Here is a 230686-nt window from a genome sequence, read left to right as displayed (position 1 = left end):
ACCATGGTCAAAAGAAGCATTAGAGCGAGAAATTACTTCAAATAATTTTGCTCTTTACCATGTAGCTGAAATCGAGGGCAAAGTGATTGGCTACTGCGGTATGTGGATTGTGTATGACCAAGTACAGGTGACAAATATTGCGATTTTGCCCGAATATCGTGGGAATCATTATGGTGAAAAATTGCTCGGTTTTGTGATCAATGAGGCCATGCTTCATGGGGGTAAAGTGCTTTCTTTAGAAGTGAGAGTGAGTAATACACCAGCACGGTCGCTTTATGAAAAATTCGGGTTGCAGCCGGGTGGAATCCGGAAGCAGTATTATACCGATGATTTAGAAGATGCTTTAGTGATGTGGGTGAATTTATAATGAAAAAAGATATATTTATATTTGGAATTGAGACGAGCTGTGATGAGACAGCAGCCGCAATTATTAAAAATGGAACGGACATTATTGCAAATGTCGTTTCATCACAAATTGAAAGTCATAAACGATTCGGTGGCGTCGTACCAGAAATTGCATCGCGTCATCACGTAGAACAAATTATTGCTGTGTTTGAGGAAACACTGGAGCAGGCAGGCTTAACGTTTCAGGATATGGATGCTATTGCAGTAACAAAGGGACCGGGTCTTGTTGGGGCGCTTTTAGTCGGTGTCAATGCAGCGAAAGCGATTGCGTTTGCACATGATCTGCCGCTCATTGGTGTTCATCATATTGCAGGGCACATTTATGCGAACCGGTTAGTTCAGGAGATGTCTTTCCCGCTTATGTCACTTGTTGTTTCTGGCGGACATACGGAACTTGTCTATATGAAAGAACATGGTTCATTTGAAGTGATCGGTGAGACGCGTGATGACGCAGCTGGCGAGGCGTATGACAAAGTAGCCCGTACATTAAGTTTACCTTATCCAGGCGGTCCACACATTGACCGGCTGGCAGCTGCAGGGCAGGATACGTACTCATTGCCACGCATTCGTCTGGAAGAAGGATCGTACGATTTCAGTTTTAGCGGATTGAAATCAGCGGTTATTAATACGGTTCATAATGCGGAACAGCGTGGTGAAAAAATTATTCCAGAAAACTTGGCTGCAAGTTTTCAAGCGAGTGTTGTGGACGTTCTAACAGAAAAAACAGTGCGTGCAGCGAAAGAGTATGGTGTGAAGCAAGTATTATTAGCGGGTGGTGTAGCAGCTAATAAAGGGCTCCGTGCGTCTCTTGAGAATGCATTTGGCAAAATAGAGAGCATTGATATCATGATTCCGCCTATATCGCTTTGTACGGACAATGCAGCGATGATTGCAGCGGCAGGGACGATTTTGTATGAACAGGGAAAACGGGATGGGCTGGATATGAACGGCCATCCAGGATTGGACATTGAGGAATTTTAACAGACAGGTAGACGCCTGTCTTTTTTGTTGTGGATAATGTGGGTAATTCTTAAGAGAAGCTTTTTTAAACGCTTTTTAATAAAATAGAAAAGGGGATAACAAAGCACGGTGCTGTGGATAGCACCGTGCTTTGTTTATTCATCCTGAAGTGATTCCCATTCTTCCATTAGTAATTCAATGGCACTGTTTGATTGTTCTAATTGTTGATGCAACTCCAGTGATTTTGAATGATCTTCGTATATTTCAGGCAGGCAGAGCAGCCTTTCTGCTTCCGTTATGATTCCTTCATATCCAGAAATTTCTAATTCGATTTCTTCAATTCGACGAAGACGCTGACGATCTCGTTTTCGTTGCTCTTTATCGGTTTTATACGAATCAGCAGCTGCCGGTTTTGCTAAAGTTGAAATCGTATTTGCTGTTTCGAGAGCAGCGAGTTCTTCCTGTTCATTTTTCTTTTCCACATAATAGTCGTAATCTCCGAGATAGACGGTGACACCTGTTTTTGTTTTATCAAGTTCCACTACTTGTGTGGCGATTCGATTAATAAAATAACGGTCATGCGAGACGAATAAGAGGGTACCAGGATAATCGATTAATGCATTTTCCAGCACTTCTTTACTATCGAGATCAAGATGGTTGGTAGGCTCATCAAGTATAAGTAAATTTGCTTTTTGCATCGTCAATTTAGCGAGTGCAAGACGGGCTTTTTCACCACCGCTTAGCGCTGCAACAGGTTTTAATACATCATCACCTGAAAAAAGAAAGGTACCAAGAATTGTTCGTATATCCTTTTCTTGAGTAACAGGATACTCGTCCCATAGTTCAGCTAGTACCGTTTTTGCTTGATTTAAATGCGACTGTTCTTGGTCATAATAACCGATTTCGACACTAGCTCCTTGTCGGATCTCACCGGTGAGAAGCGGCAATGCGCCGGTAATTGATTTCAGTAAAGTTGATTTGCCAGCACCGTTTGGACCGACGAGCGCGATGCTTTCGCCTCTAAATACATCAAATGACAGATCAGAAACAATTGTCTGCCCGTCATAGCCAATAGAAACACTGTCAATTTTCAATACTTCATTGCCGCTTTGCCGATCGATATCAAACAACATACTTGGTGGCTTTTCATTATTACCAGGTCTTTTGATCAGGTCCATCCGATCAAGTTGTTTTCGTCTGCTTTGTGCCCGCTTTGTGGTAGAAGCACGAGCAATGTTTCGCTGAATAAAAGCCTCGAGCTTTGCGGTTTCTTCCTGTTGTTTTTCAAATTGCTTCATTTCCCGCTCATATTGATCCGCTTTTTGAATTAAATATTTACTGTAGTTTCCAGCATATTTGCGAATTTTGTTTCGGGACATCTCGTATACTTGATTAACGGTTTTATCAAGGAAGTAGCGATCATGAGAGACGATTAAAATGGCACCAGAGTACCCTTGCAAGTAATGTTCAAGCCAGGAAAGTGTATCAATATCAAGATGGTTCGTTGGTTCATCAAGAATTAAAATACTAGGCTTTGTTAAAAGTAACTTTGCAAGAGCTAGACGTGTCTTTTGCCCACCGCTTAATGTGGATATACGTGTATCGTAATCATAATCTTGAAAGTTAAATCCATGTAAAATGGAGCGTAAATCTGCTTCATATTGATAACCGCCAGCTTCTTTAAACTCATTTTGAAGTTGATCGTAAGCGGTCATCACCTGCTCGTACAGCTTTGGATCATCATATACATCTGGATTGGCCATATCCGCTTCAAGACTTCGCAATTGCTGCTCCATTTCCCGGAAATGGTCGAAAACACTATTCATTTCATCCCAGATGGAAAGGTTCGATTCAAGGCCGGTGTCTTGAGCTAAATATCCGATGGTGACGTCTTTCGGTTTTATAATCGAACCAGACTCATGTGACAGCTGTCCAGCAATTATTTTTAGGAGCGTCGATTTACCGGCACCATTTCGTCCGACAAGTGCGATCCGATCGCCTGACTGCACCTCAAGCTTAATATTCGATAAAATAAGTTCAGCTCCAAAATATTTCGAGAGCTGCTGTACTTGAAGAAGTATCATATTTTTCACCTCACCTTCACTTTACTCGAGGAAGAGTGAGTGGGCAATGGGAAAGAAGCAGTTCTTGTGAAAAAGGTGACAAAGATTTATGATTGTATTATAGGAAAAAGTAAAATGTGGAAGTGGTATCACGTAAGGAGGATAAAAATGAACAGCGATTCGGTGAAAATTCCACAAGCAACAGCGAAGCGGCTGCCTTTGTATTACCGGTTTATTCAAAACTTGCATTCGTCAGGTAAGCAGCGTGTATCATCGGCAGAATTGAGTGAAGCAGTAAAAGTCGATTCGGCTACGATCCGGAGAGACTTTTCTTATTTCGGTGCACTTGGCAAAAAAGGATATGGCTACAATGTGAGCTATTTGCTATCCTTTTTCCGTAAAACGCTCGATCAGGACGAAGTGACAAACGTCGCGTTGATCGGTGTAGGGAATTTAGGAACGGCATTTTTAAATTATAATTTCTTGAAAAATAATAACACGAAGATCCTAGTTGCATTTGATGTGGAAGAAAGCAAAGTCGGGACAATTATTGGAGAGGTACCTATTTATCATATGGATCAGTTAGAAGAGACTTTAGCCCAACTGAAAGTGCCGGTAGCGATTTTAACGATTCCACAGTCTGCAGCACAGTCCATTACAGATCGTTTAGTACAGGCAAATATAAAAGGGATTTTGAATTTTACACCGGCCCGGTTAAATGTGCCTTCAGCTATTCGCGTTCATCATATTGATCTGGCGATTGAATTGCAGTCGCTTGTGTATTTTCTGAAAAATTATCCAGATTAATCTGTCGAAAAATGATCATAGTATTTAACGGATAAATCAGTTATGATGAAGGAAAAGGGAGGTGTGTGCCAATGATAGGCGTTGGCAGTATGGTCGTAATTGGCGCTGTAGCGTTGCTTATTTTTGGACCGAAAAAGCTTCCGGAACTCGGACGAGCAGCCGGTGATACATTAAGAGAATTTAAAAATTCAACAAAAGGATTAACCGATGATGATGATCGGGAAGAGGACAAGAAAGAGTCTAAGTGATGTTAGGATGAATGACAAATGAGTCGACAAGACATGACGATATATGAACATCTGGAGGAATTTAGAAAACGGCTTATGATTGTCGTCGTTTTCTTTTTCATTGCTGCCATTGGGGGACTTTTTCTCGCAAAGCCAATCATTCACTATTTACAGCATGCAGATGAAGCGGCGGCGCTGACGATGAATGCATTTCGAGTAACTGATCCGCTAAAAATTTATTTTCAAATGGCGTTTGTGATTGGGATTATTTTGACATCACCAGTCATTTTGTATCAATTGTGGGCATTTGTCAGTCCGGGTCTGCACGAAAAAGAGCGGAGAGTGACGCTTAGTTACATTCCGGCATCGGTTCTTCTATTTTTGGGAGGGCTCGCTTTTTCATATTTTATTTTATTTCCGTACATTATTCACTTTATGATGAATCTGTCTGGCGATTTAAATATTGAACAAGTGATCGGGATTAATGAATATTTCCAATTTTTATTTCAGACAACCATTCCATTCGGGTTTTTATTTCAGCTTCCAGTTGTGACGCTGTTTTTGACACGGTTAGGTATTATCACACCGCAGTTTTTAAGTCAGGTCCGTCGCTATGCGTATTTTGTCTTACTCGTCGTTGCGGCGCTCATTACTCCGCCGGATATCATTTCGCATATGATGGTGAGCGTTCCATTATTTATTTTATATGAAGTGAGCATTTTTGTTGCGAAAATCGGCTATAAGAGAGCACAGCAGGCAGAAGCTCGTGCTGCACTTGAACAAGAAGAATCCGCCCAATAAACTGGGCGGATTTTATTAATTCTAGCTGTTTTTTACTTTGAAATGAAGCAACATTAACCGGAGACCAGTGCCGACATCAAATGTTGCCAGCAAAATAAGCACATAGTTGAAAAACCTGAAGCCATTTGCATTTACGTCCTGTATAGCGAGAAATATGAAAAATATGCCGAGTATATTATAAAAAACCCCTGCAGCTAGTGGTGACTGTCTCATTAATTATACCTCCTTACGAAAACCACAAAATAAACTGTTGTACTTGTTCTGTATCCTTGATCATTTTCTCAATATCATCCGCAAATACGTACTGCATTAGTACAACGATTGAGTTCATAGACACATGCGCCACAATGGGTACGATTAATTTCTTTGTTTTTACGTAAAGAAATGCGAATGTAAAACCCATTGCCGCATATAATAAAAAATGCTCTAATTCTCTGTGTGCAATGGAGAAGACAAATGCACTAATGAGCGCCGCGAAGAAAAAAGGAAATCGTTCGTATAATGAACCAAATAAAATTTTTCGAAATACAATTTCCTCTAAAATCGGACCAAATAAGGCAACAGACAGCATTGTAAGCGGAACCCATTCAACGAGTTGAATAATGTCTTGCGTATTTTCAGAGCCTTGTTCAATACCGAGCGCCGTTTCAATGATAATCGCGGCATATTGTGCAGAAAAAGCTAGAAACACGCCGGTGATTGACCAGAAAAGTAATTTTCCAGTGGATAGTGATGTCTGTTTTTCAATTTTATTTACATACGTAGATTTCCGCAAAATAAGTAGAATGATTATTGTCGCAAGAGCGAAACTAATCACCGTCCAATAGCCTATAGCCAGCATCTCCATCTTATTCTGTTCCACGCCGGTTGAAATACCAATCTTAAAAAGAAGAGAGGCACCGATGTAACCGGAAAATTGCATTAAAATGTACGTAATTAAAATAAATCCATATTCTTTTTTCACATGAAAACTCCTTTATTCAATTCACTTACTACTCATTGTACTAATAAAGAGGGGGCCCTTCAAATAAGCAGTCTTGCCCTATTTAAAAATTTTTTTGCTTTACACTTGCAAAAGAAAGCCAATTTCATTTATTATAATAGTTGTGTTAGCACTCTTCTGAGTAGAGTGCTAATAAAATTTAATTATCTATTTTTGAGGAGGGTTTCACTTGTTAAAACCACTAGGTGACCGCGTAGTAATCGAACTAGTAGAATCTGAAGAAAAAACGGCCAGCGGAATTGTACTTCCTGATTCTGCGAAAGAAAAACCGCAGGAAGGCAAAGTTATAGCAGTTGGAACAGGACGTGTTCTAGAAAGCGGCGAGCGTGTAGCACTTGAAGTAGCTGAAGGCGATCGCATCATCTTCTCAAAATATGCAGGTACAGAAGTGAAATACGAAGGCGCGGAATATTTATTGTTGCGCGAAAGCGATATTTTAGCTGTTATCGGCTAATCATTACACATAAAAACATATAAATATAAAATTTAGAGGAGGCACTTTAAAATGGCTAAAGATATTAAATTTAGTGAAGATGCACGCCGTGCGATGCTTGCTGGTGTAGACAAGCTTGCAGATGCAGTTAAAGTAACGCTTGGACCAAAAGGACGTAATGTTGTTCTTGAGAAAAAATTTGGTTCGCCGCTAATTACAAATGACGGTGTAACAATCGCAAAAGAAATCGAACTTGAAGATGCATTCGAAAATATGGGTGCAAAACTGGTTGCAGAAGTAGCAAGCAAAACAAATGATGTTGCTGGTGACGGTACAACGACTGCAACGGTTCTTGCGCAAGCGATGATCCGTGAAGGTTTGAAAAACGTAACAGCTGGTGCAAACCCTGTCGGCATTCGTAAAGGAATGGACAAAGCAGTGGCAACAGCACTTGAATCATTAAAAGTCATTTCAAAACCAATCGAAGGAAAAGAGTCGATTGCCCAAGTTGCAGCGATTTCTTCTGGCGATGAAGAAGTAGGACAACTTATTGCTGAGGCAATGGAACGTGTTGGAAACGATGGCGTTATCACAATAGAAGAGTCAAAAGGCTTTACAACGGAGCTTGATGTTGTGGAAGGTATGCAATTTGACCGCGGTTATGCTTCTCCTTACATGATTACAGATTCAGATAAAATGGAAGCAGTGCTTGACAATCCATACATCTTAATCACAGATAAAAAAATTGCAAGCATTCAAGAAATTCTTCCTGTTCTTGAGCAAGTTGTTCAGCAAAGCAAACCGCTTCTTCTCATCTCTGAAGACGTAGAAGGCGAAGCATTGGCAACACTTGTTGTGAATAAACTACGTGGTACATTTAACGCAGTAGCGGTTAAAGCACCTGGATTCGGTGATCGCCGTAAAGCGATGCTTGAAGATATTGCGATTTTAACTGGTGCTGAAGTCATTACGGAAGAGCTTGGTCTTGATTTAAAATCAACGGATATTACACAGCTTGGCCGTGCATCGAAGGTTGTCGTATCGAAAGAAAATACAACAATCGTTGAAGGAGCGGGCGAATCTCAAAATATTCAAGGCCGTGTAAGCCAAATCCGTGCGCAGCTTGAAGACACAACGTCTGAATTCGATCGTGAAAAATTGCAAGAGCGTTTAGCGAAACTTGCTGGCGGTGTTGCTGTCATCAAAGTTGGAGCAGCAACAGAAACAGAACTAAAAGAGCGTAAACTTCGTATTGAAGATGCGTTGAATGCAACACGTGCAGCTGTTGAAGAAGGTATCGTATCCGGCGGTGGTACAGCACTTGTGAATGTATATAATAAAGTAACTGAAGTAGAAGGCGAAGGCGATTTTGCAACAGGTGTGAAAATTGTACTCCGTGCTCTTGAAGAGCCGGTTCGTCAAATCGCGCACAATGCAGGTCTTGAAGGTTCCGTTATCGTGGAACGCCTGAAACGAGAAGAACTCGGTATTGGCTTCAACGCGGCAACTGGCGAGTGGGTAAACATGATCGAAACAGGTATCGTAGACCCAACGAAAGTAACGCGTTCAGCACTTCAAAATGCAACATCTGTTGCAGCTATGTTCTTAACAACTGAAGCAGTTGTAGCGGACAAGCCAGAAGAAGGCGGCGGCATGCCAGCAATGCCTGATATGGGCGGTATGGGCGGCATGATGTAATATCATCCCTCGAAAAAGCGTCAAACCTTGATATATAAAGGTTTGACGCTTTTTTATTTGTTTTTTATTTTGAAAAACTCATAACAGCTAATATTTAAATGCGACTTTTAATGTGTTATTAAGTTGTAGCTTTAAAACAGAGATGTACCGTTTTATTACTCAGTATCAACGTACTGTTGATTAACAAGATACCTATTATTTTTCAAAAAGCCCTGCTAAAGAATGCTATTAACCTTCTTTTGAAACAAAGACTTGGTTAAACGTCAATTTTGATTTTTTAACAAAAGAAAAAGAGCCCTGCGAGGTCCTTTTGGTTATCCCTTGTTGAGCTAACGCACCTGTTAGTTTAATAAATCAGGTACAATTCTATTTTTCATGTCAAACAACAGTGTAATTTAACTTAGCCGAAAATAAAGTTCACAAAAATGTCACTTATGTAAAAAAAATTGGACATATATAATTACATTTATCTCTAAAAGGAAGGATGTTTTTTATTTGCCTAGTAATAAAAAAGAAGGCATTATTTTTGGACTATTTATGTGTTTTGGAATGGTCCTTATTATGTCAGTTTATAACACAGCTTTACACGGATTTTCATCGTTCACTGTAGGGAATGCAGTGATTCAATTTGTCGTAACACTTATCATCGCTTTTATCGCAGAGTCATTAGTTGAACCGAAAGCGCGTAAAATTGCATTATCACTACCTTATGACAAATCGAAAGAAATCAACTTTATTGTGGCGCTTGCTTTTTGTATGGTCCCTACAATGGTTCTTATTATGTCAGTTTACGGACTTATTTTAACAGCATTAATGATAGGAATTGAAGGTTCAATTTTCACAGCATACCTTAAAACAGTTGGTCTAAATTTTATCGTGGCACTTCCATCACAGTTACTAATTGTTGGACCAATCTCACGTTGGCTATTAGCTAAATACATTAAACCATCAACGCAAAAGCCAGAACTAAACGCATAAAAACAAGCAAGCTACTTTTTGGTAGCTTGTTTGTTCCGGGTAGAGCTTCCAAAATAGGTTCCAATATTCTTCTTTAACAGAGCCAAAGCAAAAAAGAAAATTAGTTCAGCAAGATATATAATTGTTTCAATGAGCAGAGGAGGTAATCCACGCTTGAATAAGCACCTTAAAGATCAATATAAAAAGACGTTTAAATTAGTCAAATAAATAATGAATGAATAGAACCCACTTGATTCACTTGCTATTGATTACCCAGATGATGAGTATGTATTTGAAATTCAACAGAATGTATTCACAGCTCTTCGTATAGATAATGCTGAGGAACTGAAGGCTACCTAGCTAATAAGAAAGACAGGTAACTTTAGCTCAATATCAACATCATATGTTTCTAAAAGTTAATCAATAGTTTGCGTCAACTGGTGATCGGGTATTCTACTATAAACGTCTAAAACGATTAAACTTTTTTGTGGAAGTACCATTTAATTTATAATAAAAATAGCATGTTTTAATCAACTTTTTTCAAAACATGCTATTGTCTATTTACTCATTAATTAAGAAATTGAGAATCAATTTGACTAAAATTTACCCTAAGCTTACATAAGTTTAATTGTAATAAATTGGTTTTGAAATAGTTTTTATCAAAAAATTCTCTAAAAAATGTTGCATCCTTGACAATATTGAAAAATGCTCGATACTTTGGGGTGTTTGGATCTGCTATTCAGGATTTCAGAAATAGTTGGTTGTCTAATATCATCTAACTTAGCTGTTTCGACAACAGTCATATTTCTTTCATCAGCTCGCATAGCCGAACCTCCCCTAATAAAAAGCCGCCCTCCTATCAGGAGAGCGGCTCAATCCAATCACTTATTGTTGCACATCAAAACGGTCAGCATCCATAACTTTCACCCAAGCAGCTACGAAGTCACGCACAAATTTTTCTTTATTATCATCTTGTGCATACACTTCTGCAAGCGCACGAAGGATCGAGTTGGAACCGAAGACTAAGTCAAAGCGAGATGCTGTGCGCACCACTTCACCTGTTTGACGGTCATGACCTTCGTATTGGTTGAAGCCTGCTGGTTTCCATTCGATGCCCATATCTAAAAGATTTACGAAGAAATCATTTGTCAATTGGCCAACGCGGTCTGTGAACACACCGTGTTTTGTACCGCTATGGTTTGTACCAAGCACACGCATACCGCCAAGAAGAACCGTCATCTCAGGTGCAGTCAATCCTAGCAACTGAGCTTTGTCAACAAGCATTTCTTCAGGGCTTGTCGAGTATTCCGCTTTTTGGTAGTTGCGGAATCCGTCAGATACGGGCTCTAATACGTCGAAGCTCTCTACATCTGTCTGTTCTGCCGTCGCGTCACCGCGGCCAGGCGTGAACGGAACCGTTACATCAAAGCCTGCGTCTTTCGCTGCTTTTTCAATCGCAGCGCTTCCGCCAAGGACGATCAAATCAGCAAGGCTGACTTTTTTCTCAAGCTGGCTTTGGATGTTTTCATACGCATCTAGCACCTTTGAAAGTTCAGCTGGCTCGTTCGCTTCCCAGTCTTTTTGTGGAGCTAAGCGTACACGTGCACCGTTTGCACCGCCACGCATATCAGAACCGCGGTATGTGCTTGCAGATGCCCAAGCTGTTTTTACTAGCTGGCTTACTGTTAGACCAGAGCTTAGGATTTTTTCTTTTAAGTCAGCCACTTCAGCGTCGGATAATGTGTAATCCACTGTGGAAATTGGATCTTGCCAAACCAATTCTTCTTGTGGCACTTCAGGACCCCAGTAACGAACTTTTGGCCCCATGTCGCGGTGAAGAAGTTTGAACCATGCGCGTGCGAATGCATCTGCAAACTCTTCTGGGTTTTCGTAGTAACGGCGAGAGATCTTCTCGTACTCTGGGTCTTTGCGTAATGCCATATCTGCGGTCGTCATCATTGTTTTCACTTTGATGGATGCATCCTCAGCGTCTGGCGCCATGTCACTTTCTGGAAGGTCAGCTACCTCCCATTGGAATGCACCAGCTGGGCTCTTTGTCAGTTCCCACTCGTATTCGAATAATTGCTCGAAGAAGCCGTTGTCCCATTTCGTTGGGTTCGCTGTCCAAGCACCTTCGATTCCACTTGAGATGGTATCACGGCCGTTCCCTTTGCCGTGTGTACCCAGCCAGCCGAAACCTTGTGTTTCTAAATCGGCTGCTTCAGGGTCATCACCTACAAGAGATGGATCTCCTGCACCGTGCGCTTTACCGAATGTGTGTCCGCCTGCCACTAAAGCAACGGTTTCTTCATCATTCATTCCCATACGGGCGAATGTATCACGGATGTCTTGCGCACTTGCCAGTGGATCTGGCTTGCCGTTTGGTCCTTCTGGGTTTACATAGATAAGACCCATTTGTACTGCTGCAAGAGGGTTTTCAAGCTCACGGTCACCTGAATAACGGTTGTCCGCTAACCACTCTTTTTCATTTCCCCAGTATACGTCTTCTTCTGGATGCCAGATGTCTTCGCGTCCTGCACCGAAGCCAAATGTTTTCAGACCCATAGACTCAAGCGCTACGTTGCCTGTTAGAACAAGCAAGTCTGCCCAAGAGATTTTGTTTCCGTACTTTTGCTTGATTGGCCATAGTAAACGGCGAGCTTTATCTAAGTTTACGTTATCCGGCCAGCTGTTCAGCGGTGCAAAACGTTGTGAACCAGAAGCGCCGCCCCCACGTCCGTCAGCTGTACGGTATGTGCCAGCTGCGTGCCATGACATACGAATGAAGAAGGGACCGTAGTGACCGTAGTCGGCTGGCCACCAGTCTTGGCTATCCGTCATTAAGTCATGAAGATCTTTCTTCAATGCCTCATAGTCTAGTTTTGAGAATGCTTCTTTATAGTTGAAGTCTTCCCCAAACGGATTTGATTTTTTGTCATGCTGGCGCAGGATGCTAAGGTTCAGCATGTTTGGCCACCATTCTTTGTTTGTCGTGCCGCCAGGTTTTCTAGAAGTTGTGATGGCGCTGTCTTTGTGACCGCCGCCCGCACCAGTTATAGGGCACTGTGCTTCGCCTACTGCTGTATGGCTTTTTTGTTCGTGGTTGTTGTTCGTGTCCATTTACAATTCTCCTCCTAATTAGATAATCTTGTGCAAAATGGTGCATGTGCTAATGATTGTGCCTATTTATATGGAAATAATCATTATCTATTTATAATTATACTAAACTATATTTGAAATTTGAAGCGAGAAGGTCAACGAATTGAAGAAAAAATTTATAAGAGACTTATAATTGCAAAAAAAATGACAATTTTCTCTCTATAATTTTATAATTTTTTTTACATAACCGATCATACAATTCTCCTTATTGAATAAAAAAAGCGGCTGTATTTATTTTATACAGTCGCACAACATTAGATGGGTAGTTACAGCAGGGGGGAGGCAAGATATAGAATCATTCAAAAGGGTCTTACAGATAATAGCTTGGTGCTCAGCAGCATCCACCGCCGTATCCACCACCCATGTAAGATGCTCCAATGATGATTAAAAGAATGAACAAGACAACAACTAGTGCAAAGCCAGAGCCAGAGCCACCACCACAATATTGGGAACTCATAATTATCACCTCCTTGTTTACTACATTAGATGCACCAAGTAGTAACCTGGAAACGGACAAACATCACGGATAAGATTTTAAATTTGTTCCAAATGACAAACACATAAGACAGGCGGCTATGGACGAGAGTTACTGAATCATGTTAAGTGGGGATTAGCGCATTAAGAAAAAAGCCAGATTAATACCTGACTGTAAAAGAGTTGGAAAATGACAGGGAACTATCATACAAAAACGGTATGTACTTCTAAGAAAAGTTTATACAAAAAAAGCCGAGGAAAGTCCCCAGCTACAAGTATTAGAAGGTTCAAACTTATGAGAAAGCTTCACACAGTAACAGTTTAACCATTTCAGATAAATATATACAAAGGAGTAAGGGTTGCATCGGATTATTATCCCGTGATGATGAATTTGTGAATTATTGGTTATTGAATGCGTGTATATAGTAGAGCGATACTGTGACATAAAAAGAGACAGGTTTCCCCATCTAATTATTTAGCTTATCTAGCTTGTCAGAAATAGTTCTTAAAATTTTGTTCTTTTCCTGCTGCAATTTAAGGAATTTAACTAGAAACCAAATGACAAATACAACTGGGGCTATGTAAAAGAAGATAGTTAAGATTGGGAAAATGGCAAAAACCGCATCTCCATTCATTTATGAGCCTCCCTTCATTCTGAGTAATTATACCATGTGAAGCAGTGGAACTATGTATACAATATATAAAAGTAGTGAACAGCACGTTCATAAGGAGAAAGACAATTTTTTATAATACTTGCACCATTTATAGAAGTAAGGAGTAGACCTATAAAGTGAAGGGGGTGAAAGTGAAATGGCGGAAAAGAAAATCTATTTAGTGAATGGCGCTTTATTAATTAGAACAGAAGATGGCATTTACTTTTTGCAACAAGAAGAAAATGGTACGCCATTACTCATTGAGAAAGAAGAAGGTGAGCATCTACTTTTTGAAACGGTGGAACAACTAACAACCGTTATTGAAGCGATATACGAAACGAGCAGTATGAACGGTAATCTTGTTGTGGCTTATGAAGATGCACTGCGAGAAATAAACGACTATGCACCTTTGTTAAATGAAAATTACTTGTTACAATTGTATGGTTTAAAAGAAATTGCAATAAAGGCATTGGAAGGTTAGTGAACAGAAAAGTATTATATAAACAACTAAATAACTAACGTCCCAACGGAAAAACTGACGGGCATCAAACTTTAGAGTGGGTTTACACCTGCTTTAGAGCTTGGTGTCCTTTTTTATTGAGAAAAGGAGTGATCGTGATGAATCCGAGCAGCTGACACAATCGGAGAAGGACCATTAGGAAGTGAAGCAAGAACGAACGAAAGAAAGAAAAGCCGCCGCAGAAGAAGCTGTCTGATCGTGAAGCTTAATGGGAAGGATATACGGACACTCATTTATAAATACAAACAATCATTATGTGCGTTGAAAGAAATGAAAGCAGTCATTGAAATTGAGGCAGTTGTGTCGAATAGAGTAGTCGAAGAAGAACGGGAAATCACACTGGTTAGGGCAGAAGTATCATAGGAGTATACAGCTGAATTGCTTAGTATCACTAAATCATCCGCCCATAGGTATTTAGAGTGAGCTGGAGGGAAAATAGAAGAGCATAAAAATGGCAGTCTTTTTCTTGTTTCATAAGAAGGGATATTTTTTGTTGATAAAGAGTACCTTTAATATGTGATTCTCTCATAAAATAAGTAAAGGTGGCTAGATTTTCGCTTGAATAACCAGTAAATCTCCTATATAAATAGGGCAAATGCAGTTTAATAATTACTGGGTAAAAGGAACTGAATTAATCGGATTATTTACTAATATTATTGACGTAACATTATTCGACATGATTTAATTTATATAATTATTAATGATAAAGGCAAACTTATCGAAAGGTAAGGACGCAAAACTACGGGTCTAACATTCTTATGGATTATGACAGCCGGGTTGCCAAATAGGGCTTTAACCCCATATTTGGACCAATAACTGTTTAAGGTAGGGTGGAAAATGCGGGGAGAAACAAATGAATTAAAAATGAACATTGAAAAGTTTTTTTTGTTATTACAAAACTATCCGGATGACTTTGATTCGACTATAGTATTTGTACGGTTTTTGCAATCCTTTGTAAGGATAAACGTTCAAGAAAGAGTGTTACCTACTATGGAAGTAATGACATTGATAAAAGAGCAGAAACCCCATGTGTTCCGTTCGATGAGTAAACTTTCAGGAAATGATAATGTGTTAGCGTTTCTGACTGATTCATCAATGGATCTTCAACAAGCAGAGAATAGACTCCAATCTATTTACGAAGGTAAATAAATTATATGATAAAGATGGGACAAAAATGGACAGAAGAAGATGTTTACTTTTTACAGAAACGTATTGGCGGCAGTTCCTTGTCAGCCATCGCAAAAAAACTTAATCGGAGTGAAACTGCTGTTTCACTAAAATTAAAGAAGATGGGTCTTAGGAACACAAAAAAGGCTACCGGCCTTTTAACAGCTAGTGAGCTAGCTGAAGCTTTAAATGTAGATAGAAAAACGGTACACAATTGGATTCAGTTTCATGGACTTGAAGCAACATCACGCATAACCTGTTATGAGCGTAAATTTGTCCTAGTTGACGTACATTCATTTTGGGAATGGGCTAAACAAAACCAAGAGAAAATCGATTTCCGTCTTATTGAAAAACATGCGCTCCCTCCTGAACCAGAATGGCTAGATGAAGCTCGTAAGACTGCTACTGAGAAGAAAATAAAAAAATATAAGCACTGGACAACAAAAGAAATTGAACTGCTTTTAAAGTGGAGAAGAGAAGGATTTAATTTTAATGATATTGCCGAAAAGCTGAATAGAAGCAGGGTCAGTGTTGAACGCCGTTATGCACGTTGTAAACTGCATTTTGAATAATGAGAGGTTACTAAGATAAGTTTAGATAGATTTAGATTCTTAATTAAAGATGGGCGATGTAATATCATAAAAAAGAGCATTAAACCTTCATACAAAAGGGTTTAATGCTCTTTTGTTTGACGCTAAAAACCCAAAACGTATCAAAACTTATAGATTAATATTTTATAATGAAAAAATAACTTTTTTTATATGAATTTGGACTTAGGTAACCATACTTCAACGCTGGTTCCTAAATTAACTTGGCTGGTGATATGGATGGAACCTTTGTGACTTTCTATAATGCGAAAGCTTACTGTCATACCTAACCCAATGCCTTTTTCTTTTACACTATAAAAAGGTTCTCCAATGTGCTTTAAACGGTTTTCTTCAATTCCGCAACCATTATCTTCAAACGTAACGGCAAAATAATCCTCATTTATATCATATATCGAAACATTGACTTCACCTTTTGTAGAAATGGCTTCCATAGCGTTTTTGAGTATATTTATAAACACTTGCTTTAATTGACTATCATAACAATACGTATCAAATTGATCTAATTCGGTCATATTTAATAGAATATTTTGTAGCGAAGCTTCTGTTGATAACAATTGAATGACTTCTCTTACAATCGTATTAATGTTTTTGTTAGAAAAAGTAGCGCCTTGTGGTTTTGCAACTAGCAGAAGTTCATTAACAATGATATTAATTCGATCTATTTCATCTAATAAAATGTCGATATGGTCCTCAAGTTTAATTGTTTTTTCTTTCCCCATTTGCATAAAGCCTTTAATTGTTGTAAGAGGATTTCGTATTTCGTGAGCAATACCAGCAGCTAGTTCACCTAAAACAGACAATTTTTCTGATTGTCTTAACATTATTTCTGTTTCTTTTAAATCAGTAATATCTCTACCGATAATTAGTAACGCTTTTCTAGAACCATCTTTATTAAAAATAGGAACTTTGAATGTATCGAAAGTTTTGTCTGAGCCGTCTTTTAAAGGGATTATTTCTTCACAACGAGTTATCTTTTCTGCCTTCCAAGCTTCTTCGTCTGTATCAATGCAATAGATCAAAGCATCATGATAAAAATCCGTATATTTCGCTAACTCTTCGTTTGTTTTTCCTTTGTAATTGACGCCTTCTAACTCGAATAAGTTAATGCCAAATTTATTCATTTGAAGACACTTTCCTTCTCCATCTTTAAATGAAATAAAGTCAGGCATTGTATCAATTAATAATGCTAGCTTCTCCTTCTCTTCTTCGATTTGTTTTATCTCCTTTAAGTTTCTTATAAAATAAGATAAAAGTATAGATGTGATGAAAACGAATAATAACCCTTTTATCATTTCCAAGAAGAAGATTTTTTCGACAGGTAAATGAGATACCTTTAATAAATAATCTGTAATAGGGACCCAAATTGTTCCTATTACTAAATATAAAAAAGGTATGCTTCGGAAAAATTCAGTGCGATTTTTCATAGTTCTTCTCCTTAAAAGAGTTTTGATTTGAATTAGTTATTGTTACATAAAAACAAGGATTCTACAATATAAAAAAGATTGACTAAGCAGTTGTTTAATTTGGATAAATATAGAATAAACGAGCGAGGAATAAGTATTGTCAATTGGGGGATTTTTGAGAAACTGAAAGCTCGAGGATAGGGCACTTACATGAATATATAAAGAAGATTTACAGCCCTACAGCAAGCTTATGGCAGAGCATAGGGAAAAAACTGCTTAATGAGAGAAGGAGAGATTTCATGAAAATCATTATAGCACCCGATTCATTTAAAGGGAGTCTAAGTGCGATTGAAGCAGCAAATGCGATAAACAGGGGCATTAAAAAGGCGTTTAAGAAAGCGGAAACAGTATTACTCCCTGTCGGTGATGGAGGCGAAGGAACGATGGAAATCTTAGTTGCTGTTACAGGAGGAGAAATAAGAGCGATATCCGTTACGGGTCCGTCAGGCAGTGAGGTCAAAGCAGGCTATGGAATACTGGGTGATGGTGAAACGTGTGTAATTGAAATGGCCTCTGCATCTGGCCTGCATTTAATACCTGAGGAGAAGTTGTCTCCTCTACAAGCAACTACTTACGGCACCGGGCAATTGATTCAACGGGCTCTCGATGACGGATTTACTTCCTTTATTATTGGTTTGGGAGGATCCGCGACAAATGATGGAGGAGCTGGAATGCTTCAGGCTCTAGGCCTGCAGCTTTTAGACAAACAAGGAAATGAAATCGGCTATGGTGGTGGCGAATTAAATAAAATTAAAAGGATTGACTTGAATTCTTTCGATAAGCGAATAAAAGACAGCCAGTTTATCATTGCTTCGGATGTTCAAACGCCGCTGATCGGACTTGATGGGGCTTCTCATGTTTTTGGACCTCAAAAAGGAGCTACAGCTGTGGACGTAGAATTGTTGGATAGTAATCTCACCCATTGGGCAGACGAGATTGCAAAAGCAACCGGAATCAAAATTCACGAACAACCGGGCGCAGGTGCAGCTGGAGGCAGCGGAGGAGCATTTCAAGCCTTTTTCCCTGTCAAAATGAAACGTGGAATAGATGTCGTTCTTGACTATATTAAAATGGATGATGAATTGACGAATGCCGATCTTGTCATTACAGGGGAAGGAAAAGTTGATGGTCAGACAGTACTTGGTAAAACACCAATGGGCGTCGCTCAGGCAGCAAAAAAACGAAATGTTCCAACCATTCTTATGACTGGATCTATTGGAAAGGGTGTTGAAGTACTCTATGATTATGGCGTTGTAAGCGTAAATAGTATTATAAATAATCCGATGACTTTAAAAGAGGCCATGGAACATGCGGGGGAATTACTAGAATTAAGTGCTGAACAAGTTGTACGCTCTTATTTCCATTGTAGTATAAAGAAATAAACATGCATCTGGAATTTAGGTAATAAGTTGTTAAAGAGTTAAATGTATAGAAAGAGACGAACCTAATTTATGTATAAAAAGGGTTCGTTTCTCTTTCATTAGGACGGCTTTTTTACAAAACGTAAAGACGAAGAAACGATCTTAAAAAGAAGGTGCCCTACGTACAGATGGGGCAGCAAAAGTCATTACGTTCCTCGTTTTAGATGCAGCCATCTTTAAGTCATTTCATCTAAAGCGGTTATATGAATAGTGGTAATATCATTTAATATAAGCTGAAGGGCTTCTGATAAAACTTCGTTAAAATCGGAGAACGTGATGATTGTTTCACTTCCGTACTTCAAGGAGTCGCCTGAAGCGTCTGTTACTTCGCAGACTATATCGATTTTTTTATAATCATCTTTATCAACTGTAATGGATATGTTAAAATTTTTGTGCAGCTCTTTAGCTAGTATATCATTTAGCTGCCATAAGGAAGGTCGATCAATCCCTTCTTTGGAGACCATTTCAATAATGACGTTGGAGAGCTCTTCTGGCATATAAAAACAAAAGTTTTTTGGGGGAATGGGGCATTCATTAAGATGGGCATATATAAGAGCAGGAATAGGTTTTTCAAAAATTCGTTGCCCTGTAAACAAATGATATAACGTGCAGCCCAACTGATAAATATCCGTCTTTTCTTCATAACTTTCTCCTTTCCATTGCTCCGGTGCACTATAAGAGGGCGAACTAAATTGGCTTACAGTATGAGTTCTCGTAAATTCATCAAAAAAACGTGATAAACCAAAATCACCAACTTTTATAAATCCGTACTTAGAAATGAAAACGTTTAGTGGTTTAATATCTCGATGGAATATTCTTTTTTTATGAGCATAATCGATTGCCATGCATATTTTAGACGCTATTAATAAGGAAATATAATAGTATGTTTCTTCATCAATTACAGCCTTGGTTTGATTAATAAATGTTAACGCATTGATCCCATCTATATATTCCATAACCATAAAAGGCGCTTGTTCCATCTTAGCTACATGGTGTATGCCATAATCAAGTACTGTCACTACATTAGGATGACCTAATAAACCGGCGCCTATGTTAGCTTCATCATTAAAGACCTTGAATGCACGGTCATTAATCTCTAACATATTTTGATTTACCGTTTTAATGGCAACGGTTCTATTTAGTACCTTGTCTTCTGCTAACCATACGGCCCCCATGCCCCCTTGAGAAATCTTCTTTGCAAGCTGATATCGATCAGCTAAGACATCACCTAAACGAAACAGAATCATCCCTCCTCTCCGTTTTTATGAAAAAAATCCTTCATTATAATCTATACAGCGAAAAACAAAGACATATTTGTACTTCTTAAAACTTTTTCATTAACTTTAAGCTGATGATATTGATTAGAAGTGTAATACCTATTCCAGCATGGACACTAATTGGAATGTATCCACTATTCAATAGGTCAATGGTAAAAAGTACTTTCTAAATCAAGTGAGGAAGGTCTCCCGAAAGCTGAGGGGAACGTAGATGAAAGGTGAGTAGGAAAAGCTTAATTGTGAAATTGATCATTGTGTTTATAATGCAAGGTATGAATGAAAAAAAGAATCTTCAAGAATGAAGATTCACAATTATAATCTCTACTATTATAATGTAAATCTGTTCTCTAAATCATCAAAACCTTGATCGTTGTCTTTTCTTACCTCGAACCGCAATCCATCACGAGAAAAAACACTGATTTCATAGTTTTTGTACTCCCCATCATTTTTGTGTTTGCCTTTTACACCATAGATAAATCCAATATAGTCTTTTCCTTCTCCTGGCAAAAACTCTTCTTCAACGAAATAAATGTCTTTGTAGTCGAAAGGCCTGCTTGATAATACATTTTTGATTGTTTCTACTGAGCTTGACAAGTCACATTTTATTTTTTCTGAGGGATTCATCCTGAACAACTCCTTTCTATATTATTGTATCCAATATTTAAAGCTGTATTATGTTATTCCCTATATAAATCGTTTTAAACGTTTATTTTTGTATAATAAGTGACATTTAATGAAAGTAGAGGTGAACAGTAATATGGATATAAAAGTGGTACAATAGTGACAAATGTATGAAAGACGGAAGGAGATTTTTAGTTGTGCGTGACATGCAAAAAAAAATTATTGAAGAGCTAAAAGTGAAACCAGAGATTACTGCGCAGGAAGAAATTAGACGAAGTGTTGATTATCTGAAAGCTTATTTGCGTCACCATTCATTTTTAAAAGGTTTTGTGCTCGGTATTTCCGGCGGGCAGGATTCAACACTTGCTGGTAAACTTGCACAGATGGCGGTCGATGAATTAAAAAAAGAAACAGGTTCTGAAGATTATGCTTTTTTTGCTGTACGCCTTCCGTACGGTATTCAAAAGGATGAAGGTGACTGTCAGGATGCACTTGATTTTATCCAGCCTGATGAAACATATATCATTAATATTAAACCGTCTGTGGAAGCGAGTGAAGCGGCACTTAGGGCTAACGGTATTGAATTAACGGACTTCGCCAAAGGAAATGAAAAAGCGCGCGAACGAATGAAAGCACAGTATAGCATTGCCGCTATGAAAAATGCGGTTGTCATCGGCACGGATCATAGTGCAGAAGCGGTAACCGGTTTTTACACAAAATTTGGTGACGGGGGCGCTGATCTTGTTCCGCTTTTTCGTTTAAATAAACGACAAGGGCGTCAAATGCTACAAAAATTGGATTGCCCAGAGCATCTGTATACGAAAGTGCCGACAGCCGACCTTGAAGAATATCGTCCGCAGTTGCCGGATGAAGTGGCACTTGGTGTTGCGTATGAACATATTGATGATTATTTGGAAGGAAAAGACGTACCAGATGCAGCAGCAGAACGAATTGAGGAACTCTTTAAAAAATCAGCACATAAACGTCATCTGCCCATTACGGTATTTGATGATTTTTGGAAAAAATAACGCATCCTTGATCTAATCGGGAAGTTTTTTTGAGTCTGAATTTTCAATAAACGAGACAACGCCTTGACCGGTCCGCTGTATACATATAAAATGAGGTCAAAATGTTTGAACACGAACAAATAATAGCGGATTGTTTCCTATAATACGGAATAGTTGAAGAAAGAGGAGTAGATACGATGACAGGAAAATCAGAATTGCAAAATCAAGAAATGATTCTCGTACTTGATTTTGGCAGTCAATACAATCAATTGATTACACGACGAATTCGTGAATTTGGTGTATACAGTGAGCTACATCCGCACACAATTACGGTGGAAGAGATTAAAGAAATCAATCCAAAAGGGATTATTTTTTCAGGCGGTCCGAACAGTGTGTATGCAGAAGGTGCATTTGGCTGTGACGAGCGTATTTTTGACTTGGGTATTCCGATTTTTGGAATTTGCTATGGCATGCAGTTGATGACAAAACATTACGGCGGTAAAGTAGAATCGGCTTCTCACCGTGAATACGGCAAAGCAGCGATCAATGTGCAGACAGAATCCGCGCTTTTCGCCGAACTTCCGAAAGAGCAAATTGTTTGGATGAGCCATAGCGATCTTGTAACGGAAGCACCGGCAGGATTTACGATTGATGCAGTGAATCCGTCATGCCCGATTGCGTCGATGAGTTATGCGGAAAAAAATCTTTATGCTGTTCAATTCCATCCAGAAGTAAAACATTCTGTTTATGGCAATGATATTTTGAAAAATTTCGTCTTCGGCGTTTGCGATTGCACAGGAGACTGGTCAATGGAAAACTTCATTGAAGTTGAAGTGGAAAAAATTCGTCAAACAGTCGGTGACAAAAATGTTCTTTGTGCCATGTCAGGCGGCGTTGATTCATCTGTGGTTGCGGTATTGATACATAAAGCAATCGGTGATCAATTGACATGTATTTTCGTCGATCACGGTCTTCTCCGTAAAAACGAAGCAGATGAAGTGATGGATACCTTTGCAAATGGATTTAATATCAACATTATTAAAGTAGACGCAAAAGACCGCTTCTTGAGTAAACTTGCGGGTGTTTCTGATCCAGAGAAAAAACGTAAAATTATCGGTAACGAATTTATTTATGTATTTGACGATGAAGCATCGAAACTGGAAGGTATTGATTATCTTGCGCAAGGGACACTTTACACAGATATTATCGAAAGCGGAACAGCGACTGCACAAACGATTAAATCGCATCATAACGTCGGTGGCCTGCCAGAAGATATGCAATTCCAATTAATCGAACCGCTTAACACATTGTTTAAAGATGAAGTGCGTTTGCTCGGTTCTGAGCTCGGTATTCCAGATCATATCGTCTGGCGTCAACCGTTCCCAGGTCCTGGTTTGGGCATTCGTGTTCTTGGAGAAATTTCTGAAGAGAAATTGGAAATTGTCCGAGAATCAGACGCAATTTTACGTGAAGAAGTGCGTAATCATGGACTTGAGCGTGAAATTTGGCAATACTTTACGGTCCTTCCGGATATCCGCAGCGTTGGTGTGATGGGTGATGCGCGTACGTACGATTATACAATTGGCATTCGGGCGGTTACATCGATTGATGGTATGACATCTGATTGGGCACGTATTCCTTGGGAAGTGCTTGAAGTAATCTCAACTCGTATTGTAAATGAAGTGGCACATGTAAATCGTGTCGTGTATGACATTACGAGTAAGCCGCCTGCAACGATTGAGTGGGAATAAACGCAAAATAATTATTCGAAAAGTAATTAATTCATATGCAGTATAAGAATGAACGAATGATGTATAAGTAAGATGGGGAAGAACTATATATTTAGTTGCACATGTATCGTATATCGTCGAGAAGTGGCTTGACAGTTCTTACTGGGCTGCCTTAAATGGTCGGACTACGTATAAGTGGGCATGTATAATCTCTTCTTCTTGGTCGTGCCTGGAACCAAATTGTTCCAGGCATTTTTTCGTTAACATAAAATCGAGAGGAGCCGAAGAAATGAAAAAATTTTTCAGGATGAATGAATTGGAAACGACATATCAGCGCGAAATTATCGGTGGTTTGACGACATTTTTATCGATGGCATACATTTTAGTTCTCAATCCGCTGACGTTGTCATTGCAAACAGTGCCTGATTTACCAGAAGCAATGAGAATGGATTATGGAGCGGTATTTACAGCGACGGCACTTGCAGCAGCAATCGGATCCATCTTAATGGGGTTAATGGCTAAATATCCAATCGCACTTGCGCCGGGTATGGGATTGAATGCGTTTTTTGCTTATACAGTCGTATTGACGTATGGTGTTCCGTGGCAGACAGCATTGACAGGTGTTTTATTCTCGGGGATTATTTTTATTATTCTAACGCTAACCGGTCTGCGTGAGACGATTATTAATTCGATACCGGCAGAGCTGAAATATGCAGTTGGTGCTGGTATCGGTTTATTTATTGCATTTGTCGGATTCCAGAATGCAGGCATTATTGTCAATGATGATGCGGTACTTGTCGCTCTAGGCAACGTAACATCGGGGCCGGTGCTTTTGACGGTTTTTGGTTTAGTTTTAACAGTCGTCCTTATGGCTAAAGGTGTTCATGGTGGTATATTTTATGGAATGCTTATTACAGCTGTTGTCGGGATGTTTTTTAACCTTGTTGAATTGCCAAAGCAGATTGTCTCAAGTGTACCGAGTATGGCACCGACATTTGGTGTGGCAATTGAGAATATATTCCAAACGCCTGGTGAAATCTTTACAATTCAAATGCTCGTCATTGTCCTGACGTTTTTGTTCGTTGACTTTTTTGATACAGCAGGCACATTAGTAGCTGTAGCTAATCAGGCAGGCTTAATGAAAGACAATAAACTACCGCGTGCAGAAAAAGCATTATTTGCAGATTCATGTGCCACTGTTGCGGGTGCGATCTTCGGTACATCGACAACAACATCGTACATCGAATCATCAGCAGGTGTTGCGGCAGGAGCTCGTACAGGTCTTGCTGCTGTTGTAACCGGCATCCTTTTTTTACTCTCGTTATTCTTTTTCCCAGTGCTTTCCGTCATTACATCGAACGTAACGGCACCAGCGATGATTATTGTCGGTGTTTTAATGGCATCGTCACTTGGAAAAATTGACTGGGCGAAATTTGAGGTGGCAGTTCCCGCTTTCTTGACAGTTATCGCCATGCCACTTTCGTACAGCATTGCAACAGGGATTGCGACCGGATTTATATTCTATCCGATTACGATGATCTTAAAAGGCCGTTCAAAAGAAGTGCATCCGATTATGTATTTCTTGTTTATTGTATTTGTTCTTTACTTTATCTTTATTAAATAAGCGAATCACACCTTCCTATCAATAGGCAGGTGTTTTTTTGGGCTATCATGCTATACTGTAAAAAAAGCTGAACGATGGGGATGCTACCATGGAAAATTTCTTTGTGAAAAAAGTATTAAATAATAATGTGCTTATCGCATCCGGCGAAGATCGTATTGAAGTGGTGCTCATTGGTCGGGGAATTGGCTTCGGCCGCCAGCATGGAGACGAGATTGTTCGGGAATCTGTTGAAAAACTGTTCGTACTTACTGATCGGAATGAGCAGGAGCAATATAAAAAATTGCTGCCGAATATTGATGATGAAACATTAAAGGTGATGATTGCAGCGGTTGAATTAATTCGCGATCGTGTAGGACAAAGATTAAACGAGCATATTCACGTCGGCCTCACTGATCATCTTTTGTTCGCTGTTAATCGGATGATTCGGGGGATTGGGATACGCAATCCATTTTTGCTGGAAACGAAAGCACTTTATCCATTTGAATACGAAGTGGCAGAAGCGGTAACTAAGCTCATTAATCAGCAGTTGACGGTGGCGCTGCCGCCAGGAGAAGTAGGTTTTATTGCGCTTCATATACATAGCGCGATTGCGAATAAAGCGGTTTGTGATTTAAGCCGTTATTCAGAACTAATGGCAACGCTTATTCAACTGATTGAGATGCAGTTAGATGTAGAGCTTGATAAAGAAAGCATTGATTATATGCGGCTTGTCCGTCATATCCGTTATACAATTGAACGGGTTGTCCGCGGTGAAAAAGTGGACGAACCAGAAAAAATAGCAAGTCTCTTGAAAACGGAATATCCAATATGCTATAGTTTATCTTGGAAGTTAATCAAAGTAATGCAGCAAACATTAAAAAAGCCAGTGTACGATGCGGAAGCGGTTTATTTGACGATGCATCTGCAACGGATTCAAACAAAAATGAAATAAATTATTCGTTCTTTACGTGTTACTGATACGATCAGGCATGAGTAAAGGAGATTTAGGGGAAAACAGGGCTATAACCACTTCTGTTTTCTACTGTCTTCTTTTCTCATGCCTTTTTTCATGTTTGTCTGTTTTTTCTTTGAGAAGCTCATAGTAAAAGTGATGAAGGAGGAACATATATGTTTAAAAAACTTTTTGGTGTTTTACAAAAAATTGGTAAGGCACTCATGCTCCCTGTTGCGATTTTGCCGGCAGCGGGTCTACTTCTTGCATTCGGTAATGCCCTTCAAAACCCAACACTTGTTGAAATTGCTCCATTCCTTGAAGCAAACTGGATTGTACAAGTAGCTGCGGTTATGGAAAATTCAGGGGATATTGTGTTTGGTAACTTGCCAATACTATTTGCTCTCGGTGTCGCTATTGGTCTTGCAGGAGGAGATGGTGTTGCCGGTCTTGCTGCGTTAGTTGGATATTTAATTATGAATGCGACAATGGGAACAGCTCTTGGGCTTGAAAAAATGGCTGTTTTAGAAAGTGGAGATCCAGCATATGCTTTAATTCTTGGTATCCCGTCCCTTCAAACGGGTGTATTTGGCGGGATTATCGTTGGTGTTCTCGCAGCGTATATGTACAATAAATTCTTTAACATTGAATTGCCGTCTTATCTCGGTTTTTTTGCAGGTAAACGGTTTGTTCCAATTGCAACAGCTGCATCAGCGGTGGTGCTTGGTCTTTTAATGATTTTCATCTGGCCGACCATTCAAAGCGGTTTAAATACATTTTCTCATTTCGTTTTAAATTGGAATCTCGCCGGTTCAGCTTTCGTATTTGGTGTCATTGAACGTGCATTAATTCCCTTCGGTTTACATCATATTTTCTATACACCATTCTGGTTTGAGTTCGGTTCGTATATAAATCAGGCTGGGGAAGTTGTCCGTGGAGATAATACGATCTTCCAGGCGCAAATTAAAGATGGTGTGCAAAACTTAACAGCCGGTACATTTATGACAGGTAAATATCCGTTCATGATGTTCGGTCTTCCGGCAGCAGCGCTTGCGATTTATCATGAATCACGTCCAGAACGTAAAAAAGTTGTTGCCGGTATTATGGGTTCTGCAGCTTTGACCTCTTTCTTAACAGGAATTACTGAGCCGCTTGAATTTTCATTTTTGTTCGTTGCACCTGTGTTGTTTGCCATTCATACAATCTTTGCAGGTCTCTCATTTATGACGATGCATCTTCTAAATGTTAAAATTGGAATGACCTTCTCTGGTGGTTTGATCGATTACATTTTATTCGGTGCGATTAACCCGCAAACAAATGCGTGGATTGTTATTCCGGTTGGTCTTGTGTTAGCCTTAATTTACTACTTTGGTTTCCGTTTTGCGATTCGTAAGTTTAACTTAGCAACACCAGGCCGTGAGCCGGAAGATGAAGATAACAATGCGCCAGCGGTTGTTGCAAGTGAGCTTCCGTATGAAATATTAGAAGCAATAGGCGGCAAAGAAAACATTGCCAACTTGGATGCATGTATTACACGTCTTCGCGTATCGGTAAACGACAGTGCTAATGTTGATAAAAAACGATTGAAACAGTTAGGTGCTGCCGGTGTTCTTGAAGTTGGCAACAGCATTCAAGCGATTTTTGGTCCTCGTTCAGACAGCTTACGTCACCAAATGGCGGATATTATGAAAGGGAATTCTCCGCATCGGACTGCAGTGAAGCTGGATCAAGAAATACAAAAAGAAGTAGAACAAGCGGTGCCATCTGCTATCCGCAATGAAGTAAAAAGCCGATTTGTGGCACCCATCACAGGTGAGTTACTTCCAATTACAGAAGTACCGGATCCTGTTTTCTCGGGAAAAATGATGGGTGATGGTTTTGCAATTGAGCCTTCTGACGGTCTAGTGGTATCACCGGTTGATGGTAAAGTGGAGACCGTTTTCCCAACAAAACACGCGATTGGTCTTGTGTCCGATAATGGTCATGAAGTATTGATTCATTTCGGGATTGATACGGTGAAATTGAAAGGGGAGGGGTTCGAATCGCTTATTTCAGAAGGAGATATAGTGAAAGCCGGCCAGCCTCTTCTCAAAGTGGATCTTGATTACGTTTCTGAAAATGCAACATCAACGATTACACCTATTATTTTTACGAATCTTGCGGAAGGTGAAACGATCGTTTGCGGGAAAAAAGGTTCCGTTACATCTGGAGACGAACACGTTATTTCTATTAAATAAGAACGAGCAAGGGGCTGACTCAAAGGAAATGCTTTTGAGCCAGCTCTTTTTTTAAAATGATAGATTGCGGATGTCCCTGTCTCTGTGTTAAACTGCCGTCAAAGTGGTTAAAAGACAGGAGGGAAATTACATGATGGATAACGCTTTAGTAATGGTAATTATCATCTTATTAATTAATGTTGTATACGTTTCCTTTTTTACGATGAGAATGATTTTAACGTTAAAAGGGTATCGATACATAGCAGCGTTTGTTAGTATGATTGAAATTGTTATTTACGTCGTCGGTCTCGGTCTTGTACTCGATAATTTAGACCAAATTCAAAATTTGATTGCCTATGCAGTCGGTTATGGAATTGGGGTGATCGTCGGAATGAAAATTGAAGAGAAACTGGCACTTGGTTATACGACGGTTAGTGTCATTACGAAAGAGTACGATAAAGATTTGCCGAAGCAGCTCCGTTTAGAAGGATACGGCGTGACGAACTGGGCAGCGAATGGTCTTGAAGGAGATCGGATGGCGTTACAAATATTAACGCCAAGAAAATACGAATTAAAACTTTATCAAAAAATACAAGAGCTTGATCCAAAGGCGTTTATTATCTCTTACGAACCAAAGGCAATTCATGGCGGATTCTGGGTGAAAACGGTAAGAAAAGGAAAATTGATGAAATGAGCAATAAGAAAATATTCCGAGTTGAAGAAGAGGAAACGATTGATCATTGCTTGAATCGGATGAAAGACGAAGGATACGTCCCGGTCCGGCGAATGGAAAAGCCTATTTTTGAAGAGAAAAAGCAAAATGGGGAGACAATTCATGTCCCGATTGGCCGCGAAATTGTCTTTGAAGGGAAAAAAAAGGCGTAAATACGAACGTTTAAATAAGCGCAATGAATATCGTTCGATTTTTATTGACAACTGCTCTGCGTCGTTGTTAATATGTAAATGACAAATAAAGCACCTCATATAATAGCGGGGATATGGCCTGCGAGTTTCTACCGGCTGCCTTAAACAGCTGACTATGGGTGAAAGCATTCGGAATCTCGATCGGCTGCGGACGAATCGCTTTCTCCTTTAAGGGGGAAAGTAGGTTGTCCGCTTTTTTTATGCAAAATAATCTCACATTGGAGGATCAATATGACGATTGAAGTTGGCGTTATTATGGGCAGCACATCTGATTGGGAAACGATGAAACATGCATGTGACGTACTCGATGAACTTGGAGTATCGTATGAAAAACGTGTCGTATCCGCACATCGTACACCTGATTTAATGTTTGAATATGCCGAGTCTGCACGTGAAAGAGGCATTAAAGTAATTATTGCCGGCGCGGGCGGAGCGGCTCACTTGCCAGGCATGACTGCGGCGAAAACGACATTGCCAGTTATCGGTATTCCTGTACAATCCAAAGCACTGAATGGACTTGACTCTTTACTATCAATCGTTCAAATGCCAGGCGGTGTACCAGTTGCGACAACAGCGATTGGTAAAGCAGGGGCAACGAATGCTGGACTGCTGGCTGCGCAAATTTTGTCTATTACTGATGCGAAAATTGCCGAAAAATTAGAAAATCGCCGGAAAGAAACAGAAAAAACGGTGCTAGAAAGCAGTGATCAACTTGGCTAGAAAAATTATTGAACCGGGCAAAACAATTGGTATTATTGGCGGAGGACAACTTGGTCGGATGATGGCGCTCGCAGCGAAAGAAGCAGGTTTTCGTATTGCCGTGTTGGAGCCAACAGCAGATGCCCCGTGTACACAAACAGCCGATATTGTCATTCAAGCACCATATAATGACCAGGCGGCCTTAAAACAACTTTCTGATGTAAGTGATGTTATCACGTATGAATTTGAAAATATTGATTACGAAGGATTAAAGGAATTAATGAAAGAAGCATATGTGCCGCAGGGAGCAGAACTGATCCGCATTACGCAAAATCGTGTTTTTGAAAAAGAAGCGATTGCGAATGCAGGTGTGCCGGTTGCTCCGTACCGCGTGATCCGGTCAGAAGCCGATCTTAAGCAAAGTATAGAAGATCTCGGCTTACCTGCTGTGCTGAAAACAGCAACGGGCGGTTATGATGGAAAAGGACAATATGTATTGAAAGAAGCTGAACAAGCGAATGAAGCGGCAGAGCTCTTAACACATGGAGAATGTGTCCTTGAGCAATGGGTGCCCTTTGAAAAAGAGATTTCCGTTATTATCACGCGTAACTCGGCAGGTGAAACGACATATTTCCCAGTAGCAGAAAACATACACGTTGACAACATTTTGCATGAATCCATTGTACCTGCTCGAATTTCTGATGAAACAAAGCAAGCCGCATGTGAAGCAGCAGAAAAAATCGCATCCGCATTGTCGCTTATAGGCACACTTGCTGTAGAAATGTTTATCGGGCAAAATGGTGAAATTTACATTAATGAACTTGCACCGCGGCCACATAATTCAGGGCATTATACAATTGAAGCATGCGGCATTTCACAGTTTGGACAGCATATTCGCGCTATTTGTAATTGGCCGCTCAAAAGCACAGAGTTGTTGAAGCCAGCCGTGATGGTGAACATACTTGGTGAACATGTAGATGGGGTTACTCAAGCGATCCTTAGCAAACCGGAATGGTCAATTCATTTATATGGTAAAGATGAAGCAAAAGAAAAACGCAAGATGGGGCATGTGACTATTTTAGCTGATACAGTGGAAGAAGCGCTGCAAGATATAGATGAAAGTCGAGTTTGGGCAAACTAAGACGTACACATATCGGAGGATGAAAACATGATTGAACGTTATACGCGGCCAGAAATGGGCGCCATCTGGACAGAAGAAAACAAATTTAAAGCATGGCTTGAAGTTGAAATTCTTGCATGTGAAGCATGGTCGGAAATTGGTGATATTCCGAAAGAAGATGTAAAGAAACTTCGTGAAAATGCCAGCTTCGATATTAACCGGATAAACGAAATTGAACTTGAAACGCGCCACGATGTTGTAGCCTTTACACGTGCGGTATCAGAAACACTTGGCGAAGAGCGTAAATGGGTTCATTACGGATTAACATCAACAGATGTCGTCGATACAGCATTATCTTACTTACTCAAACAGGCAAATGATATTTTACGCAAAGACATTGAATCATTCATCGAAATCCTCCGTAATAAAGCGATTGAACATAAACATACGGTCATGATGGGCCGCACACATGGCGTTCATGCAGAACCGACAACATTTGGTCTTAAAATGGCGCTTTGGTACGAAGAAATGAAACGGAATCTTAAGCGCTTTAATGATGCAGCAGAAAATGTTGAATTTGGCAAAATTTCTGGTGCAGTCGGTACATATGCGAACATTGATCCGTTCGTTGAAGAGTATGTTTGCAATAAGCTTGGGACGAAACCAGCTCCAGTGTCAACGCAGACGCTTCAGCGTGATCGCCATGCTCATTATATGGCAACACTTGCACTCGTTGCTGCATCCATTGAAAAGTTTGCAACAGAAGTGCGCGGTTTGCAAAAATCAGAAACGCGTGAAGTAGAAGAATTTTTCGCTAAAGGCCAAAAAGGGTCTTCAGCAATGCCGCATAAACGTAATCCGATTGGCTCAGAAAACATGGTTGGTCTGGCACGTGTGATTCGCGGTCACATGGTCACAGCGTATGAGAACGTCTCGCTTTGGCATGAACGCGATATTTCGCATTCATCGGCAGAACGTGTGATTTTACCGGATGCGACGATAGCTTTGAACTACATGTTGAATCGTTTCGGCAATATTGTGAAAAACTTAACTGTGTTCCCTGATAATATGAAGCGCAATATGGATCGCACACTGGGTCTTATATACTCACAGCGCGTTCTACTTGCATTGATTGACAAAGGCATGGCCCGTGAAGCAGCGTACGATACCGTTCAACCGAGAGCGATGGAAGCATGGGACAAGCAAGTTCAATTTCGTTCCTTGGTGGAAGCGGATGAAACGATTACATCGAAACTATCTGCTGAAGAAATTGCGGACTGCTTTGATTACAACTATCATTTGAAGCACGTTGATACCATCTTTGACCGTGTAGGCCTAAAATAATGCTTATTCCTAAATCGGGAGGAACCGGATATGAAAAAGGGTAAACAGCTTTATGAAGGAAAAGCGAAACGCATTTTTGCAACTGACCAAGAAGATGTCGTCTGGATTGAATATAAAAATTCAGCAACCGCATTCAATGGGGAAAAAAAAGCTGAAATTGACGGTAAAGGCCGTTTAAACAACTTAATTACAGGATTGCTCTTTCAGAAGCTTGCGGAAAAAGGGATCGAATCTCATTTCGTTGAACAAATTTCTGAAAATGAGCAGCTTGTGAAACATGTAAAGATTATTCCACTTGAAGTCGTTGTCCGTAACATTGCGGCAGGCAGCATTGCAAAACGCCTTGGGTTTGAAGAAGGAACTGCTTTTAAAGAGCCAATTGTTGAGTTTTATTATAAGAATGACGAACTCGGAGATCCGCTACTGACAGAAGATCATGTGAAAATTCTCGATATTGCAACGCCGGAAGAATTGCAGCTTTTGAAAAAAGAAGCACTGCGTATAAATGATGTACTTGTTCCGCTTTTTGGGGACATGGACATTGAACTGATTGATTTTAAAATCGAGCTAGGCAAAGATAAAAACGGTCATATTTTACTGGCGGATGAAATTTCACCGGACACATGCCGTCTTTGGGAAAAAGGGACAAATCGTAAATTAGATAAAGACCTTTTCCGTCGCGATCTCGGCGGATTAACAGAAGCATATACTGAAATTTATAATCGACTTGGAGGAACAATCTAATGTATAAAGTTAAAGTTTACGTCACACTTCGCGAAAGCGTACTAGATCCACAGGGGAAAGCAGTGCAGCAGTCTTTATCAAGCCTTGGCTATAATGGTGTAGAAGATGTACGCATTGGGAAATACATGGAACTTCAGTTTGATGACACAGTAACTGATGTAGAAGGAACTGTGAAAGAAGTGTGCGAAAAGCTATTGTCGAACCCAGTTATTGAAGATTACAGATATGAAATCGAGGAGAGTGCGAAACAGTGAAATTTGCAGTCATCGTATTTCCAGGGTCCAACTGTGATGTGGACATGTATCATGCAGTAAAAGATGAGCTTGGTGAGCAAGTAGATTTAGTGTGGCATGACGCTGATAACCTTGATCAATATGACGGGATTTTAATTCCGGGTGGCTTTTCGTATGGCGATTACCTTCGTTCAGGCGCAATTGCACATATGTCAGTTGTCATGAATGCCATTAAAAAAGCAGCTGAAGCAGGCAAGCCTGTTCTAGGTGTGTGCAATGGATTCCAAATTTTACTTGAGTCTGGACTACTCCCAGGCGCAATGCTTCGCAATAAAAACTTGAAATTCATTTGCCGGACAGTTGAGCTAACGGTTGAAAATAATAAAACAATGTTTACATCAGCTTACGAAAAAGGCGATAAGATCCGTGTTCCTATTGCACATGGTGAGGGCAACTACTACTGTGACGATGAAACATTGGCAAAATTACAAGAAAATAATCAAATTGTATTCACGTATGCAAGTGATGTGAACGGCAGTCTTTCTGACATCGCAGGCATTACAAATGAAAAGGGCAACGTACTTGGCATGATGCCGCATCCGGAGCGTGCTGTCGACGATCTACTTGGCAGTGCAGACGGACTTAAACTTTTTCAATCAATTGTGAAACACTGGAGGGACTCCCATGTCGTTAATGCTTGAACCAAATGCACAACAAATTAAAGATGAAAAGCTGTACCGCACGATGGGCTTGACGGATGAAGAATTCGATAAAGCAACAGCAATTCTTGGCCGTTTGCCAAACTATGCTGAAACAGGTCTTTTCTCGGTTATGTGGTCTGAGCACTGCAGTTATAAAAACTCAAAACCTGTTCTCCGCAAATTCCCAGTTGAAGGTGAGCACGTTCTTCAAGGACCGGGTGAAGGCGCTGGAATTGTAGACATCGGTGACGGTCAAGCGGTTGTATTTAAAATTGAAAGCCATAATCACCCGTCTGCAATCGAGCCGTATCAAGGTGCAGCAACAGGTGTGGGCGGCATTATTCGTGACGTTTTTTCAATGGGTGCACGTCCGGTGGCGATTTTAAACTCGCTTCGTTTTGGTGAGCTTGAAACGTCCCGCGTAAAATACTTGTTTGAAGAAGTGGTTGCCGGTATAGCTGGATATGGCAACTGCATCGGTATTCCAACAGTCGGCGGCGAAATCGGTTTTGATCCATCTTATGAAGGCAATCCACTTGTGAACGCAATGTGTGTCGGTTTAATTGCTCATGAAGATATTCAAAAGGGACAGGCAAAAGGCGTTGGAAACACGGTCATGTACGTTGGTGCAAAAACAGGACGCGATGGCATTCACGGAGCAACATTTGCGTCGGAAGAGCTAAGCGAAAACTCGGAAGAGAAACGCCCAGCTGTTCAAGTAGGCGATCCATTTATGGAAAAATTGCTTCTTGAAGCTTGTCTTGAGCTTATTCATAATGATGCCCTCGTCGGTATTCAAGATATGGGTGCAGCGGGTCTCACAAGTTCATCTGCCGAAATGGCATCCAAATCCGGTTCGGGTATGGAATTGAATCTTGACATGATCCCGCAACGTGAAACAGGCATGACACCATACGAAATGATGTTATCTGAATCACAGGAACGTATGCTTATCGTGGTAGAAAAAGGACGCGAAAAAGAAATCGAAGACTTATTTGCCAAATACGATCTTGAAGCGGCGTCGGTCGGCGTTGTAACAGACGATAAAATGCTCCGCCTTCTTCATAAAGGCGAAGTGGCAGCAGAAGTACCGGTCGATGCGTTAGCAGAAGATGCACCGGTTTACTATAAACCATCAGCTGAACCGCAATACTTCCGTGACTTCCAAGCAATGGAACCGACAACACCGAATGTAACAGATTATCAGGAAACACTTGTAAATCTTTTGAAGCAGCCGACTATAGCGAGCAAAGAGTGGGTATATGATCAATATGATTATCAAGTACGGACAAATACAGTTGTCGCACCAGGTTCTGACGCAGCAGTCATCCGCCTGCGTGGCACAAATAAAGCTCTTGCTATGACAACAGACTGTAACTCCCGCTACATTTATCTTGATCCGAAAACAGGCGGTAAAATTGCGGTTGCAGAAGCAGCGCGTAATATCGTTTGTTCGGGTGCAAGACCACTAGCCATTACAGATGGATTGAACTACGGAAGTCCTGAAAATCCAGGTGTATTCTGGCAGCTTGAAGAATCAGCTGACGGTATTAGTGAAGCATGTCTGGCGCTAGAGTCGCCGGTTATCGGTGGAAACGTCTCTTTATATAACGAAACGAATGGCACAGCGATTTACCCAACACCAGTTATTGGCATGGTTGGATTAATTGAACATACAGATCACATTACAACACAGTCGGTCAAACAAGCCGACGATCTTGTTTATGTCATTGGTGATGCTATGAATGAATTTGGCGGCAGTGAATTGCAGAAAATGACGAATGGCGGCGAAATTTTTGGTCAAGCGCCAGCGATTGATCTCACAGTTGAAAAAACGCGTCAAGATGCCATTCTTTCAGCCATTACATCAGGTCTTATTCAATCTGCCCACGATATTTCAGAAGGTGGATTTGCAGTAGCTCTTGTTGAAAAAACATTTGGCACAAATCTTGGTGTAAATGTATCACTTGAAGGCGAGACAACGGCCGTATTGTTTGCAGAAACACAATCTCGTTTTGTCGTCACAGTGAAAGCAGAAAACAAAGAAGCATTTGAAGCAGCGGTACAAGATGCAAAACAAATTGGTCAAGTAACAGCACAACCAGTTGTATCAATTCGCGTTAATGGAGAAGAAGTGGTACAGGCATCCGTCAAGAATCTTGAGGACGCTTGGAAAGGAGCTATTCCATGCTTGCTGAACTCAGAGGCTTAAATGAAGAGTGCGGCGTTTTCGGTGTCTTTGGTCATGAAAATGCATCACAAATCACTTATTATGGTCTTCAAAGTCTGCAACACCGAGGACAAGAAGGAGCGGGCGTCGTCATGAGTGACGGCGAACACCTTCGCGGTCATAAAGGTGAAGGGCTTGTTACAGAAATTTTTAACCAGGATATCGTCAACGGATTGACAGGATCAAGTGCAATTGGCCACGTTCGGTATAAAACAGCAGGCGGCGGTGGATACGAAAATGTTCAACCGCTTCTCTTCCATTTCCAAACAGGCAGTTTTGCGCTTGCGCATAACGGAAATTTGATCAATGCAACTTCTTTAAAAAGTGAGCTTGAAGCGCAGGGCAGTATTTTTCAAACGACGTCTGATACGGAAGTGCTGGCTCATTTAATTCGTCGAAGCGGTCTTGGTTCGATGAAAGATCGTATGAAAACAGCGTTATCAATGTTAAAAGGTGCGTATGCATTTCTCGTGATGACGGAAAAAGAGATGCATGTGGCACTCGATCCACAAGGAATGCGACCACTTTCAATTGGGAAACTAGGCGATGCGTATGTCGTTGCATCTGAAACGTGTGCATTTGATATTGTCGGTGCTGAATTTGTCCGTGACGTGCAGCCTGGAGAACTGATTACGATCAATGAAGATGGCCTTCAATCTGAACAGTTTGCCGTTGCTACAAATAGTGCGATATGTACGATGGAATACGTATATTTCTCGCGCCCGGACAGCGATATTCATAACATTAACATTCACAGTGCTCGTAAACGCCTCGGTAAAATGCTTGCGAAGGAAGTAAATATTGAAGCGGACGTCGTTACTGGTGTGCCGGATTCGAGTATTTCAGCAGCGATTGGTTTCGCAGAAGCAACAGGCATTCCATACGAAATGGGCCTGATTAAAAACCGTTATGTCGGCCGGACGTTCATTCAGCCATCCCAATCGCTTCGTGAGCAAGGGGTGAAGATGAAACTTTCTCCTGTGCGCGGCGTTGTTGAAGGGAAACGGGTCATTATGGTTGATGATTCGATCGTGCGTGGAACGACAAGTAAGCGAATTGTAACAATGTTAAAAGACGCAGGTGCGAAAGAAGTACATGTATGCATTAGTTCACCACCGATTAAGCACCCTTGTTTTTACGGGATCGATACATCAAAAAGCGAAGAATTAATCGCAGCACATTATTCAATAGAAGAATTACGTGACTTAATAGGAGCCGATTCATTAACCTATTTGAGCCCAGAAGGCACAATCGCAGCGATTGGCCATGAACAGAAAAATGGAGAATGCGGACAATGTATGGCTTGTTTTACGGGTAACTATCCGACTGAAATTTATCCGGATACAAAACATCCAATTACCAAATGCTAATGCACCGGATTGAATAAGGAGGAACAAAAATGGCAAAGTCGTATGAAGCAGCAGGCGTGAACATTGAAGCCGGATACGAAGCGGTAGAACGGATGAAAAAACATGTGGAACGTACGAAACGGGCCGGCGTCATGGGTGCGCTTGGCAGTTTCGGCGGCATGTTTGACCTGTCCTCTTTAAATTTGAAAGAGCCCGTTCTCGTTTCGGGAACAGACGGAGTTGGAACAAAGCTGAAGCTAGCGTTTATGATGGACAAACATGATACGATTGGCGTGGACTGCGTCGCGATGTGCGTTAACGATGTTGTTGTACAGGGAGCAGAACCGCTCTTTTTCCTTGATTACATCGCATGTGGAAGAGCTGTGCCGGAAAAAATTGAGCAAATCGTCCAAGGTGTAGCAGATGGCTGTGAGCAGGCAGGTTGTGCACTTATTGGCGGCGAAACAGCAGAAATGCCTGGCCTTTATGAAGAAGAAGAATATGATATGGCTGGTTTTACAGTCGGTGCTGTTGAAAAGAGCAAAGTAATTACTGGTGAAGATGTAAAAGAAGGTGATGTCTTAATTGGTCTCGCATCAAGTGGCATTCATAGTAACGGCTACTCGCTCGTGCGCAAAATCTTCTTCGAAAAACATAATCTCGCTGTTGATGCGAAAGTAGACGGTTTGTCTGTTCCGCTTGGCGAAGCATTAATTGAACCAACACGTATTTACGTGAAGCCCGTACTTTCAGTATTGAAAGAAGCAAAAGTGAACGGTATGGCGCATATTACCGGAGGTGGCTTCGTCGAAAATATTCCGCGTGCATTACCGGATGGACTTGGGGCATTAATCGAAGCAGGTTCTTGGCCTGTTCCCGATATCTTCAACGTTCTTGAAGCGTATGGAGAACTTGATCGCGAGGAAATGTATAACATTTTCAACATGGGTATTGGCTTCGTCTTAATTGTCTCGCAGGAGGAAGAAACAAACGTAAAATCATTGCTTCATGCAGCTGGTGAAACTGCGTACACAATTGGACGTGTTACGAACAGTGAAGGAGTTATCGTTCAATGACGAAAATAGCGTTATTTGCTTCCGGAAGCGGAAGTAACGTGCAGGCGATCGCAGAAGCGGTACAAGCAGGATCTGTACCGGCTGAAATCGTCTTAATCGTCTGTGATAAACCTGAAGCATTCGTGTTAGAGCGAGCTAACAAATTAGGCATTCCAACATTTACATTTTCACCGCGAGAGTATAAATCAAAGGAAGCATTTGAAACAGACATCGTCTCCCGTCTCCGCGCTGCGGGGGCGGAGTATGTCTTTTTGGCCGGCTATATGCGGCTTGTTGGACCAACATTACTAGAAGCGTATCGCAATAGAATCGTCAATATTCATCCATCATTGCTGCCTGCTTTTCCAGGAAAAGACGCGATTGGACAGGCATTTGATGCAGGTGTGAAAATTTCTGGTGTGACTGTTCATTTCGTTGATGAAGGAATGGATACAGGACCGATTATTGATCAAGAATGTGTCCGGATCGATTCGGGCATGACGCGTGATGATTTACAAAAAGCGATTCAACGAATAGAGCATAGTCTTTACCCGAACGTTATAACAAATCTTTTGAATGGAAATAGGGAGGATCACAACCGATGACAAAACGCGCATTGATCAGCGTATCAGACAAAAGCGGTGTAGCAGAATTTGCGAGAGAAATCGCAGCGCTTGGCTACGAAATTGTTTCAACAGGCGGAACGAAGAAAATGCTTTCTGAAGCGGGAGTACCAGTAAAAGGTGTAACGGATGTAACGGGATTTCCAGAAATTTTAGAAGGTCGTGTGAAAACACTTAACCCGTATATTCATGGAGGCTTGCTTGCAAAACACGGAGAAGCTGATCATCAAAAACAGTTAGAAGAGCATAATATTCATCCGATTGATATCGTCTGTGTCAATCTGTATCCATTCCAGCAAACGATCTCAAAGCCGGATGTTACGACTGAAGCTGCGATTGAAAACATTGACATCGGCGGCCCTGCGATGTTGCGCGCATCTGCAAAAAACCATGAATATGTAACAGTGATCGTCGATTCAAGTGATTACGATGAAGTACTTGCTGAATTGAAAGGAGCTGGGCAAACAACGCTTGAAACACGCCGTAAATTAGCAGCGAAAGTATTCCGTCATACAGCCGCATACGATGCGATGATCGCAGGCTTCATGACGGATCTTGCGGGAGTTGAAAACCCGGAGAAATTAACGGTGACTTACGAGCTGAAGCAATCACTTCGTTATGGAGAAAACCCGCATCAACAAGCGGCGTTTTATGCACAGCCCCTTGGTTCCTCTTTCTCTGTTGCCCGTGCCGAACAGCTTCACGGCAAAGAGCTTTCTTATAACAACATTCGCGATACCGATGCAGCGCTTCAAATCGTCAAAGAATTTAATGAGCCAGCAGCGGTTGCAGTGAAACATATGAACCCATGTGGCGTCGGCGCAGGTTTGACAATTGAAGAGGCGTATTCACGCGCATATGAAGCCGATCCTACGTCGATTTTCGGCGGTATTGTAGCACTCAATCGTCCTGTTTCAAAAGAGCTTGCTGAAAAGCTGCATGAAATTTTTCTTGAAATTGTCATTGCACCTTCATTTGATCAAGAAGCAATTGATATTTTATCAAAAAAGAAAAACATACGTCTATTAACACTTGATTTTGCGAATGGCAAAAAAGGCGAAAAAGTGCTGACATCTGTTGAAGGTGGACTTCTGTCTCAAGACCTTGACGAATTGTCGCTTGCAGATGCAGATGTAAAAGTAGTAACAAAACGCGAACCAACAGAAGAAGAGTGGACAGCACTCAAGCTTGGCTGGAAAGTCGTGAAACATGTAAAATCAAACGCGATTGTTGTCACAGATGATAAAATGACACTTGGTGTCGGTGCAGGTCAAATGAACCGTGTCGGTGCTGCAAAAATTGCGCTTGAGCAAGCGGGTGAAAAAGCAAAAGGCGCTGCTCTTGCATCAGACGCATTCTTCCCAATGGACGATACAGTCGAAGCGGCAGCAAAAGCCGGTATTACGGCTATTATTCAGCCAGGCGGATCAATTAAAGATGAAGATTCAATTAAAAAAGCTGATGAATATGGCATTGCGATGGTCTTAACAGGCATCAGACATTTTAAACATTAATAGGGGGACACTTTACATGAACGTACTCGTAGTCGGACGGGGCGGACGGGAGCATGCAATCTGTAAAAAGGCTGCGGAAAGCCCGCTGGTTGAGAATGTATTTTGCGCGCCGGGAAATGCCGGAATTAGCCGTGATGCACATATTGTTGATATTGATGAAATGAACTTTAAAGACATTGCGTCTTTTGCAAAGGAACAGAAAGTGGATCTCGTGATCATCGGTCCGGAAACGCCACTTGAAGCAGGGATTACTGATTATTTGACAAGAGAAGGTTTAAACGTATTTGGCCCGAATCAAAATGCAGCCATTTTAGAAGGTAGCAAATCGTTTTCCAAAATGATGATGGAAAAGTACGACATTCCAACGGCCCGTTATCAGTCTTTTGAAGACTATGATGCAGCGAAAGCATACATTGAGCAAGAGGGTGCACCGATTGTATTAAAAGCAGACGGTCTTGCCGCAGGGAAGGGTGTCACGGTAGCGATGACGCTTGATGAAGCACTTGCGTCTCTTGAGGATATGATGCTGGATAAAAAGTTTGGAGATGCGTCTGCACGTGTTGTCGTTGAGCAATATTTGCAAGGGGAAGAATATTCCCTGATGGCTTTTGTTCATGGTGAAAACGTCTATCCAATGGAAGCCGCGCAAGATCATAAGCGTGCGTTTGATAATGATGAAGGCCCGAACACAGGCGGAATGGGTGCATATTCGCCAGTACCGCATATTTCGCAGGCTATTAATGATCAATCGGTTGAAAAAATTATTCGTCCGATCGCAAAAGGCATGGTTCAGGAAGGGCGCTCCTTTACGGGCATCATTTTTGCCGGTCTTATGCTGACGGAAGAAGGACCAAAAACGATTGAATTTAATGCTCGTTTCGGTGATCCGGAAACGCAGGTTGTGCTGCCACGTCTTGAAAATGATCTAATACAGGTTATGCTCGATGTATTAGATGGAAAAGATCCTGAGCTATCGTGGAAAGACGAAGCTGTTTTAGGCATTGTCCTTGCTGCCAAAGGCTATCCAGAAGCATACGAAAAAGGCAATGAAGTGAAAGGGCTTAATAACATTGAGTCTGCATCCGTTATTCACGCCGGCACGTATACAGAAGGAGACGGTATCATCCGTGCAAATGGCGGACGCGTCCTGCTTGTGACAGGAAGCGGAGCAAATCCGGCCGAAGCACAGAAAAAAGCATATGTAAAAATGAAGAACATTGATACCGAAAATTTCTTTTATCGCAGCGATATAGGTAGCCGTGCTATTTCAAAAGCGGGTTTGTAAAAAGAGTAACTGTCTCATTTGAGACAGTTTTTTTGTGTGAAATCGGGACTATATAAAAGAGGTTTTTAATAAAATGTCCCAATTAAAGGCGATATGCAAGTTTCTTGCCAAAGTGTCAAATTTTCTTCACAATTTTAGCTTTTCTTTAGTGCGTCAGCATGTGATATATGATAAGATGATGGCAATCACACGATTTGAAAGCGATGTCATTTTGAGAGGGAAGATTATCATGTCTGATTTAAAACATAGATGGAAAAATAAACAGCTGCGTGAACAGGTCGCCGTTCTTAATCTTGAAAAAGCACCAACACTTGTTTTGCAAAATGCCCGTTACTTGCATTCGACGTTAAAACGATGGATGAACGGGAATATTTGGATATATGAAAATCGTATTGTCTATATCGGTGATGAAATGCCTTCGTCAGCTGATGAGGTTTTCGACTGTACTGGAAAAACGGTTGTACCAGGCTATATAGAGCCTCACGTTCACCCTTTTATGCTATATAACCCGAAGACGTTTGCTGAATATGCTGCTAAACGTGGAACAACGACACTCATTAATGATAACCTAATGCTGCTGCTGACACTTGAAGAAAAGAAAGCGTTTTCTTTAATTGATGAACTAGATCGTCAGCCGGTGTCGATGTACTGGTGGTGCCGGTATGATGCACAGACGGAGCCTGATAATGAAGATGATATTTTTGCAAACGGTGCGATTAATTCTTGGCTTGAGCATGATAGTGTCATTCAAGGTGGCGAATTAACAGGGTGGCCGAAGCTTTTAGACGGCGATGATATGATGCTGTACTGGATGCAGGAAACGAAAGGAATGAAAAAACGGATCGAAGGCCATTTTCCAGGTGCTTCTGAAAAAACATTAACGAAAATGACGTTATTCGGTGCAGACGGCGATCATGAATCTATGAGCGGAGAAGATGTACGTAAGCGGCTCATGAATGGAATGATGGTGACGCTTCGCCATTCATCGATTCGTCCGGATCTTGAAAAATTGTTGACCGAAATGAAAGAAATGGACCTTGATCAATATGATATGATGATGTTCACAACAGATGGATCGTCACCATCGTTTTATGAAGATGGAATTATTGATAAAATGATCAAAATTGCCATCGACTATGGTGTCCCACCGATTGAGGCCTATCATATAGCATCTTATAATGCGGCTCGCTACTATCGGATAGAGCATTTGCACGGTATGATTGCACCAGGGCGGATGGCGAGTGTCAATATTTTAACAGATGAATTTCATCCGAATCCGGAAGCGGTTTTGTCAAATGGAATCTGGGTCAAAAAAAGCGGAATGAATACATCTCCATTCCATAATGTTCAGTGGCAGCAGTTCGGTCATACGAAAATGCGCTTTAATTGGCAATTGAATGAAGATGATTTGCAGTTTTCAATGCCATTCGGAATTGAAATGGTCAATAATGTTATTACGAAACCATGTCATGTAATAAAAGATGTGGTAGGCGAGAACTTCTATATGGAGGAAGATCAAAATTATTTAGTACTCCTTGACTATGAAGGGAAGTGGCGTATAAACACGACGATTAAAGGCTTTGCGACGAATGTGCAGGGGTTTGCTTCTTCTTTTTCAAGTACTGAGGATATCGTGTTAATTGGAACAGAAAAAGAGGAAATGCATCGGGCATTTGAACGGATGCAAGAGATTGGCGGGGGTATTGTTCTTGCGGAAAATGGGGAAATCCTTCACGAAATTCCGCTTCCATTGTCCGGCATTATGTCCGATCAGCCGTTTGAGACAGTAATTGAGCAAGAACGGAAATTAAAAGAATTGCTATCACAGCGCGGATATCAATTTGATGATCCCATTTATACATTATTATTTTTAACATCGACTCATCTTCCATATATTCGGATTACATCGCAAGGCATGTATGACGTTATGAAAAAAACGGTACTCTTTCCGACGATAATGCGTTAAAATGGTAAAGTGAAAACTGTTTTTGGAGTGTCGATATGAAAAAAAAATGGATTACATTGGCAGCTGTATCTATATTGCTTAGCAGCTGTGCAAGTTCACAGTCTGTCAATAAGAGCGAACGAACTGAAATAAATCCGCTTAACGGTGTAGAGTCAGTGGATACTGATCGGCGCGCGATAGCAGTCGTCATCAGCAATTCTACAGAAGCACGTCCGCAGACGGCGTTAGAAGATGCAGATATTGTATATGAAATGTTGGCAGAAGGGAATATTACCCGATTTTTGGCCATTTATCAAAGTGAGTATCCTGAATTTGCCGGTCCAGTTCGCAGTGCGCGTGACTATTTTGTTGAAATAGCTATGGGTTACGATGCACTATTTTTAGCGCATGGGTACAGTCCTGAAGCGAAAGAGATGCTATTTGCTGGGAAAGTTGATCAACTAAACGGCATTCAGCACGACGGCGATGTCTTTAAACGTGATGCATCTAGGCAGGCACCTCACAATTCATATGTATATTTCGATAAAGTGTTGGATATGGCAAAAGAAAAAGAGTACGATATGGATTCTGCACCAGCACGACTTTCTTTTTTGACAAAGAAGGAAGAAGAATCATTGAACGGAGAGCCTGCTTCAAACGTCGTTGTTCATTCATCGAAAAATGAATCATTCGATGCCACATATGAGTATGATAAAGAATCGGAATCGTATTCTCGTACAATAGGCGGTGTAGAGATAAAGGCTGACAATATTTTCATCATCGAAGCGGACCATCGTGTCGTTGATGCAAAGGGCCGGCTTGATATTAATCTTACATCGGGCGGAGATGCCTTTTTAATTCAAAAAGGCATCAAGAATATGGTCAAGTGGCAAAATAAAAATGGACAGATTGTACCGTATAAAGAAAGTGGTGCGGCCTTGAAAACAGGACAGACGTGGGTTCACGTTGTACCTGTCTTAAGAGGACTGAATAGAGCAGTTGATGTGGAAAATGAAGGTGAAGGGAATGGAAGTTGATTATGCAGATAGATAAACTGCGTGGAAAAGCGCTCGACCAGCTGTTTCAAGCGGTTCTCTCGCTTCGTGATATGGAAGAATGTTATCGCTTTTTTGACGATTTGTGTACGGTTAATGAAATACAATCCCTTGCACAGCGTTTAGAAGTAGCGCGCATGCTTCAAGAAGGAAGAACATATCATAAAATCGAAACCGAAACCGGCGCCTCAACAGCCACTATTTCACGTGTGAAACGCTGTCTAAACTATGGCAACGATGGATATGAATTCGTCTTAAAACGCGTTTATGAAAAAGAAAAGTAATAATAACAAAGCTGTCTCTTTTCGGAGAGACGGCTTTTTTTTATAGATGGAAAAGGGATGAATGTTCATAGAAGACGAGATCTCGTCTCTCTAAAGGGAATTTGTTTATTCCGTATTAACGGGCAGTAAGACCCCCGCTTTATTCAAGACTTCGAAAAGAAAAGAAGGATAAGAGGGGGATCAACTGCCGGTAAAAGCCCGATTGGTTCGGGCCAGGATGAAGCCGGTCACTCAGGTAATGCCGCAGGACGCGGCGTTCTTTACCTGAGTTCCAGTTTATTCAGTGGGGTTAAGCGGAACGCAGACTAAGATCGTCACGTCCTGTGACAACGTCTGCATGATTCACATCCTGTGAACCTAACCCCGACTGAATGAAGTTTCACTTTATAATAAATGAAGTTTACTTACGAAGGCGAACTCTGCTTTTCGATGTTATAATATGAAGTTGTAACGCAATGATTGGAGGTTTCTGCGCATGTATGATGTTCATGAATGGCGGCATGTGTTTAAATTAGACCCGAATAAAGAGATTGATGATGAGTTGCTTGAACGTGTGTGTGAGTCCGGAACTGATGCGGTTGTTGTTGGTGGTTCGGACGGTGTAACGCTTGAAAATGTACTTGATTTACTAGTGCGTGTGCGTCGTTATCCGGTGCCCTGTGTACTGGAAGTATCATCAATTGAGATGGTGACGCCGGGTTTTGATTTATATTTTATTCCAACTGTCTTAAACAGTGCGGATGCCAACTGGATTACTGGACTTCATTATGAAGCGATGAAAGAGTATGGTGAACTGATGAATCCGGACGAACTTGTTGTTGAAGGCTATTGCATTGCCAATCTAGACAGTAAAGCGGCAAAATTAACAGGAGTTCAAATGAAATTGGATGTAGACGATGTTACTGCGTATGCCCGCATGGCCGGCCAGTTATTGAAGCTGCCGGTATTCTATCTTGAATATAGCGGCATGTATGGCGATATAGAAGCTGTTCAAAAGGCGGCAAATATTTTGCGTGATTCAGATACGACATTTATATATGGCGGGGGGATCCAAACCGCAGAGCAGGCGAAAGAAATTGGACAGTATGCGGATGTCATCGTCGTCGGCAACGCAATTTACGAATATCCAGAAGAATCATTAAAAACCGTCGCAGCAGTTAAATAATAGTATATAATAAAGAACAAACGTTCCGAATGGTGGTGGCAGTATGCAGTTTTTAACAGATCGATTATTGAAGGGCTTAAATCCAGAACAGCAGGAAGCCGTTAAAACAACAGAAGGACCGCTTTTAATTATGGCGGGTGCCGGCTCGGGTAAAACACGCGTCTTGACACATAGGATTGCGTACTTAATTGTAGAAAAAGAAGTAAATCCATATAATATTCTTGCGCTGACATTTACAAATAAAGCGGCGCGCGAAATGAAAGATCGTATTGGAGCGCTGCTCGGCGGTGTATCAGAAGAGATCTGGATGTCAACATTTCACTCGATGTGCGTACGTATTTTGCGCCGTGATATTGACCGGATCGGCTATAGCCGGAATTTTACGATTTTAGACACAGCGGATCAATTATCGGTATTGAAGAGTATTTTAAAAGACCAGAACATTGACCCGAAAAAATTTGATCCGCGCGCTTTGCTGGGGGCTATTAGTTCATCGAAAAATATACTTATTGACGCAGCTTCTTTTGCAAGACAGCAAGGTGGGTATCAGGATAAAGTAACGTCTGACGTGTATGCAGAATATGAAAAGCGTTTGAAAAAAAACCAAGCGCTTGATTTTGACGATTTAATTATGTTGACGATTCGCCTGTTTGAGCGTGTGCCGGAAGTACTCGAATTTTATCAGCGGAAATTTCAATACATTCATGTCGATGAGTATCAAGATACAAATAAATCCCAATATACACTTGTGAAATTACTGGCGAGCCGTTTTCAAAATTTATGCGTCGTCGGTGACAGTGATCAGAGTATATATCGCTGGCGGGGCGCGGATATTGCGAATATTTTATCATTTGAAAAAGATTATCCGCATGCGAAAGCCATTTTTCTTGAGCAAAATTATCGCTCGACGAAACGGATTTTGCAGGCAGCAAATGAAGTGATTGAAAATAATTCAAATCGGAAGCCGAAGAAGCTCTGGACGGAAAATTCAGATGGCAAAAAAATCGCTTATTTTCGTGCAGACAGTGAGCGGACGGAAGCAGAATTTGTTGCTCGGAAAATAAAAGATATAGGTGCAGCAGGAAGGAAATTGTCCGAATTTGCAGTGCTGTACCGGACGAATGCTCAGTCACGTCTTATTGAAGAAACGCTTATGAAGTCGAATATTGACTATACAATCGTCGGCGGTATTAAGTTCTATGACCGAAAAGAGATTAAAGACTTACTTGGATATTTGCGTCTTATTGCAAATCCGGATGATGATATTAGCCTTTCGCGTGTTATTAATGTACCGAAGCGAGGGCTTGGATCGACGTCGCTTGATAAAATTGCCCGCTACGCGCAAGAACATGATATTTCGATGTATAAGGCCCTTTCAGAAGTGGATTTTATAGGGCTTAGTGGAAAAGCAGCAAATGCCGCGGCTAGTTTTCGTGACATCATTAATATCTACACACAGCAGCAAGAGTATTTGTCAGTTTCGGAGCTTGTAGAACAAGTTATTGATCGTACCGGCTACGTGGACATGTTAGCAGCGGAGAAAACAATTGAATCACAGACGAGAATTGAGAACATTGAAGAGTTTTTGTCTGTTACAAAAGCGTTTGAAGAATCAAGCGAAGATAAAACGCTCGTTGCTTTTTTGACGGATCTCGCCCTCGTCGCAGATATAGACAAGCTTGGCAAAGAAGAAGAATCAACGGAATCTGTCGTGCTTATGACACTTCATTCTGCGAAAGGACTCGAGTTTCCAATCGTCTTTTTAATCGGTATGGAAGAAGGTGTCTTTCCCCATAGCCGCTCAATAATGGAAGAAGAAGAAATGGAAGAAGAAAGAAGATTGGCGTATGTTGGGATTACCAGAGCTGAAAATGAGCTGTACATGACGAATGCCGAAATGCGGACACTGTATGGCCGGACGAATATGAATCCGGTATCCCGCTTTATTAGCGAAATTTCGGAAGAGCTGCTTGAATCTGAAAACCCAAAACGACAGGCCAAAAAACCAGCCTCATTTGGACAGAAGAGCCGCCCTGTTATGCGTCCGCAACCGAATGAGGCTGCTCAGTTAAACTGGAAAGTGGGCGATAAAGCAATGCATAAAAAGTGGGGAATAGGCACCGTCGTGTCGGTGAAAGGAAGCGGCGACAGTACAGAACTCGATATTGCATTTCCAAGTCCAACAGGCATTAAACGGCTACTAGCTCAATTTGCACCAATCGAAAAAGCGTAATAGAAAGGACGACGAGTATGGATGTAAAAGCGGCTGAACAGCGTGTACAGGAACTTCATGATACATTAAATAAATATAGCTACGAATATTATGTGATCGACCGACCGACCGTTCCTGATTCAGAATATGATCGGCTTTTAAAAGAGTTGTCTACTATTGAATCAGAGTACCCTCAGTTGCAAACACCGGATTCACCGACGCAGCGTGTAGGCGGTGCAGTGCTTGATGCGTTTCAGAAAGTGCGTCATGATGTGCCGATGTTAAGTCTTGGCAATGCATTCGATGAAGCAGACCTGCATGATTTTGACCGGCGTGTCAGCCAGTCGATTGGTGATGCTGCTTATTCATACGTATGTGAATTGAAAATTGATGGTCTTGCGGTAGCGCTGAAGTATGAGGATGGCTTGTTTGTACAAGGGGCGACGCGCGGCGATGGGACGACGGGTGAAGATATTACGGCTAATTTAAAAACGATTCATTCCATCCCGCTTCGTCTGAAAAAGCCGTATACAATAGAAGTACGTGGTGAAGCATTCATGCCGAAGCAGTCGTTTATCGCACTTAATTGCATTCGAGATGAGCGCGGTGAAGAACCATTCGCTAATCCACGTAACGCAGCAGCGGGATCACTGCGCCAGCTCGATCCACGTATTGCGGCCCAACGCAACTTGGACATTTATCTTTACAGTATTGGAAACCCGGAAGCAATCGATGCGGAATCTCATAGTGAAGGGCTTGATTTGTTAGATTCTCTGGGATTTAAAACAAATAAAGAACGCCAAGTATGTAAAACGATTGAAGATGTTATTGACTATGTGAAAAGGCAGTCGGAAAAGCGGATGGACCTGCCTTATGAAATTGATGGGATTGTCGTCAAAGTGAATTCACTCAGCCAGCAAGACGAGCTTGGTTTTACGGCGAAAAGTCCCCGCTGGGCAATCGCTTATAAATTTCCGGCTGAAGAAGTCGTCACAAAGTTGACTGGTATCATGTTAAGTGTCGGAAGAACAGGTGTTGTGACACCGACAGGAGTACTACAGCCGGTACATATTGCTGGAACGACAGTTGGACGCGCATCGCTTCATAACGAAGATTTAATTCGCGAAAAAGATATTCGCATTGGCGATATGGTTGTTGTGAAAAAAGCAGGGGATATTATTCCAGAAGTCGTCAGTGTTTTGCTAGACCGCCGTACAGGCGAAGAAGAGGAGTTTCACATGCCGGCCGAATGTCCGGAATGCAGCAGCGAACTTGTTCGGCTAGAGGAAGAAGTGGCGCTACGTTGTATCAATCCGCAATGTCCAGCGCAAATTCGTGAAGGAATGAATCATTTTGTTGCACGTAACGCAATGAATATTGACGGTTTAGGTGAAAAAGTCATTGCCCTGCTTTATCGTGAAAATCTAATTAAAGACGTCGCAGATTTGTATACTTTAGAAAAAGAGGCTCTCATTCAGCTTGAACGAATGGGGGAGAAGTCAGCTGATAATTTACTGGCAGCAATCGAATTGTCCAAACAAAATTCACTTGAACGATTATTGTTTGGACTGGGTATCCGCCATGTTGGAGCCAAAGCAGCGAAAACGCTCGCAATGGAATTTGGCACAATCGATCGATTAAAAGAAGCATCTGAAGAAGATTTGACAGCGATTCATGAAATTGGCAGTAAGATGGCTGATGCGATCGTTCTGTATTTTGAACAGCCAGAAGTAGCGGAATTAATCGAGAAATTGAAGACAGCTGGTGTTAACATGACGTACGATGGACCAATGCGGGTTCAAGTGGCAGAAGGGGATTCGCCGTTTGCAGGAAAGACTGTCGTCTTGACAGGCAAACTTGAGCAGCTGACACGAAACGAAGCGAAAGAGCGGATTGAAGCGCTTGGGGGTAATGTTGCAGGAAGCGTCAGCAAAAAAACAGACCTTGTCATCGCCGGTGCAGAAGCTGGTTCAAAGCTTGAAAAAGCAGAAAAATTCGGTGTGGATGTCTGGAACGAACAACAATTAATGGATGAACTTATGAAATAAGAGGTGGCTTTTTTGAAGGTGAAATGGATTCTCACAGCAATGTCCGCTATACTGCTCATAACAGGATGTGCACCGGCTTTGCAAAATAAAGATGAAGTGACACAGGGAAATGGTGAAGAGCAGACAGCCATTATTCCGAGCTATCAAATTTCGGAAAACTTTTACCGAACGCTCGTGCCCTTTGAAGAGGGAAAGGCTCGTGGGATGATTGTGTCTAATTTAAATACTCGCTATGATATCGTTGAATTTGAAACGGGGCTAATGAGGATTGCACAAGAAAATTTTTCACCGAAGACGCATTTCTTTCGTGATGGACAAACGCTTGAAGCGGATGTTGTTCGCTCATGGCTGAGACGGAAATATACAGATGCTCAGCTGGCAGAAAAAGAAATGACAGCAGAAGAAAATTTGGGACTGAATCCGATTGATACGGGTGAGGGCTCTGTGGATGAACGAAATGAACGGGCACCGATTTATTTGGCACATATTATGGAGCAAAATTATTTAACGAAAAAAGAAGATAATTCATTGCAACTGGACGGGATCGTCATCGGTCTTGCACTAAATTCGGTTCACTATTATCAAAAAGAACAATATGGTGCTGAGTATGAATTTACGATTCCAGATGAAACGATTGAAGAAGAAGGAAAGAAAATTGCCGCGCAAGTTGCCGCGCGTCTTCGGACGATGGACAAAACGAAAAATGTGCCAGTGACGATTGCATTATTTCAACAGGCACCGAAAAATTCGGTTACAGCAGGCAACTTTATTGCTTATACACACTTGGATGCAGGCAAAACAGAAACGAATGACTGGAAAAGTATTAACGAAGAATATGTTCTGTTTCCATCAACTGCAGCAGAAGAAGCACATCGAGATGATGCGACATATTTTTTGAACTTTAAGCAGGATATGGAGAAGTATTTTGATAACTTTAATGGGGTTATCGGCCGTGCGCTTTACAGCGGTGGTGAATTATCCAGTTTGAAAATTGAAATCCCAATTCAATTTTACGGAAAAGCAGAAACAATTGGATTTACACAGTTCGTAACCGGGCTTATTATGGATCATTTTCCGGCGTATGTGCCAATTGAAGTAAGCATTACGTCAATGAGTGGGGTGGAAGCGCTCATCGTCAAAGAAGCCAATGAAGAGGAACCCGACGTTCACATTTATGAATAAGAGGAGAAGCCTGATTTGACCAATTTCGTCAAATCAGGCTTTTTTTGACTGGTATAAAAATTGTATGAGGACAAATTTTCACATACAATAATTAAAAAGGGGATAAAGGGAGGGTGTGTATGGACGAGAATGTTTTACTGGCATTAGGTTTAACATTGTTTGCTGGAATGGCAACGGGTATAGGCAGTGCGCTGGCGTTTTTCACATCGCGTACCAATACGAAGTTTCTTGCCTGGTCACTCGGATTTTCAGCGGGTGTCATGATTTACGTATCAATGGTCGAAATATTTGTGAAAGCAAAAGATGCGTTAGTCGGGGAACATGGAGAATCAACAGGCTACTGGTTGACAGTTATCGGCTTTTTTAGTGGGATGGTTGTTATTGCGCTTATTGATCGATTCATTCCATCCGTTGGGAATCCCCATAATGTTAAAACAGTGGAAGAATTCCACATGGAACCGACACATGATGAATATGCACGCTTGAAAAAGATGGGGATCTTTACGGCAGTTGCGATTGCGATTCATAATTTTCCGGAAGGGATTGCGACGTTCGCTTCAACCATACAGGACCCGAATCTTGGCATCGCCATTGCAGTCGCTGTTGCAATTCATAATATCCCGGAAGGCATTGCGGTTGCTGTTCCTCTTTACTTTGCAACAGGCGACCGGAAAAAAGCGTTTAAGTGGTCCTTTTTATCGGGACTCTCTGAACCGATCGGGGCTCTCTTTGCCTGGCTCATTTTACTGCCCTATTTAACAGATACGATGTTTGGGATGATATTTGCTGGTGTAGCGGGGATCATGGTGTTTATTTCTCTTGATGAATTGCTGCCGGCCGCGCAAAAATACGATCAGACGCATCTTGCTATTTATGGTGTCGTCTCGGGAATGATTGTCATGGCTTTAAGTTTGCTACTCATAATGTAAAAGAGGAAAACATCTCAAAAGCTGATTACATCAGTATTTAAGATGTTTTTTGATTGAAGAAATCAGGAAGATCAACTGGCACCGGACACGGAACTGCCTTGAATTTCAAGGTGGTTTCTCTTTTTCTCTGAACAATTATGAATGAAAGATGAAATCATGGTAAAATAAAGTGAAACTTCATTTAATGGGGGGGGGTTCTTTCCCTACTGAATGAAAAGGAACTCGGGTAAAGAGCACCGAGTCCTGCGGCAATACTTGAGTGACCGGGCTTTAGCCGGCTCGAACGAATCGGGCTTTTACGGGCAATTGATCCCGCAGTGAATCCTTCATTTCTTTTCGAATTCTTGAAGGGGGATCTTACTGCCCGTTAAGGCGGGATAAACTTTGTGCAAACAAAAGAATGCCGATACTTTTTACGGAGGTGGATTACATTGACACGAATTTCTGAGGAGCAAGTACGACACGTAGCGCATCTGGCGCGACTGGCAGTAACGGATGAAGAAGTGCATAAATTTACAGAACAACTCGATGCGATTATTACATTTGCTGAGCAGCTAAATGAACTTGATACATCAAACGTTAAACCAACGTCACATGTTTTCAATATGAAAAATGTGCTTCGCGAAGATAAATCAGAGCTTGGACTTGATCGCGAAGACGTATTGAAAAATGCACCGGATCAGCAGGACGGACAAATCCGTGTACCATCTATTATCGAATAAGGAGGAGAGAGAGTGTCATTATTTGATCATAAACTGAATGAGATTCAGTCAATGTTACATAAAAAAGAAATCACTATACCGGACCTTGTTGATGAATCGTTTAAACGAATCGCAGCAATAGACGGAGATGTGAAAGCATTTTTAACGCTTGATGAAGAGAATGCCCGCAATCAAGCGAAAGAATTGCAGGAATCAGGCAAAACGGGGATTTTAAACGGCGTGCCAATTGGTGTGAAAGATAACATTGTTACAAAAGGTCTACGCACAACAGCGGCGAGCCAGATTCTTTATAATTTCGACCCGATTTATGATGCGACGGTTGTCAATAAACTGCGGGAAGCAGGCACAATTACAGTCGGTAAATTAAATATGGATGAATTTGCGATGGGATCTTCGACGGAAAACTCAAGCTACCAGAAAACACGTAATCCATGGAATCTAGATCGCGTGCCGGGTGGTTCGTCTGGTGGCTCTGCCGCATCTGTTGCAGCAGGTGAAGTACCGTTTTCACTCGGTTCCGATACAGGCGGATCGATTCGCCAGCCCGCTTCATTTTGTGGCGTTGTCGGCATGAAACCGACCTATGGCCGTGTATCCCGCTTTGGCTTAATCGCATTTGCATCATCGCTTGACCAGATTGGTCCGATTACACGCAATGTAGAAGATAATGCGCACTTGCTTGAAGCGATTGTCGGTGTTGATCCGTACGATACGACTTCAGCAAACGTGCCAGGTGAATCTTTTGCGAAAAACTTAACTGGAGATGTGAAGGGACTGCGCATTGCAGTGCCGAAAGAATATCTCGGTGAAGGGGTTTCAGAGGAAGTGAAGCAGTCTGTGTTAGCTGCTTTGAAAGTGCTAGAAGGACAAGGTGCTAGTTGGGAAGAAGTATCACTTCCACATTCGAAATATGGCGTCGCTACATACTATTTACTCGCGTCATCTGAAGCATCGTCCAACCTTGCCCGTTTTGACGGAATCCGTTATGGCTACCGTGCTGAAAATGCGGAGAACTTAATTGATTTATATAAAAAAACACGTGCAGAAGGCTTTGGCGACGAAGTAAAGCGTCGGATTATGCTGGGCACATTTGCATTAAGTTCGGGCTATTACGATGCATATTATAAAAAAGCACAGCAAGTACGCACGCTTATTAAAAAAGACTTTGAAGATGTCTTTGAAAACTATGATGTCATCATTGGACCAACAACGCCAACACCAGCCTTTAAAATCGGTGAAATCATTGACGATCCACTTACGATGTATGCGAATGATATTTTGACGATTCCGGTTAACTTAGCAGGCGTACCAGGTATTTCGGTTCCTTGTGGATTCTCTGATGGAATGCCGCTTGGTCTGCAAATTATCGGCCGTCATTTTGACGAAAAAACTGTTTACCGTGTCGCGCATGTGTATGAGCAGGCGACTGATTTTCATAAAGAAAAACCAGAGTTGTAAAGGAGGGTATAAGGTGGAATTTGAAACAGTTATCGGACTTGAAGTCCACGTTGAATTAAAAACCAATTCAAAAATCTTTTCATCGGCACCGGCCCATTTTGGTGCGGAACCAAATACAAATACAACGGTTATTGACCTAGGCTACCCGGGTGTTTTGCCGGTCATGAATGAAACGGCTGTTGAATATGCGATGAAAGCCGCAATGGCGATCAACTGTGAAATTGCCGAAGAATCCATCTGGGACCGTAAAAACTATTTTTACCCGGACAATCCGAAAGCGTATCAAGTCTCGCAAAATGACAAGCCAATTGGCGAACATGGCTGGGTTGAAATTGAAGTGAACGGCGAAACGAAACGAATCGGCATTACGCGTCTTCACTTAGAAGAAGATGCCGGTAAACTGACGCACGCAGGCAAGCACTCTTTATGTGATTATAACCGCCAAGGCACGCCGCTTGTTGAGATCGTATCTGAGCCGGATATTCGTTCACCGGAAGAAGCATATGCGTTTTTGGAAAAATTAAAAGCGATTATTCAATATACAGAAGTATCAGACTGTAAAATGGAAGAGGGATCGCTTCGCTGTGATGCGAACATATCCATCCGTCCATTTGGACAGAAAGAATTTGGTACGAGAACGGAATTGAAAAATTTAAACTCATTCAACTTTGTACGTAAAGGGCTCGAATATGAAGAAAAACGGCAAGCTGAAGTTATCTCATCAGGCGGAAAAGTCGATCAAGAAACACGCCGCTTTGATGAATCGACAGGCAAAACACTGCTCATGCGTGTGAAAGAAGGATCAGACGATTACCGTTACTTCCCGGAACCAGATCTTCTGCCGGTGTACATTGACGACGAGTGGAAAGAACGCGTTCGCTCGACTATTCCAGAGCTTCCAGATGCACGCAAAAAGCGGTATATGGACGAACTTGGACTTCCAGCCCACGATGCAAAAGTACTCACCATGTCAAAAGAAATTGCGGATTTCTTTGAAGCGACAGCCGCAGCCGGTGCCGGCGCAAAACTGGCATCTAACTGGTTAATGGGTGAAGTACCTGCATATTTGAATGCGGAAGGAAAAGAGCTGGCTGAAACAAAATTGACACCTGATAACCTAGCGGGTATGATTTCACTTCTTGAAAAAGGAACGATTTCATCCAAAATTGCCAAGACTGTTTTTAAAGAACTGATTGAAAACGGCGGTGATGCTGAAGAGATTGTAAAAGAAAAAGGATTGGTTCAAATTTCAGATGAATCCGCTCTTTTGAAATTCGTTAATGATGCGCTCGATGCGAACCCGCAGTCAATCGCAGACTTTAAAGACGGCAAGAAAAAAGCAATCGGCTTCCTTGTCGGCCAAATTATGAAAGCATCAAAAGGACAGGCAAATCCGCAGGCAATCAACAAATTGCTTGCAGAGGAAATTACTAAGCGATAATGTATAGACGGGGCCGCCGGTTATGTACCGGCGGTTTTGTTGAATTTTAAATCCCGACTTGACTTATAGGAAAAGATATATTAAATTATATATAACCAATAAAAATAATCGGAATTAAAAAAGGAGGAAATGATTATGAGAGAAGAGTATGCAGTCATGCCAGGAGCAGAGTCCTTTTACCTTGAAGGAAATGATATTGGAATTGTGCTTTCACACGGATTTATTGGCACACCACAAAGTGTTCGGGACGTAGCAGAAGCGCTGAATGAACGTGGATTCTCTGTTATTGCCCCGCGTTTAAAAGGACATGGGACACATCAAGAAGATATGGAACGCTGCACACACAAAGATTGGTATGAAAGCTACTCTCGCGCGTATCGTTTCCTTAAAAAACGCAATAAACGCATTTTCTTAATGGGGCAGTCAATGGGGGGAACGCTGACGCTCCAATTTGCGGCCGAGCATCATGAAATTGAAGGAATCATTACGATCAATGCCGCACTTACACTCCCATCACTTGAGTATTTACAGAACGATCCCGCACCGCGCTTTATTAAAGAAGGCGCGCCGGATATAAAAAAAGAGAACGTCTACGAGATTACGTATGAGGAAGCACCGGTTCAATCCATTCGTGAACTACAAAAGCTCATGGGGCTTGTACCGTCACTTTTGCATCGTATTCATGTGCCAGCATTATGCATCAAATCAGCTAAGGACAACGTTGTACCGCCTGAAAATACATCATTTATTTATCAGTCCATTTCATCATGCAAGAAACAAATTGTGACGTTACCGAATTCATATCATGTTGCAACGATGGATAACGATCAGCATACAATTGTCAGTGCCGTCGCCGATTTTGTCTTCGATCAAATTCGTTCTAAAGCGGTAGGATAAAGTGAAACTTCATTCAGTGGGGGGAGGTTCACAGGATGTGAATCATGCAGACGTTGTCACAGGACGTGACGATCTTAGTCTGCGTTCCGCTCCTCCCCCACCTATCCGTCTTTTCTTTCAGATATCTTGAAATGGGGATCTTACTGCCCGTTAATGCGCGATAAATAAAAAAGCTGTCCCGAGAGACTCCTTGAATTAGGAGTCTTGCTGGACAGCTTTTTCTTGTAATACAGTCGCAATCGTGTCGACTGCTTTTTCAATTTCTTCATCGGTGACGTTAAGCGGTGGAAGAAGGCGCAATACGTGTGTTCCTGCTGTTAAAATGAGCAATCCTTGTTCACGTGCTTTTGCCACAAACGGGCCGGCTTCTTTCGTCAGCTCGATGCCGACCATCAGGCCTTTCCCTTTTAACTGTTTAACGAAATCAACGTTGGAAAGAGCTTCTGTTAATAATCCATTCAGCTTATCGCCCTTTGCGGATACTTCTGCTAAAAATGAATCGTTGAAAATCGTGTTTAATGTTTCTTCTGCAGCGGCGAGAGCAACAGGATTACCTCCGAATGTCGAGCCGTGTGAACCGGCTGAAAAAGCGTCAGCGAGGGCGGCTTTTCCTACGATGGCACCGAGAGGAAAACCGTTCGCAATCCCTTTGGCAACAGAAATAATATCTGGATCAAGCCCAATATGCTGGAACGCAAACGCTTTGCCAGTCCGTCCGATGCCGGTTTGGATTTCATCAATGATCACAAGAGAACCATTTGCATGAGCCAGCTTTTCAACTTCAAGCAAAAAGTCTGTGTCACCTGAATTGATGCCGCCTTCGCCTTGGATGACTTCAAACATAACGGCTGCTGTATTTGAATCAAGCGCGGCCTTCAACGCCTTAATGTCGTTCATTCTCACGTATTCAAAAGATTCAAGCATCGGGCCAAAGCCGGTTTTAATTTTATCTTGTCCTGTTGCTGCCATCGTCGCAAATGTCCGTCCATGGAATGAATCGATAAACGTAATGATTTTTGTGCGGCCTGTTGATTTGCGGGCAAGTTTGATCGCGGCTTCATTTGCTTCCGCGCCGCTATTGCTGAAAAAGACAAGATCAAGGCCAGATGCATCAGTTAATTGCTTTGCGACATTTTCTTGTAATTCAATTTGAAATAAATTAGATGTATGCCAAAACTTTTCAAGCTGTTTTTCCACTGCTTTTTTTACATTGTCAGGTGTATGCCCAAGGTTGCATACACTAATCCCAGACGTGAAATCAAGGTATTCTTTGCCGTCTTTTGCAGTAAGATAAGCACCTTTCGCTTTTACAGGTGTTACATCCCAGCGCGCATATGTAGGGAATAAATGACTCAAATTGTCTCCTCCTCTTTATTAAACTGTGTGCCATGCCACCGGCCATCTTCGTAAAACGGTTTTTTACCTGACACGATGTGTACATGTTCACAGCTTTCAAGTGCTTTAAGGGCGGTTTGAACTTTCGGAATCATGCCGCCGCTTATCACGCCAGATTCAATTAGCTTCTTCGTTTCTAAACTTGTTAGAACGGGTACAAGCTGGCCATCGTCCAACACACCGTCTACATCTGTTACCATGAGCAAGTGATCAGCGGCAAGTGCGCGGGCTGCAGCACCTGCTGCGTGATCAGCGTTAACATTCAATACTGTACCGTTTGGGCCTTTCGCGATCGGTGTTAAAACAGGAAGAAGCCCCGCTTTTAAAATGAGTTCTAAAACCGTTTGATTGACAGATGTTACGTCACCGACAAAACCGAGATCGTCCTTGTTGATGAAATCGGCAGTAAGAATACCTTGATCACTTGACTGTAAGCCAATTGCGGCAATGCCATGTGCCTCTAGTAAGCGGACGAGCTTCCGGTTCATACTGCCAGACAAGACGAGTTCTGCCGCTTTGAGTACGTCTTGTGACGTTACACGAAGCCCGTTTTTAAACTCGCTTTTCACATTCATGTTTTCTAACATGGCGTTAATTTCTGGACCACCGCCGTGAACAAATACGATTTTGTATCCGTCTGCCAGCAGTGAGGTCATGCTTGAAAAAAAGCTGTCCGATAGCTCTTTTAACACACTGCCGCCGCATTTTACAACGACTGTTTTCATATAAATCATCCTTTCATTACGGATACATTGGGAAACCTTTGAGTCCCGATGCTTCGTCAAAATTAAACATCAAATTCGCATTTTGAATGGCCTGGCCAGCCGCACCTTTAACGAGGTTGTCGATGACCGAGACGATCACTAAACGATTGGTACGTGTGTCCACGTCAACAGAAATGTCACAGAAGTTCGAGCCAGCGACTTCTTTAATGCCAGGGAACTGTTTTGAAGGGCGGACGCGGACGAATGGATCATTTTTGTATGTTTCAACGTAAAGTGCGTACACTTCTTCAGTTGTCATAGCACTTGTGAGCGGGGCATACATCGTCGCCATAATCCCACGAGATACTGGAAGCAGGTGAGTCGAGAATGTAATGGGTGCAGTGTCTTTATTCCACCACGCTAATTGCTGTTCAATCTCTGGAATATGCTGGTGCTCATTCACTTTATAAATGCGGAAGTTATCATTCATTTCTGCGAAGTGAACGAGTGGTGATAATCCTCGTCCAGCACCGGATACACCTGATTTTGCATCAATGACAATGTTTTTCATATCGATTAAATTATTTTTTACTACGGGTGCAAGTCCTAACAGTGCCGCTGTTGGAAAGCATCCCGGGTTTGAGAGTACTTTCGCCGTTTTTACATTTTCACGGTTCCATTCTGTCAATCCGTATACTGCATCTGCAATAAATGCTCTGTCAGCAGGCTCTTTTTTGTACCACTTTTTATAATCATCTGTTTCTTTCAGGCGAAGATCACCGGATAAATCAACGACTTTTGCATGACCACCGGCAAGTTGAGGTGCAAGTTCAGTAGCAATACCTGATGGCACCGCTAAAAAGACAACATCTGACGTTTCTTTAATGGCGACTGGATCAATTTTTGTCAGAGGAAGTGGGCAAATTTCTGCTAAGTGTGGATAATCTTCTGTTACGGGAACATTTTCTTTGCTCGATGAATAAATTGCCTGCAATTCAAAATCAGGATGATTGGATAAAAGACGTATAAGTTCAATGCCTCCATAGCCGGAAGCGCCGATAACTGATGCTTTCATATGTAAACTCCTTTGAATTTTTATTTATAATTATTCATAAATATTAATATCTATTCTTCTATTATAAAATTGCTCTCTCTTTAAATCAACCGATTTTGTCAAATGAGTAGTTTTTGTGCATAATGGAATCAGGGAATGGCTAGAAAATCAGCAACGGAGGAATAAAATGGATTTAAATAACTGGTTTGAAAAAGGGTTAACGCCCGAACAATATATAGAAAAAATGTCAACGCATCAGGAAAACTTGCTTCACGTATTGAAAAGGTTTCATCTGTCCGGCGATGAAGCTCCCCTTATGAATAAACTGAGGGAAGCAAATTGGCGTACTATTGTCATCACTGAAGATTGGTGTGGCGATGCGATGATGAATGTACCGATTTTGCTGGCACTTGCAAAAGCTGCTGATATGGATGTTCGGATGCTTCATCGTGATGAGAATTTGGAATTGATCGATCACTATTTAACAAACGGTACGTCTCGTTCTATTCCCATTTTTATTTTCATCGATGAAGAAGGTGAAGAGCAGGCTGTATGGGGTCCGCGTGCACCAGCTGTGCAGGAAATGGTAACGAATTATCGATCATCTTTGCCTCCGCGTGAACACGCTGATTTTGACGAAAAAAGCCGTGAAATGATGAGCAAGCTGACGGAATCGTATCGGACGGACGAGGCGCTTTGGCAGGAAGTGTATAGTAGTTTGAAGACGACGATTACGGAACGATTATATTAATGAGAGAAAGACTGGGATAAAGATGACGAAAAGAGCACGAATTATTTACAATCCAACATCTGGCCGAGAGTTGTTCCGTAAGCATTTGCCGGAAACACTTGAGAAGTTAGAGTGTGCCGGTTATGAAACATCTGCTCACGCGACAACGAGTGAAGGCGATGCAACAAAAGCGGCGCGTCTCGCGGTTGAACGAGGTTTTGATGTGGTCATTGCGGCTGGCGGTGACGGTACATTAAATGAAGTTGTAAACGGGCTTGCTGGACACGAATTTCGACCAAAATTCGGTGTGCTTCCGATGGGAACGACAAATGATTTCGCTCGTGCATTGCATATTCCGCGTGATATTCAAGGCGCAGTGGATGTTATTACGGCAGGTGAAACTATTCCTGTTGATGTCGGCCGAATGAATGAGCGGTTTTTTATTAATATTGCCGGCGGCGGACGCTTGACGGAGCTGACATATGAAGTACCAAGCAAGTTAAAAACAATGCTTGGACAGCTGGCGTATTATTTAAAAGGGATTGAAATGCTTCCGTCTATTAAACCGACCAATGTGACGATCGAATATGACGGACAAGTGTTTGAAGGGGAATCTCTTCTTTTTTTAATCGGTTTAACAAACTCAGTCGGTGGCTTTGAAAAGTTGGCACCAGATTCGTCTGTTAATGACGGGATGTTCACATTGCTCATATTGAAAAAAACGAATCTAGCCGAATTTATTCGTATTGTCAGCCTTGCGCTGCGGGGAGAACATTTAAATGATCCTCATGTCATATACACGAAAGCAAAGCATATTACCGTTCATTCACATGATAAAATACTTGTAAATTTAGATGGGGAACTGGGTGGGGAAATTCCAGCTGAATTTGAAAATTTATACCGCCATCTAGATGTATTCGCACCTGTGGAAAAATTGCGGCCACAAGATCGAATTTATTAATGATTAACTGTTTCGAAAATCAGGCTCTCTGGTTTTTGAAACAGTTTTTTTTATTTAAAAAATCTTTTGTTTCCCAAAATAAGTGGTATGATAAATTAGTTACCTAGGTAATTAAAGTAGGAGGGAATTATGGAAACGCATCAATTATTTCATACGATTCACCAGTTATCGCGTGAATTGGCGAAGCAGGCGAATCATACATTACAGCCGTTCGGTCTTTATACGGCGCAGTGGTCTGTCCTGTTTGTATTAAAGGAAAAAGGGAAAATGACTCAAACAGAGCTGTGCGATTATCTTGCCGTAGAGGCTCCACCAATGACAAGAACGATCCAGCGTTTAATGAAACAAGGATATGTCAAGCAAGTGAAGGGAGAAGACCGCCGCGTCAAAATTATTGAGATGACGGAACAGTCAAAAGCTATATATCCGGAGTGGGAAGCAGCCATTCTTCAAATGAATGACCGGCTGCTTACGGGGGTACCTGATGAACAGCGAGAGCATATGAAGCAATTATTGTCATCTTGTTTAATGAATGTGAAAGAGAATGCGCAAAAGGGGAAGCTGCATGAATAAAACAAAATTATGGACAAAAGATTTTATAGGGGTATCAGCAGGGAATTTTTTCTTATTTATGACGTTTTATTTTTTACTCGTGACGCTCCCTGTCTACATTTTGCAAGGGCAAGGTGGAACAGAAGCACAGGCCGGTCTTGTCACAACAGTTTTTTTAATAGCAGCGATTTTGATCCGTCCTTTTGCCGGTCAATGGATTGGAATGTTCGGACGAAAAAAGGTGTTCGTCACGTCGCTGTTTCTTTATCTTGTTACGATGATTTTGTATTTAGTTGCGACTAACTTTAATGCGCTGCTTGCCCTGCGTTTTTTTCAGGGAAGTAGTTTCGGGATGGCGACAACAGCGGCAGGTGCGATCGTCGCGAATATTATACCCGATTCAAGGCGTGGAGAAGGGATGGGTTATTTTGTCTTATCGAACAATCTGGCGATGGCGATCGGACCGTTTGCTGGTTTGACGCTATTTAATGGTTGGGGCATGAGCGCCGCCTATATTGCCTGCATCGTTATTTCTGTTATAGCATTCATCATCGGGTTAAGTTTGGTGGCAGATCATTCAGGTTCTGCCCGTTTAGGTTCTATGTTTCGTTTAAAATTACATCCGAAACATTTATTTGAAAAGTCGGCGCTGCCGATTGCTTTGACAGGCGCTTTTTTCTCAGTAGGATATGCGTCCATATTATCGTTCGTACCAGTATATGCAGAGGAACTGAATATCGACGGAATGGCTAGTTATTTCTTTATCGTGTACGCGGTGCTACTTGTGCTTTCACGTCCATTCACAGGACGCTGGTTTGACCAGTACGGTGAGAATATCATCATTATCCCATCGATTATCTTATTTGCGGTCGGTCTTATCGTGCTCAGTCTAGCGGATGGAGCCGTTCTTTATTTCGTAGCAGCGGGTATGATTGGCATCGGCTGGGGCACCTTGTTTCCGAGTTTTCAAACGATTGCCATTGCTAGGGCACGGCCTGAAAGAAAAGCAACGGCGACTGCTACTTTTCTTTCTTTTTACGATTTTGGTATTGGAGTGGGGGCAGTCGTGATTGGCGCCGCTGTAGCTGGTATGGGGTTTAAAACGGTGTATGCATCACTCGCTGTGTATGTACTTATCGGCATACTCGTTTATATGACAGCGGCGAAAACGAAGAAGGAAAAACATCACAGCCTGTCACTTTAGGAGTTGTTTTGCACTATAAGGCCTAGAGACAGGAGTTTCAGATTTACAACGTTAAAGAAATTCTAATATTAAAAAGCCTAATCTCTCAATATTAAAGTTGAGAAATTAAGCTTTTTAATTGTCCGTTATTTATTATGATTTAAAAACGTTATTATCTGTTCTGATTAATAGTCAATTTCCATGACTTTATTATTTTAAGTGAAATGTTTTCTAACCGCATCCTTTAACCATTTCGCTGTCAATGTCTCTGCACTTAACATTTCCTCTGGTGTACCTTCTAATATAATTTGTCCACCTTGTTTACCTCCTCCTGAACCCAATTCTATTACCCAATCGCCCGCCGCTATAAAGTTTAAATTGTGTTCGATTATTATGACAGAATTCCCTCTGTTTACGAGGTTTTGAAATACGTCTAAGAGTTTTTCATTATCTTCTGTGTGTAGCCCTAAGGACGGCTCGTCTATTAGGTAGATTTGTCCTTCTTTTTGTAAGTGGCTTGCGAGTTTTAGACGCTGGACTTCTCCTCCGCTCAGAGAACTTGTCGTCTGTCCCAACGTCAAGTACCCTAATCCTACGTCTTTTAGCGTATGCACTCTTTTTATGATTTTAGGTATTTTAAAATAATGAATAGCCTCGTCTATTGTTAAATCTAAAATCTCTACTATATTTTTATCTTGATATCGATAGGACAATGCTTCGTCTGAATATCTCGTACCGTCACATGCTTCACAAGCAATTGTCACTGGATCTGCAAATGCTACGTCTGGTGTTAGGACTCCTTTTCCTTTACATATAGGACATGCTCCTAGGGAGTTAAAGCTGAACAAACCTGCTGATTGTCCCGTTTCTTTTGAAAATGTTGCGCGAATATCATCCATTATTCCCATATATGTAGCTAGGGTTGAACGATTAGAGATTCCTATGCCGCCTTGCCCTACCATTATGGTTTCTGGATATTTTTCTGTGAACGCTTCCAACATTAAGGAGCTTTTACCTGAACCTGATACTCCACATATAGAGACTAAGACATTTTTGGGAATATTTACGCTTATATTTTTTAAGTTATTGTTGCTTGCTCTGTTTATTGTAAAATAACTTTTTATATCCCTTGGATTTTTATTTATTGTTAGCTTATGGTTTAGGGCTGTTGCGGTGGGAGAGTTTTTTAGTCCTTCTAATGTTCCTTGATAGACAACTTCTCCTCCATTTACACCTGCTCCTGGTCCCATTTCTATTATTTCATCCGCTACTTTTATTACTGATAGATTGTGTTCGATTACGATTACAGTATTATGTTGGTCTTTTAGCCTTTTTAGCATTTGTATTAACATATCGACTTCTTCTGGATGGAGTCCCGCACTTGGTTCGTCGAAAATGTATGTAATATTGTTTAGACTGCTTCCTAAATGACGAGCGATTTTTACCCTTTGAGCTTCGCCACTGGACAAGGTGCCCATTTTTCTTGATAGACTCAAATATCCTAGTCCCATGTCGACTAGCTGTTTTACATGTGGGATTGCTTGTTGTGCGATAGATTCTCCCATAGGATCTTTTATGTTCTTTAGTTCTTCTAGTATTTCTGGAAGCTCTAATTGATCATATTCTGCGATATTTAGGCCATTTATTCTGCACTCTAATACTTTTGGGTTTAGACCTGAACCTTGGCAGGTTGGGCATAAGAATCGAGTTGACACTGCTAAGACGTTATCTTGGGAGACTTCTTTTAGCTTTGAGATATCTCTATTGATATAAAGACGCGTAAATCTGGGCAATAACCCATCCCACTCATGATCTTGAGGTCCGTTTTTTGTGTGAAATGGCGCATAGACTCTTTCACCTTCTCGGGGACCATATAATAGTAGGTGAAGCTCTTCTTCGGAGTAGTCCTTTATACGTTTATCTGGATTGAATAATCCGCCGGTCATCATCCATCTACCTTGCCAACCTGAAGGCGATAATGGCTTAAATTTCACTGCATAATCTCGCAGTGACTTATCGTAATCGATCATCTTATTTTGGTCTGGCGCAATTACCTCACCATATCCACCACATTCTGGACATCTGCCAAAGGAACTTTGGCTCGAAAACTCGTTGGCAAAACCGATTGATGGATTTCCTACTCTTGAAAATAATAATCTAATTAACGGATTTATATCCATGTAGGTGCCAACTGTTGAGCGGGAATTGCCCCCTATAGGTCTTTGCTCTACTACTATAACCGGGCTTAAGTTTTGCATAAGATCGGCGTGGGGTCTTTCGTATCTTGGCATTTGATTTCTGACATAGAGAGGATAGTTCAAAGTCATTTGTCTTCTACTTTCTGTTGCTAAGGTGTCGAATACAACTGAGCTCTTTCCTGAGCCTGAAAGACCTGTAAATACGATGATTTTTTCTTTTGGTATGTTTAAATCTATATTTTTTAAATTATGTTCTTTAAGCCCTCTTAAAATGATTTCATCTTGTATTTCTGACATTTTGTTATCCTTTCTAATTTTATATTTATTTACTATGCTTCTTTCAGTTCGCTACAAGTCTAGCCATCCTTGACAGTATAATAAACTTTAGTAACAATTGCCAAAACGTGACCATTAGATTAATTTAAATATAAATATTTTATCCCGCATTAACGGGTAGTAAGATCCCCGCTTCAAGACGTTGAAAAGAAAAGAAGGATAAGCGGGGGATCAACTGTCCGTAAAAGCCCGATTGGTTCGAGCCGGCTGAAGCCGGTCACTCACGTATTGCCGCAGGACGCGTTGCTCTTTACTAAGTTCTTTTTTATTCAGTGGGGGATGAGCAGAACGCAGACTAAGATCGTCACGTCCTGTGAACCTAACCCCTACTGAATGAAGTTTCACTTTATAGCCATTATGTTTTCCTCTCAGGCAAACTTCACCCCTATTAGTATCTTACAAGTACCTACGTCTGGTCATCATGCAAAAGTAAGCTTATTTGGTGCGGTTAATGTAGTAGACGGCACGTTATTCTGCATGGAATCCCCGAAGGCCGCTGCGGTATCGTTTCTCTATTTCCTTCAATATTGCACATTCAAGAAGTGTTTGGAAGGCTAATGGAAGGACACACGAGCTTTGTCATTGCACACCAGCTGAATACCATTCGCCAAGCTGTTCAAGTCATTCGATTCCGTGCTGGCCGAATTGAAGCAATGGGATAGCCTGTTGAATATAGTCTTCAGGTACCATAATTGTCTGACTGAAATAGTCAACGATGATGCCATATAAGCCTCAAAGTTATAGATATGATTAGAAAATAAGATGGTATAGGAAGACAATAGTAATGAAAAGTTTACTTTTAAATACCCTCATGCTAGACTAAAGCGGATAATGATTATCCTTATTATTTTATATTTGTGGAAGATATAATAAATTTTTGAATAAAGGCGGTGATTTTAATGCAGATGAAAACGGGAGTTGAACAGTCTGTGTATGCCATTCTTATCCTTAACATGTTACCGGATAAGGCGGTATTACCAGGGGAAGCAATCAGTCAACAATTGGGAGCATCCCCAACGTATTTTCAAAAATTGTTGAGGAAGTTAGTCAGTGCGGACTTAATTACTTCTGTGCCAGGGGTGAAAGGCGGATTTAAACTAAGGAAAAAACCTGAAGATATTCGCGTATACGATATTTATCTTGCTATAGAGGGAAAACAATCTCTTTATTCCTCTAGTGGAGTTTTACATGGCATGCTTGATTTAGAAGAAGAAAATAGTTGCTGCTTGTTAACGAACTTAATGGAAGAAGCTGAATCTTCTTGGAAATCCGTGCTAAAGCGTGAAACAGTTGCATCCTTGTATGAAGAAATAAATGAGAGTTATCCACTCAAAGTACAATTACTACAAGAATGGATAAAAGAAAAAATGGTTTTATAAATAGAAAAGCGTCATAGTCGGGTGGAGTAAATATGAGGGAGTTTCAATCGCACAATGGTTTTGCACGAACATTTAAAGAAAATAAATTGACGCTTGGAATTTCGTTTCCTTTGGAATTGTCTGAGGCCAATCTTCAGAAAATGGATTTAGCAGAACAAATGATGCTGGCAAAACAAGTGGAGGATCTAGGGGTTGCTTCTTTATTTGTAAGGGATTCACCACTTTATGATCCCAATTTTGGGGATAATGTCGTTATGTATGATCCTTTCCTATTTCTTGCATACGCAAGCGCACATACGAAAGAAATCGCTCTAGGCACTGCAAGTGTTGTTACTACATTGCGACACCCCCTTCACTTAGCGAAATCAGCTGTATCTTTAGATGATATGTCTAAGCAACGCTTCTTATTTGGGGCTGCAACTGGAGACCGTCCAATCGAATTTCCTGCATTTAAAGTAGAACGTGATGAACGTGAAGAATTGTTTAGGGAGTCCATAGTGGTCATGAGAAAAGTGTGGAAAGAATCATTCCCTAAAATACAGTCAAAGCGAGTGGGACTAATAGAAGGTGATGTGATTCCTAAACCACTTTTAGCTGATATCCCCATCTTGGGTACAGGATATTCTGGGCAAACAGTTGAATGGTTAGCAGAAAATACAGACGGTTGGATGGTTTATGCGCAAGAGGTGAATCGTCAGCATGAGCTAATCAAGCTCTGGAGGAAAGCATCGGGAAGGTTTAAGCCTTGCTCTCAGCCTTTAGTTATTAACTTATCAGAAAATCCAATGGCTTCACCTCGCCCAATTCCGATAAAAGTCGGTTTCACATCAGGTCATAAGTTTTTAATCGATTACCTTTATGCGTTACAAGATATTGGGATGAATCATGTCATTCTTGTTTTGAAAAATGGAAATCGTCCTATGGCTGAAGTGATTCAAGAATTGGGCGAGTATGTAGTACCGCATTTCCCTGCACTAACTACACAAAATGAATAACGAGAATTGAGAGGAAATAAGATGATTAAAAGTTTAGGTCGTATTAATGAATTAGCCAAAAAACAGCGTGAAGAAGGTTTGACAAATGCTGAACGCGTGGAGCAACAAGTATTGCGTGAAGATTACTTACGCGAAATTCGCGGACAAGTTCTCAACACTTTTTCAGGAATGACTGTCCTTGATCCACTTGGAAATGATGTAACCCCGGAAAAATTACGTAGAGAAAAAGAAATCGATTTGTAGGAAGCATAACCTGATTGGAAGGACGATATCTAGATGAGATTAAGTATATTGGATCAAGCCCCCATTACGAGAGGGAATACGGCAGCAGATGCTTTGAAAAAGGCGGATGAGCTAGCTATTTTAGGAGATGAATTAGGCTACCATCGAATGTGGATGGCAGAACATCATGCAACAAATGTTTTTGCAAGCTCAGCTCCTGAGGTGACGACAGCCTATTTGACTGCTAAAACGAAAAATATTCGTATCGGAACCGGGGGAGTGATGATGATGCATTATTCCCCATTAAAACTGGCGGAGGTGTTTAAAACCTTAAGTGCATGTTCGCCGGGTCGCATTGATTTTGGCGTTGGTCGAGCTCCGGGAGGGGATAACTACTCCGTTTATGCTTTATCTGAAGGACGCCAATCGATGGTAAACAACATGTATGAAAAATTTGATACTGCTTTGCAGTTGATCAACGACGAAGTACCTGAAGATAGTTTGTATAATAAAACAATCGCCACACCGTCCCAAGTCATTTTGCCGGAAGCTTGGCTATTAGGTTCAAGTGGAAACAGTGCTGTTCAGGCTGGACGCAGGGGCGTTGGTTATTCTTTTGCCCAATTTTTTAATGGCGAGATGACTAGGGAGATTTTAGATGCATACAAAAAGAATTTTCAACCTTCAGCTTTTATGGAAAAAGCGGAAATCAATGTTTCCTATATGGTAACAACAGCCGAAACAAAAGAAGAAGCTGAGTTTGAGGCAATGCCACAAGATATTTGGCGTTTAATGTTTATGAAAGGCAAGATTGGGCAAGTTATGACGCCTGAAGAAGCCCGTGATTATCCATTGACAGAAATGGATCGAATGATTATTAAAGAAAATCGTAACATCCATTTAGTGGGAGATGTAAAGCAAATCGCAACATTGTTGCAGGAAGAGCAAGCCTATTATGGTTTTGATGAAGCGATGATTTGCAGCATTCCTCATTCACAAGAGAAACGTCTGAATGTTTATCGATTATTGGCACAGGAATTGTTTTAAATTTTAATGAAGAAAAGGAGCAAAGAAATGAAGGATTATTTAGTAAAAGCGCTAGCATATCACAATCAAGTACGTGCTTATGCAGTCAACACAACGGTAACAATAGGAGAGGCTCAACGTCGTCATAATACTTGGCCAACGGCTTCGGCTGCCCTAGGGCGATCGATGACTGCTAGTGTGATGCTAGGAGCAATGCTCAAAGGCGAAGAAAAACTAACAGTGAAAATCAATGGTGGAGGTCCTATAGGCACAATTCTCGTTGATACAAACGCCAAAGGAGAAGTGAGAGGCTATGTATCCAATCCTCAAACTCATTTTGACCTTAATAAACAGGGAAAACTAGATGTGAAAAGAGCCGTAGGAACAAATGGATTGCTGACAATATCAAAAGATATAGGACTGCAGCAACCTTTTATGGGACAAATTCCTCTAATTTCAGGTGAAATAGGGGAGGATTTTACATCTTATCTCTTTCATTCTGAACAAACGCCTTCTGCAGTAGGAGTAGGTGTGCTGGTGAACCCTGATAATACCATTCAAACAGCTGGCGGTTTCATCATTCAACTGATGCCAGGTGCAGAAGATGAAATAATTAGCACAATCGAAGAACGTCTGAAAGGAATGGCACCAATTTCTTCAATGATTGCGGAAGGTATGACCCCAGAACAAATACTTGAACAAGTACTTGGGGAAGGAAATGTAAATATTCTTGAAAGAATGCCGGTTCAATTCCAGTGTCAATGCTCCAAAGAGAGAATTACCAATGCTATAGTAAGTTTAGGAAGTGCAGAGATCCAAGACATGATCCAAACAGACGGACAGGCTGAAGCAAATTGCCATTTCTGTAATGAAACGTACCATTTTACTAAAGAGAACTTAGAGATTCTGATGGAAACAGCGGTTTAATAAATCTACAAGTCAGAAGGCGGATGAAGAAATACAGTACGGACTGAAAAACTAACTCCAAGCTTAAGGAAGGCTTGTATATATAAACTTAAATGTACAGCAGGAAGGACGAAAATGTAAGATGGAAAAAGCCATCTCCGTGTCGGGCGGAGTTTGTCAGTAAATCTTTAACAACTCCACGAGTTTTAATGCCTGCACATTAGTCTTTTTTGAGAATAATAGTAACTTCAAGACCTGGTTGAATTAAGGTGTACCCTATAAAGTAGACAATTTAAAAAAGTCTATCTTATAGGGTACTTTTATTTAAAAACTCTGAGGTTTTTTACGAGCTATTTACTGTATAGTTTTGTTTGTGAATTTCAATGCTATTTAGTCAGTTCTTTAAGGTTTACTTCATAATAACTGAACTATTTAAATTAAATGCGGTGCCTTTTTCGTTTGGTTAAAGATCCAGTGTTTGCGGCGGCTGATCTTTTTTGTTCATTAATCGAATATCGTCCGGAATAATTTGTAAAATAAGCAAATCCGGATCTTCCGGGCCGTCGAACCAGCCTTCAAGATGTTCATTCCATACTTTTTCCTTCAAGCTTTCATCGTCAGACTCGACCACTTTCCCTTCGATTTCTACATACACATCACCAATGCCTTCACCTTCGTAACCAAGCAAAATGTGCGTATATGGATTTTGCTCAATATCTTCCGTTTTGTGCGTATCTTTGCTTGTCACGGTATAAAGCGTTAAATCATCATGAAAAAAAGTCATGTAACGAGATCTTGGCTTATTATCATGAATGGTCGCCATCGTCCCGACACGATTTTCTTGCAAAATGGTCAAAATCTGCTTTTTTAGTTCATTTTGATTCATTAAGTTCATCTCCTATTTGTATCATGTCTCTTATTTACTATTCCTTTACCGGCTTTTTTTAAACATTACTTATTAAGAGGAAAGATATTGAGAAGAAGCCGACTTAAAAGCATCTTCCTTTTATCGTATTGATTTATGATAAGATTACGTTGAAAGGCGGTGCTCCGAGATTGATTTTTATCAGTTTTTTTGTCGCTCTCACTTGCATCATAGGGAGTGTGATTGGATTGACGTCAAACCCAGTTGGAAATGAGCGACTCATTTTGATCAGTTGGTTCAGTTTTGGCCTCATTTTATTTATATATACGATTTACTGGTACAAGAAACGACGCAAAAAAGGAAAAGATGATGATTACTCATATTGCGACTGTCCAACGCCGACTATAAGCAAGAAAACATTCGACTGCGACAACGATGGGGACTGTGACTGCGGTCCGGACTGTTCGTCATGAAGGAGTTTTTTACGCTGCAGTTCATGCCATGCCACCGCCGCCCAGAACGGTCACTGATTGTGTGCGGAAGGCAGTTTCCAATCTGTTATAGATGTATGTTTATATTAATCGGCTTATTTTTAGCTGTTCCAATGGCCTTCTTTCCACCAATTCTGTCTTTTATCCCGGCATTTTTAATGGCGATTGCATTGAACATTCCGATGCTGCTGGATGGATTTACACAAAAACGGCAGTTTCGCACAAGCAATAATTTGCTCCGTGTTATTACTGGTTTTTCAGCAGGATTCGGGCTAGCGCAATTTGCAGTAAGTGCAGCGAATACGGGTGCAGAGCTGATTTTAAAATGGTTTTAAATCAGTATCATATCCATGCGGAGGGAGAAGTATGAAAAACTGGAGCTGCTGTTGAAAGAAGCGGTGCATCAATGTAAGATAAAAGGTATCGTTTTTTAATGTCAACGATTATTTGTCTATTCTTAATGTGAACAGACAAATAAGCTTATTAAATGAGGGGGAAGTAATTGTGGCAAAGATTCAAGCCCCGGTAAAAATAAAAGACGTGCTATACGTTACGTTTACCGATTTAACACATGAAGGAAAAGCAGTGGCGAAAGTAGAGGGCTATCCCCTGTTTGTAGAAGGTGCGCTGCCGGATGAAACCGGTGAAATTGAAGTGACGAAACTGAATAAAGGATACGGATTTGCGAAATTGATCCGTCTCGATCAAATAGTGCCTGAACGTGTGGTGCCCCCATGTTCTGTATATGATGAGTGTGGCGGCTGCCAGCTTCAGCATATGACGTATGAAGGACAGCTTAAGATGAAATATAACCAGGTGCGAAATGTGATCGACCGGATTGCAAAACTGCCGGACGTGCCAGTTCATCCAGTGCTTGGCATGGAAGATCCATGGCGCTACCGGAATAAAGCGCAAGTACCAGTCGGCATGAACAGCGGCCATATTGTTGCCGGTTTTTACAAAAAACGGAGCCACGACATTATCGATATGACCGAATGCCTTATTCAGCATGAACAAAGTGATAACATCATTCAAAAAGTGAAAGACGTGTGCGCAGCGAACGGTGTTATGCCTTATGATGAACAGCGGCATAAAGGCGTTCTCCGTCATGTAATGGCGCGGATTGGCTATACAACAGGTGAAATGATGGCGGTGCTCGTCACGCGTACAGCTGAACTGCCGAATAAAGAGGCGATCATTAAAGGCATCCGTGACGCGATTCCAGGTATTACATCGATTGTACAGAACGTTAATCCTGATAAAACGAATGTTATTTTTGGAAACCAAACGCGCACATTGTGGGGCGAAGATGTGATTTATGATTTAATCGGTGATGTGAAATTTGCTATTTCGGCCCGTTCATTTTATCAGGTGAATCCAGTGCAAACGGAGGTCCTTTACGGAAAAGCACTTGAATTTGCGGGATTGACTGGTGATGAAGTGGTCATCGATGCGTATTGCGGCATCGGTACGATATCCCTTTTTCTTGCTAAAAAAGCAAAAGAAGTATACGGTGTCGAAATTGTGCCGCAAGCGATTGAAGATGCGAAGAAAAATGCCGCATTAAATGGCATTACAAATGCGCAGTTTCAAGCAGGGAAAGCAGAAGAAGTGATCCCCGCCTGGTATAAACAAGGGATTCGTCCGGACGTCATCGTCGTCGATCCGCCGCGCAAAGGCTGCGACGATGCGTTACTGCAGACGATTTTGGAGATGAAACCGAAAAAAGTCGTTTATGTATCCTGTAACCCAGGAACACTTGCACGGGACTTGCGGGTACTCGAAGACGGAGGGTATAAGACGTGTGAAGTACAGCCGGTTGATATGTTTCCGCAGACGACGCATGTTGAGGCAGTAGCTGTTCTAACATTATAACTGCAGCCCTAAAATAAAGTCTTGTACTTTATAATAAAGTCCTCCATCTTTACACCTACCCCCAAGCCCTGATATCCACTACCTTTGGATTTAAAATTCAGATGTAAAACTTTATTATAAAACGAAAAAAACGTGAAGCAAAATTGGTGGAAATGAGGGAAAGTTGTGGGGACTTTATTTTAAATAAAAGTCAGGAATACGGGTTTTGGTGATTTTTGATATTTTGACTTAATTACAAAGCGACAAGATTAATGAAAAAGTAGACACTTTATCTTAGAGAAAAGCTCAGGCTGAAAAATGCTTGAGTTTTTTTATGTAGGAAAATAGAAATACATAACGACGCTAAATATTGTAAAAATTAACTTTTGGAATATAACGGGTATTTCAGGCGAGTAGATGTAAGAAAGAAGAGATTATGTTTCAAATATCTCTTTTTAAGAAGGTTTTAGTTGAAACTAAGTGACACGAGCTTTTTTGAAAAAGCATTTGCTAGAAAACTTATTAGATATATTTATTTTTTTGCAATTTATCCACTTTACTACCTTTTTTCTAAATTATTTTGCATAGTTGGAGTAATTAATACAGTACCGGTTCTATGACCTTCTTCTACATATCGAAATACCTCTAGAAGCTGATTGAGGGGATAGTTACGGTCAATGACTTCTTTCAAGAAACCTTTTTCTAGAAATTCTCTAACTACTAAAACATTATTAATAGAAGCAAATGTTACTCCACAATGTACTTTCTTTTTGCTAAATAACTTGGACCATAACGACTGAATGATTAGTGCACCATTAAGCGCAAGTGTTGTATAAACCCCCTCTGCTTTCAGCTTGCGTTTAATGAAGTTATATGAGATGTGACCTACTGAATTAAAAATAATGTCATATTTTTTTACTTTCTCTAAAATCCTCCTGATTATAGTCAATTACGTGATTAGCGCCAAGTTCCTTAACAAGCTCTATATTTTTCGTGCTGCATACACCAGTTACTTCTGCTCCTATATATTTCGCATATTGCACCGCAAACGTTCCTACTGAACCAGAGGCACCAATTATTAAAATTTGATGCCCTGGTCTTATGTTTCCTAGCTTCTCCAAAAAGTAGAGCGTGGGATTTGCACCAATACAAAAGCAAACCGCTTCTCTAAAAGAAACTGATGCTGGTATTTTAGTGACCGCAGCTTCTTCCGATACAGTTAGATACTCGGCGTGTGCACCTGTTGCAACTATTCCAAACACTCTATCATGCTTATTAAAGCGTGTTACTTTTTTCCCTACCTCTGTAACAACACCTGCAAATTCTTGCCCTAATATGCCATTCTTTGATTTCAAAAATCCGCCCATTTTCGCTCGCACCACATCACCAGAAGCGACAGTTGATGCATAAATTTGCACTTGTATCTCGTGATCTTTCGGAGCAGGAATAGGTAACTATTTCCATTAAAATTGATATTCCTTCCTATATTGCGTACAAACCATTGCGTTCACCATTAATCCTCCTTTGAATAAATGTGTGTTTTTTTCATACGGAATTGGAATATATAGCAACATATTTATTTAAAAACTTTACATTACCTCGGTCTATTTCTTCGATAGGTGTTCTCGTCCCCGAATAATCTTGTTAAACTAATAAGAAGAATAAATTCAAGGAAAGTTGGTAAATCCATGAAAGATGTCCTTATTCAGTACATGAAACGTTTTTCCGACCTTAGTGAAACAGAGCTGAAAAAACTTACTGTTGATGTTCCGGTTGCTACTTTTAAGAAAGGAACCATCCTTTTGCATCAAGGGGATGTTCCCGACAAATGCTATTTTGTTTTAAAAGGTTGTATTCGTCAGTATGCCGTGGATGATGATGGAAATGAAACGACCTTCAATTTTTATACAGAGGAACAAAGTGTCACCATTTTCAACCTGCATGCCGTTGAAAAAGCTGCCAAGTACTCGCTTAGCTGTTTGGAAGATTGTACGCTCGTTGTCGGTGATTTGGCTACAGAGCAGGGGAACTACGACATGCATCCGGTTCTAGAAAAAATGACGCGTAAAATGATTGAAGAAGACTTTGGCTCTATGCGCGATGATTTTGCGTCCTTTATGTCATCAACACCAGAAAAGCGATATCGTGTATTGCTGGAAAAAAGGCCCGATTTGATTAAAAGAGTGCCGCAATACCAGCTAGCAAGCTATCTAGGAATCACACCAGAATCCCTCAGTCGTATTAAGAAACGGTCAGAAGCAAACCACCTCAGAATTGTAGATTAATCGATAGACAGTTTTCGTCCTTTTACCAGTAACCAGATCCCAAAACCTATTTCGCCAACAAACATCGGAACCATCAAGATCATTTCTAGAAAACGTGTGACATTGTCAAGTTGTGGTATAAAACTATACATGACATGAATGAGTGAATAACTGAAACCCGCTAGTACTACTAGGATGCTGATGATTTTGGGGATTTGATTTGTTTTCATCGCTACAATGCCGACTGTGATGAGATGTAGTCCAAATATGATTAATCCAAAGGACCAGATTGCTTCAAAAGCTGTAATTGAGCCCATAACTTGAATGGCCATTTCATTTATTTCTTTGCTAAACAAAGATTCTCGTACAATGCTACTCGCAATAATAAGATGTGAAACCGCAATTGACAGTATCGCTGTGTAAAGTAAACGAAACCATCCGCCTAACAATGCATACGCTTGATGGAAAGGCTTTAAGAAAATATAGAAACCCCATGATACAACTAGGTCAGTAATAATAATGATCATCCATCCCATTATCTCCAGATCAAATAATAAACGATTAGATTGAATGTTTTTTAAGGTAATGACCGCTTCTCCACTAACTACGAGGGAACTATGCACAAATCCCTGAGCGAAAAATGCGGCAATGGTCATTGTCAATAAGGCAATACCAGCAATGATCGCTGACTTTTTTTGCATATTGTTTTGGTTATAATTTGTATTCATAAAAGAACCTCCTAAATATGTTTTCAATTATAATTGTAAGCTTGCTCTGAATAGCACTCATTGACTTATGTTAAGAATCCCATTATTTTCATCATTTTTTCTAAAGTTTTATTCTCAAGCATCGCTCTGTATATTTATGCTAGTGATCGGAAATTAAGATTTAGATTGTTGGAACTTCAAAAAAATAAAAGAAAGTAGTCGACTTAAAGATGGTGCATTTTACTGGTCCGAATGCAGTGTAGCCTATTCAAAATCTTTATTATAAATCGAAAAAACGTGAATAAAATGACTAGTGCAAAAAATATTGACAGCACGTGTTAAACAGGATATCATTTATTGAAAATGATAATTATTCTCAAATTAGCAGGGTGATGAAATGGCTCAATTAGTAGTCGAAGATTTGTTGGTAAACTATGATGAAAAAGTGATTATTAATTCATTGAATGTCGAAATTCCAAAAGGAAAGATCACCACAATCATTGGTTCCAATGGATGCGGCAAATCAACGCTATTAAAAACAATTTCACGTATTTTAAAGCCAAAAAAGGGAACTGTATTCTTGGATGGTAAATCCATTCATCAACAATCAACAAAGGAATTAGCGAAACAAATGGCGATGATGCCGCAAAGTCCAACCGTTCCACAAGGCTTAACCGTTTATGAGCTCGTATCTTATGGGCGTTATCCTCATCAAAAAGGATTAGGACGTTTAAAAGAAGCGGATAAAAAGGCGATTGAGTGGTCTTTAGACGTAACGGGGGTAAAAGCTTTTGCCAATTCAGAAGTAGATTCATTATCTGGAGGGCAAAGACAGAAAGTGTGGATTGCCATGACTTTGGCTCAAGAAACAGACATTATTCTTCTTGATGAGCCGACAACCTATTTAGATATGGCTCACCAATTAGACATACTTAAGCTGTTAAAAAAGTTAAATGAACAAGAAAATCGTACAATTGTTATGGTTTTACATGATTTAAACCATGCGGCTCGTTTCTCTGATTATTTAATTACGATGAATGAAGGTACTATTGTAAAAACCGGTTCGCCTTTAGAGGTGATGACAACAGAGACATTAAAGAATGTATACAACATTGAAGCAAGCATTATGATTGAGCCAAAATCAGGCTGTCCCATTTGTTTAACATATGATTTATGTGAGAATCGTGAACTTGCTTAAAGATCTTGCTGAAAAGGCTAGGTCTTTTCTTTATTTCCAACTATTTTTAGAAAAAGGGTGATTCATCTATGAGCTTTCAACAGCTTTCGACTATTATTCCCTGCTTAAAAGATGTAACTATTTTTGAAAACTCGCAAAACTTTATGCCTCTACCTGACTGTCATGCCATCCTCATCGTTAAACAAGGGCATGTAACAGTCACATCAGACAATCAACCCTCTATCATTTGTACGGAAGGCTTTGCGTTTCATGCAAAGGAAGGTCCATATTGCATTGAAATTCCGAAAACAAAGTCTGCTAAATATGCGTTAATTACGTACCATATCTTCCCTGAAAATCAAGATTGGGCATTAAGTGGTCCATTGTATTCAATAAGTGGAGAAAAAATTGATTATATGCTTGACGAGCTTGTTCGGATTCGTACATTAAGTGAAAAAAATAAGAAGCAAGATGAGGTTCAGAGCTTTCGAGAAAGGCTTATACTTGAAAGAATTTTATTTATTTATTTATACGAGTCAGGAGTGAAAAAGGAGCAGAAAACAGCCATGAGCTTTATTGAGGAAACGGTCTCGTATTTGAATCAACATTACATGCTGGAAATAAAGCTGCCGATGCTCGCTGAAAGGGCTGGCTTAAGTGTTGGTCATTATACCGTTTTATTTAAAAAACATACGGGTACTACAGTGACCGCATATCTTATGAAACTTCGAATTGAAAAAGCGAAGCAATATTTACTCCAATCCAATTTAACAGCAAAGGAAGTGGCTCAAAGAGTTGGATTCTCCGATTATTTTCATTTCAGCCGCAGCTTTAAAAAGGAGGAGGGGTGCTCTCCAACGATCTTTCGAGCTCAAGTAAATAAAATCTAAAGATATGACATGCTAGTTCTTACATTGAGATATGTTCAAGAAGGGCGATAACACATAAAATTCTAATTGATAATAATAATCAAAATCGTTTATGGAGGGATATATAATGCAGCATCGGATGAAACGAATGTTTGGATTTGTCTTTATGAGTATATTCATTTTAAGTCTTATTGCTTGTGGAAATGCTGATGAAAACGAATCGAAAGAAGAAGCACTAAAAGAAACAAAGAAAGAAACGATTGAGATTAATCATGAACTTGGGAAAACCGTGCTAGAAAAAGCACCTGAAAAAATTGTTGTATTAGAATTTAGTTATACAGACGCACTTATGACACTTGATGTTCAGCCTGTAGGTGTAGCCGATGATGATGATCCGAAATTATTCATGGATAAAGTGAGAGATCAATTAAAGGAATATACTTCCATTGGATCTCGTTATGAGCCAAATATTGAAATGATTAGTTCATTACAACCTGATTTAATTATTGCAGATTTAAATCATCATAAGGACATTTATGATCAATTGAACAAAATTGCACCTACTATTGTTTTAGACGATCATCAAGCAGATTACAATCAAATGCTTGATAACTATTTAGTCATAGCGAAAGCGTTAGGAAAAGAAGAAGAAGGTAAACAGCGTTTAGAAGAACATCATCAAAAAATTGAAGAAGCGAAGCAAAAGATAGGCGAAACTACTTTGACGGTGTTACCAGCTGTAACGAATCCAAAAGGTTTCTTTGCACATTCAGATCATTCATATACAGGATCATTCCTGCTAAATATCGGCTTTGATGATCCAGTAAAAAGCGAAGATTCTTATCCGCAATTAGGCTTAGAGCAGCTTGTTGAAACGAATCCACAAGCGATTTTCCTACTACCAGCAACTGAAGAAACGATTGTAGATGAGTGGGGAAAAAATCCACTGTGGCAAGAAATTGATGCTGTTCAAAATAATAAAGTATTCACAGTTGAGAGAAGAGACTGGGCACTGTCACGTGGATTACTTGGCTCAGAAAAAATGATTGAGGATATTGTGAAGCATTTAGGAGATCAGTAATATGAGTCGGTTTACAATCAGAAAGCAGAAACCTAAAACGTTTCTGCTTTCTCTTTTTGCAGTAATATTCATTTTCATCGTTATCGGTTTTTTTATTAGCCTTAAATGGGGACAGGCGACTATTTCGTGGCGCATTTTATATGAAGCGATCACCTACCAAGGGCAAGATAAAGAGCACCTTTATATTCAAACGTTACGAATGCCCAGAACGATAACTGCATTTGTGATTGGTGTTCATATGGCATTAGCGGGACTACTGACACAGCTTGTTACGAGAAATCCAATTGCTTCACCACATATTTTTGGGATTAATGCAGGAGCTTCCTTATCAGTAGTCATCAGCTTAATTGTGTTTCCGAGTTTTACCTTAACAGCGTCTGTTTATTTTGCTTTTATTGGAGCGATCCTTGGCGCACTTCTTGTATTTTCATTAGCAGGCATACAGCAAAAGCAGCATGTTCGACTCGCCTTAGCAGGGATAGCCGTTCATTTTCTACTTTCCTCTTTAACAGAAGGACTCATTATCATGAACCAACACTCTACAGATAGTATGATGTTTTGGTTAGTAGGGGCTGTCAATCAAGCAGGATGGCAGGAAGTTCAAACGCTTTTACCATGGTCTATTACTGGAATTACTATTTTCTTATTCATGCTACCTTCTTTTAGGCTTTTACTAATTGATGACGATGTCGCACTTAGTTTAGGTCAGAGGATTATGTTCGTAAAATTGATTGGTATGCTTATTGTTATCTTATTGGCTGGATCAGCAGTAGCGACTTGTGGTCCAATTGGTTTTGTGGGGCTTTTAATTCCACATGTGGCTCGTTTATTAGCAGGTGAAAAGTTAGGTACGCTCGTTCCTTTAACGGGGTTATTGGGGGGGCTGCTTCTTGTGTATGCAGATTTCTTCAGTCGTTTTATCGCATATCCATATGAATCGCCAGTCGGAATTTTAACGGCGGTTATCGGTGGTCCTTTTTTTATTTATTTAGCTCGTAAGAAAGGAAGAGCGTCATTATGAATAAAATAATATTTACTTTTTCATGTTTATTAATGATGATCTTTTCCCTTTTATCTTTAAGTGTTGGCGCTGTTTCCATTTCTATTCCAGATTTATGGTACAGCCTACTGCAAAAAGATACATCTTTTTCTTTTATTGTGTGGGAGTATCGTCTCCCTCGAGTCGTGATAAGTATTCTTTCAGGCTTCGGCTTAGCCGTTTCAGGAGTTATCTTGCAGAGCCTTGTTCGAAATCCATTGGCAAGTCCCGATGTCATTGGGTTGACAAAAGGGGCCGGATTTTTTGCCGCTTTGGTCATCTTTCTTTTTCCGAGTTCTCCTTCCTACGTATTACCGGCGGCCGCTTTAACAGGTGCCTTTTTAGTGTTTATTTTGCTGTTACTATTAAGTAAGCGTTTGACATTAAGTCCTGATGCTTTTGCATTAGTAGGTATAGCAATAGGAGCTGTTTTTCAATCGGGAATTCAATACTTACTTGTTAAATATCCTGCTGATATCAATATGACCTTGTTATGGTTGTCTGGAAGTTTATGGGGGAGAGGGTGGAGTGAAGTGTTTTCTCTCCTTCCATGGATTTTAATACTTCTTCCCGTTGCATGGTGGCAATATCCGAAGCTTAATGTTTTTCAGTTAGGAGATGAATACAGTCAGACATTAGGACTTGATATCATTCGACAACGCTTTTGGTTATTGCTTCTTTCTGTATCACTGGCTGGAGTATCCGTTGCATCAGTAGGATCAATTGGTTTTATAGGACTCATTGCTCCTCATATCGCACGAAAGCTTGTTGGAGGTCGCCACCAGCTCTTAATTCCGTTAGCCGCAATTATTGGGGCAAATCTAATGCTAATCGGTGATAGTATCGGTAGGATCATTATTGTTCCAAGAGAAGTTCCAGTGGGCATAATGACTGCGATCATCGGAGCGCCCTATTTTGTTTATTTATTACGGAGAGAGCACAAAAGGAAGGGGTAATAAACAGGATTCATGGTTTGTTTATCCCGCATGAACGGGCAGTAAGACCCCCGCTTCAAGACGTCGAAAAGAAGAATAAGCGGGGGATCAACTGCCCGTAAAAGCCTGATTGGCTCGGGCCGGCTGAAGCCGGTCACTCACGTATTGCCGCAGGACGCGGCGCCCTTTACCTGAGTTCCTGTTTATTCAGTGGGGGCTAAGAGGAAGACAGACTAAGAACGTCACGTCCTGTGACAACGTCTGCATGATTGAACCTAATCCCCACTGAATGAAGTTTCACTTTATCTGCCCTATAGCAACAGAGAAGGTCATATCAATCAGCTGAAAACGATCAACCGAATGTTTTTCGGAAGAGCCGGTCTGCCTTTATTGCCAAAAAAGAATCCTTTACTATGCATAAAGCTATTGTTGACAAATGGTTGAAATGGACGTAACTTGACCCGGAAGGTTTCACCAACTCAACACATGTGAAGTGTGTGGTTGGCATATATTTAAAAGAATAAATCAAAAAAGCTAGAAGCATCTACAAGAGAATTGTGTGGATGCTTTTTTGTTAGTGGAAGAACTACTTATCATGTTGAGAAGATTGATTTTGAAACAAGTTAATGACAAAGGTAATATAGAAAAGGTTTTTTGTAAGGGCATCTTATAGGTAATTTAATGGGTGTATTTTGCTTTATTTCACAATTAAATGATAAGATAAATCTATGTAAATTAGATTTTATAGGTATAAAGATATATATATTGTGAACGGTGTATGCAGCAGCTAACTTGGCAAACACCAAATACAAAAAGCATTTATCCCGCATTAACGGGCAGTAAGACTCCTTCTTCAAGACTTCGAAAAGAAAAGAAGGATAAGCAGGGGATCAACTGCCCGTAAAAGCCCGATTGGTTCAACTAACATTCAGTGGGGGATGAAGAAAACCCCCACTGAATGAAGTATCACTTTATTGTGATGTGATTAAGTAATATGCGTACAACGTAAGGTTGAGAATTTAAAGAAAATAAGTGGGGGTAAAAATTAAAAATGAATCGTATTAAGAATCTGTTTATGTCATTGTCTATTCGTGTAAAATTTTTTTTCATCTCGATATTTATTCTAGTGATCTCTTTTACTGTTATGGGATATCATGAAAAAATAACGTTAACTAGTATAGTACAAGGTGAAGCACTTGAAAAAGCGAAGTCTGATTTGCAGACAGGATTTTCAATTATTGATTTAAAGTATCCAGGTGAATGGCAGATTAAAGATGGGAAATTATATAAAGGTGATACTTTAATGAATGATAATTATGAAATAGTAGATATAATTGGAGATTTAACAAATGGCAATACGGTTACTATTTTTTTAGATGATACGAGAATAACAACAAATGTTCTTGTAGATGGAGAACGTGCTGTTGGAACTAAAGTATCGGATGTGGTAAAAGAAAAGGTCCTTAAACAAGGAGAAGTATACCTCGGGCAAGCCAATGTTGTTGGTCATACATATCAATCTGCCTACATGCCGATAAAGGATTCAAATGAAAAAATCATTGGTATGTGGTATGTAGGTGCCCCGGATACAAGTGAACGGATTCAAAAAGTCATTTTGGATGAAACTATTAATATTTTTGTGACAGCCTTTATTATTATCGCTATCGCTATTTTATTGAATTACTTGCTTACACGTCCTATTATAAATAGAATTCAAACAACGGTTGATTTAATGCAAGCATTAGCTAATGGTGAATTTAATAAGAGAGAATTAAAAGTGGAAAGTCATGATGAAACAGGAATGTTAATTCAGTCCGTTAATAAAATGATGAAAGAGCTTCGAGCGATATTACTACAAGTTAATGATTCTTCAATACAATTAGCTTCTTCGTCGGAAGAACTAACCGCAAGTTCTGAACAGACAAGTAAAGCTACTGAACAAATTACCATTGCTATGCAAGAGGTTGCGTCAGGGTCTGAGAAACAAATGTCACATTTTATGAATACAAATCAAATGGCATCAAGTATTTCAAGGGGAATGGAACAGGCATTTCAATCTATTCAACATATGAACGATTACTCAGCTACAGCCAATGAGAAAGCAAGAGTAGGGACTGAGACGATCACTCAAACGATTGAGCAAATGAGCCTAATACAAAAAACAGTGAAAGAGACAGCAGAAGTTATCAATAATTTAGGTGGAAAATCCGAGGAAATTAGCAGAATTGTTGAAGTTATAGCACAAATCGTACAACAAACAAATATATTGTCTCTTAATGCTAATATCGAAGCTGCACGAGCAGGAGAGTATGGTAAAGGCTTTGCAGTAGTTGCCGATGAAGTGAGAAAACTAGCTGAACAATCGGGAGAAGCAGCAGAAGAAGTTCGTGAGTTGATTGGTCAAATTCAAATTGAAGCGCATAAAGCTGTGGAATCAATGAACATAGGGACAGAAGTTGTACAAGAGGGTATCCAGCAAGTTTATCAATCAGGTCATTCGTTTGAAGATATCGTAAAATCTATTGCGGCAATCTCAAGACAATCCGAAGATGGTGCCCATATAATAAAAGAAGTTAATGAGATTTCTCAAGAGATGGTTGAAATAATCAATAAGGCAACAATAATCTCGCAGCAATCTTCGGCTAATACGCAAAATATAGCTGTAGCAGCAGAGGAGCAAAATGCTTCTGTAGAAGAAATTGCATCATCTGTAGAAGTATTAGGGGAAATGGCAGAGAAATTACAATTAATAGTTGGTAAATTCAAACTCAAATAAATAAAAAAGTACGTTTGTTGATTAGTAGGATGATGCAGAATTCCCTTAAAAGAGGGGATCAAGATAAATGTACAGAAATAAAGCTATTTTAAAGAAAGCGCAACTAGAAGAAGCATTCACTAAAAAATCGGCGAAGGACAAATTACGCGGGAGATAGCAACTTTCTTCGAGCGATGATTATAGTTTGTTCATTCGTCATATTGGACTGCATTCTATCCGGTTTATGCTAAAATAATGTATAATAGAAAAGACAGGAAAAGGAGGTATGTTTATGGGAGAGTTAGCAGTAAAAGAGCAAGTACTTCTTGCGTATTATGTGCAGTACTATTTGGAAAATAAGCCGGATGTGATGTATGAATTACATGAGCGAATGAGTGAGAATATGGCACCGGCTGTATATGAAATTGCGATGAATAATTTATTTGATCAAGGGCTTGTTAACGGCCTGGAGAAAATTCGTCAATATGATGAGAATGACGGGTACATTATTAAACCGATGATTACAAATGAAGGCGTCCTATATATTAACAATGTACTTGGCATTCAGTCGTATGTGAGTAATAGCAGCAAGTTGAAATACGTGAAAAATAGTCTCATAACGAGTAATCTCGAGCTGACAATACCCGTTATTGCAGAGTACATTGAAGAGTCTACGAAAGAGTAACCGTCTTTTTTCAGACGGTTTTTTTGATGGTTTTATTTAATGCTGAAATGTAAGAAAAAACGACAGAAAAGAGGAAAAGAAACGTGAAGCGATTGACATATGTGACAGTGATCATGATGAGCAGTCTTCTTCTATTATCCGCTTGTACGGAACAAGATGTCACTGATTTACTCGAAGTGACGGATGATGTGCTGACAGCAATTGAAAAGGAACAGGATCAAGAGAAATCAAACAAAGTGGAAGAAGAGCCAGTTAATGAATCCACAAATATATTAAAATCGAAGGGCACGATCGATCCCATTCAGGCAACACTTGTCAGACCAGTAGATGGCGATACAGCAGTGTTTGCATTTGATGCGGACAACGATGGAAAAGAGGAAGAATTTAGTGCCCGCTTTTTGTTAATTGATACGCCTGAGACGAGACATCCGAAGCTTGGGAAACAGCCGTTAGGCGACGAGGCGAAGGAGCGGACAGCCCAATTGCTTAAGCAAGGGGAGATTACGCTTGAATTTGATGTAGGCCAGCGTTTAGACAAGTATAGTCGCATACTCGTTTATGTGTATGTGGATGGGAAAAGTGTACAGGAAACGCTTCTTGAAGAAGGAATGGCCAGGGTTGCATACGTGTATCCACCGAATACACGTTATTTGGATGAATTTGAAGTAAAACAGAAGATTGCTAAAAATAAAGGCATCGGTGTGTGGTCCATTGATGATTATGTAACGGATCGGGGCTTTAATTCGAATTAATTATAAAGGCGTTTATCGAATATAAAATCTGATTCATTCATAATGAAAGCCCGTCTGTCTATTTCATACAGATGGGCTTTCGTTATACACATATAGCTTCGGCTCATTGATATCATCAAGAATAAACGCATCTTTTTTGATTTTTCGCAGCTGATTGTACATCGAAAAATCACCGGCCGCGCCGCCAATTAAAAAAGCGGCGACAATCATGAGGACAGAGCTGTTTAGCCAGATGCTGATGATAAACGGCAGCATGCCCGTCATCCAAAACGGCAGCAACAATGCTTTTTTCATTGCGCTGTTTTTCAGCACCTTTTTTGTACCGGCGTAAGCAATGCCGAGCTCGCGGTTAATACCGTACACGAGGTCGCTTCTGTTGCAATTCCCCCAGACGATAAAGCCGATTAAATGGAACACTTCATGAAAAATAATTAATATAGTATACAAAACCAGCCATAAAAAGAAATTCCAGAATGAAATTTCAAAGCCGCTTTCTAGATGGAAGAAGGCCATCAAAACAGCACCAACGACAATCGATACAACGGTAATGATGAGTGCCTGAATGTGTATTTTTTTTATACTAAATGTAATGATATGATCCGGTTCATGAGGTAAATTCATGACAGCAACACCTCCTATAGACCTGAGCTATGCCTGCAAGCTGAGTTAAATACAGTTCATGTAGCTTTTGTAATACATATTGAATGACATGATTTGTGCCTTGGTACAGCCGGCCTTCTTTACTTTAGTTTCTTTTGTCCGTCACGAAATGCAGCATTTAAATATAGCTTAGTTTCTTTCACAATAGATGGCGAGCAGTAACGAGTGACTTCATTTAAAAAGTCATAATCATTTTCAAATGTAACTATTTTTTCTGATCCGTCCGGCCATTTCAAACGAAGCCGGTCCCGTGCGATTGAAAACGTACCGCCATCTGTAATGCCAGCGATCACTGGTGCCTGTGTAAACGTCGACTGCTCGTGATAATGAATCGTCTCTTTCATTTTCGTTAAGTTACTCCACTCCATAGGCTCAGGAGAAAACCCATAGCGTACGATCCATTCATCGTTTACGAGCTGTTCCATTGCTAATGTGCCTTTTTCTGTCGTAACCGTTCGGAATCTAAATGTCCCAGCTGGTGATGATGCAGATTCACCGTCTAGTAAAAGTGGGGAGAACGGCAGCCGGTTACCGAAGCCGCTCTCAACGAGACAAAGATGTCCATCCCGTTGTAACAGCACGGTTGCATGCGTATCATCAATCGCCCAAACCCCTTCATTTTTAACGGTGCCGGTCGCGAGCTGTACGTCAAAACCGAGCTTTTTCAACGTTAAAAATAATAGAGCGTTCAGTTCATAACATAATCCCCCACGTTGATGATCGATTAATTTCTCTTTTAGGAATTCAGACGTAATCTTCTGCTCATATCCATTTAAAACATCTAAGTTTTCAAAAGGAAAAAGTTCCGCAAATCGTTTTAAGATAAACGAAATATCATGTCCTTCAAATTGTTTGAGAAACGAATTCATGCTCCTTCAGTCCTTTCAAATTACGACATATATGTTAAAATTATAACATAGGGACTTACTTGGAGGGGATTTTATGAAAGCAGTTGTTCACGAAGGACAAGCAGGAATGGCAGGCCTTACATACCGTGAGATGGAAGAAGGATTGCCATCTTTAGGGGAAGTGAGAGTAAAATTAAAAGCAGCCGGATTAAACCATCGCGACCTGTTCGTTTTGCACCGCCATAAAGAAAATGAGCCGCCACTCATTATCGGATCGGACGGAGCCGGTATCATTGACGCGGTTGGCGAAGGGGTGACGTCTGTCCAAGTGGGCGATGAAGTCATCATTAACCCAGGCCTTGGATGGAAGGAAAACAGCGATGCACCGCCGGCAGGCTTTGAAATTGTTGGCTTACCGTTTCATGGCACATTTGCGGAATCAATCGTTATTCCAGCTGAAAATGCTGTCTTAAAACCGCAGCATCTATCATGGGAAGAAGCGGGGGTATTATCACTTGCGGCGCTGACAGCATACCGTGCACTATTTACTCGTGGTCAGATAAAAGAAGGCATGAATGTCCTCATTCCAGGTATCGGCAGTGGTGTAGCCACATTCCTTTTACAATTTGCAAAAGCAGCAGGCGCCCGCGTTTTTGTTACATCCCGTTCAGAAGCAAAACGGCAAAAAGCAATCGAGCTTGGCGCAGACAAAGCGATCGCTTCAGAAAGTGACTGGGCAGAAGCATTGGATAATCAAAAAATGGATCTCGTCATCGAATTCGTTGGCGCAGCGACATTTAATCAATCGCTCAATCAACTTCGTAAAGGGGGTACAATTGTCACGTTCGGTGCCTCAGCAGGCGACGAAGTAACGATGAACTTACGGACATTCTTTTACGGCCAGTTCAACATGCTCGGTACAACGATGGGCAGCAGCGAAGAATTTGATGAAATGCTTCAGTTTATTGAAAAGCATAACATTCATCCGGTCGTCGATCACGTGTACCCGCTTGATCAATGTGAGCAGGCATTTACGCGTTTAGACAAAGCAGAGCAGATAGGGAAAATTGCATTTGCCATTGAATAAACGACTTTAGTGTGATAAAACTACTAGTAAGGTTAAATTAAATAGGAATCACCGCTGGGGGTGCTCATAATGGAGCTGAGAGAGGCGAACTGCTTTAACCCTTATAACTTGAACCGGATAATGCCGGCGTAGGGAAGAGGTGTCTTGAATCGTTGTATCACTCTATTATAACGTCATCACATCCGTTTCTTCCTTGCGAAGAAACGGACTTTTTGTGTTTCGGAAAGGAGTAGATAATGGATATAATTAACAAATTACATAATGAAATCGATGAACGGAAAGATGAACTGATCGATTTGTTAAAAACATTGATTTCGTTCAAAACACCGGCACCGCCTGCGAGAAACACGAATGAGGCACAGCAGTTCATGGCTGAATTTCTTGCAAAACGAGCGTTTAAGGTTGATAAGTGGGAAGTGTACCAGAACGATCCTAATGTTGTGGGTACGCTAAAAGGTATAGACAGCGCGAACTATCAAAGCTTGATTATTAACGGCCACATAGATGTAGCGGAAGTCAGTCCTGATGAAAAGTGGGAAACGGATCCGTTCACACCGATTGTGAAAGATAGTGCGATCATCGGACGAGGTGCAGCCGACATGAAAGGCGGCCTTGCCGGTGCACTGTTCGCTATTCAGTTGCTCCATGAAGCAGGCATTCAACTCCCTGGTGATCTAACGTTTCAGTCGGTTATCGGTGAAGAAGTCGGGGAAGCAGGTACACTTGAATGCTGTAAGCGTGGCTACACAGCCGATTTTGCGCTCGTTGTCGATACGAGCAATTTACATATTCAAGGGCAGGGTGGCGTCATTACTGGCTGGATTACGCTAAAAAGTGAGCAGACGTTTCACGATGCGACGCGCCGACAAATGATTCATGCTGGCGGCAAGTTGATGGGTGCAAGTGCAATTGAAAAAATGACCAAAATTATCAATGGTCTGCAAGAACTGGAGCGTCACTGGGCAGTTATGAAAAGTTACCCGGGCTTTCTGCCAGGAACCACGACAATCAATCCAGCGGTTATTGAAGGGGGACGGCACGCGGCATTTATAGCTGATGAATGCCGCCTCTGGATCACTGTTCATTTTTATCCGAATGAAACGCATGAACAAGTTGCGAAAGAAGTGGAAGATTATATTCGCAACATAGCGAAAGGTGATCTTTGGATGCAGGAAAACCCGCCGATTTTTGAATGGGGAGGTACATCGATGATTGAAGACCGTGGTGAAATTTTCCCGTCATTTGAAGTCGATCCAGATCATGAAGCGGTACAAAAACTGATGAAATCACATGCCTCTGTTCTCAACGAAAAACCAGTTGTTGATGTGTCACCATCTGTCACAGACGGCGGTTGGCTCGGCTCATCGGGTATACCGACAGCCATTTATGGTCCTGGCCATTTGCGTCATGCCCATGCGGTGAATGAGCAGCTGGCGATTAATGAACTCGTCGATTATACGAAAGTAATGATTCAATTTATTTATGACTGGACAAATAGCAAAAAGGAGGAAAAACACAATGAAATTCAGTGAACAATTACATGAAAAATTACAGCCGATTTGGCGTCAAAACCACGAACATCCTTTCGTGAAAGGAATAGCAAATGGCACGCTTGATCCGGAAAAATTCCGTTTTTATATGGTGCAGGATTATTTGTATTTAATTCAATATGCGAAAGTATTCGCCCTTGGCGCTGTCAAAGCAGATGATCTTCATACAATGGGCAAATTCGCGGCGCTCCTGGATGGGACATTAAATGAAGAAATGGGGCTCCACCGGCAATACGCGGCCCGATTCGGCATATCAGAAGAAGAGTTAGAAACCGCCAAACCATCACCCATTACACTTGCATATACACATTATATGCTGCACGCGGCCCAAAATGGCACGCTGGCAGAGGTGATTGCGGCTGTTCTCCCATGTGCATGGAGTTACTGGGAAATCGGCAAAGAACTGAATAAAATCCCAGGGGCTGCGGAACACGAGCTATATGGAAAATGGATCCACATGTACGCGTCAGAGGAATTCGGCCAGATGGCACAATGGTGCATCGATCTTTTAGATGAGCATACAGTTGGCAAGTCGGAAGCGGAACTCGCGAAACTGGAAGAAATCTTTTTAAATACAACTCGTTTTGAATATATGTTCTGGGATATGGCGTACAACGGGATCATGTGGCCTGGCAATGCGTAAACCGGTGCTCGAATTCCGGAATGTGTCGTTCTCATACGGCGGGGAAAAATCAATTCTTGATCATCTCGACATCACCATTTACGACCGCGAATTCATTACGGTCATCGGTGCAAGTGGCTCAGGGAAAAGTACGCTGTTCCGTCTCATCACCGGGCTTGAAATTCAAAGCGAAGGTACGATCTTGATCAACGGTGAAAACCATCGAAACCGTCACGGAAAAGTCGGTTACATGCCACAGCAAGACTTATTAATGCCGTGGCGGACCGTAATGGACAACGCTGCCTTGCCGTTAGAACTTAGCGGTATTAGTAAAAAAGATGCGCAAAAACATGTTTTGCCGCTTCTGGATGAGTTCGGGTTAACGGGTGTTGAAAACAAATTCCCTGGTGAATTGTCCGGTGGAATGAAACAGCGTGTCTCGTTTTTACGCTCCATCTTAACGGGCTCAAATGTCCTGTTACTGGACGAGCCGTTTAGTGCACTCGATGCGATTACAAGGCTGTCGATGCAGGAATGGCTTTTAGAACAGTGGGAAAAACGTGAAAAAACGATTTTGTTCATTACACATGATGTAAACGAAGCGCTCTTTTTATCAGACCGTATTTTCGTGTTTCAGGAAGCACCGGTGCACAAGTTGCAAGAAGTCGTCGTACCGCTCGGCCGGCCGCGGTCACTACGGGATTTAAATGATCCGGCTATTTTGAAATGGAAAGATGAATTAATTGAACAGCTGCGGAAAGGAGTATCTATATGAAACATTATCTTCCCGCAGCTGGTCTTATCGTCGTCCTTTTACTCATTTGGGAAGCGGTCGCTCGTTCGATTAATTTACTATTCATTTTACCATCGCCATCTGGGGTTGCTTTGAAGCTATGGGAATTGAAAGAAGTGCTGCTGTTCGACCATTTACCGTCCACGCTTGCGATCATTTTAATCGGTCTTGCGATTTCGATTGTGCTAGGCGTAGGAATTGCTGTCTGGATGAATATGAGCAAAATTGCGGAACGTGCATTTTACCCGATTATTATTTCATCGCAAATGATCCCGACAATCGCTATCGCACCGATTTTTATTATGTGGTTTGGCTATTCAATCTGGAGCAAAGTTGTCGTAACAGTGCTTATTACGTTTTTTCCGATTACAGTTAGCACGTTTGACGGATTGAAATCGAGCAGTAAAGAGTTAAGAGAATTGCTTTTGACAATGGGTGCAGGGAAAAAAGAGATATTCTTTAAACTGCAAGTTCCATCCGCAAAACCGTATTTTTATTCTGGATTAAAAGTAGCCGTCACGCTCAGCGTGATCGGGGCAGCAATAGGTGAATGGCTTGGTGCACAAGCTGGGCTTGGCTATTTCAGCCGAAGAATGATGACACAGTTTGACGGAGCAGCCGTATTTGCGCCGATTGTTCTATTATCAACTGTCGGCGTTGTGCTGTTTGTCGTTGTGAAAGTGCTTGAACATAAATCATTAAAATGGAGGAATATGAAATGAAAAAATGGACAGCAGGTGTGCTTGCGGCGATGATGCTTGCAGGATGCGGGGCAAATGAAAAAACGGCAATAGAAACATCAGGTGAAGGAAAGAAAGAGCTGCAAGAGGTCAGCATTATGCTTGACTGGTATCCGAATGCAGTGCACAGCTTTTTGTATGTCGCCGATGAAAAAGGATATTTTAAAGAAGAAGGCATTGATCTTGATATTCAATTCCCAGCCGATCCAACTGATCCGATTAAATTAGCGGCATCTGGACAAGTGACACTTGGTATTACTTATCAGCCGGATGTGATTGTGGCACGGACGGAACAAGGAGTTGGCGTGAAGTCAGTTGGTGCCATTGTACGTGAGCCGCTCAATCGTGTCGTGTCGCTTGAGGAAAGCAATATCCAATCACCAAAAGATTTGGAAGGAAAAACAGTCGGCTACACTGGCATTCCGCTGAATGAGTCAATCGTGCAGACGATGGTGAAAGAAGATGGTGGCGATGCGTCGAAGGTGGAATTGATTGATATCGGTTTTGAACTTAATTCAACACTCGTCAGCAAAAAAGCGGACGCCGTTGTCGGTGCGTACATCAACCACGAAGTTCCACTGCTTGAATTTGAGGGGTATCCAACGAACAACATTGATTTAACGGATTATGGTGTGCCATCTTTTTATGAGTTAATCGCTGTGACGAGCGATAAAACATGGGAAGAAGAATCTGAGTTAATTGAAGCATTCTGGCGTGCGGCGGAAAAAGGATTTGATGACATGGAAGCGAATCCAGATGAAGCGTTGCAAATTTTAATGGACAATCAAGATGCAGCGAATTTCCCGCTTGAAGAAAAAGTCGAAAAAGAAAGTATGGATATTTTGTTGCCGATGATGGCGTCAGATGAAGGATTCGGTTATCAGGAAGAGAAGCCATGGGCAGATACAGCGAACTGGATGAAAGAAAGTGGATTGATTAAAAAAGATCCAAATGTAGAAGAACTATTCGTCAACATGCCTGAATAAAGTCTTTTTTCCGAAAGATTTCTCTTGTATAATGAAAATTGTTCGAAATTTTTTCGATGAGAGGGATGTTAAAATGGAACGCATTTATACAGGTAAAACGAAAGATGTATTTAAATTGGAAGATGGGAATTTTTTATTAAAATTTAAAGATGATGTTACGGGCGAAAATGGGGTCTTTGATCCAGGTGCGAACACAGTTGGTTTGACAATTGAAGGTGCTGGACAAGCCGGTCTTCGTTTGACAAAATTCTTTTTTGAAAAGCTGCAAGAAAAGGGTATTCATACACATTATGTTGATGCGAACATTGCAGAAGCGACGATGACAGTCAAACCAGCGAACGTGTTTGGGAAAGGACTTGAAGTTATTTGCCGCTACCGTGCAGTGGGAAGCTTCCTCCGCCGTTATGGTGCATACGCAACAGATGGACAGGAGTTGGATGCGTTCGTTGAAGTAACGATTAAAGATGATGAGCGTGAAGATCCGCCGATTACAAGCGACGCACTTGATATGCTCGGTATTTTGACGAAAGAAGAATATGCTGTGTTAAAAGAGCAGACACAAAAAATTGGCGCCGTTGTGAAAGCGGAAATGGCGAAAAAAGGGCTTGATTTGTATGATATTAAATTCGAGTTTGGCCGTGAGCAAGGAACAGGCACGATCCTTTTAATCGATGAAATTTCCGGTGGAAACATGCGTGCATACAAAGATGGAGAATATATTGAGCCACTTAAACTTGAGCAATTAATGCTTGCTGGCGAATAAAAAAACAAACTACCTGAAAAGTCATTTTTTCGGGTAGTTTGTTTTTATGTACAATAGACCATTACGAATGATTGTAAAGGGGAATGATTTATGTTAACAAATGATCTCGATTTTTGTTTCGGATCGGGTTATTTTAGCGTGCCGTGTAAGTCGCTATGATTGTTGTAATAGTCATTCATCTATTTAAAACTTTAGTTATCTTCGTAAGCGCAGTTTATAAGCCGTGTTTTATTATGATAGAATGGAATGGATGAGCTGTAGGAGGGGATTTATAATGGTTGGAAACTGGATGGAAGAGGTACAGAAAACACGGAGAGCGCTCCGATCGAATGTACTCGAAACGGTGCTCAATGAATTTGACGCGCGTATTACTGGATTAAATCATGAAAAACGCAAACATAAATATAGACAGATGACGGAAAATCCATTTCGTTTTTTCCGTGGAAGTGCGTACTTATTTTATTATGATGTGACGAAAATCCCATTTTCTTTTCATACACCAGATGATAAACCGACGTGGATTCAAGGAGATATGCATGTCGAAAATTTCGGTGCATTTCAAAATAGTGAAGGCGACATTGTATATGACGCGAACGACTTTGACGAAGGTTATATGGGATCGTACGTATATGATTTGCTGCGCATGACTGTGAGTATCGCTCTGTACTGTGAGCAGTATGGTTTTGCCAATGCAGAAGAAAGAATGCATGTGTTTCTTGAATCGTATTACAAACAGCTGAAAAAGTTCGTGAAAGGAAAAGAAGATCCTGTCACCTTTTTTTACACCGCGAAGAATACAAAAGGGCCGATCCGCGAAGTGTTAAAAAAATTGGAGAAGCGTGATTCAGCACGTCTTCTGGAGAGATGGACTGTAAAGGAAGACGCTACACGTGTGTTTGAATTGTCTGAAGATTTTGTACAAGTGACGCAGAAAGAACGAGAAAAAATCGAAGCTGTCTGGCCAGATTATGTCGATAGCCTGGACGCGGAAGACCGAAAAAAAAGTGAGTTTTATGAAATAAAGCATATCGTTCGCAAACATGGTTCTGGCACCGCATCGATTGGACTTGAACGTTATTATATTTTAGTAGAAGGGAAACAGGACTGCGATCAGCAAATGGATGATATTATTCTAGAAATGAAAGAAGTACGCGCGCCTGTTCCGGCTTATTTCGCACCATATAGTGAGGAATTCTGGGCAAGATACAGCCATCAAGGAGAGCGTGTTGTTACGACACAAAAAGCGATGCATCATCATGATGATCCACTGCTAGGCTATGTGACGATTGATAATCGGCATTTTTACGTGCGTGAACGGTCGCCATATAAAAAGCGGGTGAAGCCGGAAGATATTGAAAACGTGAAGGAATTCGATCAAGTACTTGATGTATTCGGGGGCATTGCGGCCAAAATTCATGCACGCGCAGATACCGATGTTGAACATGAACTGCTTTCTTACCATAGTGAAGAAGAAATAGTAAATGTGATTGGAGACGATTACGATGTATTCGCAGCCCAACTTGTCTTTTTATCAAATGCCTATAAAGATCAAGTTAAACAGGATTATGTATTATTCTGCGGCTGGCTTAATTATAAGTTTACTTAATTAAGAAAAAACTGTCCGTTTACAGACAGTTTTTTTATAAGAAATTCTTTTTAATGTGAATAAAATACATACATTTAATTAGGAGAAAACCTTTAATCCAACGACAGACATAATGATAACGGCAATAAAAATTAAACGTTTTGCATCACGAGGTTCTTTATAGATAAGCATGCCGATTATCGTGCTGCCGACTGTGCCGATTCCAGTCCATACAGCATAGGCTGTCCCCATTGGAATCGTAGTCATCGCAATTGATAAAAATAGAAGACTAAAACTGAAACCGCCAATAAAAATGCCCCAGGACAACACATTTTTTCGTACGTTCATCATCGACATGCCGGTCACACCAGCTACTTCAAACAGCCCGGCAAGAATTAATAGAGACCACATCATGAGACAGACACATCCTTTTCATCCTTGTGCTCCTGTTCAGCCGTCACCATTTTTAATCCGATAATCCCTATAACTAGTACAGCGATCAATGCGATTTTTATCCAGCTAACCGGTTCACCGAACATTGCCATTTCAAGAATGACTGCGCCGGCACTGCCAATTCCAACGAACACCGCGTATACGGTCGTTGAGGGCAATTTTTTTGAGCAGTAAATGAGCGCCCAAAAACTGGCCGCTAACCCGATGATTGTCAATATCCATTCAATTAAACTGTCGGCATACTTTAGTCCGGAGACCCAGCCAATTTCGAAAAGACCCGCAAGAACAACAAGAAACCATTTATTAGTCATGTTCCTTTTCTCCTTTTCTAATACTGTTCCAAAAAAAGCGCCACGATACGTCAAGGCGTTTTTCTGTGCGTTCACGGCTTCCATAACAGAGTTCAACTAAAATACTATCGAGAATAATCGTATACATCGCTGCCGTGTCGGCAATGTCAATGTTTCGAATTGTACCCGCTTCGATTCCGTCTTGTAAAATTTCTCCTGTTTTTTTTTCCATTGCATCTAAATAATCATAATATCGGTTTAAAATATCTTCTTTTAAATGATCCGGCGGGAAAAAAGAGCTCGTAATTAAAAAACGAAATAAAGCATCATTGGCGTGCCGTTTTACATAATTGTTGAGAAGTTCAAAAAGAGAAGACTGTCCATATAAAATACGCAATTCAGATGCAAAGGCATCATCAAGAAGAGCTGAAAATAAATGTTCTTTACTTTTAAAATGGGCATAAATAGACGGCTTTTTGATACCGACTTGTTCGCTAATTTGTGCAAGTGACGTCCCAGCATATCCATGTTCTGCAAAAAGAGACGCCGCTGAATTCTTAATCTTTTCCGCACTCAAAAAAAACACCTTCCTAACGTTCGTTAGTTTTATTTTAGCAACAACTGTAAAAAAAAGCAACGTAAAAAAACCGCGCTAAGCGGTTTTTTTTTACGTTGTATATTCACCATTAATTTTCACATAATCATACGATAAATCACAGCCCCATACGGTCGAAGTTCCTGGTCCGTCGCCAAGTGAAATTCGGATTAACACTTCATTGTTTTTTAAATACTCTTCCAATTCAGCACGTTTATCCTCGGTTGGTGCTCCGTTTTTAAATACGTACACATCCGCGAATGAGACAGACACAGCTTCTGTATTCACTTTGTCCGTCGAGTTGCCGATCGTCGACATAATGCGTCCCCAGTTCGGATCTTCACCGAAAATCGCTGTCTTCACAAGCGGTGAATTAATAATCGATTTGCCAATTTTTTTCGCTATCACGTCATCATCAGCACCAGTCACTTGCACTTCAACTAATTTTGTTGCACCTTCACCATCGCGTGCAATTTCTTTTGCAAGATCGATGCATAGATTCGTTAAAACAGACTCAAATTCCACAAGATCTACGTCTCCGGCAAGTCCATTTGCCATGATCACAACCGTGTCACTCGTGCTCGTATCGCCATCGACTGATACACTATTAAACGAAACATCGACCGCACGCTTTAGCATTTTTTGCAAAAGAGGGGGTTCAATTGCGGCGTCGGTCAAAATATAGCTGAGCATCGTCGCCATATTCGGTTCAATCATGCCAGATCCTTTGGCCATCGCGGAAATAGTTATAGAACCAACTTGTCTCGTACGAAATTTCGGATATGTATCCGTCGTCATAATCGCTTTAGCAGACTCCTCAAGCCCATCTTCTTTCAATTGATTTTTCAGTCCAGGAATAGCTGTCAATATTTTCTCAACAGGGAGTGGTACGCCGATGATACCTGTTGAAGAAGGGAGGACGTCGTTTGAATGAATCGCCAGCTCTTGTGCAACAGCCTCAGTCACTTTTCGTGCGTCTTCAAGTCCTTTATTGCCCGTTGCGACGTTTGCATTTTTGCTGTTGACAGCAATCGCCTGCAAATATCCGTCTGCGACACTTTCTTTGCCGATGACAATCGGCGCTCCGCAAAATTGGTTTTTTGTGAACATAGCAGCTGCAGAAGCCCGAACGTCTGAAAATAAAATTGTAAAATCAAGTGTATGATCTTTAATGCCCGCATTGATCGAGCACGATTTAAAACCTTTTGGAAAGGTGTTCAAATGAAATCCCCCTAGTAACAATATAGTAGTTTTATTATACAACGTAACATTGATGTACGGGAAGAGTATTTGAATAATTATTCAAAGGTAATGAATAAAAACCTTGACATATACGGGAAAGTAAGTAAAATATAAAGATAACATATAGGGAAAGAAAGGGTGAGAAATCATGATCGAAGTACGCAAAGCGGTGCTTAGTGACGTGGAGCAAGTATTTGAACTCGTGAATCAATATGCAAATGAAGGGCTGATGCTGCCACGAACGTATGAGTCGCTCGTGTTGAGTTTACAGGCGATAGTTGTCGCGGAAGAGGACGGTGAGATCCTTGGAATCGCCAGCCTTGCGATACTCGGCCATGATCTCGCCGAAATTCGTTCGCTCGGTGTAAAGGAAAAAGCGAAAGGGCGGGGCATTGGAAAAATGCTCGTCGAACGAGTTGTCGAAGAAACGAAAAAAATCGGCATTCCAAAACTTATTTCGCTGACGTATCAAGTCGTCTTTTTTGAAAAATGCGGTTTTGAAGTAATTCAAAAAACAGAAATGCCACAAAAAGTATGGACGGACTGCGTTCATTGTCCGAAATTTCCAAGCTGTGATGAAATTGCGATGGCAATCAAAACAGCGTAGTGATCAAGAATGGCTGTTCCGCACTTAGGGAGGCTCTAGCCTGTAGACAAAGTCTTTATTTTGAAGACAATGTCTGCAGGCTTTTTTATCCCCCATTAACGGGCAGTAAGACCGCTTCTTCAAGACTTCGAAAAGAAAAGAAGGGTAAGCAGGGGATCAACTGCCCGTAAAAGCCCGATTGGTTCGGGCCAGACAGAGTCGCTCACTCATGTATTGCCGCAGGACGCGGCGCCCTATACCTGAGTTTCTGTTTATTCAGTGGGGTATGAAGAAAACCCCGACTGAATGAAGTTTCACTTTATATAATCGTAGAACTGTCAAACTTATTTCAACTCCTGCTCGAGGCACGTTGTTTCTTCACTACCTTGCTTTTATTACCAAATCAAACCGCCTAAGTTTAATTGCCATTAGACACCTGCTGTTTGGTAAATATCATAAATGATTATGATGTATGAAAAAAACCACGAATCTCTTTGCAAAATGAGTGAACAAATGGAGGGAGGTAGCGACTTTTAGAATAAGTCAGATAAACGGTTCTCTGGAGTTCATCTGAATCAATTTGACGTGTGCGGATAGCTGAAAAATTAGAATAACGAATGTAATTTTCCGGGATTATTGTCACACCAAGCCCTTCCTCGACTAAACTACAAACTGTTTCAAAACGCTCACTTTCATACATGATATTTGGCTCAGCTCTTTCTTTCTCAAAGGCATTCAAAATATCTCGCCTTGTTTGAAAACCGATTGTACTAATAATAAACGCTTCATTTTCCAAATCTTTCATGGAAATAATCTTCTTTTCTCCTAATGGATTTTTTTCATGTAAAAGGAGAACGAGCCGTTCCTGGTAGATTGGGATGGTGTTTACATCTTGATGGACGATCGGCTGGTTCGTGATGACAACGTGTGTTTCATAATCAAGTAACGATTTTTGTACTTCCTCTCCTCCAAGCACTTCACTTAATTGAATTTGGACTGATGGATAGCTGCGTTTAAATTGAAGAATCACTTTTGGCATCCAATGCTTCGAGGATTCGATCATCCCAATTGAAAGTTTTCCGTTTCCAATTTCCTGTATCTCTTCCATTTCTTTTTGTAAGCGGTCATACTGTTTTAAAAATTCAACAGATCGCTTATATATCACTTCTCCGGAATCAGTTAAACGCAGACTTCTCGTGTTTCTTTCCAAAAGTGGAAAGCCGATTTCATTTTCAAGTTTCATTATCGCATTGCTTAATGACGGTTGTGAAAGATGGAGCTTTTCAGCCGCTTTGGAAAAATTTTTCTCATTTACCACAGCTACAAAATAACGCATTTGACGAAAATCCATTTAATCACCTCATATATAGTTAAAAATTATTAATTAATAATTTTATTGTATTATAAATTATAAATTACACACTATATAATATAAAAAAACAGTTGCTTTATCTGTATTTTCAGAAAGGAAGATAATGATGTACAAATTGCCGAATCAAGATAACTGGAGCGGACGAACTGATCACGTGAAGAAAAAAAGCTCTTTCCGTATTCATCAAGTCGTTAACATGCTTGATATAAATAATGTGTCCTTAGAAAAGAAAGCGCATACTAATTGTGCTCTTATCGGTTTTCAATGTGAAGAAGGTGTCAGAAGAAACAAAGGCCGGATTGGCGCAGCGAAAGCACCTGATTCGATTCGAGGTGAATTGGCTAAACTACCTTGGCATGGATTAGATGAATCCTCTTTATCAGATGTTGGGAATATAATCTGTGAAGGCGATCAGCTGGAGCTCGCTCAACAAGAAGTTGGAAAGTGTATCACTACCTTATTGAAAAATAAAAAAACACCGATTATTTTAGGCGGCGGCCATGAAACCTTTTATGGTCACTATCTCGGGGTCAGACAATTTATAGGTCCGGACGCTTCACTTGGCATAATTAACATCGATGCCCACTTTGATTTACGTCCATATGATGATCAACCTTCATCTGGTACTATGTTCAGACAAATTCTTGATCAAGATCGCGCTTGCGGCTACTTAGTACTTGGTATACAGCGGTACGGTAACACGAAAGAACTATTTGATACAGCTGATCGATATTCATGTCAGTATATTTTGGAAGAACAATTGACAAATGGTCTGACCACGGAGACGGTATCAGTCATTGAGCAATTTATAAATGAACATGATTATGTTATGTTGACGTTATGCACAGACGTGATGAGTGCGGCTCATGCACCTGGAGTTAGCGCTCCCTCGGCATTCGGCCTTATTCCTTCCGTTGTTCGCTCGCTCATTCGACATGTGATTTCGAATAACAAAACATTATCATTTGATATTTCTGAAGTAAATCCAGATCTAGATGAAAATCAACGTACGGTCAAACTGGCGGCCGGTTTAGTCAATGAAGCCATTATTTCGTTTCAAAAGGAGGAAAACAATGACCATTGAAATCAATCAAGTCACGACTATTTTCTTAGCCATCGCTTTACTTGTTCTAGGTACCTTTATTATTAAAAACGTTCCATTTCTTCAAAAATTTTGTATTCCAGCACCGGTTGCAGGGGGCTTGTTGTTTGCCATAATTGCAACGGCATTAAAAGCAAGTGGGTTAGTCGAACTAACACTAGATACATCACTGCAAAGCTTGTTCATGCTCACCTTTTTTACAACAGTCGGTCTTGGCGCAAGTTTCAGGCTCATTAAACTAGGAGGAAAACTGCTTGTTATTTACTGGATCGCCTGCGGGTTTTTAGCTTTAATGCAAAATGTCATCGGCATTTCACTCGCTTCCGTATTAAACATCGATCCGTTGCTTGGTATAATGGCAGGTGCTGTATCGATGGAAGGGGGACATGGTGGTGCAACCGCATTTGGTACCACGATAGAAGAGTTTGGAGTCGATTCTGCTTTGTCTATCGGTTTAGCTGCTGCTACATTTGGACTTGTAGCTGGTGGTCTTGTTGGTGGTCCAACTGTAAAATATTTAATTTCCAAGTATCATTTAACCCCTTCTGAGACGGAAGTGGCTGAGGAAGCTCTTCCTCAAGAAAAAGCAACTACTGATATTGATTCAAACCTATTCATTATGCAAATTTTGCTCATCACGTTTTGTATGGCTGTTGGTTCTTATCTAGGTGACCTTTTTTCAGTGCAGACCGGTTTTGTTTTACCAAGCTACGTAGGGGCAATGTTTGTCGCCGTTATTGTTCGAAATGTGATGGATCAATTTAAAGATGACGTGATTGATATGCGTAGTGTTAACTTAATTGGCGATGTAACACTGGGCATCTTTTTGACAATGGCACTAATGAGTATTAAATTGTGGGAAATTGCTGATCTCGCACTACCTATTTTAGTTATTGTCTTTGTTCAAGTTGTGTTTATTGTTTTACTTGGCATTTTTGTACTTTTCCGTCTGTTAGGAAAAGATTATGATGCAGCCGTTATGGTTGGCGGTTTTACAGGGCACGGACTCGGTGCTACGCCTAACGCGATGGCGAATATGTCTGCTATTACACAAAAATATGGACCTTCACGTAAAGCGTTCCTCATCGTTCCCATTGTCGGTGCGTTCCTTATCGATGTATTCGCCGTCCCTATAATTATTACGAGCATCAATTTATTTCATTAATTACCTACCCATTGCTTATATCTTAACGATCATTGAAAAGGAAGGGACCGTCTCAACTTTTAAGGTAGTCCCTTCAGCTTGTAGACAAAGTCTTCATTTGGAAGACAATGTCTGCAAGCTTTTTTTATAATAAAAACCATAAGATCTTATGGAGATTTACATGTTAACGAAACAGTTGAGGCAGCCTATTTTTGTGTGGACTGGTCATTTTTTATGAAAATTGGGTATAAGTAAGTTATACAGTTTTCACATGCAGATGACGGGAGAGAAGCAAATGGAGCGTAATCGTACAATGATGCAATTTTTTGAATGGCAGCTGCCGGCGGATCAAAAGCACTGGGCACGCCTTGAAGAACGAGCAAAAGAATTAAAAGAGGCAGGAATCGGTGCTGTATGGGTACCGCCTGTAACAAAGGGGCAGTCCGACAAAGATACCGGATACGGCGTGTACGATTTTTATGATCTCGGTGAATTTGATCAAAAAGGGACGATTCCGACGAAATACGGAACGAAAGAAGAACTTGAACGTGCGATTAAAGCATGTCACGATGAAGGTATATTCGTGTACGTGGACGTTGTCATGAATCATAAAGCAGGTGCAGATGAAAAAGAAACATTCAAAGTCGTTGAAGTTGATCAAAAAGACCGGAAAAAAATCATTTCAGAAAAGCCGTTTGATATTGAAGGCTGGACGAAATTTACGTTTCCAGGCCGAAAAGGAAAATATTCCGATTTTGGATGGTCATTTGAACATTTTAACGGCACAGATTATGATGCAAAAGAAGATCGGACTGGCATTTTTCGTATTGAAGGCGAGAATAAAAAGTGGAATGAAAATGTCGATGATGAATTAGGGAATTACGACTACTTAATGTTTGCGAACATTGATTATAGCCACCCGAAAGTGCGCGAAGAAATGATCCGCTGGGGTAAATGGATAGCTGAAACACTTGATTGTGACGGCTACCGTTTGGATGCCCTTAAGCATATTGATTATGACTTCATTGATCAGTTTACGAAGGAAGTGCAGGATGAACGCGGCAAGGATTTCTTTTTTGTTGGCGAGTTTTGGGTACCGGAACCTGATGAATGTGCACATATGATTGAGGAAACAGACGGCCGCATTCATTTATTTGACGTACCGCTTAAATATAATTTATACGGTGCTTCACAGCAAGGTGCAAAGTATGATTTGCGGGAAATATTCAAGGGAACGATTGTTGAAACCTATCCACAAAACGCAGTCACATTCGTCGATAACCATGATACGCAGCCGAGTGAATCGCTGGAATCCTTTTTAGCTGACTGGTTTAAACAAAGCGCTTACGCACTGATACTACTTCGTAAAGATGGCTACCCATGTGTATTTTATGGGGATTACTATGGGATCGGCGGAGAGAAACCAATCAAAGGTAAAAGAGAAGCGATCGATCCATTATTATATAGTCGATTACATAAAGCATACGGGGATCAGGAAGATTATTTTGATCATCCTAATACAATCGGCTGGGTGCGGCGTGGCGTTGAAGAAATCGAACGTTCAGGCTGTGCTGTTGTCATTAATAACAGTGAGGAAGGTGGGGGGAAAAGAATGTTCATCGGTGAAGAACGTGCCGGAGAAAAATGGGTCGATTTCCTGAAAATGCGTGAAGACATTATTGAAATTGATGAAGGTGGCTGGGCAACATTCCCTGTTAATGCAGGAAGCGTTTCAGTCTGGGGCCTACCAGAGAAAGATGTCGAATAAAGTGAATCTGTCATCAGCGGGGGTTTTCTTTCATCCCCCGCTGAATAAACAGGAACTCAGGTAAAGAACGCCGCGTCCTGCGGCAATGCCTGAGTGACCGGCTTCCGCCGGCCCGAACCAATCGGGCCTTTACGGGCAGTTTATCCCACACTTATCCTTTTTTGATTTCTCTAAGACTTGAAGTGGGGGATCTTACTGCCCGTTAATCTGCGATAAAGTTGACACAAAAAAAAGTGCATGATAGAATCCTTGTAATCGTTAAAAAAGAATATATACTCTTATAAAGAGCGGCGGAGGGACTGGCCCTATGAAGCCCGGCAACCATCAGAAATGAAAGGTGCTAATTCCAGCAAAGCATGATCGCTTTGGAAAATGAGAGGTTTATGATAAAATAAACTTCCTGTTTTCAAGTAGGAAGTTTTTTTAATTTAATATAAGCATATGGTGAAATGCAGCAGTTCAGCATTTCTTAAAAGGGAAGTCCGGTGAAAGTCCGGTACGGTCGCGCCACTGTAATGGGGAGTTTTTCATAAAACCACTGTTTCATTTGAAATGGGAAGGAATGAAAAACGTTGAACCAGAGTCAGGAGACCTGCCATATGTACGCACTTTTTATGCTCTACGCGTTATAGAGAGGAGTGGTCGAAAATGATGAATGCCAGGGTGTATGATGATCTCAATCCCGGTTGATTTATATTCTGCTCTCTTTCTGTTACAGAAAGAGAGCTTTTTTATGGAAATCGCCATAATTTGAGGGAAATCATCTTACAGGAGTGAAGAAAATGAACAGTTATTTAACGTCAATATCGGGATACCCCCGCATTGGAGAAAAAAGAGAATGGAAACGGTCCATTGAAAAATATTGGTCCGGTGAAACGAAACAAACGGATTTTTTGCAGGAAATGAAAGAACTTCGCCTAGGCTATTTACGTACGCAGAAAGAAAAAGGAATTGACATGATTCCAGTCGGTGACTTTAGTCTTTATGATCACATCCTTGATACAGCTGCGATGTTTGGGCTTGTGCCGGAACGTTTTGAATACGATGGAGGCAGTGTATCGCTTGATCTATATTTTCAAATGGCACGCGGGTCAAAACAAGCTGTAGCTATGGAAATGACCAAATGGTTTAATACAAACTATCACTATATCGTTCCAGAATTAAACAAATGCACGCCATCGCTTGTGCATAATCGTCCGCTTGACCTGTTTTTAGAAGCAAAAAATGAAGCGGGTATTACAGGAAAGCCTGTGGTCATTAGCCCGTTCACATTTGTGAAGTTAGGAAAGGGCTATATGCCAGAAGAATTTGGATCCACTGTTTATGCGTTGCTGCCGCATTATGAAACGGTCATTCGTGAGTTAAGTGAAGCAGGTGCTGATTGGATTCAAATTGACGATCCATCGCTACAATTTACGCTGACAGAAGAAGAAAAAGAAATTGTTACACATGTATACGAAGCTCTTTCAAAAGCGAAAGGAACGAGTCGCCTTCTGATTCAGACGTATTTTGATTCAATCGATGACTACACGTTTGTCACGTCATTGCCAGTTGATGGGTTCGGACTTGATTTTGTTCATGATCGCGGAGAAAATGCATCAAGCATTGAAGAAAACGGGTTTCCGGAAGAAAAAGTTCTTTTTGCCGGTGTGATTAACGGACGAAATATTTGGAGAGCGGATGTGCGTGAAAAGTGGGAGCTGCTAAAATCAATGACAACCTATACGAGTGAAGATCGTCTAATCATACAGCCATCATGCAGCCTCTTGCACGTGCCAGTTACGACAGAATCGGAAACGAAAATGCCTGAATTTTTAAAAGAGGGACTCGCGTTTGCAAACGAAAAGCTAGATGAACTTCAATTATTGCAATCAGCGCTTCGTGAAAAAGAATTGCTGGATTATGTAGCACCTGTTATTCCAGGAAGAGATCGTGTCCACGTTCAAAAGGAAGTAAAGCAAGCGGAACTTGATGCAGGAGACAGATCACGTCCATTTGCAGAACGGCAAGTTTTACAGCGTGAAAAGTTCCAGCTGCCTTTATTACCGACAACGACGATTGGAAGTTTCCCACAAACAACGGAAGTAAGGAAAAAACGTCAGCAATGGCGTAAAAATGAACTATCAGCAACGGATTATGCGTCGTTTATCGAACAGGAAACGAAAAAGTGGATTGATATTCAAGAAAAGCTGGATCTCGATGTTCTCGTTCATGGTGAATTTGAACGGACGGACATGGTTGAATTTTTTGGTGAAAAGCTGAAAGGATTTTATTTTACACAGTTTGCCTGGGTACAGTCGTACGGATCACGTTGTGTGAAGCCGCCCGTTATTTATGGAGATGTTGAATTTATTCATGAGATGACCGTAAAAGAAACCGTCTATGCACAGTCTTTGACAAGCCGTCCTGTAAAAGGAATGCTAACAGGACCGGTGACGATTTTCAACTGGTCATTTGTCCGGGAAGATGTACCAAAAGCGACGGTAATGAATCAAATTGCGCTTGCTCTTCGGAAAGAAGTGAAAGCACTTGAAAAACAAGGCATTTACATGATTCAAGTGGATGAACCGGCGATCAGAGAAGGGCTTCCATTGAAAAAAAGAAACGAGCAAGAGTATCTTAATTATGCGGTCAAGGCGTTTAAGTTATCTGTCTCAACGGTGGAGCCAGACACGCAAATTCACACGCATATGTGCTATTCTGATTTTGAAAAGATCATTGACAGCATTTCTGCAATGGGTGCGGACGTCATTTCAATTGAAACGTCAAGAAGCCACGGTGAGTTGATTAGCGCATTTGAAAGCTACCATTATGATAAAGAAATTGGGCTTGGTGTGTATGACATTCACAGTCCGCGGGTACCAATGAAAGAAGAAATAATTCAAAATATTCATCGTGCTTTGCGTGTCCTTGATCCGAAGCAATTTTGGGTCAATCCAGATTGTGGGCTGAAGACACGTAAAGAAGAAGAAACAGTCGCTGCTTTACAGGTGATGGTCGAAGCAGCAAAAGAAGTGCGTGAACAAATCAAAGTCACTGTTTAATGAAAAAAGGTTCCTGCGTCGGCAGGAACCTTTTTCTCATAATTTAAATGAACTTTTCAGTGAAACAATACGGTTAAAGACGGGCTTACCCGGCTCTGAATGTTTCGGGTCCACATTAAAGTAGCCGTGACGGAAAAATTGAAGCTTTTCCTGTGCTTCAATGTGCTCTAAATTTGGTTCAATAAAGCCACTGATCATTTTAAGCGAATTTGCATTGACATGATCTAAGAACGTTTTGTCTTCAGATTCAGCCATTTCTTCATCAAGAATGAGGGGTTCATATAAACGGAATTCAGCTGGCAGCGCATGCGAGGCATCTACCCAGTGAATCGTGCCTTTCACTTTACGGCCGGTGAAGCCGGATCCGCTTTTCGTTTCTGGATCATATGTGCAGTGAATTTCTGTTACATGGCCATCTGCATCTTTAATGACGTTTTCACATTTAACAAAATAAGCATGCTTCAAGCGAACTTCATTGCCAGGGAAGAGGCGGAAGTATTTCTTCGGTGGCTCTTCCATAAAGTCTTCCTGCTCAATATAAATTTCACGGGAAAAAGGAATCTTTCGCATGCCCATCTCAGGGTTTTCGGGATTCACTTCTGCATCAAGCCATTCGACTTGTCCTTCCGGATAGTTCGTAATGACAAGTTTCAATGGACGAAGCACGCCCATCGTGCGCGGCGCTTTCAGCTTCAAATCTTCCCGAACGAAATGATCAAGCATCGCTGAGTCAACCGTACCTGACCCTTTTGAAACCCCTGTTTCTTTCACAAATTCACGGATTGCTTCTGCTGTAAAACCACGGCGGCGCATGCCAGAAATGGTCGGCAGACGGGGATCATCCCAACCGTCTACAAATTCGCCATCGACAAGCTGCTTCAGCTTACGCTTACTCATAACCGTATTTGTAATATTTAACCGGCCAAATTCAATTTGCTGTGGCTGATTGTCCATTTCGCATTCACGCACAACCCACTCATAAAGAGGGCGGTGATCTTCAAATTCAGTTGTACAAAGGGAATGTGTCACACCTTCAATGGCGTCTTCAAGCGGATGAGCGAAATCATACATCGGATAAATACACCACGCATCTCCTGTATTATGATGAGATGTATGGGATACGCGGTACAGGACTGGGTCTCGCAAATTTAAATTTGGGGACGTCATATCGATTTTCGCACGGAGCACTTTGCTGCCGTCCTCAAATTCACCATTCTTCATCTTGTCAAATAAATCAAGGTTTTCTTCTTTTGTGCGGCTGCGGTGCGGGCTTTCTTTGCCTGGCTCTGTCAATGTGCCACGGTATTCGCGAATTTCGTCCGCTGTTAAATCGTCGACGTACGCAAGTCCCTTTTGAATAAGCAAGACAGCACGCTTATACATTTCATCAAAATAATTCGATGCAAAGCGGAGTTCGTCCCATTCATAGCCGAGCCACGATACATCTTCTTTAATTGAATCAACGTATTCTTGGTCTTCTTTCAGCGGGTTTGTATCATCAAACCGTAAATTCGTTTTGCCGTTAAAATCGTCGGCGAGACCGAAGTTGATGACGATTGATTTTGCGTGCCCGATATGAAGGTAACCGTTTGGCTCCGGTGGAAAGCGAGTAATGACGTGATCGTGCCGTTTTGAGTCCATATCTTGTTTAATAATCGTTCTAATAAAGTTGGATGATTGTTCCAAATTGAGATCAGCCTTTCTTTGTTGAAGTCATGTATGTTTATTATATTTCACTGACAGCGCGAAAGAAAGGCTTCCACATTAATCTTTCATTTGTGCAGTGAGTTTGTCAAATCGTTCTGTCGTTTCTTTCGCTGGTTTTGTCATTAAACTAACAATGACAATGGCAAGTAGTGACACAGCAAAACCAGGAATAATTTCATACAGTGTGTCAGATAAATCGAGTACATTCGACCAAATAATAATCGTTGCAGCACCAGCTACCATACCAGCAAGCGCACCCCATTTCGTCATACGTTTCCAGTATAAGCTCAGTAAAATGGCTGGGCCAAATGCAGCTCCGAAGCCAGCCCATGCATAACTGACCAATTTTAAAATCGTATCATTTTGCTCCCAGGCAAGTGCAAGGCCGATGATAGAAATGATCAGCACAGAGAGACGGCCTAAAAAGATGAGTTCTTTATCAGAAGCATCACGGCGGAAAAACGTTTTATACAAGTCTTCTGTCATTGAGCTGGATGTGACAAGAAGCTGCGATGAGATCGTACTCATGACGGCAGCTAAAAGCGCCGATAACAAAAAGCCTGTAATGATCGGATGGAACAGAATATCACCTAATGCGATAAAAATAGTTTCACTGTTTTCAAGCACTAATCCATTCATTGAGTAGTAGGCAATACCGAGAAATCCAGTAAATAATGCACCGATTGTAGAGAAAATCATCCAACTCATGCCAATTCGGCGCGCTGTTTTGATTTCTTTTCGAGACGTGATCGCCATAAACCGGACGATAATGTGCGGCTGACCGAAATAGCCAAGTCCCCATGCGAACAGAGAAACAACGCCGAGAACACTTTGGCCTTGAAAAATGTCGAGTAATTTGGGATCAATGGATCGTATTTCTGATACAGCTGTTCCAAGACCACCAATTTCAATCAATGTGACAATCGGTACAAGAATTAATGCTGTTACCATAATGATACCTTGAACAAAATCTGTCCAACTGACTGCTAAAAAGCCGCCAAATAATGTATACGCCACAACGATGCCTGTGACGACAAATAAACCGATATGATAATCCATGTCAAATGTTGTATGAAATAATACACCACCGGAAACCATACCGGATGAAACGTAAAATGTGAAGAAAATTAAAATAACGAGCCCGGAAATAAGGCGAAGCATTTTAGAGCTATCATCAAACCGGTTTTCTAAAAAGCCGGGAATTGTAATCGAGTCATTCGCCATTTCGGTATAGGTGCGCAGTCGTGGAGCAACAAACAGCCAGTTTGCCCAAGCACCAAGGGTTAAGCCAAATACAATCCAGGTTGAGCTAATCCCGGTTAAAAACATTGCACCAGGCAGTCCCATCAATAGCCAGCTGCTCATATCAGATGCACCGGCAGACAATGCCGTTACTGCAGGACCGAGCCCCGGCCTCCAAGCATGTAATCTGTTAAATTGGACGTTTTTTTATAGGCCAGCCATCCAATCAGTAACATCAATGCCATATAAATGACAATGGAGACAATCAGTAAATAATCCATCAAGACATCCTTTCATTTTTAAAGCGTAACGATATTCATTATAACGAAAATAATTTCTTTGTAAAAAAAATTAGGAGCATCTGATCAGCTTCAGATGCTCCATCGTTCCGATTATATCAAGCGTTCACCGTTTTTTTATTTTTTGTTGAATCAACAGCTGTTTTTGCGAGGAATTTCGCATTTTCAGGAATTTGTTTCGTTTCATTTATGGTCAATGCAACCGCCTGCTTTGCATGATCCACATCAGCCATAAGGTGCTCCTGATGAACTTTTAAATCATCTGTTTCAGACTTAATTTTCTCTGTTTCGGTTTGAATACGTGTTTGTGCCGCTTTTAACTGCTCGATTTTTGGCTTCATTGATTTGAATGTTGAAAATGATGAAATGCCGAAATAAATAAGTGCACCTATCACAATTGCAAGACTGATCCAGCCGATCCATTCCATACAAAAAACCTCCGATTGAAATCTATGCTTTTTATTACTTTACCCTAAACCGGAAAATTGTAACAGTAAAATGCTGAAAAATACGGGGGGAGGCGGATTAATCGATTGTGAAAAAGGTAAAATGAAAAAGAGAGGTGACGTCGAATGAAACAGATAAATGGGGAATTACCGAGTAAAATGAACAAATATAAGCCAGTAGGCAATGCTTTTTTTGAACAACCGACGCTTACATTGGCACGGAACTTACTCGGCTGTCTGCTTGTGAAAGAAATGGATGAGGGAGCCGCATCTGGTTTTATTGTTGAAACAGAAGCGTACCGTGGTCCGCTTGACAAAGCGGCGCATAGTTTTAATAATAGACGGACGAAGCGAACGGAAGTGATGTTCAGAGAAGCTGGTCATGTATATACGTATTTAATGCATACGCATTGCTTAGTGAATGTTGTAAGCGGAGCAGTCGATACGCCGGAAGTGGTGCTGATACGTGCCGTAGAGCCTTATGATGGGCTTGACCTTATGTTTGAACGACGGGGCGAAAAGACGATGAAAAACTTGACGAGCGGGCCGGGAAAGCTGACGAAAGCACTTGGTATCAATATGAATGACTACGGCAGGCGTTTTGATGAACCGCCGATTTACATTGCACCGGGATTTGCACCGGATAATATATCGTCAGGTCCCCGTATCGGGATTCCGAACAGTGGAGAAGCGAAAAACTATCCGTGGCGGTTTTGGGTGACGGGGAATATGTATGTATCACGATGAAAGGGGATAAATAGAAAGGACATAGAGATTACAATAAAAGGCAGCGCGTGGCGGACTTTTATCGAAGAAATTTCTGTTCACTCGACGATGAATTTTTCGTATAGTATTTATCCCGCATTAACGGGCAGTAAGACCCCCCGCTTCAAGACTTCGAAAAGAAAAGAAGGATAAGCGGGGAATTAACAGCCCGTAAAAGCCCGATTGGTTCGGGCCGGCTGAAACCGGTCACTCACGTATTGCCGCAGGACGCGGTGCTCTTTACTTGAGTTCCTGTTTAATTCAGTGGGGGATAGCGGAACGCAGACTAAGGTCGTCACGTCCTGTGACAACGTCTGCATGATTCACACCCTGTGAACCTAAACCCCCACTGAATGAAGTTTCACTTTGTTTTTTTCATTGAACTGCTGGATATTCAAATCTTCAAGCGGAATGGAATCGACAGTTTGTTCTTTATCATAGTCTTAATTTGTTATTGTTAAACATGTGAAAACAATGGATAATGAACAAAAACGAGAAGGAGCCTTTATGTCAAATCAACCAACATTTTTATCATTATTACAGCCTTTTTTGCAGGAAGCGTGGCAAAAAGCGGAGTTTAAGCAGCCAATGCCAGTGCAGGAAGAAACGATTCCATTATTGCTTGAAGGACGCGATGTGATCGCGAAGTCCCCTACAGGGACAGGAAAGACACTTGCGTATGTATTGCCGATGCTGAACAAAATTGATCCGAAACGAAATCAAGTTCAGGCGATCGTTATGGCGTCATCAAGAGAACTGATCATGCAAATTCAAGAGGAAATCCGCACATTTGGTGGGGGAGTAATTACGTCAGCCGGTATGATCGGCGGGGCAAACATTAAGCGTCAGACTGACCGATTAAAAAAACCGCCTCATATTATATGCGGGACACCGGGGCGATTACTTGAACTCATTCAAATGAAAAAACTCAAAATGCATGAAGTTAAACTTATTGTATTAGATGAGGGAGATGAACTTTTCACAACTGCGCTGATCGAGCCCGTTCAATCCATTATTAAAGCATCGCTGAAAGACCGTCAGCTTGCTCTGTTCTCTGCAACATTGCCAGCGTCGGCAGAGGAAAAAGCGAAAGAAGTTATGAATGATCCAGAAATGGTGAAAATTTCAAAAGAAAGCTTACCGGAAGAAGGAAATGTTCGCCATTTGTATTTCATATGTGAGTGGAAAGAAAAACAGCAAATGATTGAAAAAGTAATGCGTACGTTTGAGCCGGAGCGGATGCTTGCATTCATTAAAGACATTACAGACGTCAATGTGATGTCGGAAAAACTTGCGTATAAAGGTGTGAAAAATGGTGTGCTGCACAGTGAGCTTAGAAAAGAAGAGCGTGTTAAAGCGATTCGCGAATTCCGAAATGGTAAAGCACCCTTATTATTTGCGACAGATGTCGCGGCTCGCGGTCTCGATGTTAAGGGACTGACACATGTTTTGCATTTTGAAGCGCCGCACAATTCGCGTGAATATACTCACCGTTCTGGACGAACTGGACGCGCGGGGGGAGACGGAACGATCATTACCTTGATTACGAGTGAGTTTCAGGAAAAAGAACTAAAGAAAATCGCTAGACAAATCGGCGTTGAAATTGAGAAATATGAATTTTATAAAGGGAAAGCAGTCCCTGCAAAATAAACAAGGAACGTGCTGAAGCCAGCACGTTCCTTGTTTATTATTTGCTCAGTAAAATCATGAAGCTTTATCCCGCATCGGGCAGTAAGAACTTGCATGAAGACTTCGAAAAGAAAAGATAGGGGGATCGCGGGAAACGCAGACTAAGATCGTCACGTCCTGTGACAACGTCTGCATGATTCACATCTTGTGAACCTAACCCCCACTGAATGAATTTTCACTTCTGCTTTTCGACAACTCCATATCGAGCCTGAATGATGCACTGGTTTCGATCACATCACCTGTACTTACAACGATCGGTACTTTAAAAAGCGGACCGTCATACACAAACGTATGAAACTCACCGTTTTCACCCATTGAGCAGCAATCCATTTTCGCTATATCAGCGGCGAATGAATCATTGAGCATTCGGCCAAGAAACGCAGCATCCATCGCATCGCGCCGCACACGAATGATCATTGCTTTATAGCCAGTATCTATAAATCGCTCCAGCATCCGGGCACTTTCTGATTGTTTGCTCTTGAGTGGGAATATCGATTTAACACCGGCTGCTGCCGCTGTTTTTTCTCCCCATTCGATATGACCGTCAAGATAAATATCGCCAAAAGCAATGCCGTCCAGCATGAATTTATCTTTCAGCTGTTTCAAATCAGCAATAAAATCATCGGTATAATGATTAGATCTGCAACGGATAAAATGAATCGGAATGCCAAGTGAATCACTTTGTGCTTCGATCAATTCCGTTTTTTCATCATGTCCAAATGTGCGTCCGGTTTCATTCGGGACTGTCGTTACGAGGCAGACGACATCCACACCTTGTGTTTTTAGTAAATGAAGTGCCATCGTGCAGTCTTTGCCGCCGCTCCATGACAATGCATATCGTTTTTTCATGATCAAAATACCTTCGTCGTCCAAGATTCGCCGTTCCAAATGTCTGTCACAATGTCTTGATAAAATTCAGGTTCATGTGAAATAAGGAGGATGCTTCCTTTAAAAGCGTTCAGCGCTCGCTTTAACTCTTCTTTTGCATCGACGTCAAGGTGATTGGTCGGCTCATCAAGAACGAGAACGTTGGACTCCTGATTAATTAATTTGCACAGACGAACTTTTGCTTTTTCACCGCCGCTTAACACAGCAACTTTACTTTCGATGTGTTTCGTTGTTAATCCGCATTTAGCAAGTGATGAACGAATTTCATATTGCGTAAATGATGGGAAATCTGTCCACATTTCTTCAATACATGTGTTGTTGTTACTCGTTTTAATTTCTTGCTGGAAGTAGCCGATTAAGAGGTTTTCACCGCGTTCTACTTGGCCAGAAACCGGTGTGATTTCACCAAGCAGGCTTTTCAGAAGTGTCGTTTTCCCGATCCCATTTGCACCTGTTAGCGCAATTTTTTGTCCACGCTCCATGCGCAAGTTCAGTGGGCTAGAAAGTGGCTCATCATATCCAATCACAAGGTTACGTGCTTCAAAAATAAGTTTACTTGGTGTCCGTCCTTCTTTAAAATGGAATTCCGGTTTCGGGCGTTCAGACGCCAATTCAATAACATCCATTTTATCAAGTTTTTTCTGGCGGGACATCGCCATATTACTTGTTGAAGCACGTGCTTTATTACGAGCAACGAAATCTTTTAAGCCGGCAATTTCCTGCTGCTGTTTTTTAAACGCAGCTTCAAGCTGTTGTTTTTTCATTTCATGTACTCTTAAAAATTCATCATACGTACTGGCATAACGATTCAGTTCTTGATTTTCCATATGATAAATTAAATTGACGACACTGTTTAAAAATGGAACATCATGTGAAATGAGCACGAAGGCATTTTCATATTCTTGTAAGTAACGCTTCAGCCAGACAATGTGCTGTTCATCCAAATAGTTTGTCGGCTCATCTAAAAGTAAAATGTCTGGCTTTTCAAGGAGTAGCTTTGCGAGCAAAACTTTCGTCCGCTGCCCCCCGCTCAAATCATGAACATCACGTTCAAGTCCAATGTCATCAAGACCAAGACCGCGTGCTGTTTCTTCAATTTTTGCATCGATAATGTAAAAGTCGTTATTGGTAAGTATGTCTTGCATTGTACCTGTTTCTTCAAGCAATGTTTCTAGTTCTTCCGGTGAAACATCTCCCATTTTCCCAAACAGCTTATTCATTTCTGTTTCGATATCAAACAAATATTGAAATGCCGTTCGGAGCACGTCGCGAACTGTCATGCCTTGCATTAATACTGCATGCTGATCAAGATAGCCGACACGGACATTTTTTGACCATTCCACTTTACCTTCATCCGGCTGTAATTCGCCGGTAATAATGTTCATAAACGTTGACTTTCCTTCACCATTCGCGCCGATAAGGCCGATATGCTCCCCCTTTAGCAAGCGGAAAGAAACATCGTTAAAAATCACACGGTCGCCGAAGCCATGGCTTAAGCGGCTTACTGATAAAATACTCATTGTTGTTAAAAACCTCGCGTTCTTTTTCTTATTAGTATATCATTTTGATTAAAAAAGCGGAGGGAAAACTGGTGAACAGTGAGTACTCAATGTAAAATAGCTTCTATAAGGACAATTCAGGAGGGATTCTTTTGAAAGAACGGGAATTTAACCAGGAAATAGAGAACACTAATTTTCATTGGATTTTAGATGAGGGTCTGTTTCAATTTGATGATGAGGATGTTGTCTTATTCTGGACAAAGTCAGAACTAAAAACATTCATAGATACGATTGAAGAAGTAACAGGTGCCGAATCTGTCCGGGTAGTACTTGAGACAGCAGGTTACCGGGCAGGGAAAATTATTAGCAGCTTTTATGCAAAAGGCGGTAAAAGTATGCAAGAAGTGCTTGAATCGTTGCCGAATGTTTACACCGCTACAGGCTGGGGGGCAATGGAATACAAAAATCTCTGTTTAGAAGAAAAGCGGGCTACACTATCCATTCGTAATGACTGGGAAAGCAAAGTCGTTCAAGCACAAGGGAAACAAGAGTCAGGTACTTTTATTGGTGGTCATTGGGCAGGTATCTTTACGGGGCTGTTTGGAGAGACAATGTGGTATAAAATTACTCAATACAGCACATCTGAGGCCGGTTCGTATAAAGAAGTTGAACTGTTTCCGTCCCCAATGACACCTAATGAAAACATTCGAGAGTACATTCAGTCGCAGGAACAGCAGACGATTATGCAGCTGGAAGCGATGGTGGAAAATCGGACGATGGAACTGAAAACGATGATCCGTGAACTGTCTTCACCTATTATTCCTGTTTTGGACGGCATTCTCGTTACGCCGATTATGGGCCGGTTTGATCAAGAGCGGTCCGATGATTTAATTGAAAAAGTATTGCAGGCCATTATGGATCATAAAGCAAAGATGCTTATTCTGGATGTCACGGGTATTCAAGCGATGGACGCCCTTATTTTAAGTACGCTTGAAAAATTGACGCAGTCCATCCAATTGATCGGTGCAGTACCGATGGTTGCTGGTATTTCTCCGGAACTCGCAATGGAAATGGCGTCAAAAGGCATTTATTTAAAAGGTTTAAAGTGTTTTGCGACATTGAAACACGCTGTTCATTATGCGAATGCACTTGATGGAATGCATATTATCAAGAAAGAAGACGAATCGCTTTAAAAAGACGTCAAAAGTTTGTTATGATAAATAAAAATACGGGTATAGAGATACAAGTTATTTTGTTGCCCCGGGAGGTGAAGGGGAAAAACAGTTTGTCTGTTTTTTCCACATTTTGATAATAGTCAATTTATTGTTATTTGCTTTGCTCATCGTGCTGACTGGCTTTTTCGTTGCAACGGAATTTGCTATCATCCGCGTGCGTCCGTCACGTATTAATCAGCTCGTTGAGGAAGGGAATAAGCGGGCAGTTGCAGCACAAAAAGTAACATCGAACCTAGATGAATACTTGTCAGCCTGTCAGCTTGGTATTACAATTACAGCACTCGGACTCGGGTGGCTAGGGGAACCGACCGTTGAGAAAATATTGCATCCGGTATTTGAACGGTTTGAACTCGCATCATCTGTTTCAAGTGTTTTATCATTTTTTATTGCCTTTACCTTTGTCACGTTTTTACACGTTGTTGTCGGAGAACTGGCACCGAAAACAGTCGCGATTCAAAAAGCAGAATGGGTCACATTAACATTTTCACCGCTTATCATTATTTTTGATAAAATCATGTATCCGTTTATTAAAGTGTTGAATGGTTCAGCTCGTGGATTAGTCGGTCTTTTTGGCTTGAAACCGGCATCTGAACATGAAATGGCACATTCCGAGGAAGAATTGCGCATCATCTTGTCAGAAAGTTTCAAAAGTGGTGAAATTAATCAGTCTGAATATAAATACGTTGATCGTATTTTTGAATTTGACGAGCGAGTGGCCAAAGAAATTATGGTGCCGCGTACCGATATGATCACGTTGTCAAAAGATTTAACATGGGATGAAATTACATCGATCATTCAAATTGAAAAATATACGCGTTACCCGGTTGATGATGGTGATAAAGACAACATTCTCGGCATGGTCAATATGAAAGAATTATTATCGTATTATTTAAATCGTGATAGTGATCGGAGCCGGCCACTTGAAGAGTTTGTGAAGCCGGTCATCCGTGTAATTGAAACAATCCCCATCCATGATTTGCTGTTAAAAATGCAAAAAGATCGTATACATATGGCTGTCTTAATGGATGAATACGGTGGTACATCAGGTCTTGTAACCGTTGAAGATATTTTAGAGGAAATTGTCGGTGAAATTCGCGATGAATTCGATGCGGATGAAAAGCCGGAAGTACAAAAACTGGGAGAAAAACATTACTTGCTGAATGCACGTGTATTAATTTCAGAAGTAAACGACTTGCTTGGTACTTACTTATCAGATGAGGAAGTTGATACGTTAGGCGGCTGGGTACTCACAGAAAATATTGATGTGAAGCTCGGTGATTCGATTGAGCAGGACGGATATGAGTTCATTATTCGTGACGCCGACGGCCACCACATTCATGTTATTGAAGCAAAAAAAGCAAAAGCAAAACCGGAGGAAAAGCTGATAAATGAATAAATGAAAAAAGATCTGCGAGAACACCGCAGATCTTTTTTTTATCGGGATAGCAACATAGCGCTTCTATACATGGATAATCCCAACAATTAAACAGCAGAAACTGTCCATTACTGCAGGATAAAGCGGTATCAAACGTTAAATTGTCCAACAATCTCATTCAGTTCCCGAGCCACTTTACTCATCTCAGTCGAGCGATTGGCGACTTCTTCAATGGCTGAAGAGGTTTGCTCAGCGGCAGCTGATACATCAACAGTTGTTACTTCCATTTCACGAATCGATTCGGCTAGGTGTGTAATCAATTCAACAATACGGTCCGATTTTACGGCTTCTTCATTGGTCAAAGTTGACACTTCGCTAATTTCTTCAGCTGTTTTTGAGACGGCTGTCAGAATATCTGTGAGTGATTGAGATGTGAATTGAACGGTTTTATTCCCTTCTTCAACGAGGTGAGTGCTCTCATTCATAGACACGACGACGTGCTGAATACTGCTTGTAATATCTTTAACTAATTTTTCAACTTGTAAGACTTCTTCGTTCGATTGTTCCGCCAGCTTGCGTACTTCTTCTGCGACAACGGCAAATCCTTTTCCATGATCTCCGGCGCGGGCCGCTTCAATAGAGGCGTTCAGCGCAAGCAAATTCGTTTGTCCGGCAATATCAGCAATTGTGCCAGCAATACGATTAATTTTCGCAGTCGATTCGTTCAATTGTTGAATGGTCTGACCAGTTTCAATGGAAGACGTTCTGATTTTGTTCATATCCCGGCTAATGTCATCCACACGGCTTCGACCTTCTTCTGCTGTCGCTATCGTTGTTTTTGAGTTATCAACACTCGTATCTGCTTTTTGCTTTGCGGTTTGAATCAGGCTTGCGAGTTCGTCTAAAATATAGGTAGATTGTTCAGCATCCATCGTGCCATCTGAAATAGAGGATGCGACTTCACTCATGTTAGAAGACACTTGCTGAACGGATATTTTCATTTCATTCAAAGATTGCGCTGTTTCAAGCGAGTTACGTGTTAATTGATTGGATGTTGTTTTCAGTGTACCAATCATATGTTTTAAATTAGCGGCCATTAAGTTTAATGTGCGAGCAAGGTCGCCAATTTCATCGTTGCTGTTACTATGTGTGTTTTCAACCGACAAATTGCCATCTGCAATTTCTTTCGCCTGTGTAATAAGCGCTGAAATCGGTTTTGTTTTGCGACGGATAAGTATAATCGTCACAAGGGACGCTAAAATCATCGGTATTAAACTGATTAAAACACCATCTTTCACTACATCCCATGTCCGATCGGCCACAATTGATCCATCAAAATCAATGACGCTGACTGCGACAATTTCATTATCCAAATAGATCGGAGCATAGCCGGATAGACGATCCATGCCACCATATTCGTAAATATCCGAGTATGTTGGGTGGTTCATACCTACTAACATATTAATGGCTTCTTGATCGATATAAAACGAATCGCCAGGTTTAAAGCCATTTTCTTTTAAATGATCATCGAGTGCTAGCAGTTTTCCATTTAAATCGACAATATACTGTGTTTCGAATATGGGTTTATGCTCTGTCGTCCAATTTAGCTGTAAGCCGACCTTATCCATTGCTTTTCGATCACCAGATAAAATGGATTCTATGTCTTCTGGTGCGATTAAACCAGTTGTAATATTGGCACATCCATACGCTTCAATACCTGCTGCTTCATATAACTTATCGTATGCCGTTTTATATGTGGCGGTAGATGTAATAAGAAGCATCGTAATAATAATGCCAATAATAATTGTTCCAAGCTGCCAAGTCACTGTTTTTCTCATTTGAATTTCCCCCCTTTATTGCAAGCGCTATCATTTTACAGTTATACCATATAAATAGGGAAGAAAGATACAGAATATGTGAATATTTTGGAAATAAAAACACTCACAGACGTAACTATTATCTGTGAGCGTTTTAGAATAGTGAATCAACTATTTTCGATTTTCTCTTATAAAAGATATAAAGCTATTATTTTAACGTTTCTAAAATTGCATCACCATTTTCAGCGACACGAACGATTGCATGTGTTTTTTCTTCCCATTTAGGACCCGAGTTTTCAGGGATAAAGAAATGTTCAATACCGAGTGTCAACGTTCCAGCACGGGCTTTTCCTATCATTGAGAATCCTTCTTCCGTTCCGGCTTGTGCAAAGCTCGATGCTGTATAGACCGGAATAGTTTTGCCATTATAGTCAATCGTTTCGGATGATTTTTCTAGCAAAACAGCTACTTTTCCATCGGGGAGAGTAGACGTGGTCTCATAGTAATGATCACGATAGTTTGTCTGGATTTCATAGTTCAATTGCACATAATCCCCCTGAAGCATTGAACGAGGATCAATCGGTGCGAGTTCCAGTGCGACTAATTCCCCATTTTGAAGGAGCTGCTCTTTTTGCCAAGCAGTGAATAATAAGAAACCAGATTGAATAGCGATAACAGCGACAAATACGCTGATACTCCATTTCTTCACTTTAACAGGTACGGTATGCTTTCTTCCCCATACATACCAGATGGCAAAAAAGATTACGCTAATAAGAAAGAATGTAAGTGACTTGTGAAGAAGAAGCCATGCGTATTCGTAATATTTCCAGGTGATGAAACCGATAAATGCTGCCCACGCTGCCCACCGATAAAATCTTGTTTCGAGAATCGGACGGAATAAATGCCAGCAAATATAAGCGAGAAAAAGGAAATGAAGCAATAATGAGCCCCATCCATCTTCTGTTAACGAGTAAAGCATAAATATGATTGACAGCCAAAAAGAGGCAAGTCCGACCGGATGTCTTTTTAAGATAAAAAACATAAAGGCATTCAAAATACCAGCGATGAATAGAACCCACGTACTCACTGAAAAGTTTACTTCATTTTCCATAAGCAACTGGATGATCCCGTATACAAGGGCACTGTTAGCAGCGAGATAGTACAAAATGGCTTCTTTTTTCTTAAATAAAAGAACTGTCAGCACGATAAACGGTACTAAGATTAAAAATGCTGGCCACGTTTCTCCCCAGTGGAATGTAACAAATAAGAAAGCGAAGGTGAGTCCAGTAATTTGCAATGTTATTCGCACAACAAGCCAAGAATCTTTTCGAACCGCAAGCCCTGAACCGATACAAAGAATAGAAAGAAAGAGAAAGCTGTTTGACATGTCTCCGTTGAAACCAAAGATGAGTGCAATAAAGGAACTAAGCGACGAAACAGCGATAATTGTTCCGATAAATGCGAGAACACCGGTTAATAATGAAATGGTATAGCGTACCCATTTTCGGTCGCCTGTTTCAGAAGATGTTTTTAGTTTTTTGAAAACGAAAATGCTGAAGGCGAACAGGATAAATAACATTGGGAATCCTGCGTAAAAAATGTACTCTCCCATAATGCTGAACCATATATAAAAGACGTTCCAAACGGCATAGAGGCCGAAAAATAACAGATGGATCGCAAGTTCAAACGGGTGCTGTTTACGTGCATTCATAAAGGATTTCCAGAAAAAAATGATAAACACAATGTATAGTACGTGGAGTAGCATGAATACGAATGTGTATTCTACATCATCTGTAAATAAGTCATAAATAGAAGATGAAAGGAGTAAATAAAGTGCACAGTATAGCGTCACAATGAGCGATAAAAAAGACAACTTTTGTTCATGTACTTTTAACCAGAAAAAATAAATTCCAATATGCAGGGCAATCAATCCGGTATACAAAAGCAGCTGCTCGCCTGTTGTATACGTCACAAATGTTCCGGTGGGATATAATTTCATCCATAGTGTCAATTCAAATAATAAGAAAGACAGCCAGTAAAGCGGACGATAGCGTGTTAGCAACGCTAAAATGATGGCTGGTACGAGTGTAACGATGAAAAGTACATACGAATCTGCATGTGAGTTATATATTTGTCCGACGAGCGCGACAGCCACAGCGAACGCAATGACTGATAAAAACAACCACCAGTTTCCGAGATAAGGAAATGTTTTACTTCGTCTGTAAACGAGTGCAGCACCGGCACAAAACAGCAATATTACAAGACTTAAGCCAATTTTTATTGGACGGTCAAATGCTGACCAGTTCGATGCGAAAAAATAGACGAAAGCTGTAATGAAAAAAATAAGACCGAGTAAATACGGAATATCCCCCCGCTTTTCAGTAATCATGAGACCCCTCCATTCCTGTTGTATAAATCATACCATCTTTATCCATTGTCTTTCAATAAAGCACTAATGAGTACGAAAACAGAAAAAATAAGAGCTGTAGTGGCTACGAATGGTTCATTTGGCCAGTTTTGTACCGCAATCCCGAAAAGCGCCCAGACGAAGACAAGTGGATAAAAACGATCATGGTGTGCAAAGCGGAAAATGATCGCTAGTGTTGTTGCAATAACAAGTAACACAACTGTCCAGGCAACGTCTGAAATCCCGAATCCGTTCCACCCGTAATAGGTTAACGTGTAGCTAATGTTCGCAATGACAGCTACGCTAATCCAGCCAAGATAAATAGAAAAAGGGAGACGGTCCCACAATGAAAAATGCTCCCGTTCAATGCGAGCATATAAAACGATGAGTGAAAGTAATAACAAGGTAATGACTACGACACTTGAAGCAAAGTATTCATAATGCCAGAGAAAAATCCAGGCGATATTAAACAGACAGCTCGTTAAAAAAGGAATATGGGTTATACGGTACACACGATTTTCTTTGTTAAATCCACGAATGACCCACACAGCCAGCAACAAATAAATCAAACCCCAGATCGAAAAAACATAATTTGCAGGAGTAAAAAGAACGTCTAGCCTGTTTGCAATGTCAGCGGTTGTCTGTCCATTCAGCGGCAGTGAATTTGCCAAAAAATTTACAATGATGACCATGATCAAAGCGAACGAATTTTCTAAAAATAATCTCAAGAAATCGCCTCCTTTATACTTAACGTCCCTTTTTAATCTATGTTATAATGCTTGTCCTTTTTCATAAAGTTATTTCGGAATAATAAAGGGGTGGAGGTAAACAAACATAATAAACAGATAAATTGAGATGTTTATTATGTTTGTTTCGAGCCATTTTTTGGGGATTTTTCAGAGGCTTAATCATAGCATTTCAATAGTGGAAAATTATCCTTTTCATAACTAAAAGCAATGAACCCCTTGAATGTTATTAATTCGAGGGGGTTCATTTTAACGGATTTCCGAAAGCAGTCTCCCATCCTCAAGGAATGTGAAGGGCGTAGCCCAATGAGTAGGTGGGAGATGAATTTCTGTTGGCGTAAGCCAAAATAATCCATAATTGAAACAAATGCGCTATACTATCACCATAATGTTCTTTGACAACTGGATATATGAGGTTGTATGCGGAAATGAGAGCGAAAACCAAGCCCCTCGCATACGTAAAATATCCAAGGTATCGAAAACATTTCGTTATCATTAGGGTCGGAATGCCCCGAATTTACGCTCGTGGAGAACGTATAAGACTTATCTGATAAGCAATGTTCGTGGAAGCGAGAAGCCCCATTTCAAGCGTTAGCTAAGTGGCGGGTAGTTCACTTAATCAAATTTTAATCCTTTTAATGCTTCTGCTAGTGCATTGTTTAAAGGTTCTTCTTGTTTCTCTTGTTGTTTTAAATATTTTTGTACAGAACGTTTATCCACTTTTCCGCCAGATTCTTTCTTACGTCTTGCTTCAAAGGCAGATAATTTCTCGCGGTATCCACATTTACATGCGAAAATTTGACCTGCACCTTCACCGCGAAGTTCCATTTTCTTTTTGCATTGAGGACAGCGAGCGTTTGTGATGCGTGCGACATTTTTACGGTGACCACATTCGCGATCCTGGCATACAAGCATTTTGCCTTTTTTTCCGTTCACTTCAAGCATTGGTTTTCCACAGTCCGGACAAGATTTCGTTGAAATATTGTCATGTTTGTATTTTTTATCACTTGCTTTAATGTCAGCAACGATTTTTTTTGTGTAATTCTTCATTTCAGAAATAAATACTTCTTTTTTCAGCTTGCCATTTGCAATGGCTTCAAGCTTTTGCTCCCATTCAGCTGTTAACGTAGGGGATTTTAATTCTTCTGGAACGAGATCAAGTAGCTGACGCCCTTTTGACGTAATATGAATATCTTTCCCACGTTTTTCAATTAAGAACGAGTTAAATAACTTTTCAATAATGTCAGCACGCGTTGCTACAGTACCTAATCCACCAGTTGATTTTAACGTGGCGGCAAGCTGTTTATTTTGCGTGTCCATGTACTTCGTAGGGTTTTCCATTGCCGAAAGTAATGATGCCTCATTAAAGCGTGCAGGAGGCTTTGTTTGACCTGAGGTTTGTACAATTAATTTTACATTTAATTTATCGCCATGTTCGATACTAGGTAAAATTTGTTCTTTCAAGTCGCTTTCTGTATCGTCATCCTCAAATCGATTTTCATATGCTTCTTTCCAGCCATTCGATAAAATAGTTTTCCCTCTAGCAACAAAGTTCTCAAGGCCAATTTTTGCACGAAGCGTTAATTGCTCATATTCAAATGGTGGGAGTAAAACAGCTAAGAACCGTTTAACGACTAAATCATAAATTTTGCGTTCTTTGTCCGTAAAAGCTGAAAAGTTTACGTAATCTTCTGTTGGAATAATAGCGTGATGATCTGATACTTTACTGTCATCAACGAAGGCTTTAGAAGCTTTTATAGGCTTGTTTAAGATCTTGTTAGCTAAGGAACGATATTCTCCTGCACCACAGGCTTTAAGGCGCTCTGAAAGCGTTCCTACGATGTCTGAAGAGATATAGCGTGAATCTGTACGAGGATACGTTAATACTTTGTGCTGTTCATATAGTTTTTGCATAATGTTTAACGTTTCTTTCGCTGAGTAACCAAAAATTTTATTCGCATCACGTTGCAGTTCTGTCAAATCGTAAAGACCAGGCGCAAATGATTTTTTTTTCTTTTTATCGATTTCTGTGATTAATGCATCAACACTTTTAATCTTTTTAACAATGTTATCGACTTTTTCTTTTTCGAAATTACGGCTGTTGCCTTTTGCGTCTTGCCACGTCAGCTTTAAATTATCTGCTGTTTGTGCTTCGATGCCATAATAAGTTTGTGCTTTAAAATGTTTAATTTCTTCTTCGCGCTGTGCAATAATTGCCACTGTAGGTGTCTGCACACGCCCACAATTTAACTGTGCGTTAAAGCGTGTTGTTAGAGCTCGTGTTGCGTTTAATCCGATATACCAGTCAGCTTCAGACCGTGCTACGGCCGATGCATATAAATTGTCGTATGCTTTTCCGGGTTTCAGGCTTGCGAAGCCATCTTTTATTGCTTTATCAGTTACAGATGAAATCCATAAACGTTTAATCGGTTTATTTACTTTTGCTTTTTCAATAATCCAGCGTGCGACTAATTCTCCCTCTCTTCCTGCATCAGTAGCCACAATTATTTCGTTAACATCACTTCTAATGAGCTGACTTTTAACGGAGTTAAACTGTTTTCCAGTTTGTTTCATTACAACTAACTTCATGCGTTCCGGAAGCATTGGAAGATCTTCTAAATTCCATGTTTTGTATTTATTATCGTAAGCCTCTGGATCTGCTAGCGTTACTAAATGTCCTAATGCCCACGTAACGATGTATTTATCGCCTTCTAAAAATCCATTGCCTTTTTTCGTACATTTCAATACATTTGCAATATCACGTGCAACCGAGGGTTTCTCAGCGATTACTACACTTTTTGCCATTTGTTCGAACTCCTTTACTGACTATGTACCGTCTAATATACCATAGTTTTAAGTTGGTAAATGTGAAGATGCTTACTATTTAGCAGACATAATAGACATCGCTCGTTTGAGAATTTCAACTTCTTGTTTTAATCGTTTATTTTCTTTATGAATTTTACTTAATTATTTAGGAGTGCTTGTTGTTTCTATTCCTGAATTGTTTATCCCGCATTAACGAGCAGTAAGACCCTCGCTTCAAGACATCGAAAAGAAAAGAAGGATAAGCGGGGGATCAACTGTCCGTAAAAGCCCGATTGGTTCGGGCCAGGCAGAGCCTGGTCACTCAGGTATTGCCGCAGGACGCGGCGTTCTTTACATGAGTTCCTGTTTATTCAGTGGGGGCTAAGAGGAAGGCAGACTAAGAACTTCACGTCCTGTGACAACGTCTGCATGATTCACATCGTGTGAACCTAACTCCCACTGAATGAAGTCTCACTTTATGGCATTCTAAAAATGTAGCTCATGACACTTAATTAATGGAAAGAGCCTGAAAATAAGCCTCTTTAGGTGCCTCTAACACAAGGTCAAAAACGGGTAAAGAAGAATCAGGAAAAGAAATGGGGACTGATCCAGCAGATCAAGGCAGAACATCTTGAATGAGCAACAACCGTTCCTAAAAATTATTGAAAAATAATAATTAGGAACGGTTGTTTTTTTTCAGGAAAGGTGCCTATAATTATTAATGTCTAGCTGGGGGCGCTTTCGGTTCGAGACTCTCGCGATGTGAATTATAAAGGCAGTACGATTAACGTCTTACTTTTAGTCTTTGTGCCATCCGAGTGTGTATTTTGATGAACAGGCGTCTTCGCTTATATATAATGAAAATGCAAACCAGGGGGGAAACTAAATGCCGATTAACATACCATATCAGCTGCCGGCACGCGAGGTTCTTGAAAAAGAGAATATTTTCATAATGGACGCGGATCGTGCTCGGATGCAGGATATCCGCCCGCTCAATATACTTATTTTGAACTTAATGCCTGAAAAAGAAAAAACGGAAGCCCATTTGCTGCGATTGCTGGGCAATACACCGCTGCAAGTAAATGTTTCGTTTTTATATACAGCGACATACGAGTCAAAAAACGTAAGCAAATCACATCTTGAGCAATTTTATACGACACTAGAAGAAGTGAAAAGCCGCCGTTATGACGGGCTGATCATTACTGGCGCGCCGATTGAGCTGATGGATTTTGAAAAGGTTAACTATTGGCCGGAACTACAGGAGATTATGGATTGGGCAAAAACAAATGTCACATCGACACTGCATATTTGCTGGGGTGCCCAGGCTGCGCTGTATCATCATTATGGTATTGATAAATTTGAACTGCCGGGAAAATGTTTTGGTATATATAAACACACGATTACTGACCCGACCATTAAATTGTTGCGTGGTTTTGATGACGAATTTTACTCGCCTGTATCGCGCTACACAGATGTGAGCCAGGAGGCAATCGAAGCCCATGAAGACTTGGTTTTGCTCGCATCGTCACCGGAAGCCGGACCGCTCCTCATGATGTCAAGAGATGCACGCAATATTATGATCACTGGCCATTTGGAGTATGACGCGACTACGCTTGCAGAAGAATATGAGAGAGACTGTGCTAAAGGTGTCGATATCGCGATGCCTGAAAACTACTTTCCGGATAATGATGCATCAAAACGCCCACCAAACAAATGGCGCTCGCACGCGCATTTACTTTACTATAATTGGCTTAACTACTACGTCTATCAGGAGACGCCATACGAGTGGAAATGAAAGGGTAAGACTCGAAAACCTGTCCATAGCTGATGGACAGGTTTTTTTGATGTATAGAGGAGTACTGACAAAAATGTTGCGGCAGGGCATCGCTTGTTTTAACCATTGCTATATCGGTATGAGTGCATAAATTAGGATAAACAAACGGTCAGAAATGATTGTAAGTGCTAAAATGATGGCAGGTGATCAATCAATCAGAAAAGCGCCGCCGACACAGAGCGGGGCGCTCAATAATTAGTAAAATGAATCGAGTCTGTCTTCAAATACGGGAATGCGGCTCCGAATTTCGTCAATCGCATTAAAGTTAATATCGCCAATTAACAATTCTTCCTCTTTACCTGCTTCTGCAATCACTTCGCCCCACGGCCCGACAATGATTGAATGCCCGGCGAACTGATTATTTGGATCAGAGCCAGTGCGGTTGCATGCAACGACATACGCCTGGTTTTCAATTGCCCGGGCAATTAACAATGTGCGCCAATGATCGACACGGGCGAGTGGCCACTCGGCCGGCACAAACAGCACGCGTGCGCCGTTTAAGACATGCTTTCGGAACCATTCAGGGAACCGAATGTCGTAACAAATGAACCCGGCCATTTTCTCGCCGTCCAGCTCAAACAGTCCATCCGTATTGCCGGCAGTCAAATACTTCTCTTCGTTCATCAATCGGAATAAATGCAATTTGCTGTACTCTTTTACAATCTCACCGTGATGATTCACAATGACCATCGTATTTTTCACGCCTTCATTCGTGTCATTTGCAATCGAACCGCCAACAATATGCATTTTGTATTTTTTAGCTATATCAGACAAAAATGCTTTTGTCCGCGCAGCACCAGTATCAGCGATCTCATCAAGCCGCGTTAAGTCGTAACCAGTCGTCCACAACTCGGGCAAGACCGCGAGTTCACACCCTGCTTCATGTGCTTTTTTTAAACAGTCTGCCGCCCGCTCATAGTTCAAATCTGGATTACCGAATGCGATATCTATTTGTAAACAAGCTATTTTCATTTCTCGAGCCTCCGCTTCTTTTGAAAAATTGTATCATGGTTGACAGAGAAAATGAAACGTGCCATAATCCAACTTACATAATAAACGGACAATTTAATACATCTTATCAAGAGCAGGTGGAGGGACAAGCCCAATGACACCCGGCAACCGACCTATTTTTTAGGCACGGTGCTAAATCTTGCAGTTACGGCTGAGAGATAAGAGGAATACAAAGACGCAACCCTCTTCCATATTCTCAGGAAGAGGGATTTTTATATTTTAAAAGGGAGGGCTTGCCATGGCAGTCGCAGAAAAAATAAAACAGCAAAAAGAATTGAAAATCACATTAGGCAATTTATACAATACCATTCAACCGCAACAAGGAGAGCGAATCATGATTATCGGCGGCTCCGAAACATTAACAGCGCGATGTTCAGATGTTGGTGCGATCGTCCTGCCTGCAGCTACCTTTTCACAAATAAAGCAAAATGAATTTGATACAGTTGCAGCTCCGCTGTCGATACATAGATATGCAGAAGGAGCACAGTGGACAGCACAAGCATACGATGTGCTCAAGGAAGGCGGCCGTTTCGTCGTCGATTTCGCCGAAGCAAGGTCACTTCCATCTTCTTCCGACTTACCATATGCGGAAACACTTCCATGTTATTGGGAGCGTTTGAAAGCGGCCGGCTTCACAACGATTTTGTTTCAGCAGCTGATGGCTCAGCATGCACGTGAAGCTGTTTTAAATGGCTGGACAGAACTCATGCCAGCCGAATTGCCTGTTATTGTTAACCGGTTCATTGCTGTAAAATAACCATTCCCAAACAAGTGCCGCCCGTATTATGATGAACGTAGAACATTGTGAAAGGTGGCACCACGTGAATATTTTTTACCGTAAAACAACTTACAATAAAGATCAATTTTTCACTCAATATACAGCACTGACGAAAAACGAACCGTATCATGCCTTACTTGAAAGCGGCCGCGGCGGCCGCTATAGCTTCGCAGGAATGAAGCCATCAGCCATTGCAACGTCTACAGTTGAAGGACTTCTTTTGCAAGAAAAAGGACAAGAGAAGCTTTTTGAAGGGAACCCGCTTCATATGCTAATCCAGCTTTTAAACGAGCGCAATATATCGAAACGAGATGAGCTTCCAGACTTTCAAGGCGGTGCAGTTGGCTGGATTAGTTACGATTACGTCCGGTTCATTGAAGTGCTCCCTAGGATGGCGAAGCAAGACATTGACCTTCCCGATGTGCAGTTTTTGCTGTTTGATGAATGGGCGGCATTTGATCATGAAACGAACGAATTATTTGTCATGAAGATGGGTGAAACAGAAGAGGGACTGGATGAATTATTCGCCAGCTGGCTTGATTTGGCCGAACCAATCAGCTGGTCGCCTGCTCAATCAGAAGGCGATACGGACGTCTCGTTTCCGGAAGAGCTGTTTAAACATGCTGTCGAGCAAGTGCGTGAATACATTGCAGCAGGGGATGTGTTCCAAGTCAATTTATCAGTGCGCCGGTCGAAAGCACTCGGTGTACCACCGCTTGCTGTTTATGCAAAACTGCGTGAATTGAACCCTTCGCCGTATATGGCGTACATTCAAACACCTGATTTTCAAATTGTATCTGGATCGCCGGAACTGCTCGTGAAAAAAAACGGAACGAAGCTTTCGACACGCCCGATCGCTGGAACGCGCTCTCGTGGAAAAGATGATACGGAAGACGAGCAGCTGGCAGCAGAACTAATCAACAATGAAAAAGAGCGGGCGGAACATGTGATGCTTGTCGATTTAGAGCGCAATGATCTTGGCCGTGTGTCCCGGTATGGCACGGTTGAGGTAAATGAATTTATGGTCATTGAAAAATACTCGCATGTGATGCACATCGTCTCAAACGTGCGCGGTGAACTCGCTGAAGGTAAAACAAATGCGGATGTCATCGACGCAGTCTTCCCTGGCGGCACGATTACCGGAGCGCCTAAAGTAAGGACGATGGAAATTATTGAAGAGCTTGAACCGGTGCAACGGGGTATTTACACAGGATCGATCGGCTGGATTGGCTATAACGGCGATATGGAGCTGAATATTGTCATCCGGACGATGCTTGCAGCAAACGGATATGGCTATGTGCAGGCAGGCGCCGGCATTGTCATTGATTCTAAACCAGAATACGAGTATAAAGAGTCGCTTAAAAAAGCAGCGGCAATGTTAAGAGCGATGGAACTAGCGGAGGATGCGCAATGATTTTTATGATTGATAATTACGATTCATTTACATACAATCTTGTCCAATATCTTGGTGAACTTGGCCATGAACTCGTTGTGCGTCGCAATGATGAAGTGACAACGGATCAAATTGCTGACATGAATCCGGATTTTGTGATGATTTCTCCCGGCCCATGCACGCCGGACGAGGCGGGCATCAGCATAGAAGCGGTCGAGAAATTCGCTGGTAAGATTCCGTTGTTTGGCGTTTGTCTCGGTCAGCAGTCGATTGCGCAGGCGTTCGGCGGTGAAGTCATTCGCGCAGAACGGCTCATGCATGGCAAAACGTCTCTCGTTTTTCATGACGGCAAAACCGTATTTGAAAATTTGCCAAACCCATTTCGAGCGACGCGCTATCATTCGCTCATCGTCAAAAACGAAACGTTCCCGGATTGCTTCGACGTATCTGCCTGGACAGAAGAAGGTGAAATTATGGCGATCCGTCATAAAGAATTTGCTGTTGAAGCCGTTCAGTTTCACCCCGAATCAATCATGACCGAATGCGGGAAAGAGATGCTGCAAAATTTCATATCTACATATGGAGACGCGTTATGTACACGTACGTAAATGGGGAAATCATTAAAAATGAAGATGTCCGTATTTCTCCGTATGATCACGGCTTTTTATACGGAATTGGTGTTTTTGAAACGTTCCGTACATATAATGGCCAGCCGTTTTTATTAGATGAACATCTCGTCCGTCTGAATGAAAGTTTGAGAGAATTAAATATTGACTTGCAATTGAATAGAAGCACTGTGGAAAAAATGTTAACGATGCTTTTTGAAGCCAATGGATGGGAAAATGCTTATATTCGATTAAACGTTTCAGCGGGTAACAGTGAAATTGGGTTACAGACAGCGCCTTATCGAAACCCGAATATAATCGCCTTTCAAAAACCACTCGCTGAATCAGAATCACTTGTGGAAAAAAAAGGTGAATGGCTAACACTGCGCCGGAACAGCCCAGAAGGCCGTTATCGTTTGAAGTCGCATCATTATTTGAATAATATCTTTGGCAAACGTGAAGTTGGAAATGATCCTAAAGTGGAAGGGATATTTTTAACGAAGAATGGTGATGTGGCAGAAGGTGTTGTATCGAATATCTTTTGGACGCAACAAAACACGCTGTACACGCCAGCGTTAGAAACGGGTATTTTAGATGGTGTGACGCGGCAATTTGTTATGAAAATCGCGCAGGAAGCTGGTATGAATGTAGAAGAAGGCTTGTATCGTCCAGAACATGTTTATGCAGCTCATGAAGCATTTGTCACGAATTCTATTCAAGAAATTGTGCCGCTGTCCGCACTCGGGAATAAAATGTTTCCAGGTGCAGAAGGAGCAGCAGTAAATAAATTATTTAGAAGGTATCGGGAGGCTGTTCGTCTATGATGAGCAGTACTTTTTCTTTCGAGAGCTCTTCTTGATATTTTTCTGAGTCTTCTTCAGACAATCCAAATTCAATTTAGGAAAGTGATTTACATAAAAAACCTGTCTATAATAGACAGGTGGTCACATTATAATTTTTGTTCATGTGATGAATCATGGTTGAAATAGCTGTTATGATTGTCTGCAAATTTATCAATTCGGTTCGAGTCGCTGGAATCAAATGAGCTACGGAGAAAATAAACAAAAAAGAATCCAATGACCATAAGAATGAGAAAAAGAATAAAAACTGTTAAGGGACCCATTATAAATTTGCCTCCATTCTCTGCAATATACTAAAGAGATACCACTTATCCATGCACAATAAACATATAAATTTCTGTTAATATTGAATTTTCTAAAAGTGTAACCTTTATCCTTTTTCATGTATAATGAAATGTAACAGGAAACATATATACGAACGTATCCAGGTGAACCCGCAAATAGCGGTTTCTTAAAAGGGAAGCTGGTGAAATTCCAGCGCGGTCCCGCCACTGTAAATGGGAGTGAAAAACACGAAGCCACTGTGTAAATACACGGGAAGGCGTTTTTTGCGATGAACATGAGCCAGGAGACCTGCCTTGGAACGATGCACTGACAACCTACGCGGATAGGTAGTGTGACGGACGGGTCTGACTGTCTTTCACTCACCTCTATCACGTAGAGGTGTTTTTTATTTTCTGAAAAAAAAGGAGGAATTATTGATGAAAAAATCATGGCTGGCATTAGGAATATCAGCGGCATTACTTGCAGGCTGCGGTGCGGAGGAAACGGACGCGCCGAAAACGACAGATGAAAATACAGGAACAGCTGGAGGTTTCCCGGTTACTGTAACGGGAGCGGATGGTAATAAGGTCGAAATTGAAGCGGCTCCGAAGCGCATTGTCACATTAGTACCAAGTAATACGGAGATCGTGTACGAATTAGGTCTTGGCGAAGAAATCGTTGGTGTATCGGATAATGATACATATCCGGAAGACGTACAAACGAAAGAAAAAGTCGGTGGCATGGAGTTTAACGTTGAAAAAATTATCAGCCTTGAGCCGGATCTTGTTTTGGCACATGATTCTGCCGGTGCCGCTGCTGAAACAGGTCTTCAGCAGCTTCGCGATGCAGGCATCGATGTTCTTGTCATTAATAACGCGGACAGCATCGATGAAATGTATAATTCGTTTGAATTAATTGGACAAGCAACCGGGACAACAGCAGAAGCTGAAACGGAAGTGAAAGAATTAAAAGCGGATTTTGCGGAGCTTGAAAAAAAAGCCGCTTCTATTAAAGATGAAGACGTGAAAAATGTCTTTTTTGAAGTTGATCCAACACTTTACACAGCAGGAAACGGCACATTTCTAAATGAAGTTTTTGAGCTGATTAATGTTAAAAATACAATGGTAGATCAAGAAGGATGGCCGCAAGTAACGGAAGAAGCAGTAATTGAAAAAAATCCAGATGTTATTTTACTCAATTACGGCTCTTACGTGGAAAACGCGGTTGATGGCGTGTTGATGCGCGAAGGCTGGGATAACGTGAATGCAGTGAAAAATAAAGAAGTCATTGAAGTGAATGCCGATATTACGAGCCGGACAGGCCCTCGTCTTGCAGAAGGAGCTGAATCCATTGCGGAAGCGGTCTACCCAGACGTTTTTGCCCAATAAAAAAACGGCTTACGCTTTTGCATTGTTGTTTCTCATTGCGGCCATCTTTATAGGGACAGCAGTTGGAACGATACACGTCCCATTTCGGCACATTGCTGCGATTTTAGCGCATCATTTATTTGGAACGGGGCTGTCAATGGACGCATCTATTGACAATATCGTCTGGAAAATCCGGTTCCCTCGTGTGGTGCTTGCAGGTTTAATTGGGGCTTCACTGGCGATTGCGGGAGCCGCCTTTCAAGGACTGCTCCGTAACCCGCTAGCTGATCCGTATACACTTGGTGTTTCTTCCGGGGCATCAGTGGGTGCGGTGCTTGTGCTGTTTTTTCATGTCTCGATTCCGTTTCTCGGTGGATTTACGCTGCCGGTTGTCAGTGTGGCCGCAGCCATTTTAACGATCTTTTGTGTGCTTTTGTTTGCGCAGACGATTGAGCGTTCAATGAAGCTTGAAACGATTATTTTAACAGGCATTATTTTCAGCTCGTTTCTTGGTTCGTTCATTTCATTGATGATTGCGCTCACTGGCGAAGAGCTACGGCAGATTATCAACTGGCTACTTGGTAGTGTTTCAATGCGCGGATGGCCATATGTACAGCTTATGACACCATTTTTTATCGGCGGCGCGTTGCTACTCATGTATATGGCACCAGAATTAAATGCGATGTCATTTGGTGAAGAAAAAGCGAAATATCTCGGTGTGAATGTTCAACGAAAAAAAATGATGGTCCTGATTGCGGGTTCCGTCTTAACAGGTGCGGCAGTTGCGGTGTCCGGCACGATCGGTTTTGTCGGTCTTGTCGTTCCACATTTTGTTCGTATTCTCATCGGTCCTGATCACCGACACCTGCTACCACTTTCAATGATTACCGGTGCAGGATTTTTAATCATGGCTGATTTAACCGCTCGTACGATTATTTCACCGACCGAGCTTCCGATTGGAGTTATTACGTCACTGGTGGGGGCACCAATATTTGCACTTATTTTATTAAATAAAAAACGAAAAGGGGGCGTCGCGTGATGCTGCAAGTGAACGAGCTTTCAGGAGGATACGGAAGCGGGCTTATTGTCCGCGGCGTATCCTTTTCTGTTAAACAGGGGGAATTGTTCGGCATTCTCGGGCCGAACGGGAGCGGGAAAACGACCTTGCTGAATATGATCAGCGGGTTAACAAAACCGGCATCTGGCACGATTGTTGTGAAAGAAAAGCCGATTTCAACTTATGCACTGAAAGAATTGGCGCGTGTCGTTGCCGTGCTTCCGCAAATGACGTCGAGTCAGTTTGCCTATACAGTGAAAGAAACGGTATCGCTCGGCCGATATGCGCACCAAACTGGATTTTTTAAATCGTGGACCGATGAAGATGAAGCGGCTGTGCAGGAAGCGATGAATCAAACGGGAACGTCTTTATTTGCAGATAAGCCGCTATCTGCATTGTCAGGCGGCGAGCGGCAGCGTGTCTTTCTTGCACAGGCATTGGCACAGGAACCAGAAATTTTATTGCTTGATGAACCGACCAATCATCTTGATTTATCGTTTCAAAAAGACTTGCTTGATTTATTAAAACAAATGACATCGAATGGACTCACCGTCATTTCAATTTTTCACGATTTAAACCTCGCGTCGCTTTACTGTGACCGGCTTTTGTTAATGAAAAACGGTGCTGTGCATGCAATAGGTACAGCAGCTGACATTATGAAAGAGCAGCACATTCATGACGTGTATGATACGGATGTGCAAAAACAGCCGCATCCTGAAGTGCCAAAGCCGCAAATGAGTTTATTGCCTGCACGAGCGGACGTGCAGCCGGTTGAAATTGGTGAAGAATTATTGGAGTGGCACAGTGACTACATTTCGATTCGTCCACCTGTTCCATTAAAGACCCTATCATCCGGTGTCATCGGAGCCGGATGGGGATGGCGCAGTGCATTTGTGAACCGGCACGTCGATAAAAACTACAATCTGGATAACTTTGAAGAAGAAGCAGCAAATTATTTTCGTGAACGCGGGTTTGACTTAAATGAAACCGTCGGTATGATGACAGCGGTGAAAATGGACGATGTGGCATATCGACGGAAGGTTCGGGATGACGTATCGGTATTCGTCGTTACTACAGCAGGTGTCGGCAACGCTGTAGATGTGACGAGACAGCGTACAAGCTGGAAGGAAAAGAATAAACCTGGAACAATCAATATTTGGGTATTTGCGAACGGTAAGCTATCGGAAGAAGCTTTTGTACAAGGGCTCATGACCGCGACTGAAGCGAAAGCGAAAGCACTTGCTGATGCGGGTGTTTGTGATCCCGAAACGGGCACCATCGCGACCGGCACATCAACCGATAGTATACTAATTGCGGCTACACAGCGAGGAGCGTACCAGCAATTTGCCGGATCGATTACACCGCTTGGCATTGCGATCGGCCTTGCAGTGTATGAAAGCGTCACTGAAGCGCTCGAAAAAAGTAGCCGCAGAAAGGCAATACGATGATATCCCATGCTATGGCCATTATTGCTGCACTTATTCTTGATCGTCTGATCGGTGATCCAAGAAATGCTCCCCACCCGGTTAAATGGTTCGGGCATTTCATTGCGCTGCTGGACATAAAATGGAACAAAGGTGCATACCGCTATGAAAAAGGAATCGCGATGCTCATCGTCGTTCTCGTCGTCACGGCAAGCGCTTCGATGACTCTCTTATATGTCGCATCAAGGATACATCCAGGTACTGTGATCATGATCGAAGCGATCATGATCTGGGCATCGATTGCCCCACGCAGTTTAAAAGAAGCGGGTATGGATGTCTATAAGCCACTTAAGGATGGAGATATGAACGAAGCACGCCGCAAACTATCGTGGATTGTCGGGCGTGATACGGATACCCTCGATGAAGGTGAAATCACACGCGGTGCAGTTGAAACGATTGCTGAAAATACGTCAGATGGTGTCATCGCCCCATTATTTTGGGCGATGATCGGTGGCGGACCGGCGGCTCTTTTATATAGAGCAGTCAACACGTGTGATTCAATGGTCGGCTACCGGAACGATACATATGAACAATTCGGTAAAGCGGCGGCACGTTTTGATGATATCGTTAATTATATCCCTGCACGGCTGACGGCTTTTTTGCTCGTTGTCGCAGCAGATAAACGGACAGACATTCGCCGCCGCGCCTGGCATATAGTCGTGCGTGATGCGAAAAAGCATCTGTCGCCAAATAGCGGCTGGTGTGAAGCGGCGGTGGCTGGCCTTTTACAAATTGAACTAGGCGGATTAAATACGTACAAAGGCATCGTCTCAGATCGTGCCCGAATGGGAGAAGCAATCCATGAGCGCCGTGCTGAACACATTTTGGAAGCCGCCACATTAATGGAACGGGCCACGTACTTATTCGTGGCTATGTTTCTAGCAGGAGTGTTTGTTTATGAATTTGCCATCGCACGGAGCGAATCCGTCCCATTTATATAAAGCATCAGGCGTTACGGAACCAAGGAATGTTCTGGACTTTAGCGTGAATACAAATCCGTTCGGTCCGCCGAGCTGGTTAAAAGAAAAATGGCCGGCTCTTTTACATACAATCGAAGACTACCCGGACCCGACTGGCCGAAAAGCTGTCGCAGCCATCGCGGAACAGTTCACCGTCTCACATGAACAGATTTTACTCGGAAATGGTGCAGCAGAAATTATTCATTTCATTGCCCGGCACGCCGCCGGCCAAAAAGCGGTCATCTGTACACCGGCTTTCTCTGAATACGAAGACGCGTGTGAGGCTTACAACTGTCCGGTTGAATCCGTCCCTGTATCTATTGACAATTGGAAGTTGCCAGTTAATGAACTCATCGAAAAAGCAGTCGATGCCGCTGTAATATTCTTATGCACACCGAACAACCCGACAGGCCAGTCTTTTCATGAAAAGGACATTCTCTCGCTTCTTGAAAAAACGAGACAGTCAAAAGTTATGATCGTTATAGATGAAGCATTTTACGATTTCGCAAGCGACGATTCGCTTGCGAAATACGTGAATGAATTCTCGCATCTTGCTGTTATGCACTCATTAACAAAAATGTATGCGATCGCGGGTCTGCGTATCGGCTATGTCATTGCTTCTGAAACGATTATCCGTCAGTTGAAAAACTATCGTCCGCATTGGAATGTCAATGCGATCGCTCTGCAGGTAGCGGAATCCATTGCTGGTGATCATCATCATGCGTCTAAAACAAGGACAATGATTGACGGTGAACGAAATAGAATGAAAGAACAGCTTGAAAGGATCGGTTATCTCGTCTTGCCCTCTTCCGTTAACTTTTATTTGTTAAAAGATCCGGAGCTGGATGATCAAAAACCGCTTCTGCACTTTTTAATGGAAGGCGGCATCGTTCTTCGGCATACAGAAAACTTCTATGGACTAAATGGAAAGTGGCTGAGAGCCGCTGTAAAAAAAGAGCAAGATAACAACCGGCTGATCGATGCGCTCATAGAATGGAGGAACAAATGTTAATCTTTATTTCTGGCGGTGTCCGGAGCGGAAAAAGCGGCATCTCCGAACAGATTGCGATTCGTCACATTCATCCAGAAGGGCGTCTATTGTATGTTGCTTGCGGGTCTAGGACGGATGCAGAAATGGATGAACGTATTTTTCATCACCGCGAGCGCCGGGCAAATTCCGGTTACATGTGGTCAACGATTGAACAGTCTGTTGATATTGGGGACATACCTATTGAACCGAAAGATACGGTGCTCATTGACTGTGTAACGACGCTTCTTGCCGGTGAATATTTTCGGGAAGATAAAGAGGCGTTTGAAGCGGGCGTCAGGATTACGGATGGCATTCTTAACATTCATAAAAGAGCCCAAACGGTCGTCGTCGTTTCGAATGAGCTGTCGTATGAAACGCCGGCGACTGATTTAACGGCTGATTATATGAAAGTGCTTGGAATGGTTCACCAGAAGATTGTGAAACAAAGTGATCTGGCAGTGCTTGTCGAACATGGTATTCCGGTTGTGAAGAAAGGGGTGATGACGTGCGCGGTGTCATGATTCAAGGAACGTCGTCGGATGCAGGGAAAAGTTTTATTGCAACAGCACTTTGCCGTCTACTGATCCAAAAAGGTTACAGACCGGTGCCGTTTAAACCACAAAATGTATCAAACAATTCATATGTAACGGCGGACGGGAAAGAAATTGGCCGGGCACAAGGACTTCAGGCAGAAGCAGCCGGCTTGGAAGCGAAGCCGTGCATGAACCCACTCTTGTTAAAGCCATCGGGAAATGGAGCATCTGAAATTGTCTTGTTCGGTGAACGGCTCGAAGTCATGTCGGGGATGGCGTACCGGACGGATTATTACGACCGGGCGATTGCAGCGATCAAGCAGGGATTGCAGGAGGTAAGTGAACTTGGCGATATAGTTGTCATTGAAGGTGCTGGAAGCCCGGTTGAGATGAATTTGAAAAAACAGGAAGTCGTGAATATGAAAACAGCGGAATTGGCTGATGTCCCGGTAATACTGACCGCCGATATTGACCGTGGCGGACTGTTTGCATCAATCGTTGGCACACTTACGCTGTTAGAAGAACACGAACGTGCACGTGTAAAAGGGATTATCGTTAATCGGTTTCACGGCGATGCACGCTTCTTTGAAGACGGGAAAACGTGGCTTGAAACGTACACCGGAATTCCAGTGCTGGCGGTGCTGCCGTTTTTGCCAGGGCATGCGCTTGATGGCGAAGATTCATTGTCGATCCAGGATATAAGACGGCATAACGCAGCAATTGATATCGCTGTCATCCGGCTGCCGTACATTTCAAATGGAAGCGATATTGAACCGTTTGCATTTGAAGACGATGTGAATGTACGCTGGGTACAGTCAGCCCATTCGTTCGGATCACCGGATGCTGTTATTATTCCGGGGACGAAAAGTGCATTCGCTGATCTTGCTTTTCTAAAAGAAACGGGTCTTGATGAGAGAATTATTTCTTTTGCAAAAGAGGGTGGTGTTGTTACCGGACTGTGCGGCGGATTTCAATTAATGGGTCAAACACTTTCTGATCCGGACGGCACTGATACAGGTGAAACGGGTTCGGTAGCATACGGCATGGGGATCATTCCAGCTCATACGATTTTTAAAAGTGAAAAAACAGTCGTTCGAACAGAAGGAATAGCGTGTGGTATCCCGCTATCGGGCTATGAAATTCATTTTGGCGAAACGAAGGTATGCGGCGAACCGTTTATGGTGTGTGCAGATTATGAAGAGGGCTATAGATCAACGGACGGGAAAGTGAGCGGCACGTACTTGCACCATTTATTTTATAATGATCTGTTTCGGGCAGACTGGCTAAATCAGATCCGCCGAGTAAAAGGATTGACAGAACGCGCGCCACTGGATATGAATAGAGATCAAACGTATGATGTGATTGCCAATCATCTTGAACGTTATCTTGATTGGCCGACGTTTGAAGCCATTTTGAATGGGTCCTCCTTATGAAAGCCTATTTGTATGCAGCTGGCATTATTATTCAATTTTTTACGGTACTGCCACTTCATAAAACGCTGCCGATGGAGAAAGCAGAACTGCGGGCAGTACTTCACTTGTTTCCGGTGCTTGGTCTTGCAAAAGGTATTCTTTATGCCGGTGCATTCTGGGTGTTTCTTGAATGGAACCTCCCGTTTTCAGCGCTGGCTGTGGCATTTATCATCTGGCTTTTGCCGATTGCATTTACAGGAGGTCTTCATCTTGACGGTTGGATGGACTGGGCGGATGCGCATTTTTCGTTTCGCGACAAAGATCGTCGATTGACCATTTTAAACGATCCACGCGCTGGTGCATTCGGTGTTCTCGCGCTTGTTCTGCTATTATCGGCAAAGTTTTTATTCATTTATGAAACGGTTGCAGCAGGGAGTGGCAATGCGATGTTCGTACTGCTCATTCCATTTGTGGCACAGCTATTGACAGGTTTGTTCTTACAATACGTGCCACTTGCAAAAGAAGAAGGACTTGCATATTTTTTTCGAAAAGGTTATTCGAAGTCGCTTCCATATATATATGCGGTGTTTATAATAGCTGTAGGAAGCATTTATAGTATGTCTCCGTTATTCTGGGTGATGCTTAGCTGTTCGGGATTGTATTTCGTCTTAACTAAGAGAGGCATGGAAAGAGAATTTGGTGGTGTGACGGGTGATTTACTCGGTGCCGCACAGGAAGGAGCGGAACTCTTGTTATGGATGATCGTGTGGTTATCGGCCTCTTTCGCCACGGTGTGACATACGCAAATGTAAATAAACAATTTTGTGGATGGACTGATGTGAATGTGACAGAGGAAGGATTAATGGCACTACGTGAAATGCAAGTACCTGACTATGACTGGATCGTATCCAGTGATTTGACGAGATGTGTGCAGACAGCCAGTGCTTTTTGGAGTCAGACTCCACATCAAAAAAATGGGTTCAGGGAGTTCCATTTCGGGGAATGGGAGAACAAGACACACGCGGAGCTGGAACATATGCCGGTTTACCAGGACTGGCTCAACGATTATACGATTCAAGTGCCAGGTGGAGATTCATATGCTGCATTTGCAGAGCGGGTTGAAGAGGAATTTCAGCTGGTTCTTACGGAAATGGCGGAGCAAGATATTCATAGGACAGCGATCGTGACACATGGTGGTGTTATTCGTCATTTGCTGTCGGTGTTTGCGCCAGAAAAAAAGTCATTTTCGGACTGGACGTCGGATAACGGACAAGGCTATGAATTATCCGGTTCTCTTTCCGCGATGAGGAGGGGTGAGCGATGCATCTCGTTACAGGCGGTGCCTTCAATGGAAAAAAACAATGGGTAAAAGAGTATTATACGTTAGATAAAGTAGATCATCAATGGCATTCGTTTTATGAAGAAAAGCAAGTGCCTCATTTTACAGAAGGTATTGTTGTATTAGAAGGTATCGAACGACATGTCAGAATGCTTCTTGAAAAAGCAGAGACCGCGTTTGAAGCGCGCATGTTGTTTAAAAAGGATCTTGATCATTGGAAAACAGAAAAAAGAGATGTTGTGTTAATAGGGACGGATATGATGAAAGGTATTGTGCCGATGAATGCATTTGATCGACACTGGCGTGATGCAACAGGATGGTGTTTTCAGGATGCAGCAGCGGCCTCAAGCCGGGTAGATACGGTCTGGTATGGTATTGCCGAAATGATAAAGGGGGAAAAAAGATGAGATTGTATACAAGAACAGGGGATAAAGGCGACACGAGCATTATTGGCGGGCGCGTTGGGAAAGACAATTTGCGGGTGGAAGCATATGGGACAGTTGATGAACTGAATTCAGTTGTCGGTATGGTGGTAACGGAGCTTGATCCAGCAAAATTTAAAGATATTTTAGCCGATCTGGAAACGATTCAGCATGAGCTGTTTGACTGCGGCGGTGACCTTGCCACAGTAAACGGCAAGCGTGGATTTAAGCTGCAGCAGGAATCGATTGATGAGATGGAAAAGAAAATCGATGTGTATATTACGGAGGCGCCCGAATTAGAACGGTTTATTTTACCGGGCGGTTCAAAAGGATCAGCGGTGACTCATCTGGCACGTACAGTCACTCGCCGGGCGGAACGGCTTGTTGTGGCGTTAATGCGTCAGGAAGACGATATTCACCCGGTGACGCTTAAATATTTGAATCGTTTGTCTGATTACTTCTTTGCGATTGCCCGCGTCATTAATTTCCGTGAAGGTGTGAAAGATGTGGAATATGTGAGAAGTGCAAAGGTGTTTCGCGGCGGCAAGCGGAAAGAGGAAAAGGAATGAGCTCGAAAAAAATAAGCTGGCTGGCGTTATTTGTCGCGTTATCGGTTGTCGGGGGCATGATCAAAGTGCCGGCGCCGATTGCAAGCGTGGCGCTTGATTCGTTTCCAGCATTAATTGCGGCGGTTTTACTGGGCCCAGCTGCCGGCGCTTTAGTTGGAGCATTTGGTCATCTTGTCTCGGCGCTCATCGGTGGACTTCCGCTAGGCCCGCTGCATGTCGTAGTAGCCCTTGAAATGGCAGCCGCTGTGTGGATGTTTGGTAAACTGTACGTATCCGGGCGTAAAGGGGTGGCAGTCGCTGTTTTTATCCTCTTTAATGGATTTGTTTCCCCCGCGCCGTTTATTTTACTTATGGGGCTTCCATTCTATATTGGGGTGGTACTGGGAATTACAGTAGCAGCGATTTTTAACGGAGTCATTGCTGCTATTTTAATACCTCGTCTCGCACAGGCTATTGAAAAGAGGTTTGGTCGTCTGCATGCGTGACGTTATTAAAACGAATGGACTGATCATCGCTACAGATAATAGCGGGGCTGTTGGGAATAAGCAGGACGATATCGTTCGTGTTCCATATGAGACTGTTGGTTATTTTTCAGCACGTGTTGCACTAATGGAGTGCGTTGCAGCAGGCGGCGAACCGTTTGTGGCGATCATTCATAATTTTTCTGGGGACGATGCGTGGCTGTTATTATGTGAAGGTGTTAAACAGGCGGCATCAGAAATTGGCTGTACTCTTGAATTGACCGGCAGCACCGAGTCGAATTTTGTCATGAATCAGTCCGCAACAGGTGTCGTCATCATAGGCAGGCATATAAGGAATATCGATCAATTTGATAGGAATACGGTACGGTACGGTGTTATTGGCAAACCGCTCGTCGGTTCCGAAGTGCTGGAAAATCCAGACGATGTTGCTTCTTTAGCCATTTTCAAAAAAATCAATTCTATGTCAGGTGTTGAATCGGTTATACCAGTTGGATCAAAAGGTATTCGCCATGAACTGGAGCAGATTACCGGGAAGTCTTTTGAATGTGGACTAAATCTAGAAAAATCATCCGGACCGGCGACATGTTTTATTATAGCTGTGCAGGAAGCAGCGGTGGAAGCAGTAGAACAGACAGCGGAAATCGTTCACTGGTGTAAGACATAAAATGGGGCCTTCGACAGTTTACTGTCGGAGGCTTTTTATCTTTTCCAAAGGAAGATTCCCTCTTCAATCGTGTGAAGGGCGTAGCCTAACGATAAGGGGAAGATTAAAGAAATAAACATGAATCTATTTCATTTATTTGGACGTATATCAAGTATAAAACTGAATGGAGGAAACCGTTGATGATGAAATGGATCGCAGCATTCGGACTATCTGCTGTTATTCTTGGTGGATGCAGTCTGCTTGACGAAGCAAACAATACATTGACATATGCAACCGATATGACTGGCTTTTTAAATGAAACACAGCAATTTGCAAGTGATGTGCCGGCATTGCTCGAAAATGCCGCATCAAACCCGAACATTGTGGAGGACGCACAGAAACAGTTTGAAAATATGCAACAGGAGATTGATTTTATGCAGGCAATAGAGACACCTGCTGTCGCAGAAGGTATTCATGACAAAGTGCTTGATTACAGCGCTCAGCTTGAAACCGGTATAAGTGAAGCACTAGTCAAACTTGAAAATGGTGTTGTTGATCCGGCCGCTTTATTTGAAAACACAGAGTTACTGCAAACGATCCAAAAGCTTCAAGACCTTCGAATGAACATTGAACAGCTCGGACAATAAAAAGAGAGTACATTCCTTAAGTAAGTAGGCAGGACTTCATGCAAGTTTTGTCGAATTATTATAATATTAAGAGGAATCAGAAAGAGGAGATAGACATGGATAAGCTCATGCAAGATGCGAATCGATTTGTGTCAGATATAGTAGATGGCCTCGTATTAGCCCACCCAAATCAGTATGAAAAAGTAGAAGGATTGAACGTCGTCAAACGAAAAGGTGGAGCCATCGCCGATAAGGTAGGCCTCGTTTCTGGTGGAGGAAGCGGACATGAACCTGCACACGCTGGCTATATAGGAGATGGAATGCTCGATGCGGCTGTCTGCGGAGAAGTATTCACCTCTCCAACACCGGATATGGTACTCGAGGGAATCAAAGCAGCAGATGGAGGCGCAGGTGTACTCCTAGTCGTTAAAAATTATTCCGGCGACGTCATGAATTTTGACATGGCCAAAGATTTGGCCGAATTAGAAGGAATCCAAGTCGAGACAGTAGTAGTGAATGACGATATCTCGATTCAGAATGAAGAAGACCGTCGAGGTGTCGCTGGCACGGTTTTCGTCCATAAGATTGCTGGAGCAGCAGCCGCTTCTGGAAAATCATTGGACGAGGTGAAGCAAGTAGCGGATAAAGTCATCAGCCGGGTCCGTTCAATGGGAATGGCGCTTTCTCCTTGTTATATGCCGGAAAGTGGAAAGCCGGGTTTTGAACTGCCTGACGATGAGATGTGGATCGGGATCGGGATCCACGGGGAGAAAGGTGTTGAGCGAAAAGCGGTTGCTCCAGTCAAAGACATCGCCGCTCAGCTAGTCGAGCATTTAACAGCTGAGGTAACAGATAAGCGCATTGCTGTCATGGTAAATGGCATGGGGGGGACGCCGGTTTCTGAACTGTATCTAACTTATAAATATGTAAGTGAACTACTCGAGCAAAAAGGGTATGAAATTGTCCGTCCTTATGTAGGAAATTACATGACGGCACTTGAAATGCATGGATTCTCTATCACGTTACTCCCTGTTGATGAGGAATTACTACAATATTTAGATGCCTCGTCGAAGGCAATCGGATTTTTAGTGTGAGGTGGAATAGATGAAATTAACAGTAGAAGCATTACGCAGAGCCTTGCTTGCGACAGCAGACGCAATTGAACAGCAAAAGGATGAACTGACGGATCTAGATCGGGAAATCGGAGACGGCGATCATGGGATTAATATGTCTCGCGGTTTTCAAGGAGTTAAAAAGGAGCTTGAGGCACAGAATTCACTCACAGATCTTGGAGAGTTGTCAAAACTAGTTGGAATGACGCTCATTAAGACGGTTGGCGGTGCTTCGGGTCCCCTGTATGGAACGGCATTCGTAAAGTTTGCGACAAAATGGAAAGACAAACAGTCTGCAGAGGGAGAAGATCTATTTGCTGGTTTTAAAGAAGCAACGGAAGGCATCAAGAGCCGTGGGAAATCACAAGTTGGTCAAAAAACGATGGTTGATATTTGGGAACCCTTTACAGCCGCACTTCAAACTGATACGAGTTTAGAGAAAGTAATTGATCAGGCATTAGCGGATACAAAGGCAATGGTAGCAACAAAAGGACGTGCTTCCTACTTTGGCGAAGAAACAAAGGCTGTTCAAGATCCAGGAGCCTTGTCGAGTTCCATTCTTTTAAAGAACATCGCGGAGGTGCTGCTTCATGATTAATCTAATTCTCGTCTCGCATAGTGAAAAGCTTGCAACAGGTTTAAAGGAATTGCTGGCTGAAATGGTACCATCCATCGAGATTTTGGTGGCGGCTGGATTGGAAGACGGAAAAATCGGGACAGAAGTTTCACGAATCGAGCAAGCTTTTTCTCGAATTTCGGATGATGCATTGATTTTGACAGATATCGGATCAGCAACGATGAATGCGGAAATGGCGCTCGAATTGTATACTGGAAAGCATACCATTCGCTTCGTCGACGTACCTCTCGTGGAAGGTTCGTTTCTAGCAGCAGTCTTAAGCGGACAAGGCCAACAGATCGATCAGATTGTGACAGCGCTTGAGCAGGAATATTTATCAAAAGAAAAAACGAATTAACAAATAAAATAAAGCTCACCTCCAAGTCAATGATTTGGGGGTGAGCTTTATTTGCTGTCCAAGCATGCTTTTCAATAGGTTTTTAACTTGAATTAAAATTGGAATTCTCATCATATAATAAGAAAAATAATGAAGGAGTGGGTAAATTGGGATTTTTAGATGGGCTGATGGGGAATGCTTCAGAAGTTGACAATGAAGAAATGAAAAAGGAATTTGGAGAGGTTCTTGTAAAAAATGAAAAAGTAGAAAAATCGTACAAACTGATTCGGGATCTATTTATTTTCACGAACCGGCGGCTGATCCTAGTTGATAAGCAGGGGATGACGGGAAAGAAAGTAGAAATTCAGTCTTTGCCATATAAAAGTATTACCCGCTTTAGTGTTGAAACGGCGGGAAGTTTTGATCTGGATGCAGAGCTGCAAATTTGGATTGCAGGTGATGTGGAGCCGATTAAGAAACAGTTTAATAAAAGTTTAAATATATATGAAGTGCAAAGAGTACTGGCTGATTATGTCTTAACATAATTTGTAGATGCCACATATAAATGCAAGCTCAGTCTTCCTAAACAAGAGAAGACTGAGCTGTTTGCACGAATTCCTGATTATAACACGTATACATAAACACTTAAAAAGTGAGCAAAACTGCCAAGCAGGATGAAGTTTTGAAAGGTTTATATATCTCTAAAACATTATGTAGTTTTTAATACTTTATATAAAGATGATATCGTATTGTTATGTGGTCAAGTTTACATGGCATTGATGTTCACCTATAATAAAGGCAATGTAAATATGATAAAAGAAGGTGTTACGATGGGAAACTTAATAGATATTTTGAATGAACTGCATCTCGAAAACCAGCTCACACCGGATGAAATACCGAACATTGATCTATATATGGACCAAGTTATTCAATTATTTGAACATAAATTTAATGAATCAACCCGTAATGAAGATGAAAAAGTGCTGACGAAAACGATGATTAATAATTATGCGAAAGGAAAACTGCTTTTCCCAATTAAGCAAAAAAAATATTCTAAAGAACATTTATTATTAATCAGTCTTATCTATCAGCTAAAAGGCACACTATCAATTAGCGATATTAAAACGACACTTGAGGGGATAAATGAAAATATTGATGAAATCGATATCGATTTATTTTATAAAAACTATCTCGATATTGCTGAAAACAATGTTATTCATTTCAAAGAAGAAGTGATGAGCCGTATGAATAAAATTAAAGCGGATACAAATGAACTGGAACACATTTTGTATATTCTTTCGCTCGTTCATATGAGTAATATGTATCGAAAAACAGCTGAAAAACTCGTTGATCAAATTATATCGACACAACATATAACGAAAACGGAGTAGGAAATGTGTGAATAGCCGCTAAGTGGGAAGAACTATTAAGATCAAAAAGGAAAAAAGACTATTCGAGAAAGCAAGTCATTAACTGCTAAACGAATAGTCATGTATTTATTTATCTAATAAAGATGCTCCAGAAATACCTGGATTGGTCATGTCGTAAGGATCTAAAATTTGATTTAAATCTTCTTCAGATAAAATACTATATTGTTTGCAAAGCTCACGGACAGACTTACCTGATACGATCGCTTCACGGGCAATTTTTGTAGCCGTTTCATAGCCGATATGCGGGTTAATGGCTGTAATCGTCCCGACGCTCGTTTCTACATAATGTTTCATTTGATCTTCATTTGCTTTTATACCTGAAACGCAGTAATTAGTAAAAACGGTGAAGCCATTGTTCATAATACTAATTGACTGAAGCAGGTTGAAAACGAGAACGGGCTCCATTACATTTAACTCAAGTTGACCGGCTTCTGATGCAAGGCAGATGGTATTGTCGTTCCCAATCACTTGAAAGGCAATTTGATTAATGACTTCAGCCATTACAGGGTTCACTTTTCCTGGCATTATCGAAGAACCCGGTTGTCGGGCTGGCAAATTAATTTCATTTAACCCTGCACGTGGACCGGAAGCCATTAATCTAAGATCGTTTGCGATTTTGGACATATTCATCATGCACACTTTTAACGATGCGGATACTTCTGTGTAGACGTCTGTATTCTGGGTTGCATCCACTAGATTTTCCGCTGCAAGGAGTGGGAAACCACTGATCATTTTTAACTGTTTGACAACGGTTAAAATGTATTGAGGGTCTGCATTTAAGCCTGTTCCAACAGCTGTTGCGCCCATATTTACTTCGTACAAGTGCTGCCGCGATTGAGTAATTCGTTTTATATCCCGTTCAATAACACGGCAGTATGCTTCAAATTCTTGCCCGAGCCGGATTGGAACGGCATCCTGTAAGTGAGTACGGCCCATTTTGATAATATGATCAAATTCGTTTGCTTTCTCTTTGAACGTTTGATGCATATATTCCATGGTCGATAGTAATTTTTCTGAAAGAGCAAGTGTTGCAATATGAATAGCGGTTGGAAACGCATCGTTTGTTGATTGTGCCATGTTGACATGTGTATTTGGGCTTAAAAAAGCGTAGTCTCCTTTTTGTCTGCCGAGTATTTCCAATGCGCGATTTGCAATGACTTCATTCGTATTCATATTAATGGATGTGCCAGCTCCACCCTGTATAGGGTCAACAATAAATTGATCGTGCCACTGGCCGTCAATAATTTCTTCTGCCGCTTGAACGATGGCTTTTTCCAAATGGGGAGGAAGGCGATCAACTTCTTTGTTGGCAATAGCTGCTGCTTTTTTAACAATGGCCATCGCTTTAATTAACTCATCATGGATACGATAGCCTGTAATCGGAAAATTTTCAACTGCACGCAATGTTTGAATACCATAGTACACATCAGCCAGTACTTCTTTTTCTCCTAAAAAATCTTTTTCAATTCGTTTATTCACCTTAGTCATTTAGATTCTCCCAATCGTCTTTTAATAAAATGTTTCGACATCACTATTATGTATCAGTGAAACAAGAAGATAGTCAAACTATAACTTATCATTAGTGTACACAATTAGACATCATAATAAAACTGAGATGAAACGGACCGAACGATTGTTAACAACGTAAAATAAAAAATACACCATGGAAGCAAGAGCTTTTAAGGTGTATTTTTTATTTTACGCTTGAAGAGCCTACTAATGATTCAGGTGTATTGCCGAGTGCGAGCAGGCTAATTTTCGCGTAGCCGGCTTCTTTAAATGTTGTAAACAGTTGTTTTACTATGGATGCGTCTGTATCCATTTTCAATGTATCCACTTCTTTTTTATATAAACGAAGAACCGATCCTTGGGATAGATTAGGCAGGCAATTGGATGCGTCTTCATCCATAAGCAAGCAGCCCATATACTGATATTTCATTTGAAGGGCACGTGTTAAATTTATTACATGTACCATTTTTTCAAAAAGCGCCGGATAAGTTTGTTCTAGATGATTCAATGCTTTTTTTGCCTGTTTTAACTCGTCAAGACTGCATAAAGTAGTAAACATTTCCTATCCTCCTTTTATCGGTCCCATGGTTTTTTCAATGTTATATATTCTGCAAGCTCTTTACTTTTCGTTCTTCTCCGCTTACGCATTTCGGCACGGTCTTTTGCCGAATTATATAGAAATTTTTCCTCTTCTGTTTCTGGAATGACGCCAGGTACTTCAACAGGGCGCTTATTTTCATCGAGTGCAACAAATGTGAAAAAAGCAGTCGCAGCGATACGACGGTTTCCTGTAATGATGTCTTCCGCAATCACTTTACAAAAAATCTCCATTGATGTACGGCCTGTATAGGTGACGAATGATTCAAGGCAAAGTGAATCACTTTGATGAATCGCATCTAGAAAGTCGATGGAATCCGTTGATGCAGTCACACATTCTTTTACACGTGCGTGACGCCGTGCGGAGAGGCTAGCGACACTGTCAATTTTTTTCATGAGTACGCCGCCGAATAGTGTTTGATAATTATTTAAATCGCATGACAATACTTGATCAGCATGGACAATGCGGCTTTCGCTCATTTTAATCGCCTGTTTTGGAGCATTCATGTGATTTGTTTCCTCCTATAGTGGAATCCTGCTACAAGTGTACCTTGGCATTAATAAGGAAGTAAAATGGTTATTTTTCATTCCTAGCATAGCTTTTTTCTATGTAAATGCTTCCAAATATGAATAGTACGTATGAAAAAACGAGTCTATTTGTTTAGATTCATTTTTGAAAATTGGGCTTTCGTAAACTGGAGCCACTCTTTGGCTGCATAGGAAAGATATTGATTTTTTCGCCAAATAATCGCCAAGTTCCACTTAATCGAAGGATTAACTACTTTAACAGCTCGAACATGATCGTGAAGATGACGACAAATGCTTTCTGGTAATAAAGAAATACCTAGTTCAGAGGCGACCATTTCTTCAATGAACGACCACTGAGAGCTTTCGGAAATAACGTGTGGATGAAAGCCAGCTAAATTGCATGAAGAAACAATCCGGTCATTTAAAACGAAATCCTTGTTAAATAAAATAAAGGATTCAGCTGATAGTTCAGACAAATGGATTTCTGTTTTATTTGCTAATGAGTGAGAACGAGGAAGGATTAGCATTAAATCTTCTTCCATAAAGGAAAAATATTCGAACACTTCATTTTTCGTCGGCATCACAATAACTCCTACATCAAGATCATTGTTTGCAACATCCTCTTCAATCTTTTTAGAACCATCTTCTAAGAGCTGAAATGTAATACCTGGATATATTTTATGGAAGGCACCGATAATTTTCAAAAAAAAATGTGCATCAAAAACAGGCGGGAGGCCGATCCGTATATGGCCTTTTTTTAATTCCAGCAAGTTGTCCAGCTCTGTTTCTAAATTGTGAAATGCTTGATCTACTAATTTTGCCTGCTCAAGTAAAATACGTCCTGCATCGGTCAACACAATTTTTTTACGGGATCGGTCAAATAGTTCAACACCAAGCTCCACCTCTAAATTTTTAATCATTTTGCTGATCGTTGGCTGCGTAATAAACAAATGCTCTGCTGCTTTTGAAAAGCTGTTAAAGTTCGTCACTTCAATAAAATAGTGCAAATGCTTAATGTCCATGTGTGTACACCTGCTAAATATAAGTTATGTTTATTATAGTATAATCACGTTAATTCACAAATAAAGTCTTTTTGTTTGAAAAAAAAGTAAAGGATTGAGAAGATGCCTGTATAGAAAGGGGTTTTTATTATGAGTACATTATTTTCACCATATACAGTAAAAAATTGTATGTTAAAAAACCGAATTGTTATGTCACCGATGTGCATGTATTCAGTTGAAAACGAAGACGGGAAAGTGACAAACTGGCATCCACTTCATTATGGAAGCCGTGCCGTCGGAGGAGCGGGCTTAATCATCGTCGAATCAACAGCTGTTCATCCACAAGGACGAATTTCTGTGAAGGATTTAGGTATTTGGAGTGATGATCACCTTGAAGGATTAAAGAAAATTGTCGATACGGTTCATAAGTATGATGCAAAAATTGGCATTCAGCTTGGTCATGCAGGTCGGAAAGCGGTAATCGATGGACCAATTTTAGCACCTTCACCGATTGCTTATCAGGATGACATGAAGCAACCTGAAGAAATGAGCAAAGAAGATATACGAAAAACAATTGCAGATTTTAAAGAAGGAGCAAGACGGGCAAAAGAAGCGGAATTTGATGTGATTGAGCTGCACGGTGCTCACGGCTATTTAATCAATGAATTTTTATCTCCTTTATCCAACAAAAGAGCGGATGAATACGGAGGAAGCCGCGAAAATCGGTACCGCTTTTTAAAAGAAATTGTTGAGGCAGTAAACAGTGTGTGGGATGGACCTTTGTTTGTACGCTTATCTGTCGCTGAATACCATCCTGATGGCAATAAGATCGATGATTTCATCTATTTTTCACAGCAGATGAAAGCACAAGGAGTAGATTTAGTCGATTGCAGTTCAGGCGCGATCGTTCCGGCAAAAATAAATGTGTATCCAGGTTATCAAGTGCCGCTTGCAGAAGAAATCAAAAAGAACGTAGACATTGATACCGGAGCTGTCGGACAGATCACCGAACCGGTGCACGCAGAAGAAATTGTTAGTAACGGAAGAGCAGATCTCGTTTTTTTGGCACGGGAATTACTGCGTGATCCGTATTGGCCATTAAAAGCTGCTGCGCAGCTCGGCGTATCGATTAAAGGACCGGTTCAATATGAGCGAGGATGGCAAGAAATTTTGCCCAAATAGGATCATGAAAAGCGGTATCCAGAAAAGTGATTTCATATTTCTACCTTTAAATAGTTAGCGTGCTTTTGATTTTCAGTTTGTTTTGCGTCGTAAGGATTCATGGGAAATGCTTGAGAAACGTTTTTTTTGAAAACATCTGATAAAATAGATACGGTATGTAATACAAGTAAACGGAGGGAAACGAATGGCTTATTATGCGGCTTTGTTACATATGTTAGACCCGGAAAAAAATAAAGAAGTTCGTCCGCTTCATATTGAGTATTTAGAGAAACTAGAGGAAGAAGGAAAGGTGTATGCGCGAGGCCCGTTTGGCGATAATTCAGGAGGGCTTGTCGTATATGTCGCAGATTCTTACGAGGAAGCACAAACACTTGCTCAGAATGATCCCGTTGTTATTCATAAAGTACGCCGTCTTGAATTGAAAGAATGGAAAAAGAATTAATGACAGAGCCTGACAATTGAGTCAGGCTTTTTTTTTGAAAAGAAGCTCTTTGTTATAGTAAAAAATTTTAAAAAGAGGTACCCGTTATTAAATCAAATATGGCTGCTGAGCTACGGGGAAGAAGTGCTTAGTATAATTTGCTAGCAGCGTGGTGAGCTTGTTGAGCTATTATAGTATCGGTGCTCTTATTTCGGCATTGTCTGACCTTTTGTCGGAAAGTGGCAACATCGAGCTTATCTTTGATGCGTACCTTGTTGTCATTGCCTTTCTAGTAACTGCATTTGTTGATTGCTAATAAGGAAAAATCATTCATAAAGATAGAAAAATGAAAGAATAAAGTCAAACTTTATAGGGGAATAATGTATATCATATATAGAAAAGGGATTGCCTGAAAACAATATGTTGAGGCAATCCCTTTTTAATTTATCTTGCTTTTTGTTTTTCTAATAAATATAATAAATATAAATTCCGGAATGAAGAATATAAGTTCCGAAATTCGGAACTGATGGTGGTGAAGAAGAATGACTCAACGAACGGTTTTTAACAAACCTTATATTGAAATGAAGCCGCTTGGAGACTCGGCGGTCATTGTTCAATTTGGCACGGAAATTAGCTCCATTGTTCATAACAAAGTGAAAGCGTTAACAATCATGCTTGCTCAACATTCTTTTACAGGATTTATTGAATGTGTACCAGCATTCGCCAGTGTGACGGTTTTTTACAATCCGTTCATCGTACAGCGTACTTATGGTTCAGGAGAAAGTAAATCTCCTTTTCAAATTGTTTGTTTCATGATGGAAAAACTCGTAAAACAGGTTGTTGAAGAAAAGGAAGAAAAACCGCATATTGTGGAGATCCCGGTTTGCTATGGCGGTGAATATGGTCCGGACTTACAGTTTGTAGCGGATGAGAATCAGCTATCGAAAGAGGAAGTCATCGAGATTCATTCAGGTGGAGAATACCTTGTATATATGATCGGATTTGCTCCAGGCTTTCCTTATTTGGGAGGGCTTTCAAGAAAAATTGCTACGCCACGCCGCTCTACTCCTCGTTTGTCCATACCGGTTGGAAGTGTCGGTATTGCGGGGAATCAAACCGGTATTTATCCAATAGCCACACCAGGCGGATGGCAGTTGATTGGTCGAACACCATTAAAACTCTTCCAGCCGGAAAAAAATCCTCCGAGTCTTCTGGCTGCGGGAGATGTGGTGAAATTTGTGCCGATCATGGTGGACGAATATGAAAATTATCAGGAGACAACATAATGAGCATAAAGGTCATTCGCCCTGGCTTGCTTGCAAGCATTCAAGATTTGGGCAGATACGGGTTTCAAAAATACGGAATTATCGTTAGTGGGGCAATGGATTCTTTTTCGTTGCGTATAGCAAACCTATTAGTCGGCAATCAAGAAGGAGAAGCCGCGATTGAAGTTACAATGATGGGTACTTCATTGCAGTTTGAGAAAGATTCATTAATTGCAATTACAGGTGGAGATTTAAGCCCAGTCATCGAGGGGAAAAAGGTTCCTTTATGGAAGCCAGTTCTAGTCAAAAAAGGCAGTATACTTCAGTTCACTGCTTGTCGATCAGGATGTCGTGCCTATATGGCGGTATTCGGTGGCTATGATATTCCAGAAGTGATGAATAGCCGAAGTACTTATTTGCGAGGAACAATCGGCGGGTATGAGGGGCGAGCTTTGCAAGCAAATGACGTGTTGCTATTTAAGAAAAATGAGCAGGCACATGATTTAGTTAATCATTTGAAGAAAGAGTGGAAAGATAAATCGTTTCATACCGTCGATTGGTATGTTCCAGCTGATCAAGTGTTAAATAAGCAGGAGATACTGGTTATAAAGGGGGCCGAGTTTGAGCGTTTTTCTTCTGAAAGCAAAACGACATTTTTTGACGAGGAGTTTCAAATTACCCCTCAGTCAGATCGAATGGGGTACCGGCTTTCGGGATCGGAATTGCAACTTAATGAGCCGTTTGAACTTTTATCAGAAGCGGTAGCTGAAGGAACCATTCAAGTACCACAGGATGGGAATCCAATTATCTTGCTTGCGGACCGGCAAACGACAGGCGGCTACCCTCGGATTGCGCAAATTGCAACAGTTGATTTGCCTGCTATAGCCCAATTGAAACCGGGTGAGAAAATCCGCTTTAAAGAAATAACATTGGAAGAAGCAGAGCAGCTTTACTTAATGCGTGAGCAGAATATAGAAGCCATCAAAACCGGTCTTTTGCTAAAACAAAGGTCGTTATAAAAACAAAATGTGGGGAGAAACAATAATGTTGAAAATGAATGAATTGCAGGAAATGGTGAACATCTTTGATCGGTCATCGGTGAATGTGTTTACGTTCGAATATGAAGGCATGAAGATCAAGCTGGAAAAAACAAAGGAAGTTCACCAGGTTGAGCAGGCAGAAAAAGTATCGACAAGTGTGCCGAAATCAGTAATGAAAATTGAAAAGCAGGCTGAAGAAGAGATAAGTGCTTTAGAGCATGTTGTCTCACCGATGGTAGGAACCTTTTATGCAAGCCAAAGTGCAGGGGAAGAGCCTTTCGTAAAAGTTGGCACGAGCGTAAAAGCTGGCCAGGTCGTCTGCGTGCTGGAAGCGATGAAGCTGTTTAATGAAGTACAAGTTGAAGAAGATGGGGAAATTATTGAAATTTTAGTGGAGGATGGCGATGTTGTAGAGTATGGACAACCGCTGTTTGTTATACAGAAAAGCCAGTAAAAAGGGGGAATAAGAAATGTTTAAAAAGATACTGGTCGCAAACAGAGGAGAAATCGCTGTTCGAATCATTCGTGCCTGCAAAGAATTGGGCATTGGAACGGTCGCTGTATACTCGGAAGCAGATAAAGAAGCGCTGCACGTCAAACTGGCAGATGAAGCATTTTGTATTGGAAAAACAGCTTCAAAAGACAGCTATTTAAATATCCACAATATTATGAGTACAGCAGCAGTAACGAAGGCGGACGCGATTCATCCAGGTTATGGTTTTCTTGCTGAAAATGCTGACTTTGCGGACATTTGCCAGCAGTGTGGTGTTGTATTTATCGGTCCTGATCCGGAAGCAATCCGAAAAATGGGCGCCAAAGCGGTGGCAAGAGAGACGATGAAACAGGCAGGTGTTCCAACTGTTCCGGGGACAGAAGGGTTAATTGAAGATGACCATGAAGCACTGCGCACTGCAAGAGAAATCGGGTTTCCTGTTATTGCGAAGGCGACTGCTGGGGGTGGCGGAAAAGGCATGAGGCTCGCTGCTTCTGAAGAGGAATTGCCAGATGCGATTCGGCAGGCGCAAAATGAAGCGGAAACAGCATTCGGAAATGGCGGTGTTTACCTTGAAAAGTATTTAGAGGAACCGCGGCACATTGAGATTCAAATTATGGCCGATAAGTTTGGAAACGTGATTCACCTTGGTGAACGAGACTGCTCCATTCAAAGACGGCACCAAAAATTGGTGGAAGAAGCGCCGTCACCAGCCCTCAGTGAAGAGCTTCGTCAGCAAATGGGCGCTGCTGCTGTAAAAGCGGCGAAAGCAGTCAATTATCACGGAGCGGGTACGGTGGAATTTTTGCTCGATAAACACAATCAATTTTATTTTATGGAGATGAATACACGTATTCAGGTAGAGCACCCGGTTACAGAGCTTGTGACAATGGTGGACTTGATTAAGGAACAAATTAAAGTAGCGGCAGGTTATGCTCTTTCATTCCGTCAAGAGGAAATTCAAATTAACGGCTGGGCAATCGAATGCAGGATTAATGCAGAAAACCCAGCGAATAACTTTATACCTTCACCGGGTCAAGTGGAAATGTACATTCCGCCGGGTGGTTTTGGAGTACGAGTCGACAGTGCGGTGTACCCCGGTTATACGATCTCCCCATTTTACGATTCGTTGGTGGCAAAAGTCATCGTGTGGGGCAGCGATCGGGAAGAAGCAATTCAAAAAATGAAAAGAGCGCTTGATGAATTTGTCATCACGGGCATAAAAACAACAGTTCCTTTTCATCTCAGTCTGTTGGAGAATGAACATTTTATTAAAGGTGATTTTAATACGAAATTTTTGGAAATGCATCATATAGCGGTTACAGAATAAAAAATGGGGAGGAAAAGAATGAAACAATCATTAGCAACGATTCGTCAGGATATACGGGATGGCAAATGGACGGAGCAAACTGCTGGTCTTGCCTCAGGTTATACACAAGCAAATCTTGTTATTTTACCGAAAGCACAGGCCTATGATTTTCTTTTATTTTGTCAGCGTAATCCAAAAGCGTGTCCGCTTCTTGAAGTGACGGATGTCGGATCTGCTGTACCAAAATTGACGGCTCCTGATGCTGACTTGCGCTTTGACGTACCCAAATATTGCATTTATCGTCAGGGAAAACTTATGGAGGAAGTCACAAATATTGAAGCATACTGGCAGGATGATTTCGTCGCCTTTTTAATCGGTTGCAGCTTCACGTTCGAGCACGCGTTAATGGATAACGGACTTAAGATTCGTCATATTGAAGAAGGACGTAACGTGCCAATGTATATAACGAATATAGCGTGTGAACCGAGTGGTGTTTTTCACGGCAATATGGTCGTAAGCATGCGTCCATTTCATGCGAAAGATGTTGTCCGTGCCGTCGAAGTAACATCGCGTTTTCCATCTGTCCATGGATCGCCGCTTCATATTGGACTACCGGAACAAATTGGTATTAATAACTTGTTAAAACCGGATTTTGGTGATGCTGTCATGGTAAAAGAAGGAGAGGTACCTGTATTTTGGGCATGTGGCGTCACACCGCAATCGATTGCCATGTCCAGCAAGCCAGAGCTTATGATTACCCATGCACCTGGACATATGTTTATTACTGACATGAAAGACAGTCATTACTCTGTTTTATAAGAGGTTCTTTAAGTAATTGTTGAGTGATCCCCAGTTTCAAATAATAAAAAGAAAATAGTTAGACTAATTATTCCGTATATCGGCATTGGGAGTAGGGTAATGGTATGAATAAAACGGTATTAAAGTCAATGGAAATTATTCGTTTGTTTTTTGATGAAGAGAGCTTAACGCTTCTGCAAATAATGAATAAAACGGATTTGCCAAAAACATCCGCTTATCGAATGGCGGAATCACTTTTAGAACTCGGTTTTTTGGAGAAAGACAAGAACGGCGCATACCGCCTCGGGTTGATTTTTCTGGTTCTGGGAAACCTTGTAGCGGAACGACTTGATATTCGTTCTATAACGCTTCCATACATGCAAAGGCTTCGTAAAGAGACAGGGGAAGCAGTCAATCTCGTCATTCGGGATGGAGAAGAAGCGGTCTACATCGAGAAAGTAGATACACAGGAAAGCGTTCGGGTGTTTACACAAATAGGTCGACGTGCACCTTTATATGGGGGGGCGTGTCCACGCGTCCTCCTCTCATTTATTGAACCTGAGGAACAAGAACAACTTCTTCAATCATTTGACATTGTACCTTACGCAAATGGAACGCCAAAGGATAAAGACGATGTACGCCGGTTGATTGAAGAAACGAGAAAAAAAGGTTGGTCAATTAGTCATTCGGAGCTAGAAAATTATTCATCGGCGATTGCTGCACCCATCTTTAATCATAAAGGAGATGTCGTCGCTGGTATTAGCTTGGTTGGTCCTGAAGTCCGCTTTAGAGACGAAGTGCACGTACAGGAAATGATTACGAAATTAACAGAAGCAGCCAAGCATATTTCAGCAGCAATTGGAGCAGACAAAAGCGAAAGCTGATGTGAGACAGGGAGAAAAAAATGAAAATAGATCTAAATTGTGATATGGGAGAAAGTTTTGGCGCATATAAGATAGGGCATGATGAAGAAATGATGCCTTTTATTACATCGGCAAACATTGCATGCGGTTTTCATGCGGGGGATCCGGATGTCATGAAACGCACTGTTCATCTCGCTGCGATCCAAGGCGTGGCCATTGGCGTTCATCCAGGTTTTTCAGATTTAATCGGGTTTGGCCGGCGCAATATGGCTTTATCCCCAGAAGAAATTTATTCAATGGTCTTGTATCAAATTGGCGCACTGACTGCTTTTGCGAAGGCGGAAGGTGCGGCTATTCATCATGTGAAACCTCACGGAGCTCTTTATAATATGGCTGCAACCCGTGCAGATTTGGCAGAAGCTATTGCATCTTCTGTTGTCGATGCAGATCCTTCTCTTATTTTATACGGGCTTGCGGGAAGTGAACTGATTAAAGCTGGGCAGAAAAAGGGATTGAAAACGGCTAATGAAGTATTTGCGGATAGAACCTATGTCCAGGACGGGACGTTAACGCCACGCCGCCTTCCAAACGCTTTATTAACGAACACTGAGGAGGCGGCTGCGCAAGTCGTTCGAATGGTAAAAGAAAAAAAAGTCCGAACAATAGACGGATCAGATATTGATATAGATGTGGAAACAGTTTGCATTCACGGAGACGGAGCGCATGCTTTGTCTTTTGCGCAAATAATTCGAACACGGCTTCTTGAAGAAGGTATTCGCATTACACCAATCGCAAAGGCGGAAACAGTATGAATAAAGAAAATAAGCTTCAGTCCCAAAATGAGAAATCAAATTGGAGTATATTGCTCGGTGCCGCATTTTTAATGGCAACATCTGCAATTGGACCAGGTTTTTTAACACAGACGACGGTCTTTACAGAACAGTTGGCTGCTAGTTTCGGTTTTGTTATTTTAGTGTCTATTTTACTTGATATTGGCGCTCAGACAAACATTTGGCGCATTTTGGTTGTTGCGGAGAAACGGGCTCAGGATATCGCAAATCTTGTATTTCCAGGTTTAGGCTATGTGATTGCCACGCTTATTGTTCTTGGCGGAATTGCGTTTAACATTGGTAACATTGGCGGAGCGGGACTCGGTGCTAATGTTGTTTTTGGCCTAGATCCAGTTACTGGCGCTGTCATCAGTGCAGTGATTGCCATAGCCATCTTCCTTGTAAAAGAGGCAGGTCTGCTGATGGATAAATTTACACAAGTAATGGGATTTGTGATGATTGCTTTAACAATTTATGTGGTTTTTAATGCACATCCGCCCGTTGGGGAAGCGGTTATCAAAACGTTTGCGCCTGATACGATTGATATGCTGGCAATTGTTACACTTGTCGGTGGTACAGTTGGCGGATATATTACATTCGCCGGAGGACATCGTCTGTTAGATGCAGGGATAAAAGGAATTGATGCTGTACCTCAAGTAACAAAAAGTTCAGTGTCTGCTATTGGTATCGCATCTATTATGCGTATTTTCCTATTCCTCGCAGCGCTTGGTGTTGTGGCACAGGGTTTGCCAATTGATCCGGAAAATCCGCCAGCATCTGTGTTTCAGCAGGCTGCAGGTGACATTGGTTACCGCCTATTTGGCGTTGTTATGTGGGCGGCGGCTATTACATCTGTTGTTGGAGCCGCTTACACATCCGTTTCGTTTATTCGTACCTTCCATCCATTAATCGAAAAATATCATAAATACATTATTGTTGGATTCATTTTACTGTCAACAGGAATTTTTACAACGATCGGTAAGCCGGTAAAGATGCTTATTCTTGCTGGAGCGTTAAATGGTCTCATCTTACCGATTGCACTCGGGGTCATGCTTGTGGCCGCACATAAAAAATCGATTATCGGATCGTATCGTCATCCTATCTGGATGACGGCTGCCGGTGTGTTTGTTGTGTTACTTATGGCTACAATGGGAGCATATACGTTAGTGAATCAATTGCCAACATTATTTGAATAAAATGAGAAGAGCGTCTGTCCAGATAATGGAACAGGCGCTCTTTTATCGTTCATAATAAAATGGTTTTCTTTCGATCGTTAAAGTTGCCTGCAAGGGAAGCATCGAGTGAAAGAACGACTACGGTATGGATATCAAACAAATTCCCGTTTGCTCCATTTGCGTGTTATAGCGTGTTTTCACAAAATCATACACTTACCTTAAACTTTTATCCTAATAAAATCAACGATATAAAACTATAGTTGGATATTTTACAGGGAATTCAAATAAAATTCACAATACAGTAATATTAACATGATAAAATGGGACTTATGAATCATATAGAAGTTTGAGCGTAGATGCATGTACTGATTGCCCAATCTAAGTGACATATTCAATGAGGAAATAATATGGGTATAAGTAGAGACTCTGTGTATCAGCTTTTTGTATAAAAGTGAAGAGGTAAAGGGGAATCGCTGATAATGGTGCTAAAAATTCGACATAAACTGATCATGATTTGTATGATCCTCTTAATTATTCCTAGTTCATTAATTGGATTTATAAGTTATCATCTTCAACAGGGGCCAATTGAGGATTTGGCTTCAGCAAGGTTAATTAGTAATGTGGAAATGGCGATGGCCATGATCGATATGCAACAGGAAAAAGTGAATAAAGGAGTTATTTCACTTGAAGATGCGCAAGAAGAAGTAAAAACCGCGCTGCTTGGCAAATTGCAGAAAGGTGGGACGAGACCCATTAATAAACATATTGACCTAGGTGAAAATGGGTATTTCATGGTTTTGGATTCAGATGGAACAGCACTGGCTCATCCTTATTTGGAAGGAGAAAATTTGATTGAAACAAAGGATCCAAATGGTGTTGCTCTTATAGCAGAAATGATTAAGAGTGGTAAAGGTGGCGGCGGCTTTACATACTATGACTGGCAGTTACCCGATGATGAGAATAAGATTGAAACGAAAGTGATGTATTCACAAAGTGAAGCAGACTGGGGCTGGACAGTTAGCGCTGGTTCGTATTTAAACGAGTATACAGGGAGCACAGATAAGGCTATTTATACAATTGCTGCTATGTTAGCCGGATTTATTGTCATCGGCACGATGATGATTATGGTGGTTTCAAAAAAGCTCAGTGCACCGATTGTAGAGGTAACAAAACAGGCAAAGCAAGTAGCTGAAGGTAATTTAAGAGTAGAACCGATCCTCGTGAAAACGAAAGACGAAGTAGGCGAACTAACGAATTCGTTTAATGAAATGACGGCAAATTTGCACAGCGCCATTCGGACGGTCTCTGATTCCGCACAGGACCTTGCCTCGATATCAGATGATATGGCAGCTTCGTCTCAAGAAGTGATGGCGGGTGTGAATTCTGTTTCGGAAAGTACAATCTTTTTGGCAGCTGATGCAGAGACTGGCAATCAGTCGGCTGTTGAAGCTTCTCAAGTATTGCTGGAGCTATCGTCATTAATTCAAATTGCGAAAGACAAAGCTAACTCTGCTGAAGTAAATTCGGATAAAACAGTAGAGGCGGCGATGGAAGGAAAACAAACCGTTTTTGACACGATCAGCCGGATGGGAGATATTAGAGAGAAAACGATAGAAACGGAAGAAATGATTGCAAATTTAAATCAGTATTCAAAAGAAATTGGTCTGATTACGGACACGATTACTGAAATTGCCGGACAGACGAATTTGCTAGCGCTGAACGCAGCTATTGAAGCAGCGCGCGCGGGTGAAGCAGGTAAGGGATTTGCAGTCGTTGCACAGGAAGTACGGAAGCTGGCCGAGCAGTCAAATGAGCGAGCGAATGAAGTATATGATCTTGTGAAGAAAGTGTCGAACAGCACAGAAAAAGCAGTAAACGCAACGCAGCAAAGCCGTGCTGAAGTGGAAAAAGGAGCCATCAGTGTGACGAGAGCAGGTGAAGCGCTTGAACACATTTTGCAGGCAGTTGATCATATGGTAAATGACGTGAAAGAAATTAACAAAATAACCGATTCTGAAGTGGCAACATCAGAAAAAATTATTGGTTTAATTCATTCGTTGTCGACGGTTATCGAACAAACGGCATCTAGTGCAGAGGAATTATCGGCCGCGATGCAACAGTCATCCACATCAATGGAAATGATTACAGCTGGATCAGGGGAAACGAGCGAGATGGCCAACAAATTAAAAGAAACAGCCACTCAATTTAAGGTGTAATGAAAAAAGGGTGGGATATGAATTTAGATGTGCAGATGAGAGGAAACGATATGAAAGAGACAGCCCCGAGTCGTTCGTTGACTCAGGGCTGTCTCTTTCAATTTAAGGAATCACGCGCAGTAAAATTCTCGGAAAAATGACAATCATACTGTTGTTTCCCATCTTTTAAGATAATGGTTTGGTCATGCGGTCGGTACGCTTAATCGTTTCGTCCATATCATGCGTGACGAATACAATCGTTTTGCCGATTGTCCTTTGTCCAGGGTAGCAAGATCCGGGCATGAATGAAGGAGGTATGAAAATGCGGAAGCCCTTAGAGGACTGCTGCGTTTTCATATCCATCAATAACGAGATCAAGTTTGCCTGTAGCCGGATCAATGACAAGACCGTGTACAGGAATATCGGGGACCATGAGCGGATGGGATTTCACCAAATTTACGCTATGTATCACACTTTCTTCTACACTGTCGAAGCCTTCGAGCCATTTATCAACATTAATACCTGCATGGCGGAGTGTATCAATGATTTCCTGTGTAACACCACGCTCTTTCATTGCTGCAAACATTGCATCGCTTGAAAGAGAGCTCATGCCGCAGTCGTGGTGTCCGATAATTAACACTTCATCTGCCTGTAGCTGGTAGACAGCAACGAGCAGGCTGCGCATAATAGAACCAAATGGATGATTGACGATGGCACCAGCGTTCCGAACAATTTTCACATCGCCATTTTTAAAATTCATTGCTTCTGTGACAAGCTCGACAAGGCGTGTATCCATGCATGTTAAAACAACGACGCGTTTATTCGGGAATTTCGTTGTTGTAAATTTTTCAAACTCCTTGTTTTCTACAAATGTTTCGTTAAATGATAAAATATCTTTTAATAATGTCATGAATCATTCCTCCTTTTCATCTAATTATTATTGTGAGTCATTTCATAATTTTTTGTCAAACTATTTTTAGTGCATTTGTGATGTTTTCTCTTAACATATCAATCGGGACAAAACGCGCCATCCGAAACCGTTCTTTTCCATAGATAAAAAAGAGGATGGCTGGAGCAGAGAAGACCATTAATTGACCGGTTATTTCAGGCGTTGCTGCTGTATTTGCGTGGATTACTGTAACAGCTGAGAATTCAGTCATTAAAGTTTCAACTTGAGGCAGAAGAGCATGGCACACCGAACATCTGGGACTAGATATATAAAGTAAAATCGCTTCGTTTGATGAAAGAACGTCTGAAAATTCCGCGTATGATGATATCATGTACATTATGATCGCTCCTTTTCCTCATTGTAAATGGTGTCTGTTATAATGAAAAGAAATTAACTTTTGAAGGAGGAGTCTATCATGGCTGGAAGAAGGGAAGACGAATTGAAAGACATTACATTGCTCGGCAATCAGGGCACAAAATATGTATTTGACTATGATGCATCTGTCCTTGAGACATTTGATAATAAGCATCAGAACCGTGACTATTTCGTGAAATTCAACTGTCCAGAATTTACATCGCTTTGTCCAATGACAGGGCAGCCAGATTTCGCGACTATTTACATTAGCTATATTCCTGACGTGAAAATGGTGGAAAGCAAAGCGTTAAAGCTTTATTTATTCAGTTTTCGCAACCACGGTGACTTTCATGAGGACTGCATGAACATTATTTTAAACGATCTCGTTGAATTGATGAATCCCCGCTACATTGAAGTATGGGGGAAATTTACCCCGCGTGGCGGCATATCCATTGACCCGTATACGAATTACGGGCGTCCGGGGACAAAATATGAGAAGATGGCGGATTACCGCATGATGAACCATGATCTGTATCCGGAGACGGTGGATAACAGGTAATTGGGCAGTGGCAGAAGTCTGGTCACACGAAATTGGCTGAAATTTGTATAACATTGTATTGAGAATGGGATTGTAAACATGAGGACATTACCTATAGTTATGTCCTTTGAGTAGTTAAACTTAATGTGAAAAAAGGAATCTTATCTAATTTGCTTAGATTAAATAAGATTCCATTTTGAAATGTCTATTTTAGCAAGTTATTTATTGTCTTTAAAATCTTTTCCGTTATTGCCGAGAGATGGCAGACCAGAAATATAACCTACGTTTCCTGGGTTTTGAGAAGCAGCCATTAGATAAGTAAAGCCATTTAAGTTATCAATTGCTTGGATACCTGTTACTTCTCCACCATCGGCAGCAGAAAGAATACGAGATAGTTTCTTAGTATCAATATTATAAGCCCAACCAAAGTTGTTAACGTGGTTGCCACTGTCCTCTGCAATAAATAAAGTTCTCATTTTTTCAGAGTATACAATGTTATCAGGGTTTGCAATTTTATCAACATGTGCTTTGTTACCATCAGCATCTTTTACAGCTAGGTCTTCTCCGAATAGTAGACCAGTCATTTCATCGGCTACATATTTACTGTTGATTTTATTTCCGTCACGATCCTTTTGATTTTCAGCTAAGTTCATTTCATAGATTCCACCAGCATTGATTTTAGGTAGACGAATATCATCTGTAGGATCATTAGGATTAGCTGTCATTCCACCGCTGATTGTAGACATTGTCATATATATTTTGTTATCCGCCTTATTTAATTCTACTGTCTCCATTTTGTTGAATTCAGCGGTTGCTCCTTGAAGGGCACCATAACGGCGAGATTCTAAGAAGGCTGCTGCTTTTTCCATGCCGGGTTTAACTTTTAACCATTCATCTCTTCCGGCTGCTTTGGTTCTTATAAATCCATTTGCTTCTGCGTATTCAGCATCTGTTGTCGTATCAAAAATATCGCTGAATTTAGTATTTTGAGCTAATACCTTAATTTCAGCATCAGTAGTATGACCCAATTTAATCCATTCTAATTTAGCAGAACCACCATTTTCTTCACCTGTTTGAATCCATTTTGCCGCATATAAAGTACCTGCTGATAAATCTTTCGCTTGATCAGCGACATACATAAATGCCATTGTGTAGCCACCATCATCACCAAAGTAAACCGTACGATTATCAGGTGCTACTTTTACATTTTCAATGGAAAGACGTCCCATACTATAGTGTTTTACTGCAGTAGCTTGTCCTTTTTCATCAATTGAAACTTCTGGAACATAGCCGTATTGATACGGATTACCGATTTTATTTGGATCTTGATAATAGTTACGTGCAAATGCAGTAACATCAGACTTTTCAGGATTTGCTTCATGAGCTCTTGCATCCGGCTCATATTCTTCACTACCTAAATGCGTATTCCAAGGAGATAAGGTACCAGCACAAGGAACCCAAATACCACCATCAGCTGAAAAATCAATTGGAGTCATATCTGTTACTGTTAATTCTCCAGTTTCTTTATTTTGTTCTACTGTATTTAACATCATTGTTTCCGACATGTTTCCATGTTCACTTTTTGGTAGGCTTTCAAAATGATTCACCATGTACAATTTTCCATGTACTTTTAAAAGAGTGTTGCTATCTGGTGCAGAAGAAATATAAGGTGTGCCATCAGCTTTTGTAATCATTTTTCCATATACATCGTAAGTAGCACCTGCAATTTTTCCGTTAATTACGTCACTAGGTGTAAACAGGGACTTATATTCAAGAGGCAAAGTTTCTTGAGTGCCATTTTTGTAAGTAACCTTAACTGATGCTTCGCTGTACATTTTTGAACGTTCATCATCGGTGTCAGGAGTAGCCATTCCAATAAACTCTACTTTTTCAACTGGAATGTTTTTACTAGGTTCAGCCAATACATTCGTAGCTGTTGGGAATAATACAGCTAAACTTAATAATGGTGCAACATATCTTACCTTATTCATTTTTCCTACCTCCGATTTTTGTTGAAATTTTAACTTCTCTTAAAGTATAGAAAACGAATGTAAAGTGATTATGATTAAAATGTAAATATTGGATAATAAATAAAAAATAGGTAATTAAGTCTATTTTCTTGGAGGAAAAGCTCATATATTTTGTGGTTTTAATGAAAAATGAGTGAATTTATGACTGATAGAATAGGATTATTGGATAAATTCATGAATTTATTTGAAATATATCATTCACTTATATTTACAAAATAAATGAATTTTTTCTAAAATACAGACTACTACCTAAAAAAGAAGTAGTCTCTTTGTTATTAAAATGTGTATATCAAAACTTTTTAGAGGAGAGGCGTTTTAAAAACACGACAAAGACAACTTAAAGCTGTGTACGTCAGCACCTTTCAGAATGCCAAGAGAGGGAAAATTCACCCCGCGTGGCGGCATATCCATTGACCCGTATACGAATTACGGGCGTCCAAGGACGAAGTATGAGAAGATGGCGGATTACCGCATGATGAACATGATCTGTATCCGGAGACGGTGGATAATCGGTAATTGGGTGTGGTCATATAAAATCGGCTCCGAATGTGACCATAGGAATATAAAATATCAAGTGTGTTGATTAGGGAATTATTGGAAATGTTTTTATCTCAATTCCTCAGCTTTTCTATAAAAATTTACTATTTGTATGAGGTTATTTTATTGATTGTAGCGGAGGGCTACTCGACTCCCGCGGGAAAGCGAGACAGGCGAGACCCTGCACGGAGCAACGCGGAGGAAGCGGCTCGACGCTCGCCCGCAGGAAAGCGAGTAGCCCGTAGCGGAAATCTGCTCCTTCTATTTTTAGGATAGGATAAAATTGGTTAATCAATACGTCTGATAAAATATAACAGGATGTGATTACAAACATCATGCGTAAGAAAAAGGTGTCTTAACAGGACATCTTTTTTTGTATCAATGATTTTTGCACCAGAACCAGCATTTTCCTCGAATAAATCCTCCTAACTAAATCAAAATAGAGATAGTAAATTGCAAATAGAAAGGAGCTTGGATTAACATGAAGAGATACTTGCTCCTCATGATTTTAACATTGTCAATAGTTAGTGTACTGATCTCTGGCTGTGCACCTAAAGAGGAATCCGCAGGTCAAATGAATTATGAAGAAACAAAGAAAATGGTTGTTGATATATTAAAAACAGATGATGGAAAAAAAGCACTTCAGGAAATAATGAAAGATAAAGAAGTTAAACAGGCCCTAGTCATGGACCAACAGGTTATAACAGAAACCATTCAAACAACTTTAACATCTGATCAAGGGAAGAAGTTTTGGAAAAAGGCCTTTGAGGATCCTAAATTTGCGGAAAGCTTTGCAAAAAGCATGAAAAAAGAGCACGAAAAAGTAATAAAAGGCTTAATGACAGATCCTGATTATCAAAAAATGCTGATAGGTGTTTTGCAAGATCCTGAAATGCAAAAATCGTTGCAAACCTCATTGAAAAGTCAAGAATTCAGGAAACACCTTCAAGATGTGATAACGGAGACATTATCTAGTCCTTTATATAAAGCAAAAATACAGGAGACTTTATTAAAAGCTGCTGAAGAGGCTGGACAGCAAGGTGGGCAATCTTCTGAGCAAGGGAACAGTAGTAGTCAAGGGTCAGGGGAATCAGGAGGATCAGGTGGCGGACAAGAACAAGGTGGTGGAAGCTAAAAATCCTTTGTCAATGGCTTCAAGGATTATACTTAACATATACATCCGTAATTTTTCAGTATGTTTAGCATCGCAAAGGCTTTTTGATACAGCTGGAATTGTAGGAAGGGGTTGTCTCAACAGTTTGCTTTTACTAACTGTCGAGACAGCCTTGTTTTATTTTTAATCATACCACCTTTCATACTAGACTATACTTGAGTCAATATTTTGAAGTTGTCATTTAAAAGGTTTTTCTAGAATACGATAGAAAAAATCCAAATACAAAGCCCAATAATATTTGCTACTAAAAAAGAAAAAATGAAGAGGTTTTTAAATAGATCCATGGTTCCCCCTATGCTGAAAAATATGTTTATAATGATAAAATTTAACTATTAAACTTATAATTATATCATAATTTTTAAATAAATTATATTGACAATGTTTATTCGTGCAGTATAAAATCAAAACAATAATGATAATCATTATCAATGTTAGCTATTCTTAATTGATTCATTGGAGGGATAAAAGTGAGCATCATAAGTAAAGAAGGGGTTTTGCGATTGTTGGTAACGGTCATGCGTATTCTTTTTGGGGTAGGATGGTTATTAGCAGGTGTAACGAAAATTAGTGAAAAACACTGGTTTAGTCAACCAGGAGTTTTCATAGAACATTATTTAATAACAGCAGTAGAAAAACCAAATGTTCCGGAATTTTACAAGTATTTTATTGAGAATACAGCATTAGATCATGTTCTATTCTTTAACTACACAATTCCTATTGTACAAATAATATTAGGAATATGTTTGATAGTTGGATTTATGATTATCCCTTCTGTCTTTACTTGTCTTTTTATGCATGTGAATTTTATTCTTTCAGGAAATATGAATTTAATTAGCTTACTCCTTTATACGAGTGCATTTGGAATATTACTTTTTATGAAACATAGTTATGTTTTTAGTTTAGACCGATATTTTGATATAGATCAAAAGCTTTCTTTTAAGAGAAAAAAGTTAGAAGGGCCTGTTACAGGAGAGAATATTATGGAAAATGTATCTTGACGAATAAAAAGTTTTTAGAGTCGTTTAAAAAGTAGCCGTTTATTCGCTGTCAATTAAGTTCGTTCTTAATGAAATTGAGATGATAGATAAAATTATTTTGTTGAAAGGATGTTAGTATGTACAAAAAACCATGGAAAACGATGTCGACGGTTGCTCTTGTAGCTACTTTAGTGCTCACTACTGGATGTACAAGTGAAAAATCATCTGAACAAGAGCAACAAGCAAGCAAGGAAGTAACAAATGCTTCTGTAAAAGTACCTGTGACCGATTATACGTTTGATACAGCAGGTAACATGTTCGCATATGCGGAATTTGAACTTTCAGGGGAACCGTTAGTAGAGGGACTAGGACTTGATTTAGATGTTCTTGATCCTAAAAAAATAGATTTCCCCACAAAATTTGATTATACAGCAGGAATTGAATCATATGAATATTCAGAGGAAGCGATGTATGAAGTTGTAGAAAAATCAGGATTAGGACTACATTTAATTAACGGTCCTGTTGTGAAGGAATTAGCAGAAAAGCAAGGGAAAGAATCACATGAATTATTAGGAGAGCGTTTTTATACATTAGCTGATGCAGTTGGCTATCCTCGTGAAGAGATTTTTAGAAATATGTTTCCGACCTTTATTGAATATGCAAAAGGTGATCCTCATTATATTCAAGAAGTAGATACTTCTAACTATGCGTCAGGAGAGGGAAATACATACGTTCCTCAATATCAAGTGAACTTTCAGTCGCTTCGATGGGATCGTAATAAAATGGATAAAGTATTAAATCCCGCAGCATATGGCGGAACATTTTTGAAACAGGCATTATGGGCTGGCGATTTTATGAGTGGTTTCCATACAGTTGATAGTGAAGAAGAACTAGAAGGTGAAACATCAACGGATGATCGTGATGAAAACATTGCGCTTGGTGTTAGCTCAGCTGACGGGATGCAGGGCGCTATTTTAGTGGAAGAAATGTGGAACAAATTAAATTACGTTCGCAATCATTTATTTTACAGTGTGAATGATAATGGATTGAGTGCTGCTAGCGTTGGAAGCCAGTATGATCCATCAAAAGGCTATGTTTATTTGCCTCATACAATCCAAGTAAAAGAAGATGAAAATTCAGAAGTTCCTAATGCTGAATCACTACAAGTAAAAGATGCGAGCAGCATGTTAACAGATCAATGGTTAATGCTTTGGCCATCATCTGAATTTTTCGGCATGACAGATCAGCGTCCAGAAAATAAAAATGTTGCACCATCATTCCAGGCACTGTTTGATAGTGATCCTTATCCTGCTGCTCCAAATGTAAATCTTGACACTAGAGCAGAAAACGATGTACTTGTAAATGATCCATACTCTGTTAACCGTGACGTACTGCTTCACGTGTTTAAAAATATTGATGCTATGCACTTTAATGAAGGAGAAGGTGCATTTGTAGCTGAACATAATGGGAAAGAACAAGGGAATTACGTAGATACGTTTAATGCAGGTTATACAATGGAATCCCTTCGCATTTTTCAACGTGCAATTGATGGTCTTCCCGTTGGCTATGCAAATGCAGAAGACGCTGAAGGGTTAAATACAGCTGAAGGAAAACGTGCAATTGAACTCATTAAAAAACAAGCAGATTTTATCATTGATAAGTTAATGACAGACTCCGGTTTAGTGGCAAAAGGCTACACATTCGGTAAAGGTGCAGATGAGGAAACAACTTTAAATGCACAGGTTGGAGCCGTTCGGGGTTTAACAGCAGCATATCTTGCAACAAAAGATGAAAAATACCGTCAGGCTGCCCGTACTGTTTATGAAGCAATGGATGAAACGCTTTGGGACAGTAAAGCAAAAGCATATGAAACGATGAAAGGCGAAATGAAATATGATCCTTTTACTGCCGGAGGAGTAGCTGCTGTTTTACGTGTCGCGATCCAGAACTTAAGCAATGTTGAAGGGGACGAGAAGCAGACAGAATCATTAGAAATGGAAACCATTATTTCACGCTATGTTGATTTTTATGAGACTGTCATAGATGGACCAGATCTTGAACAAGGAATGCAGGCAAGTGAATTTTGGGATACAGGTGATTTTTATATGGAGGGCGATGAGTCAGGGAACACAGATGGAGATCAAGTTCCGCAAACTCAAGCTGGACATGGTAAGTATGGCATTGCTCCTATTCTAGTACCTGTTGAAGTTAAAAAATAAAGATAAAGGGGATAGGCAATTGTGAAAAAAATAGCCCTTTTCTCGTTAACGCTCCTATTGATAGGAGCGTTAGTTGGTTGTAAGGATGGAATAAAAGCGGTTATAAAAGAGAAAGAGCCTGAAGTTGTTCGGGACTATGCTGTTAATAGCGACAATATTGTGATGAATAAGTCTGGTAATACGATATATATAGCTAATATTGATGTAAATACAGTGACCGTTGTTGATAGTCAAACAAAAAAGGTGAAAGCGGAAATACGTGTCGGAAAATCCCCTGTACAGTTAACTCTTTCACCTGATGAAGATATATTGTATGTCTCCTGTAGGTATGACGATAAAATTGACATCATATCAATTGAAAAAGAAAAAGTGGTGGAGTCCATTGATGTTGGAATTGAGCCTTATGGTGTTGTAACAAGTCAAGATGGTAAAAAACTATATGTGGCAAACTATCGATCCAGCACAATATCAATAATAGATGTAACGAATAAAAAAGTAGAGTCCGAAATGAAAGTTGATGATCGGCCTAGAACACTGGCGATGACGGCAGATGGGCATAAGTTATATGTCCCGCATTATTTAGAAGCCAAAGTTAGTGTGATTAATACCGAAACAGAAGAAATAAGTAAAGTCATTTCTCTTGCTGATTCGCCAAATAATAATGATCGCAAAAAAAGTCAAGGGGTTCCGAATACATTGGAACAATTTGTGATTGATCCAGATGGAAAAAAAGCTTGGATTCCTCACTTGTTAACAAACATTGATACGCCTGTTCACTTTCAAGAAACAATTTTTCCAGCTGTCTCTGTCATTGATTTAACGACTGATGAAGAGTTGATTGATGAACGGAAAGAATTATTCGAAGAAATAAATGTAACAGATAAAAAGAATGACACAATCATTACGTCAAATCCTTATGATGTCGTCTTTCATCCAAATGGCAGTAAAGCATATGTGGTTATGTCTGGGAGTGAAGATCTCGTTGTGTTCGATTTAAATCGCGGTGGCAATGCAACGCAGATTTTAAGAAGAATTGAAGGGAATAATCCAAGAGGTGCTGTCATTTCACAGGATGGGGAAAGTATTTATGTTCACAACGTGATGAGTCATGATCTTGCCGAAATTTCCAGTGGAGGAGAGGGGCCGTATGCACGTGCAAAAATGAAAGGTGAAAATCTTGCGTTAATATCAAAAGATTCTCTATCCCCGCTAGTAAGGGAAGGAAAAACGATTTTTTATAGTGCCAATAGCGAGGAGTTTCCGACAGAAATTACAGGTAATAATTGGATCAGTTGTACTTCTTGTCATGCTGATGGTGAAATAAATGGACGTACTTTAATGACATCAAAAGGACCACGAGATGTCCCAAGCAATGTTTTAACGACAAAAACTGGGTTATTTATGTGGGATGGCAGCCGTGATGACTTTAACGATTACCTTTTAACCGTTCAAGGTGAAATGGGCGGTATGATGGAACTTGATCCTAGCAAGCCTCTTCCAAAAGAAGTAGAGCATATGTATGATGCAATGTTTGCCTACCTCGATGATCCAAATTCATTTCCGATCCCCAAAAGCCCTTACCGTAATAAGGATGGAAGCTTGACTGTTACAGCAGCGGAGGGAAAAGAACTGTTTGAAGGGAAAGCAGCATGTATTACATGTCACGCAGGAACTCAGTTTACAGACAGTGTAAAGGCAGTAGATAAAAACGGCTATTTGACAACTAGCAATATTGATTTTTTGCACGATATTGATACGACTAATCCGTTAGATAAAGCATCTAAAGGTGATGCAAGGGCGGGTTTTACAAACGGGAGAGATACTCGTCATTTTGATGTTCCAACATTAAGGGGAGTATGGGCAACGGCACCTTATTTTCATGATGGCAGTGCTAAAACGATTGAAGAAGTAATTAAGCGAATTCAATATGAAGGAAAGCCTGAGCTCACAGAAAGTGAAATTTTTAAACTAGCAGAATATGTGCGTTCTATAAAATAGCGGATAATCAAGAATAGAAAATGGGGATGCTTTTCATCAATCTAAAACATTTATATGTTTTAGATTTCTTGAAAAAGGTAATACTTACTATAGAATTACGAAAGGTGGTGCAGCAAATGAAAGCATTGGATGCTGTTGCTCTTATCTTGTTAATTATCGGCGGTGTTAACTGGTTATTAGTCGGCTTGTTTCAATTTGATTTAGTGGCTACGATTTTTGGCGGGCAGGATGCTCTTCTTGCAAGAATTGTTTATGTACTCGTTGGATTATCTGCTTTATATTCACTGAAATTCTTGTCGTTAATCAATCAGGATGAAGTGAGCCATAGCTGAATGATAATAGGGAAGCTGTCTTAAATGCCAAGTGAAAACAGCATTTGAGACAGCTTTTTTCGTTTTAATCCAAATTAATGGGCAGTTAGACTTTCTTAGAAGAGAAGTCTATTTCGCTTGTACCACATAGAAACGATACAAGCAAAAAGCGCCGATAGATAAGAAAATACCGAGTATATAAGGCAAACCGATGGCGAGTGAGAAGAGCCAGCCCCCTAAAGGAGGTCCAATAATTCTTCCGAGTGAATCGAATGAAGAAAGAAGCCCAGTTGCACTGCCATGTCCAGCCGTTGATACTTTTGTAATTAACGCTGATACGCTTGGGCGAATGAAGCCGTTTCCGATGCCGAAGATTGTAAGGAAAATAGCGGCAGTCGCAAAGCTATTGACGAATAAAATAAGTCCGAATCCAATAGCTGAAACAAGGATGCCGAGTTGAATCGTCAGCCCTTCACCATACTTCTTCGTCAGCCTGCCAACTAAACCGCCTTGCACGAATGCACCAGCAAGGCCCATAATCATGAAAATGTAGCCGAGTTCAACAATCCCTATCTTCGCTTTTTGTGCGGCATAATACGCAAACGTTGCTTCCAAGCCGGCTAGAGAGAGCGAGACAAATAATTGAAGAGAAAAGAGAATGGAACTGGGTCCGCTAAATGCTTGCATCAGCGATGTTTTTTTTGTACTATGCTGTCCTCTTTTTTCAATAGGTAATGATTCCTTTAAGAAAAACAGAACGATTAAAAATGTGAGAAGGGAGGATGCTCCCGCAAGATAAAAAGGAACTGATAAACTTGATTCTGAAAAAATGCCGCCGATTGCCGGTCCGAAAATAAATCCGAGCCCGATCGATGCGCCGATGATGCCCATTCCTTTTCCACGGTCTTCTTGTGTCGTGATGTCTGCCACATACGCCATAACGGCTGGCATATTCGCAGAAGACAAAAAGCCCCCGATTATTCTTGCTGCAAACAGCATCCAAAGGGCAGAAGAAACTGCCATTAAGAAAAATGAAATGGCAAGTCCAAAAATACCGATCAGAATAACCAATTTTCGTCCGATTCGATCAGACAGGCGTCCCCACATAGGTGCAAATAAAAGCTGCATGACGGAGTATGATGCCATAAGAAGGCCAAGCTGTACAGGAGATGCACCGATATTCTCAGCGTAAAATGGCAAAACCGGAATGATAATGCCAAAGCCGACCATGACGAGAAACATGACGGCAAATAAAATAGATAATGATTTCTTCGATTCCAACGTGATATTCACTCCAATACTAGAAAAGGTTATATACTAATAGAAGTGTACCATACTAGAGTCATGCAGGTGCAAGGATGATGAATCATGATTTGTATATGGAAACAGTAGATAATCATTGTTATACTGTACTCATCAAAAAATACGCTTAGGAGGATTTTTTTATGACAGAATCAAACGAAACGAACCAAACAGAAACACCGAAGAAGAAAATGACGCTGCAAGAAGCGATGAAGCAAAAACTTGAAGAGAAAAAAGCACAGGCAGCAGGGGGCAAACCATTAGGACATGCTGCACAAACCACAAAAAAAATGAAAAGTCAGCAAACAAAAAAGGTGAGTAATTCACGTAGAAAAATGGGTGTATAAGGAACAGGAAAACCTAAAAGGCATGAAGATGATGTGATTTACTGAATACACAATATTCTAAACATGCATTTATGTTCCCCCCTATTCAATTATTGAGCCGGGGGGGTTTTATTCTTATCAAAGAAATAAAAAAACAGACTCTGATATCAGAGTCTGTGAATATATGTTAGTTTAAATTATGCTTTTTGTACGTTAGTTGCTTGTGGTCCGCGTTGGCCATCTTCAACTTCGAAAGTCACAGATTGACCTTCGTCTAATGATTTGTAGCCTTCGCCTTGAATAGCAGAGAAATGAACGAATACGTCGTCTCCTGCTTCGCGTTCGATGAAACCAAAACCTTTTTCTGCGTTAAACCATTTTACTTTACCTTGTTCCATGTGTATTTCCTCCTCGTGCATCATGCACATATCGTGTTACTATCCTTGCTCAAATCATCCAAACGGAAATTTATCGTGCCGAACAAAAATAATTCTTTTTAAGAATAACAGAAATTGTAACGTATTGCAAGAGCAGGGAAAACAAAAACTTTGGAAAAGAAGGATAAATAATTTAAATCTCTATACTGGCTATATGAAATGAACTTTAGAAGAGCTGCTTGATAAGGCGTAATATTCATTATTCAACACGGTTATGATGACAGTAGGATATCGCTAAAGTTTTTTGAGGTCTCGCCATTACACTAGAAAATCCCGCCGTTAGCGAACGGCAGGATTATTTTTATTATACGTTGAAATAGCGTGCATCTGGATGAGCAAAGACGATGGCGGAGACGGATGCTTCTGGTTCCATCATATAGCCTTCTGTCAGGTTGACACCAATCTCTTCTGGTTTCAACAAGCCGAACAATTTATCCTGATCTTCAAGGTTTGGACAAGCAGGATAGCCGAATGAGAAACGCTGTCCTTGGTACTTCGCTGCGAAACGATCACGCATTGTGAAATCGATTTGATCAGGAAAGCCCCACTGGTCGCGCATTTCCTGATGAATACGCTCGGCAAAACCTTCAGCCAGTTCCAGTGCTGTAGACTGAAGTGCATGGCTATCGAGGAATTTACCTTCATCGCGAAGCTTCATCGCTGCATCGCGAACACCGAATCCGGCTGTGACAACGAAGAATCCGACGTAATCCATTTCACCGCTTTCCACTGACTTTAAATAGTCAGCGAGACAGAGAAATGGTTCTTTCGTTTGGCGCGGGAATGTAAAACGCTCAATTTCTGTTTTTGAATCAGCTGGATCGTAAATGATGACATCATCCCCTTGAGACTGAGCAGGGAAGAATTGATAGACAGCAGCTGTTTTCAACCCGCCGTCATTTAAGAATCCAGTTACGGTTTCATGGAGTTGGACAGCTTTATCATTTTGTTCGGCTAGCAAGTTTTTCACGTTGCCTTTCATGCCGAGATGATGACCAATTAACGTCTGCATATTCACATATGGCTTTAAGTGAGATATAGAGTAATTTGGTAAAACACGACGGCGCATATCGCGCGGCAGAAGAACTGGAACATCTTCGCGAACGGTTTTGACTGGCTTCGGTGCCACAGCGATAGCCTGCTCTTTCCGCTCATCACGGTACGCTTCAATTTCTTTCCTTTTTTCTTTTTTATCTTCCAAATCCTGCAGAAGGACCACTTTTTGTTCATCATTTTGCAGACGATTCGCAATATCAAGGCCATCCATCGCATCTTTCGCATAAAGAACGGGACCTTCGTATTGAGGGGAAATCTTCGTTTCAGTGAATCGGCGTGATAGTGCGGCACCCCCAACAAGAATCGGTATATTAATATCGGCATCTTTAAAGTCTTGTGCGGTGATGACCATTTGCTGAGCTGATTTGACGAGTAGTCCAGATAATCCGACCATATCCGGCTTTTCTTTCCGTATAACATCAATTAATGTTGCTGGTGTTACTTTAATTCCGACATCAATGACTTTGAAACCATTGTTGCTCAAAATAATATCGACCAAGTTTTTCCCGATATCATGCACGTCGCCTTTTACAGTAGCTAGAATCACTTTCCCTTTACCAGAATCATCTTCTTTTTTCTCCATAAATTGCTCAAGGTAGGAAACCGACGCTTTCATCACTTCGGCGCTCTGCAGTACTTCAGCAACGATTAGCTGATTGTCATTGAATAGACGACCAACTTCTGCCATCCCTTTCATGAGTGGCCCATTAATAATATCAAGTGGTTCGTCGTACATGTCGCGTGCGGCTTCAAGATCGGGAAGAAGGCCTTCTTTCGTTCCTTCGATGACATAGTAGCTTAAGCGCTCTGGCACTGTTTTTGGAATGTCTTCTTCTTTTTTCTCTTTTTTCTTACCACGGTAAAAATTAGTAAAGTCAGCGAGCGTGTCATCTGTCGTTGTAAACAACAAGTCGTTCGCCATGTTAATTTCTGCTTCGGGAATCGATGCGTAACGCTCCAATTTTTCTGTGTTGACGATCGCATAGTCGAGTCCAGCTTGTGTACAGTGATACAAATATACAGCATTTAATACTTCACGGCCGACAGGAGGAAGGCCGAATGAGACGTTACTGACACCGAGAACGGTTAAACATTTCGGCAACTTTTCTTTAATAAGACGAATACCTTCAATCGTTTCAACAGCAGAACCGATATATTGCTCATCACCGGTGCCGACAGGGAAGACGAGCGGATCAAAAATGATGTCTTCCGGTGCAATTCCCCATTTTTGAACGAGCAAGTCATGTGAACGAATGGCAATTTCAAGTTTTCGTTCACGCGTAACTGCCATGCCGACCTCATCGATTGTGCCGACAACAACGGCTGCACCGTACTGTTTCACAAGAGGCATAACAGCATCGAACCGTTCTTCGCCATCCTCTAAGTTAATGGAGTTAATAATGGCTTTTCCCTGTGAAAACTTCAATGCTTCTTCAATGACTTTTTCATCAGTTGAGTCAATAACAAGCGGCACTTTTACTTTTTTGACGACTTCTTTCATAAATTTGGTCATGTCTTCTAGTTCTTCACGGTCAGGATTTGCGAGACAAATATCAATAACGTGTGCGCCGCCTTTTACTTGTGCGCGGGCAATTTCAGCTGCTTCTTCAAACTTACCTTCAATAATCAACCGTTTAAATTTGCGCGAACCGATCACATTTGTGCGTTCACCGATGAACAGAGGACGCATGGAATCATCATATAAAAGCGGTTCAATACCGGAAACGGCATGGCCATGAATGTTCTCAGGAGATGTACGTGGCGCTTTATCCTTTACCACTTCACGCATGACACGAATATGCTCTGGTGTCGTTCCGCAGCAGCCCCCTACAATATTTAACCAGCCTTTATCCGCAAATGCTCCAAGCTTTTTAGATAACGATTCAGGTGATTCATGATAATTGCCATCTTCATCCGGAAGACCGGCATTCGGGTAACAACTTACATAGCTTGTGGCCAAATCGGAGAGAGAACGGATATGGTCGGTCATAAACTCCGGACCTGTCGCACAGTTCAATCCCACCGACAATGGCTTAATATGTTCAATTGAAATGTAGAATGCTTCAATGTTTTGTCCGGCAAGCGTTGTACCCATCGGCTCAATGGTTCCGGAAATCATGACAGGAAGTTCTTTTCCGGTCGCGTCAAACGCCCGTTTAATTCCAAGAGTACCGGCTTTCACATTGAGCATATCCTGGCTTGTTTCCATTAAAATTAAGTCGGAACCGCCTTCAATAAGTGCTTTCGCTTGTAACTCAAAGTTATCGGCGAGTTCGTCAAATGTGATGCCGCCTGTAACGGATAATGTCTTCGTTGTCGGTCCGATAGCACCGGCAACGAATCGCGGCCATTCCGGTGTCGAAAATTCATCGACGACTTTGCGGGCAATTTCAACAGCGCGCAAGTTAATTTCATACGCTTTATCGCCAAGATCGTATTCGTTCAGTACGACAGGGGTTCCACCAAATGTATTGGTCGCAATAATATCAGCGCCGGCTTCTAAATATTCACGGTGAATGCGTTCAAGCACATCTGGTTTTGTTAAGTTTAAGTTTTCATTACAGCCGTCGTATTCTTCCCCGCCGAAATCTTCCGGTGTTAAATCGGCGTTTTGAAGCATCGTTCCCATAGCTCCATCAATTAGGAGTATTCTCTTTTGAAGTTCTTTCTCAATCTGATGAATCGGCATGAACAATCCCTCTTTCTTTCAGTGCATCTAGTTCATTTATATAGTGAATTAATTCTGTAGACATATCATGACGTAAAAATGGTGTAATAATGTATAGCCCGTTAAAAAGCTGAGCTGCTGTATCAAGCAATTCTTTCGCGATTTGTATGCCTTCTTTAGCAGCACGTTCTTGATCATCGCCGCATAAACGCATTCTTTCAAGTGTCTCATCTGATAATTTAATACCAGGCACTTCATGGTGTAGAAATTCGGCATTACGAATGCTTGTTAACGGCATAATACCAATGAAAATAGGTGTTGATAAATGTTTTGTCGCTTCATATACGTCGATAATTTTTTCTTTCGTAAATACAGGTTGCGTAATGAAATAATCCGCACCGCATTCAATTTTCTTCTCCAATCGTTTCACGGCCCGATCAAGAACGCGAACATTTGGATTGAAGGCCGCCGCAACGGAAAAGCTAGCTTTCTTTTTAAGCGGTTTACCAGAAAATGAAATCCCTTCATTCAACTGTTTAATGAGCTGAAGGAGTTCAAGGCTTGACACATCATAAACATCTGTCGCGCCTGGGAAGTCGCCAACTTTTGTTGGGTCACCTGTAATCGCAAGTACATCATGAAGGCCAAGTGCGTCAAGGCCCATTAAATGAGACTGTAGCCCGATTAAATTGCGGTCACGACACGTAATATGGACGAGCGAGCGAACATCGTGTTGTAGCTTTAATGTTGCTCCCATTGCCATATTGCTGATGCGAGGGGAAGCAAGCGAGTTATCTGCCATTGTGACAGCGTCGACGCCTGCATCATACAATTTATTGGCACCTTCAATGAATTTTTCTGTGAGCAATGTTTTTGGAGTATCAAGTTCAACGATTACTGTCCGTTTTGTTTTTGCTTTTTCGCAGATGGATACGTCTGTGACAGGTTTAGCTTCTTGAATGACAATCGGTTTTTTCGTTTTTACCCTTTTCTCCGTTAAAGGAGGAAGGCCTGCCAGCCGTTTTTTCGCTGCTTCGATATGTTTCGGTGTCGTACCACAGCAGCCGCCGATCAACCGGACACCTTCATTTCGCAAAAGGACGGCAGCGCGGCCAAAATAATCCGCTTCCGATTCATAAACGATCCGGCCGTCTTCCACATCGAGAAGACTTGCATTCGGATACGCGGATAGGAATGCTTTTTCAGGTAGTTTTACGTCTTCAAATGCTTGAATCGTATGGAATGGACCGAGGCGGCAGTTCACGCCGACAACATTAGCACCGATTCCTTGAAGACGATGCAAAGCTTCATTTAACGATAATCCGTTTTGCAAAACACCAGGCTCATGCATCGAAACTTGAGCAATGATCGGAACGTCGCTCATTTCACGCAAAATTTTTACGGATTCAGACAGTTCCTCAAAATCGTAATACGTTTCAAATAAAATGCCGTCCGGATCGCCTGAGAGAAGACTTTCTGCTTGTTCACCGACTGAGGCGATAATTTCCGCATTTGTTGCGGTACTTTTCCGGATTCCACGAATACCTCCGATTGTACCAAGAACGAACTGTCCGCCTGGTGCTGCTGCTTTTTTTGCAATTTTGATTGCCGCTGTATTCAATTCACGCGCTCGGTTTTCAATTCCATAACGGGCGAGCTTAATCGCATTGGCACCGTATGTATTCGTTTGAATAACATCAGCGCCTGCTGCAATGTAGTCTTTATGAATTTTTTCAATGATTTCAGGATTTTCCGTATTTAATTCTTCATAGCAAAAGTCGATGCCATATGAATATAAAAGCGTGCCCATCGCTCCATCAGCGGTAAGCACGTCTGTTTTGAGCTTGTCGAGTAATGTCATAGCGTAAACGTCCCCCTCTATATTTTAACTGAAAAAAGCCTTCCTGGATGCAAGAAGGCTTTTCAACATGTATGTGTTGACCGTTCCTTCTCATCTTCCAGACTTATATCAGTAAGTAGTCTGCTGGATTTAGCACCTGACCTGTCCCGGCTGGTTGCTGAAGCGTCTGCGGGCCAGTACCCTCAGCTTCTCTTGATAAGAATTGGTTATTAAATTATAAGAATAATTAAAATGATCATATCGTGTCGTGTTGCTTCAGTCAAGAACAATTTTCACTACGTAGATGGGTAAATCGACATTTTTCGAATGATCGGCCACGTAATGAAAAAGAAAATAATTCCAATGAAAAACAAGATAACAAAATCCATCAAGATGGCATTGCTCGAATCACTAATACCAGACCAGAAAAAGCTAAAAACGAAAGGCCAATCATTTTGCCGAAACGAAAGAAGATTGTTCCAGTTAAAAATGCTGTGGCGAGACAAAAGAAAGAGAGTAATATGTCCACAACTGTCGTGATCAAAAGAGAAGGGGACATGGGCAGATGAATGATAAACACATCTTCAAATAATTTTGCTGCTTCATCAATGAGATGGGTGGAGAGGATGACGTGGCTCACGTTCATATTCTTCTATTAGTAAATCATAAAACCGGCTACGCGAGGCTGCATCGAGCCCGATATAGGGTGCATCAAAAATCGTCACGGGTGAATAGCTGGCCAGACCAACCGTAATACCGAGCCCAGACCCCATTCCTTTAGACAGGCTTTTTACTTTTTTTGAATTTTTAAAATGAAAGAGGTCAAGGAGCTCTTCTGCCCGTTTTTGATCCCAATTTGGATAAAAGAGGGATGCGGATTTCAATGTGTCCTTAATCGTAAAATCTTTTTGAAATTACCGCTTTCATTGAAATGTATTTACGGGACGACAAAATTCGACGTATACTTGCTTATAGAAAAACTTGAGATAGTGAAGAGAGGGAAGCAAGGATGAAACGATTTGGTTATTCCTTTTTAGTGTTGTTAGGCGCCTGCAGCTATGGAGTGCATGGCCCGATCATAAAAATGGCTTCAAATGCAGGTTATAGTTCCTCTGACATTGTCAGTGCACAATATGTAATAGGCGTCCTTTTTTTAGCCGCCGCATGGCTGTTTACTTCAAAAAGAAACATGTCAATTAAAGAATGGGGAGAACTGCTCGGTACCGGCGTTTTTTTAAGCGTAACCGGCTTATTTTATACGATATCGATCGCAGATTTGTCTGCCTCTGCTGCCGTTATTTTGCTTTTTCAATTTGTTTGGATGGGCATTGTCATTGAATCGATTCAGATGCGTACATTACCAGAGAGCAGGAAAGTCGTATCCGTTGTGTTAATTTGGCTAGGCACTTTTTTAGCGGCACGGTCTGGTGAGACTATTGATTGGTTTTCTCATCCAGTTGGCGTTTTGAGTGGTTTACTAAGCGGATTAACCTTTGCGCTGTTTATCTTTTTTAGTGGCCGCTCTGGAAGAGGGGTGCCAGCTGTACAGCGAAGTTTGATCATGTCCATTGGAGGCTTAATTGTTATTTTAATAATGAATTCTCCATCTTTTCTAGTGGATGGGACATTTACAGGTGGATTGTGGCAATATGGGATATTGAGTGGCCTTCTTGGAGCTGTTCTACCAGTGCTGTTTTTTGCAGCGGGTACACCGCAAATTGGTTCAGGAACAGCAACGATTTGCGGTGCTGCAGAACTGCCGGCTGCTGTTATTGCAGCGTGGCTGTTTGTAGGAGAACAGGCGACAACCATGCAAACCGCAGGTGTATTGATTATCTTATTAGCCGTTATATTGCCTCAGTGGAAGCCGAAAGGAGCAGTATACAGATAAAAAGCAGCCTAACGTATTTAAAATCAAAAAATACGTTAGGCTGCTTTTATTCACTTATGATGTAACTTTTTGTAATTTTTTTAATACGTGGAGCGAGCGGCCGGTACCTATCGCAACCGATTCAAGTGGATTCGGTGCAAGGTGAACAGGAACGATAATTACTTGTGAAAGCCATTCTTGAATACCGTTTAGCAGTGAACCACCACCGCTAATGACGACACCACGGTCGACGATATCACCGCTTAATTCAGGTGGTGATGATTCTAGTGTGACGCGGATTGTTTCTAAAATCGCCAGCAGCGATTCGCGGAGTGCCAGCTGAATTTCATAGGAGCTGACGATAACTGTTTTCGGCAGTCCTGTGACGAGGTCGCGTCCGCGAACATCCATTTTTATCTCTGGATGTTCGATTGGTGCATAACCGATTTCCATTTTGACATTTTCAGCTGTCCGTTCACCAATTAACAAATTGTATTCTTTACGAATATATTGAATGATATCTTCGTCCAATTTGTCACCAGCAAGACGAAGTGAATTACACGAGACGACACCGCCGTATGAAATGATGGCAACTTCTGTCGTCCCGCCGCCTATATCAACGATTAAGTTGGCGATCGGCTCATCTACCGGCAGATCGGCTCCGATCGCAGCTGCTACCGGCTCTTCAATTAAATGAACGGTTTTTGCACCACTTGATTTAATCGCGTCTTGAATGGCACGTCGTTCAACGCTAGTGGCGCCGGACGGAGTGCAGACAACCACGGTCGGCTTGCGAATTGAAAAGCCAGCTACCTTGCCTGCTTTTTTCATCAATTCTTTTAACATTTGGGATGTGACATCAAAGTCAGCGATAACACCGTCTTTCATCGGACGTACAGCAACAATTCGTCCCGGCGTTTTCCCGATCATTTCTTTTGCATCTGTGCCGACTGCAAGCACTTTTTTCGTATTCGCATCAATGGCAACAACGGACGGTTCATTTAAAATAATCCCTTTATCTTTACAGTAAACGAGCAAGTTCGCTGTTCCTAGGTCGATTCCAATTTCTACTTGACCCAACATATAATCCATTCCTCCAAACGGCTTTTTTTGCCTTGGCTTATTATAAATAAGAAAAAGAACGGGAGTACATAGGACGAAAAGATGAACCTTGTAATGTTACAGGTATGACAAAGATAAAGGCTGTGCTTTCAATAAGAGAGCAGATTTCTGTTACCAAAACTTAAATTTTGTCATGATCAAGACCGGACTATTGGCTTATTGATTGAAGGAAAAGGTTAAGAAAAAAAATACGGAGAAAAGGTTGTATTTTAATTCTTTATAGTGTATAAATATAAGTATAGATAAAAGGTGACGACACGTCGGGGTGACTTTCATGATGACGATGGAACAAATAAAGGAGCAGAATATGCAGGGCAGAGATATGCTTAAGCTACTCGACTTCAGTATTGAAGAAGTGCAGGCACTCGTATTGCTTGCTTATGACATGAAGAAAAAGAAAGAAAACTATAGGTATGCCTTAGAAGGACAAATTTTAGGGATGATTTTCGAAAAACATTCGACAAGAACGCGCGTTTCTTTTGAAGCGGCAATGCTTCAATTAGGCGGCCACGGCATGTTTTTGAGCTCAGATAACTTGCAAGTCGGACGTGGTGAAACGATTGAAGATACAGGAAGAGTGCTTTCCGGTTATCTTGACGGTATTATGATTCGTACACATGGCCATGACCGTATTGAAATGCTAGCAGATGCTGCATCAATCCCGGTTATTAACGGACTGACAGACTTGTATCATCCATGCCAGGCACTTGCTGACTTACTGACTGTATATGAGTATAAAGGTGGATTTAAAGGCTATAAAATGGTCTATATTGGCGATGGCAACAACGTAGCGCACTCATTGATGATTGGTGCGGTTATGATGGGGATGGACTTTACGTTATCAGCTCCGAAAGGGTACGAAGCAGATGCGGATATCATTCAGAAGTCAAAAGAAATTGCCGCGCAAACAGGTGCAGTACTTGAATTTACAGAAGATCCAGTTCGTGCTGTTAAAGGTGCTGATTTCATCTACACGGATGTCTGGACGAGTATGGGTCAGGAAGAGGAGACTGCGCTGCGTTTGAAAGCATTTGGACCGTACCAAGTGAATGAAACATTGTTTGCGGAAGCGAACGAAGAATGTAAATTTATGCACTGTTTGCCAGCACATCGCGGTGAAGAAGTCTCTGCGGGTGTGATGGACGGGGATTCTTCTGTTGTATTCCAGCAGGCTGAAAACCGGATGCATGCACAAAAAGCCGTTTTATACAGTTTAATGAAAAAATAAAAGACTTGTTCAGTTGTTATTGGAGAATGACTGGACGCTATACAATACTTAACTTCAGCCGTTATTGGAGAATGGCTGATCCAATTAAATATTCAAGCATTCAGCCGTCATAGAAGGACGATGAATGCTTTTTTTATATGCAAAAAGGATAAATTCTTTTTGTTATGGAAACTGTAAAATAATAGAGCTTCTTTCATTATAACTCGTCCCTTTTCTCTTCATTTCATGTTAAAATAAAAAAGTAGAAAAGATAATTAATAATTATTATTTAATTGATAAGTAATCACTTATGATGGTGGGCGAAAATGGAGCAAAAACTAAAAGTATTTTTAACTGTAGTCAAACATATGAACTTTTCACGAGCAGCGGAAGAGCTATTTATTACGCAACCAGCAGTCAGCCAGTATGTAAAATCATTGGAAGATGAACTTGGTATAAAGCTCATTGATCGAACGAATAAAAAGATTCGTCTGACAAAAGCAGGTAGCCTTGTTTCCTATTATGGAAGCGAGATTTTTACACTGAATGAGAAGATGAAGCAGGCGGTAGAAGATTTGGCTGGTGAAGTGAAAGGGAAGCTTTCAGTTGGTGCAAGTTATTCATTCGGTGAATATATTTTGCCACACATTGTTGCTGACTTTTTAGAGAAATTTCCATCCGTTGACCCTTGTATATCAATCGGCAATACGCATGAAATTGCTGAAAAAGTCATTCATGATGAAATTGATCTTGGTGTCGTTGAAGGAACGATCTCATCTAGTAAATTAGTCGCTGAAAAAATTGCCACTGATCGTATGTTTGTGATTAAAGGAAAAAAAGAACATGTTGAAAAACGTGTCCATCTAAATGAAGAAACATGGATTGTGCGCGAGCAAGGATCGGGTACGCGGGAAGCATTTGAATGGTTTGCGAAGAAAAACGGTATTCAGCCGGCAAAAATTTTAGAATTTGGCAGTACACAAATTATTAAAGAAGCAGTGGAAGCGGGGCTCGGCGTTGCACTTTTATCGGAGTGGACGATTCGTAATGAACTAGAACTTGAAAAATTAAAAATTGTCGGCGGCGGCAGCCTTTATTACGAACGGAATTTTTATGCGATTGTCCGGGATGCACCGTTTATGACAAAAACAGCTGAAACATTTTTGCACTTTTTACGAAGAGATTAGCATATTGCTGGTCTTTTTTTCATGGATTGGTTAGAAGTACAGGTGACTAAACTAAAAATAGCCCGCCCCAAATCAGGGGGCGGGGCCATCCCGTTTAAATCAGGGCAGTTTTGTTTCGCCCATTAAGAAACGGTCCGTTTCGCGTGCTGCTTCGCGTCCTTCATGTATTGCCCATACGACGAGACTTTGTCCGCGGCGCATATCACCAGCAGCAAAAATGCCTTCTTCGTTCGTGTTATATTTTCCATATTTCGCAAGTACCGTATTGCGGTCTGTCATATCGACACCGAAGTGATTCGCTAGCGGCATATCAGTTCCGCTAAAACCAATTGCGACTAATACAAGCTCTACAGGCCAAACTTGTTCGCTGCCTGGAATTTCAGTCATTGTGTAGCTGCCGTCTTCAAGGTATGTTTTTTTCATGTGAACCGTATGAAGCTCTTTTAATTTTCCATGTTCATCCGCAACGAATTTCTTCGTTGAGATTAAGTATTCACGTGGATCTTCCCCGTATACCGCCGCTGCTTCTGCGTATGCATAATCAAGAGTGAATGTATTCGGGTATTGTGGCCATGGGTTGTTTCCTTTACGGGTGACAGTCTGACGTTCATGTTTACCGAATTGAACGACACTTTTTGCCCCTTGCCGAATCGCTGTCGCAACACAGTCAGCACCTGTGTCACCGCCGCCGATAACGATGACGTTTTTGCCTTTGGCAGAAATGATCTTTTCATTCGTTTGATCAAGGAGACCTTTCATGCTTTTTGTCAAATATTCCATTGCGAGGTAAATGCCGTCAGCTTCGCGTCCCTCAATGACGATGTCGCGGTGTGTCTGTGCACCAGCACATAAAATGACCGCATCATATTCTTCTTTTAGCTGTTCTTTTGTAATATCTTTTCCAATCGTTGTATTCACAACAAATTCAATGCCTTCGTTTTTCAATAAATTTACGCGGCGTTCAACTGCTTCTTTTTCAAGTTTCATGGAAGGGATGCCGTACATTAAAAGTCCACCGATACGATCATCACGTTCAAATACTGTGACGAGATGACCCGCTTTGTTTAATTGGTCCGCAGCTGCCAGTCCTGCAGGTCCTGAGCCGACCACGGCAACGTGTTTTCCTGTGCGGCGTTTTGGCGGGTTTGGCACAATCCATCCTTCTTCAAACCCTTTATCGATAATCGCTTTTTCAATCGATTTAATCGCAACAGCCGGGTCGTTGATCGCGACTGTACAAGACCCTTCACAAGGAGCTGGACAAACACGGCCCGTGAATTCGGGAAAGTTATTTGTTTTCATGAGACGGTCAAGCGCTTCTTTCCATCGTCCGCGATAGACAAGGTCGTTCCATTCTGGGATGAGGTTGTAAAGAGGGCAGCCAGACGGAGTTCCCCCAATCATCTGTCCTGTATGGCAGAAGGGAGTCCCGCAGTCCATGCAGCGGGCTCCTTGAATGCTTAATTCTTTTTCGGGAAGGGCTGTCGTATATTCTTTCCAATCTTTGACGCGCTCGACGGGATTCCGTCCTGGAGCGGTTTTACGGTCATATTCGATAAAGCCAGTTGCTTTCCCCATTGAGTCATTCTCCTTTCTTACACATTTTCAATAACAGGGACTTTTTTCTCTGTAAATGCCGCGTATATCGCTTCGGATTGCTGTAAACCTTGTTCTTCAAAATAAGAAATGGCTTTCATCATGTCTTTATATTCGTGAGGGATTACACGGATAAAGTATTTTTTTTCTGATGCCCATTTTTCTAAGATCGAAGTGGCAAGCGGGCTTCCCGTCCATTGGACATGGCTTGCAATTAACGCCTTCACTTCTGCTTCTTCCTGTGGATTTTCGAGTGGCTCTGTTAAGACCATTTCACCGTTAATCAAACGTTCTTGCTTTTCGCGATTTCGTGCATACAAGTAGGCAATACCGCCTGACATACCAGCTGCAAAGTTACGGCCTGTTTCGCCGAGAATGACAACGCGTCCGCCGGTCATGTACTCACATCCATGATCGGTAATCCCTTCAACGACGATATTCGCGCCGCTGTTCCGGACAGCAAAACGTGTACCGGCACGGCCGTTAATAAAGGCTTCTCCATTTGTTGCTCCGTATAAGTTTACATTTCCGCAAATCGCCTGTTCATGCGGCACGAGGTTCAGATCACGATGAGGACGGACGATTAAGCGGCCGCCTGATAAGCCTTTACCGAAATAATCATTTGCGTCGCCATTTACAGTGAACGTCAATCCTTTAGGAAGAAAAGCACCAAAGCTTTGACCAGCAGATCCATTAAATGTGAATTGAACAGTGTTGTCGGGAAGACCGTCTGCACCGTACGCATTCGTGACGGCAGAGCCCATAATTGTACCCGTAGCACGGTCTGTATTGATAATGTCAAATTCCCTGCATACAACTTGTTTATTTTCAAGAGCAGGACGGATCGCCTCTAGTAGAAGTTGGTGGTCAATTGTCCGCTCTAATTTATAGTCTTGATCTTTCGTTTTGAACTGTTTTTGGCCCGGTTTGAGCGGCGTCATATATAAAAGAGGGAACAAGTCCAGATATTTTGCTTTCCAGTGCGATTCTTTGCGTGCATGCGGCTTCAGTACTTGCTTTTGTCCAATCATTTCATTAATTGTTCGGAAGCCGAGTTCCGCCATAATTTCACGCATTTCACGCGCAACAAATGTTAAATAGTTGACGACGTGTTCTGGCTCGCCCATGAACTTTTTGCGAAGCTCTGGATTTTGTGTCGCTACACCAACCGGACATGTATCCATATGGCAGACGCGCATCATCACACAGCCGAGAATGACGAGCGGTGCTGTCGCAAAACCGAATTCTTCTGCGCCGAGTAACGCTGCAATGACGACATCTCGGCCATTCATTAATTTCCCGTCTGTTTCTAGCGTTACCTTTTCACGCAAACCATTCATAAGAAGCGTTTGGTGTGTTTCAGCTAGGCCAATTTCCCACGGGATACCGGCATGTTTAATACTTGTTTTCGGTGATGCACCTGTTCCGCCTTCGTAACCGCTAATGAGAATAACATCGGCTAACCCTTTCGCTACACCAGCAGCAATTGTCCCGACACCGGATTTCGCGACGAGCTTAACGTTAATGCGCGCTTCTTGATTGGCATTTTTTAAGTCGTATATAAGCTGTGCTAAATCTTCAATCGAATAAATGTCATGGTGAGGAGGAGGTGAGATCAAGCCTACTCCAGGCGTGGAACCGCGTGTTTCCGCAATCCACGGATACACTTTTTTACCTGGAAGGTGACCGCCTTCACCTGGTTTCGCTCCTTGTGCCATTTTAATTTGAATTTCATTTGCTGTATTTAAATATTCGCTTGTGACACCAAATCGACCTGATGCGACTTGCTTGATGGCGCTGCTTCTCATATCACCGTTTTCATCGGGATGGTAGCGGGCTGGATCTTCGCCGCCTTCACCACTATTACTTTTGCCGCCAAGTCGGTTTAATGCAATCGCAAGTGCTTCATGCGCTTCTTTACTGATCGAACCATATGACATCGCACCCGATTTGAATCGTTTGAAGATATCTTCGAGTGATTCAACTTCTTCCAGCGGAATGGATGGCCGAGCCGTGAAATCAAGGTCCAATAGACCACGAAGGAACATAATATTTTCTTCGTTAGCCATTTCGGAAAATTCTTTATACAACTCATAATTGTTCGTTCTTGCTGCGTGCTGAAGCATATGAATGGTTTTAGGGTTGAATGCATGTTTTTCACCGGTGCGCCTCCACTGGAATTCACCGCTTGAATCGAGCGTCGGATCGTTAAATTCACTTTTGCTATATACATCGTGATGACGCGCCAGTGTTTCCTTTAAAATAACATCTAGTGTAATGCCGCCAAGCGCTGTCGTTGTGCCTGTAAAATAGGTTTCGATCACATCATGACCGACACCGACCGCTTCGAAAATTTGGGCTCCGCGGTAACTTTGTACGGTAGAGATACCCATTTTTGCCATGACTTTAATGATACCGCTCGTTGCTGCATAGCAATAATTTTTCTCTGCTTCCTGAGCGGAAAGATTGGTAATCGTTCCGTCTGCAATCATCGCACGGATCGAAGCAATTCCTAAATACGGATAAATAGCATCAGCACCGTAGCCGATCAAGCAGCAAAATTGATGAACATCGCGTGCTTCGGCAGTATCCAATATAATACTTACACTGGTACGGCGTCCTGTTTGAATGAGATGTTGGTGTACGCCGCTTATAGCAAGCAATGCCGGTATCGCTGCTTTTTTATTTGTTACACCGCGGTCTGACAAAATAATGATAGATGCGCCGTTATTGATTGCTGCCTCTGTTTCGATGAATAAGCGAGACATCGTTTGTGAAAGCGCTTTTTGCTCTTTAATATTGAAAAGAAGAGACAGTGTTGCTGTTTTAAAAGCAATTTCTTTGTTAAAGGCAATTTTGTTCCATTCCTCTTCACTAAGAATCGGCGTTTCTAGTCGTATACGGCGGCTGTTTCGTGCTGACGGAGCCAGAATATTACCTTCATCGCCGAGGAGAGTCATCGCAGAGACTACATTATTTTCGCGAATCGCGTCAATTGGCGGGTTTGTTACTTGCGCGAACAGTTGCTTGAAGTAGTTGTATAACAGTTGCGGTCGTTCAGATAAAACAGCGAGCGGTGCATCATAGCCCATTGAACCAATTGGATCTATTTTTTCAACTGCCATCGGTGCGATCTGTTTCGTTAATTCATCATACGTATAGCCAAATATTTTTTGAAGATTGAGAATTTCATCTTCGTCATACACTTCTTGTAATCCGGCACGTTCTTCCAAATCTGAAATGTGTATTAAGTTTTTGTTTAGCCATTCACGGTAAGGTTCGGCTGTCGTAATTTCCTGTTTAATTTCCGCATCAGATACGATCCGGCCTTTTTCTAAATCGACAAGCAGCATTTCACCGGCACTGACCGTTTCTTTCTTTACGATTCGTTTTTCATCGACTTCGATTGTACCCACTTCAGAAGAGTAAATAATATGGTCATCATCCGTTACATAATAACGTGCGGGGCGCAATCCATTTCGGTCTAAGATAGTCCCGATTTGGCGGCCGTCTGTAAATGAGATCGATGTTGGGCCGTCCCATGGTTCCATTAAGCAGCTATGATATTCATAGAAGGCCAGTTTCGGATCGGCCATGTGAGGATCACGGTCCCACGGTTCTGGAATTAACATCATCGCAGCATGAGGAAGGGAGCGTCCGGACAATGTTAAAAATTCAATCGCGTTATCAAGCATAGCAGAGTCGCTTCCGTTCGTATCGATAACTGGCAAAAGCTGTTCATATTGATGGCCGAATTGTTTGGAGTAACCAGCTTTCTCGCGTGACTGCATCCAGCTAACGTTGCCGCGGTTTGTATTAATTTCGCCGTTGTGAATTAAGTAGCGGTATGGATGTGCGCGTTCCCAGCTCGGGAATGTATTTGTACTGAAGCGAGAGTGTACGAGCGAGAAAGCGGATTGGTAGTCTTCTTTAGCGAGGTCAATATAATATTGATTGATTTGCTCGGGTGTTAACATACCTTTATAAATAATCGTTCTTGTTGAGAAGCTTGGAATGTAAAATGAACCTTTAACATCGGAGTTGTTTCTAACTTCATTTTCGATTCGTTTCCTCATTATATACAGTGCACGTTCAAAATCTTTTTCTGTTTCGTGCTTTTTGCTTTTTTCAACAAACAATTGTATGACATAAGGAGCGATTGCCAATGCTTCCGGTCCCGCCACTTCTTGATTAACAGGAACATCGCGCCATCCGAGCAGTTTTAATCCTTCTTCGTGAAGAATGAGCTCAGTCTCTAATTGAATGTGTTCGCGCTGTTTTTTATTTTTGGGCAAAAAGAACATACCGACTGCATAATCGAAAGGAGCAGGTAAATTAATGTTCAGCATTTCACATTCTTTACGGAAAAAATGATCGCAAATTTGTAGCATAATTCCCGCACCGTCACCTGTTGTTCCATTCAAGTTTCCACCGCGATGCTCAAGACGGCAAAGCATATGAATACCATCCTGTACAATTTTGTGGGAAGGACGACCTTTTATATTGGCAATAAAACCGATGCCGCATGCATCGTGTTCATTGGCAGGATTATATAAGCCCTGTTTTTCTGGATAACCGTAAAGATTCATGTTGTACACCTCCAGGATTCAAATCATTTTCTTTGTTAATATTTATTGTAAAGATGATAAATGATACAATCAATATATTGTTATTAAGTTTTCGATCTCATATTGAGATGAATTGGAGGGGGAGTAAATATGGAGATACGCCAAATTAAATATTTTATGGAAGTTGCGAAAGAAGAACATGTCACAGAAGCGGCCCATCGCCTTCATGTCGCTCAATCTGCTGTCAGCCGGCAAATCGCAAAATTGGAAGATGAACTCGGTGTAAAATTGTTTTTACGTGAAGGGCGTAGTGTTCGCTTGACGCATGCGGGTAAGATTTTTTTGCAGTATGCCGAAACGGCGATGGATGCGATGGATAAAGCGGTGCAGGCGGTTGATGATTACTTAAATCCAGAAGCGGGCAAAATTCGGTTAGGTTTTCCGAACTCGTTGGCGACGAAAACGTTACCTCGTGTGATTTCAGCGTTTCGCAGTCAATATTCTGATGTCGGATTTGATTTTAATCAAGGGTCAAATCGTGAACTGCGGGAACTTGTTCAAAAAGGAGAAATTGATCTGGCATTTGTATCCCCTGTTCCAGAACCGTCACCGGATATTGAGACAAACATCTTTTTCTCGGAACATATGCGTGCCCTTATTCCAATTCATCATCGCCTATCAAAACAGGAATCACTTAATTTGCGTGATTTAATGGATGATCAGTTCGTTCTGTTCCGTACCGGTTATGATATGCGTGCCCTTGTCATTGAAGCGTGCCGTCAAGTGAATTTTGAACCGGCAGTTGCATTTGAAAGCGATGACGCTTATACGATTAAAGGACTTGTGGAAGCGGGACTTGGTGTAAGTCTGCTCCCGGAGACACTGCTTATTGACCATACACCGATGGGTACGATTAGTATTCCAATTAGCGTGCCGCGCGTAACGAGAACAGTGGGGGTGATTATTACAAAAACACGGCCTTTGCCGCCATCTGAAAAATTATTTTATGAATTTTTAATTAAATATTACAATCGACTAAATGACTTTAGCTTTTAATTAATAAAGGACACCGGCATTTAATCAGCCGGTATCCTTTATTAAAGCAGCATCGGATGAATGAATAAAAAGGAAATAGGGATTAAAGTGGAAAGTAATCCTGAAAGTGTTTATATATGAAATCGGGTTACTACACCCTTAGAGTTTTTATGTTGGAATGAATGACACTTCCTACAAATGAGTTGTGTGTCAATCAAATGGTGCGACTTATTTACACAATCGTATTCCCCTTATTTGAAAATCCTCTTAAACCATGATTCTTTCTTTTCTTCTTTCTCGCTTGCTTGAACAGAAAGCGATAATTTCTTTGCTTTTTGACTTATACGTAACGATTCCATGAGTTGTTCGTCTCTACGTTTTACACTATCTTCAATGTATTTCTGTGGAGCATCGAGTTTTTCGGAATGTGTTTTAAGCAAATTTAAAAGAATTTTATTCAATTCCTTTTGTTTGGAAGATGCTTGCTTCTGTTCTTCGAGTGCCACTTTAATATCTGCAACAACTTTGCTCATATCGGCACTTACTATCTCATCCGCTTCGCTCGCAACATCAACCATCATTGGAGTACCAGACGAGGTCAGTAACTTGTCCACTTCTTCATTCATTTTTCCCTGCTTATATAATTCGCGAATTTTAGTTAATACGTCAAAGCAATCTTCGTGTAGTTGATAGGTTCCATGTTCTTTCTTCATTCTTAGTAAATGCTCATGCATGGACATATATCTTTTCACTGTTTCTTGGGGAATATTTGTTTTTTTGCTCATTTCTACCACTGTGATCCATTCGCTCATATGCTCACCTCGATGTTATAGCTACTTATCCATCATAATAAAGTCAGTGTTGGCGGTCAATTGCGATGTAACACTCATGAATATCTCCTTTCATTTTACTAGTGGAGTTAGTCTTATTGAATGGGTTAAACATCGTTTAGTAGAAGGTGGGTTAATTCGTTTTGGCAAAAACAGAATCACAATGAAATGTGAATATCCTGTACATGGAAAAATTATGGATAATTTATGGGTTGGATTAAAGAAGTAATGATGAATGGAAAGATATTGATTTTGAAGAAAACATCATTTATATCAGAGCGGATTGGAAACACTTCTATCCAAATTACGTTACATAAATATAGCCACGTGCTGCCTAGTATACAGAAACACGTGGCTAAGGAAACGGTGACCAATAAAGGATTAAAGAGCTTAAAACGTCTTTAAATAAAGTTCTTTTTCATTCATGCCCAGTTTCCATTGCGGAAAACGGGTTCACATGTGCCATCTTGCATAATGCCATCGATATTCATATCAGCAGAACCGATCATGAAATCAACATGTGTCATGCTTGTATTAAGGCCGTTTTTCTCTAGTTCATCCTGTGACATTGCTTTGCCGCCTTCAATACAAAATGCGTATGAGCTGCCGATCGCTAAATGATTCGATGCATTTTCATCAAATAATGTATTGAAGAATAAAATACCGGCGTTCGAAATAGGAGAATTGTGAGGAACGAGCGCGACTTCACCTAAATAATGAGCGCCCTCATCTGTTTCAATAAGCTGCCGTAAAACATCTTCTCCTTCGTCTGCTATCACATTGACAATGCGTCCTTTTTCAAACGTAATCGTAAATCCGTTAATAATGTTACCAGCGTAGCTAAGTGGTTTCGTCGCTTTCACATACCCGTTTACACCTGTTTTAACTGGTACGGTAAACACTTCTTCTGTCGGCATATTCGCCATAAATGAATGACCCTGTTCATTGACACTACCGGCACCGACCCATAAATGATTGTCAGGCAGATCGATCGTTAAATCTGTTCCTGGTGCAGTGTAGTGAAGCGTTTTAAAATGTTTTTCATTTAATACAGCGACTTTTTCACAAAGACGAGCGTCATGTTCTTTCCATGATTGTACCGGGTCATTGTGATCGGCACGAACCGATTTGAAGATGGCGTTCCATAGGGCGGGAATACGCTCTTCTTCAGGAAGGTAAGCAAATACTTTATCTGCCCATTCTTTTGATGGAGCAGCAATGACTGTCCAGCTTACTTTGTCAGATTGAATATATTCACGATATTTTTTCATGGCGGCACCAGCTGTTTTTTGATAAGCAGCGATCCGCTTTGAATCAACGTCCTTCAATAAATCCGGACTTGAAGAAATAATGGACATAAAAGCCGCACCTTCTTCAGCGAGTGTTTCCATCATTAATTTGTTCCATGCAGGGAATTCATTAAATGCTGAATCAGGCGCAAGTTTATATTTTAAGTGGGAAACCGTATCGTCACTCCAGTCAACGTATACGTGTTTTGCGCCCGCTTCATATGCTTTTTGAACGACAAGACGAACAAGTTCAGCGGCATCAAGTGTCGCACGGATAACAAGTGATTGATCGGGTTGTACATTTACACCGGTTGTTATTGAAAGTTGTGCATATTTCTCAAGCTGTTCTTGAAAAGTAGTCATGGGATATTCTCCTTTATATTAGGTAATGGTTTCATTGTAACAAAAAGAACGCATCATTGTTTGAATGATGCGTCTGAGTTCAATAATGTGCGGAGCATGTCTTTATTCGTTATTAAGTCAGCGAGCGTATAGCGGTCAAGTACCGCGAGATATGCCTGCAATGCTTCAAATAAAACGTGTTTCAGACCACAGACTGGGGCAATAACACAGCTGTTTTTTTCTTCAGAAAAGCATTCGACAATGTGAAAATCATCTTCCGTTTTCCGAACGACGGCACCAATATTGATTTTTTCGGGCTCTATCGCCAGCCGGATGCCACCGTTACGGCCGCGCAGCGTTTCAATGTAGCCGAGTTTGCCGAGCTCATGAGTCACTTTCATTAAGTGGTTTTTAGAAATAGCATAGGCTTCAGCAATTTCTTTTATATTGGACAATTTATCTTCATTATATGAACCAAGATAAAGTAAAACACGAAGCGAATAATCTGTATATAATGTTAATTTCATTTTCTCACCTATCCTATTTACATTATGGCATGGGTCACAATTGAGTGCAATTGTGAACATTTCTGAAAAGGTGTATTTTATATATTGCTTTTTATGATTTGATCTAGTATAAATAAGATATAAATAAAATACATCTTTTAAAACATGAATTGGGGGGAATTATCGTGCTATCACAAAAAACAATTGATATTGTCAAGTCAACCGCTCCTATTTTAGAAACACACGGTGTTGAAATTACAACTTATTTTTACAAAACATTATTTGAAGCGCATCCTGAACTATTAAATGTGTTTAATCATGCAAATCAATCACAAGGCCGCCAACAGACTGCTCTTGCCAATACAGTGTACGCGGCAGCAATGTATATCGATCAGCTTGAGGTGCTCCTTCCAACAGTGAAGCAAATTGCTCAAAAGCATCGCAGTTTGACGGTGAAACCAGAACATTATCCAATCGTCGGTGAATATTTATTAAAAGCGATTAAAGGAGTACTGGGCGATGCAGCAACAGATGAAATTATTGGTGCATGGGGCGAAGCATATGGCGTGATCGCACAAGTGTTTATTGATATTGAAAAAGAGATGTATGCAGAGGCAGCTGAGAAGTCAGGCGGCTGGGAAGACTTTAAAGAATTTATCGTTGAAAAGAAAGTAACGGAAAGTTCACTTATTACATCTTTTTATTTAAAAGCAAAAGATGGCGTACCCGTTCCATGGTATTTACCAGGGCAGTATATTACGATTCGTTTATCGATTCCTGGGCATCAGTATTTGTTGAATCGTCAGTACAGTTTGTCTCAAACACCAGGAAGCGACTGTTTCCGTATTTCAGTCAAACGGGAAGCAGATTATAATCCACAAGGAAAAGTATCAAATTACCTACACGATCGATTAAATGTAGGCGATACAATTGAAGTAAGTCCGCCTGCTGGTGATTTCTATTTAGAAAAAGAGGAGCAGCCGGTCGCATTAATTTCAGGCGGTGTTGGAATTACTCCGATGATGGCAATGCTCGGTTCGATTGCCGAAAATGAGCCGAATCGCAAAACAGTCTTCATTCATGCAGCGCGCAATAAAGACGCACATGCGTTTGGCAAAGAGGCAGCGGCACTCGTTGAAAAGTTAAACGATGGAAAAATGTACATTGCGTATGAAGCGAAAAAAGATGAATCGGAAGTGTGCGACATCACGGGTTATGTAAGCCAAGCCTTTTTACAGCAGGTCGTTGATCCAAACAGCGTATGCTATGTATGCGGACCGGTTCCGTTTATGCGTGCAGTCGTCAGTCATTTGACAGCGCTAGGCTTTAGTGAAAATAATGTAAAATATGAATTTTTCGGACCGGCACTGGCTTTAGAGGCGTAAAATAAAAAAGCAGGGAATCTTAGATGATAGGATTCCCTGTTTTTTTATGATTTGTATTCTCTTCGTCCGTAGTGTGCATTGAGCACTTCCGCTCGTTCCGGTCTGCTAATAAAATATCCTTGTATATAATCGCATCCAAGCTCTTTCAAAACGTTTAGCTGTTCTACTTTTTCGACACCTTCTGCAATGACGGTAAGATCAAACAATTTGGCAAGCTGGATAATCATTTCCACAAGTGCTTTGTCTTCATAAGAAGTATGCACATCGTCAATAAATGATTTGTCGATTTTTAATATATGAATCGGCAGCATTTTTAAATAAGTCAGAGAGGAGACGCCGGTTCCAAAATCATCGAGTGAAATAGAGACGCCTTCTTTTTTCAAAGCATCAATAACATTGAGTGCATTATCAAACTGTTGCATAATTGATGTTTCCGTGATTTCTAGTTCAAGATGTCTAGGATTAAGATCATGTGCCTGTAATGTGTACTTGACAATTTCAATTAGACGATCTGATAAAAACATCGGTGCCGATATATTAACAGCAATGCGTTCGATTAGATGATGATCATGCTGCCATATTTTCATCTGGCGGCATGCTTCGTTTAAAATCCACTTCGTTAAATCAAAAATAAATCCATTTTTCTCAGCAATTGGAATAAATTTCGCGGGTGAAACGAAGCCATGCACTGGACTTTCCCAACGGATCAGTGCTTCAGCAGAGTCGATTTTTCCAGTATGAAGATTGAATTTTGGTTGATAGCATAAATAAAATTCTCCATTTTCAAGTGCACTTTGAAAACTCATAGCAATGTGCCGTTCCTTATCCTGATTATGAAAATTAGAATTATACACAACAAGCTCATTTTTACCGTTATTCTTCACGTGACGAAGAGCCTGCTCTGCGTTTAAGATTAAAATGTTGCAGTTAGACCCGTGTTCCGGTGCCAGTGCGACTCCGGCTGAAAACGTGATAGGAGTTGGTTCACCAAATGCATGAAATGACTTCAGAAGCGAACTAAATTGTTTCGTTAACAAAGTACGGATTTCTTGATGACTGAATGTGCCAGGAATAGCAACGGCAAATTTATTCCCTTCAATACGGGCTGCAATGCTATTTTCCGGAATTGCTTTTTTTAATCTTGATGCAAATTCAGTAAGTAGCTCATTGCCGCTCTCATATCCATAGGTTTCATTTATCCATTTAAAATTGTCGATATCGATAATGACTAAGGCAATCGGCAAATTTAACGGCGTTGTCCGCGCATGAACAAATTGTTTCAGGCTGCGCCGATTAGGCAGGTTTGTTAAATCATCTGTATAGGCAAGTTGTATGGCTGTTCTCCGGTCCAAAAAAGAAAGGATTGTAATGAACAGGAAAATCATAATAGCAGGCAATAAAATAAGCACAACTAACATATCTGATGAAGGTTGATTTTGCTCTGGAAGGACAAATCCACCTGATACATAAAAATCAGCTGAGTACATGCTGATGTAGTGCATGCCGCTGATAGCAGAGCCCATTAAAAGCGACGCGATGATTTTTAGTCGAACATTGCGCTTCTGGGTAAAATAATAAAAGAAACGAATCGCCGCATATGAGGCTGCAATGGCAGTCGATATCGCTAAAAAACGATAAAAGGGATCATACTGTATATCACTATCGATTATGATAGACATCATGCCTATATCGTGCGTTAAGGCAATACCGAGACTGATAATAATTGAAGCAGCGCCGAATGTCCACCAGTGTCTACTTATTTTATAAAGGATATAAAAAGCAGCGTATGCTGCTAAAATAGCGGGAATCATCGATAAAAACATTAAAGAGATGTTGTACTGAATCGGAATTGGAACTGAAAAAGCCATCATACTGACAAAGTGCAATGTCCAAGTGGTCAATCCTGTGGATAGTGCTGCTGTTATAAGCCATATATTCGTTCTTCTGCGGATTGAATGAACGATTTGTTCATTTATCGTTAATGTTACATAGAAACCGATGACGGCAATCAAGTTTGATAGCACAACAATATTATAATTATAAAATTCAGGTAAATTTATCATAGGTGAATTGACCTCATTTAGTATAGTCACTTCATTTTAACAGAAGAATGTAAAATGATGAATAAGATTTTGTTAAGATTATATTTTGGCATAGAAGCATAAATTTCATTCGTAGAGCATTCTCTTTTAGGTCAAGAACGTGTAGAATAATGGGTAAATATAGTCGAGAAATAGGCTAATAGAAATAGGATGGAGATAGAATATGGATAAAGCATCGCTCATTGGAGTCTTATTAGGCCTTATTGCAGTAGGTATTGGCATGATTATGAAAGGGGTAAGCCCTCAAGTTCTTATTAACCCGGCCGCTATTTTGATCATTATTTTAGGAACGATCGCCGCGGTAACTATTGCGTTTCCAGGATCGGAGTTAAAGAGAGTGCCGAAGCTATTTGGTATTTTGTTTAAAGAACAAAAACTGATGACCATACAGGAAGTCATTTATTTATTTACAGGGTGGTCGGAACTTGCACGTAAAGAAGGACTTCTTTCACTAGAAACAAAAATGAATGAAATTGACGATGACTTTTTGAAAAATGGACTTAGTTTAGCTGTTGATGGACAAAGCGCAGACTATATTCGGGACGTCCTTAGTGAAGAAATAGCTGCTATGGAAGACCGCCACCTTGCAGGCGCAGCTATTTTTTCGCAAGCAGGGATGTATGCTCCGACACTAGGAGTACTCGGTGCTGTAATAGGATTGATTGCTGCACTTGGAAATATGAGCGATACCGATGCACTTGGACATGCTATTTCAGCGGCTTTCGTGGCTACTTTGTTAGGGATATTCACAGGTTATGTATTCTGGCATCCTTTTGCCAATAAATTAAAACGAAAATCACTATTAGAAGCAAAAGTAAAAGAAATAATGATTGAAGGTATTTTGTCGATTCTTGAAGGAGAAGCACCACGTGTTCTCGAGCAGAAACTTGCTTCTTATTTGCCGGCGGATGAGAAGAGAAAGTTATTGAACTCATCAGAAGGAGAAGATGGATATGGCGAAACGTAAAAAGAAAAGATCTGACAACCATATTGATGAATCTTGGCTTCTCCCGTATTCTGATTTATTAACGCTTCTACTCGCTCTTTTTATCGTCCTATTCGCCAGTAGCTCCATTGATGCTCAAAAATTTCAGGCTATTTCGGCTGTTTTCAATAATGAGTTGAAAGGTGGAAGCGGTGTTCTTGAATTCCCAAGTCCAATAGAGAATGACTCCAAGTCAGAAAAGGAAACAGAGCGCCAACAACTAAATGGGCTTGAGAAAGAAGATCGCGAAGAATTGATTAAAATGCAAGAAAAAATGACACATTATATTAATGAAAATAATTTGCAAGATAAAGTGGAGACCACATTAAATGGGGAAGGACTGCTGCTTCGTATTCGTGATAATGTGCTTTTTAATTCAGGCTCAGCAGAAATTCAACCGGAACAGGTGGTCAGTGCGCAGGGAATTTCAGAACTGCTCGTCATGGACATCCCGCGCAGCATCATTATTAGCGGACATACGGATAACGTACCAATTAAAACGGCTGAGTTTGATTCCAATTGGGAACTTAGCGCAATGCGGGCTGTAAACTTTATGAAAGAGATTTTAAAAAATGAGAAGCTGGACCCACGTTTGTTTAGCGCGAAAGGATATGGCGAATATCAGCCGAACGTTTCAAATGATTTCGCATCGGGGCGTGCGCAAAATCGGCGTGTCGAAATTTTAATATTGCCTAAAGGACAGACGGATCAATCTGTACCGAAAGCAACAGAATGACAGAGTGATATTTTCACATTATCCTTTTTGTATGCCAGAGGATCTTCAGGCATTTAACCGTGAATCAATTAAATTGCTGGCTGAATAATAAAAAGCTGTCCCTAGTCGGTGATCAACGGCTAGGGACAGCTTTTTTGTTTTTACTTGCGCAAATTGCCAAGTTCTTCGGCGATCGCTTGCATTTCATTCGGGCTGAATGTATTTTTACGAGCGACGAGTTCATAAATATCTTTTAATTCTTCATAAGAAGAACTGCTAAAGTGTTCTGGACTAATCGCACCAGTATTGACCATCCGCAGTTTCTTTGTAATTGCATCGACCATGTACTGAATGTTTTCTGTTGACTTTACATTTAGATCCACTGTTATGTCACCTTTTTCATTTTTTATAATCATTCCATTGTTTTATAATCTTGTCAACAACATAAAAAGCCGACAAAATAAGTCTGATGGTTTTGCATTATACGGTGCGTTTTTCTTCTTGAATCTTTTTGAGTACCTGGTGTGTTTCAGCAACGACGACACCGGATAGTCCAAGAAGACCAATTAAATTCGGCAGGGCCATTAAACCATTCATAATATCTGAGAATGTCCAGACAAGATCAAGACTTGTCACAGCACCGACAAACACAGCAAGAACAAACACGATTCGGTAATATTTCACGATTTGTTTACTGAATAAATAAGAGAAACATTTTTCACCATAATACGCCCATCCAATAATCGTTGATGAAGCGAAGAATATTAGGCCGATCGCTACGATATAGGAACCGGAAGAACCAAGGAATGTATTAAATGAAGCTGTTGTGAGCTCGCTTCCTCGAAAACCAGAATCGTACTGACCCGCAAGAACAATTGTTAGTCCCGTAATCGAACAGATGATGATCGTATCAATAAATACTTGTGTCATGGAAACGAGTGCCTGCCGGGCCGGCAAATCTGTTTTTGCCGCAGCTGCGGCAATGGGAGCGGAACCAAGACCAGCTTCATTGGAGAATACGCCACGCGCGACACCGTAACGGATGACCGTACCGATTGCACCGCCAGCTACTGCCTCTCCCGTAAAGGCATCTGTTAAAATAAGTGCTATAGCAGCTGGGATTTCTGTAATATTCATGGACAACACGATCAAACCGGCAATCATATAAAATGAAGCCATGATTGGGATGAAGAAAGCTGAAACACGTCCGATGCTTTTAATACCGCCTAGCAGTACGAGTGCACTAAAGATGGTTAAGACAACACCTGTAATCCAAGTAGGTACGTCAAATGTAGATTTCACAACACTTGCAACAGAGTTTGCCTGTACAAGGTTTCCGATTCCAAAAGCGGCAATAGCACCGAATAAAGCGAATAAGACACCGAGCCATTTTTGGTTGAGACCACGATCCAAATAATACATCGGTCCCCCAGACATTTCACCATTTTTGTCTTGCATACGGTATTTAACAGCAAGAACAGCTTCTGCGTATTTTGTGGCCATCCCAAAAAATGCGCTCGTCCACATCCAGAACAAGGCGCCTGGACCGCCGATTAAGATAGCTGTTGCGACACCGACGATATTTCCGGTTCCAATTGTCCCTGCAAGTGCAGTCATTAGTGCCTGAAAGTGAGAAATATCGCCTTCAGCTTTCTTGTCTTGAGTTTTACTGAACGCAATCTTTAATGAATATGGAAGAAGATAAATTTGAAGAAAGCTAATCCGGAAAGTGAGATAAACCCCTGTACCAACAATTAAAATTAAGAGGGGAGGTCCCCAGATAAAAGAGCTGATAATTTCAAGTATTTTTAATAATTTATCATGATTCATAAAATCCCTCCTTAACGTCTCCTTTACTTGGTGTAATTTTACGGAAAATAAAGATAATATTTATAAAAAATGTTTTTGGCAACTTTGTGTTTCAGTTTTTAACAAAAAGGGAAAAGCTTCAACAGTAAAAAGGAAAATAGGTTGCATCAGCCGAATACATGTTGTATTGAAATAAAGAAAGGATGAATATTTAATGGGAAAAAGCAAATTTTTTGTCAGTGTAGCAGTCGGAGCAGCAGTCGGAGGTGTCATCGCACTTCTAGACCGGAATACGCGTAATGAAATGTCTTCGTGGGCTCAGTATTTAGTTGCACTTGCAAAAGATCCAGAGCAGTTAACGGCATCATCAAGGGAGTTGATCGATCGTGCAACGACAACAGCCCAAAAAATTAATGAAGATGTGTCATTCATTAAAGATAAAGTGGATAATTTGAAAGAATTGACACCGGAAGTGAAAGAGCTTGTCAATGAAACAAAAACAACTTTTGTACCGCAAGGACAAAATCCGGCGGCTTCTGCTGACAGCGCACAACCGCTGTCATAATATCGGAGGGAAGCATCTTTGGCAGAACACACAGAGAAAAAAACAGAATTTCGTATTTTCTTTAAACATTTAGTAAGGAGGATTAAAGCATCTGATGTGCCGGGTGTTGGAGCACAAATGGCATATTTTTTTCTGCTCTCTATATTCCCGCTCATGATCTTTATGGTGACCCTGCTTGGATATTTGCCACTTGATCCAAATGAAATTTTTAATATTATTAAAGATTTTGCTCCGTCGGATTCATTGAGCATGGTCCAAGATACGATTCAAGAAGTGACCTCTTCTCAAAATAGCGGTCTGTTATCTTTCGGTTTTCTCGGGACGATTTGGTCCGCTTCCAATGCGATGAATGCTGTTGTTAAAGGGCTAAACCATGCGTATGACGTGAAGGAAACACGCGCGTTTTATCATGCACGTGGCTTGTCTATTTTGCTCACGTTCGCGTTTATTTTTGTTATTGCGGTGATGCTTATTTTACTCGTGTTTGGTCAGAAAATTGGCGAATTCGCGTTTGAATTTCTTGGTATGGGTGAGCAATTTATTGTCATCTGGACATGGATTAGGTTCTTGCTTCCTCCTATTGTTTTATTCTTTGTGTTCGTCGGTCTTTATTATATGGCTCCGAACTTAAAGGTGAAATATGTGACCGTTTTTCCAGGTGCTGTATTTGCTGTACTCGGTTGGATTATTGTATCGCTTGGCTTTTCATTTTATGTCAACAATTTTGGGAATTACTCTGCTACATACGGAAGTATCGGGGGGGTCATTATCTTAATGATCTGGCTGTATTTATCGGCGATGATCATTCTAATTGGAGGTGAAATTAATGCACTCCGAAACGATCAAAAACGAGGGATGGTCTAACATAAAAAACTGGCTTGAGCGAGAAGCTCAAGCCGGTTTTTATGTTCGCTTTAAAAGGCGCAGACCATTTAAAATAACGAGGATCGTGCTGCCTTCATGTCCCAGAACGCCGAATGGCAAATCAAGCACTTGAAAGAAGTTTGAGATGATTAATAACGCGATTACTGAAATAGAGAAGATCACATTTTGTTTCACAATTCGCTGCATTTTGCGGGATAGCTTAATGGCTTCGGCAATTTTCGGCAATTCATTTTTCATTAAGACAATATCAGCCGTCTCAAGAGCTACATCAGATCCTTCACCCATCGCAATCCCGACAGATGCTGTTGCTAGCGCTGGTGCATCGTTGATTCCGTCACCAACCATTGCGACCGTACCGTATTTTTCAAGCAAGTCTTTCACATGATCTACTTTATGCTCCGGTAAACATTCGGCAATATAAGAGCCAAGAGCTGTTTCAGCGGCGATCGCTTTAGCTGTTTTTTCACTATCCCCGGTTAACATAATGGTGAAAATACCCTCATCCTGCAATATTTTCAGCGCCTGCTTCGTTTCATCACGAATGATATCTTTTAGTGCAATGACAGCTGCTATACCTTCATGATCGGCTACAAAAATCGTCGTTTTACCATCCTCAGCAAACGCTAATGACGCACCGTTCGCAAATGCGTCAGCTTCTTCTTTTCCGACAAAAGCTGCTTTCCCGATTTTCCATTCTTTTTGATCAATCGTGCCATTTACTCCCCATCCGGCGACGTCTTCAAGGTGATCAGGAGGAGAAAATGGAATCTGTTCATTTTGCACGTAACGAACGACAGCGTGAGCAAGCGGATGATTCGAGCGGCTTTCGATGGAAGCGGCTGCTTTCAATAAAGAATCACGGTTTAGTCCTTCACGGATGATCATGTCCGTTACTTCCGGTTTACCCCGTGTTAACGTACCCGTTTTATCAAACGCGATTGCTTTTACATGGCTCAAACTTTCTAAATGGGCTCCGCCTTTAAACAGAATTCCGCTGCGGGCACCGCTAGAAATAGCGGATAATGTCGCCGGCATAATTGATGCGACGAGTGCACATGGCGATGCGACAACAAGTAGTACCATCGCTCGATAAAATGTCTCTGTCCAGCTCCATCCAAGAACAAAATGAGGAAGAAACATCATGACAGCGACCACAAACAATACTACTTTTACATATGTGCCTTCGAATTTTTCAATGAACTGCTGGGACGGCGATTTTTCACTTTGCGCCGATTGGACGAGATCGATAATTTTTTGAAATAGCGTTTCATCAGATCTTTTTGTGACTTCAATGTAAACAGAACCAGTCATGTTCACTGTGCCAGCAAACACATCAGCGCCTGCTTCTTTTGATACTGGAATCGACTCACCGGTAATCGCAGTTTCATCGATCGTCGTATGTCCTTTTCTCAGGATGCCGTCTGCCGGTACACGTTCACCCGGTTTGACAACAATCATATCACCGCGTATCAATTCAGACACATGGACTTTTACTTCTATGCCACCGCGGACGAGCAACGCTGTGTCAGGCTGAATATCCATTAATGCTGATATTTCTCGCTGACTTTTATTTAACGTATAGGTTTCAAGCGCACCGCTGACAGCGAAAATAAAAATTAAAATGGCGCCTTCTGTCCAGTACCCGATCGCAGCAGAACCGGCCGCTGCCAAAATCATCAGCATTTCCACATTTAATTCTTTATTTTTAACTGTTTCTTCAATACCTTCTTTTGCTTTTGCAAAACCGCCAATGACAAATGCCGATAAATAGGCAACAACAGACATCGTTTCCATTCCATTATGGTCAAGTATCCAGCCGGTGAGAATAAGTATACCGCTGAACAAGGCAGCGATTAATTCGAAATGTGGTTTCATTTTATCGAACAGGCTAGTTCGAAGTGGAGCATTCTCAGTATAAGTGGTCATCTTATTTCCTCCTTTTTTAATTGAGAATGAAGATCATCATCAGAAAGCATATTTATCATTAAAAGTGCTTAATGATAACATCTTTCAATTAGAATAGATTCATTTTTATTTTATAATTATTATAATGTAAGTTCATTATATCATATAAATTACGCGATGCAAGAAATTTTAGTTGGTGCATTTGCATCGATTCGCTACAATAGAAACGAAACCAAAAAGGAGTGTTTAATATGGAATTTAAAATGAAAGAAAATGGATTTACCGCTGAATTCCCTTATGGAAAACTTGATATTTCAGGAGATGAGGAGTACGGTTTTCGTCCATATCAGTTGTTAGTATCATCTATAGCTGTTTGCAGCGGTGGTGTTTTACGCAAAATTTTTGCAAAGCAGCGCATTGAGATTGAAGATATGACAATTCAAACAGACGTAAAGCGCAATCCTAATGAAGTAGACCGAGTAGAAAAAATATCCGTTCATTTCATAATTAAAGGAATAGGGTTAAAAGAAGAAAAAGTAAAAAAAGCGATCGAATTAACGCGGAAAAACTGTTCGATGGTACAATCTGTTGTCCCGGCGATTGAAGTGGTAGAAACATTTGAGATAAAATAATGTTTTTTTCGTGTAAAAAAAGTAAATAGTGGGTAATGATAGATGGATATACTATTTACTTTAATTCATGGAGAGTGGAATTATGGGGAAAATATTTGCTGCATTGATTGTGGTCGGTGTGCCGCTTACGATCGCGGGGTCACTTTTGCACTGGCCGAGTGTCGCCATGTTTATTATTTGTAGCGTAACGGTTATTGCGCTATCGAGCTACATGGGGCGGGCGACGGAAAGTTTGGCAATCGTTGTTGGCCCGCGTGTTGGTGGATTGTTAAATGCAACATTTGGAAATGCAGTTGAACTTATTATATCTATTTTTGCGTTAAAAGCGGGGCTTGTAGGAGTTGTACTTGCTTCATTAACTGGTTCTGTGCTTGGAAACTTGCTTCTTGTTGCCGGGTTGTCATTTTTCTTAGGCGGCTTGAAATTTAAGAGGCAGACATTCAGTGTGCATGATGCACGGCACAATTCAGGGTTGCTTATTTTTGCGGTTGTTGTCGCGTTTGTTATTCCAGAAATTTTTTCAATATCGATGGATGAAACGAAAACACTGAATTTAAGTATCGGAATTTCAGTTGTCATGATCGTTTTGTATCTTGCCGGCTTATTATTTAAACTTGTTACGCATCGCGGTGTATATGCGGCGCTAGAAGGACATGGAAACGCAGCTCACGAAGAAGAAGAACCGGAGTGGGGAAAGAAAAAAGCGATCGGTATTTTACTTTTGGCGACTGCTGCCGTTGCGTATGTAGCGGAAAGTCTTGTTCATACATTTGCAGCAGTTGGGGAACAGTTCGGCTGGTCGGAGCTTTTTATTGGGGTCATTATCGTCGCGATTGTTGGAAATGCAGCGGAGCATGCATCAGCTATATTAATGGCAATGAAAAACAAAATGGATGTGGCAGTGGAAATTGCGGTCGGATCTACATTGCAAATCGCGATGTTTGTAGCACCTGTTCTTGTCTTAATTTCACTATTCTTCCCGACACCAATGCCACTTGTATTTACCATTCCAGAGCTTGTTTCGATGATTACAGCCGTATTTCTCGCGGTCAGCATTTCAAATGATGGGGAAACGAACTGGTTTGAAGGGTTGACACTCCTCGCCGCATACTTCATCATGGGAATCGGTTTTTACTTGCTGTAAAAGAAGGGAAGATAATGATTTGAAGCCAATCAATGACAAAGACACACAAGTTGTATACTTAAAAAAACGATTGAATATTTTCATGGAAGTACTTGATTCAATTGATCCAGAAGAAACGGAAGTGGAAGATATTGACCGCTTAATTGGAATGATTAATGACATTGAATTGAAATGTGAACAATTCCGTATACGCGGGTAAATAAGGAACGTCTCAAAACTAATTTAGTTTTGAGACGTTTTTGTATAAATAGATATAACGTATGAATAGTGATTAAAAATGTGATTAATTAGTCAAAAATTAACGACTTACTGATGCTTTTACCATTTCTATGATATCCCGTTGTAGTGACAATGTATGCATGACATATAAGGCTTGTTAATAAAGGCATTGCGATACAATAATATGTATGTAGCTTTCGATCTTACGAAGAGAGAAGTAGCTGAATTTTCTTTTAAACGTGTCGCAGGAACGATATAATAAAAACATTATTAACATTTTAAAACATAAGAATTCTCGAGGGGGAACTAAAGTGAATCACGAACAGTTACAGCAAAGTATGTATAAGTTGATTGTGGAAACATCAACAAACCTTCCAAAAGATGTCCGGCGCGCGGTAAAAGCAGCAAAAGAACGTGAAAATGCAGGCACGCGTGCGGCAATGAGTCTCGATACTATTACAACGAATATTAAAATGGCAGATGATCATATTTCACCAATCTGCCAGGATACGGGTATGCCGACGTTCAAAATTAAAACACCGGTGGGCGTAAACCAAATTCAAATTCAAAAAGCGATTTATGCGGCAATGGAGCAGGCAACGAAAGACGGGAAACTTCGTCCAAATTCGGTTGATTCATTGGATGGTTCAAACAGTGGGAATAACCTTGGCCCAGGGACTCCGGTTATTAAGTTTGAACAATGGGAAGAAGATTATATCGATGCACGTCTGATTTTAAAAGGTGGGGGCTGTGAAAACAAAAACATTCAATACAGCTTGCCATGTGAACTCGAAGGAATTGGAAAAGCTGGGCGTGACCTCGACGGTATACGTAAATGCATTATGCACTCCGTTTATCAGGCCCAGGGGCAAGGCTGTTCAGCTGGATTCATCGGTGTTGGCATTGGTGGCGACCGCTCCTCAGGTTACGATCTCGCCAAAGCACAGCTGTTCCGCGGTGTGGATGATGTGAATGAAAATGAAGACTTGCGCAAACTAGAAGAATACGTGATGGCGCATGCGAATGAGTTAGGCATCGGTACAATGGGATTTGGCGGCGAAACGACTTTACTTGGCTGTAAAGTGGGCGTTATGAACCGTCTGCCTGCGAGCTTCTTTGTCTCTGTTGCGTATAACTGTTGGGCGTATCGCCGTCTTGGTGTTTCCGTTAATACGGAAACGGGTGAAATTAACGAATGGTATTATCAGGACGGAGAAGACGTATCATTTGATACAGTACAAAAAGAAGAGCAGGAAGTAAAGTCGGAAAGCCGTGTTGTCACATTACAGGCACCGATTACAGAAGAACAGATTCGGGATCTTAAAGTTGGCGATGTCGTGAAAATTAACGGCATGATGTACACAGGACGTGACGCAATACATAAATATTTAAGTACAAATGATTCACCTGTTGATTTGAATGGGCAAGTGATTTATCATTGTGGACCGGTTATGTTGAAAGATGCAGAAGGACAGTGGCATGTGAAAGCAGCCGGTCCGACGACATCCATCCGTGAAGAGCCTTATCAAGGTGATATTATGAAACGATTCGGTATCCGTGCGGTTATCGGTAAAGGCGGCATGGGTCCGAAAACATTGCAAGCACTTGGCGAGCATGGTGGTGTTTATTTGAACGCAATCGGCGGTGCGGCGCAATATTATGCGGACTGCATTAAAGGCGTAGAAGGTGTCGACTTAATGAACTTTGGTATTCCAGAAGCGATGTGGCATCTGCGCGTTGAAGGGTTTACAGCTGTTGTCACAATGGATTCACATGGCAACAGTCTTCATGAAGAAGTCAATAAATCCTCACTTGAAAAACTGGCGAAATTTAAAGAGCCAGTATTCGTGTAATATGGAAGCCCTGGCCGTGTGCCGGGGCTTTTTTATGAAAGTATGAGCAACCATCTTTTTCTGTGATAACTTTCCACGCATTGACCATCTTTATTCAGTGCAACATATAGAAAAAAGGTGGTGGTGTATTGCGTCAAATTATTTTCTTTCTCCTCTTCATGTTTATGCTGCCAGTCATTGTTGTATCATCAGAAGCGATTCACTGGGGATTTCAAAAAGGAATGGATGGGAAGCAGGCAGAGGCCGGAAAAAACTTGGATGACCTATTGGCGAAATACGATGCTTTTTACAAAGGAAGCTCAGATGAAAAAGTTCTCTATTTAACGTTTGATAATGGATATGAAAATGGGCATACGAAATCGATTCTAGACACACTTAAAACAGAAAAGGTACCGGCCGCTTTTTTTGTAACAGGTCATTACGTGGAAAGTGCACCGGATTTGATCAAGCGAATGGTGAAAGAAGGTCATATCGTCGGCAACCATTCATGGCATCATTACGATTTGACGTCAGTACCTAACAGTACAATGATCGAAGAATTAAAACTGGTCGAAAAAGAAGTAGCGAGGATGACAAAGCAAAAAAAGACAAAATACGTTCGGCCGCCGCGTGGGATATTTTCTGAAAATGTGTTGAAAACGACGCGAAAAGAAGGGTATACGCACGTCATGTGGTCAGTTGCTTATGTGGATTGGTATGCAGATCAGCCAAAAGGAAAAAAGTATGCATATGATGAAATCATGAAGCAAATTCATCCCGGGGCGGTTATACTGCTTCATAGCGTGTCTAAAGATAATGCAGAAGCCTTGTCTAATGTTATTCGTGATTTAAAGAAACAGGGATATACGTTTCGCTCACTTGATGATCTAGCCGGTGCACGATGACCGGCTTTTTTCGATTCTTTTGATTGCACTCCGTCTGTGATAAAGTAGCAAAGAGGTGAAAAACATGAATAATCAAACAGAAATGAAAATGGGACAAACGTTTCCCCTTACAATAAAACGTCTTGGTATTAACGGAGAAGGCGTCGGCTATTTTAAGCGAAAAGCTGTTTTCGTACCGGGAGCTTTGCCCGGCGAAGAAATTACGGCAGAAGCGACAAAAGTCATGCCGAAGTTTACAGAAGCACGTATTAAAAAGCTGCGTAAAAAATCAGCACATCGCGTCACGCCTCCTTGTCTGGTCTATGATCAGTGCGGCGGCTGTCAATTGCAGCATCTTGATTACAGCGCGCAGCTTGAGGAAAAGAAAGCGATTCTCATGCAGGCACTTGAGCGGTACACATCATTGAATATTGCCGATTTGAAAATAAACGATACGATCGGGATGAATGATCCATGGCGCTACCGCAATAAAGCTCAGTTTCAAACAGGTGTTCATAGCGGAAAAGTAATTGCAGGTTTATACAGTCCGAATTCGAATAAACTTGTCGATATTCCAAAATGTATGGTTCAACACAATGTTATTGATGAAACGATTCAAATGGCGAAACAGCTTATGAACGATTTATCGATTCCAGTCTATAGCGCAAAACAAAAACAAGGTGTAAAAACGATTGTTGTCCGGACTGGAATTGAAACAGGCGACGTGCAGATAGTGATGATCACAGGAGATAAAAAATTTCCGAAAGCTGTTCTTTTTGCTGAAAAATTAATGAAGCGTGCGTTGGCAGTGAAATCTGTTATACATAATGTGAATCTGGGGAATACACATCTTGTCTTCGGTGATGTCACAAAAACAATTGCGGGAAGTGATACGATTGCTGAAAAATTAGGTGAATTTGAATACGACTTATCAGCTCGTGCTTTTTTCCAGCTCAACCCAGTACAAACGGTCAAACTGTATGATGAAGTGAAAAAGGCAGCGAATGTTTCTAAGACGGATAAAATTGCAGATGCGTATTGCGGCTCGGGGACAATCGGACTTTGGATCGGACGAGAAGCTGCAGAAGTGCGAGGCATGGATACAATAGCCGAATCGATTGCAGACGCCCGCGTGAATGCGAAAAAATATGGAGTGAAGGCAACATATGAAACCGGTCCGGCCGAAAAATGGCTGCCGAAGTGGAAACAGCAAGGCTGGGTGCCGGATGTGTTAGTGACAGATCCGCCGCGAACAGGTCTTGATCGTAAACTTATTCAAACGATTAAAGATGTAAAGCCAAACACATTTATTTATGTCTCTTGTAACCCGTCTACACTAGCCAAAGATCTTGCGGAACTCGGCAGCGTATATAACATTGAATGCATTCAACCAGTTGACATGTTCCCACAGACGGCTCATGTGGAAGCGGTTGTAACATTGAAAAGAAAATAATGAAAACTATGATTAATTAATCTCATTTTCTTGTGGATATTGGGATTAAGGTCGCTAGCCAGGCAGTTTAGTTTAATTAAGAAAATGAACATAAAAAGAAACAGTTTAGAGAATAAAGGTGTGAATTTTCTGAGTTTTCCCCATAACTAACAGGTTTATCCACAGAATGTGTATGGAAGTATCCACAAACATGACGAGGAATGTCGTTTATAGAATAGTCATTGTGATTTTTATCCACATTATCCACAGGACTGGGAAGTTATTTGTGCACAGAAAAAATGAAGAATTGACATCGTTTTCAAATTGAAAAGAACTGTTTCATAAATCGCTGAAACAGTTCTTTACCGTCTATTGAAGGCAATAGGAGGATCTATTTATCCACGCTTCCTTTGTACAGATCATCGAGTGCTCCTCTAATGAGTGGGTAATTAAATTGAAAGCCAGATTGCAACAACTTTTCTGGCATTACTTTTTGGCCATCTAAAATCAAGGTACTCATTTCACCGAGTCCAGCTCTCAGTGCAGGTGCAGGGATGAATAACCAATGTGGGCGGCCAAGCACTTTTGCGAGTGTTTTACCGAGATCATTCATACAGACAGGGTTTGGAGCAGTCACATTAACGGGACCTTGCAAGGACTCGTATTCTCCAGCAAAACGAATAGCACGTACTACGTCATTCACATGAACCCATGACATCCATTGGCGGCCTGTGCCGATTTTTCCTCCCGCAAAGAGCTTATAAGGCATGGCCATTCTTGGTAGTGCACCGTCTTCTGTCCCTAAAATGATGCCGAATCTTGTTAAAACGGTACGTATACCAGCTTTGTCTGCTTGAATCGCTTCTTCTTCCCACAGATTAACGGTATGCGTTAAAAACCCTTGCCCTAAGGCATTGGATGTTTCTTTAAATGTTTCGGTATCGGAAATCGGATAAATGCCGATTGCGCTTGCGTTGATGAGGACGTCTGGTTTTTGTGGCAACGATGTCATAATGCGGATAATTTCTCTTGTCGATGTTATTCGGCTATCTAAAATGCGTTTTTTTCGTTTCTCTGTCCACCGGCCGCTGCTGAGTGATTCGCCAGCAAGATTAATAAATACGTCAATATCATGCAGTTCATGTTCAGGCTTAGCGTCATCTGACAACCATTTTACGTAATGAATGTGGTCTCTTTCTTTCTTATTGTCTGTGTTTCGCGTTAAAATATAAACATCGTATCCATTTTGAATGAGTTCTGCTGTCAATTCTTTGCCGATAAATCCCGTGCCGCCTGCAATAGCTGCTTTCATTATGAACCCTCCGTTTCTTATATTCTTATATTACCTGATTCATAAAGAAAACAAACAAAACGAATGTGCGAAAAGGGAGTCTATATGCCTAAAATCACCAAAATATCTGTTCAGCAAAAACGGACAGACCGCTATAATATAGAAGTTGATGGGGATTATGCGTTTAGTGTTGATGAAGCTGTATTAATGGAGTTTAATCTTCGAAAAGGAAGCGAATTAACGAAAGCAGAAGTTGAAGAAATTCAAATTCGTGATGTTGTTCGAAAAGGCCTGAATGCCGCCATTAATTATTTATCGATCCGCATGCGTTCTGAAAAAGAAGTACTCGATTATTTGAAGAGAAAAGAAGTGGAACTAGATGCGGCTGAAGAAATTTTAATGCGTCTTCGCTCAATGAGTTATCTCAATGATGAACAGTTTGCGACCGCTTTTGTTAAAACGCAAATTCAAACGACTGATAAAGGTCCTTATCTTATTCAGCGTGAATTAAAAGAGAAAGGGATCAATGAAGAAATAGCGTCAAATGCAATGGAACAGTTTACAGAAGAAGCACAAATTGAAAAAGCGGCGAAGCTTTATGAAAAACAGCTAAAAAAATATAAAAGAGACTCGGCTTTTTTGCAAAAGAAAAAGGCTGAAGAACAAGTGATAACGAAAGGGTATTCTAGTTCGGTTATGAAACAAGCAGCATTTGAGGCTCTGCCGGATGAGGAGCAGGAAATGGAAGCACTCATGCATCAGGCGGAAAAAGCCCACCGCCGCTATCGATCCTATAAGCCATCAGAGTACAGACAAAAAATGAAGATGGCTTTATACAGAAAAGGCTTTGATTTTTCGGCGATTGATCAGGCGATTGAAAATCTCCAAAAAGAATAAAGTGAAACTTCATTCAGTGGGGGTTAGGTTCACATGATGTGAATCATGCAGACGTTGTTACAGGACGTGACGTTCTTAGTCTGCCTTCCTCTTAGCCCCCGCTGAATAAACAGGAACTCAGGTAAAGGGCGCCGCGTCCTGCGGCAATACCTGAGTGACCAGGCTCTGCCTGGCCCGAACCAATCGGGCTTTTACGGACAGTTGATCCCCCGCTCATCCTTCTTTTCTTTTCAAAGTCTTGAAGCGGGGGTCTTACTGCTCGTTAATGCGGAATAAAATGTTCTCTGGATTTAGAAAGGAAGTTATTTAGATGGAAAATGAAAAACGATATAGCGAAATGGCAGAAGTTGAATTAAAACAAGAAATTGCGCGTTTAAGAGAAAAGGCACGAAAGGCAGAGCAACTAGGTATTGTGAATGAGTTCGCCGTTTATGAACGGCGTGTGACAATGGCGCAGGCATATTTATTGAATCCTGATGAATTTAAGCCAGGCAAACTGTATGAATTAAAAACGGATCCAGGTCAGTATTTTAAAGTGGAATATATGAATGGTGTCTTTGCGTGGGGGTACCGCATGAGTGGTGATGGAAAAGAAGAAGGCATCCCTATATCATTATTAAATAAATAAAAGGAGTGAATCACTATATGGAAGCAATATTTCGAAAATTAACAGAGCGGCTGCTTGATACAAACAGCCTTTTGTCTGCGGCCCGTGCCCGCACATGGGTCGAACTACTTTGGGAAGACTTTGAGACAACGTACGCGAAGGCGGGGTATGATTATCAAGGGAAGGAAGCGACCGAAAAAGTCGTCACGCAGTGGATCGACAATTACGGTCCTAAGCTTCATGAATTTATGGCGAACAATCCAAAATATAAGCACCTGCTGGATGATTCAAGCGACGTGACACATTAACTTTGATCGATTTGTGGAAACGTGAGCTTTTTACGAAGTTTTTCTTCACTGAAAATCCAGCCAGTGTAAGATCCGATAATATTATAGTCCAAGTCGAGCTGTACGATGGCAACGAACGGATAATAGCCGTTATTCCGATAGCGCAGATCGATAAATTTCACTTCATAACAGTCGTTATATTCGGCAACTTCCCACCGATAAACAGGTGAAAAGTGAAGAAATGCGCCGAGATTGACATCTTTTTTTGCGGCTTCAAATAAAACCGATTCGGGCACAGGAACCCGCTTATATTTGTCGAGAATGGTTACGGAACGACGATAGCCGCGGGCAACATAAAAGTGTTCAAGCGATTTAACAGCAATACGCCACTGGTTAAAGCGGATCGTTGGTGCAATAATAATTTCCTCTGCATCTGGAATAAGACGACGTACTGCATTCCGAACGGCATTCTGCATTTGAAAGCGTAAAATGTAATAACCGATTAAGATCGCATAAATGACGATAAACGTGTAGCCGGGATGAAGACCGAATGCCCATAAGAGCAAGCCGATTACATGCATCGTAAAAATGAATGGGTCAAATGTGTTAATAACTCCAAGCGCGACCCAACGCGGTGAAAATGGTCTAAGTGCCTGTGTTCCGTACGCATTGAAAATATCCACAAACACGTGTAAAAAGACGGCAATTTGTGACCAGAACCACAAGTGGGATAGGTTAACATTTGGAAAAACGAGAAATAATATACCAGTAATTAAAAGCGGCCAGAGCACCACAGCGGGAACAGAATGTGTCGCACCGCGGTGATTGCGAATGTAAACCGCATTATTACGAAGTTTTAAAATGGTATCTATGTCAGGTGCCTGTGATCCAATAACTGCTGCTGTCATGACTGCATACTTTGTGGCGGGATCAGCAGTGACGATCGGGTCAAGCGTGGCAATCCCACAGAGAGCAAAGCCCATGACGATATGAGTACCTGTATCCAAAAAGGCAGCCTCCTTTACTAAAGAAATGTATATACATGTTATTCCCGATTGTTAGTCTATTGTAACATGTCGAAAAGCGAGGGACATTCAATATGTCAGAAAACCGTGCAATACAAAAGATGAATATTACGAAATTTCAACAAGATCTCGTCGATTGGTATGAAGCCGAGAAACGAGATCTTCCATGGCGGCATGAACGGGACCCATATAAAATATGGGTATCTGAAATTATGCTGCAGCAAACTCGGGTTGATACAGTTATTCCATATTTTAACCGGTTTATGGAACAGTTTCCGACAATTAATGCACTTGCCGGAGCAGATGAAGAAGATGTCATGAAAGCATGGGAAGGTCTCGGTTATTATTCCCGAGTTCGCAATTTGCAGTCTGCGGTAAAAGAAGTAGCTGAGAGTTATGGTGGGATTGTGCCAGAGAAAAAAGAAGACTTTTTATCATTAAAAGGTGTTGGCCCGTATACAGGAGGAGCTGTTCTAAGCATTGCCTACGGACTTCCGGAGCCAGCAGTGGACGGCAATGTTATGCGTGTCATCTCAAGGCTGCTCACCATTTGGGATGATATTGCGAAACCATCAACACGTAAAATTTTTGAGCGTGCTGTTGAAGAGTTAATGTATAAAGAAAACCCATCTTCATTCAACCAAGCATTAATGGAACTCGGTGCGATTATTTGCACACCGACATCGCCGTCCTGTCTTCTTTGCCCAGTACAAAACCATTGCCAGGCATTTGAAGAAGGCGTGCAACGCGAACTCCCGGTTAAAACGAAAAAAAAATCAGATAAAAAAGTTCACATGGGGGCGGTCGTTTTGACGACAAACGACGGCCGTATACTAATCGAAAAACGACCGGAATCAGGACTTCTTGCTAATTTATGGCAATTTCCGAATGTGGAATTGCCAGTTGGAACAAATCCGCGACGTGTACTCGAATCATTTATAGAAACGGAATATGATGTGAATGTGAAAGTGAATACGGAGAAAGCGACAGAGATTACACATGTGTTTTCCCATTTAACGTGGAACATTGATGTGTATACAGGTATTATTGAAGGCGAAGTTGAAAAAAAACGGTCGAAGTTCGTTAAAGAAGAAGAAGTGGAATCATTTGCTTTTTCAGTGTCGCATCAAAAAATTTGGAAGTACGTGAAGGGATTGAAATGATGAAAACAGCACTAGTGACAGGATCTAGCCGTGGCGTTGGCAAAGCAATTGCGATTGCACTTGCCAAACAAGGCTATGATATTGTCGTCAATTATGCGCGAAGTAAAGCAGCGGCAGAAGAAACAGCGACAGAAATTGAAGCGCTGGGCCGTCGTGCCTTAGTCATTAAAGCAAATGTCGGCGATATCAAAAAAATCAAAGGAATGTTTGAAATAATCGAGCAGGAATTTGGCCGTTTAGACGTATTTATTAATAACGCAGCATCAGGCGTTCAACGACCAATTATGGAACTGGAAGAAAAACATTGGGATTGGACGATGGATATTAACAGCAAAGCGCTGTTATTTTGTGCAAAAGAAGCTGCAAAGATGATGGAAAAAAGTGGTGGTGGCTCAATTGTCAGCATCAGCTCGCTTGGCGCAATCCGTTATTTGAAAAATTACACAGCAGTTGGGGTGTCAAAAGCAGCAGTCGAAGCGTTAACACGTTATTTATCGGTTGAACTTTCTAGGCAAAATATTGTCGTCAATGCTGTATCCGGTGGTGCCATTGATACGGAAGCGCTGAGGCATTTTCCGAACCGTGACGATATTTTAGAAGATGCGAAACAAAATACACCGGCGGGTCGAATTGTCGAAATGGATGATATTGTGCAGACGGTGCTGTTTTTAATCTCGCCAGGGGCATTTATGATTCGAGGCCAAACCATTATTATCGATGGAGGCCGCTCATTGCTTGTTTAAATTTTCAAGAATAATTTGTAGCCAATACGGTCAAGATAGTCAGCGTGGAGATAAAAAACCACGAGGATGAAATAACCGTAAAGGTGGGAACAACATGAACAATAACCGTAATAAAACAAAAGCCGGTACGAATATTAACCATGTGAAAAAACAAAATGCAGCATCAGCTCAAGGACAGCAGTATCAAACAGAATTTGCAGCAGAAACAAATGCGCAAGAATTAAGACAACAAAATGCAGCATCAGCTCAAGCACGGCGTAATCAAAATGCAGCGTCAAATGTAAATCAGCAATACGCTGCAGAATTCGCATCGGAAACAAACGCACAAGAAGTAAGACAACAAAATACAGCATCAGCTCAAGCACGACGTAATCAGAATGCAGCATCAAATGTAAATCAGCAATACGCTGCAGAATTTGCATCGGAAACAAATGCACAAGAAGTAAGACAACAAAATGCAGCATCAGCTCAAGGACAGCGTAATCAGAATACAGCGTCAAATGTAAATCAGCAATACGCTGCAGAATTTGCATCGGAAACGGATGTGCAGCAAGTGAAAAAACAAAATGCGCAATCCCAAGCACGTAAAAAAAATTCATCTTCTAATTAATAAAAGAATGTAAATGAAGCTCTGGCCAAATGGCCGGGGCTTCATTTGTTTTCATTTCTGCCGTAAATCGGTATAATAAGACATGAATGTTTCACCGTCCGTGCAAAAGGAAATAGAAAAAGCACGCGACGCTAGAAAGTAGGGGACAACGATGGCGATTCCTGCAGAAGGTGAATCAGTGCAGATTCACAGTTACAAACATAATGGCCACATTCATCGGGTGTGGGAAGAAACAGTTGTCGTAAAAGCAACTGAAAATATTGTGATTGGCGGAAATGACCGGACGATTGTAACAGAATCAGATGGACGAACATGGGTCACACGGGAGCCGGCGATCTGTTATTTTCACACACGTAAATGGTTTAATGTAATCGGAATGCTCCGTGCAGACGGTATTCATTACTATTGCAACATTAGTTCACCGTTCGTGTTTGACCAAGGTGCGCTCAAGTATATTGATTACGACCTTGACGTAAAGGTTTTCCCGGATATGACCTACATTTTACTTGATGAAGACGAGTACAGACAGCACAGCCGTGAAATGAATTATCCGGAAGTGATTGATAAAATTTTACGACGTAATATGGATCACTTGCTGACCTTAATTGAACAACAGAAAGGTCCATTTACGCCTGGTTTTATTGACCGATGGTACGGAAAGTATTCACAATTGTGCCGCTGAATGCCTGTTGAGGATTCAACAGGTTTTTTCGTTGTTTAGAAAAGGAGGCAGTTAGATGGGGGTTATTAAAAGATATATGCAATTTGTCAAACCATACAAATGGCCAATTGCTGGTACATTATTAATTGGTATTGTTAAATTTGGCATTCCACTTTTGCTTCCGATCATCATCAAATATGTCATTGATGACATTATCGGCAACGGGGCAATGACGATAGTGGAGAAAAAAAATCAGCTATACTGGCTGATCGGCATGATGCTCGTTTTATTTGTCATTGTCCGTTATCCGGTTGAGTATTACCGTCAGTATTTTGCCCAGTGGACAGGCAGTAAAATTTTATATGACATTCGTGACCGGCTATTTGCGCATATTCAGCAGCTTAGTTTTAAATATTATGCAAATACAAGAGCTGGCGAAGTTATTTCCCGTATCATTAATGATGTGGAGCAGACAAAAAACTTTGTCATTACCGGGCTGATGAACGTCTGGCTTGACGGTGCGACAATTGTGATAGCAGCAGCTATTATGATGACAATGGACGTAAAATTGACACTTGTTGCACTGATTGTCTTTCCATTTTATGCATTGTCCGTTAAATACTTTTTCGGAAACTTGCGCCATTTAACGCGTGTCCGCTCACAGGCACTCGCAGAAGTGCAAAGTCATTTGCATGAGCGCGTGCAAGGAATGTCAGTCATTAAAAGCTTCGCCATTGAACCAGTTGAGCAGGAGCGTTTCCAAAAACATAATCAAAACTTTTTGCAAAAAGCACTTAATCAGACGGCCTGGAATGCGAAGGCTTTTGCAGTCGTCAACACGATTACTGATATTGCACCGCTCCTTGTCATTGGGTATGCGGGTGTGCAAGTTATTGAAGGAAATTTAACAGTCGGTACAATGGCAGCTTTTATTGCGTATATTGACCGTCTTTATAATCCGCTTCGCCGCCTTGTCAATTCATCGACAACACTCACACAAGCCATTGCATCAATGGACCGCATGTTTGAATTGCTTGATGAAAAATATGATGTGACCGATAAAAAAGATGCGATTGAATGCCATAATGTGGACGGGGACCTTGTTTTTGACCATGTTGAATTTCAATATGACGAAGAAAATGCTCCTGTTTTACGTGATGTTCATTTACATGTGAAGGCTGGGGAGACCGTGGCACTTGTTGGGATGAGCGGTGGCGGAAAATCATCGTTGGTTAGCCTTATTCCCCGTTTTTACGATGTAACAGGCGGCCGTATTTTACTTGATGGGACGGATATTCGTGACTTTGAAGTACGATCGCTGCGAGATAAAATCGGGATGGTTTTACAGGACAATATATTGTTCAGTGAGTCGGTGCGGGAAAATATTTTACTTGGCCGGCCGGATGCGACGAAAGAAGATGTTGTTGCTGCCGCAAAAGCGGCCAATGCGCATGATTTTATTATGGCACTTCCAGAAGGATATGAAACAAAAGTGGGTGAGCGGGGTGTGAAGCTGTCCGGCGGTCAAAAGCAGCGTGTGGCCATTGCACGTGTATTTTTGAAAAATCCACCATTGCTTATTTTAGATGAAGCTACATCGGCGCTTGATTTAGAAAGTGAACATTTAATTCAAGAGGCCATTGAAAAACTGGCCAAAACACGGACGACATTCATCGTTGCGCACCGTTTGTCAACGATCACGCATGCAGATCGAATTATTTTAATTGAACATGGTGAAGTGATCGAAGACGGTACACATGTAGAATTAATGAAGAAACAGGGTGGCTACTGGAAACTGTTTCAGGTGCAGCAATTGGATCATTAGAAAGCCATGCCGGCAACCGGCATGGCTTTTGATCACTCTTCTTCATACTCAGGTACTTCATCATCTTTGTGATATTTATAAAAGCTCGTCATTAAATGATCGAGATGCTCCAGTTTTTCGCCGTATTCGAGAATAGATGAAACGATATGAAGCAGACGAATCGACGACGCTATTTCTTCTTCATTCCTTTTATAAATCTTATCCGCAAATAGATACATAAATTCATCGCGGCTCATGAACGGTTCAAATAAATTTTCTGACGTTTCTGTCTTTTTTGCTTTACCGATAAAACGAAGCAGCAAATGCTCATGATAGCTGATCAGACAGTCAAGATGATCCTGTAAGGTCCGCTGCAGGTTAGGATTTAAATGGTGCAGTTCATTTTCAGATTGATTAAGTCTTTGTAAAATATCCAAGCTTCGGCGAGTCGTTAAAATCAATTTTCTATACAAAACGATTTTTCTTTTTTTTGCCCGGAGGTCTTTTTTGAAAGGCGTACGATCTTCTTTATACAATAAAAACATTTGGTCAATTTTCAGGATCTTTTCACGCTGTTTGATCATGTCTTTTTTCAACAAAGGAGATTCAGAAGCATTACGTGACGTAAGACGAATCCACATTAAAATATCTTCTGTTACTTGATTAATTGAAAAAAACAATTTTGTTTCATATTTCGGTGGCAAAAAGACGAGGTTGACGAGAAATGATGATGCAACACCGATCGAAATATTAAACAGACGAATCAATGAAAACTGCACAAACTGGTCATTTTGTACTTCCATAATGGCGATGATCGTTACAAGAGCAAGGCCGACAGATTTTTCAAGATTAAATTTCAGCAGAAGAATAATTGCAATAATCGATGCCAGGCCAACAATAATAATATGATTACCGAACAATAAAACGAATAAAATCGCAATGCCAGCACCTATAATATTCGCTTGAATTTGTTCAATAACGGTTAAATAGGAGCGGTAAATATTTGGCTGGATAGCAAAGACAGCCGCAATCCCAGCGAAAACTGGTGAAGGCAATTCAAGAAACTCTGCTATGTAAAGCGCTAAAACAATGGCAATTCCCGTTTTGAAAATGCGGGCACCAAGCTTCATTTTATAAAAAGCTTCCTTTCTGATAATACTGTATTTACGTCTGTTTACTACGCTTGCCGGCAAATCAAACAAACTGTACTATACAACGGATAGGGTGGGAAATCAAGCGAAAGAACAAATAAAAAGACAGGCGCCCGTTTTAATGGACGCCTGTCCGTTTATTTTTAGTTTGTTAAGGCAATGAAAGCTTCTTCCGCTATTTGAATCGTTTTGCGAATGTCCTCTTCTGTATGTGCAGTTGTTAAAAACCAGGCTTCATATTTAGATGGAGCTAAATTAACACCACGGCGTAGCATTTCTTTAAAGAAGTGAGCGAACTGTTCACCGTCTGTCGCTTCTGCCTGATCATAGTTTTCCACTTTTTGATCAGTGAAATAAATGGTGAGAGCACCTTTTAGACGGTTGATCGTCACTGTCACGCCAGCTTTTTTTGCGGCATTCATTAATCCATCTTCTAAAATCGCTCCGAGCCGATCAAGTTCATCGTATACGCCGTCCTGCTCGATAATTTCCAAACAGGCAATGCCAGCAAGCATTGATGCAGGGTTACCGGCCATCGTTCCGGCTTGATACGCTGGTCCGAGCGGCGCGACACTTTCCATAATATCTGCTCGGCCGCCATATGCACCAATTGGTAATCCACCGCCAATAATTTTGCCGAGAGCTGTTAAATCAGGTGTAATGCCAAGCAGGTCTTGTGCACCTCCGTACATAAAACGGAACGCTGAAATGACTTCATCAAAAATGAGAAGAGCGCCTGCTTCGTGCGTCAGCCTTTTCACTTCTTCTAAAAAACCTTTATTCGGTTGGACAATGCCGAAGTTACCAACAATGGGCTCAATCATCACAGCTGCTACATTGTCGCCCCATTTTTCAAGCGCTTCTTTTAATGGTTCTGTTTTATTAAAGGGTACGGTAATGACTTCCTGGGCGATGCTTTTAGGTACACCGGCAGAATCAGGTGTGCCAAGAGTCGATGGCCCGCTGCCGGCTGCCACAAGGACAAGGTCAGAATGTCCATGATAACAGCCAGCAAATTTAATAATTTTATCGCGCCCCGTATACGCCCTTGCTACACGGATTGTTGTCATGACCGCTTCTGTGCCGCTGTTGACAAAGCGAACTTTGTCGAGGGCCGGCATCGCACGCTTCAGTTTTTTGGCAAATGTCACTTCATGCTGTGTCGGCGTTCCGAATAAAACGCCAGTTTGCGCGGCTTGTGTAATTGCTTCCGTAATGTGAGGATGCGCATGGCCAGTAATAATCGGTCCATATGCGGCAAGATAGTCGATATATTTATTGCCATCTACATCATAAAAATACGCACCGTCTCCGCGATCCATCGCCACCGGTGCGCCGCCGCCGACTGCCTTGTACGATCGTGACGGACTGTTTACTCCGCCGACAATATGTTTAAGTGCTTCTTCATGTAAAACATCCGACTTAGAAAAATTCATTCTATTATAAAGCCTCCTGATTAAATCGTCTTTTTCTATTGTAATCCTCATTAAAAAAGGAATCAATCATGATCCAAGATTAAAGGAGCGGCGTTGTGTGAACATGAAGTTGCCATTTTTCAGCAGATTCGCTACTCTTAAAAGAAAAAGGGGAGATTTATCATGGCGGAATTAACAGGACAGCCGGCACCGATATTTACGTTGCCGGATCAGAATGGAGATATGGTAAATATCGCAGATTTTAAAGGGAAAAATGTCTTGCTTTATTTTTATCCGAAAGATATGACACCGGGATGTACGACCGAAGCATGTGATTTCCGTGATCAATACAGTGAATTCTCAACATTAGAAACGGTAATTCTAGGCATTAGTCCAGATCCTGCAGCACGCCATCAAAAGTTTATTGAAAAACATAGACTTCCATTTACACTGCTTGCGGACGAAGATCAGGTAGCAGCAGCATTGTATGGTGTATGGACACTGAAGAAAAACTTTGGGAAAGAATATATGGGCATTGAGCGATCAACATTTTTAATTAATAAAGAAGGTATCGTTGCAAAAGAGTGGCGAAAAGTACGTGTAAAAGGACATGTGGAAAAAACGTTACAGGCTGTGAAAGAACTAAATGAATGAAGGAACGTTAAATCGTTTTCACACTTAATCTTAAAAAAACATAAGTATTCAATTAATATCAGCATTTTCTATTATTTATTATTTTTACTAATCATTTTCAAAGGAGGTGAATCCTGGTTATATTTCGAACATATCATGTTCTACGAAGATATGTGATGATTTTTCATATTGTAACTTAACCAGGATAAACGGGTGAACATTGTCTTTACATTTCGTCCGCCACGGACCATTCAAGCGGATATTCAAAGGAAATTTTCAGAGGAATCTTTTTCATTCTATAAAAATATAAAGGAAGCGAATGATGTGTTGCAAGATGCTGAAATAATTGTCACATTCGGCACCGATTTGACGGAAGACATAATCGGGCAGTGCCGGTCGTTAAAGTGGATTATGGTCGCATCTGCGGGTATTGAGGACATGCCACTTGGAGCAATTGAAGATCGAGATATCTTTGTGACAACTTCACGTGGTATCCATAAAATACCGATGGCGGAATTCACCCTCGGTTTGATGCTAAATCACGTTAAACGTTTTCCGGAACTCAGTGTGTTGGAAAAATCAGAGACGTGGAATAAAGAGTTGCCATTACAGGAACTGGCGGGAAAAGAAGTGGCTATTCTTGGTACGGGGGCAATTGGTCAAGAAATTGCCCGTTTATGCAAAGCATTTCGGATGACAACAGCAGGCGTCAATCGAAGCGGGCGTTCTGTTGATGAATTTGATCGTATTTTTCAAATGAGCGAATTAGAGGAAGCCGTGAAGGAAGCGGACTTTGTCATTGGGGTTTTGCCGAGTACGCCTGAGACAGTTGGTGTGTTGCATCGGGAGCATTTTGAAGCGATGAAGCAGACAGCGGCATTTATTAGTATTGGCCGGGGCGATGTCGTATCAGAGCATATACTGTTGTCAGCTATTAATGATGAGGAAATTGCACATGCGTATCTTGATGTGTTTGCGCTTGAACCGCTACCAGAAGGCCATCCGTTTTGGCGTCATGGAAACATGACGGTTACACCACACATATCAAGCATTACGAAAGCATATATTCCACGGGCAATGGCGATTTTTGAACATAACTTAATCTGTTTCAAAGAGGGGGGAGATTATCAAAATATTCTTGATATCAGGAAAGGGTATTAATTGAGAGTCGACGCTCAGCTGGTTATTCTTTTTCATTGACAAACATGGGTTTCTGTTAGTACACTGTTTATAAGGATTATAAAGTAACATTCCTTATCAGGAAGAAAAGAGGTGCATGTTGATGTCACACACACATGTCCATGAATCACATGAGCAGTTGAAAGACGCACTTGACACGCTGAAGCAGACGGGTGTTCGTATTACACCGCAGCGTCATGCAATTCTTGAATTTCTAGTCGATTCAATGACACATCCAACGGCTGACGATATTTATAAAGCACTTGAAGGAACGTTTCCTAACATGAGTGTTGCGACTGTATACAATAATTTGCGCGTATTCCGAGAAATAGGTCTTGTGAGAGAATTGACGTACGGGGATACATCAAGCCGGTTTGATTTCATTACGACTGAACATTATCATGTCATTTGCGAATCATGCAACAAAATTGTGGATTTTCACTATCCGGGTTTGGATGAAGTTGAACAGTTCGCATCTCATGTTACGGGCTTTGAAATTAGTCATCACCGAATGGAGATTTACGGAAGATGCCCAGACTGCAGCAATAAAGATTTGCATTAAAAAACCTCCAATCCCAAATCGGGATGGAGGTTTTTCATGCATTTGGGTGGTCTAAATTTTTTTTCTGGTTGTAATTTTCGTCAAACTCTTTCCCTTCAAGTGTTTGATCGAGTGTCAAAGGTTCGTTGCAGTACATGCAAATATCGACGCGGCCGAGCACTTTTGTCGGCTTTCCGCAAGTAGGGCACACAACTTGCACCGCTCTCGTTGATAGCATGCCAATCCAAAAATACACAACAGTGCTTAAAATAATACAGAGAAGACCAAGCAACATAAAAATAGACATTACGAGAAAATTTTCACGGAAGAAAATTCCCCCGTACATGACAACGAATCCGATGAAAACAAGACTCAACGCAAATGTGCGTATTTTATTAATTTTACTTGAATACTTTTTTGCCATCGTTTCAACCTCCTATTCATCACTATATCATATTTCCCTTATATTTTACGGCAGGTATTCGACAATATTTGTCGAAGCTTAACTGAACGAACGTTTAAATTGTCTGGAGGAATATATTGTGGAAGATCTTCTTCGCCCGTTGTATCAAGAAAGAACAAGTCAACAAAATACACTCGGTGTTTTAGTTGCTGAGAGAATTGAACAAAATAATGCATTCACTGAAAATTTTGATTCCATTCTTCTGATTATCGTGCATGAAGCAGAGGAGGCTGTATTTACAAAACATTATGTCGACTGCAATGAAAAAACGGCGTCCATGTACATTGTAACAGAAAATCAATTAAAAGAATGGCTTCTTTTAGGCACAAATCGTAAAGTGATTGAATGGCTGTATCATGGCCGTATATTGTTTGATCGAAATGAATACGTTCATGAATTAAAAATTGAAATGCGTGAGTTCCCTTTTTATGGACGGAAAATTAAGATGACGATTGAGTTTGCTAAGCTGATTAAACGCTATACAGATGGGAAAGCTTTCTTTAAGGACGGACATTATCTTGACGCATATAATCATGTTATGCATTCGCTACATCATCTCGCCAGATTATCAATTATCGAAAATGGCTATTATCCAGAGTTGACTGTATGGAATCAAGTTCATCATATTGAGCCGGAGATTTATAAGTTATATGAAGAGTTACTGACAAGCGACGAAGATTTGAAGAAAAGACTAGAGCTTCTTTTTTTAGCGAGCGAGTTTTTAATTCATTCACGTACAGAAAAAGGAGCCGATCATTTACTATTTCTTATGAAGGAAAAAGAATGGTGGAGCATTAATGAACTTTTAAATCATAGAGAAGTTATGCATTATTCTGTTGATCTGGTTACACTAATGGAGTATCTAATTGAGCGGCAGCTTGTGCGGGTTGTATCCGTTCAAACAAAAGGACAAGGGGTTTTCCACCGGTATTATCAGCTTCATAAAGAAAGTTAATTTTTTTTGAAATAAAGTATTGACCAAGGTTATTTCAAGTGTTATATTAATAAGCGTCGCTGTTAGCAGTATAACAAACAGACGAGAAAATAAATTTGAAATAAACCTTGACCAATTTGATTCAGATTGGTATAATGTGAAAGTCGTTGTTTTGATTTTTCAAACAAGGGCACTAGGACATAATTGAACATTGAAAACTGAACAAAATCAATAAAAACGTCAACGTTTTAGTTTTAAATTTTATCTGGCAGATGCTTGTCATCTGCAGATAAACAAATGAGCAAGTCAAACACTTTTTGGAGAGTTTGATCCTGGCTCAGGACGAACGCTGGCGGCGTGCCTAATACATGCAAGTCGAGCGAATCTAAAGGAGCTTGCTCCTTTAGATTAGCGGCGGACGGGTGAGTCACACGTGGGCAACCTGCCCTGCAGATTGGGATAACTCCGGGAAACCGTGGCTAATACCGAATAATATCGAAGA

At 41.2% G+C, this 230686-nt stretch carries 213 protein-coding genes, 1 rRNA gene, 2 pseudogenes and 9 riboswitches (1 of these 225 cut by a window edge); of the genes and pseudogenes, 154 read left to right on the top strand and 62 right to left on the bottom strand.

Annotated features, from left to right (window positions below; genetic code table 11):
* On the top strand, positions 1-367 hold the 3' portion of the coding sequence (gene rimI / locus BLL40_RS12580) for a ribosomal protein S18-alanine N-acetyltransferase (protein ID WP_073712251.1). It extends 80 nt beyond the left edge of the window; 367 of the gene's 447 nt are visible here — the last part of the coding sequence; its start codon lies off the left edge, out of view; it ends in the stop codon at positions 365-367.
* Entirely contained in the window at positions 367-1386 is a 1020-nt protein-coding gene (gene tsaD / locus BLL40_RS12575) for a tRNA (adenosine(37)-N6)-threonylcarbamoyltransferase complex transferase subunit TsaD (protein WP_073712250.1), read from the top strand. The genes rimI and tsaD overlap by 1 nt, the downstream gene beginning before the upstream one ends.
* A 134-nt stretch (positions 1387-1520) precedes the next feature.
* Here tsaD and BLL40_RS12570 read toward each other — a convergent pair whose 3' ends face one another.
* Positions 1521-3449 carry an ABC-F family ATP-binding cassette domain-containing protein gene (locus BLL40_RS12570; protein ID WP_073712249.1) on the bottom strand — a complete coding sequence of 643 codons (1929 nt, stop codon included), beginning with the start codon at positions 3447-3449 and terminating at the stop codon, positions 1521-1523.
* A gap of 147 nt (positions 3450-3596) precedes the next feature.
* Here BLL40_RS12570 and BLL40_RS12565 point away from each other — a divergent pair, with 147 nt between their 5' ends.
* The 3 genes from BLL40_RS12565 to tatC all read left to right on the top strand — a co-directional run bounded on the left by BLL40_RS12565 (position 3597) and on the right by tatC (position 5263).
* Complete coding sequence (locus BLL40_RS12565) at positions 3597-4235, top strand: redox-sensing transcriptional repressor Rex (RefSeq protein WP_073712248.1); 639 nt, start codon at positions 3597-3599, stop codon at positions 4233-4235.
* Between the two features lie 65 nt (positions 4236-4300).
* Positions 4301-4483 carry a twin-arginine translocase TatA/TatE family subunit gene (locus tag BLL40_RS12560; protein ID WP_095532849.1) on the top strand — a complete coding sequence of 61 codons (183 nt, stop codon included), beginning with the start codon at positions 4301-4303 and terminating at the stop codon, positions 4481-4483.
* Positions 4484-4501: 18 nt separating this feature from the next.
* The gene (gene tatC / locus BLL40_RS12555; protein ID WP_073712246.1) at positions 4502-5263 is read left to right on the top strand and encodes a twin-arginine translocase subunit TatC; all 762 of its coding nucleotides are present in this window, start codon (positions 4502-4504) and stop codon (positions 5261-5263) included.
* A 21-nt stretch (positions 5264-5284) separates the two neighbouring features.
* Here tatC and BLL40_RS12550 read toward each other — a convergent pair whose 3' ends face one another.
* Both BLL40_RS12550 and BLL40_RS12545 read right to left on the bottom strand, forming a co-directional pair.
* Positions 5285-5476 (bottom strand): DUF4305 domain-containing protein, encoded by a 192-nt coding sequence (locus BLL40_RS12550; protein WP_073712245.1) that lies wholly within the window; start codon positions 5474-5476, stop codon positions 5285-5287.
* Between the two features lie 13 nt (positions 5477-5489).
* A complete protein-coding gene (locus tag BLL40_RS12545; RefSeq protein WP_073712244.1) occupies positions 5490-6227 on the bottom strand; it encodes a CPBP family intramembrane glutamic endopeptidase in 738 nt (245 codons plus the stop codon).
* Between the two features lie 208 nt (positions 6228-6435).
* Between BLL40_RS12545 and groES the strand changes: the two genes are divergently transcribed.
* From groES to BLL40_RS12530, 3 genes are all read left to right on the top strand, one after another.
* Positions 6436-6720, top strand: a complete 285-nt coding sequence (gene groES / locus BLL40_RS12540) for a co-chaperone GroES (RefSeq protein ID WP_073712243.1) — start codon at positions 6436-6438, stop codon at positions 6718-6720.
* A 51-nt stretch (positions 6721-6771) separates the two neighbouring features.
* Positions 6772-8397 (top strand): chaperonin GroEL, encoded by a 1626-nt coding sequence (gene groL / locus BLL40_RS12535; protein WP_073712242.1) that lies wholly within the window; start codon positions 6772-6774, stop codon positions 8395-8397.
* A gap of 495 nt (positions 8398-8892) precedes the next feature.
* Positions 8893-9375 carry a DUF2798 domain-containing protein gene (locus BLL40_RS12530; protein ID WP_073712241.1) on the top strand — a complete coding sequence of 161 codons (483 nt, stop codon included), beginning with the start codon at positions 8893-8895 and terminating at the stop codon, positions 9373-9375.
* Between the two features lie 864 nt (positions 9376-10239).
* Here BLL40_RS12530 and katG read toward each other — a convergent pair.
* From katG to BLL40_RS17580, 3 genes are all read right to left on the bottom strand, one after another.
* A complete protein-coding gene (gene katG, locus BLL40_RS12525; RefSeq protein WP_073712240.1) occupies positions 10240-12474 on the bottom strand; it encodes a catalase/peroxidase HPI in 2235 nt (744 codons plus the stop codon).
* A 370-nt stretch (positions 12475-12844) separates the two neighbouring features.
* Positions 12845-12970, bottom strand: coding sequence for a YjcZ family sporulation protein (locus tag BLL40_RS12520; RefSeq protein WP_073712239.1), 126 nt, complete (start codon positions 12968-12970; stop codon positions 12845-12847).
* A 484-nt stretch (positions 12971-13454) separates the two neighbouring features.
* The gene (locus BLL40_RS17580; protein ID WP_173799925.1) at positions 13455-13622 is read right to left on the bottom strand and encodes a hypothetical protein; all 168 of its coding nucleotides are present in this window, start codon (positions 13620-13622) and stop codon (positions 13455-13457) included.
* Positions 13623-13797: 175 nt separating this feature from the next.
* On the opposite strand from BLL40_RS17580, the gene BLL40_RS12515 reads away from it, so the two are divergent.
* The 4 genes from BLL40_RS12515 to BLL40_RS12505 all read left to right on the top strand — a co-directional run bounded on the left by BLL40_RS12515 (position 13798) and on the right by BLL40_RS12505 (position 15899).
* Complete coding sequence (locus BLL40_RS12515; protein ID WP_073712238.1) at positions 13798-14121, top strand: hypothetical protein; 324 nt, start codon at positions 13798-13800, stop codon at positions 14119-14121.
* Between the two features lie 237 nt (positions 14122-14358).
* The gene (locus tag BLL40_RS17425) at positions 14359-14523 is read left to right on the top strand and encodes a hypothetical protein (protein WP_159434223.1); all 165 of its coding nucleotides are present in this window, start codon (positions 14359-14361) and stop codon (positions 14521-14523) included.
* Between the two features lie 335 nt (positions 14524-14858).
* Positions 14859-14945: riboswitch (cyclic di-GMP riboswitch) on the top strand.
* 52 nt (positions 14946-14997) lie between these two features.
* Positions 14998-15309 carry a hypothetical protein gene (locus tag BLL40_RS12510; RefSeq protein WP_073712237.1) on the top strand — a complete coding sequence of 104 codons (312 nt, stop codon included), beginning with the start codon at positions 14998-15000 and terminating at the stop codon, positions 15307-15309.
* Positions 15310-15314: 5 nt separating this feature from the next.
* Positions 15315-15899 (top strand): helix-turn-helix domain-containing protein, encoded by a 585-nt coding sequence (locus BLL40_RS12505; RefSeq protein WP_083566513.1) that lies wholly within the window; start codon positions 15315-15317, stop codon positions 15897-15899.
* A gap of 185 nt (positions 15900-16084) precedes the next feature.
* Here BLL40_RS12505 and BLL40_RS12500 read toward each other — a convergent pair whose 3' ends face one another.
* Positions 16085-17359 carry an ATP-binding protein gene (locus tag BLL40_RS12500; RefSeq protein WP_073712236.1) on the bottom strand — a complete coding sequence of 425 codons (1275 nt, stop codon included), beginning with the start codon at positions 17357-17359 and terminating at the stop codon, positions 16085-16087.
* Between the two features lie 278 nt (positions 17360-17637).
* Here BLL40_RS12500 and BLL40_RS12495 point away from each other — a divergent pair, with 278 nt between their 5' ends.
* Complete coding sequence (locus tag BLL40_RS12495) at positions 17638-18780, top strand: glycerate kinase family protein (RefSeq protein ID WP_073712235.1); 1143 nt, start codon at positions 17638-17640, stop codon at positions 18778-18780.
* Positions 18781-18995: 215 nt separating this feature from the next.
* On the opposite strand, the gene BLL40_RS12490 is transcribed toward BLL40_RS12495, so the two are convergent.
* A complete protein-coding gene (locus BLL40_RS12490) occupies positions 18996-20066 on the bottom strand; it encodes a serine/threonine-protein kinase (protein ID WP_073712234.1) in 1071 nt (356 codons plus the stop codon).
* A gap of 357 nt (positions 20067-20423) precedes the next feature.
* Positions 20424-20720, bottom strand: coding sequence for a hypothetical protein (locus BLL40_RS12485; protein ID WP_073712233.1), 297 nt, complete (start codon positions 20718-20720; stop codon positions 20424-20426).
* 203 nt (positions 20721-20923) lie between these two features.
* Between BLL40_RS12485 and nadE the strand changes: the two genes are divergently transcribed.
* From nadE to BLL40_RS12330, 31 genes are all read left to right on the top strand, one after another.
* Positions 20924-21745 (top strand): ammonia-dependent NAD(+) synthetase, encoded by an 822-nt coding sequence (gene nadE / locus BLL40_RS12480; protein WP_073712262.1) that lies wholly within the window; start codon positions 20924-20926, stop codon positions 21743-21745.
* 176 nt (positions 21746-21921) lie between these two features.
* Complete coding sequence (guaA, locus tag BLL40_RS12475; protein ID WP_073712232.1) at positions 21922-23475, top strand: glutamine-hydrolyzing GMP synthase; 1554 nt, start codon at positions 21922-21924, stop codon at positions 23473-23475.
* An 85-nt stretch (positions 23476-23560) separates the two neighbouring features.
* A riboswitch (purine riboswitch) is annotated at positions 23561-23662 on the top strand.
* An 81-nt stretch (positions 23663-23743) separates the two neighbouring features.
* Complete coding sequence (locus tag BLL40_RS12470) at positions 23744-25078, top strand: NCS2 family permease (RefSeq protein ID WP_073712231.1); 1335 nt, start codon at positions 23744-23746, stop codon at positions 25076-25078.
* A gap of 88 nt (positions 25079-25166) precedes the next feature.
* Positions 25167-26009, top strand: a complete 843-nt coding sequence (gene glcT / locus BLL40_RS12465) for a glucose PTS transporter transcription antiterminator GlcT (RefSeq protein WP_073712230.1) — start codon at positions 25167-25169, stop codon at positions 26007-26009.
* A gap of 176 nt (positions 26010-26185) precedes the next feature.
* Positions 26186-28246 carry a glucose-specific PTS transporter subunit IIBC gene (ptsG, locus tag BLL40_RS12460; RefSeq protein WP_073712229.1) on the top strand — a complete coding sequence of 687 codons (2061 nt, stop codon included), beginning with the start codon at positions 26186-26188 and terminating at the stop codon, positions 28244-28246.
* Between the two features lie 130 nt (positions 28247-28376).
* Positions 28377-28919: a DUF2179 domain-containing protein gene (locus tag BLL40_RS12455; protein WP_073712228.1), complete on the top strand. Its 543-nt coding sequence runs from the start codon at positions 28377-28379 to the stop codon at positions 28917-28919.
* Positions 28916-29110 (top strand): NETI motif-containing protein, encoded by a 195-nt coding sequence (locus BLL40_RS12450; protein ID WP_083566512.1) that lies wholly within the window; start codon positions 28916-28918, stop codon positions 29108-29110. The genes BLL40_RS12455 and BLL40_RS12450 overlap by 4 nt, the downstream gene beginning before the upstream one ends.
* A 75-nt stretch (positions 29111-29185) precedes the next feature.
* A riboswitch (purine riboswitch) is annotated at positions 29186-29285 on the top strand.
* Positions 29286-29380: 95 nt separating this feature from the next.
* Positions 29381-29869: a 5-(carboxyamino)imidazole ribonucleotide mutase gene (gene purE / locus BLL40_RS12445; RefSeq protein ID WP_034288670.1), complete on the top strand. Its 489-nt coding sequence runs from the start codon at positions 29381-29383 to the stop codon at positions 29867-29869.
* Positions 29862-30989 carry a 5-(carboxyamino)imidazole ribonucleotide synthase gene (purK, locus tag BLL40_RS12440; protein ID WP_073712226.1) on the top strand — a complete coding sequence of 376 codons (1128 nt, stop codon included), beginning with the start codon at positions 29862-29864 and terminating at the stop codon, positions 30987-30989. The genes purE and purK overlap by 8 nt, the downstream gene beginning before the upstream one ends.
* 27 nt (positions 30990-31016) lie before the next feature.
* Entirely contained in the window at positions 31017-32312 is a 1296-nt protein-coding gene (gene purB / locus BLL40_RS12435; RefSeq protein ID WP_073712225.1) for an adenylosuccinate lyase, read from the top strand.
* A gap of 30 nt (positions 32313-32342) precedes the next feature.
* Positions 32343-33056 carry a phosphoribosylaminoimidazolesuccinocarboxamide synthase gene (gene purC / locus BLL40_RS12430; RefSeq protein ID WP_073712224.1) on the top strand — a complete coding sequence of 238 codons (714 nt, stop codon included), beginning with the start codon at positions 32343-32345 and terminating at the stop codon, positions 33054-33056.
* Positions 33056-33310, top strand: a complete 255-nt coding sequence (gene purS / locus BLL40_RS12425) for a phosphoribosylformylglycinamidine synthase subunit PurS (RefSeq protein WP_018395498.1) — start codon at positions 33056-33058, stop codon at positions 33308-33310. Before purC ends, purS begins: the two co-directional genes overlap by 1 nt.
* Positions 33307-33990 carry a phosphoribosylformylglycinamidine synthase subunit PurQ gene (gene purQ, locus BLL40_RS12420; protein WP_073712223.1) on the top strand — a complete coding sequence of 228 codons (684 nt, stop codon included), beginning with the start codon at positions 33307-33309 and terminating at the stop codon, positions 33988-33990. The genes purS and purQ overlap by 4 nt, the downstream gene beginning before the upstream one ends.
* Positions 33974-36202 carry a phosphoribosylformylglycinamidine synthase subunit PurL gene (purL, locus tag BLL40_RS12415; RefSeq protein WP_073712222.1) on the top strand — a complete coding sequence of 743 codons (2229 nt, stop codon included), beginning with the start codon at positions 33974-33976 and terminating at the stop codon, positions 36200-36202. Before purQ ends, purL begins: the two co-directional genes overlap by 17 nt.
* Positions 36178-37590, top strand: a complete 1413-nt coding sequence (gene purF / locus BLL40_RS12410; RefSeq protein ID WP_073712221.1) for an amidophosphoribosyltransferase — start codon at positions 36178-36180, stop codon at positions 37588-37590. The genes purL and purF overlap by 25 nt, the downstream gene beginning before the upstream one ends.
* A gap of 29 nt (positions 37591-37619) precedes the next feature.
* Positions 37620-38645, top strand: a complete 1026-nt coding sequence (gene purM, locus BLL40_RS12405) for a phosphoribosylformylglycinamidine cyclo-ligase (protein WP_073712220.1) — start codon at positions 37620-37622, stop codon at positions 38643-38645.
* A complete protein-coding gene (gene purN, locus BLL40_RS12400) occupies positions 38642-39229 on the top strand; it encodes a phosphoribosylglycinamide formyltransferase (RefSeq protein ID WP_073712219.1) in 588 nt (195 codons plus the stop codon). The genes purM and purN overlap by 4 nt, the downstream gene beginning before the upstream one ends.
* On the top strand, positions 39226-40761 hold the full coding sequence (gene purH / locus BLL40_RS12395) for a bifunctional phosphoribosylaminoimidazolecarboxamide formyltransferase/IMP cyclohydrolase (RefSeq protein WP_073712218.1): 1536 nt from the start codon (positions 39226-39228) through the stop codon (positions 40759-40761). The genes purN and purH overlap by 4 nt, the downstream gene beginning before the upstream one ends.
* 16 nt (positions 40762-40777) lie before the next feature.
* Positions 40778-42046, top strand: coding sequence for a phosphoribosylamine--glycine ligase (gene purD / locus BLL40_RS12390; protein ID WP_073712217.1), 1269 nt, complete (start codon positions 40778-40780; stop codon positions 42044-42046).
* A gap of 229 nt (positions 42047-42275) precedes the next feature.
* Complete coding sequence (locus BLL40_RS12385; protein ID WP_073712261.1) at positions 42276-44012, top strand: adenine deaminase C-terminal domain-containing protein; 1737 nt, start codon at positions 42276-42278, stop codon at positions 44010-44012.
* A 35-nt stretch (positions 44013-44047) separates the two neighbouring features.
* Positions 44048-45028: a DUF3048 domain-containing protein gene (locus tag BLL40_RS12380; protein WP_073712216.1), complete on the top strand. Its 981-nt coding sequence runs from the start codon at positions 44048-44050 to the stop codon at positions 45026-45028.
* 2 nt (positions 45029-45030) lie between these two features.
* Entirely contained in the window at positions 45031-45330 is a 300-nt protein-coding gene (locus tag BLL40_RS12375) for a YerC/YecD family TrpR-related protein (RefSeq protein ID WP_073712215.1), read from the top strand.
* 475 nt (positions 45331-45805) lie between these two features.
* A complete protein-coding gene (pcrB, locus tag BLL40_RS12370; RefSeq protein ID WP_073712214.1) occupies positions 45806-46495 on the top strand; it encodes a heptaprenylglyceryl phosphate synthase in 690 nt (229 codons plus the stop codon).
* Positions 46496-46538: 43 nt separating this feature from the next.
* Positions 46539-48728: a DNA helicase PcrA gene (pcrA, locus tag BLL40_RS12365; protein ID WP_073712213.1), complete on the top strand. Its 2190-nt coding sequence runs from the start codon at positions 46539-46541 to the stop codon at positions 48726-48728.
* A gap of 17 nt (positions 48729-48745) precedes the next feature.
* A complete protein-coding gene (ligA, locus tag BLL40_RS12360; protein ID WP_073712212.1) occupies positions 48746-50755 on the top strand; it encodes an NAD-dependent DNA ligase LigA in 2010 nt (669 codons plus the stop codon).
* Positions 50756-50767: 12 nt separating this feature from the next.
* The gene (locus tag BLL40_RS12355; protein ID WP_245797947.1) at positions 50768-51937 is read left to right on the top strand and encodes a CamS family sex pheromone protein; all 1170 of its coding nucleotides are present in this window, start codon (positions 50768-50770) and stop codon (positions 51935-51937) included.
* 119 nt (positions 51938-52056) lie between these two features.
* On the top strand, positions 52057-52866 hold the full coding sequence (gene zupT / locus BLL40_RS12350) for a zinc transporter ZupT (RefSeq protein ID WP_073712211.1): 810 nt from the start codon (positions 52057-52059) through the stop codon (positions 52864-52866).
* A 431-nt stretch (positions 52867-53297) separates the two neighbouring features.
* Positions 53298-53588 carry an Asp-tRNA(Asn)/Glu-tRNA(Gln) amidotransferase subunit GatC gene (gene gatC, locus BLL40_RS12345; protein ID WP_073712210.1) on the top strand — a complete coding sequence of 97 codons (291 nt, stop codon included), beginning with the start codon at positions 53298-53300 and terminating at the stop codon, positions 53586-53588.
* A 12-nt stretch (positions 53589-53600) separates the two neighbouring features.
* Positions 53601-55046, top strand: coding sequence for an Asp-tRNA(Asn)/Glu-tRNA(Gln) amidotransferase subunit GatA (gene gatA / locus BLL40_RS12340; RefSeq protein WP_073712209.1), 1446 nt, complete (start codon positions 53601-53603; stop codon positions 55044-55046).
* 13 nt (positions 55047-55059) lie between these two features.
* Positions 55060-56487, top strand: coding sequence for an Asp-tRNA(Asn)/Glu-tRNA(Gln) amidotransferase subunit GatB (gatB, locus tag BLL40_RS12335; protein WP_073712208.1), 1428 nt, complete (start codon positions 55060-55062; stop codon positions 56485-56487).
* 135 nt (positions 56488-56622) lie between these two features.
* On the top strand, positions 56623-57384 hold the full coding sequence (locus BLL40_RS12330; protein ID WP_073712207.1) for an alpha/beta hydrolase: 762 nt from the start codon (positions 56623-56625) through the stop codon (positions 57382-57384).
* A gap of 195 nt (positions 57385-57579) precedes the next feature.
* Here the strand turns inward: BLL40_RS12330 and BLL40_RS12325 are convergent, their stop codons facing one another.
* Genes BLL40_RS12325 through argC form a run of 3 tightly spaced genes read right to left on the bottom strand, consistent with a single transcriptional unit; the run spans position 57580 to position 60558 of the window.
* Positions 57580-58740, bottom strand: a complete 1161-nt coding sequence (locus BLL40_RS12325) for an acetylornithine transaminase (RefSeq protein WP_073712206.1) — start codon at positions 58738-58740, stop codon at positions 57580-57582.
* Entirely contained in the window at positions 58737-59504 is a 768-nt protein-coding gene (argB, locus tag BLL40_RS12320; RefSeq protein ID WP_073712205.1) for an acetylglutamate kinase, read from the bottom strand. The genes BLL40_RS12325 and argB overlap by 4 nt, the downstream gene beginning before the upstream one ends.
* Before the next feature lie 16 nt (positions 59505-59520).
* A complete protein-coding gene (gene argC, locus BLL40_RS12315; protein WP_073712204.1) occupies positions 59521-60558 on the bottom strand; it encodes an N-acetyl-gamma-glutamyl-phosphate reductase in 1038 nt (345 codons plus the stop codon).
* Between the two features lie 166 nt (positions 60559-60724).
* Here argC and BLL40_RS12310 point away from each other — a divergent pair, with 166 nt between their 5' ends.
* The 4 genes from BLL40_RS12310 (at position 60725) to BLL40_RS12295 (ending at position 63984) form a co-directional block, all read left to right on the top strand.
* Complete coding sequence (locus tag BLL40_RS12310; RefSeq protein WP_073712203.1) at positions 60725-61288, top strand: thioredoxin family protein; 564 nt, start codon at positions 60725-60727, stop codon at positions 61286-61288.
* Between the two features lie 22 nt (positions 61289-61310).
* Positions 61311-62228 carry a diacylglycerol kinase gene (locus tag BLL40_RS12305; RefSeq protein WP_073712202.1) on the top strand — a complete coding sequence of 306 codons (918 nt, stop codon included), beginning with the start codon at positions 61311-61313 and terminating at the stop codon, positions 62226-62228.
* A 129-nt stretch (positions 62229-62357) separates the two neighbouring features.
* On the top strand, positions 62358-62801 hold the full coding sequence (locus BLL40_RS12300) for a MarR family winged helix-turn-helix transcriptional regulator (protein WP_073712201.1): 444 nt from the start codon (positions 62358-62360) through the stop codon (positions 62799-62801).
* The gene (locus BLL40_RS12295) at positions 62794-63984 is read left to right on the top strand and encodes an MFS transporter (protein WP_073712200.1); all 1191 of its coding nucleotides are present in this window, start codon (positions 62794-62796) and stop codon (positions 63982-63984) included. Before BLL40_RS12300 ends, BLL40_RS12295 begins: the two co-directional genes overlap by 8 nt.
* Before the next feature lie 194 nt (positions 63985-64178).
* On the opposite strand, the gene BLL40_RS12290 is transcribed toward BLL40_RS12295, so the two are convergent.
* Complete coding sequence (locus BLL40_RS12290; RefSeq protein ID WP_073712199.1) at positions 64179-66458, bottom strand: ATP-binding cassette domain-containing protein; 2280 nt, start codon at positions 66456-66458, stop codon at positions 64179-64181.
* Between the two features lie 938 nt (positions 66459-67396).
* On the opposite strand from BLL40_RS12290, the gene BLL40_RS12285 reads away from it, so the two are divergent.
* Genes BLL40_RS12285 through hslO form a run of 5 tightly spaced genes read left to right on the top strand, consistent with a single transcriptional unit; the run spans position 67397 to position 71046 of the window.
* Positions 67397-67876 carry an RrF2 family transcriptional regulator gene (locus BLL40_RS12285; protein WP_073712198.1) on the top strand — a complete coding sequence of 160 codons (480 nt, stop codon included), beginning with the start codon at positions 67397-67399 and terminating at the stop codon, positions 67874-67876.
* Between the two features lie 32 nt (positions 67877-67908).
* Positions 67909-68871, top strand: coding sequence for a TIGR03571 family LLM class oxidoreductase (locus BLL40_RS12280; RefSeq protein ID WP_073712197.1), 963 nt, complete (start codon positions 67909-67911; stop codon positions 68869-68871).
* A gap of 21 nt (positions 68872-68892) precedes the next feature.
* Complete coding sequence (locus BLL40_RS12275; RefSeq protein ID WP_073712196.1) at positions 68893-69114, top strand: DUF896 domain-containing protein; 222 nt, start codon at positions 68893-68895, stop codon at positions 69112-69114.
* A 33-nt stretch (positions 69115-69147) separates the two neighbouring features.
* Positions 69148-70140, top strand: a complete 993-nt coding sequence (locus BLL40_RS12270; protein ID WP_073712195.1) for an LLM class flavin-dependent oxidoreductase — start codon at positions 69148-69150, stop codon at positions 70138-70140.
* A 27-nt stretch (positions 70141-70167) separates the two neighbouring features.
* Entirely contained in the window at positions 70168-71046 is an 879-nt protein-coding gene (hslO, locus tag BLL40_RS12265) for an Hsp33 family molecular chaperone HslO (protein ID WP_073712194.1), read from the top strand.
* 442 nt (positions 71047-71488) lie between these two features.
* On the opposite strand, the gene BLL40_RS12260 is transcribed toward hslO, so the two are convergent.
* The gene (locus tag BLL40_RS12260) at positions 71489-71911 is read right to left on the bottom strand and encodes a pyridoxamine 5'-phosphate oxidase family protein (RefSeq protein ID WP_073712193.1); all 423 of its coding nucleotides are present in this window, start codon (positions 71909-71911) and stop codon (positions 71489-71491) included.
* A gap of 227 nt (positions 71912-72138) precedes the next feature.
* Between BLL40_RS12260 and BLL40_RS17205 the strand changes: the two genes are divergently transcribed.
* From BLL40_RS17205 to rlmD (BLL40_RS12250), 3 genes are all read left to right on the top strand, one after another.
* The gene (locus tag BLL40_RS17205; RefSeq protein WP_143180121.1) at positions 72139-72363 is read left to right on the top strand and encodes a hypothetical protein; all 225 of its coding nucleotides are present in this window, start codon (positions 72139-72141) and stop codon (positions 72361-72363) included.
* Positions 72360-72716, top strand: a complete 357-nt coding sequence (locus BLL40_RS12255; protein WP_073712192.1) for a DUF2085 domain-containing protein — start codon at positions 72360-72362, stop codon at positions 72714-72716. The genes BLL40_RS17205 and BLL40_RS12255 overlap by 4 nt, the downstream gene beginning before the upstream one ends.
* A gap of 169 nt (positions 72717-72885) precedes the next feature.
* Complete coding sequence (rlmD, locus tag BLL40_RS12250; protein ID WP_073712191.1) at positions 72886-74256, top strand: 23S rRNA (uracil(1939)-C(5))-methyltransferase RlmD; 1371 nt, start codon at positions 72886-72888, stop codon at positions 74254-74256.
* A 538-nt stretch (positions 74257-74794) separates the two neighbouring features.
* Here rlmD (BLL40_RS12250) and BLL40_RS18240 read toward each other — a convergent pair.
* Complete coding sequence (locus BLL40_RS18240) at positions 74795-75184, bottom strand: zinc-binding dehydrogenase (protein ID WP_083566511.1); 390 nt, start codon at positions 75182-75184, stop codon at positions 74795-74797.
* Positions 75141-75659, bottom strand: coding sequence for an NAD(P)-dependent alcohol dehydrogenase (locus tag BLL40_RS16825; protein WP_425429421.1), 519 nt, complete (start codon positions 75657-75659; stop codon positions 75141-75143). The genes BLL40_RS18240 and BLL40_RS16825 overlap by 44 nt, the downstream gene beginning before the upstream one ends.
* A gap of 264 nt (positions 75660-75923) precedes the next feature.
* Here BLL40_RS16825 and BLL40_RS12240 point away from each other — a divergent pair, with 264 nt between their 5' ends.
* A complete protein-coding gene (locus BLL40_RS12240; protein ID WP_073712190.1) occupies positions 75924-76520 on the top strand; it encodes a Crp/Fnr family transcriptional regulator in 597 nt (198 codons plus the stop codon).
* Here BLL40_RS12240 and BLL40_RS12235 read toward each other — a convergent pair.
* Positions 76517-77227 (bottom strand): DUF4386 domain-containing protein, encoded by a 711-nt coding sequence (locus tag BLL40_RS12235; RefSeq protein ID WP_073712189.1) that lies wholly within the window; start codon positions 77225-77227, stop codon positions 76517-76519. The genes BLL40_RS12240 and BLL40_RS12235 overlap by 4 nt on opposite strands.
* A gap of 376 nt (positions 77228-77603) precedes the next feature.
* Here BLL40_RS12235 and BLL40_RS12230 point away from each other — a divergent pair, with 376 nt between their 5' ends.
* From BLL40_RS12230 to BLL40_RS12195, 8 genes are all read left to right on the top strand, one after another.
* On the top strand, positions 77604-78404 hold the full coding sequence (locus BLL40_RS12230) for an ABC transporter ATP-binding protein (RefSeq protein ID WP_073712188.1): 801 nt from the start codon (positions 77604-77606) through the stop codon (positions 78402-78404).
* A 68-nt stretch (positions 78405-78472) separates the two neighbouring features.
* Entirely contained in the window at positions 78473-79273 is an 801-nt protein-coding gene (locus BLL40_RS12225) for a helix-turn-helix transcriptional regulator (RefSeq protein WP_073712187.1), read from the top strand.
* Positions 79274-79379: 106 nt separating this feature from the next.
* On the top strand, positions 79380-80333 hold the full coding sequence (locus BLL40_RS12220; RefSeq protein WP_073712186.1) for an ABC transporter substrate-binding protein: 954 nt from the start codon (positions 79380-79382) through the stop codon (positions 80331-80333).
* A 1-nt stretch (position 80334) separates the two neighbouring features.
* Entirely contained in the window at positions 80335-81354 is a 1020-nt protein-coding gene (locus BLL40_RS12215; RefSeq protein ID WP_073712185.1) for a FecCD family ABC transporter permease, read from the top strand.
* Entirely contained in the window at positions 81351-82328 is a 978-nt protein-coding gene (locus BLL40_RS12210; RefSeq protein ID WP_073712184.1) for a FecCD family ABC transporter permease, read from the top strand. The genes BLL40_RS12215 and BLL40_RS12210 overlap by 4 nt, the downstream gene beginning before the upstream one ends.
* A gap of 1030 nt (positions 82329-83358) precedes the next feature.
* Positions 83359-85083 (top strand): methyl-accepting chemotaxis protein, encoded by a 1725-nt coding sequence (locus BLL40_RS12205; RefSeq protein WP_083566509.1) that lies wholly within the window; start codon positions 83359-83361, stop codon positions 85081-85083.
* A gap of 271 nt (positions 85084-85354) precedes the next feature.
* Positions 85355-85747, top strand: a complete 393-nt coding sequence (locus BLL40_RS12200; RefSeq protein ID WP_073712183.1) for a hypothetical protein — start codon at positions 85355-85357, stop codon at positions 85745-85747.
* Positions 85748-85830: 83 nt separating this feature from the next.
* A complete protein-coding gene (locus tag BLL40_RS12195) occupies positions 85831-86499 on the top strand; it encodes a thermonuclease family protein (RefSeq protein ID WP_073712182.1) in 669 nt (222 codons plus the stop codon).
* A gap of 63 nt (positions 86500-86562) precedes the next feature.
* Here the strand turns inward: BLL40_RS12195 and BLL40_RS12190 are convergent, their stop codons facing one another.
* Positions 86563-87120: a DUF3267 domain-containing protein gene (locus tag BLL40_RS12190; protein ID WP_073712181.1), complete on the bottom strand. Its 558-nt coding sequence runs from the start codon at positions 87118-87120 to the stop codon at positions 86563-86565.
* A gap of 119 nt (positions 87121-87239) precedes the next feature.
* On the bottom strand, positions 87240-88028 hold the full coding sequence (locus BLL40_RS12185) for an arylamine N-acetyltransferase family protein (protein WP_073712180.1): 789 nt from the start codon (positions 88026-88028) through the stop codon (positions 87240-87242).
* A gap of 73 nt (positions 88029-88101) precedes the next feature.
* Between BLL40_RS12185 and BLL40_RS12180 the strand changes: the two genes are divergently transcribed.
* The 8 genes from BLL40_RS12180 to BLL40_RS12145 all read left to right on the top strand — a co-directional run bounded on the left by BLL40_RS12180 (position 88102) and on the right by BLL40_RS12145 (position 96154).
* Positions 88102-89094, top strand: a complete 993-nt coding sequence (locus BLL40_RS12180) for a zinc-binding dehydrogenase (RefSeq protein WP_073712179.1) — start codon at positions 88102-88104, stop codon at positions 89092-89094.
* 46 nt (positions 89095-89140) lie between these two features.
* A riboswitch (TPP riboswitch) is annotated at positions 89141-89246 on the top strand.
* Positions 89247-89330: 84 nt separating this feature from the next.
* Positions 89331-90626, top strand: a complete 1296-nt coding sequence (locus BLL40_RS12175; RefSeq protein WP_073712178.1) for an acetylornithine deacetylase — start codon at positions 89331-89333, stop codon at positions 90624-90626.
* Positions 90613-91287, top strand: coding sequence for a thiaminase II (gene tenA, locus BLL40_RS12170; RefSeq protein ID WP_073712177.1), 675 nt, complete (start codon positions 90613-90615; stop codon positions 91285-91287). Before BLL40_RS12175 ends, tenA begins: the two co-directional genes overlap by 14 nt.
* Positions 91280-92041 carry an ABC transporter ATP-binding protein gene (locus tag BLL40_RS12165; RefSeq protein WP_073712176.1) on the top strand — a complete coding sequence of 254 codons (762 nt, stop codon included), beginning with the start codon at positions 91280-91282 and terminating at the stop codon, positions 92039-92041. Before tenA ends, BLL40_RS12165 begins: the two co-directional genes overlap by 8 nt.
* Complete coding sequence (locus BLL40_RS12160) at positions 92038-92781, top strand: ABC transporter permease (protein WP_073712175.1); 744 nt, start codon at positions 92038-92040, stop codon at positions 92779-92781. Before BLL40_RS12165 ends, BLL40_RS12160 begins: the two co-directional genes overlap by 4 nt.
* Positions 92778-93785, top strand: coding sequence for an ABC transporter substrate-binding protein (locus BLL40_RS12155; protein WP_073712174.1), 1008 nt, complete (start codon positions 92778-92780; stop codon positions 93783-93785). Before BLL40_RS12160 ends, BLL40_RS12155 begins: the two co-directional genes overlap by 4 nt.
* Positions 93786-93858: 73 nt before the next feature.
* Positions 93859-94548 carry a phosphoribosylaminoimidazolesuccinocarboxamide synthase gene (locus BLL40_RS12150; protein WP_073712173.1) on the top strand — a complete coding sequence of 230 codons (690 nt, stop codon included), beginning with the start codon at positions 93859-93861 and terminating at the stop codon, positions 94546-94548.
* Between the two features lie 274 nt (positions 94549-94822).
* A complete protein-coding gene (locus tag BLL40_RS12145) occupies positions 94823-96154 on the top strand; it encodes a DUF2252 domain-containing protein (protein ID WP_073712172.1) in 1332 nt (443 codons plus the stop codon).
* A gap of 78 nt (positions 96155-96232) precedes the next feature.
* Here the strand turns inward: BLL40_RS12145 and BLL40_RS12140 are convergent, their stop codons facing one another.
* The 4 genes from BLL40_RS12140 to argJ form a co-directional block, all read right to left on the bottom strand.
* Positions 96233-96547 (bottom strand): DMT family transporter, encoded by a 315-nt coding sequence (locus BLL40_RS12140; RefSeq protein WP_073712171.1) that lies wholly within the window; start codon positions 96545-96547, stop codon positions 96233-96235.
* Positions 96544-96897, bottom strand: a complete 354-nt coding sequence (locus BLL40_RS12135) for a DMT family transporter (RefSeq protein WP_073712170.1) — start codon at positions 96895-96897, stop codon at positions 96544-96546. Before BLL40_RS12135 ends, BLL40_RS12140 begins: the two co-directional genes overlap by 4 nt.
* Positions 96890-97453, bottom strand: coding sequence for a TetR/AcrR family transcriptional regulator (locus BLL40_RS12130; protein ID WP_073712169.1), 564 nt, complete (start codon positions 97451-97453; stop codon positions 96890-96892). The genes BLL40_RS12135 and BLL40_RS12130 overlap by 8 nt, the downstream gene beginning before the upstream one ends.
* 90 nt (positions 97454-97543) lie before the next feature.
* Positions 97544-98692 (bottom strand): bifunctional glutamate N-acetyltransferase/amino-acid acetyltransferase ArgJ, encoded by a 1149-nt coding sequence (argJ, locus tag BLL40_RS12125; RefSeq protein WP_073712168.1) that lies wholly within the window; start codon positions 98690-98692, stop codon positions 97544-97546.
* A 169-nt stretch (positions 98693-98861) separates the two neighbouring features.
* Between argJ and BLL40_RS12120 the strand changes: the two genes are divergently transcribed.
* Positions 98862-99320, top strand: coding sequence for an N-acetyltransferase (locus tag BLL40_RS12120; RefSeq protein ID WP_073712167.1), 459 nt, complete (start codon positions 98862-98864; stop codon positions 99318-99320).
* A 442-nt stretch (positions 99321-99762) separates the two neighbouring features.
* Here the strand turns inward: BLL40_RS12120 and BLL40_RS12115 are convergent, their stop codons facing one another.
* Entirely contained in the window at positions 99763-100650 is an 888-nt protein-coding gene (locus BLL40_RS12115) for a LysR family transcriptional regulator (RefSeq protein ID WP_073712166.1), read from the bottom strand.
* A 127-nt stretch (positions 100651-100777) separates the two neighbouring features.
* Between BLL40_RS12115 and hutG the strand changes: the two genes are divergently transcribed.
* The 4 genes from hutG (at position 100778) to metE (ending at position 107729) form a co-directional block, all read left to right on the top strand.
* A complete protein-coding gene (gene hutG / locus BLL40_RS12110; RefSeq protein ID WP_073712165.1) occupies positions 100778-101755 on the top strand; it encodes a formimidoylglutamase in 978 nt (325 codons plus the stop codon).
* Positions 101745-102938: a sodium/glutamate symporter gene (gltS, locus tag BLL40_RS12105; protein ID WP_073712164.1), complete on the top strand. Its 1194-nt coding sequence runs from the start codon at positions 101745-101747 to the stop codon at positions 102936-102938. Before hutG ends, gltS begins: the two co-directional genes overlap by 11 nt.
* Before the next feature lie 274 nt (positions 102939-103212).
* A complete protein-coding gene (locus BLL40_RS12100) occupies positions 103213-104685 on the top strand; it encodes an alpha-amylase (protein ID WP_073712163.1) in 1473 nt (490 codons plus the stop codon).
* Positions 104686-104960: 275 nt separating this feature from the next.
* Positions 104961-105064, top strand: a riboswitch (SAM riboswitch).
* Positions 105065-105110: 46 nt separating this feature from the next.
* Positions 105111-105299: riboswitch (cobalamin riboswitch) on the top strand.
* 168 nt (positions 105300-105467) lie between these two features.
* Positions 105468-107729 carry a 5-methyltetrahydropteroyltriglutamate--homocysteine S-methyltransferase gene (gene metE / locus BLL40_RS12095; RefSeq protein ID WP_073712162.1) on the top strand — a complete coding sequence of 754 codons (2262 nt, stop codon included), beginning with the start codon at positions 105468-105470 and terminating at the stop codon, positions 107727-107729.
* Positions 107730-107765: 36 nt separating this feature from the next.
* On the opposite strand, the gene BLL40_RS12090 is transcribed toward metE, so the two are convergent.
* The 3 genes and pseudogenes from BLL40_RS12090 to BLL40_RS12080 form a co-directional block, all read right to left on the bottom strand.
* Entirely contained in the window at positions 107766-109415 is a 1650-nt protein-coding gene (locus BLL40_RS12090; RefSeq protein ID WP_073712161.1) for a glutamine--tRNA ligase/YqeY domain fusion protein, read from the bottom strand.
* Positions 109416-109493: 78 nt separating this feature from the next.
* A pseudogene (gene putP / locus BLL40_RS12085) lies at positions 109494-110959 on the bottom strand (sodium/proline symporter PutP).
* 116 nt (positions 110960-111075) lie between these two features.
* Entirely contained in the window at positions 111076-111405 is a 330-nt protein-coding gene (locus BLL40_RS12080; RefSeq protein ID WP_073712160.1) for a hypothetical protein, read from the bottom strand.
* 177 nt (positions 111406-111582) lie between these two features.
* On the opposite strand from BLL40_RS12080, the gene BLL40_RS12075 reads away from it, so the two are divergent.
* Both BLL40_RS12075 and BLL40_RS12070 read left to right on the top strand, forming a co-directional pair.
* Complete coding sequence (locus BLL40_RS12075) at positions 111583-112170, top strand: DNA-3-methyladenine glycosylase (protein ID WP_073712258.1); 588 nt, start codon at positions 111583-111585, stop codon at positions 112168-112170.
* A 525-nt stretch (positions 112171-112695) separates the two neighbouring features.
* Positions 112696-113838 carry a DEAD/DEAH box helicase gene (locus BLL40_RS12070; protein WP_073712159.1) on the top strand — a complete coding sequence of 381 codons (1143 nt, stop codon included), beginning with the start codon at positions 112696-112698 and terminating at the stop codon, positions 113836-113838.
* A 192-nt stretch (positions 113839-114030) separates the two neighbouring features.
* On the opposite strand, the gene BLL40_RS12065 is transcribed toward BLL40_RS12070, so the two are convergent.
* Together BLL40_RS12065 and BLL40_RS12060 are read right to left on the bottom strand one after the other, a co-directional pair.
* Entirely contained in the window at positions 114031-114726 is a 696-nt protein-coding gene (locus BLL40_RS12065; protein ID WP_073712158.1) for a Dph6-related ATP pyrophosphatase, read from the bottom strand.
* A 2-nt stretch (positions 114727-114728) separates the two neighbouring features.
* Entirely contained in the window at positions 114729-116285 is a 1557-nt protein-coding gene (locus tag BLL40_RS12060; protein ID WP_073712157.1) for an ABC-F family ATP-binding cassette domain-containing protein, read from the bottom strand.
* A gap of 131 nt (positions 116286-116416) precedes the next feature.
* Here BLL40_RS12060 and BLL40_RS12055 point away from each other — a divergent pair, with 131 nt between their 5' ends.
* Both BLL40_RS12055 and BLL40_RS12050 read left to right on the top strand, forming a co-directional pair.
* Entirely contained in the window at positions 116417-117457 is a 1041-nt protein-coding gene (locus BLL40_RS12055; protein ID WP_083566506.1) for an STAS domain-containing protein, read from the top strand.
* Between the two features lie 112 nt (positions 117458-117569).
* A complete protein-coding gene (locus BLL40_RS12050; protein WP_073712155.1) occupies positions 117570-118895 on the top strand; it encodes a hemolysin family protein in 1326 nt (441 codons plus the stop codon).
* Positions 118896-119023: 128 nt separating this feature from the next.
* Here BLL40_RS12050 and BLL40_RS12045 read toward each other — a convergent pair whose 3' ends face one another.
* The 4 genes from BLL40_RS12045 to BLL40_RS12030 form a co-directional block, all read right to left on the bottom strand.
* Positions 119024-120712, bottom strand: a complete 1689-nt coding sequence (locus BLL40_RS12045; RefSeq protein WP_083566505.1) for a methyl-accepting chemotaxis protein — start codon at positions 120710-120712, stop codon at positions 119024-119026.
* A 187-nt stretch (positions 120713-120899) separates the two neighbouring features.
* Complete coding sequence (locus tag BLL40_RS12040) at positions 120900-123080, bottom strand: GDYXXLXY domain-containing protein (RefSeq protein ID WP_073712153.1); 2181 nt, start codon at positions 123078-123080, stop codon at positions 120900-120902.
* A gap of 38 nt (positions 123081-123118) precedes the next feature.
* Positions 123119-123826, bottom strand: coding sequence for a tryptophan-rich sensory protein (locus BLL40_RS12035; RefSeq protein WP_245797946.1), 708 nt, complete (start codon positions 123824-123826; stop codon positions 123119-123121).
* 633 nt (positions 123827-124459) lie between these two features.
* A complete protein-coding gene (locus BLL40_RS12030) occupies positions 124460-126649 on the bottom strand; it encodes a DNA topoisomerase III (protein ID WP_073712152.1) in 2190 nt (729 codons plus the stop codon).
* A gap of 886 nt (positions 126650-127535) precedes the next feature.
* Here BLL40_RS12030 and metA point away from each other — a divergent pair.
* Positions 127536-128444, top strand: a complete 909-nt coding sequence (gene metA, locus BLL40_RS12025) for a homoserine O-acetyltransferase MetA (RefSeq protein ID WP_073712151.1) — start codon at positions 127536-127538, stop codon at positions 128442-128444.
* Positions 128445-128678: 234 nt separating this feature from the next.
* Here the strand turns inward: metA and BLL40_RS12020 are convergent, their stop codons facing one another.
* Positions 128679-129455 carry a carbon-nitrogen family hydrolase gene (locus BLL40_RS12020; RefSeq protein ID WP_073712150.1) on the bottom strand — a complete coding sequence of 259 codons (777 nt, stop codon included), beginning with the start codon at positions 129453-129455 and terminating at the stop codon, positions 128679-128681.
* Between the two features lie 100 nt (positions 129456-129555).
* Positions 129556-129659, top strand: a riboswitch (SAM riboswitch).
* Positions 129660-129732: 73 nt separating this feature from the next.
* Here BLL40_RS12020 and BLL40_RS12015 point away from each other — a divergent pair.
* The 23 genes from BLL40_RS12015 (at position 129733) to BLL40_RS11905 (ending at position 148773) form a co-directional block, all read left to right on the top strand.
* Positions 129733-130251 carry a class I SAM-dependent methyltransferase gene (locus tag BLL40_RS12015; protein ID WP_073712149.1) on the top strand — a complete coding sequence of 173 codons (519 nt, stop codon included), beginning with the start codon at positions 129733-129735 and terminating at the stop codon, positions 130249-130251.
* 64 nt (positions 130252-130315) lie between these two features.
* Positions 130316-131686, top strand: a complete 1371-nt coding sequence (locus BLL40_RS12010) for an anthranilate synthase component I family protein (RefSeq protein WP_073712148.1) — start codon at positions 130316-130318, stop codon at positions 131684-131686.
* Positions 131683-132273 carry an aminodeoxychorismate/anthranilate synthase component II gene (pabA, locus tag BLL40_RS12005; protein ID WP_073712147.1) on the top strand — a complete coding sequence of 197 codons (591 nt, stop codon included), beginning with the start codon at positions 131683-131685 and terminating at the stop codon, positions 132271-132273. The genes BLL40_RS12010 and pabA overlap by 4 nt, the downstream gene beginning before the upstream one ends.
* Entirely contained in the window at positions 132258-133094 is an 837-nt protein-coding gene (gene pabC, locus BLL40_RS12000) for an aminodeoxychorismate lyase (protein WP_073712146.1), read from the top strand. Before pabA ends, pabC begins: the two co-directional genes overlap by 16 nt.
* 445 nt (positions 133095-133539) lie before the next feature.
* Positions 133540-133725: riboswitch (cobalamin riboswitch) on the top strand.
* A gap of 106 nt (positions 133726-133831) precedes the next feature.
* Positions 133832-134782, top strand: a complete 951-nt coding sequence (locus BLL40_RS11995; protein WP_073712145.1) for an ABC transporter substrate-binding protein — start codon at positions 133832-133834, stop codon at positions 134780-134782.
* The gene (locus BLL40_RS11990) at positions 134745-135800 is read left to right on the top strand and encodes a FecCD family ABC transporter permease (protein WP_073712144.1); all 1056 of its coding nucleotides are present in this window, start codon (positions 134745-134747) and stop codon (positions 135798-135800) included. Before BLL40_RS11995 ends, BLL40_RS11990 begins: the two co-directional genes overlap by 38 nt.
* Positions 135800-137266, top strand: a complete 1467-nt coding sequence (locus tag BLL40_RS11985) for an adenosylcobinamide amidohydrolase (protein WP_073712143.1) — start codon at positions 135800-135802, stop codon at positions 137264-137266. The genes BLL40_RS11990 and BLL40_RS11985 overlap by 1 nt, the downstream gene beginning before the upstream one ends.
* Positions 137263-138243, top strand: coding sequence for an adenosylcobinamide-phosphate synthase CbiB (cbiB, locus tag BLL40_RS11980; protein ID WP_073712142.1), 981 nt, complete (start codon positions 137263-137265; stop codon positions 138241-138243). The genes BLL40_RS11985 and cbiB overlap by 4 nt, the downstream gene beginning before the upstream one ends.
* On the top strand, positions 138200-139273 hold the full coding sequence (gene cobD / locus BLL40_RS11975) for a threonine-phosphate decarboxylase CobD (RefSeq protein WP_073712141.1): 1074 nt from the start codon (positions 138200-138202) through the stop codon (positions 139271-139273). The genes cbiB and cobD overlap by 44 nt, the downstream gene beginning before the upstream one ends.
* Complete coding sequence (locus tag BLL40_RS11970) at positions 139267-139812, top strand: bifunctional adenosylcobinamide kinase/adenosylcobinamide-phosphate guanylyltransferase (RefSeq protein WP_073712140.1); 546 nt, start codon at positions 139267-139269, stop codon at positions 139810-139812. The genes cobD and BLL40_RS11970 overlap by 7 nt, the downstream gene beginning before the upstream one ends.
* Complete coding sequence (locus BLL40_RS11965; protein WP_073712139.1) at positions 139797-141257, top strand: cobyric acid synthase; 1461 nt, start codon at positions 139797-139799, stop codon at positions 141255-141257. The genes BLL40_RS11970 and BLL40_RS11965 overlap by 16 nt, the downstream gene beginning before the upstream one ends.
* Positions 141254-142033, top strand: a complete 780-nt coding sequence (locus BLL40_RS11960) for an adenosylcobinamide-GDP ribazoletransferase (RefSeq protein ID WP_073712138.1) — start codon at positions 141254-141256, stop codon at positions 142031-142033. Before BLL40_RS11965 ends, BLL40_RS11960 begins: the two co-directional genes overlap by 4 nt.
* Positions 141991-142605, top strand: a complete 615-nt coding sequence (locus BLL40_RS11955; RefSeq protein WP_073712137.1) for a histidine phosphatase family protein — start codon at positions 141991-141993, stop codon at positions 142603-142605. Before BLL40_RS11960 ends, BLL40_RS11955 begins: the two co-directional genes overlap by 43 nt.
* Complete coding sequence (locus BLL40_RS11950) at positions 142557-142982, top strand: bifunctional adenosylcobinamide kinase/adenosylcobinamide-phosphate guanylyltransferase (protein WP_073712136.1); 426 nt, start codon at positions 142557-142559, stop codon at positions 142980-142982. Before BLL40_RS11955 ends, BLL40_RS11950 begins: the two co-directional genes overlap by 49 nt.
* Complete coding sequence (locus BLL40_RS11945) at positions 142979-143566, top strand: cob(I)yrinic acid a,c-diamide adenosyltransferase (RefSeq protein WP_073712135.1); 588 nt, start codon at positions 142979-142981, stop codon at positions 143564-143566. Before BLL40_RS11950 ends, BLL40_RS11945 begins: the two co-directional genes overlap by 4 nt.
* Positions 143563-144051, top strand: coding sequence for an ECF transporter S component (locus BLL40_RS11940; RefSeq protein ID WP_073712134.1), 489 nt, complete (start codon positions 143563-143565; stop codon positions 144049-144051). Before BLL40_RS11945 ends, BLL40_RS11940 begins: the two co-directional genes overlap by 4 nt.
* Complete coding sequence (locus BLL40_RS11935) at positions 144044-144712, top strand: hypothetical protein (protein ID WP_073712133.1); 669 nt, start codon at positions 144044-144046, stop codon at positions 144710-144712. Before BLL40_RS11940 ends, BLL40_RS11935 begins: the two co-directional genes overlap by 8 nt.
* 179 nt (positions 144713-144891) lie before the next feature.
* Positions 144892-145338, top strand: a complete 447-nt coding sequence (locus tag BLL40_RS11930; protein ID WP_073712132.1) for a DUF6376 family protein — start codon at positions 144892-144894, stop codon at positions 145336-145338.
* Between the two features lie 95 nt (positions 145339-145433).
* Positions 145434-146411 carry a dihydroxyacetone kinase subunit DhaK gene (gene dhaK, locus BLL40_RS11925; protein WP_073712131.1) on the top strand — a complete coding sequence of 326 codons (978 nt, stop codon included), beginning with the start codon at positions 145434-145436 and terminating at the stop codon, positions 146409-146411.
* Positions 146412-146421: 10 nt separating this feature from the next.
* Positions 146422-147027, top strand: a complete 606-nt coding sequence (gene dhaL, locus BLL40_RS11920) for a dihydroxyacetone kinase subunit DhaL (protein ID WP_073712130.1) — start codon at positions 146422-146424, stop codon at positions 147025-147027.
* Positions 147020-147403, top strand: a complete 384-nt coding sequence (dhaM, locus tag BLL40_RS11915; RefSeq protein ID WP_073712129.1) for a dihydroxyacetone kinase phosphoryl donor subunit DhaM — start codon at positions 147020-147022, stop codon at positions 147401-147403. Before dhaL ends, dhaM begins: the two co-directional genes overlap by 8 nt.
* Positions 147404-147549: 146 nt before the next feature.
* Positions 147550-147927, top strand: a complete 378-nt coding sequence (locus tag BLL40_RS11910; protein ID WP_073712128.1) for a PH domain-containing protein — start codon at positions 147550-147552, stop codon at positions 147925-147927.
* 285 nt (positions 147928-148212) lie between these two features.
* Complete coding sequence (locus BLL40_RS11905) at positions 148213-148773, top strand: DUF1836 domain-containing protein (protein ID WP_073712256.1); 561 nt, start codon at positions 148213-148215, stop codon at positions 148771-148773.
* 105 nt (positions 148774-148878) lie between these two features.
* Here the strand turns inward: BLL40_RS11905 and aspA are convergent, their stop codons facing one another.
* From aspA to cidR, 4 genes are all read right to left on the bottom strand, one after another.
* Positions 148879-150300 carry an aspartate ammonia-lyase gene (gene aspA / locus BLL40_RS11900; protein ID WP_073712127.1) on the bottom strand — a complete coding sequence of 474 codons (1422 nt, stop codon included), beginning with the start codon at positions 150298-150300 and terminating at the stop codon, positions 148879-148881.
* Between the two features lie 205 nt (positions 150301-150505).
* Entirely contained in the window at positions 150506-150880 is a 375-nt protein-coding gene (locus tag BLL40_RS11895) for a hypothetical protein (RefSeq protein ID WP_073712126.1), read from the bottom strand.
* Between the two features lie 14 nt (positions 150881-150894).
* Positions 150895-151425 (bottom strand): acyl-CoA thioesterase, encoded by a 531-nt coding sequence (locus BLL40_RS11890; RefSeq protein ID WP_073712125.1) that lies wholly within the window; start codon positions 151423-151425, stop codon positions 150895-150897.
* Positions 151426-151571: 146 nt separating this feature from the next.
* On the bottom strand, positions 151572-152468 hold the full coding sequence (cidR, locus tag BLL40_RS11885; RefSeq protein ID WP_073712124.1) for a cidABC operon transcriptional activator CidR: 897 nt from the start codon (positions 152466-152468) through the stop codon (positions 151572-151574).
* A gap of 129 nt (positions 152469-152597) precedes the next feature.
* Here cidR and namA point away from each other — a divergent pair, with 129 nt between their 5' ends.
* The 12 genes from namA to BLL40_RS11830 all read left to right on the top strand — a co-directional run bounded on the left by namA (position 152598) and on the right by BLL40_RS11830 (position 164039).
* Positions 152598-153629 (top strand): NADPH dehydrogenase NamA, encoded by a 1032-nt coding sequence (gene namA, locus BLL40_RS11880; protein WP_425429419.1) that lies wholly within the window; start codon positions 152598-152600, stop codon positions 153627-153629.
* 184 nt (positions 153630-153813) lie between these two features.
* The gene (locus tag BLL40_RS11875) at positions 153814-154071 is read left to right on the top strand and encodes a YciI family protein (RefSeq protein WP_073712122.1); all 258 of its coding nucleotides are present in this window, start codon (positions 153814-153816) and stop codon (positions 154069-154071) included.
* A 160-nt stretch (positions 154072-154231) separates the two neighbouring features.
* Entirely contained in the window at positions 154232-154366 is a 135-nt protein-coding gene (locus BLL40_RS18065) for a hypothetical protein (protein WP_281247260.1), read from the top strand.
* 226 nt (positions 154367-154592) lie between these two features.
* Positions 154593-155336 (top strand): 5-oxoprolinase subunit PxpB, encoded by a 744-nt coding sequence (gene pxpB / locus BLL40_RS11870; RefSeq protein WP_245797945.1) that lies wholly within the window; start codon positions 154593-154595, stop codon positions 155334-155336.
* Positions 155336-156334 carry a 5-oxoprolinase subunit C family protein gene (locus tag BLL40_RS11865; protein ID WP_073712121.1) on the top strand — a complete coding sequence of 333 codons (999 nt, stop codon included), beginning with the start codon at positions 155336-155338 and terminating at the stop codon, positions 156332-156334. The genes pxpB and BLL40_RS11865 overlap by 1 nt, the downstream gene beginning before the upstream one ends.
* Positions 156335-156359: 25 nt before the next feature.
* Positions 156360-156809, top strand: coding sequence for an acetyl-CoA carboxylase biotin carboxyl carrier protein (gene accB, locus BLL40_RS11860; RefSeq protein ID WP_073712120.1), 450 nt, complete (start codon positions 156360-156362; stop codon positions 156807-156809).
* A gap of 16 nt (positions 156810-156825) precedes the next feature.
* Positions 156826-158178 carry an acetyl-CoA carboxylase biotin carboxylase subunit gene (gene accC / locus BLL40_RS11855; protein ID WP_073712119.1) on the top strand — a complete coding sequence of 451 codons (1353 nt, stop codon included), beginning with the start codon at positions 156826-156828 and terminating at the stop codon, positions 158176-158178.
* A gap of 18 nt (positions 158179-158196) precedes the next feature.
* A complete protein-coding gene (locus BLL40_RS11850; RefSeq protein WP_073712118.1) occupies positions 158197-158976 on the top strand; it encodes a putative hydro-lyase in 780 nt (259 codons plus the stop codon).
* A gap of 104 nt (positions 158977-159080) precedes the next feature.
* On the top strand, positions 159081-159839 hold the full coding sequence (locus BLL40_RS11845; protein ID WP_073712117.1) for an IclR family transcriptional regulator: 759 nt from the start codon (positions 159081-159083) through the stop codon (positions 159837-159839).
* Between the two features lie 20 nt (positions 159840-159859).
* Positions 159860-160630, top strand: a complete 771-nt coding sequence (locus tag BLL40_RS11840; RefSeq protein WP_073712116.1) for a LamB/YcsF family protein — start codon at positions 159860-159862, stop codon at positions 160628-160630.
* Positions 160627-161844 carry an NRAMP family divalent metal transporter gene (locus BLL40_RS11835; RefSeq protein ID WP_073712115.1) on the top strand — a complete coding sequence of 406 codons (1218 nt, stop codon included), beginning with the start codon at positions 160627-160629 and terminating at the stop codon, positions 161842-161844. The genes BLL40_RS11840 and BLL40_RS11835 overlap by 4 nt, the downstream gene beginning before the upstream one ends.
* 458 nt (positions 161845-162302) lie before the next feature.
* Entirely contained in the window at positions 162303-164039 is a 1737-nt protein-coding gene (locus BLL40_RS11830; protein ID WP_073712114.1) for a methyl-accepting chemotaxis protein, read from the top strand.
* 313 nt (positions 164040-164352) lie between these two features.
* On the opposite strand, the gene BLL40_RS11825 is transcribed toward BLL40_RS11830, so the two are convergent.
* Positions 164353-164928 (bottom strand): beta-class carbonic anhydrase, encoded by a 576-nt coding sequence (locus BLL40_RS11825; RefSeq protein WP_073712113.1) that lies wholly within the window; start codon positions 164926-164928, stop codon positions 164353-164355.
* Positions 164929-164983: 55 nt separating this feature from the next.
* Entirely contained in the window at positions 164984-165304 is a 321-nt protein-coding gene (locus BLL40_RS11820) for a thioredoxin family protein (protein WP_073712112.1), read from the bottom strand.
* 78 nt (positions 165305-165382) lie between these two features.
* Between BLL40_RS11820 and queF the strand changes: the two genes are divergently transcribed.
* Positions 165383-165880: a preQ(1) synthase gene (gene queF / locus BLL40_RS11815; RefSeq protein ID WP_073712111.1), complete on the top strand. Its 498-nt coding sequence runs from the start codon at positions 165383-165385 to the stop codon at positions 165878-165880.
* 197 nt (positions 165881-166077) lie between these two features.
* On the opposite strand, the gene BLL40_RS11810 is transcribed toward queF, so the two are convergent.
* Entirely contained in the window at positions 166078-167850 is a 1773-nt protein-coding gene (locus BLL40_RS11810; RefSeq protein ID WP_073712110.1) for a PhoX family protein, read from the bottom strand.
* 418 nt (positions 167851-168268) lie between these two features.
* Here BLL40_RS11810 and BLL40_RS16995 point away from each other — a divergent pair.
* The 6 genes and pseudogenes from BLL40_RS16995 to BLL40_RS11785 all read left to right on the top strand — a co-directional run.
* Positions 168269-168405, top strand: a pseudogene (locus tag BLL40_RS16995) (preQ(1) synthase); the annotation flags it as partial.
* A 502-nt stretch (positions 168406-168907) separates the two neighbouring features.
* A complete protein-coding gene (gerD, locus tag BLL40_RS11805) occupies positions 168908-169561 on the top strand; it encodes a spore germination lipoprotein GerD (protein WP_073712109.1) in 654 nt (217 codons plus the stop codon).
* Positions 169562-170067: 506 nt separating this feature from the next.
* A complete protein-coding gene (locus BLL40_RS11800) occupies positions 170068-170598 on the top strand; it encodes a DoxX family membrane protein (protein ID WP_216820187.1) in 531 nt (176 codons plus the stop codon).
* Between the two features lie 116 nt (positions 170599-170714).
* Complete coding sequence (locus tag BLL40_RS11795) at positions 170715-172796, top strand: hypothetical protein (RefSeq protein ID WP_073712108.1); 2082 nt, start codon at positions 170715-170717, stop codon at positions 172794-172796.
* Positions 172797-172817: 21 nt separating this feature from the next.
* A complete protein-coding gene (locus BLL40_RS11790; RefSeq protein WP_095532846.1) occupies positions 172818-174794 on the top strand; it encodes a beta-propeller fold lactonase family protein in 1977 nt (658 codons plus the stop codon).
* Positions 174795-174910: 116 nt separating this feature from the next.
* On the top strand, positions 174911-175126 hold the full coding sequence (locus tag BLL40_RS11785) for a DUF378 domain-containing protein (protein ID WP_073712106.1): 216 nt from the start codon (positions 174911-174913) through the stop codon (positions 175124-175126).
* A 108-nt stretch (positions 175127-175234) separates the two neighbouring features.
* Here BLL40_RS11785 and BLL40_RS11780 read toward each other — a convergent pair whose 3' ends face one another.
* On the bottom strand, positions 175235-176386 hold the full coding sequence (locus BLL40_RS11780) for an MFS transporter (RefSeq protein ID WP_073712105.1): 1152 nt from the start codon (positions 176384-176386) through the stop codon (positions 175235-175237).
* 164 nt (positions 176387-176550) lie between these two features.
* On the opposite strand from BLL40_RS11780, the gene BLL40_RS11775 reads away from it, so the two are divergent.
* Positions 176551-176754 carry a hypothetical protein gene (locus BLL40_RS11775; protein ID WP_073712104.1) on the top strand — a complete coding sequence of 68 codons (204 nt, stop codon included), beginning with the start codon at positions 176551-176553 and terminating at the stop codon, positions 176752-176754.
* 176 nt (positions 176755-176930) lie between these two features.
* Here BLL40_RS11775 and BLL40_RS11770 read toward each other — a convergent pair whose 3' ends face one another.
* The 5 genes from BLL40_RS11770 to BLL40_RS11750 form a co-directional block, all read right to left on the bottom strand.
* A complete protein-coding gene (locus BLL40_RS11770; RefSeq protein WP_073712103.1) occupies positions 176931-177131 on the bottom strand; it encodes a cold-shock protein in 201 nt (66 codons plus the stop codon).
* Between the two features lie 343 nt (positions 177132-177474).
* Entirely contained in the window at positions 177475-180915 is a 3441-nt protein-coding gene (metH, locus tag BLL40_RS11765; protein WP_073712102.1) for a methionine synthase, read from the bottom strand.
* Positions 180896-182755: a bifunctional homocysteine S-methyltransferase/methylenetetrahydrofolate reductase gene (locus BLL40_RS11760; RefSeq protein WP_073712101.1), complete on the bottom strand. Its 1860-nt coding sequence runs from the start codon at positions 182753-182755 to the stop codon at positions 180896-180898. Before BLL40_RS11760 ends, metH begins: the two co-directional genes overlap by 20 nt.
* Before the next feature lie 87 nt (positions 182756-182842).
* Positions 182843-182957, bottom strand: a riboswitch (SAM riboswitch).
* Between the two features lie 165 nt (positions 182958-183122).
* Positions 183123-183374, bottom strand: coding sequence for a hypothetical protein (locus BLL40_RS17630; RefSeq protein ID WP_216820186.1), 252 nt, complete (start codon positions 183372-183374; stop codon positions 183123-183125).
* Entirely contained in the window at positions 183340-183618 is a 279-nt protein-coding gene (locus tag BLL40_RS11750; protein WP_073712099.1) for an ATP-binding cassette domain-containing protein, read from the bottom strand. Before BLL40_RS11750 ends, BLL40_RS17630 begins: the two co-directional genes overlap by 35 nt.
* A gap of 125 nt (positions 183619-183743) precedes the next feature.
* On the opposite strand from BLL40_RS11750, the gene BLL40_RS11745 reads away from it, so the two are divergent.
* Entirely contained in the window at positions 183744-184625 is an 882-nt protein-coding gene (locus BLL40_RS11745; RefSeq protein WP_073712098.1) for an EamA family transporter, read from the top strand.
* A 54-nt stretch (positions 184626-184679) separates the two neighbouring features.
* Here BLL40_RS11745 and mreBH read toward each other — a convergent pair whose 3' ends face one another.
* On the bottom strand, positions 184680-185687 hold the full coding sequence (gene mreBH / locus BLL40_RS11740) for a rod-share determining protein MreBH (RefSeq protein ID WP_073712097.1): 1008 nt from the start codon (positions 185685-185687) through the stop codon (positions 184680-184682).
* 313 nt (positions 185688-186000) lie between these two features.
* Between mreBH and argF the strand changes: the two genes are divergently transcribed.
* Both argF and BLL40_RS11730 read left to right on the top strand, forming a co-directional pair.
* Entirely contained in the window at positions 186001-186954 is a 954-nt protein-coding gene (gene argF / locus BLL40_RS11735; protein WP_073712096.1) for an ornithine carbamoyltransferase, read from the top strand.
* Between the two features lie 305 nt (positions 186955-187259).
* The gene (locus BLL40_RS11730; protein ID WP_073712095.1) at positions 187260-188120 is read left to right on the top strand and encodes a LysR substrate-binding domain-containing protein; all 861 of its coding nucleotides are present in this window, start codon (positions 187260-187262) and stop codon (positions 188118-188120) included.
* Between the two features lie 99 nt (positions 188121-188219).
* Here the strand turns inward: BLL40_RS11730 and BLL40_RS11725 are convergent, their stop codons facing one another.
* Positions 188220-189698 (bottom strand): glutamate synthase subunit beta, encoded by a 1479-nt coding sequence (locus BLL40_RS11725; protein ID WP_073712094.1) that lies wholly within the window; start codon positions 189696-189698, stop codon positions 188220-188222.
* 17 nt (positions 189699-189715) lie between these two features.
* Positions 189716-194305, bottom strand: a complete 4590-nt coding sequence (gltB, locus tag BLL40_RS11720; RefSeq protein ID WP_073712093.1) for a glutamate synthase large subunit — start codon at positions 194303-194305, stop codon at positions 189716-189718.
* A 129-nt stretch (positions 194306-194434) separates the two neighbouring features.
* Here gltB and gltC point away from each other — a divergent pair, with 129 nt between their 5' ends.
* A complete protein-coding gene (gltC, locus tag BLL40_RS11715) occupies positions 194435-195340 on the top strand; it encodes a glutamate biosynthesis transcriptional regulator GltC (protein WP_073712092.1) in 906 nt (301 codons plus the stop codon).
* Between the two features lie 230 nt (positions 195341-195570).
* Here the strand turns inward: gltC and BLL40_RS11710 are convergent, their stop codons facing one another.
* The 3 genes from BLL40_RS11710 to BLL40_RS11695 form a co-directional block, all read right to left on the bottom strand.
* Positions 195571-196131, bottom strand: coding sequence for a MerR family transcriptional regulator (locus BLL40_RS11710; RefSeq protein ID WP_073712091.1), 561 nt, complete (start codon positions 196129-196131; stop codon positions 195571-195573).
* Positions 196132-196571: 440 nt separating this feature from the next.
* Positions 196572-197801, bottom strand: a complete 1230-nt coding sequence (locus BLL40_RS11700; protein WP_073712089.1) for an aminopeptidase — start codon at positions 197799-197801, stop codon at positions 196572-196574.
* A gap of 53 nt (positions 197802-197854) precedes the next feature.
* Positions 197855-198307 (bottom strand): Rrf2 family transcriptional regulator, encoded by a 453-nt coding sequence (locus tag BLL40_RS11695; RefSeq protein WP_073712088.1) that lies wholly within the window; start codon positions 198305-198307, stop codon positions 197855-197857.
* Positions 198308-198471: 164 nt separating this feature from the next.
* On the opposite strand from BLL40_RS11695, the gene hmpA reads away from it, so the two are divergent.
* Positions 198472-199671 (top strand): NO-inducible flavohemoprotein, encoded by a 1200-nt coding sequence (gene hmpA / locus BLL40_RS11690; RefSeq protein ID WP_073712087.1) that lies wholly within the window; start codon positions 198472-198474, stop codon positions 199669-199671.
* Positions 199672-199715: 44 nt separating this feature from the next.
* On the opposite strand, the gene BLL40_RS11685 is transcribed toward hmpA, so the two are convergent.
* On the bottom strand, positions 199716-201734 hold the full coding sequence (locus tag BLL40_RS11685) for a putative bifunctional diguanylate cyclase/phosphodiesterase (RefSeq protein ID WP_073712086.1): 2019 nt from the start codon (positions 201732-201734) through the stop codon (positions 199716-199718).
* Between the two features lie 202 nt (positions 201735-201936).
* Here BLL40_RS11685 and motA point away from each other — a divergent pair, with 202 nt between their 5' ends.
* Both motA and motB read left to right on the top strand, forming a co-directional pair.
* Positions 201937-202740, top strand: coding sequence for a flagellar motor stator protein MotA (motA, locus tag BLL40_RS11680; RefSeq protein ID WP_073712085.1), 804 nt, complete (start codon positions 201937-201939; stop codon positions 202738-202740).
* The gene (gene motB / locus BLL40_RS11675) at positions 202727-203494 is read left to right on the top strand and encodes a flagellar motor protein MotB (RefSeq protein ID WP_073712084.1); all 768 of its coding nucleotides are present in this window, start codon (positions 202727-202729) and stop codon (positions 203492-203494) included. Before motA ends, motB begins: the two co-directional genes overlap by 14 nt.
* Before the next feature lie 140 nt (positions 203495-203634).
* Here motB and BLL40_RS11670 read toward each other — a convergent pair whose 3' ends face one another.
* Entirely contained in the window at positions 203635-203856 is a 222-nt protein-coding gene (locus BLL40_RS11670) for a DUF1128 domain-containing protein (protein ID WP_073712083.1), read from the bottom strand.
* A gap of 97 nt (positions 203857-203953) precedes the next feature.
* Complete coding sequence (locus tag BLL40_RS11665) at positions 203954-205303, bottom strand: alanine/glycine:cation symporter family protein (protein WP_073712082.1); 1350 nt, start codon at positions 205301-205303, stop codon at positions 203954-203956.
* Between the two features lie 193 nt (positions 205304-205496).
* Here BLL40_RS11665 and BLL40_RS11660 point away from each other — a divergent pair, with 193 nt between their 5' ends.
* Positions 205497-205847: a hypothetical protein gene (locus tag BLL40_RS11660; RefSeq protein ID WP_073712081.1), complete on the top strand. Its 351-nt coding sequence runs from the start codon at positions 205497-205499 to the stop codon at positions 205845-205847.
* A gap of 18 nt (positions 205848-205865) precedes the next feature.
* The gene (locus tag BLL40_RS11655; RefSeq protein ID WP_083566503.1) at positions 205866-206711 is read left to right on the top strand and encodes a YihY/virulence factor BrkB family protein; all 846 of its coding nucleotides are present in this window, start codon (positions 205866-205868) and stop codon (positions 206709-206711) included.
* Between the two features lie 39 nt (positions 206712-206750).
* Here the strand turns inward: BLL40_RS11655 and BLL40_RS11650 are convergent, their stop codons facing one another.
* Positions 206751-208658: a heavy metal translocating P-type ATPase gene (locus BLL40_RS11650; protein WP_073712080.1), complete on the bottom strand. Its 1908-nt coding sequence runs from the start codon at positions 208656-208658 to the stop codon at positions 206751-206753.
* Positions 208659-208888: 230 nt separating this feature from the next.
* On the opposite strand from BLL40_RS11650, the gene BLL40_RS11645 reads away from it, so the two are divergent.
* The 6 genes from BLL40_RS11645 to rlmD (BLL40_RS11620) all read left to right on the top strand — a co-directional run bounded on the left by BLL40_RS11645 (position 208889) and on the right by rlmD (BLL40_RS11620) (position 214801).
* On the top strand, positions 208889-209269 hold the full coding sequence (locus BLL40_RS11645) for an OsmC family protein (RefSeq protein ID WP_073712079.1): 381 nt from the start codon (positions 208889-208891) through the stop codon (positions 209267-209269).
* An 82-nt stretch (positions 209270-209351) separates the two neighbouring features.
* The gene (gene cax / locus BLL40_RS11640) at positions 209352-210413 is read left to right on the top strand and encodes a calcium/proton exchanger (protein ID WP_073712078.1); all 1062 of its coding nucleotides are present in this window, start codon (positions 209352-209354) and stop codon (positions 210411-210413) included.
* Positions 210414-210432: 19 nt separating this feature from the next.
* A complete protein-coding gene (locus BLL40_RS11635; RefSeq protein WP_073712077.1) occupies positions 210433-210612 on the top strand; it encodes an SE1561 family protein in 180 nt (59 codons plus the stop codon).
* Between the two features lie 358 nt (positions 210613-210970).
* Entirely contained in the window at positions 210971-212485 is a 1515-nt protein-coding gene (locus BLL40_RS11630) for a fumarate hydratase (protein WP_173799926.1), read from the top strand.
* 158 nt (positions 212486-212643) lie between these two features.
* Complete coding sequence (gene pdaA, locus BLL40_RS11625) at positions 212644-213369, top strand: delta-lactam-biosynthetic de-N-acetylase (RefSeq protein ID WP_245797948.1); 726 nt, start codon at positions 212644-212646, stop codon at positions 213367-213369.
* Positions 213370-213433: 64 nt separating this feature from the next.
* Positions 213434-214801, top strand: a complete 1368-nt coding sequence (gene rlmD, locus BLL40_RS11620) for a 23S rRNA (uracil(1939)-C(5))-methyltransferase RlmD (protein ID WP_073712074.1) — start codon at positions 213434-213436, stop codon at positions 214799-214801.
* Between the two features lie 370 nt (positions 214802-215171).
* On the opposite strand, the gene BLL40_RS11615 is transcribed toward rlmD (BLL40_RS11620), so the two are convergent.
* Entirely contained in the window at positions 215172-216092 is a 921-nt protein-coding gene (locus BLL40_RS11615; RefSeq protein ID WP_073712073.1) for a TIGR01777 family oxidoreductase, read from the bottom strand.
* Between the two features lie 84 nt (positions 216093-216176).
* On the opposite strand from BLL40_RS11615, the gene recX reads away from it, so the two are divergent.
* The 3 genes from recX (at position 216177) to BLL40_RS11600 (ending at position 217883) form a co-directional block, all read left to right on the top strand.
* Positions 216177-216968 (top strand): recombination regulator RecX, encoded by a 792-nt coding sequence (gene recX / locus BLL40_RS11610; protein ID WP_073712072.1) that lies wholly within the window; start codon positions 216177-216179, stop codon positions 216966-216968.
* Between the two features lie 310 nt (positions 216969-217278).
* The gene (locus tag BLL40_RS11605; protein ID WP_073712071.1) at positions 217279-217596 is read left to right on the top strand and encodes a YfhH family protein; all 318 of its coding nucleotides are present in this window, start codon (positions 217279-217281) and stop codon (positions 217594-217596) included.
* A gap of 17 nt (positions 217597-217613) precedes the next feature.
* On the top strand, positions 217614-217883 hold the full coding sequence (locus BLL40_RS11600; RefSeq protein WP_073712070.1) for a YfhJ family protein: 270 nt from the start codon (positions 217614-217616) through the stop codon (positions 217881-217883).
* Here the strand turns inward: BLL40_RS11600 and BLL40_RS11595 are convergent.
* Complete coding sequence (locus BLL40_RS11595) at positions 217880-218869, bottom strand: metal-dependent hydrolase (RefSeq protein ID WP_073712069.1); 990 nt, start codon at positions 218867-218869, stop codon at positions 217880-217882. The two genes, BLL40_RS11600 and BLL40_RS11595, sit on opposite strands and share 4 nt — an antisense overlap.
* 92 nt (positions 218870-218961) lie before the next feature.
* Here BLL40_RS11595 and mutY point away from each other — a divergent pair, with 92 nt between their 5' ends.
* From mutY to BLL40_RS11570, 5 genes are all read left to right on the top strand, one after another.
* Complete coding sequence (gene mutY, locus BLL40_RS11590; protein ID WP_073712068.1) at positions 218962-220050, top strand: A/G-specific adenine glycosylase; 1089 nt, start codon at positions 218962-218964, stop codon at positions 220048-220050.
* Positions 220050-220793, top strand: coding sequence for an enoyl-[acyl-carrier-protein] reductase FabL (gene fabL, locus BLL40_RS11585; RefSeq protein WP_083566514.1), 744 nt, complete (start codon positions 220050-220052; stop codon positions 220791-220793). Before mutY ends, fabL begins: the two co-directional genes overlap by 1 nt.
* 94 nt (positions 220794-220887) lie before the next feature.
* Positions 220888-221403, top strand: coding sequence for a gamma-type small acid-soluble spore protein (locus tag BLL40_RS18060; protein WP_073712066.1), 516 nt, complete (start codon positions 220888-220890; stop codon positions 221401-221403).
* A 151-nt stretch (positions 221404-221554) separates the two neighbouring features.
* Positions 221555-222085 (top strand): nucleoside tri-diphosphate phosphatase, encoded by a 531-nt coding sequence (ntdP, locus tag BLL40_RS11575; RefSeq protein WP_073712065.1) that lies wholly within the window; start codon positions 221555-221557, stop codon positions 222083-222085.
* Between the two features lie 55 nt (positions 222086-222140).
* Complete coding sequence (locus tag BLL40_RS11570; RefSeq protein ID WP_073712064.1) at positions 222141-223889, top strand: ABC transporter ATP-binding protein; 1749 nt, start codon at positions 222141-222143, stop codon at positions 223887-223889.
* 32 nt (positions 223890-223921) lie between these two features.
* Here BLL40_RS11570 and BLL40_RS11565 read toward each other — a convergent pair whose 3' ends face one another.
* Both BLL40_RS11565 and BLL40_RS11560 read right to left on the bottom strand, forming a co-directional pair.
* Complete coding sequence (locus tag BLL40_RS11565) at positions 223922-224998, bottom strand: FUSC family protein (protein ID WP_073712063.1); 1077 nt, start codon at positions 224996-224998, stop codon at positions 223922-223924.
* Positions 224999-225162: 164 nt separating this feature from the next.
* Positions 225163-226455 (bottom strand): glutamate-1-semialdehyde 2,1-aminomutase, encoded by a 1293-nt coding sequence (locus BLL40_RS11560; RefSeq protein WP_073712062.1) that lies wholly within the window; start codon positions 226453-226455, stop codon positions 225163-225165.
* A 162-nt stretch (positions 226456-226617) separates the two neighbouring features.
* Here BLL40_RS11560 and bcp point away from each other — a divergent pair, with 162 nt between their 5' ends.
* From bcp to perR, 3 genes are all read left to right on the top strand, one after another.
* Positions 226618-227088 (top strand): thioredoxin-dependent thiol peroxidase, encoded by a 471-nt coding sequence (bcp, locus tag BLL40_RS11555; RefSeq protein WP_073712061.1) that lies wholly within the window; start codon positions 226618-226620, stop codon positions 227086-227088.
* Between the two features lie 192 nt (positions 227089-227280).
* Positions 227281-228228, top strand: coding sequence for a D-2-hydroxyacid dehydrogenase (locus tag BLL40_RS11550; RefSeq protein ID WP_073712060.1), 948 nt, complete (start codon positions 227281-227283; stop codon positions 228226-228228).
* Between the two features lie 115 nt (positions 228229-228343).
* The gene (gene perR, locus BLL40_RS11545; protein WP_095532845.1) at positions 228344-228808 is read left to right on the top strand and encodes a peroxide-responsive transcriptional repressor PerR; all 465 of its coding nucleotides are present in this window, start codon (positions 228344-228346) and stop codon (positions 228806-228808) included.
* A gap of 34 nt (positions 228809-228842) precedes the next feature.
* On the opposite strand, the gene BLL40_RS11540 is transcribed toward perR, so the two are convergent.
* Entirely contained in the window at positions 228843-229211 is a 369-nt protein-coding gene (locus tag BLL40_RS11540; protein ID WP_073712058.1) for a YgzB family protein, read from the bottom strand.
* Between the two features lie 118 nt (positions 229212-229329).
* Between BLL40_RS11540 and BLL40_RS11535 the strand changes: the two genes are divergently transcribed.
* Both BLL40_RS11535 and BLL40_RS11530 read left to right on the top strand, forming a co-directional pair.
* Positions 229330-230205 (top strand): nucleotidyltransferase-like protein, encoded by an 876-nt coding sequence (locus tag BLL40_RS11535; protein WP_073712057.1) that lies wholly within the window; start codon positions 229330-229332, stop codon positions 230203-230205.
* 293 nt (positions 230206-230498) lie between these two features.
* Positions 230499-230686: ribosomal RNA gene (locus BLL40_RS11530) — 16S ribosomal RNA — on the top strand; the annotation flags it as partial.

Source organism: Domibacillus mangrovi (genome assembly GCF_001906925.1).
GTDB classification, from domain to species: Bacteria; Bacillota; Bacilli; order Bacillales; family Domibacillaceae; genus Domibacillus; species Domibacillus mangrovi.
The sequence above is the reverse complement of the archived record's forward strand: the minus strand, read 5'-3'. Positions and strand labels throughout refer to the sequence as shown.

What these genes read in the sequence shown, in the direction of transcription:
- tsaD (WP_073712250.1), top strand. Translation starts at nt 367, where the DNA reads ATGAAAAAAGATATATTTATATTTGGAATTGAGACGAGCTGTGATGAG.
- BLL40_RS12570 (WP_073712249.1), bottom strand. Translation starts at nt 3,449, where the DNA reads ATGATACTTCTTCAAGTACAGCAGCTCTCGAAATATTTTGGAGCTGAA.
- BLL40_RS12565 (WP_073712248.1), top strand. Translation starts at nt 3,597, where the DNA reads ATGAACAGCGATTCGGTGAAAATTCCACAAGCAACAGCGAAGCGGCTG.
- tatC (WP_073712246.1), top strand. Translation starts at nt 4,502, where the DNA reads ATGAGTCGACAAGACATGACGATATATGAACATCTGGAGGAATTTAGA.
- BLL40_RS12550 (WP_073712245.1), bottom strand. Translation starts at nt 5,476, where the DNA reads ATGAGACAGTCACCACTAGCTGCAGGGGTTTTTTATAATATACTCGGC.
- groL (WP_073712242.1), top strand. Translation starts at nt 6,772, where the DNA reads ATGGCTAAAGATATTAAATTTAGTGAAGATGCACGCCGTGCGATGCTT.
- katG (WP_073712240.1), bottom strand. Translation starts at nt 12,474, where the DNA reads ATGGACACGAACAACAACCACGAACAAAAAAGCCATACAGCAGTAGGC.
- BLL40_RS12520 (WP_073712239.1), bottom strand. Translation starts at nt 12,970, where the DNA reads ATGAGTTCCCAATATTGTGGTGGTGGCTCTGGCTCTGGCTTTGCACTA.
- BLL40_RS17580 (WP_173799925.1), bottom strand. Translation starts at nt 13,622, where the DNA reads ATGAATGGAGATGCGGTTTTTGCCATTTTCCCAATCTTAACTATCTTC.
- BLL40_RS12515 (WP_073712238.1), top strand. Translation starts at nt 13,798, where the DNA reads ATGGCGGAAAAGAAAATCTATTTAGTGAATGGCGCTTTATTAATTAGA.
- BLL40_RS12510 (WP_073712237.1), top strand. Translation starts at nt 14,998, where the DNA reads ATGCGGGGAGAAACAAATGAATTAAAAATGAACATTGAAAAGTTTTTT.
- BLL40_RS12505 (WP_083566513.1), top strand. Translation starts at nt 15,315, where the DNA reads ATGATAAAGATGGGACAAAAATGGACAGAAGAAGATGTTTACTTTTTA.
- BLL40_RS12500 (WP_073712236.1), bottom strand. Translation starts at nt 17,359, where the DNA reads ATGAAAAATCGCACTGAATTTTTCCGAAGCATACCTTTTTTATATTTA.
- BLL40_RS12495 (WP_073712235.1), top strand. Translation starts at nt 17,638, where the DNA reads ATGAAAATCATTATAGCACCCGATTCATTTAAAGGGAGTCTAAGTGCG.
- BLL40_RS12490 (WP_073712234.1), bottom strand. Translation starts at nt 20,066, where the DNA reads ATGATTCTGTTTCGTTTAGGTGATGTCTTAGCTGATCGATATCAGCTT.
- BLL40_RS12485 (WP_073712233.1), bottom strand. Translation starts at nt 20,720, where the DNA reads ATGAATCCCTCAGAAAAAATAAAATGTGACTTGTCAAGCTCAGTAGAA.
- nadE (WP_073712262.1), top strand. Translation starts at nt 20,924, where the DNA reads ATGCAAAAAAAAATTATTGAAGAGCTAAAAGTGAAACCAGAGATTACT.
- guaA (WP_073712232.1), top strand. Translation starts at nt 21,922, where the DNA reads ATGACAGGAAAATCAGAATTGCAAAATCAAGAAATGATTCTCGTACTT.
- BLL40_RS12470 (WP_073712231.1), top strand. Translation starts at nt 23,744, where the DNA reads ATGAAAAAATTTTTCAGGATGAATGAATTGGAAACGACATATCAGCGC.
- glcT (WP_073712230.1), top strand. Translation starts at nt 25,167, where the DNA reads ATGGAAAATTTCTTTGTGAAAAAAGTATTAAATAATAATGTGCTTATC.
- ptsG (WP_073712229.1), top strand. Translation starts at nt 26,186, where the DNA reads ATGTTTAAAAAACTTTTTGGTGTTTTACAAAAAATTGGTAAGGCACTC.
- BLL40_RS12455 (WP_073712228.1), top strand. Translation starts at nt 28,377, where the DNA reads ATGATGGATAACGCTTTAGTAATGGTAATTATCATCTTATTAATTAAT.
- BLL40_RS12450 (WP_083566512.1), top strand. Translation starts at nt 28,916, where the DNA reads ATGAGCAATAAGAAAATATTCCGAGTTGAAGAAGAGGAAACGATTGAT.
- purE (WP_034288670.1), top strand. Translation starts at nt 29,381, where the DNA reads ATGACGATTGAAGTTGGCGTTATTATGGGCAGCACATCTGATTGGGAA.
- purB (WP_073712225.1), top strand. Translation starts at nt 31,017, where the DNA reads ATGATTGAACGTTATACGCGGCCAGAAATGGGCGCCATCTGGACAGAA.
- purC (WP_073712224.1), top strand. Translation starts at nt 32,343, where the DNA reads ATGAAAAAGGGTAAACAGCTTTATGAAGGAAAAGCGAAACGCATTTTT.
- purS (WP_018395498.1), top strand. Translation starts at nt 33,056, where the DNA reads ATGTATAAAGTTAAAGTTTACGTCACACTTCGCGAAAGCGTACTAGAT.
- purL (WP_073712222.1), top strand. Translation starts at nt 33,974, where the DNA reads ATGTCGTTAATGCTTGAACCAAATGCACAACAAATTAAAGATGAAAAG.
- purF (WP_073712221.1), top strand. Translation starts at nt 36,178, where the DNA reads ATGCTTGCTGAACTCAGAGGCTTAAATGAAGAGTGCGGCGTTTTCGGT.
- purM (WP_073712220.1), top strand. Translation starts at nt 37,620, where the DNA reads ATGGCAAAGTCGTATGAAGCAGCAGGCGTGAACATTGAAGCCGGATAC.
- purN (WP_073712219.1), top strand. Translation starts at nt 38,642, where the DNA reads ATGACGAAAATAGCGTTATTTGCTTCCGGAAGCGGAAGTAACGTGCAG.
- purH (WP_073712218.1), top strand. Translation starts at nt 39,226, where the DNA reads ATGACAAAACGCGCATTGATCAGCGTATCAGACAAAAGCGGTGTAGCA.
- purD (WP_073712217.1), top strand. Translation starts at nt 40,778, where the DNA reads ATGAACGTACTCGTAGTCGGACGGGGCGGACGGGAGCATGCAATCTGT.
- BLL40_RS12385 (WP_073712261.1), top strand. Translation starts at nt 42,276, where the DNA reads ATGTCTGATTTAAAACATAGATGGAAAAATAAACAGCTGCGTGAACAG.
- BLL40_RS12380 (WP_073712216.1), top strand. Translation starts at nt 44,048, where the DNA reads ATGAAAAAAAAATGGATTACATTGGCAGCTGTATCTATATTGCTTAGC.
- BLL40_RS12375 (WP_073712215.1), top strand. Translation starts at nt 45,031, where the DNA reads ATGCAGATAGATAAACTGCGTGGAAAAGCGCTCGACCAGCTGTTTCAA.
- pcrB (WP_073712214.1), top strand. Translation starts at nt 45,806, where the DNA reads ATGTATGATGTTCATGAATGGCGGCATGTGTTTAAATTAGACCCGAAT.
- pcrA (WP_073712213.1), top strand. Translation starts at nt 46,539, where the DNA reads ATGCAGTTTTTAACAGATCGATTATTGAAGGGCTTAAATCCAGAACAG.
- ligA (WP_073712212.1), top strand. Translation starts at nt 48,746, where the DNA reads ATGGATGTAAAAGCGGCTGAACAGCGTGTACAGGAACTTCATGATACA.
- zupT (WP_073712211.1), top strand. Translation starts at nt 52,057, where the DNA reads ATGGACGAGAATGTTTTACTGGCATTAGGTTTAACATTGTTTGCTGGA.
- BLL40_RS12330 (WP_073712207.1), top strand. Translation starts at nt 56,623, where the DNA reads ATGAGAGAAGAGTATGCAGTCATGCCAGGAGCAGAGTCCTTTTACCTT.
- argB (WP_073712205.1), bottom strand. Translation starts at nt 59,504, where the DNA reads ATGAAAACAGTCGTTGTAAAATGCGGCGGCAGTGTGTTAAAAGAGCTA.
- argC (WP_073712204.1), bottom strand. Translation starts at nt 60,558, where the DNA reads ATGAAAGCATCAGTTATCGGCGCTTCCGGCTATGGAGGCATTGAACTT.
- BLL40_RS12310 (WP_073712203.1), top strand. Translation starts at nt 60,725, where the DNA reads ATGGATTTAAATAACTGGTTTGAAAAAGGGTTAACGCCCGAACAATAT.
- BLL40_RS12305 (WP_073712202.1), top strand. Translation starts at nt 61,311, where the DNA reads ATGACGAAAAGAGCACGAATTATTTACAATCCAACATCTGGCCGAGAG.
- BLL40_RS12300 (WP_073712201.1), top strand. Translation starts at nt 62,358, where the DNA reads ATGGAAACGCATCAATTATTTCATACGATTCACCAGTTATCGCGTGAA.
- BLL40_RS12295 (WP_073712200.1), top strand. Translation starts at nt 62,794, where the DNA reads ATGAATAAAACAAAATTATGGACAAAAGATTTTATAGGGGTATCAGCA.
- BLL40_RS12290 (WP_073712199.1), bottom strand. Translation starts at nt 66,458, where the DNA reads ATGTCAGAAATACAAGATGAAATCATTTTAAGAGGGCTTAAAGAACAT.
- BLL40_RS12285 (WP_073712198.1), top strand. Translation starts at nt 67,397, where the DNA reads ATGCAGATGAAAACGGGAGTTGAACAGTCTGTGTATGCCATTCTTATC.
- BLL40_RS12280 (WP_073712197.1), top strand. Translation starts at nt 67,909, where the DNA reads ATGAGGGAGTTTCAATCGCACAATGGTTTTGCACGAACATTTAAAGAA.
- BLL40_RS12275 (WP_073712196.1), top strand. Translation starts at nt 68,893, where the DNA reads ATGATTAAAAGTTTAGGTCGTATTAATGAATTAGCCAAAAAACAGCGT.
- BLL40_RS12270 (WP_073712195.1), top strand. Translation starts at nt 69,148, where the DNA reads ATGAGATTAAGTATATTGGATCAAGCCCCCATTACGAGAGGGAATACG.
- hslO (WP_073712194.1), top strand. Translation starts at nt 70,168, where the DNA reads ATGAAGGATTATTTAGTAAAAGCGCTAGCATATCACAATCAAGTACGT.
- BLL40_RS12260 (WP_073712193.1), bottom strand. Translation starts at nt 71,911, where the DNA reads ATGAATCAAAATGAACTAAAAAAGCAGATTTTGACCATTTTGCAAGAA.
- BLL40_RS12255 (WP_073712192.1), top strand. Translation starts at nt 72,360, where the DNA reads ATGAAGGAGTTTTTTACGCTGCAGTTCATGCCATGCCACCGCCGCCCA.
- BLL40_RS12240 (WP_073712190.1), top strand. Translation starts at nt 75,924, where the DNA reads ATGAAAGATGTCCTTATTCAGTACATGAAACGTTTTTCCGACCTTAGT.
- BLL40_RS12235 (WP_073712189.1), bottom strand. Translation starts at nt 77,227, where the DNA reads ATGAATACAAATTATAACCAAAACAATATGCAAAAAAAGTCAGCGATC.
- BLL40_RS12230 (WP_073712188.1), top strand. Translation starts at nt 77,604, where the DNA reads ATGGCTCAATTAGTAGTCGAAGATTTGTTGGTAAACTATGATGAAAAA.
- BLL40_RS12225 (WP_073712187.1), top strand. Translation starts at nt 78,473, where the DNA reads ATGAGCTTTCAACAGCTTTCGACTATTATTCCCTGCTTAAAAGATGTA.
- BLL40_RS12220 (WP_073712186.1), top strand. Translation starts at nt 79,380, where the DNA reads ATGCAGCATCGGATGAAACGAATGTTTGGATTTGTCTTTATGAGTATA.
- BLL40_RS12215 (WP_073712185.1), top strand. Translation starts at nt 80,335, where the DNA reads ATGAGTCGGTTTACAATCAGAAAGCAGAAACCTAAAACGTTTCTGCTT.
- BLL40_RS12210 (WP_073712184.1), top strand. Translation starts at nt 81,351, where the DNA reads ATGAATAAAATAATATTTACTTTTTCATGTTTATTAATGATGATCTTT.
- BLL40_RS12205 (WP_083566509.1), top strand. Translation starts at nt 83,359, where the DNA reads ATGAATCGTATTAAGAATCTGTTTATGTCATTGTCTATTCGTGTAAAA.
- BLL40_RS12200 (WP_073712183.1), top strand. Translation starts at nt 85,355, where the DNA reads ATGGGAGAGTTAGCAGTAAAAGAGCAAGTACTTCTTGCGTATTATGTG.
- BLL40_RS12190 (WP_073712181.1), bottom strand. Translation starts at nt 87,120, where the DNA reads ATGAATTTACCTCATGAACCGGATCATATCATTACATTTAGTATAAAA.
- BLL40_RS12185 (WP_073712180.1), bottom strand. Translation starts at nt 88,028, where the DNA reads ATGAATTCGTTTCTCAAACAATTTGAAGGACATGATATTTCGTTTATC.
- BLL40_RS12180 (WP_073712179.1), top strand. Translation starts at nt 88,102, where the DNA reads ATGAAAGCAGTTGTTCACGAAGGACAAGCAGGAATGGCAGGCCTTACA.
- BLL40_RS12175 (WP_073712178.1), top strand. Translation starts at nt 89,331, where the DNA reads ATGGATATAATTAACAAATTACATAATGAAATCGATGAACGGAAAGAT.
- tenA (WP_073712177.1), top strand. Translation starts at nt 90,613, where the DNA reads ATGAAATTCAGTGAACAATTACATGAAAAATTACAGCCGATTTGGCGT.
- BLL40_RS12165 (WP_073712176.1), top strand. Translation starts at nt 91,280, where the DNA reads ATGCGTAAACCGGTGCTCGAATTCCGGAATGTGTCGTTCTCATACGGC.
- BLL40_RS12160 (WP_073712175.1), top strand. Translation starts at nt 92,038, where the DNA reads ATGAAACATTATCTTCCCGCAGCTGGTCTTATCGTCGTCCTTTTACTC.
- BLL40_RS12155 (WP_073712174.1), top strand. Translation starts at nt 92,778, where the DNA reads ATGAAAAAATGGACAGCAGGTGTGCTTGCGGCGATGATGCTTGCAGGA.
- BLL40_RS12150 (WP_073712173.1), top strand. Translation starts at nt 93,859, where the DNA reads ATGGAACGCATTTATACAGGTAAAACGAAAGATGTATTTAAATTGGAA.
- BLL40_RS12145 (WP_073712172.1), top strand. Translation starts at nt 94,823, where the DNA reads ATGGTTGGAAACTGGATGGAAGAGGTACAGAAAACACGGAGAGCGCTC.
- BLL40_RS12140 (WP_073712171.1), bottom strand. Translation starts at nt 96,547, where the DNA reads ATGATGTGGTCTCTATTAATTCTTGCCGGGCTGTTTGAAGTAGCTGGT.
- BLL40_RS12135 (WP_073712170.1), bottom strand. Translation starts at nt 96,897, where the DNA reads ATGACTAATAAATGGTTTCTTGTTGTTCTTGCGGGTCTTTTCGAAATT.
- BLL40_RS12120 (WP_073712167.1), top strand. Translation starts at nt 98,862, where the DNA reads ATGATCGAAGTACGCAAAGCGGTGCTTAGTGACGTGGAGCAAGTATTT.
- BLL40_RS12115 (WP_073712166.1), bottom strand. Translation starts at nt 100,650, where the DNA reads ATGGATTTTCGTCAAATGCGTTATTTTGTAGCTGTGGTAAATGAGAAA.
- hutG (WP_073712165.1), top strand. Translation starts at nt 100,778, where the DNA reads ATGTACAAATTGCCGAATCAAGATAACTGGAGCGGACGAACTGATCAC.
- gltS (WP_073712164.1), top strand. Translation starts at nt 101,745, where the DNA reads ATGACCATTGAAATCAATCAAGTCACGACTATTTTCTTAGCCATCGCT.
- BLL40_RS12100 (WP_073712163.1), top strand. Translation starts at nt 103,213, where the DNA reads ATGGAGCGTAATCGTACAATGATGCAATTTTTTGAATGGCAGCTGCCG.
- metE (WP_073712162.1), top strand. Translation starts at nt 105,468, where the DNA reads ATGAACAGTTATTTAACGTCAATATCGGGATACCCCCGCATTGGAGAA.
- BLL40_RS12080 (WP_073712160.1), bottom strand. Translation starts at nt 111,405, where the DNA reads ATGGAATGGATCGGCTGGATCAGTCTTGCAATTGTGATAGGTGCACTT.
- BLL40_RS12075 (WP_073712258.1), top strand. Translation starts at nt 111,583, where the DNA reads ATGAACAAATATAAGCCAGTAGGCAATGCTTTTTTTGAACAACCGACG.
- BLL40_RS12070 (WP_073712159.1), top strand. Translation starts at nt 112,696, where the DNA reads ATGTCAAATCAACCAACATTTTTATCATTATTACAGCCTTTTTTGCAG.
- BLL40_RS12065 (WP_073712158.1), bottom strand. Translation starts at nt 114,726, where the DNA reads ATGAAAAAACGATATGCATTGTCATGGAGCGGCGGCAAAGACTGCACG.
- BLL40_RS12060 (WP_073712157.1), bottom strand. Translation starts at nt 116,285, where the DNA reads ATGAGTATTTTATCAGTAAGCCGCTTAAGCCATGGCTTCGGCGACCGT.
- BLL40_RS12045 (WP_083566505.1), bottom strand. Translation starts at nt 120,712, where the DNA reads ATGAGAAAAACAGTGACTTGGCAGCTTGGAACAATTATTATTGGCATT.
- BLL40_RS12040 (WP_073712153.1), bottom strand. Translation starts at nt 123,080, where the DNA reads ATGATTACTGAAAAGCGGGGGGATATTCCGTATTTACTCGGTCTTATT.
- BLL40_RS12030 (WP_073712152.1), bottom strand. Translation starts at nt 126,649, where the DNA reads ATGGCAAAAAGTGTAGTAATCGCTGAGAAACCCTCGGTTGCACGTGAT.
- metA (WP_073712151.1), top strand. Translation starts at nt 127,536, where the DNA reads ATGCCGATTAACATACCATATCAGCTGCCGGCACGCGAGGTTCTTGAA.
- BLL40_RS12020 (WP_073712150.1), bottom strand. Translation starts at nt 129,455, where the DNA reads ATGAAAATAGCTTGTTTACAAATAGATATCGCATTCGGTAATCCAGAT.
- BLL40_RS12015 (WP_073712149.1), top strand. Translation starts at nt 129,733, where the DNA reads ATGGCAGTCGCAGAAAAAATAAAACAGCAAAAAGAATTGAAAATCACA.
- pabA (WP_073712147.1), top strand. Translation starts at nt 131,683, where the DNA reads ATGATTTTTATGATTGATAATTACGATTCATTTACATACAATCTTGTC.
- pabC (WP_073712146.1), top strand. Translation starts at nt 132,258, where the DNA reads ATGTACACGTACGTAAATGGGGAAATCATTAAAAATGAAGATGTCCGT.
- BLL40_RS11995 (WP_073712145.1), top strand. Translation starts at nt 133,832, where the DNA reads ATGAAAAAATCATGGCTGGCATTAGGAATATCAGCGGCATTACTTGCA.
- BLL40_RS11985 (WP_073712143.1), top strand. Translation starts at nt 135,800, where the DNA reads ATGCTGCAAGTGAACGAGCTTTCAGGAGGATACGGAAGCGGGCTTATT.
- cbiB (WP_073712142.1), top strand. Translation starts at nt 137,263, where the DNA reads ATGATATCCCATGCTATGGCCATTATTGCTGCACTTATTCTTGATCGT.
- cobD (WP_073712141.1), top strand. Translation starts at nt 138,200, where the DNA reads ATGAATTTGCCATCGCACGGAGCGAATCCGTCCCATTTATATAAAGCA.
- BLL40_RS11970 (WP_073712140.1), top strand. Translation starts at nt 139,267, where the DNA reads ATGTTAATCTTTATTTCTGGCGGTGTCCGGAGCGGAAAAAGCGGCATC.
- BLL40_RS11960 (WP_073712138.1), top strand. Translation starts at nt 141,254, where the DNA reads ATGAAAGCCTATTTGTATGCAGCTGGCATTATTATTCAATTTTTTACG.
- BLL40_RS11955 (WP_073712137.1), top strand. Translation starts at nt 141,991, where the DNA reads ATGGATGATCGTGTGGTTATCGGCCTCTTTCGCCACGGTGTGACATAC.
- BLL40_RS11950 (WP_073712136.1), top strand. Translation starts at nt 142,557, where the DNA reads ATGCATCTCGTTACAGGCGGTGCCTTCAATGGAAAAAAACAATGGGTA.
- BLL40_RS11945 (WP_073712135.1), top strand. Translation starts at nt 142,979, where the DNA reads ATGAGATTGTATACAAGAACAGGGGATAAAGGCGACACGAGCATTATT.
- BLL40_RS11940 (WP_073712134.1), top strand. Translation starts at nt 143,563, where the DNA reads ATGAGCTCGAAAAAAATAAGCTGGCTGGCGTTATTTGTCGCGTTATCG.
- BLL40_RS11935 (WP_073712133.1), top strand. Translation starts at nt 144,044, where the DNA reads ATGCGTGACGTTATTAAAACGAATGGACTGATCATCGCTACAGATAAT.
- BLL40_RS11930 (WP_073712132.1), top strand. Translation starts at nt 144,892, where the DNA reads ATGATGAAATGGATCGCAGCATTCGGACTATCTGCTGTTATTCTTGGT.
- dhaK (WP_073712131.1), top strand. Translation starts at nt 145,434, where the DNA reads ATGGATAAGCTCATGCAAGATGCGAATCGATTTGTGTCAGATATAGTA.
- dhaL (WP_073712130.1), top strand. Translation starts at nt 146,422, where the DNA reads ATGAAATTAACAGTAGAAGCATTACGCAGAGCCTTGCTTGCGACAGCA.
- dhaM (WP_073712129.1), top strand. Translation starts at nt 147,020, where the DNA reads ATGATTAATCTAATTCTCGTCTCGCATAGTGAAAAGCTTGCAACAGGT.
- BLL40_RS11905 (WP_073712256.1), top strand. Translation starts at nt 148,213, where the DNA reads ATGGGAAACTTAATAGATATTTTGAATGAACTGCATCTCGAAAACCAG.
- aspA (WP_073712127.1), bottom strand. Translation starts at nt 150,300, where the DNA reads ATGACTAAGGTGAATAAACGAATTGAAAAAGATTTTTTAGGAGAAAAA.
- BLL40_RS11895 (WP_073712126.1), bottom strand. Translation starts at nt 150,880, where the DNA reads ATGTTTACTACTTTATGCAGTCTTGACGAGTTAAAACAGGCAAAAAAA.
- BLL40_RS11890 (WP_073712125.1), bottom strand. Translation starts at nt 151,425, where the DNA reads ATGAATGCTCCAAAACAGGCGATTAAAATGAGCGAAAGCCGCATTGTC.
- cidR (WP_073712124.1), bottom strand. Translation starts at nt 152,468, where the DNA reads ATGGACATTAAGCATTTGCACTATTTTATTGAAGTGACGAACTTTAAC.
- namA (WP_425429419.1), top strand. Translation starts at nt 152,598, where the DNA reads ATGAGTACATTATTTTCACCATATACAGTAAAAAATTGTATGTTAAAA.
- BLL40_RS11875 (WP_073712122.1), top strand. Translation starts at nt 153,814, where the DNA reads ATGGCTTATTATGCGGCTTTGTTACATATGTTAGACCCGGAAAAAAAT.
- pxpB (WP_245797945.1), top strand. Translation starts at nt 154,593, where the DNA reads ATGACTCAACGAACGGTTTTTAACAAACCTTATATTGAAATGAAGCCG.
- BLL40_RS11865 (WP_073712121.1), top strand. Translation starts at nt 155,336, where the DNA reads ATGAGCATAAAGGTCATTCGCCCTGGCTTGCTTGCAAGCATTCAAGAT.
- accB (WP_073712120.1), top strand. Translation starts at nt 156,360, where the DNA reads ATGTTGAAAATGAATGAATTGCAGGAAATGGTGAACATCTTTGATCGG.
- accC (WP_073712119.1), top strand. Translation starts at nt 156,826, where the DNA reads ATGTTTAAAAAGATACTGGTCGCAAACAGAGGAGAAATCGCTGTTCGA.
- BLL40_RS11850 (WP_073712118.1), top strand. Translation starts at nt 158,197, where the DNA reads ATGAAACAATCATTAGCAACGATTCGTCAGGATATACGGGATGGCAAA.
- BLL40_RS11845 (WP_073712117.1), top strand. Translation starts at nt 159,081, where the DNA reads ATGAATAAAACGGTATTAAAGTCAATGGAAATTATTCGTTTGTTTTTT.
- BLL40_RS11840 (WP_073712116.1), top strand. Translation starts at nt 159,860, where the DNA reads ATGAAAATAGATCTAAATTGTGATATGGGAGAAAGTTTTGGCGCATAT.
- BLL40_RS11835 (WP_073712115.1), top strand. Translation starts at nt 160,627, where the DNA reads ATGAATAAAGAAAATAAGCTTCAGTCCCAAAATGAGAAATCAAATTGG.
- BLL40_RS11830 (WP_073712114.1), top strand. Translation starts at nt 162,303, where the DNA reads ATGGTGCTAAAAATTCGACATAAACTGATCATGATTTGTATGATCCTC.
- BLL40_RS11825 (WP_073712113.1), bottom strand. Translation starts at nt 164,928, where the DNA reads ATGACATTATTAAAAGATATTTTATCATTTAACGAAACATTTGTAGAA.
- BLL40_RS11820 (WP_073712112.1), bottom strand. Translation starts at nt 165,304, where the DNA reads ATGTACATGATATCATCATACGCGGAATTTTCAGACGTTCTTTCATCA.
- queF (WP_073712111.1), top strand. Translation starts at nt 165,383, where the DNA reads ATGGCTGGAAGAAGGGAAGACGAATTGAAAGACATTACATTGCTCGGC.
- BLL40_RS11810 (WP_073712110.1), bottom strand. Translation starts at nt 167,850, where the DNA reads ATGAATAAGGTAAGATATGTTGCACCATTATTAAGTTTAGCTGTATTA.
- gerD (WP_073712109.1), top strand. Translation starts at nt 168,908, where the DNA reads ATGAAGAGATACTTGCTCCTCATGATTTTAACATTGTCAATAGTTAGT.
- BLL40_RS11795 (WP_073712108.1), top strand. Translation starts at nt 170,715, where the DNA reads ATGTACAAAAAACCATGGAAAACGATGTCGACGGTTGCTCTTGTAGCT.
- BLL40_RS11785 (WP_073712106.1), top strand. Translation starts at nt 174,911, where the DNA reads ATGAAAGCATTGGATGCTGTTGCTCTTATCTTGTTAATTATCGGCGGT.
- BLL40_RS11775 (WP_073712104.1), top strand. Translation starts at nt 176,551, where the DNA reads ATGACAGAATCAAACGAAACGAACCAAACAGAAACACCGAAGAAGAAA.
- BLL40_RS11770 (WP_073712103.1), bottom strand. Translation starts at nt 177,131, where the DNA reads ATGGAACAAGGTAAAGTAAAATGGTTTAACGCAGAAAAAGGTTTTGGT.
- metH (WP_073712102.1), bottom strand. Translation starts at nt 180,915, where the DNA reads ATGCCGATTCATCAGATTGAGAAAGAACTTCAAAAGAGAATACTCCTA.
- BLL40_RS11760 (WP_073712101.1), bottom strand. Translation starts at nt 182,755, where the DNA reads ATGACATTACTCGACAAGCTCAAAACAGACGTGCTTACCGCTGATGGA.
- BLL40_RS11745 (WP_073712098.1), top strand. Translation starts at nt 183,744, where the DNA reads ATGAAACGATTTGGTTATTCCTTTTTAGTGTTGTTAGGCGCCTGCAGC.
- mreBH (WP_073712097.1), bottom strand. Translation starts at nt 185,687, where the DNA reads ATGTTGGGTCAAGTAGAAATTGGAATCGACCTAGGAACAGCGAACTTG.
- argF (WP_073712096.1), top strand. Translation starts at nt 186,001, where the DNA reads ATGATGACGATGGAACAAATAAAGGAGCAGAATATGCAGGGCAGAGAT.
- BLL40_RS11730 (WP_073712095.1), top strand. Translation starts at nt 187,260, where the DNA reads ATGGAGCAAAAACTAAAAGTATTTTTAACTGTAGTCAAACATATGAAC.
- BLL40_RS11725 (WP_073712094.1), bottom strand. Translation starts at nt 189,698, where the DNA reads ATGGGGAAAGCAACTGGCTTTATCGAATATGACCGTAAAACCGCTCCA.
- gltB (WP_073712093.1), bottom strand. Translation starts at nt 194,305, where the DNA reads ATGAATCTTTACGGTTATCCAGAAAAACAGGGCTTATATAATCCTGCC.
- gltC (WP_073712092.1), top strand. Translation starts at nt 194,435, where the DNA reads ATGGAGATACGCCAAATTAAATATTTTATGGAAGTTGCGAAAGAAGAA.
- BLL40_RS11710 (WP_073712091.1), bottom strand. Translation starts at nt 196,131, where the DNA reads ATGAGCGAATGGATCACAGTGGTAGAAATGAGCAAAAAAACAAATATT.
- BLL40_RS11700 (WP_073712089.1), bottom strand. Translation starts at nt 197,801, where the DNA reads ATGACTACTTTTCAAGAACAGCTTGAGAAATATGCACAACTTTCAATA.
- BLL40_RS11695 (WP_073712088.1), bottom strand. Translation starts at nt 198,307, where the DNA reads ATGAAATTAACATTATATACAGATTATTCGCTTCGTGTTTTACTTTAT.
- BLL40_RS11685 (WP_073712086.1), bottom strand. Translation starts at nt 201,734, where the DNA reads ATGATAAATTTACCTGAATTTTATAATTATAATATTGTTGTGCTATCA.
- motA (WP_073712085.1), top strand. Translation starts at nt 201,937, where the DNA reads ATGGATAAAGCATCGCTCATTGGAGTCTTATTAGGCCTTATTGCAGTA.
- motB (WP_073712084.1), top strand. Translation starts at nt 202,727, where the DNA reads ATGGCGAAACGTAAAAAGAAAAGATCTGACAACCATATTGATGAATCT.
- BLL40_RS11665 (WP_073712082.1), bottom strand. Translation starts at nt 205,303, where the DNA reads ATGAATCATGATAAATTATTAAAAATACTTGAAATTATCAGCTCTTTT.
- BLL40_RS11660 (WP_073712081.1), top strand. Translation starts at nt 205,497, where the DNA reads ATGGGAAAAAGCAAATTTTTTGTCAGTGTAGCAGTCGGAGCAGCAGTC.
- BLL40_RS11650 (WP_073712080.1), bottom strand. Translation starts at nt 208,658, where the DNA reads ATGACCACTTATACTGAGAATGCTCCACTTCGAACTAGCCTGTTCGAT.
- BLL40_RS11645 (WP_073712079.1), top strand. Translation starts at nt 208,889, where the DNA reads ATGGAATTTAAAATGAAAGAAAATGGATTTACCGCTGAATTCCCTTAT.
- cax (WP_073712078.1), top strand. Translation starts at nt 209,352, where the DNA reads ATGGGGAAAATATTTGCTGCATTGATTGTGGTCGGTGTGCCGCTTACG.
- BLL40_RS11630 (WP_173799926.1), top strand. Translation starts at nt 210,971, where the DNA reads ATGTATAAGTTGATTGTGGAAACATCAACAAACCTTCCAAAAGATGTC.
- pdaA (WP_245797948.1), top strand. Translation starts at nt 212,644, where the DNA reads ATGTTTATGCTGCCAGTCATTGTTGTATCATCAGAAGCGATTCACTGG.
- rlmD (WP_073712074.1), top strand. Translation starts at nt 213,434, where the DNA reads ATGAATAATCAAACAGAAATGAAAATGGGACAAACGTTTCCCCTTACA.
- BLL40_RS11615 (WP_073712073.1), bottom strand. Translation starts at nt 216,092, where the DNA reads ATGAAAGCAGCTATTGCAGGCGGCACGGGATTTATCGGCAAAGAATTG.
- recX (WP_073712072.1), top strand. Translation starts at nt 216,177, where the DNA reads ATGCCTAAAATCACCAAAATATCTGTTCAGCAAAAACGGACAGACCGC.
- BLL40_RS11605 (WP_073712071.1), top strand. Translation starts at nt 217,279, where the DNA reads ATGGAAAATGAAAAACGATATAGCGAAATGGCAGAAGTTGAATTAAAA.
- BLL40_RS11600 (WP_073712070.1), top strand. Translation starts at nt 217,614, where the DNA reads ATGGAAGCAATATTTCGAAAATTAACAGAGCGGCTGCTTGATACAAAC.
- mutY (WP_073712068.1), top strand. Translation starts at nt 218,962, where the DNA reads ATGTCAGAAAACCGTGCAATACAAAAGATGAATATTACGAAATTTCAA.
- fabL (WP_083566514.1), top strand. Translation starts at nt 220,050, where the DNA reads ATGAAAACAGCACTAGTGACAGGATCTAGCCGTGGCGTTGGCAAAGCA.
- BLL40_RS18060 (WP_073712066.1), top strand. Translation starts at nt 220,888, where the DNA reads ATGAACAATAACCGTAATAAAACAAAAGCCGGTACGAATATTAACCAT.
- ntdP (WP_073712065.1), top strand. Translation starts at nt 221,555, where the DNA reads ATGGCGATTCCTGCAGAAGGTGAATCAGTGCAGATTCACAGTTACAAA.
- BLL40_RS11570 (WP_073712064.1), top strand. Translation starts at nt 222,141, where the DNA reads ATGGGGGTTATTAAAAGATATATGCAATTTGTCAAACCATACAAATGG.
- BLL40_RS11565 (WP_073712063.1), bottom strand. Translation starts at nt 224,998, where the DNA reads ATGAAGCTTGGTGCCCGCATTTTCAAAACGGGAATTGCCATTGTTTTA.
- BLL40_RS11560 (WP_073712062.1), bottom strand. Translation starts at nt 226,455, where the DNA reads ATGAATTTTTCTAAGTCGGATGTTTTACATGAAGAAGCACTTAAACAT.
- bcp (WP_073712061.1), top strand. Translation starts at nt 226,618, where the DNA reads ATGGCGGAATTAACAGGACAGCCGGCACCGATATTTACGTTGCCGGAT.
- perR (WP_095532845.1), top strand. Translation starts at nt 228,344, where the DNA reads ATGTTGATGTCACACACACATGTCCATGAATCACATGAGCAGTTGAAA.
- BLL40_RS11540 (WP_073712058.1), bottom strand. Translation starts at nt 229,211, where the DNA reads ATGGCAAAAAAGTATTCAAGTAAAATTAATAAAATACGCACATTTGCG.